This window comes from Mesobacillus jeotgali (assembly GCF_031759225.1).
In the GTDB taxonomy this organism is placed as follows: Bacteria; Bacillota; Bacilli; order Bacillales; family Cytobacillaceae; genus Mesobacillus; species Mesobacillus jeotgali_B.
Genome location: NZ_CP134494.1, coordinates 2,776,885 through 3,007,570, shown reverse-complemented (window position 1 = coordinate 3,007,570; position 230,686 = coordinate 2,776,885). Strand labels below are relative to the sequence as shown.

At 41.1% G+C, this 230,686-nt stretch carries 237 protein-coding genes, 1 tRNA gene, 1 other RNA gene and 1 other annotated feature (1 of these 240 cut by a window edge); of the genes, 196 read left to right on the top strand and 43 right to left on the bottom strand.

Annotated features, from left to right (window positions below; translation table 11 throughout):
- The 26 genes from RH061_RS15135 to RH061_RS15010 form a co-directional block, all read left to right on the top strand.
- A protein-coding gene (locus tag RH061_RS15135) for a hypothetical protein (RefSeq protein ID WP_311071363.1) crosses the window boundary here: on the top strand, positions 1-401 show its 3' portion. The gene continues 313 nt to the left of window position 1, outside the view; only the last 401 of its 714 coding nucleotides appear in the window; its start codon lies beyond the left edge, outside the window; the stop codon is at positions 399-401.
- 288 nt (positions 402-689) lie between these two features.
- On the top strand, positions 690-2,168 hold the full coding sequence (gene spoIVA, locus RH061_RS15130; RefSeq protein ID WP_311071362.1) for a stage IV sporulation protein A: 1,479 nt from the start codon (positions 690-692) through the stop codon (positions 2,166-2,168).
- Between the two features lie 502 nt (positions 2,169-2,670).
- The gene (locus RH061_RS15125) at positions 2,671-2,943 is read left to right on the top strand and encodes an HU family DNA-binding protein (protein WP_023627533.1); all 273 of its coding nucleotides are present in this window, start codon (positions 2,671-2,673) and stop codon (positions 2,941-2,943) included.
- A 192-nt stretch (positions 2,944-3,135) separates the two neighbouring features.
- Positions 3,136-3,702, top strand: coding sequence for a GTP cyclohydrolase I FolE (folE, locus tag RH061_RS15120; RefSeq protein ID WP_311071360.1), 567 nt, complete (start codon positions 3,136-3,138; stop codon positions 3,700-3,702).
- Between the two features lie 132 nt (positions 3,703-3,834).
- Positions 3,835-4,068 (top strand): trp RNA-binding attenuation protein MtrB, encoded by a 234-nt coding sequence (mtrB, locus tag RH061_RS15115; RefSeq protein ID WP_226085243.1) that lies wholly within the window; start codon positions 3,835-3,837, stop codon positions 4,066-4,068.
- 268 nt (positions 4,069-4,336) lie between these two features.
- Positions 4,337-5,173: a heptaprenyl diphosphate synthase component 1 gene (locus tag RH061_RS15110; protein ID WP_311071358.1), complete on the top strand. Its 837-nt coding sequence runs from the start codon at positions 4,337-4,339 to the stop codon at positions 5,171-5,173.
- A gap of 4 nt (positions 5,174-5,177) precedes the next feature.
- Positions 5,178-5,879 carry a demethylmenaquinone methyltransferase gene (locus RH061_RS15105; RefSeq protein ID WP_311071356.1) on the top strand — a complete coding sequence of 234 codons (702 nt, stop codon included), beginning with the start codon at positions 5,178-5,180 and terminating at the stop codon, positions 5,877-5,879.
- Between the two features lie 335 nt (positions 5,880-6,214).
- Positions 6,215-7,177 (top strand): heptaprenyl diphosphate synthase component II, encoded by a 963-nt coding sequence (gene hepT, locus RH061_RS15100; RefSeq protein WP_311071354.1) that lies wholly within the window; start codon positions 6,215-6,217, stop codon positions 7,175-7,177.
- A 90-nt stretch (positions 7,178-7,267) separates the two neighbouring features.
- Positions 7,268-7,714 carry a nucleoside-diphosphate kinase gene (gene ndk, locus RH061_RS15095; protein ID WP_102263408.1) on the top strand — a complete coding sequence of 149 codons (447 nt, stop codon included), beginning with the start codon at positions 7,268-7,270 and terminating at the stop codon, positions 7,712-7,714.
- 166 nt (positions 7,715-7,880) lie between these two features.
- The gene (locus RH061_RS15090) at positions 7,881-8,654 is read left to right on the top strand and encodes a CheR family methyltransferase (protein WP_311076421.1); all 774 of its coding nucleotides are present in this window, start codon (positions 7,881-7,883) and stop codon (positions 8,652-8,654) included.
- A 247-nt stretch (positions 8,655-8,901) separates the two neighbouring features.
- Positions 8,902-10,074: a chorismate synthase gene (gene aroC, locus RH061_RS15085; RefSeq protein ID WP_311071351.1), complete on the top strand. Its 1,173-nt coding sequence runs from the start codon at positions 8,902-8,904 to the stop codon at positions 10,072-10,074.
- A gap of 2 nt (positions 10,075-10,076) precedes the next feature.
- Positions 10,077-11,171: a 3-dehydroquinate synthase gene (aroB, locus tag RH061_RS15080; protein ID WP_311071350.1), complete on the top strand. Its 1,095-nt coding sequence runs from the start codon at positions 10,077-10,079 to the stop codon at positions 11,169-11,171.
- Positions 11,164-11,520, top strand: a complete 357-nt coding sequence (aroH, locus tag RH061_RS15075; RefSeq protein ID WP_311076420.1) for a chorismate mutase — start codon at positions 11,164-11,166, stop codon at positions 11,518-11,520. The genes aroB and aroH overlap by 8 nt, the downstream gene beginning before the upstream one ends.
- 107 nt (positions 11,521-11,627) lie before the next feature.
- The gene (hisC, locus tag RH061_RS15070) at positions 11,628-12,731 is read left to right on the top strand and encodes a histidinol-phosphate transaminase (protein ID WP_311071348.1); all 1,104 of its coding nucleotides are present in this window, start codon (positions 11,628-11,630) and stop codon (positions 12,729-12,731) included.
- Positions 12,732-12,744: 13 nt separating this feature from the next.
- Complete coding sequence (locus tag RH061_RS15065) at positions 12,745-13,851, top strand: prephenate dehydrogenase (RefSeq protein ID WP_311071347.1); 1,107 nt, start codon at positions 12,745-12,747, stop codon at positions 13,849-13,851.
- 17 nt (positions 13,852-13,868) lie between these two features.
- On the top strand, positions 13,869-15,161 hold the full coding sequence (gene aroA, locus RH061_RS15060; RefSeq protein WP_311071344.1) for a 3-phosphoshikimate 1-carboxyvinyltransferase: 1,293 nt from the start codon (positions 13,869-13,871) through the stop codon (positions 15,159-15,161).
- A gap of 139 nt (positions 15,162-15,300) precedes the next feature.
- Positions 15,301-16,206: a hypothetical protein gene (locus RH061_RS15055; protein ID WP_311071343.1), complete on the top strand. Its 906-nt coding sequence runs from the start codon at positions 15,301-15,303 to the stop codon at positions 16,204-16,206.
- Positions 16,207-16,258: 52 nt separating this feature from the next.
- Entirely contained in the window at positions 16,259-17,524 is a 1,266-nt protein-coding gene (locus RH061_RS15050; RefSeq protein WP_311071342.1) for a tetratricopeptide repeat protein, read from the top strand.
- A 42-nt stretch (positions 17,525-17,566) separates the two neighbouring features.
- Positions 17,567-18,121 (top strand): ReoY family proteolytic degradation factor, encoded by a 555-nt coding sequence (locus RH061_RS15045; RefSeq protein ID WP_167831360.1) that lies wholly within the window; start codon positions 17,567-17,569, stop codon positions 18,119-18,121.
- Between the two features lie 766 nt (positions 18,122-18,887).
- Positions 18,888-19,343 (top strand): YpiF family protein, encoded by a 456-nt coding sequence (locus RH061_RS15040; protein WP_311071341.1) that lies wholly within the window; start codon positions 18,888-18,890, stop codon positions 19,341-19,343.
- A 155-nt stretch (positions 19,344-19,498) separates the two neighbouring features.
- Positions 19,499-20,005 carry a QcrA and Rieske domain-containing protein gene (locus RH061_RS15035; protein WP_311071339.1) on the top strand — a complete coding sequence of 169 codons (507 nt, stop codon included), beginning with the start codon at positions 19,499-19,501 and terminating at the stop codon, positions 20,003-20,005.
- A gap of 3 nt (positions 20,006-20,008) precedes the next feature.
- A complete protein-coding gene (gene qcrB / locus RH061_RS15030; RefSeq protein WP_023627553.1) occupies positions 20,009-20,683 on the top strand; it encodes a menaquinol-cytochrome c reductase cytochrome b subunit in 675 nt (224 codons plus the stop codon).
- Positions 20,684-20,750: 67 nt separating this feature from the next.
- Entirely contained in the window at positions 20,751-21,509 is a 759-nt protein-coding gene (locus RH061_RS15025; protein ID WP_311071336.1) for a menaquinol-cytochrome c reductase cytochrome b/c subunit, read from the top strand.
- 217 nt (positions 21,510-21,726) lie between these two features.
- The gene (gene lhaT / locus RH061_RS15020) at positions 21,727-22,323 is read left to right on the top strand and encodes a lipoprotein heptaprenylglyceryl N-acetyltransferase LhaT (protein WP_311076418.1); all 597 of its coding nucleotides are present in this window, start codon (positions 21,727-21,729) and stop codon (positions 22,321-22,323) included.
- A gap of 75 nt (positions 22,324-22,398) precedes the next feature.
- Positions 22,399-23,196 (top strand): sporulation protein YpjB, encoded by a 798-nt coding sequence (gene ypjB / locus RH061_RS15015; protein WP_311071335.1) that lies wholly within the window; start codon positions 22,399-22,401, stop codon positions 23,194-23,196.
- A 61-nt stretch (positions 23,197-23,257) separates the two neighbouring features.
- On the top strand, positions 23,258-23,935 hold the full coding sequence (locus tag RH061_RS15010) for a zinc metallopeptidase (protein ID WP_311071333.1): 678 nt from the start codon (positions 23,258-23,260) through the stop codon (positions 23,933-23,935).
- 78 nt (positions 23,936-24,013) lie between these two features.
- On the opposite strand, the gene RH061_RS15005 is transcribed toward RH061_RS15010, so the two are convergent.
- Entirely contained in the window at positions 24,014-24,886 is an 873-nt protein-coding gene (locus RH061_RS15005; RefSeq protein WP_311071332.1) for a YitT family protein, read from the bottom strand.
- A gap of 300 nt (positions 24,887-25,186) precedes the next feature.
- Between RH061_RS15005 and RH061_RS15000 the strand changes: the two genes are divergently transcribed.
- The 18 genes from RH061_RS15000 (at position 25,187) to RH061_RS14915 (ending at position 41,717) form a co-directional block, all read left to right on the top strand.
- Positions 25,187-25,501: a nucleotide pyrophosphohydrolase gene (locus tag RH061_RS15000; protein ID WP_311076416.1), complete on the top strand. Its 315-nt coding sequence runs from the start codon at positions 25,187-25,189 to the stop codon at positions 25,499-25,501.
- A 14-nt stretch (positions 25,502-25,515) separates the two neighbouring features.
- Positions 25,516-26,316 carry a 4-hydroxy-tetrahydrodipicolinate reductase gene (dapB, locus tag RH061_RS14995; protein WP_311076414.1) on the top strand — a complete coding sequence of 267 codons (801 nt, stop codon included), beginning with the start codon at positions 25,516-25,518 and terminating at the stop codon, positions 26,314-26,316.
- Between the two features lie 11 nt (positions 26,317-26,327).
- The gene (mgsA, locus tag RH061_RS14990) at positions 26,328-26,759 is read left to right on the top strand and encodes a methylglyoxal synthase (protein WP_311071331.1); all 432 of its coding nucleotides are present in this window, start codon (positions 26,328-26,330) and stop codon (positions 26,757-26,759) included.
- Positions 26,740-27,456, top strand: coding sequence for a bacillithiol biosynthesis deacetylase BshB1 (gene bshB1 / locus RH061_RS14985; protein WP_311076413.1), 717 nt, complete (start codon positions 26,740-26,742; stop codon positions 27,454-27,456). The genes mgsA and bshB1 overlap by 20 nt, the downstream gene beginning before the upstream one ends.
- Positions 27,453-28,592 carry an N-acetyl-alpha-D-glucosaminyl L-malate synthase BshA gene (gene bshA, locus RH061_RS14980; RefSeq protein WP_311071330.1) on the top strand — a complete coding sequence of 380 codons (1,140 nt, stop codon included), beginning with the start codon at positions 27,453-27,455 and terminating at the stop codon, positions 28,590-28,592. Before bshB1 ends, bshA begins: the two co-directional genes overlap by 4 nt.
- Positions 28,589-29,797, top strand: coding sequence for a CCA tRNA nucleotidyltransferase (locus RH061_RS14975; RefSeq protein WP_311071328.1), 1,209 nt, complete (start codon positions 28,589-28,591; stop codon positions 29,795-29,797). Before bshA ends, RH061_RS14975 begins: the two co-directional genes overlap by 4 nt.
- Positions 29,758-30,753: a biotin--[acetyl-CoA-carboxylase] ligase gene (locus tag RH061_RS14970; RefSeq protein WP_311071327.1), complete on the top strand. Its 996-nt coding sequence runs from the start codon at positions 29,758-29,760 to the stop codon at positions 30,751-30,753. Before RH061_RS14975 ends, RH061_RS14970 begins: the two co-directional genes overlap by 40 nt.
- Positions 30,754-30,995: 242 nt before the next feature.
- On the top strand, positions 30,996-31,832 hold the full coding sequence (gene panB, locus RH061_RS14965; RefSeq protein ID WP_311071325.1) for a 3-methyl-2-oxobutanoate hydroxymethyltransferase: 837 nt from the start codon (positions 30,996-30,998) through the stop codon (positions 31,830-31,832).
- Positions 31,829-32,677 carry a pantoate--beta-alanine ligase gene (gene panC / locus RH061_RS14960; RefSeq protein ID WP_311071324.1) on the top strand — a complete coding sequence of 283 codons (849 nt, stop codon included), beginning with the start codon at positions 31,829-31,831 and terminating at the stop codon, positions 32,675-32,677. Before panB ends, panC begins: the two co-directional genes overlap by 4 nt.
- A gap of 23 nt (positions 32,678-32,700) precedes the next feature.
- Positions 32,701-33,087: an aspartate 1-decarboxylase gene (gene panD / locus RH061_RS14955; protein ID WP_167831348.1), complete on the top strand. Its 387-nt coding sequence runs from the start codon at positions 32,701-32,703 to the stop codon at positions 33,085-33,087.
- A gap of 259 nt (positions 33,088-33,346) precedes the next feature.
- A complete protein-coding gene (gene dinG / locus RH061_RS14950) occupies positions 33,347-36,133 on the top strand; it encodes an ATP-dependent DNA helicase DinG (protein WP_311071322.1) in 2,787 nt (928 codons plus the stop codon).
- A gap of 95 nt (positions 36,134-36,228) precedes the next feature.
- Entirely contained in the window at positions 36,229-37,062 is an 834-nt protein-coding gene (locus tag RH061_RS14945; protein ID WP_311071320.1) for a ComEC/Rec2 family competence protein, read from the top strand.
- 362 nt (positions 37,063-37,424) lie between these two features.
- Positions 37,425-37,595, top strand: coding sequence for a YpmA family protein (locus RH061_RS14940; protein WP_167831345.1), 171 nt, complete (start codon positions 37,425-37,427; stop codon positions 37,593-37,595).
- 70 nt (positions 37,596-37,665) lie between these two features.
- The gene (locus RH061_RS14935; protein ID WP_311071318.1) at positions 37,666-38,151 is read left to right on the top strand and encodes a cell wall elongation regulator TseB-like domain-containing protein; all 486 of its coding nucleotides are present in this window, start codon (positions 37,666-37,668) and stop codon (positions 38,149-38,151) included.
- A 60-nt stretch (positions 38,152-38,211) separates the two neighbouring features.
- Positions 38,212-39,393, top strand: coding sequence for a pyridoxal phosphate-dependent aminotransferase (locus RH061_RS14930; protein WP_311076411.1), 1,182 nt, complete (start codon positions 38,212-38,214; stop codon positions 39,391-39,393).
- Between the two features lie 495 nt (positions 39,394-39,888).
- On the top strand, positions 39,889-40,596 hold the full coding sequence (locus RH061_RS14925; RefSeq protein ID WP_311071316.1) for a DnaD domain-containing protein: 708 nt from the start codon (positions 39,889-39,891) through the stop codon (positions 40,594-40,596).
- Positions 40,597-40,689: 93 nt separating this feature from the next.
- Positions 40,690-41,340, top strand: a complete 651-nt coding sequence (gene nth / locus RH061_RS14920; RefSeq protein WP_311071314.1) for an endonuclease III — start codon at positions 40,690-40,692, stop codon at positions 41,338-41,340.
- The gene (locus RH061_RS14915; protein ID WP_311071313.1) at positions 41,340-41,717 is read left to right on the top strand and encodes a YpoC family protein; all 378 of its coding nucleotides are present in this window, start codon (positions 41,340-41,342) and stop codon (positions 41,715-41,717) included. The genes nth and RH061_RS14915 overlap by 1 nt, the downstream gene beginning before the upstream one ends.
- A gap of 52 nt (positions 41,718-41,769) precedes the next feature.
- Here the strand turns inward: RH061_RS14915 and RH061_RS14910 are convergent, their stop codons facing one another.
- Entirely contained in the window at positions 41,770-44,325 is a 2,556-nt protein-coding gene (locus RH061_RS14910) for a PBP1A family penicillin-binding protein (RefSeq protein ID WP_311071311.1), read from the bottom strand.
- A gap of 32 nt (positions 44,326-44,357) precedes the next feature.
- Positions 44,358-44,975: a Holliday junction resolvase RecU gene (gene recU, locus RH061_RS14905; protein WP_311071309.1), complete on the bottom strand. Its 618-nt coding sequence runs from the start codon at positions 44,973-44,975 to the stop codon at positions 44,358-44,360.
- A 123-nt stretch (positions 44,976-45,098) separates the two neighbouring features.
- Here recU and RH061_RS14900 point away from each other — a divergent pair, with 123 nt between their 5' ends.
- From RH061_RS14900 to RH061_RS14890, 3 genes are all read left to right on the top strand, one after another.
- On the top strand, positions 45,099-46,085 hold the full coding sequence (locus RH061_RS14900) for a DUF2515 domain-containing protein (protein WP_396654895.1): 987 nt from the start codon (positions 45,099-45,101) through the stop codon (positions 46,083-46,085).
- Between the two features lie 449 nt (positions 46,086-46,534).
- A complete protein-coding gene (locus RH061_RS14895) occupies positions 46,535-46,789 on the top strand; it encodes a hypothetical protein (RefSeq protein ID WP_311071305.1) in 255 nt (84 codons plus the stop codon).
- 131 nt (positions 46,790-46,920) lie between these two features.
- A complete protein-coding gene (locus tag RH061_RS14890; protein ID WP_311071303.1) occupies positions 46,921-47,310 on the top strand; it encodes a YppE family protein in 390 nt (129 codons plus the stop codon).
- A 59-nt stretch (positions 47,311-47,369) separates the two neighbouring features.
- Here RH061_RS14890 and RH061_RS14885 read toward each other — a convergent pair.
- Positions 47,370-48,925 (bottom strand): IS3 family transposase gene (locus RH061_RS14885; RefSeq protein WP_311071301.1). Its coding sequence is split into 2 segments (ribosomal slippage): positions 47,370-48,286 and positions 48,286-48,925, totalling 1,557 coding nucleotides; the frame shifts between segments, so codons are not numbered across the junction.
- A gap of 95 nt (positions 48,926-49,020) precedes the next feature.
- Positions 49,021-49,218: a YppF family protein gene (locus tag RH061_RS14880; RefSeq protein WP_311071299.1), complete on the bottom strand. Its 198-nt coding sequence runs from the start codon at positions 49,216-49,218 to the stop codon at positions 49,021-49,023.
- 191 nt (positions 49,219-49,409) lie between these two features.
- On the opposite strand from RH061_RS14880, the gene RH061_RS14875 reads away from it, so the two are divergent.
- Positions 49,410-49,988: a YppG family protein gene (locus RH061_RS14875; RefSeq protein WP_311071298.1), complete on the top strand. Its 579-nt coding sequence runs from the start codon at positions 49,410-49,412 to the stop codon at positions 49,986-49,988.
- A 445-nt stretch (positions 49,989-50,433) separates the two neighbouring features.
- On the opposite strand, the gene RH061_RS14870 is transcribed toward RH061_RS14875, so the two are convergent.
- Entirely contained in the window at positions 50,434-50,907 is a 474-nt protein-coding gene (locus RH061_RS14870) for an Hsp20/alpha crystallin family protein (RefSeq protein WP_311071297.1), read from the bottom strand.
- Between the two features lie 214 nt (positions 50,908-51,121).
- Here RH061_RS14870 and hcp point away from each other — a divergent pair, with 214 nt between their 5' ends.
- Entirely contained in the window at positions 51,122-52,423 is a 1,302-nt protein-coding gene (gene hcp, locus RH061_RS14865; protein ID WP_311071296.1) for a hydroxylamine reductase, read from the top strand.
- A 90-nt stretch (positions 52,424-52,513) separates the two neighbouring features.
- On the opposite strand, the gene RH061_RS14860 is transcribed toward hcp, so the two are convergent.
- Entirely contained in the window at positions 52,514-53,206 is a 693-nt protein-coding gene (locus RH061_RS14860) for a Crp/Fnr family transcriptional regulator (RefSeq protein ID WP_311071294.1), read from the bottom strand.
- A gap of 206 nt (positions 53,207-53,412) precedes the next feature.
- Here RH061_RS14860 and RH061_RS14855 point away from each other — a divergent pair, with 206 nt between their 5' ends.
- The 8 genes from RH061_RS14855 to RH061_RS14815 all read left to right on the top strand — a co-directional run bounded on the left by RH061_RS14855 (position 53,413) and on the right by RH061_RS14815 (position 61,036).
- Positions 53,413-55,689: a DEAD/DEAH box helicase gene (locus RH061_RS14855; RefSeq protein ID WP_311071293.1), complete on the top strand. Its 2,277-nt coding sequence runs from the start codon at positions 53,413-53,415 to the stop codon at positions 55,687-55,689.
- A 16-nt stretch (positions 55,690-55,705) separates the two neighbouring features.
- Entirely contained in the window at positions 55,706-56,983 is a 1,278-nt protein-coding gene (locus RH061_RS14850) for a ribonuclease H-like domain-containing protein (protein WP_311071291.1), read from the top strand.
- Positions 56,984-57,369: 386 nt separating this feature from the next.
- On the top strand, positions 57,370-57,687 hold the full coding sequence (locus RH061_RS14840) for a CotD family spore coat protein (RefSeq protein WP_311071288.1): 318 nt from the start codon (positions 57,370-57,372) through the stop codon (positions 57,685-57,687).
- Positions 57,688-57,808: 121 nt separating this feature from the next.
- The gene (locus RH061_RS14835; RefSeq protein ID WP_311071286.1) at positions 57,809-58,369 is read left to right on the top strand and encodes an SLOG family protein; all 561 of its coding nucleotides are present in this window, start codon (positions 57,809-57,811) and stop codon (positions 58,367-58,369) included.
- 116 nt (positions 58,370-58,485) lie between these two features.
- Positions 58,486-58,785 carry a cell division regulator GpsB gene (gpsB, locus tag RH061_RS14830; protein WP_213369514.1) on the top strand — a complete coding sequence of 100 codons (300 nt, stop codon included), beginning with the start codon at positions 58,486-58,488 and terminating at the stop codon, positions 58,783-58,785.
- 83 nt (positions 58,786-58,868) lie between these two features.
- Positions 58,869-59,257, top strand: an RNA gene (gene rnpB, locus RH061_RS14825) — RNase P RNA component class B.
- Between the two features lie 131 nt (positions 59,258-59,388).
- Positions 59,389-60,531, top strand: a complete 1,143-nt coding sequence (locus RH061_RS14820) for a THUMP domain-containing class I SAM-dependent RNA methyltransferase (protein WP_311071284.1) — start codon at positions 59,389-59,391, stop codon at positions 60,529-60,531.
- Positions 60,532-60,811: 280 nt separating this feature from the next.
- Complete coding sequence (locus RH061_RS14815) at positions 60,812-61,036, top strand: hypothetical protein (protein WP_311071283.1); 225 nt, start codon at positions 60,812-60,814, stop codon at positions 61,034-61,036.
- A 107-nt stretch (positions 61,037-61,143) separates the two neighbouring features.
- Here the strand turns inward: RH061_RS14815 and RH061_RS14810 are convergent, their stop codons facing one another.
- The 5 genes from RH061_RS14810 to RH061_RS14790 form a co-directional block, all read right to left on the bottom strand.
- Positions 61,144-61,449: a metal-sulfur cluster assembly factor gene (locus RH061_RS14810; protein ID WP_311071281.1), complete on the bottom strand. Its 306-nt coding sequence runs from the start codon at positions 61,447-61,449 to the stop codon at positions 61,144-61,146.
- Between the two features lie 13 nt (positions 61,450-61,462).
- Positions 61,463-62,716 carry a hypothetical protein gene (locus RH061_RS14805; protein ID WP_463675594.1) on the bottom strand — a complete coding sequence of 418 codons (1,254 nt, stop codon included), beginning with the start codon at positions 62,714-62,716 and terminating at the stop codon, positions 61,463-61,465.
- The gene (locus tag RH061_RS14800; RefSeq protein ID WP_214908490.1) at positions 62,713-62,928 is read right to left on the bottom strand and encodes a DUF2249 domain-containing protein; all 216 of its coding nucleotides are present in this window, start codon (positions 62,926-62,928) and stop codon (positions 62,713-62,715) included. Before RH061_RS14800 ends, RH061_RS14805 begins: the two co-directional genes overlap by 4 nt.
- 1 nt (position 62,929) lies before the next feature.
- Positions 62,930-63,169 carry a DUF2249 domain-containing protein gene (locus tag RH061_RS14795; RefSeq protein ID WP_311071279.1) on the bottom strand — a complete coding sequence of 80 codons (240 nt, stop codon included), beginning with the start codon at positions 63,167-63,169 and terminating at the stop codon, positions 62,930-62,932.
- Positions 63,170-63,276: 107 nt separating this feature from the next.
- Complete coding sequence (locus tag RH061_RS14790; RefSeq protein ID WP_311071278.1) at positions 63,277-63,966, bottom strand: Crp/Fnr family transcriptional regulator; 690 nt, start codon at positions 63,964-63,966, stop codon at positions 63,277-63,279.
- A gap of 223 nt (positions 63,967-64,189) precedes the next feature.
- On the opposite strand from RH061_RS14790, the gene RH061_RS14785 reads away from it, so the two are divergent.
- Complete coding sequence (locus RH061_RS14785) at positions 64,190-66,553, top strand: nitric-oxide reductase large subunit (RefSeq protein ID WP_311071277.1); 2,364 nt, start codon at positions 64,190-64,192, stop codon at positions 66,551-66,553.
- 36 nt (positions 66,554-66,589) lie between these two features.
- On the opposite strand, the gene RH061_RS14780 is transcribed toward RH061_RS14785, so the two are convergent.
- A complete protein-coding gene (locus RH061_RS14780) occupies positions 66,590-66,727 on the bottom strand; it encodes a hypothetical protein (protein WP_311071276.1) in 138 nt (45 codons plus the stop codon).
- 188 nt (positions 66,728-66,915) lie between these two features.
- Here RH061_RS14780 and RH061_RS14775 point away from each other — a divergent pair, with 188 nt between their 5' ends.
- The 4 genes from RH061_RS14775 (at position 66,916) to asnS (ending at position 72,013) form a co-directional block, all read left to right on the top strand.
- Complete coding sequence (locus RH061_RS14775) at positions 66,916-67,149, top strand: DUF2249 domain-containing protein (protein WP_311071275.1); 234 nt, start codon at positions 66,916-66,918, stop codon at positions 67,147-67,149.
- A 212-nt stretch (positions 67,150-67,361) separates the two neighbouring features.
- Positions 67,362-68,870, top strand: a complete 1,509-nt coding sequence (locus RH061_RS14770) for a carboxypeptidase M32 (protein ID WP_311071274.1) — start codon at positions 67,362-67,364, stop codon at positions 68,868-68,870.
- Between the two features lie 63 nt (positions 68,871-68,933).
- Positions 68,934-69,839: an EamA family transporter gene (locus RH061_RS14765; RefSeq protein ID WP_311071273.1), complete on the top strand. Its 906-nt coding sequence runs from the start codon at positions 68,934-68,936 to the stop codon at positions 69,837-69,839.
- Between the two features lie 497 nt (positions 69,840-70,336).
- Positions 70,337-70,569 (top strand) — a binding site (T-box leader).
- Positions 70,570-70,621: 52 nt separating this feature from the next.
- Entirely contained in the window at positions 70,622-72,013 is a 1,392-nt protein-coding gene (gene asnS, locus RH061_RS14760; protein ID WP_311071272.1) for an asparagine--tRNA ligase, read from the top strand.
- A 126-nt stretch (positions 72,014-72,139) separates the two neighbouring features.
- On the opposite strand, the gene RH061_RS14755 is transcribed toward asnS, so the two are convergent.
- From RH061_RS14755 to RH061_RS14745, 3 genes are read right to left on the bottom strand one after another with little or no spacing between them, the layout of a single operon-like run.
- Positions 72,140-73,795, bottom strand: a complete 1,656-nt coding sequence (locus RH061_RS14755; RefSeq protein WP_311071271.1) for a b(o/a)3-type cytochrome-c oxidase subunit 1 — start codon at positions 73,793-73,795, stop codon at positions 72,140-72,142.
- A complete protein-coding gene (locus RH061_RS14750; RefSeq protein WP_311071270.1) occupies positions 73,795-74,271 on the bottom strand; it encodes a cytochrome c oxidase subunit II in 477 nt (158 codons plus the stop codon). The genes RH061_RS14755 and RH061_RS14750 overlap by 1 nt, the downstream gene beginning before the upstream one ends.
- A gap of 27 nt (positions 74,272-74,298) precedes the next feature.
- Entirely contained in the window at positions 74,299-74,448 is a 150-nt protein-coding gene (locus tag RH061_RS14745; RefSeq protein ID WP_192470442.1) for a cytochrome c oxidase subunit 2A, read from the bottom strand.
- Between the two features lie 623 nt (positions 74,449-75,071).
- Here RH061_RS14745 and RH061_RS14740 point away from each other — a divergent pair.
- From RH061_RS14740 to ltrA, 7 genes are all read left to right on the top strand, one after another.
- Positions 75,072-75,845, top strand: a complete 774-nt coding sequence (locus RH061_RS14740; protein WP_311071268.1) for an SDR family NAD(P)-dependent oxidoreductase — start codon at positions 75,072-75,074, stop codon at positions 75,843-75,845.
- 755 nt (positions 75,846-76,600) lie between these two features.
- A complete protein-coding gene (locus tag RH061_RS14735) occupies positions 76,601-77,686 on the top strand; it encodes a type III polyketide synthase (RefSeq protein WP_311071267.1) in 1,086 nt (361 codons plus the stop codon).
- A gap of 1 nt (position 77,687) precedes the next feature.
- The gene (locus RH061_RS14730; RefSeq protein ID WP_311071264.1) at positions 77,688-78,257 is read left to right on the top strand and encodes an isoprenylcysteine carboxyl methyltransferase family protein; all 570 of its coding nucleotides are present in this window, start codon (positions 77,688-77,690) and stop codon (positions 78,255-78,257) included.
- 330 nt (positions 78,258-78,587) lie between these two features.
- Complete coding sequence (locus RH061_RS14725) at positions 78,588-82,241, top strand: dynamin family protein (protein ID WP_311071262.1); 3,654 nt, start codon at positions 78,588-78,590, stop codon at positions 82,239-82,241.
- Between the two features lie 197 nt (positions 82,242-82,438).
- Positions 82,439-83,284: a sulfurtransferase gene (locus RH061_RS14720; RefSeq protein WP_311071260.1), complete on the top strand. Its 846-nt coding sequence runs from the start codon at positions 82,439-82,441 to the stop codon at positions 83,282-83,284.
- 187 nt (positions 83,285-83,471) lie between these two features.
- A complete protein-coding gene (locus tag RH061_RS14715) occupies positions 83,472-84,362 on the top strand; it encodes a 5'-3' exonuclease (RefSeq protein ID WP_396654811.1) in 891 nt (296 codons plus the stop codon).
- Positions 84,363-84,949: 587 nt separating this feature from the next.
- Positions 84,950-86,209, top strand: coding sequence for a group II intron reverse transcriptase/maturase (gene ltrA / locus RH061_RS14710; RefSeq protein WP_311070432.1), 1,260 nt, complete (start codon positions 84,950-84,952; stop codon positions 86,207-86,209).
- A 73-nt stretch (positions 86,210-86,282) separates the two neighbouring features.
- Here the strand turns inward: ltrA and sspL are convergent, their stop codons facing one another.
- Positions 86,283-86,414, bottom strand: coding sequence for a small, acid-soluble spore protein L (sspL, locus tag RH061_RS14705; protein WP_311071259.1), 132 nt, complete (start codon positions 86,412-86,414; stop codon positions 86,283-86,285).
- A 154-nt stretch (positions 86,415-86,568) separates the two neighbouring features.
- Between sspL and RH061_RS14700 the strand changes: the two genes are divergently transcribed.
- Entirely contained in the window at positions 86,569-87,030 is a 462-nt protein-coding gene (locus RH061_RS14700; RefSeq protein ID WP_311071258.1) for a divergent PAP2 family protein, read from the top strand.
- Positions 87,031-87,096: 66 nt separating this feature from the next.
- Positions 87,097-87,366, top strand: coding sequence for a DUF6123 family protein (locus RH061_RS14695; protein ID WP_311076408.1), 270 nt, complete (start codon positions 87,097-87,099; stop codon positions 87,364-87,366).
- A 21-nt stretch (positions 87,367-87,387) separates the two neighbouring features.
- Here RH061_RS14695 and RH061_RS14690 read toward each other — a convergent pair whose 3' ends face one another.
- A complete protein-coding gene (locus tag RH061_RS14690; protein WP_311071256.1) occupies positions 87,388-88,326 on the bottom strand; it encodes a DMT family transporter in 939 nt (312 codons plus the stop codon).
- 1 nt (position 88,327) lies between these two features.
- Entirely contained in the window at positions 88,328-88,735 is a 408-nt protein-coding gene (locus RH061_RS14685; protein WP_311071254.1) for a reverse transcriptase-like protein, read from the bottom strand.
- A 199-nt stretch (positions 88,736-88,934) separates the two neighbouring features.
- On the opposite strand from RH061_RS14685, the gene RH061_RS14680 reads away from it, so the two are divergent.
- Complete coding sequence (locus RH061_RS14680; RefSeq protein WP_311071252.1) at positions 88,935-89,591, top strand: reverse transcriptase-like protein; 657 nt, start codon at positions 88,935-88,937, stop codon at positions 89,589-89,591.
- Between the two features lie 24 nt (positions 89,592-89,615).
- Entirely contained in the window at positions 89,616-89,789 is a 174-nt protein-coding gene (locus tag RH061_RS14675; protein WP_311071250.1) for a zinc-finger domain-containing protein, read from the top strand.
- 388 nt (positions 89,790-90,177) lie between these two features.
- Here RH061_RS14675 and cspD read toward each other — a convergent pair whose 3' ends face one another.
- Entirely contained in the window at positions 90,178-90,378 is a 201-nt protein-coding gene (gene cspD, locus RH061_RS14670) for a cold-shock protein CspD (protein ID WP_023627628.1), read from the bottom strand.
- 328 nt (positions 90,379-90,706) lie between these two features.
- On the opposite strand from cspD, the gene RH061_RS14665 reads away from it, so the two are divergent.
- From RH061_RS14665 to mntR, 4 genes are all read left to right on the top strand, one after another.
- On the top strand, positions 90,707-91,693 hold the full coding sequence (locus RH061_RS14665) for an HD-GYP domain-containing protein (RefSeq protein WP_311071246.1): 987 nt from the start codon (positions 90,707-90,709) through the stop codon (positions 91,691-91,693).
- A gap of 60 nt (positions 91,694-91,753) precedes the next feature.
- On the top strand, positions 91,754-92,041 hold the full coding sequence (locus tag RH061_RS14660; RefSeq protein WP_311071244.1) for a hypothetical protein: 288 nt from the start codon (positions 91,754-91,756) through the stop codon (positions 92,039-92,041).
- Positions 92,042-92,223: 182 nt separating this feature from the next.
- The gene (locus tag RH061_RS14655) at positions 92,224-94,401 is read left to right on the top strand and encodes a DNA topoisomerase III (protein WP_311071241.1); all 2,178 of its coding nucleotides are present in this window, start codon (positions 92,224-92,226) and stop codon (positions 94,399-94,401) included.
- Positions 94,402-94,471: 70 nt separating this feature from the next.
- Positions 94,472-94,894 (top strand): transcriptional regulator MntR, encoded by a 423-nt coding sequence (gene mntR / locus RH061_RS14650; protein WP_311071239.1) that lies wholly within the window; start codon positions 94,472-94,474, stop codon positions 94,892-94,894.
- 44 nt (positions 94,895-94,938) lie between these two features.
- Here mntR and RH061_RS14645 read toward each other — a convergent pair whose 3' ends face one another.
- Entirely contained in the window at positions 94,939-95,157 is a 219-nt protein-coding gene (locus RH061_RS14645) for a DUF3892 domain-containing protein (RefSeq protein WP_311071237.1), read from the bottom strand.
- Positions 95,158-95,278: 121 nt separating this feature from the next.
- Here RH061_RS14645 and RH061_RS14640 point away from each other — a divergent pair, with 121 nt between their 5' ends.
- Genes RH061_RS14640 through RH061_RS14630 form a run of 3 tightly spaced genes read left to right on the top strand, consistent with a single transcriptional unit; the run spans position 95,279 to position 97,380 of the window.
- Positions 95,279-95,962, top strand: a complete 684-nt coding sequence (locus RH061_RS14640) for a class I SAM-dependent methyltransferase (RefSeq protein ID WP_311071235.1) — start codon at positions 95,279-95,281, stop codon at positions 95,960-95,962.
- A gap of 12 nt (positions 95,963-95,974) precedes the next feature.
- Positions 95,975-96,667, top strand: a complete 693-nt coding sequence (locus tag RH061_RS14635; protein ID WP_311076406.1) for an AIM24 family protein — start codon at positions 95,975-95,977, stop codon at positions 96,665-96,667.
- Positions 96,668-96,678: 11 nt separating this feature from the next.
- The gene (locus RH061_RS14630) at positions 96,679-97,380 is read left to right on the top strand and encodes a DUF2711 family protein (protein ID WP_311071233.1); all 702 of its coding nucleotides are present in this window, start codon (positions 96,679-96,681) and stop codon (positions 97,378-97,380) included.
- A gap of 31 nt (positions 97,381-97,411) precedes the next feature.
- Here RH061_RS14630 and metA read toward each other — a convergent pair whose 3' ends face one another.
- Positions 97,412-98,320 carry a homoserine O-acetyltransferase MetA gene (gene metA / locus RH061_RS14625; RefSeq protein WP_311071232.1) on the bottom strand — a complete coding sequence of 303 codons (909 nt, stop codon included), beginning with the start codon at positions 98,318-98,320 and terminating at the stop codon, positions 97,412-97,414.
- Positions 98,321-98,614: 294 nt separating this feature from the next.
- On the opposite strand from metA, the gene RH061_RS14620 reads away from it, so the two are divergent.
- The 17 genes from RH061_RS14620 to RH061_RS14540 all read left to right on the top strand — a co-directional run bounded on the left by RH061_RS14620 (position 98,615) and on the right by RH061_RS14540 (position 118,578).
- A complete protein-coding gene (locus tag RH061_RS14620; RefSeq protein WP_311071230.1) occupies positions 98,615-100,303 on the top strand; it encodes a formate--tetrahydrofolate ligase in 1,689 nt (562 codons plus the stop codon).
- 123 nt (positions 100,304-100,426) lie between these two features.
- Positions 100,427-100,957, top strand: a complete 531-nt coding sequence (locus RH061_RS14615; protein WP_311071228.1) for a hypothetical protein — start codon at positions 100,427-100,429, stop codon at positions 100,955-100,957.
- 183 nt (positions 100,958-101,140) lie between these two features.
- Positions 101,141-101,989, top strand: a complete 849-nt coding sequence (locus RH061_RS14610) for a DegV family protein (RefSeq protein WP_311071227.1) — start codon at positions 101,141-101,143, stop codon at positions 101,987-101,989.
- A 134-nt stretch (positions 101,990-102,123) separates the two neighbouring features.
- The gene (locus tag RH061_RS14605; protein ID WP_311071226.1) at positions 102,124-102,768 is read left to right on the top strand and encodes an HD domain-containing protein; all 645 of its coding nucleotides are present in this window, start codon (positions 102,124-102,126) and stop codon (positions 102,766-102,768) included.
- On the top strand, positions 102,765-104,648 hold the full coding sequence (locus RH061_RS14600; protein ID WP_311071224.1) for an ABC-F family ATP-binding cassette domain-containing protein: 1,884 nt from the start codon (positions 102,765-102,767) through the stop codon (positions 104,646-104,648). The genes RH061_RS14605 and RH061_RS14600 overlap by 4 nt, the downstream gene beginning before the upstream one ends.
- Positions 104,649-105,662: 1,014 nt before the next feature.
- On the top strand, positions 105,663-106,793 hold the full coding sequence (locus RH061_RS14595; protein WP_311071223.1) for a conserved virulence factor C family protein: 1,131 nt from the start codon (positions 105,663-105,665) through the stop codon (positions 106,791-106,793).
- Positions 106,794-107,006: 213 nt separating this feature from the next.
- Positions 107,007-108,719 carry a dihydroxy-acid dehydratase gene (ilvD, locus tag RH061_RS14590; protein WP_311071220.1) on the top strand — a complete coding sequence of 571 codons (1,713 nt, stop codon included), beginning with the start codon at positions 107,007-107,009 and terminating at the stop codon, positions 108,717-108,719.
- A gap of 81 nt (positions 108,720-108,800) precedes the next feature.
- Complete coding sequence (locus RH061_RS14585; RefSeq protein ID WP_311071218.1) at positions 108,801-109,235, top strand: BrxA/BrxB family bacilliredoxin; 435 nt, start codon at positions 108,801-108,803, stop codon at positions 109,233-109,235.
- A 153-nt stretch (positions 109,236-109,388) separates the two neighbouring features.
- Positions 109,389-110,165: a class I SAM-dependent methyltransferase gene (locus RH061_RS14580; RefSeq protein WP_311071216.1), complete on the top strand. Its 777-nt coding sequence runs from the start codon at positions 109,389-109,391 to the stop codon at positions 110,163-110,165.
- Between the two features lie 410 nt (positions 110,166-110,575).
- Positions 110,576-111,157, top strand: a complete 582-nt coding sequence (locus RH061_RS14575) for a YpjP family protein (RefSeq protein WP_311071214.1) — start codon at positions 110,576-110,578, stop codon at positions 111,155-111,157.
- 181 nt (positions 111,158-111,338) lie between these two features.
- Complete coding sequence (locus RH061_RS14570) at positions 111,339-112,127, top strand: TerC family protein (RefSeq protein WP_311071213.1); 789 nt, start codon at positions 111,339-111,341, stop codon at positions 112,125-112,127.
- Between the two features lie 518 nt (positions 112,128-112,645).
- The gene (locus RH061_RS14565) at positions 112,646-114,280 is read left to right on the top strand and encodes a YceG family protein (RefSeq protein WP_311071211.1); all 1,635 of its coding nucleotides are present in this window, start codon (positions 112,646-112,648) and stop codon (positions 114,278-114,280) included.
- A 4-nt stretch (positions 114,281-114,284) separates the two neighbouring features.
- Complete coding sequence (locus tag RH061_RS14560) at positions 114,285-115,364, top strand: toxic anion resistance protein (RefSeq protein WP_311071210.1); 1,080 nt, start codon at positions 114,285-114,287, stop codon at positions 115,362-115,364.
- Positions 115,365-115,598: 234 nt separating this feature from the next.
- Positions 115,599-116,300, top strand: coding sequence for an anthrax toxin lethal factor-related metalloendopeptidase (locus RH061_RS14555; RefSeq protein ID WP_311071208.1), 702 nt, complete (start codon positions 115,599-115,601; stop codon positions 116,298-116,300).
- A 157-nt stretch (positions 116,301-116,457) separates the two neighbouring features.
- Complete coding sequence (locus RH061_RS14550) at positions 116,458-117,252, top strand: thymidylate synthase (RefSeq protein ID WP_311071207.1); 795 nt, start codon at positions 116,458-116,460, stop codon at positions 117,250-117,252.
- Positions 117,249-117,737, top strand: a complete 489-nt coding sequence (locus RH061_RS14545; protein ID WP_311071206.1) for a dihydrofolate reductase — start codon at positions 117,249-117,251, stop codon at positions 117,735-117,737. The genes RH061_RS14550 and RH061_RS14545 overlap by 4 nt, the downstream gene beginning before the upstream one ends.
- Positions 117,738-117,846: 109 nt before the next feature.
- Positions 117,847-118,578 (top strand): lysophospholipid acyltransferase family protein, encoded by a 732-nt coding sequence (locus RH061_RS14540; protein WP_311071205.1) that lies wholly within the window; start codon positions 117,847-117,849, stop codon positions 118,576-118,578.
- Positions 118,579-118,658: 80 nt separating this feature from the next.
- Here RH061_RS14540 and RH061_RS14535 read toward each other — a convergent pair whose 3' ends face one another.
- Positions 118,659-118,880 (bottom strand): hypothetical protein, encoded by a 222-nt coding sequence (locus RH061_RS14535; protein ID WP_311071204.1) that lies wholly within the window; start codon positions 118,878-118,880, stop codon positions 118,659-118,661.
- A gap of 165 nt (positions 118,881-119,045) precedes the next feature.
- Here RH061_RS14535 and ilvA point away from each other — a divergent pair, with 165 nt between their 5' ends.
- From ilvA to RH061_RS14485, 10 genes are all read left to right on the top strand, one after another.
- Positions 119,046-120,314, top strand: coding sequence for a threonine ammonia-lyase IlvA (gene ilvA / locus RH061_RS14530; RefSeq protein WP_311071203.1), 1,269 nt, complete (start codon positions 119,046-119,048; stop codon positions 120,312-120,314).
- A gap of 171 nt (positions 120,315-120,485) precedes the next feature.
- Complete coding sequence (locus tag RH061_RS14525; RefSeq protein WP_167834439.1) at positions 120,486-120,689, top strand: twin-arginine translocase TatA/TatE family subunit; 204 nt, start codon at positions 120,486-120,488, stop codon at positions 120,687-120,689.
- Between the two features lie 102 nt (positions 120,690-120,791).
- Positions 120,792-121,565: a twin-arginine translocase subunit TatC gene (gene tatC / locus RH061_RS14520; RefSeq protein WP_311071199.1), complete on the top strand. Its 774-nt coding sequence runs from the start codon at positions 120,792-120,794 to the stop codon at positions 121,563-121,565.
- A 280-nt stretch (positions 121,566-121,845) separates the two neighbouring features.
- On the top strand, positions 121,846-122,097 hold the full coding sequence (locus RH061_RS14515; RefSeq protein ID WP_311071197.1) for a DUF2535 family protein: 252 nt from the start codon (positions 121,846-121,848) through the stop codon (positions 122,095-122,097).
- Between the two features lie 171 nt (positions 122,098-122,268).
- Positions 122,269-123,111, top strand: coding sequence for a DegV family protein (locus RH061_RS14510; protein WP_311071196.1), 843 nt, complete (start codon positions 122,269-122,271; stop codon positions 123,109-123,111).
- A gap of 87 nt (positions 123,112-123,198) precedes the next feature.
- A complete protein-coding gene (locus tag RH061_RS14505; RefSeq protein ID WP_311071194.1) occupies positions 123,199-124,881 on the top strand; it encodes an ATP-binding protein in 1,683 nt (560 codons plus the stop codon).
- A 74-nt stretch (positions 124,882-124,955) separates the two neighbouring features.
- Entirely contained in the window at positions 124,956-125,930 is a 975-nt protein-coding gene (locus tag RH061_RS14500) for a nucleoside hydrolase (RefSeq protein ID WP_311071193.1), read from the top strand.
- 127 nt (positions 125,931-126,057) lie between these two features.
- Positions 126,058-126,612 carry an SCO family protein gene (locus tag RH061_RS14495; protein WP_311076405.1) on the top strand — a complete coding sequence of 185 codons (555 nt, stop codon included), beginning with the start codon at positions 126,058-126,060 and terminating at the stop codon, positions 126,610-126,612.
- Positions 126,613-126,786: 174 nt separating this feature from the next.
- Complete coding sequence (locus RH061_RS14490) at positions 126,787-127,593, top strand: SGNH/GDSL hydrolase family protein (protein WP_311071192.1); 807 nt, start codon at positions 126,787-126,789, stop codon at positions 127,591-127,593.
- Between the two features lie 35 nt (positions 127,594-127,628).
- Positions 127,629-128,213 carry a YpmS family protein gene (locus RH061_RS14485; protein ID WP_311071190.1) on the top strand — a complete coding sequence of 195 codons (585 nt, stop codon included), beginning with the start codon at positions 127,629-127,631 and terminating at the stop codon, positions 128,211-128,213.
- A gap of 132 nt (positions 128,214-128,345) precedes the next feature.
- Here the strand turns inward: RH061_RS14485 and RH061_RS14480 are convergent, their stop codons facing one another.
- Positions 128,346-129,101: a DUF4397 domain-containing protein gene (locus tag RH061_RS14480; RefSeq protein WP_311071188.1), complete on the bottom strand. Its 756-nt coding sequence runs from the start codon at positions 129,099-129,101 to the stop codon at positions 128,346-128,348.
- 347 nt (positions 129,102-129,448) lie between these two features.
- On the opposite strand from RH061_RS14480, the gene rsgA reads away from it, so the two are divergent.
- The 4 genes from rsgA to RH061_RS14460 all read left to right on the top strand — a co-directional run bounded on the left by rsgA (position 129,449) and on the right by RH061_RS14460 (position 132,503).
- A complete protein-coding gene (rsgA, locus tag RH061_RS14475) occupies positions 129,449-130,498 on the top strand; it encodes a ribosome small subunit-dependent GTPase A (RefSeq protein WP_311076404.1) in 1,050 nt (349 codons plus the stop codon).
- 506 nt (positions 130,499-131,004) lie between these two features.
- Entirely contained in the window at positions 131,005-131,544 is a 540-nt protein-coding gene (msrA, locus tag RH061_RS14470) for a peptide-methionine (S)-S-oxide reductase MsrA (RefSeq protein WP_311071187.1), read from the top strand.
- Positions 131,541-131,978, top strand: coding sequence for a peptide-methionine (R)-S-oxide reductase MsrB (gene msrB, locus RH061_RS14465; RefSeq protein WP_311071185.1), 438 nt, complete (start codon positions 131,541-131,543; stop codon positions 131,976-131,978). Before msrA ends, msrB begins: the two co-directional genes overlap by 4 nt.
- Positions 131,979-132,002: 24 nt before the next feature.
- Positions 132,003-132,503, top strand: a complete 501-nt coding sequence (locus tag RH061_RS14460; RefSeq protein WP_311071183.1) for a PTS sugar transporter subunit IIA — start codon at positions 132,003-132,005, stop codon at positions 132,501-132,503.
- Positions 132,504-132,542: 39 nt separating this feature from the next.
- Here the strand turns inward: RH061_RS14460 and RH061_RS14455 are convergent, their stop codons facing one another.
- The gene (locus tag RH061_RS14455; protein WP_311071181.1) at positions 132,543-133,148 is read right to left on the bottom strand and encodes a DUF502 domain-containing protein; all 606 of its coding nucleotides are present in this window, start codon (positions 133,146-133,148) and stop codon (positions 132,543-132,545) included.
- Positions 133,149-133,211: 63 nt separating this feature from the next.
- Positions 133,212-134,306, bottom strand: coding sequence for an SGNH/GDSL hydrolase family protein (locus tag RH061_RS14450; RefSeq protein WP_311071179.1), 1,095 nt, complete (start codon positions 134,304-134,306; stop codon positions 133,212-133,214).
- Between the two features lie 254 nt (positions 134,307-134,560).
- On the opposite strand from RH061_RS14450, the gene RH061_RS14445 reads away from it, so the two are divergent.
- The 16 genes from RH061_RS14445 (at position 134,561) to RH061_RS14370 (ending at position 150,956) form a co-directional block, all read left to right on the top strand.
- Positions 134,561-134,701 (top strand): YjcZ family sporulation protein, encoded by a 141-nt coding sequence (locus tag RH061_RS14445; protein WP_081742121.1) that lies wholly within the window; start codon positions 134,561-134,563, stop codon positions 134,699-134,701.
- A 183-nt stretch (positions 134,702-134,884) separates the two neighbouring features.
- A complete protein-coding gene (locus tag RH061_RS14440) occupies positions 134,885-136,351 on the top strand; it encodes an NAD(P)/FAD-dependent oxidoreductase (RefSeq protein WP_311071177.1) in 1,467 nt (488 codons plus the stop codon).
- Positions 136,352-136,416: 65 nt separating this feature from the next.
- Entirely contained in the window at positions 136,417-137,397 is a 981-nt protein-coding gene (locus RH061_RS14435; RefSeq protein WP_311071175.1) for a S66 family peptidase, read from the top strand.
- Positions 137,398-138,369: 972 nt separating this feature from the next.
- Positions 138,370-139,731 carry an aspartate aminotransferase family protein gene (locus tag RH061_RS14430; RefSeq protein ID WP_311071173.1) on the top strand — a complete coding sequence of 454 codons (1,362 nt, stop codon included), beginning with the start codon at positions 138,370-138,372 and terminating at the stop codon, positions 139,729-139,731.
- Complete coding sequence (locus tag RH061_RS14425; protein ID WP_311071171.1) at positions 139,732-140,424, top strand: CoA transferase subunit A; 693 nt, start codon at positions 139,732-139,734, stop codon at positions 140,422-140,424. It begins immediately after the preceding gene.
- Entirely contained in the window at positions 140,409-141,074 is a 666-nt protein-coding gene (locus RH061_RS14420; protein ID WP_311071169.1) for a 3-oxoacid CoA-transferase subunit B, read from the top strand. The genes RH061_RS14425 and RH061_RS14420 overlap by 16 nt, the downstream gene beginning before the upstream one ends.
- 14 nt (positions 141,075-141,088) lie before the next feature.
- Complete coding sequence (locus RH061_RS14415; protein ID WP_311071167.1) at positions 141,089-142,357, top strand: peptidase; 1,269 nt, start codon at positions 141,089-141,091, stop codon at positions 142,355-142,357.
- A 22-nt stretch (positions 142,358-142,379) separates the two neighbouring features.
- Positions 142,380-143,708: a 4-aminobutyrate--2-oxoglutarate transaminase gene (gene gabT / locus RH061_RS14410; RefSeq protein WP_311071165.1), complete on the top strand. Its 1,329-nt coding sequence runs from the start codon at positions 142,380-142,382 to the stop codon at positions 143,706-143,708.
- Between the two features lie 12 nt (positions 143,709-143,720).
- Positions 143,721-145,142, top strand: a complete 1,422-nt coding sequence (locus RH061_RS14405; RefSeq protein WP_311071163.1) for an aldehyde dehydrogenase family protein — start codon at positions 143,721-143,723, stop codon at positions 145,140-145,142.
- A gap of 57 nt (positions 145,143-145,199) precedes the next feature.
- On the top strand, positions 145,200-146,066 hold the full coding sequence (ablB, locus tag RH061_RS14400; protein ID WP_311071161.1) for a putative beta-lysine N-acetyltransferase: 867 nt from the start codon (positions 145,200-145,202) through the stop codon (positions 146,064-146,066).
- A gap of 52 nt (positions 146,067-146,118) precedes the next feature.
- On the top strand, positions 146,119-147,516 hold the full coding sequence (locus tag RH061_RS14395) for a sigma-54 interaction domain-containing protein (protein WP_311071159.1): 1,398 nt from the start codon (positions 146,119-146,121) through the stop codon (positions 147,514-147,516).
- Positions 147,517-147,682: 166 nt separating this feature from the next.
- Positions 147,683-149,122, top strand: a complete 1,440-nt coding sequence (gene kamA, locus RH061_RS14390; protein ID WP_311071157.1) for a lysine 2,3-aminomutase — start codon at positions 147,683-147,685, stop codon at positions 149,120-149,122.
- Complete coding sequence (locus RH061_RS14385) at positions 149,122-149,403, top strand: YokU family protein (RefSeq protein WP_311071155.1); 282 nt, start codon at positions 149,122-149,124, stop codon at positions 149,401-149,403. The genes kamA and RH061_RS14385 overlap by 1 nt, the downstream gene beginning before the upstream one ends.
- Before the next feature lie 131 nt (positions 149,404-149,534).
- Positions 149,535-149,726, top strand: a complete 192-nt coding sequence (locus RH061_RS14380) for a hypothetical protein (RefSeq protein ID WP_023627685.1) — start codon at positions 149,535-149,537, stop codon at positions 149,724-149,726.
- 118 nt (positions 149,727-149,844) lie between these two features.
- A complete protein-coding gene (locus RH061_RS14375; RefSeq protein WP_311071153.1) occupies positions 149,845-150,066 on the top strand; it encodes a YozE family protein in 222 nt (73 codons plus the stop codon).
- A gap of 191 nt (positions 150,067-150,257) precedes the next feature.
- Positions 150,258-150,956: a hypothetical protein gene (locus RH061_RS14370; protein WP_311071152.1), complete on the top strand. Its 699-nt coding sequence runs from the start codon at positions 150,258-150,260 to the stop codon at positions 150,954-150,956.
- Here the strand turns inward: RH061_RS14370 and RH061_RS14365 are convergent.
- Complete coding sequence (locus RH061_RS14365) at positions 150,953-151,123, bottom strand: hypothetical protein (RefSeq protein ID WP_311071150.1); 171 nt, start codon at positions 151,121-151,123, stop codon at positions 150,953-150,955. The two genes, RH061_RS14370 and RH061_RS14365, sit on opposite strands and share 4 nt — an antisense overlap.
- A 136-nt stretch (positions 151,124-151,259) precedes the next feature.
- Here RH061_RS14365 and RH061_RS14360 point away from each other — a divergent pair, with 136 nt between their 5' ends.
- Positions 151,260-151,433, top strand: coding sequence for a YozD family protein (locus RH061_RS14360; protein WP_023627690.1), 174 nt, complete (start codon positions 151,260-151,262; stop codon positions 151,431-151,433).
- A gap of 435 nt (positions 151,434-151,868) precedes the next feature.
- The gene (locus RH061_RS14355) at positions 151,869-152,639 is read left to right on the top strand and encodes a sporulation protein (protein WP_311071144.1); all 771 of its coding nucleotides are present in this window, start codon (positions 151,869-151,871) and stop codon (positions 152,637-152,639) included.
- A 48-nt stretch (positions 152,640-152,687) separates the two neighbouring features.
- Here RH061_RS14355 and RH061_RS14350 read toward each other — a convergent pair whose 3' ends face one another.
- Positions 152,688-152,819: a hypothetical protein gene (locus tag RH061_RS14350; protein WP_285289116.1), complete on the bottom strand. Its 132-nt coding sequence runs from the start codon at positions 152,817-152,819 to the stop codon at positions 152,688-152,690.
- Positions 152,820-153,000: 181 nt separating this feature from the next.
- Here RH061_RS14350 and deoD point away from each other — a divergent pair, with 181 nt between their 5' ends.
- The 7 genes from deoD to RH061_RS14315 all read left to right on the top strand — a co-directional run bounded on the left by deoD (position 153,001) and on the right by RH061_RS14315 (position 161,397).
- A complete protein-coding gene (gene deoD, locus RH061_RS14345) occupies positions 153,001-153,705 on the top strand; it encodes a purine-nucleoside phosphorylase (protein WP_311071141.1) in 705 nt (234 codons plus the stop codon).
- Positions 153,706-153,976: 271 nt separating this feature from the next.
- Entirely contained in the window at positions 153,977-154,825 is an 849-nt protein-coding gene (locus RH061_RS14340; RefSeq protein ID WP_311071139.1) for a M15 family metallopeptidase, read from the top strand.
- Positions 154,826-155,117: 292 nt separating this feature from the next.
- Entirely contained in the window at positions 155,118-157,514 is a 2,397-nt protein-coding gene (locus RH061_RS14335; protein ID WP_311076402.1) for a heavy metal translocating P-type ATPase, read from the top strand.
- Positions 157,515-157,541: 27 nt separating this feature from the next.
- Positions 157,542-157,748, top strand: a complete 207-nt coding sequence (gene copZ, locus RH061_RS14330) for a copper chaperone CopZ (protein ID WP_311071138.1) — start codon at positions 157,542-157,544, stop codon at positions 157,746-157,748.
- Positions 157,749-157,938: 190 nt separating this feature from the next.
- Positions 157,939-159,426 (top strand): lmo1851 family serine protease, encoded by a 1,488-nt coding sequence (locus RH061_RS14325; protein WP_311076401.1) that lies wholly within the window; start codon positions 157,939-157,941, stop codon positions 159,424-159,426.
- Between the two features lie 65 nt (positions 159,427-159,491).
- On the top strand, positions 159,492-160,406 hold the full coding sequence (locus RH061_RS14320) for a CobW family GTP-binding protein (RefSeq protein ID WP_311071136.1): 915 nt from the start codon (positions 159,492-159,494) through the stop codon (positions 160,404-160,406).
- A 172-nt stretch (positions 160,407-160,578) separates the two neighbouring features.
- A complete protein-coding gene (locus RH061_RS14315) occupies positions 160,579-161,397 on the top strand; it encodes a hypothetical protein (RefSeq protein WP_311071135.1) in 819 nt (272 codons plus the stop codon).
- Positions 161,398-161,473: 76 nt separating this feature from the next.
- Here the strand turns inward: RH061_RS14315 and RH061_RS14310 are convergent, their stop codons facing one another.
- Positions 161,474-161,713, bottom strand: coding sequence for a DNA alkylation repair protein (locus RH061_RS14310; protein WP_311071133.1), 240 nt, complete (start codon positions 161,711-161,713; stop codon positions 161,474-161,476).
- Between the two features lie 107 nt (positions 161,714-161,820).
- Between RH061_RS14310 and RH061_RS14305 the strand changes: the two genes are divergently transcribed.
- From RH061_RS14305 to RH061_RS14255, 11 genes are all read left to right on the top strand, one after another.
- Positions 161,821-162,105: a hypothetical protein gene (locus RH061_RS14305; RefSeq protein ID WP_311071131.1), complete on the top strand. Its 285-nt coding sequence runs from the start codon at positions 161,821-161,823 to the stop codon at positions 162,103-162,105.
- A gap of 232 nt (positions 162,106-162,337) precedes the next feature.
- On the top strand, positions 162,338-162,664 hold the full coding sequence (locus RH061_RS14300; RefSeq protein ID WP_311071130.1) for a rhodanese-like domain-containing protein: 327 nt from the start codon (positions 162,338-162,340) through the stop codon (positions 162,662-162,664).
- A gap of 11 nt (positions 162,665-162,675) precedes the next feature.
- Positions 162,676-162,939, top strand: a complete 264-nt coding sequence (locus RH061_RS14295) for a metal-sensitive transcriptional regulator (RefSeq protein ID WP_167833712.1) — start codon at positions 162,676-162,678, stop codon at positions 162,937-162,939.
- 130 nt (positions 162,940-163,069) lie between these two features.
- Complete coding sequence (locus RH061_RS14290; protein WP_311071127.1) at positions 163,070-163,435, top strand: rhodanese-like domain-containing protein; 366 nt, start codon at positions 163,070-163,072, stop codon at positions 163,433-163,435.
- A gap of 31 nt (positions 163,436-163,466) precedes the next feature.
- Positions 163,467-163,760 carry a rhodanese-like domain-containing protein gene (locus RH061_RS14285; protein ID WP_311071125.1) on the top strand — a complete coding sequence of 98 codons (294 nt, stop codon included), beginning with the start codon at positions 163,467-163,469 and terminating at the stop codon, positions 163,758-163,760.
- A gap of 202 nt (positions 163,761-163,962) precedes the next feature.
- A complete protein-coding gene (locus RH061_RS14280; RefSeq protein WP_311071123.1) occupies positions 163,963-164,247 on the top strand; it encodes a hypothetical protein in 285 nt (94 codons plus the stop codon).
- Between the two features lie 173 nt (positions 164,248-164,420).
- A complete protein-coding gene (locus tag RH061_RS14275; protein ID WP_311071120.1) occupies positions 164,421-165,386 on the top strand; it encodes a YncE family protein in 966 nt (321 codons plus the stop codon).
- 4 nt (positions 165,387-165,390) lie between these two features.
- A complete protein-coding gene (locus tag RH061_RS14270) occupies positions 165,391-166,071 on the top strand; it encodes a response regulator transcription factor (RefSeq protein WP_311071119.1) in 681 nt (226 codons plus the stop codon).
- Positions 166,068-167,471 (top strand): sensor histidine kinase, encoded by a 1,404-nt coding sequence (locus RH061_RS14265; RefSeq protein ID WP_311071118.1) that lies wholly within the window; start codon positions 166,068-166,070, stop codon positions 167,469-167,471. The genes RH061_RS14270 and RH061_RS14265 overlap by 4 nt, the downstream gene beginning before the upstream one ends.
- A 100-nt stretch (positions 167,472-167,571) precedes the next feature.
- Complete coding sequence (locus RH061_RS14260) at positions 167,572-168,042, top strand: FixH family protein (protein ID WP_311071116.1); 471 nt, start codon at positions 167,572-167,574, stop codon at positions 168,040-168,042.
- A gap of 395 nt (positions 168,043-168,437) precedes the next feature.
- Positions 168,438-169,166 (top strand): CAP domain-containing protein, encoded by a 729-nt coding sequence (locus RH061_RS14255; protein ID WP_311071114.1) that lies wholly within the window; start codon positions 168,438-168,440, stop codon positions 169,164-169,166.
- 43 nt (positions 169,167-169,209) lie between these two features.
- Here the strand turns inward: RH061_RS14255 and RH061_RS14250 are convergent, their stop codons facing one another.
- Entirely contained in the window at positions 169,210-169,683 is a 474-nt protein-coding gene (locus tag RH061_RS14250) for an Hsp20/alpha crystallin family protein (RefSeq protein ID WP_311071113.1), read from the bottom strand.
- A 170-nt stretch (positions 169,684-169,853) separates the two neighbouring features.
- Between RH061_RS14250 and RH061_RS14245 the strand changes: the two genes are divergently transcribed.
- Both RH061_RS14245 and RH061_RS14240 read left to right on the top strand, forming a co-directional pair.
- A complete protein-coding gene (locus RH061_RS14245) occupies positions 169,854-170,633 on the top strand; it encodes an SDR family oxidoreductase (protein ID WP_311071111.1) in 780 nt (259 codons plus the stop codon).
- Between the two features lie 481 nt (positions 170,634-171,114).
- The gene (locus tag RH061_RS14240; RefSeq protein ID WP_311071110.1) at positions 171,115-171,279 is read left to right on the top strand and encodes a hypothetical protein; all 165 of its coding nucleotides are present in this window, start codon (positions 171,115-171,117) and stop codon (positions 171,277-171,279) included.
- Positions 171,280-171,323: 44 nt separating this feature from the next.
- Here RH061_RS14240 and RH061_RS14235 read toward each other — a convergent pair whose 3' ends face one another.
- Together RH061_RS14235 and RH061_RS14230 are read right to left on the bottom strand one after the other, a co-directional pair.
- Complete coding sequence (locus tag RH061_RS14235; protein WP_311071109.1) at positions 171,324-171,884, bottom strand: GNAT family N-acetyltransferase; 561 nt, start codon at positions 171,882-171,884, stop codon at positions 171,324-171,326.
- Positions 171,885-172,159: 275 nt separating this feature from the next.
- Positions 172,160-173,284: an amidohydrolase gene (locus RH061_RS14230; RefSeq protein WP_311071108.1), complete on the bottom strand. Its 1,125-nt coding sequence runs from the start codon at positions 173,282-173,284 to the stop codon at positions 172,160-172,162.
- 152 nt (positions 173,285-173,436) lie between these two features.
- Between RH061_RS14230 and RH061_RS14225 the strand changes: the two genes are divergently transcribed.
- The 8 genes from RH061_RS14225 to dapF all read left to right on the top strand — a co-directional run bounded on the left by RH061_RS14225 (position 173,437) and on the right by dapF (position 179,981).
- Entirely contained in the window at positions 173,437-173,757 is a 321-nt protein-coding gene (locus RH061_RS14225; protein WP_311071106.1) for a DUF4870 domain-containing protein, read from the top strand.
- 142 nt (positions 173,758-173,899) lie between these two features.
- Positions 173,900-174,100, top strand: a complete 201-nt coding sequence (locus tag RH061_RS14220) for a PLD nuclease N-terminal domain-containing protein (protein ID WP_311071104.1) — start codon at positions 173,900-173,902, stop codon at positions 174,098-174,100.
- The gene (locus RH061_RS14215) at positions 174,100-175,008 is read left to right on the top strand and encodes an ABC transporter ATP-binding protein (protein WP_311071102.1); all 909 of its coding nucleotides are present in this window, start codon (positions 174,100-174,102) and stop codon (positions 175,006-175,008) included. The genes RH061_RS14220 and RH061_RS14215 overlap by 1 nt, the downstream gene beginning before the upstream one ends.
- Positions 175,005-175,784 carry an ABC transporter permease gene (locus RH061_RS14210; RefSeq protein ID WP_311071100.1) on the top strand — a complete coding sequence of 260 codons (780 nt, stop codon included), beginning with the start codon at positions 175,005-175,007 and terminating at the stop codon, positions 175,782-175,784. The genes RH061_RS14215 and RH061_RS14210 overlap by 4 nt, the downstream gene beginning before the upstream one ends.
- 264 nt (positions 175,785-176,048) lie before the next feature.
- Complete coding sequence (locus RH061_RS14205; RefSeq protein ID WP_311071098.1) at positions 176,049-177,437, top strand: S8 family serine peptidase; 1,389 nt, start codon at positions 176,049-176,051, stop codon at positions 177,435-177,437.
- A 125-nt stretch (positions 177,438-177,562) separates the two neighbouring features.
- Complete coding sequence (locus RH061_RS14200) at positions 177,563-178,354, top strand: hypothetical protein (RefSeq protein ID WP_311071096.1); 792 nt, start codon at positions 177,563-177,565, stop codon at positions 178,352-178,354.
- Between the two features lie 88 nt (positions 178,355-178,442).
- On the top strand, positions 178,443-178,772 hold the full coding sequence (locus RH061_RS14195) for a four-helix bundle copper-binding protein (RefSeq protein WP_311071095.1): 330 nt from the start codon (positions 178,443-178,445) through the stop codon (positions 178,770-178,772).
- 228 nt (positions 178,773-179,000) lie between these two features.
- Complete coding sequence (gene dapF, locus RH061_RS14190) at positions 179,001-179,981, top strand: diaminopimelate epimerase (RefSeq protein ID WP_311071093.1); 981 nt, start codon at positions 179,001-179,003, stop codon at positions 179,979-179,981.
- 26 nt (positions 179,982-180,007) lie between these two features.
- Here dapF and RH061_RS14185 read toward each other — a convergent pair whose 3' ends face one another.
- A complete protein-coding gene (locus RH061_RS14185) occupies positions 180,008-181,840 on the bottom strand; it encodes a DNA ligase D (RefSeq protein ID WP_463675599.1) in 1,833 nt (610 codons plus the stop codon).
- 139 nt (positions 181,841-181,979) lie between these two features.
- On the opposite strand from RH061_RS14185, the gene ku reads away from it, so the two are divergent.
- Together ku and RH061_RS14175 are read left to right on the top strand one after the other, a co-directional pair.
- Entirely contained in the window at positions 181,980-182,834 is an 855-nt protein-coding gene (gene ku / locus RH061_RS14180; protein ID WP_311071090.1) for a non-homologous end joining protein Ku, read from the top strand.
- Positions 182,835-182,953: 119 nt separating this feature from the next.
- Positions 182,954-183,850, top strand: a complete 897-nt coding sequence (locus RH061_RS14175; RefSeq protein WP_311071088.1) for an NAD-dependent epimerase/dehydratase family protein — start codon at positions 182,954-182,956, stop codon at positions 183,848-183,850.
- A gap of 43 nt (positions 183,851-183,893) precedes the next feature.
- Here RH061_RS14175 and RH061_RS14170 read toward each other — a convergent pair whose 3' ends face one another.
- Positions 183,894-184,946, bottom strand: a complete 1,053-nt coding sequence (locus RH061_RS14170; RefSeq protein WP_311071086.1) for a sulfite oxidase — start codon at positions 184,944-184,946, stop codon at positions 183,894-183,896.
- 149 nt (positions 184,947-185,095) lie between these two features.
- On the opposite strand from RH061_RS14170, the gene RH061_RS14165 reads away from it, so the two are divergent.
- The 3 genes from RH061_RS14165 to RH061_RS14155 are packed head-to-tail and all read left to right on the top strand — an operon-like array spanning position 185,096 to position 186,599.
- Positions 185,096-185,620, top strand: coding sequence for a hypothetical protein (locus RH061_RS14165; protein WP_311071084.1), 525 nt, complete (start codon positions 185,096-185,098; stop codon positions 185,618-185,620).
- A 58-nt stretch (positions 185,621-185,678) separates the two neighbouring features.
- Entirely contained in the window at positions 185,679-186,164 is a 486-nt protein-coding gene (locus RH061_RS14160) for a metallophosphoesterase family protein (RefSeq protein WP_311071082.1), read from the top strand.
- Positions 186,165-186,203: 39 nt separating this feature from the next.
- Positions 186,204-186,599, top strand: a complete 396-nt coding sequence (locus RH061_RS14155) for a cytosolic protein (RefSeq protein ID WP_311071080.1) — start codon at positions 186,204-186,206, stop codon at positions 186,597-186,599.
- 32 nt (positions 186,600-186,631) lie between these two features.
- Here RH061_RS14155 and RH061_RS14150 read toward each other — a convergent pair whose 3' ends face one another.
- Entirely contained in the window at positions 186,632-186,943 is a 312-nt protein-coding gene (locus RH061_RS14150) for a DUF6509 family protein (RefSeq protein WP_311071079.1), read from the bottom strand.
- 143 nt (positions 186,944-187,086) lie between these two features.
- The gene (locus RH061_RS14145; RefSeq protein WP_311071077.1) at positions 187,087-187,707 is read right to left on the bottom strand and encodes a LysE family transporter; all 621 of its coding nucleotides are present in this window, start codon (positions 187,705-187,707) and stop codon (positions 187,087-187,089) included.
- 393 nt (positions 187,708-188,100) lie between these two features.
- Here RH061_RS14145 and RH061_RS14140 point away from each other — a divergent pair, with 393 nt between their 5' ends.
- The 10 genes from RH061_RS14140 (at position 188,101) to RH061_RS14095 (ending at position 197,219) form a co-directional block, all read left to right on the top strand.
- Positions 188,101-188,307: a cold-shock protein gene (locus RH061_RS14140; protein WP_125480913.1), complete on the top strand. Its 207-nt coding sequence runs from the start codon at positions 188,101-188,103 to the stop codon at positions 188,305-188,307.
- Between the two features lie 554 nt (positions 188,308-188,861).
- Positions 188,862-189,053 carry a glycine zipper family protein gene (locus RH061_RS14135; protein WP_311071075.1) on the top strand — a complete coding sequence of 64 codons (192 nt, stop codon included), beginning with the start codon at positions 188,862-188,864 and terminating at the stop codon, positions 189,051-189,053.
- Positions 189,054-189,057: 4 nt separating this feature from the next.
- A complete protein-coding gene (locus tag RH061_RS14130) occupies positions 189,058-189,189 on the top strand; it encodes a hypothetical protein (RefSeq protein WP_311071073.1) in 132 nt (43 codons plus the stop codon).
- A 509-nt stretch (positions 189,190-189,698) separates the two neighbouring features.
- A complete protein-coding gene (locus RH061_RS14125) occupies positions 189,699-190,295 on the top strand; it encodes a hypothetical protein (protein ID WP_311071071.1) in 597 nt (198 codons plus the stop codon).
- Between the two features lie 1,204 nt (positions 190,296-191,499).
- Positions 191,500-193,440: a hypothetical protein gene (locus RH061_RS14120; protein ID WP_311071069.1), complete on the top strand. Its 1,941-nt coding sequence runs from the start codon at positions 191,500-191,502 to the stop codon at positions 193,438-193,440.
- 147 nt (positions 193,441-193,587) lie between these two features.
- Positions 193,588-194,634 (top strand): hypothetical protein, encoded by a 1,047-nt coding sequence (locus tag RH061_RS14115; RefSeq protein ID WP_311071067.1) that lies wholly within the window; start codon positions 193,588-193,590, stop codon positions 194,632-194,634.
- 17 nt (positions 194,635-194,651) lie between these two features.
- A complete protein-coding gene (locus tag RH061_RS14110; protein ID WP_311071064.1) occupies positions 194,652-195,107 on the top strand; it encodes a hypothetical protein in 456 nt (151 codons plus the stop codon).
- A 111-nt stretch (positions 195,108-195,218) separates the two neighbouring features.
- Entirely contained in the window at positions 195,219-195,686 is a 468-nt protein-coding gene (locus RH061_RS14105) for a RusA family crossover junction endodeoxyribonuclease (RefSeq protein WP_311071062.1), read from the top strand.
- A gap of 136 nt (positions 195,687-195,822) precedes the next feature.
- Positions 195,823-196,008 (top strand): helix-turn-helix domain-containing protein, encoded by a 186-nt coding sequence (locus RH061_RS14100; RefSeq protein WP_311071060.1) that lies wholly within the window; start codon positions 195,823-195,825, stop codon positions 196,006-196,008.
- Between the two features lie 68 nt (positions 196,009-196,076).
- Positions 196,077-197,219, top strand: coding sequence for a tyrosine-type recombinase/integrase (locus RH061_RS14095; RefSeq protein ID WP_311071058.1), 1,143 nt, complete (start codon positions 196,077-196,079; stop codon positions 197,217-197,219).
- An 85-nt stretch (positions 197,220-197,304) separates the two neighbouring features.
- On the opposite strand, the gene RH061_RS14090 is transcribed toward RH061_RS14095, so the two are convergent.
- Complete coding sequence (locus tag RH061_RS14090) at positions 197,305-198,396, bottom strand: hypothetical protein (RefSeq protein ID WP_311071056.1); 1,092 nt, start codon at positions 198,394-198,396, stop codon at positions 197,305-197,307.
- Between the two features lie 600 nt (positions 198,397-198,996).
- On the opposite strand from RH061_RS14090, the gene RH061_RS14085 reads away from it, so the two are divergent.
- From RH061_RS14085 to RH061_RS14060, 6 genes are all read left to right on the top strand, one after another.
- On the top strand, positions 198,997-199,341 hold the full coding sequence (locus RH061_RS14085) for a hypothetical protein (RefSeq protein WP_311071055.1): 345 nt from the start codon (positions 198,997-198,999) through the stop codon (positions 199,339-199,341).
- Positions 199,342-200,147: 806 nt separating this feature from the next.
- A complete protein-coding gene (locus RH061_RS14080) occupies positions 200,148-200,399 on the top strand; it encodes a hypothetical protein (protein ID WP_169187968.1) in 252 nt (83 codons plus the stop codon).
- Positions 200,392-202,335, top strand: a complete 1,944-nt coding sequence (locus tag RH061_RS14075; RefSeq protein ID WP_311071051.1) for an insertion element protein — start codon at positions 200,392-200,394, stop codon at positions 202,333-202,335. Before RH061_RS14080 ends, RH061_RS14075 begins: the two co-directional genes overlap by 8 nt.
- 117 nt (positions 202,336-202,452) lie before the next feature.
- The gene (locus tag RH061_RS14070; protein ID WP_311071048.1) at positions 202,453-202,974 is read left to right on the top strand and encodes a GNAT family N-acetyltransferase; all 522 of its coding nucleotides are present in this window, start codon (positions 202,453-202,455) and stop codon (positions 202,972-202,974) included.
- A gap of 470 nt (positions 202,975-203,444) precedes the next feature.
- Complete coding sequence (locus RH061_RS14065; RefSeq protein ID WP_311071045.1) at positions 203,445-203,633, top strand: hypothetical protein; 189 nt, start codon at positions 203,445-203,447, stop codon at positions 203,631-203,633.
- A 715-nt stretch (positions 203,634-204,348) separates the two neighbouring features.
- Positions 204,349-205,089: a hypothetical protein gene (locus RH061_RS14060; protein ID WP_311071043.1), complete on the top strand. Its 741-nt coding sequence runs from the start codon at positions 204,349-204,351 to the stop codon at positions 205,087-205,089.
- Positions 205,090-205,247: 158 nt separating this feature from the next.
- Here RH061_RS14060 and RH061_RS14055 read toward each other — a convergent pair whose 3' ends face one another.
- Complete coding sequence (locus RH061_RS14055; protein ID WP_311071041.1) at positions 205,248-205,664, bottom strand: hypothetical protein; 417 nt, start codon at positions 205,662-205,664, stop codon at positions 205,248-205,250.
- A 378-nt stretch (positions 205,665-206,042) separates the two neighbouring features.
- Between RH061_RS14055 and RH061_RS14050 the strand changes: the two genes are divergently transcribed.
- From RH061_RS14050 to RH061_RS14030, 5 genes are read left to right on the top strand one after another with little or no spacing between them, the layout of a single operon-like run.
- A complete protein-coding gene (locus tag RH061_RS14050; RefSeq protein WP_311071040.1) occupies positions 206,043-207,053 on the top strand; it encodes a hypothetical protein in 1,011 nt (336 codons plus the stop codon).
- Positions 207,050-208,591, top strand: coding sequence for a DISARM anti-phage system protein DrmE domain-containing protein (locus tag RH061_RS14045; RefSeq protein WP_311071039.1), 1,542 nt, complete (start codon positions 207,050-207,052; stop codon positions 208,589-208,591). The genes RH061_RS14050 and RH061_RS14045 overlap by 4 nt, the downstream gene beginning before the upstream one ends.
- Positions 208,592-208,606: 15 nt before the next feature.
- On the top strand, positions 208,607-212,110 hold the full coding sequence (locus tag RH061_RS14040; protein WP_311071036.1) for a helicase-related protein: 3,504 nt from the start codon (positions 208,607-208,609) through the stop codon (positions 212,108-212,110).
- 2 nt (positions 212,111-212,112) lie between these two features.
- Positions 212,113-214,005 carry a DrmB family protein gene (locus tag RH061_RS14035; protein ID WP_311071035.1) on the top strand — a complete coding sequence of 631 codons (1,893 nt, stop codon included), beginning with the start codon at positions 212,113-212,115 and terminating at the stop codon, positions 214,003-214,005.
- A 33-nt stretch (positions 214,006-214,038) separates the two neighbouring features.
- Positions 214,039-214,557, top strand: a complete 519-nt coding sequence (locus RH061_RS14030) for a hypothetical protein (RefSeq protein WP_311071033.1) — start codon at positions 214,039-214,041, stop codon at positions 214,555-214,557.
- Positions 214,558-214,660: 103 nt separating this feature from the next.
- Here RH061_RS14030 and RH061_RS14025 read toward each other — a convergent pair whose 3' ends face one another.
- Complete coding sequence (locus tag RH061_RS14025; RefSeq protein WP_311071030.1) at positions 214,661-215,452, bottom strand: hypothetical protein; 792 nt, start codon at positions 215,450-215,452, stop codon at positions 214,661-214,663.
- A 103-nt stretch (positions 215,453-215,555) separates the two neighbouring features.
- On the opposite strand from RH061_RS14025, the gene RH061_RS14020 reads away from it, so the two are divergent.
- The 4 genes from RH061_RS14020 (at position 215,556) to RH061_RS14005 (ending at position 218,018) form a co-directional block, all read left to right on the top strand.
- Positions 215,556-216,176, top strand: a complete 621-nt coding sequence (locus RH061_RS14020) for a hypothetical protein (protein WP_311071028.1) — start codon at positions 215,556-215,558, stop codon at positions 216,174-216,176.
- 88 nt (positions 216,177-216,264) lie between these two features.
- Positions 216,265-216,897, top strand: a complete 633-nt coding sequence (locus tag RH061_RS14015) for a hypothetical protein (protein WP_311071027.1) — start codon at positions 216,265-216,267, stop codon at positions 216,895-216,897.
- Between the two features lie 86 nt (positions 216,898-216,983).
- Complete coding sequence (gene radC, locus RH061_RS14010; protein ID WP_311071025.1) at positions 216,984-217,493, top strand: RadC family protein; 510 nt, start codon at positions 216,984-216,986, stop codon at positions 217,491-217,493.
- Between the two features lie 21 nt (positions 217,494-217,514).
- On the top strand, positions 217,515-218,018 hold the full coding sequence (locus RH061_RS14005) for a hypothetical protein (protein ID WP_311071024.1): 504 nt from the start codon (positions 217,515-217,517) through the stop codon (positions 218,016-218,018).
- A gap of 18 nt (positions 218,019-218,036) precedes the next feature.
- On the opposite strand, the gene RH061_RS14000 is transcribed toward RH061_RS14005, so the two are convergent.
- Both RH061_RS14000 and RH061_RS13995 read right to left on the bottom strand, forming a co-directional pair.
- Complete coding sequence (locus RH061_RS14000) at positions 218,037-218,462, bottom strand: hypothetical protein (protein WP_311071022.1); 426 nt, start codon at positions 218,460-218,462, stop codon at positions 218,037-218,039.
- A gap of 17 nt (positions 218,463-218,479) precedes the next feature.
- Positions 218,480-219,373, bottom strand: a complete 894-nt coding sequence (locus RH061_RS13995; RefSeq protein ID WP_311071020.1) for an HNH endonuclease — start codon at positions 219,371-219,373, stop codon at positions 218,480-218,482.
- A 264-nt stretch (positions 219,374-219,637) separates the two neighbouring features.
- On the opposite strand from RH061_RS13995, the gene RH061_RS13990 reads away from it, so the two are divergent.
- Positions 219,638-220,831 (top strand): DNA cytosine methyltransferase, encoded by a 1,194-nt coding sequence (locus RH061_RS13990; protein ID WP_311071018.1) that lies wholly within the window; start codon positions 219,638-219,640, stop codon positions 220,829-220,831.
- A 173-nt stretch (positions 220,832-221,004) separates the two neighbouring features.
- Here the strand turns inward: RH061_RS13990 and RH061_RS13985 are convergent.
- Positions 221,005-221,087: transfer RNA gene (locus tag RH061_RS13985), tRNA-Leu, on the bottom strand.
- A gap of 177 nt (positions 221,088-221,264) precedes the next feature.
- On the opposite strand from RH061_RS13985, the gene RH061_RS13980 reads away from it, so the two are divergent.
- The 8 genes from RH061_RS13980 (at position 221,265) to RH061_RS13945 (ending at position 229,386) form a co-directional block, all read left to right on the top strand.
- The gene (locus RH061_RS13980) at positions 221,265-221,897 is read left to right on the top strand and encodes a LysE family transporter (protein ID WP_311071016.1); all 633 of its coding nucleotides are present in this window, start codon (positions 221,265-221,267) and stop codon (positions 221,895-221,897) included.
- 111 nt (positions 221,898-222,008) lie between these two features.
- Positions 222,009-223,189, top strand: a protein-coding gene (locus RH061_RS13975; RefSeq protein ID WP_311070725.1) for an IS3 family transposase whose coding sequence is annotated in 2 segments (ribosomal slippage) — positions 222,009-222,297 and positions 222,297-223,189 — 1,182 coding nt in all. Because the reading frame shifts where the segments join, the coding sequence is not laid out codon by codon here.
- Between the two features lie 189 nt (positions 223,190-223,378).
- Positions 223,379-224,131, top strand: coding sequence for a DeoR/GlpR family DNA-binding transcription regulator (locus RH061_RS13970; RefSeq protein WP_311071014.1), 753 nt, complete (start codon positions 223,379-223,381; stop codon positions 224,129-224,131).
- Positions 224,128-225,039 carry a 1-phosphofructokinase gene (gene pfkB / locus RH061_RS13965; protein WP_311071012.1) on the top strand — a complete coding sequence of 304 codons (912 nt, stop codon included), beginning with the start codon at positions 224,128-224,130 and terminating at the stop codon, positions 225,037-225,039. Before RH061_RS13970 ends, pfkB begins: the two co-directional genes overlap by 4 nt.
- Before the next feature lie 15 nt (positions 225,040-225,054).
- Entirely contained in the window at positions 225,055-226,914 is a 1,860-nt protein-coding gene (locus tag RH061_RS13960; protein WP_311071010.1) for a PTS fructose transporter subunit IIABC, read from the top strand.
- Positions 226,915-227,322: 408 nt separating this feature from the next.
- Positions 227,323-228,123 carry a DUF2935 domain-containing protein gene (locus RH061_RS13955; protein WP_311071008.1) on the top strand — a complete coding sequence of 267 codons (801 nt, stop codon included), beginning with the start codon at positions 227,323-227,325 and terminating at the stop codon, positions 228,121-228,123.
- Between the two features lie 159 nt (positions 228,124-228,282).
- Positions 228,283-228,372, top strand: coding sequence for a putative holin-like toxin (locus RH061_RS13950; RefSeq protein WP_225649917.1), 90 nt, complete (start codon positions 228,283-228,285; stop codon positions 228,370-228,372).
- Positions 228,373-228,615: 243 nt separating this feature from the next.
- Positions 228,616-229,386 (top strand): alpha/beta fold hydrolase, encoded by a 771-nt coding sequence (locus tag RH061_RS13945; RefSeq protein WP_311071006.1) that lies wholly within the window; start codon positions 228,616-228,618, stop codon positions 229,384-229,386.
- Positions 229,387-229,414: 28 nt separating this feature from the next.
- On the opposite strand, the gene RH061_RS13940 is transcribed toward RH061_RS13945, so the two are convergent.
- A complete protein-coding gene (locus RH061_RS13940; RefSeq protein WP_311071004.1) occupies positions 229,415-230,683 on the bottom strand; it encodes a bacillibactin exporter BcbE in 1,269 nt (422 codons plus the stop codon).
- Positions 230,684-230,686: the final 3 nt, after the last annotated feature.

The following is a 230,686-nucleotide window of genomic DNA, read 5'->3' as shown; positions in this document are numbered from 1 at the left end:
AAACTGATCCAAAAGTGAAGTTGCTTGACCTGAGGATGGCAGAGACAATCCGTGAGATAAAAATGAGGATCAATGCCACTGGATATCCTCCATTCAAGGAAAAGATCGCGGAAAATGTGTACACGCTCGACTTCAAAAAGATTGGCTATGAAGAGGAGCCTGTGGTCGTAAGTCCGTTCACAAATCAAAACCTGCATTTTATCATCTCTACTGATGGAGAAATTTATGTAGATTACCGAAGCGATCTCTACCAGGCTATTAAATCATCAAAACAAGAGCTTGAAGAGGGTGTCGATATACGTGATATCCTCGCAGATAATTCCATGTTCGTACCAGCCTATTCTTTGCCTTATGCCATTGATAAGGAGACCGGTGAGCCAGTCTTTCTGGTCAAGGACTAGAGTGAGTTTCATACCGTAGGCTTGAGCCCAAGCGCATTTCTAATAAATTTGTCATAACCCTGCTTCTGCAAAATATATTGTAGAAGCAGGGTTTTTTTGCCTTAAAAAAGATATCAATTGTTCTCATATATGGGAATTGAAGGATTCTTTTGTGAAATCAAAATTAAGGGGGTAAAAAAATAAAAAATTGTCATATTGATATAGGACAACATCATAAATATATACTGTCCCAGATTACTAATTTGGATGAATTTATTCCCACTAACTCTATGATCGGGAGGGGATCACTTGGAAAAGGTAGATATTTTTAAGGATATTGCCGAGAGAACTGGCGGCGATATTTACCTGGGGGTTGTAGGTGCGGTCCGCACTGGAAAATCCACTTTTATTAAGAAATTTATGGAGCTGGTGGTTTTACCTAATATCAATAATGAGGCCGATAGAGCCAGAGCGCTTGATGAGCTGCCGCAAAGTGCAGCAGGTAAAACGATTATGACGACTGAACCAAAATTCGTGCCTAACCAGGCGGCATCTGTACATGTGGATGAAGGCCTGGATGTAAATATCAGGCTCGTTGATTGTGTGGGGTATACAGTTCCGGGAGCAAAGGGCTATGAGGATGAGAATGGGCCGAGGATGATCAACACGCCTTGGTATGAGGAGCCAATCCCTTTCCATGAAGCAGCTGAAATTGGAACAAGGAAGGTCATTCAGGAACATTCTACCCTTGGAGTCGTCATCACGACGGATGGGACAATTGGGGAAATCCCAAGACAGGATTACATTGAAGCAGAAGAGAGAGTAATTGAAGAACTCAAGGAAGTCGGCAAGCCGTTCATCATGGTCGTGAACAGTGCACAGCCTTATCATCCGAACACAGAAACATTGCGTGCCCAGTTAGCGGATAAGTACGATATCCCGGTACTGGCAATGAGTGTAGAAAGCATGCGCGAATCTGATGTATTGAGTGTCATGAGGGAAGCGTTATATGAATTCCCTGTGCTTGAAGTGAACGTCAACTTGCCAAGCTGGGTGATGGTCCTTCGGGAGAATCACTGGCTCCGTGAAAGCTACCAGGAAGCTGTCAAGGAGACGGTGAAGGACATTAAGAGGCTGCGCGATGTAGACAGGGTCGTACACCAATTCAGCGACTTTGAGTACATTGACAGGGCTGGACTTGCAGGAATCGAAATGGGCCAGGGTATTGCCGAAATCGATCTTTATGCACCAGATGACCTTTACGACGAGATCTTGAAAGAAATCGTGGGCGTAGAGATACGCGGTAAGGATCATTTGCTTGAATTGATGCAGGAATTCGCTTATGCAAAAACAGAATTTGATCAGATTTCTGATGCGCTTAAAATGGTTAAACAGACAGGATATGGAATTGCTTCTCCTTCATTGACGGATATGAGCCTTGAAGAACCGGAAATTATCCGCCAGGGAGCGCGTTTCGGTGTTCGTTTGAGAGCGGTAGCACCTTCAATCCATATGATCAAAGTGGACGTCGAATCTGAATTCTCGCCAATCATTGGCACAGAGAAACAAAGTGAGGAACTGGTTCGTTATCTGATGCAGGATTTCGAAGATGATCCGCTGTCAATCTGGAATTCGGATATCTTTGGAAGGAGCCTGAGTTCGATCGTCAGGGAAGGAATTTCCGCAAAGTTGAGCTTGATGCCTGAAAATGCACGTTATAAATTAAAAGAGACGCTGGAAAGAATCATCAACGAAGGTTCCGGTGGATTAATCGCAATCATATTATAATTGGACTCCTTTTGGGAGTCTTTTTGTTTGTCTTCCAAAAGGTATGAACTAGATCTCATCTATATTTTCAGCGAATATTGTTCTACTGATATAACTTACTACCAGTGAATTTATGAGATAATACCTTGAAACTTGCTTGAGAACCCAGGAGAAAAGACTTAAAATTCATTATATCATGTTTGATGGCAGCAGTTACGGGTAATAAATTAGGGTCAACATATTACAATTATGTTTCAAAGAAGAAAAGATTCCCATTATTTCTTGAAATTATCTTGATAAGAGGAAAACATTATGATAATCTTTTAACAGAATTAGCGTTGTTGCTTAAAAACCCTTATATAACAGGGTTTCAAGCGATTTTAGGTTTCTTTATCCTAGTTTTTTGCAAACTTAGATAATAAAATCTGCCAGCAACGTATAGAATTCACATGTTTTGTTTAGAAATGTAGTTAAGATGCTTAATTTCTGAGCAATGGGATCTCTTTGGGAGGAGGTGAATGGCATGAACAAAACAGAACTTATCAATGCAGTTGCAGAAGCTAGCGAGCTTTCTAAGAAAGATGCAACAAAAGCAGTTGACGCTGTTTTTGATTCAATCTTAAATGCATTAAAAGATGGGGACAAAGTACAATTAATCGGTTTTGGTAACTTCGAAGTTCGTGAGCGCGCAGCCCGTAAAGGTCGCAACCCACAAACTGGTGATGAAATCGAAATCTCTGCAAGCAAGGTGCCTGCTTTCAAACCAGGTAAAGCACTTAAGGATGCAGTGAAATAATTACATACGACGCACTGAGCGTATGCTAAACCCAAAAGGCCGCGACCTGTTCGCGGCCTTTTTCCTTTGGAGTTGAATATTAAGTTTTGCCTGCCGAGAATTGGTTATGCTAAGATGAAAATATTATAATCTAATAGTTGGTTAACTATGCAAGATTATGATGAGATTGATGGATCATAGGAGGAAACGCAGATGACAAACGTCAATCGTGCCCAGATCGAAGAAGCGGTACGTTTAATATTAGAAGCAGTCGGTGAAGACCCTAACAGGGAAGGGTTGCTGGATACTCCCAAGCGGGTCGCGAAGATGTATGAAGAAGTTTTCTCAGGGTTGAATCAAGATCCTAAAGAATATTTTGAAACCATTTTTGGCGAAGACCACGAGGAACTGGTTTTGGTCAAGGATATCCCTTTCTATTCAATGTGTGAACATCATCTAGTACCTTTCTTTGGCAAGGCGCATGTCGCATACATTCCGCGAGGCGGTAAGGTGACAGGCCTCAGCAAGCTTGCAAGAGCGGTGGAAGCTGTGGCTAAAAGGCCTCAATTGCAAGAAAGAATCACATCCACCATTGCGAATTCCATCATGGAGAAGCTGGATCCCCATGGTGTCATGGTAGTGGTAGAAGCTGAGCATATGTGCATGACAATGAGAGGCGTCAAAAAGCCAGGTTCAAAGACTGTTACATCTGCGGTAAGAGGAACCCTCGCCGAGGATGTAAACGCTAGAGCTGAAATTCTCTCATTGATCAAAGGGTAATGAATACTAAAGTAGCATGCAAAAGCGTCAAAGGCTGAAAGTAATTCTTTTAGCCTTTTGCTATATTATAAAAAACGAGCAAAACGAGTACATACCGAACACGACATATTCTTTCCTGTAAGGGGGATAATAATGGATAAGAAACAAAGCGTTAATACGGATTATGTAGTAATCAAGGCCATCGAGGATGGTGTGAATGTAATCGGTCTTACTAGAGGGACAGATACGCGATTCCATCATTCTGAAAAGCTAGACCAGGGTGAAGTGATGATTGCGCAATTTACAGAACACACTTCCGCTATTAAAATCAGAGGACACGCAAAAATAGTCACGCCTTTCGGTGAAATAGTAAGTGAGAAGAAGTAAATTGGTCCAAAACCAACTATTTTGTTACAAAATCAAGCTCAGTTCTTCGTAAAAAGTACTTAATTTATAATATCACGTTCATGTTTTTACTATTTGTGATATAATTGTCACTGCCTTGGAATGTTCGGTACAATTGCAAAAATAGTTATTTAGGCGCTTTTTTTATGTCTGTTTCAATATAAGCCAGCTATCTGTATATCGCAGGCTATCATGATTAAACAATTTTATGTTCGTCGCCGGCAATCCAACATAAATAAGGGGAACAAGGGTGATTTATTTGCTAGATTTACAAAACAAATTAGACGGCACCAGAGAGGTTCTTCTCGAAAAACTTTCACATCCTTATTTGCTGGAGCATGTAGAATCTCCTTTTATAGATGATGACCGGCTCTTGTTGCTTACTTCATTGATGGAACAGCAGGAAGTAAATCAGGAAAGAGCAAAGAACTATACAGTGACCACAATGCTCCTGCAAATCGCCCTTGATACCCATGAGCAGGTCCATAACTCACAATCAGGTGAAGAGGATGAAAGCCATAAGCGCCGTCAGCTGACGGTACTCGCCGGGATTTATTTCAGCGGCCTGTATTACAAGTTGCTGGCTGATGTGGATGATATAGAAATGATCAAGCTTTTGGCTTCTGGTGTAAAAGAAGTCAATGAGCAGAAAATCCTGTTGTATCAAAAGGAAGCCGAAGCGATCGATAAATTAATGGATAGTGTAAAATTGATTGAGTCGACTCTTTTAGGCAAGGTCGCCGATCATTTTAATGCGGCCGAATGGTTTGAATTCGCTTCTAATTGGCTTTTTGTCAAGAGGATGCTATCTGAAGAAACAAGTTTCATGAAATCTGGCAGCTCACTCGTTTTCAATGCACTGAAAAAGATCGCTCTGCCAAAAATGGACCAGAATTCAACAGAGCTTTCTTCGGAACAGCAAAAATACCTTTTATCAATTTGCACAAGATATATTGAATTTTCAATGACAAAGATCGATGCAGCGTTTAAAAAGCTGCCAGGGATGAACAGTTTGCTGATGGAACGGTTAGACCTGATTGCAGGGCAGCATCAGACCATGTCTAAAAAATTCGCGGAAGAAGGGTAATGAAATGCAGCAATCAAAAGAACAACGTGTTCATGGAGTCTTTGAAAAAATCTATGAGAATTACGATCAAATGAATTCTGTCATCAGTTTTCAGCAGCATATTAAATGGCGCAATGACACAATGAAAAAGATGAACGTCCAAAAGGGAGCTAAAGCATTGGATGTATGCTGCGGTACCGCTGATTGGACGATCGCGCTTGCGGAAGCTGCCGGAAAAGATGGTGAAGTGGTCGGGCTCGATTTCAGCAAAAACATGTTGAAAATTGGCGAGGAAAAATTGCAGGCCCGTAGCCTGGACCAGGCAACTCTAATCCATGGGAACGCAATGGAGCTCCCATTTGAGGATAACAGCTTCGATTATGTAACGATTGGTTTTGGTTTGAGGAATGTGCCTGATTACAATCAGGTTCTGCGTGAAATGCACAGAGTGCTTAAACCTGGCGGGATGGCAGTATGCCTCGAAACGTCCCAGCCTACAATGCCAGGATTTAAGCAAGCATACCGCTTATATTTCAGGTTTGTCATGCCGATGTTCGGCAAACTGTTCGCGAAGAGCTATGATGAGTATTCCTGGCTGCAGGAATCCGCAAAAGACTTCCCTGGGATGAAGGAACTTGCCAAGATGTTCTCCGACGCAGGGTTCGTCAATGTCGAATATAAGCCATACAGCGGCGGGGTAGCAGCCGTGCATATCGGCCGGAAATAAAAAGAGTGCACACGCACTGCTCAGCAGACTGCGCCTTGATTGGTTTCCCAGGGGAACCAATCGGAGCCCGAGCGCTGAAACTGGTTCGATTTCCAGGCAAAAACATTCTGCTTACAGATAAAATAGACCATGGCTGTCCTTTTCTTTTTCGCTCGGCAAGGAAGGTCAGCCTGTTTTAGTTTAGGGTTATCTCTTGCAAGGAAATCATGAAAACAACAAAGTATACTATAAGAGCCATCATAAAAGAAATCTCCTCATTGCATTGAGGCTGCCGCGAGGAAAATGCTGAACGTGCACCAATGGATATCGAGGATGTAAAAGCTGGGTGGATTAATATGAAGATGAAGTTATTATATACATATTTGAATTCTGATTTGACATTGATAGAAAGAGAACTGGAAGAAGCAATCCAGGCGGATTCCCAGCTGCTAAGACAGGCAAGCCTGCACTTGCTGAAAGCTGGCGGGAAACGGATCAGGCCTGTTTTTGTATTGCTTGGAGGAAAATTCGGTGATTATGACATCGATCTAATTAAGGATGTCGCAGTTTCCCTGGAACTAATCCATATGGCCTCCCTGGTACATGATGATGTCATCGACGATGCTGAATTGCGTCGGGGACAGGCGACAATCAAAGCAAAATGGGACAATAAGATTGCGATGTATACTGGAGATTATATTTTTGCCAGAGCGTTGGAATTGATGACGGATATAAATAATCCGACTGCACACCAGATACTCTCAGATACAATCGTCGAACTAAGTATTGGCGAAATTGAGCAGATAAAAGATAAATACAACTTTGACCAAAATCTGCGTAATTATTTGCTGCGGATCAAACGGAAGACAGCCCTTCTAATTGCCGCAAGCTGTCAGCTGGGTGCCGTGGTATCAGGCGTACCTGAGGAGGACCATCGTAAATTATATAAGTTTGGCTATTATGTCGGTATGTCCTTCCAAATTACAGATGATGTGCTTGATTTCACGGGTACAGAAAAGGAACTTGGGAAGCCGGCTGGCGGGGATCTTCTCCAGGGGAACGTGACTCTTCCGGTTTTGTATGCCATGCAGGATGAGTCAATCAAGAACCGAATCCGGACTGTCCATGAAGGCATGTCAAGAGAAGAGCTTAATGAGATACTTAAACTTGTCCAGGAGTCCGGTGCAATTGAAAAATCACTGGCGATCAGTGACCGTTACCTTGATAAAGCACTTGAAATCCTTGAAGAGCTGCCATCTAATAGAGCAAAGAAGTCATTGCGCGATATCGCTAAATTCATTGGAAAACGTAAGTATTAGCAAGTTGCGAATTTTTCAAAAAAATGATACTATTTCTAAGGATTGCTTTGTAAGCGGTTCACATACATATATGAATTAGGAGTGGAACTCATGGAAAAGACTTATTTGATGGTGAAACCTGACGGAGTACAGCGTAACCTGATCGGTGAAGTTGTAGCTCGTTTTGAAAAGAAAGGCTTCCAGCTAGTTGGAGCAAAACTTATGAACATCCCTAGAGAGCTTGCTGAAGAGCACTACGGCGAACATAAAGAGCGTCCATTCTTCGGTGAATTGGTAGATTTCATCACTTCTGGCCCAGTATTCGCTATGGTATGGCAGGGAGAGAACGTGATTTCTACTGCACGCCAGATGATGGGTGCAACAAACCCTAAGGATGCAGCTCCTGGAACAATCCGCGGAGACTTCGGCGTAACTGTAGGCAAGAACGTCATTCACGGTTCAGACTCACCAGAAAGCGCAGAGCGTGAAATCGGACTATTCTTCAAGCAAGAAGAACTGGCTGAATACAGCAAACTAATCAACGAGTGGGTTTACTAAGAAAAGCGTAAGCGCATAATATTTTAAATAGACTCCGGACACTTGTGAATAGCAAGTGTCCTTTTTCTTTTCAGTCAAATGTCATGAAAAATATCTCACTTCTGTATGCTATTTTTCGATATAATGAAATTGTCCAACTTTTCTAGTACCGAGAAGGAGCAAAATGATGCCGCAAGACTATGAACAATTTATCTCGAAAATCTATCAGAAGACTGGTATAAACCTTGCTCTATACAAAGAAGCACAAATGAAGAGAAGGTTGACTTCACTCTACCAAAAGAAAGGCTACTCATCTTTCAAGGAATTTTTCCAGGCTCTGGACAAAGACAAGCAGCTTATGAACGAATTTTTGGATCGCATGACAATCAATGTATCCGAGTTTTATAGAAATGCAAAAAGATGGGAAGTCCTCGATCAATCAATCCTTCCGGAGTTGTTAAGCAAAAATTCGACACTGAAAACCTGGAGTGCAGCCTGCTCTACAGGGGAAGAGCCTTATACATTATCGATGGTGCTTTCGAAACATATCCCATTATCGAAGATTCAAATACTGGCTACAGACATTGATGAAAATGTTTTGGCAAAAGCCAAGCGCGGAGTTTATTCAGAAAGGTCATTGAATGAAGCTCCTAAGGAAATGGTGAAAAAGTTTTTTCAGCAGGATGGTTCTTACTACACTGTAGGAGATGAAATTAAGAAGACTGTTACCTTTAAAAAACAAAATTTGCTCGCCGACCATTTCGGCGGACCATTTGACTTAATTGTTTGCCGCAACGTCCTCATTTATTTTACAGAGGAAGCCAAGGAAAGCATATATCAAAAATTCAGCGCAGCATTAAGGCCGGGTGGGATTTTATTTGTAGGAAGCACTGAACAAATCTTCAACCCTGGCACATATAACTTTGAAACTGCAGATACTTTCTTTTACAGAAAGAAATAATAGGAGGAGCCGGGTATTCCGTGCTCCTTCTTGTTTTTGCCTTAATAAAGGGAGTTCACGGAAAATGCCCTGGATTTCCGGGAAACTGCTGATTCGGGGATTGTTTTTTGCGAGTCGACAGGCTTCATGATAAAATGGCTTCATTCTTAAAAAAGAATAATACATATTTCGAAATTTTTAATTTATTTATCAGTAACGGTATGATATAGTAAAACAAATCCTTTAGCGAGTTGAAGGGAGAAAGCGTATGAGATATTTAACGGCTGGAGAATCACATGGACCGCAGCTAACAACCATCATAGAGGGGATGCCAGCAGGCGTGCCGCTTATAGCAGAAGATATAAATAAAGAGCTTGCGCGCAGGCAGAAAGGCTATGGCCGCGGAAGAAGGATGCAGATTGAAAAGGATCAGGTGCAGATCACATCAGGGATTCGGCATGGGTATACATTAGGCTCGCCGATCGCGCTGGTTGTAGAAAATAACGATTGGAAGCATTGGACCGGGATCATGGGACAAGAGCCGCTGGATGACCAATCCTCTGACGAAGTGAAGAGGAAGATTTCCCGTCCGCGACCAGGTCATGCAGACTTAAATGGCGCGATTAAATATGGACATCGCGATATGAGGAATGTCCTTGAACGTTCGTCTGCAAGGGAAACGACTGTCAGGGTGGCAGCAGGCGCCGCGGCAAAAAAATTGCTGTCATTGCTGGGAATTGAATTGGTGGCCCATGTTGTCGAAATAGGCGGGGTTGTAGCTGAGAAGCAGGATTTCGTTTCACTGGAACAGCTTAAAGAAGTAACGGAAGCTTCCCCGGTCAGATGCTTCGATCCAGATGCAGGAACAAAAATGATGGCAGCGATTGATGATGCCAAGCAAAATGGAGACTCTATTGGCGGTGTCGTCGAGGTGATTGCCGAGGGCATGCCAGCAGGAGTTGGCAGCTATGTTCATTATGACCGTAAGCTTGATGGCAAGCTTTCTGCGGCCATAATGAGCATCAATGCTTTCAAAGGCGTTGAGATCGGAATTGGCTTTGAAGCGGCCAGAAAGCCTGGCAGCCAGGTGCATGATGAAATAGCCTGGGAAGAGGGACAGGGTTACTACCGGAAAACGAACCGGCTTGGAGGTCTAGAAGGAGGGATGACAACGGGTATGCCAATCGTTGTCCGCGGGGTAATGAAACCAATCCCGACTCTATACAAACCGTTGATGAGTGTTGATATTGACTCAAAAGAACCTTTTGCAGCGAGTATTGAACGATCTGACGCCTGTGCTGTACCTGCGGCTGCTGTGGTTGCGGAAAGTGTGGTTGCCTGGGAGCTAGCCTCAGCAATCGTCGATCAATTCTATGCTGATCGATTTGACACACTGAAAGCATCAATCGAAGAGCAAAGAAGGACTGCGAGGGAGTTTTAAAGATGCAGCAAGTGAAGATCCATACAAGTTCAAAAACCTATCCTGTCTATATTGGGAAGGGTGCTATTCAACAATTGAGGAGCATTATTCATGGTGCTGAAGACCAGTATACAACGATCATGGTCATTACTGATGAAACGGTCGCCAAACACCATTTGCATACGTTTCGAGAACAAACTGGTCTGGAGAGGGTTTTCGAAAAGGTCGTACCGTCAGGAGAAAAAGCGAAAACCTTCGATGTTTATCAAGATTGTCTTACTTCAGCACTTGAAAATAAACTTGACCGAAAGTCACTGATCCTCTCCTTTGGCGGCGGGGCAGTGGGAGATTTAGCAGGTTTTGTCGCCGCGACTTATATGAGGGGAATCCGCTTCATACAAGTCCCCACTACTATACTTGCCCATGATAGTGCGGTGGGAGGCAAGGTGGCGATCAACCATCCATTAGGCAAGAATATGGTAGGAGCATTCCATCAGCCCGAAGCTGTCGTTTATGATCTTGGCTATCTTAAGACACTTCCTGAAAAAGAATTGCGATCCGGCTTTGCCGAAGTCATAAAACACTCATTAATAAGCGATGAAAACTTCTATTTCTGGCTTATGGAAGGGATCCAGTCATTGAGTGGAATGACTGATCCACAGATGCTTGAGTTTTTGACAAGGGGCGTTCAAATCAAAGGTGGGGTCATTGCAGAGGACGAGAAGGAAAACGGAGTACGCGCGTTTTTGAACTTCGGTCACACGCTTGGTCACGCGATTGAAGCAGAGGCTGGTTTTGGCGAGGTGACACACGGGGAAGCTGTTGCAATCGGAATGCTATTTTCGCTTAAGTTAAGCATACAATTGCTTGGACTCGATTTTAATATAAAAGCATTCAAGCTCTGGCTCAAGAGTCTAGGATATGAAACCTCCATCCCAGCCGGTATTTCAAATGAGCGGCTGCTGGAGAGAATGAAACAGGATAAGAAAACTGTTAATGGTGCAATTCGTTTCGTTTTACTCGAGAAGATCGGACTTCCTGTGCTTAAGGAAGTAGAGGAAACAGTATTGTTGATGAACCTGAAGAAGTTTGCTGAAGAGGAGGAGTATGATGATTAGGGGTGTAAGAGGAGCTATTACAGTAAAAGACAATGATGAGCAAGAAATCATTTCTGCTGCTGAAAGACTTTTAAAAGAAGCAATATCCTCCAATGATATAGCGCCGAATGATGTTGCTTCGATTTTCATTTCTGCTACTGATGATATTGATGCAGCCTTTCCGGCAAGGGCATTACGAAATTTAGATGGCTGGACATATGTTCCGGTCATGTGCATGCAGGAATTATCTGTTCCCGGCTCGCTGCAGAAGTGTATCAGAATCATGGTCCATTTCAACACTGAAAAAACACAGAAAGAAATCCAGCATATATACCTTGAAGAAGCTGCTGGACTTAGACCGGATTTATAAAACTTTTATACTTTTTCTGTTGCGCCAAAAAGTGTATGATAAATACATGTTCTTTATAACTTTAATTAGATAATGAATTAAAGAGTAGAATAGTCGAGGTGGATAAGATGAGATGGAAAGAGCAGCTTTTAAAGCTAAAGCCGTACCAGCCTGGAAAGTCGATCAGTGAGGTGAAAAGGCAGTATGGTTTAACCGAGATTGTCAAACTGGCATCAAATGAGAATCCATTTGGTTCTTCAGAAAAAGTGGAAAATGTAATTGCAGGCTATGCCGGTAAGTTTTCAATGTATCCTGATGGTTATGCAACCGAACTTCGTACTCATTTAGCAGACCATTTAGGTGTAAAGGAAGGCCAGGTCATTCTTGGCAATGGATCGGATGAAATTATCCAGATGATTGCCCGTGGGCTTCTTAAACCCGGAACAAAAACTGTGATGGCAGCTCCCACATTTCCACAGTATAAACATAATGGAATTATCGAAGGCTGTGAAATAACGGAGATCCCATTAATTGACGGTGCACATGATCTGGATGAGATGGCCGCTGCCATTGATGAACGGACATCGGTTGTCTGGTTATGCTCTCCGAATAATCCAACGGGCATTTATATCAAAGAGGAAGAGCTGACAGCATTTATGGCACGTGTACCAAGCGATGTGCTTGTCGTTCTTGATGAGGCCTACTATGAATATGTGACCGCAGAAGATTATCATGATTCATTGCGGTTGCTCAAACAATATAAAAATTTAATTATCCTGAGAACTTTCTCGAAAATATACGGTCTTGCCAGCTTCAGAGTTGGGTATGGAATTGCTCACGAAGAAACAATTACAGCACTTGAGCCTGTAAGGGAGCCTTTTAATGTAAACACCTTGGCGCAAGCCGCGGCAATTGCAGCTCTAATGGACCAGGAGTTTGTGGATGGATGCAAAAAGGAAAACAGGGCTGGATTAGAGCAGTTTTACCAATTTTGTGATAGGGCTGGATTGACATATTATCCGTCACAGGGAAACTTTATCTTGATCGATTTTAAAAAGGACGGTCAGGAGGTATTCCAATTCCTGCTTGAAAGAGGCTATATCGTCCGTTCAGGTACAGCACTTGGATTTCCTACATGTGTAAGGATTACAATTGGCTCAAAAGAACAGAATCAAGGTTTAATTCAGGTCATCAAAGAATATTTGAGTGTGGATACTGTATTAAATAAATAAGGGTGTGGACTGTATGGAAGGCCGCGTATTGATCATTGGGCTTGGTTTGATTGGCGGCTCTCTGGCAATGTGTATCAAGGAAGAGCATCCGAAGGCAGAACTGATCGGCTTTGATGCTGACGTAAATCAAATGGACATCGCCATGATGCTCGGAGTCATTGACCGGGCAGCAGGGAGTATTGAAAGAGAAGCAACGATGGCGGACTTAATCATTATAGCGACCCCGGTGCAGACTACTGGAAGTATTATTGAATGTTTGGCTGGATTGCAGCTGAAAAAAGAAGTCATCGTAACCGACACAGGCAGTACGAAAGCTTACATTTCGAAGAAGGCAACTTGCCTGAGTGAAAAAGGAATAAACTTCATCGGCGGCCATCCCATGGCTGGTTCTCACAAAAGCGGAGTAGCCGCAGCCAAGAAAATCCTCTTTGAAAATGCATTCTATCTTCTTACACCTGAAACTGTGGTCAGTAGAGAGACGGTAGATCGATTGAAGAAATGGCTCTCCGGCACACGGGCCAAGTTTCTCGATGTATCACCTGAAGAGCATGATTTTCTAACAGGGGTGGTCAGCCATTTCCCGCATATCATAGCTGCCTCCCTCGTCCATCAGGCGTCAAGGGCTGATGAGGGGAATCCGCTCATCAATCGTTTGGCTGCCGGCGGGTTCAGGGATATAACACGGATCGCTTCAAGCAATCCGCGGATGTGGAGAGACATTCTACTCCAGAACCGGGAAGTCCTTATATCTTTATTGTCTGACTGGCAGGATGAAATGGGACGGGTAAAAGAATTATTGGTTACCAATGATCGAGAGAGCATCTTTGAATTCTTTGATTCAGCCAAAAAGTTCCGGGATGGCCTGACTGTGAGTGATAAAGGTGCAATTCCCAGCTTTTATGATTTGTTTGTAGATGTCCCTGACTATCCAGGTGTAATTTCTGAAATCACTGGATATCTAGCAGTTGAAGACATCAGTATAACGAATATAAGAATCATTGAAACTCGTGAAGATATCTACGGGGTACTGGTGATCAGTTTCCAGACGCCCGACGACCGTGCCAGAGCAAAAGAATGTATTGGAAAAAACACAGACTATGAAATGTCTGTTGCAGAGTAGACTTAAGGAGCAGAATTATGTCAGTTAAAACTCTTTTAACAAATAGGACCTCTTTGGAGGGGCAAGTTAAAGTACCTGGTGATAAATCTATCTCGCACAGAGCAGTCATGTTCGGGTCACTAGCCGACGGAATCACCCGGATTGAAAACTTCCTGCCCGGAGAAGATTGTTTAAGCACTATTTCCTGCTTCCGGCAGCTCGGTGTTGAAATTATCCAGAATGGAAGCGATGTGACGGTCAAAGGAAAAGGTACGGATGGGCTGAACAAGCCTGAGGAAACGCTGTATGTCGGAAATTCGGGAACAACCATACGGCTGATGATGGGAATTCTTTCAGGTTTGCCATTTAAATCCACTCTTGAAGGCGATGAATCGATCGCCAGAAGGCCGATGACCAGAGTGACTCTTCCACTCGCTAAAATGGGAGCCAGGATTATGGGCAGGAACAATGGAGAATTCACCCCGCTGACAGTAGAAGGCCAAAAATTAACCGGAATTACATATGAACTGCCGATAGCAAGTGCGCAGGTGAAGTCAGCGATCCTGCTAGCAGGGCTTCAGGCTGAAGGCGAGACTGTAGTAATAGAACCAGTGAAAACAAGGGACCATACAGAACGGATGATCAAGCAATTTGGCGGAGAAGTCGAACGCAATGGGGATGCCGTAAAGGTAACCGGAGGGCAATTGCTAAAGGGCACTGAGATAAATGTTCCTGGTGACATTTCATCTGCCGCCTTTTTTCTAGTCGCAGGAGCAGTTGTTCCAGGCAGTGACATCATTCTGCGAAATGTTGGCCTAAATCCAACAAGAACAGGTATAATCGATGTGCTAAAAGCGATGGGAGCCGATTTCTCGATCGATGCTTATGAGGGTGAATCAGCAGAACCAGCTGGAGATATTAGAATCAAACATTCCAAATTAAAAGGTACGATCATTGAAGGTGACCTGATTCCTCGTTTAATTGATGAAATTCCGGTCATTGCCCTTCTTGCAACTCAGGCCGAAGGAAAAACGGTCATAAAGGATGCAGGGGAATTAAAGGTAAAGGAAACAAATCGGATTGATACCGTGGTCAATGAACTGAAGAAACTTGGAGTAGAGATAGAGGCTACAGATGATGGCATGATCATTCAAGGGCAACAAGGCCTGGATGGAGGCACTGTATCTGCACACGGGGACCACCGGATTGGGATGATGCTGTCTATCGCCGCCCTTCTTTGTAAAAGGGATGTCGTCCTTGAGCAAAGTGAATCAATCGCCGTTTCTTACCCGGGATTTTTTGAAGATTTGTATTCCTTGTTGGGAAAATAGCATAGTTTTGTTCTTAAGGAAGGCCAATCATGAGCAATGGATGGCCTTCTGTCTATTTATACGGTAAATCAAGTAAAACTGCGTTATATTCTCCCGATTTCAGCATAGTTTGTCATAAGACCGATAAAGGAGTGGTTTTATGGCATACATTATAGAAAATGTCCACCTCATGAAGGGACAAGCCTTCACCGATATGAGTATGCTGGTAGAGGGCCAGCGAATCATATCTGCAGCGTCCCAATTTGATCGCTATAACTATATGAGGATGGATGCGGACACCTATGTTATGACCCCGACTCATGTCCTCTTTGATCCGAATCTCCCTGTAAAAGAGTCTTTTAAAGAGAGAAAAGAATATTACATGAAAAATTTCATCTTGAAGGGCAGCAACGTTGTTTTCACTACAGTAAAAATCCAATTCGAACGGCAGCTGGAAGAAAAGCTTAAGCAGGCGAAAAGTGATTTGTTGGACAGCCCAATCGATTTTGTCCTGGGGGTCAGCATCCCCCCGCGCCTTTTGAATCCTGGATTTATCCGGAAGTGCAAAAAACTTAAAATCCCAGCGATCTTTCTGGAAATTGACGAATTCGACAACTTAAAGACGATGCCTTGGGGATGGATCAAGGAAGCGCTTTTTCCTTATAACTGTCCGATCATTCCGGTCTTTCCTGAAAGCAAGCATAAAAAGGGAAGGCAGATACAGCTCGATACCTGGAGTGATTTGATGAAAAAAGAGAAGGTTCCCGCGGTGCATGATGACTTGTCGAACCCTGGCCCCGTGTCAAGGTCGGTTCTAAAGAAAACAGGAATCTTCCCAGCGAAATCCAATCTGCACAATGGCGGGGAACTCAGCTATAATCTATACAATATCAACGCGGATACAAAACATCGTGATGAACACGGATTGTTTTTCCAATCGAAGCATCTTGCAGTCACTGTTGATAAGGGGAGAGTGATTCGTGCAGGGAGTGAGGTTTATTATCGGCCAGGAAAGGGAGAGAATGTTATAATTAGGACACCAGGATTTTTTACAGATAATTATTAAAGGCTTTTTTCGTATTGATTGCGAAGCCTGAAGTGAAGATAGGATGATAGAAATGGTCGAAGTAAAAGAGATAACAAATTATATTGAAAATGGTCAACTTGAAAAAGCAATGGCTGCCTATAAGGAAATTCTTGAAAAAGGCAGCGACGAGGAAAAATTCTTACTTTCCGAGGAGCTATTCCGTTTCGGTTTTATGGAAGAAACAGGGGCTTTGATTGAAAGTTTATTGAAGAATTATCCCGATGAAGGTGAACTCCATGTGTTGCTCGCCGAAACCCAGATTGAAATGGGCAATGAGGAAGAGGCCATGCTTACGCTTGAAAGAGTAAATGAAAATGATCCTTCTTTCCCTCAAGCGCTGCTTCTATTGGCTGACCTGTATCAGATGGAGGGTCTGTTTGAAGTAAGCGAAAAGAAGCTTCATGAAGCTAAAAGGATTTTATCGGATGAGCCTGTGATTGACTTCGCTTTAGGTGAGCTATACGCTCACCAGGGAAAATTGGTTGAAGCGATTCAGTATTATGAAACCGTTCTTAAGACACATGAGGAAATTGGCGGAGTGAACATCAATCAGAGATTGGCAGAAGCTTTAAGTGCGGGCGGATCGTTTGAGGAAGCTCTCCAATTTTATGAAAAAGCGCTTGAGCAAAAACTGGAAAATAATACTTTGTTCGGTTTTGCTTTTACAGCGTTGCAGGCAGGCTATAATAAAACAGCGATCGAGAAATTCGAGGAACTTAAGGCTCTTGACCCTGAATATCACTCCCTTTACCTTTATCTGGCCAAAGCCTATGAGCGAGAAGAAATGGTAGAAGAGGCGTTCGAAGCTGTAAAACAGGGAATCGATCAGGATGAATTCAATAAAGATTTATATTTTTATGGCGGCAAATTGGCCCTTAAAATCCCCGATGAAGAAGCAGCTGAAAAATTGCTTCGAGAATCAATTGCCATTGACCCGGGGTTCATGGAAGGGGTCCTTGTCCTTAATAAACTGCTCCTCAAGCAGGAACGCTATGAGGATGTGCTGGAACTGGTGCGGGCAGCTGATATCCACGAAGAGGAAGAGGAACCTCAGATTTTGTGGGATGAGGCAGTAGCTTACCAGCAAATTGAAGATTTTTCACAGTCATTAAACAAATACCAACTAGCATATACTTTCTTTAAAGACAACAAAGAATTTTTGACAGACTACGGATATTTTTTAATTGAAGAAGGAAAAATGGCCGACGCTGCCGAAATTTTTAGTAAGTTAGTTGAAAAAGAACCTGGCAATGAAGAATTCCGTGAGTTATTGGAACGCTTGACGGAGAATCAGTAATTTCAACACAAAAATTGAGTTATGCAGAGGAGGGATTCAAAAATGACAACCCCTGTATCTGTCAACGAGAAAAAGGATTTTATTCGCTGGTTTTTGAACCATTATCAGCTTAAAAGGCGGGAATGCGTTTGGATCCTTAACTACTTGATGAGCCATGACCAGCTGATGGAAAAGGTGCACTTTGTGGATAATGCACAGTATTGTCCAAGGGGATTAGTGATGTCGACCCATTGCGTCGATGAAGTGCCATTCAGGTTCTTCAAAGAAAACGTGATGACGACGGATGCAGAAAAGTCGTTCCACGACATTCGTCTGAACAGAGAAGAAGAAATTTACATCCAATTGAATTTCCACGCTTCAAACAAAGCCCACCAGTTTGCGGCCGTACTGGAAGAAAACCCATACGTTCCAGGCCAGCTCCAAATCAGCGAAAGTGACAAGATGGTAGCAGAAAGATTCCTTGAAGAAAGTATCCAAAAGTTCCAAAAAGACAAACTGCTCACCATGATCGATGAAGCACTGGACAGCCAGGACCAGAAAGCTTTTGAACAACTTACAGAACAATTAAAAAGATTGGGCACAGTCAATTCGTTATAGCTTGCTATTGATAGCAGGCTTTTTATTTTGGCTTTTTTGGCGAGGAAGTACCCTTTCGTGATGAACGGTACCCTTATAGAGTGAGAGTTGGTAGCATAAGGGTGTCTATCGTCAAGAATGGTACCTTTATAGAGGGAGAATTGGTAGCATAAGGGTGTCTATCGTCAAGAACGGTACCTTTATAGAGGGGAAAATGGTAGCATAAGGGTGTCTATCGTCAAGAACGGTACCCTTATAGAGTGAGAGTTGGTAGCATAAGGGTGTCTATCGTCAAGAACGGTACCCTTATAGAGGAAGAATTGGTTGCATAAGGGTGTCTATCGTCAAGAACGGTACCCTTATAGAGGGAGAGATGGTTGCATAAGGGTGTCTATCGTCAAGAATGGTACCCTTATAGAGGAAGAATAGGTTGCATAAGGGTGTCTATCGTCACGAACGGTACCCTTATAGAGTGAGAGTTGGTAGCATAAGGGTATCTATCGCCACCAACGGTACCCTTATAGAGGAAGAATAGGTTGCATAAGGGCACCTTTGCCTCGACTTCTGACAAAGTGTATAGGTTGTAACCCATGTTACTCCGGCCAGCTTCACGGGGGAAGCTGCGCTTTTGGCTCAATCACGATCAAATCCCGGTACCCTCCTAAAGTTGATACCCAATCCCTCTCAACCCCAACATACGATTCGAAAACTGATTTTAATCATGATATTATATAGAATGGATGTAGAAGGGACCTTTTGTCCGAAAAAGAATGATGGAGTTGGTGTTATGAAATGGGTGGCAGCAGATGTAGAAATGTACCAGAAAGCTGCTGAGTATGTTGACACAGTGATCGTCCCGCTTTTGCCGGTTTCTTTTGGTGATGACATGAAACAAAATGCTTCGATGGCGGAATTCATTGGGATACTTACATCACAGCTGGAGAAGCAGTTTCGCGGAAGGATCTTCCTTTTGCCTGACTTTGTATACATAAAGGAAAATGAGGGAAGTTTGAATGCCCTTAAGGACTGGGAGAACACTCTATTGGACAAGCAATTCAAACATATTTTTTATGTGACGTCCGACAGCCGCTGGAGGCAGCAGGAGAAAGAGCTGACGGGAAATGTCCTATGGCTTCCTTCCTTGTCGTTGGAGCATATGCAGGAACAGCAGAAAGTTGCCATTGTGGATGATCAGGTGAAGCAATTATTATCTTTGTTTACAGAGAAATGGGAAGAAGAATAATTCTATGTTATTTTTATCACTGCAAAAAATGTTTTCAACATAGTATTATATTGATTTTGTAATGAGATTGATATATCATGGTTATGTCCTAGTTTTAAAATGTGTTTAAATTATGTCCGTTGGGGACTTAACTTGGGAATAGAGGGGGGAATAGCGTGAGTAAGCATCGTGTTTCAAGACGTCAATTCTTAAACTATACTCTAACAGGTGTAGGCGGTTTCATGGCTGCAGGGATGCTGATGCCAATGGTTCGATTTGCCGTCGATCCTGTACTTAAGGGTGAAGATGCGGGAGATTTTATCGCGACTCCATTGAAGATCGCAGAAATCACAAATGAACCGCAAAAAGTCAACTTTTCATTCACACAAAAAGATGCATGGTATGAATCCGAAGAAACTGGAACTGCTTGGGTGTTCAAGAACGAAGGCGGGGAGATTGTTGCCCTGTCACCGGTATGTAAACACCTTGGTTGTGTCGTAGACTGGAATACGGATAAGAAAAATCCGAACATGTTCTTCTGTCCATGCCACTACGGCCTTTACGAAAAGGACGGTACAAACGTGCCGGGCACACCGCCGTTGGCACCATTGGATGTATATCCAACAAAAGAAAAAGACGGGTTCCTTTATGTAGGAAAAGCCGAACCACGAAAGGGGGCGTAATCTTTGTTAAACAAAATTTACGATTGGGTAGATGAGCGTTTAGATATTACGCCTTTGTGGCGCGATATCGCAGACCATGAGGTTCCTGAGCACGTTAACCCGGCGCACCACTTTTCTGCGTTCGTGTATTGCTTTGGCGGTCTGACGTTTTTCATCACTGTCATTCAGATTCTATCCGGGATGTTCCTGACAATGTATTACGTACCGGATATCAAGAATGCTTGGGAATCTGTTTATTATCTTCAAAACCAGGTAGCATTTGGACAAATCGTCCGCGGTATGCATCACTGGGGTGCGAGCCTTGTAATCGTTATGATGTTCTTACATACGCTTCGCGTGTTCTTCCAGGGCGCTTATAAGAAACCTCGTGAATTGAACTGGGTTGTCGGAGTTTTGATTTTCTTCGTCATGCTGGCTCTTGGCTTAACAGGCTACTTGCTTCCATGGGATATGAAAGCATTGTTCGCAACTAAGGTTACATTGCAAATTGCAGAGGCTGTTCCATTGATCGGGCCTTACATTAAGACATTACTTTCCGGACATTCAACGATCGTTGGTGCTCAAACCTTGACTCGTTTCTTCGCGATCCACGTATTCTTCCTGCCTGCTGCACTTTTAGGCTTGATGGGAGCGCACTTCCTGATGATTCGTAAGCAAGGTATTTCTGGTCCATTGTAAAATTCGAATGAAAATATTGTGCGAATACTGATTCGCCAATGATACGGAAAAAGGAGGGGATTGCTCGATGCATCGTGGTAAAGGTATGAAGTTCGTAGGAGACTCTCGTGTCCCTGCAGAACGTAAGCCTAATATTCCGAAAGATTACTCGGAATACCCTGGCAAAACGGAAGCGTTTTGGCCAAACTTCCTATTGAAGGAATGGATGGTTGGTGCTGTCTTCCTCATCGGATACTTGAGCTTGACTATTGCTCACCCGTCTCCGCTTGAGAGGATTGCCGATCCTACTGACACAGCGTATATTCCATTGCCAGACTGGTATTTCTTATTCTTATATCAATTGCTTAAATATTCCTATGCTTCCGGTCCGTACACAGTAATCGGGGCATTGGTTATCCCGGGTCTTGCGTTTGGAGCGCTTATGCTGGCTCCATTTATTGACCGCGGCCCAGAACGCCGTCCATCAAAGCGTCCGCTTGCAACCGGATTTATGTTGTTGTCGATCGCTTCAATCTTCTACCTTACTTGGGAATCTGTTGCCCACCATGACTGGGAAGCAGCCAAGAAACAGGGACAGATTGTGGATGTCGAAATCGACAAAAACTCTGATGGATATAAAATTGCTCAAGCGCAAACTTGTACTTCATGCCATGGCGGTGAACTTGCCGGTGGGGCTGCAGCGCCAAGTTTGCTGGATACAAAAATGAGTGCAGAAGAAATCGCTGACGTTGCCAAGAACGGTAAGGGAAGCATGCCTGCAGTCTTCAAAGGAACGGACGAAGAACTTCAGACACTTGCTGAATTCATCGATGGCCTTAGCGAGTAATATTACAAAGAACCTGTAAGGTAACTTGCAGGTTCTTTTTTGTGCAGATTGCAGTCACTTAGACTTGGGAATCCTCGATCCATACGAAATGAACACTTTACAGGGAATGAAGTAATACATACAGGATTTAATGAAAACAAATAAGGAAAACTTGGATTATTTTCTACAAACTGTAATAATAGTGATAGAAAACTTGGGAATGGAGATAGTCAAGATGATAAAAAGATTATACCCTTTACTAGGGAACAGGTCCGTACTGTGGCTGTTATTTTGGGTGAATGTTTTAGGGACTGCTTACGGGTACTACTGGTACAAATGGCAGCTTATCGATACACCACCGCGTTTTCTTCTTTTCGTCCCGGATAGTCCAACCGCAAGCTTGTTCTTTGTCTTCGTTTTAGGGGCATTCCTGATGGGGAGAAATTGGCCCTTAATGGAAGCGTTGGCTATCGTAAGCTTAGTCAAGTACGGCCTTTGGGCAGTAGTTATGAACTTAATGGTTTTCTTTGTTTCAGGACAGCTCGATTGGATTGGGCTCATGCTGATGGCCTCTCATTTTGCGATGGCGGTGGAAGGTGTGTTATACGCTCCTTTTTATCGGATAAAAGCATGGCATCTGATTGTCGCTGCAGTTGTCGTTCTTCATAATGAAATCATTGATTATGTTTTTGGAATGATGCCAAGGTACCACACGCTAGATTTATATATGGATCAAATAGGGTATTTTACCTTCTGGCTGAGTATTTTCTCAATTGCTATTGGCTATTATTTCGGTCTGAGGCCTGAGCGATTCTCCCTTTCGCTAAAAAGATGAAGATAACCCTTTAATTTTGGTCTAACCTTGTCCACCCTCTCATACATTTTAATAGTATTTAGAGGGGGGACAGGAATGAGAGCAAAATATCTATTATTCTTTACGGTGCTTTTATTATTGATCGCACCGTTCGCAGCATATGCAGAACCAAAGTCGCCTGTTGAGGAACTGGACAATATATCAGACCAAGCTTTACAAATGGTCAAGCTTCACCGATATGATGATGCAAACAGATTGTTAAATCATTTCTCAGAAGAATTCCTTGCAGTCGCAGGGGATGGTCGTCCATTTTCTATGGATGAATTGCGGATTATTACTGTAGCACATGATGAAGCTGTCGAAGCAGTGGCTAACACTGACTTGGGACATGCTGAAAGGATGAACAGGGTTACAAAATTCAGGCTTGTGATTGATGCTATTGCCTCCACTCACCAACCGCTTTGGACTGAGATGGAGGGACCTATCATGACGGTCTTCAATGATATGAAGGCTGCTGCATACGAAGGAGATAATGATGGATTTCATTCGAATCTTAATTCATTCCTGTCATTGTACAATGTCATTTATCCAAGCATGAAGATTGACATCACACCGGAAAGAATCCAAAAGGTTGATGCTAAAATCAGCTTTATCGACCAGTATCGGCCACAGGTTCTGGAAGCAGCCTCCAGCCAGGAAGAACTGGAAGCACTTGAGTCGGACCTGCAGAATATCTTTGATGATATGACGGAGGATGAAGCGGATCCGTCACTCTGGTGGGTAATGATTTCTACTGGAAGCATCATCATTCTTACATTGTCCTATGTGGGATGGAGAAAATATAAAGGGGACAATGATAAAAAAAGAAATGTGCAAAAAGAACATAAGAATTGACACTGTATTCTAGTATTTATAAAATAGTGATAACATCATGAGATGTAAGGGGAGGTACTAGATGTCTACGTTAATTTATTTTGCGCTTATTATTTTGATCCCATTATGGGCTCAATTCAAGGTAAAAGGAGCATACAAGAAATATTCACAGGTCGCTTCTTCATCCCAAATGACGGGCGCAGAAGTGGCCCGTAAAATACTTGATGATAACGGTTTATACAATGTTGGTGTCGAGGAAACCAGGGGTTACCTGAGTGATCACTATGATCCGCGTTCAAAGGTTGTCCGTTTATCTTCAAATAACTTTTTCGGCCATTCAGTCGCAGCAGCTGCAATTGCTGCTCACGAAGTAGGCCATGCGATTCAGGATGCTGAGGACTATTCTTTCCTTCGTTTCCGTCATGCGCTTGTTCCGGTGGCGAATCTGGGTTCGAACTTTTCATGGATCCTGATCCTGATTGGGATTTTTGCTCAATTAAGCGGATTGCTTTTACTTGGTATCCTTTTCATGGCCGCTGCTGTTGTGTTCCAACTGGTTACTCTGCCGGTCGAATTTAACGCATCAAACCGGGCGATGGACCAAGTGGTGTCAGCCGGAATCATCAGAAATGATGAAGAAAGAGAAACGAAAAAAGTACTGAATGCCGCTGCTTTAACATATGTAGCAGCAGCAGCTGTTGCAGTGCTTGAACTTGTTCGACTAGTAATGATTTACACAGGGATGACTAGTGAAGATTAAGAAAAAAATCCGGACATGTCCGGATTTTTTTTATGCCCTGATTTATTTCAACCTTGGCTGGTATTAACATTCTTGATTCTATCTTTCCAAAGGCAGCTTATTTTCATCAAGCGTAAAACCTTCACCAAGTACATCATGGACCACTGTAACCGACACAAATGCGTGTGGATCGACTGAATTAATGACACTTTTCAATCGGACGATTTCGTTCTTGGCAACCACGCAGTATAAAACATCTCTTTCAGCTTTTGTGTAAGAGCCGACAGCTTTCAGGCTGGTGACACCCCGGTCCATTTCTTTCATGATTTTGGCTGCGATATCCTCATTTTTTTCCGAAATAATCATGGCTCCTCTTGCAGCGTATGCACCTTCCTGCATAAAGTCGATCACCCTGGCTCCCACGAAAACGACTACGAGCGTATACATGGCCTCCCTGTAGTTCAGATATGTAAGAAGGGAAAGTGTTATTACGCCAAAGTCGAACATGAACATTGTCCGGCCCATCGTCCATCCAAAATATTTCTGTGCGAGTCTTGCAATAATGTCGACTCCACCTGTTGTTCCGCCGTAACGGAAGATGATACCCAGGCCGATCCCGATGAACACGCCCGCAAACAAGGCAGCTAAAAATAGGTCTTCATATAAAGGCATTTCAATTTGATATTTTTGGAATATAGCCAGGAAGATGGAAACACCTACAGTGCCTATGATTGTATAAATGAATACATTCCGGCCAAGCAGCTTCCAGCCTATAAAAAACAGCGGCAGGTTTAATAATAAGTTCGTAATCGAAGGAGACCATCCAAATACGAAATAAAGCAAGAGGGTGATTCCGGTGAATCCACCTTCTGCCAGGTTATTCTGCATATTGAAATGGACGAGGCCAAATGAAAAAATAGCCGCACCAAGCAAAATGAAAAAGATGTTTTTGATTCTTAAGCCGTTGAGCACGTTGAATTCCTCCCAAATAGTACGACTAAACTTACCTTGTAAAGCGCTTATATTATATAAAATATAACCAACAAGGGCAATCTTTTACAGGAGGGACTGGAAGAGTCGGAATTTTCCATGATTCTTCTCCCGTAACGTTTCGGCTTTACATCGTGATATTAAGCTATATTGCTTTTATGCCCATAAATAGTTTGAAATAAAAATATTTGTCAAAGCACCTTCATTAAGCTAACATCGATATAGATAACGTTCATCATACATATTAAAGGTTGGGTGAGTTTCTTGAGTGAAAATAAAACGATGAAAGAACTCCAGCAGGAAGTGGATGCTTATATTAGCCAGTTTAAAGAGGGTTACTTCAGTCCGCTAGCTTTGACTGCTCGCATGACCGAGGAGCTCGGGGAGCTGGCTCGCGAGGTAAACCACTATTATGGCGAGAAGCCGAAGAAAAACGATGAAAAAGAAAAGACAATTGAGGAAGAGTTGGGAGATATGCTATTTGTTATGATTTGTTTTGCCAACTCATTGAATATAGACCTGGAAGAAGCACATAACATTGTCATGAAAAAGTTCAATACAAGAGACAAAGACCGCTGGACGAGAAAAGACAGTTAAAGGAGACAGGAATGATGGAAAAAGTAAAAATAGTCATTGCAGGACCACGTGGAAGAATGGGAAAAGAGGCTGTCAATCTCGTACTGGGAACAGAAGAATATGAACTCTCAGGAGTTGTTGACAGAAAATATGAAGGAAAGAAAATTGGGGACCTTGACGGTTTTCCTGAGAGTGATGCCCTAATATATACGGATTTTGAGAAATGTCTCCAGGAAGTGGAGCCGGATGTATTGATCGATCTGACGACACCTGAAGTCGGCATGTTTCACACAAGGACTGCTTTGAAATATAAAGTTCGACCAGTAGTAGGAACAACAGGGTTCAGCAAAGAGGACCTTGAAGAACTTGAACAGCTGTGCGCTGAACAGGAAACAGGCTGTATCATTGCTCCAAACTTTGCAGTCGGGGCAGTGCTGATGATGAAATTTTCACAAATGGCCGCAAAATACTTCAATGATGTAGAAATAATTGAACTGCACCATGATCAGAAGCTGGATGCGCCATCAGGTACAGCCGTAAAAACGGCCCAAATGATATCGGATGTTCGTGATCCTAAAAAACAGGGCCATGCTGACGAAAAGGAAACTATTCAGGGTGCACGCGGTGCGGATTATGAAGGAATGCATATTCACTCTGTCAGGCTGCCTGGACTGATTGCCCACCAGCAAGTGTTATTTGGCGCTGATGGACAAACATTGACGATACGCCATGATTCTTACAATCGAAGCTCCTTTATGTCTGGAGTAAAGCTTGCGGTGGATACAGTCATGAAAATGGATGCTTTTGTTTATGGATTAGAGAATATCATTGAATAGGGGAGAAACCAATGAATATTGCCTTAATTGCCCACGATAAAAAGAAAGATGATCTGGTGGGATTTGCAGTCGCTTATAAAGAAATTTTTGAGAAACATACATTATTCGCTACTGGAACTACAGGGCTAAGGATCATTGAAGCAACAGGTCTGAACGTAACACGGTTCCAATCCGGCCCCCTTGGCGGTGACCAGGAAATTGGTGCGCGAATCGCCAACAATCTAATGGATGCAGTATTCTTCTTCAGGGATCCACTCACTGCCCAGCCGCATGAGCCTGATGTGACTGCCCTGGTACGGCTTTGTGATGTATATTCTGTTCCGCTTGCGACCAATATGGGAACAGCGGAGATTCTCGTCAAAGGCATCGAAAGAGGAGATCTGGACTGGCGAAATATAGTGAAAGAAGAAACTGGTGATGAAAATGGAAGCAATGAAGCTTGATATGCTGGCATTTGGCGCCCATGCTGATGATGTTGAGATCGGAATGGGCGGAACAATCGCAAAATATGCTGCTGAAGGAAAATCCATCGGGATATGTGATTTGACGAAAGCGGAAATGTCTTCGAATGGAACGGTAGATACAAGGAGCCGTGAAGCAAATGAAGCAGCCGGCATTCTTGGGGTGAAGATGAGGGAAGCCCTTGATTTGCCGGACAGAGGCTTGTTTTTAAAGGATGAATACATAAGGAAAATTGTTAGAGTGATCAGGCGAAACACACCGGACATAGTTTTTGCACCTTATTTTGATGACCGTCATCCTGACCATGGCAGCTGTGCCCGCCTTGTCGAGGAGGCGGTCTTTTCGGCAGCAGTAAGAAGATATGATGAAGAGCATGGATTGGCACCACATAGGCCAAAAGCTTTGTATTTTTATATGATTAATGGATTCCACAAACCTGATTTTGTTGTTGATGTTTCAGATACGATCCATCTAAAAATCAATGCACTGAATGCCTATGAAAGCCAATTCATGAAAGGGGCAGCCACATTCGATACTCCGCTTGTTAATGGCTATATCGAAACAGTTGAGGCCCGCGAGAAATTATTCGGCAAGGAAGCCGGTGTGGCCTATGCCGAGGGCTTTATATCTAAAAAACCATTGTTAATCCACAAGGATTTGTTAGGGGAAGGAAAATGAAAAAATTAAAAATTGGCATAACCTGTTACCCGACAGTGGGAGGGTCTGGTGTTGTCGCAACAGAACTCGGGAAGCTGCTTGCAGAGAAAGGACATGAGATCCATTTTATTTCCTCGAGCCTTCCCTTCCGGCTGAAAAAAATGTACCGGAATATCTATTCTCATGAGGTAGAGGTCAATCAATACTCGGTCTTTCAATATCCGCCATATGATATCGCGCTCGCCAGCAAGATTGCAGAGGTCGCAGTTTTGGAAAATCTAGATGTCCTTCATGTACATTATGCAATTCCCCATGCGGTCTGTGCTATTTTGGCCCGCCAGATGAGTGGACGCGATCTGAAGATTGTCACCACGCTTCACGGTACAGATATAACTGTACTTGGGTATGATCCATCTCTTACAGATGCGATCCGTTTCGGAATTGAAAAGTCGGATTATGTTACAGCAGTATCCAATTCGCTAATCCAGCAAACCTATGATTTAATCAAACCGGATAAAGAAATTGACTGCGTTTATAATTTCATCGACACTCGTGTCAATAAACGAATACAATCCTTAGACCTAAAAAAGGAATATGGAATCCTGCCTGAAGAAAAAGTGGTCATCCATGTTTCCAACTTCCGGCCAGTTAAAAGAGTTCCAGATGTCATTAAAGCATTCGCAGGTATTGCTGGAAAAATGCCGGCTAAACTTTTGCTGGTAGGAGATGGCCCGGAAATGAAGACTGTCTGCAGCCTTGCAAGTGAACTCGGAATCCGCGACAGAGTCCTGCTTCTTGGAAAACAGGAAAGAGTAGAGGAATTATATTCTATAAGTGATCTTATGCTGCTCCTTTCAGAAAAAGAAAGCTTCGGACTGGTTGCTTTGGAAGCGATGGCTTGTGGCGTCCCATGTATCGGAACGAACGTAGGAGGAATCCCGGAAGTGATTGTCGATGGAGAGACGGGATTCGTATGCGAATTAGGAAATATCGAAGAGATTACCAGTAAAGCTGTTAATATCCTTTCAAACCCGGACTTACACCAGGCTTTTGCCGAAAACTCGATAGAACGGGCAGAGAAGTGCTTCAGCGCTGAACAAATTGTATCTGAATATGAAAACATTTACTATACTATCGTTGGGCAGGATGAACAATGATTGGCGATCCATTCAAACAGGCAGTACCTGTCCTTGAATTAATCGAGAATGCTGGATTTGAAGCCTATTTTGTCGGCGGTTCCGTCAGGGATCATATCCTGGGACGCGAAATATCGGATGTGGATATCGCTACCTCGGCATTACCTGAGGAGTTAAAAGAAATCTTTCCTAAAACAAATGATGTGGGAATTGAACATGGAACGATACTCGTCCATTATTATGGCGGCCATTATGAAATCACGACATTCCGTTCTGAAGAAAACTACTCTGATTTTCGCAGGCCTGATAAGGTGTCATTTATTCGGTCATTAAAGGAAGATCTTCAGCGGCGCGATTTCACGATGAATGCAATGGCGATGGACAAAGATGGGAACATTATCGATCCTTTCGCAGGAAAAGAAGCAATAAAAAACAAACAAATAGCTACAGTTGGCAATCCAGATGAACGATTCGGAGAAGATGCACTAAGGATGTTAAGGGCTGTCAGATTCCAGTCACAATTATCTTTTTCTATTGAAAAGAGCACTTTAGAGTCGCTTGCTGCGCAGTGTCATTTGCTGGAGAACATAGCGGTCGAACGAAAAACGGTGGAATTTGAGAAATTGCTCATGGGGACAGGCAGGAGAGAAGCTGTCCAATTGCTTTCGGAAAGCGGGATGATTCGCTTTTTGCCAGGATTGAAGGAGCACGCTGATGCAGTCAAACGGTTTTCGAGTCAATTAACAGAGAACTTCGAGCTGATAGAATCCTGGGTTCTGTTAGTTTTTGAATTAGGATTGAAGGATAATGAGGTTGAAGATTTCCTAAGACAATGGAAGCTTCCAGTGAGTAAAATTAAGAGGATCAACAGAGTTCATTCATTATTATTGAACCGTCTAGAAAAAGACTGGGATATGGAAAGAGTCTATAAAGCAGGTCTGGAGGATGCGATTTGTGCTGAAATTGTATATTCATCCCTGCAAAAAATCAGCTGCAGCACCGATAAGATCAAGGGATTGCATGATCGGCTTCCGATAAAGCACCGCAAGGAATTGAACGTAACGGGGAATGATGTCATGTCCTGGATGGATAAACCCCCAGGACCATGGCTGCGTCTGATTCTTGAGGAAATTGAACGTTCTGTGATCACTGGCGCAGTACCAAATGAGAAGGAGAAAATAAAGAAATGGCTGAGCGCGTTCAATCAGAAATCAGGAAAAAATTAATTGATGCCTTTACCAGAAATGAAACTGAATACTTGTCAGGACAACATCTCGCAGACATTGCGGGCTGTTCGCGTACGGCAGTCTGGAAGCATATCGAAGAGCTCCGCAAAGAGGGTTTTCAGTTTGAGGCGGTTAGAAGAAAAGGCTATAAAATTGTATCCATCCCTGACAATATGTCTGCAGATAAAATTAACCTCGGCTTGAACACTCAATTTTTAGGCAGGAACCTGCACTACCATGACAGCGTGGAATCGACTCAAAAAATTGCGTATAAACTTGCTTACGAACATGCAGAAGAGGGAACGGTCGTGATTGCCGAAGAGCAAACTGCAGGCAGGGGGAGAATGGACCGGAAATGGCATTCTCCGAAGTACTCTGGTATATGGATGAGCCTTATCCTAAGACCGAAAATTCCCATCCCTAAAGCCCCGCAGCTGACATTGATCACGGCAGTAGGAGTGGTGCAGGCTATTGAAGAAGTAACAGGCTTACATCCCGAAATTAAATGGCCGAATGATATACTCATCAACGGCAAGAAAATAACCGGGATCCTTACCGAGCTCCAGGCGGAATCTGACCGGATCAATTCAATCATTATTGGCATCGGCATCAATGTGAATACAGATATTGAAGATTTTCCTGAGGAAATTCGACCAATCGCTTCGTCGCTTGCCATTGAATCTGGCAAAATGATAGACAGGGAAAAACTGATCAGGTCGATACTGGAAAAATTGGAGAAATTATATTTGCTTTATCTGGAAAAAGGCTTTTTTCCCATCAAGCTGATGTGGGAAAGCTACGCGATCAGCATCGGAAAGCAGATCACTGCAAGAACAATCACAGGGGAAATCAAGGGAAAAGCCACCGGAATAACGGAAGATGGAGTTTTATTAATCGAGGATACTGCAGGAGACATTCATCATATATATTCCGCGGATATTCAGGTAGATGGTTAATTTCGTTATGTAGCCAAAAAAGCAGTCATTTGCTATAATCAATCTGGGCGGTATCGAGAGAACTGCACCTTTTTGACTTATTATAAACAAAATAGTTCTGCCTGGATCCGATAGCGGACTGGGACAGAGGGATGAAACAAGTACAGGCTGCAAAGGGTCCTTCTGGTATAGATGGGTCCTTTTTTAGTGTCTGACAGTGATGGATTGTTTTATCTCCTCTTCAGAAAAAGGGAGGAATGAAAATGAAACAAACAACTGATTTCTTGAAAATGAAGCAAACAGGCAACAAGATCGTCATGGTGACGGCCTATGATTACCCTTCAGCCAAGCATGCTGAACAGGCTGAAGCTGATATGATCCTTGTGGGTGATTCTCTCGGAATGGTCGTACTTGGCTATGACTCGACAGTACCGGTGACGATGGAAGATATGATCCACCACTCGAAGGCGGTCAGGCGTGGAGCGGCCAACACCTTCATTGTTGTCGATTTGCCATTTATGAGCTATCATCTGTCGATCAAAGACACGCTTATAAACGGAGCGAGAATTTTGCAGGAAACTGGGGCAAATGCTGTTAAACTAGAAGGTGCTGAAGAGGTCATCGGACATATTAACGCACTGACGAAGGCTGGAGTCCCGGTAGTAGCACATCTTGGCTTAACTCCGCAATCTGTAGGAGTCCTTGGTGGATATAAAGTACAGGGAAAAAGCGCGGATTCTGCAAAGAAATTAATAGAAGACGCGAAAAAGTGCGAAGAGGCAGGTGCCTTTGCACTTGTGCTGGAATGCGTCCCTAAACAGCTTGCAGAACAAGTCAGCCAGAACCTTGCAATCCCGACCATTGGAATCGGGGCTGGAGCAGAGGTAGACGGACAGGTGCTTGTATACCATGATATAATCACGTATGGCGTGGACCGAGTCCCGAAATTTGTGAAACAATATACGAATGTAAATGAACTGATCTCTACTGGGCTCAGTGCCTATGTATCTGAAGTGAGACATAAGGCCTTCCCGGAAGATAAACATAGTTTTACCATGAAGGAAGAAGAATTGAAGGCATTGTACGGGGGAAAAGAATGAAAATCGTCAGAACAATCACCGAGATGCAAGAACAAATGCAAAAACTGAAATCTGAAGGGAAAACCATCGGTTATGTACCAACCATGGGCTTCCTCCATGAAGGCCATATCTCATTAATGAAGAATGCCCGTCCGGAAAATGACATTGTGGTCCTGAGCATTTTCGTAAATCCACTTCAATTCGGTCCGTCAGAGGATTTGGATGCCTATCCACGGGATTTCGACCGCGACCATAAAATCGCGGAAACTGAGGGTGTAGATTTTATTTTTTATCCTTCTGCAGAAGAAATGTACCCAGGAAATGCTTCAGTCAAGGTCTCTGTTGTTGAAAGGACCGATGTACTGTGCGGCAAGTCAAGGCCTGGCCATTTTGATGGAGTAGCAACTGTTCTTTTCAAGCTATTCAACATCATCCAGCCAACGAGGGCTTATTTTGGATTGAAGGATGCCCAACAGGTTGCTGTGGTCGATGGAATGATCAGGGATTTCAATTTTCCGATACAATTGATTCCCGTTGAAACAGTACGTGAAGAGGATGGTCTTGCAAAAAGTTCTAGAAATGTCTATCTGAATCACGAGGAAAGAATACAGGCAGTTGAGCTTAGCAAAAGCCTGAAGATGGCTAAACTTGCAATAGAAAACGGCGAAAGAAATCCTGATGAAATTGTTGGATCGATGAAAAATCATATAAATGAGAATACGACTGGCACAGTTGATTATATTGAAATCTATTCCTATCCTGAGCTAGAGAGATTGAAGACGCTGAAGGGCAAAGTCATCATAGCGCTTGCCGTGAAGTTCTCTAAAGCCAGATTGATCGATAATACCATTTTAGAAGTAGAATAACTTATATAGGGGGATTATATTCCATGTTCCGCACCATGATGAATGCTAAAATACATCGAGCACGAGTTACTGAAGCAAACCTTAACTACGTCGGCAGCATCACGATCGACACAGATATCCTGGATGCAGTCGGTATGGTTGCTAATGAAAAAGTGCAAATTGTCAATAATAATAATGGCGCGCGCTTCGAAACATATATTATTCCTGGGGAAAGAGGAAGCGGTGTAGTTTGCCTTAACGGAGCAGCAGCTCGTCTTGTCCATGAAGGTGACGTCGTAATCATCATTTCCTATGCACTTGTTCCGGAAGAGAAGGTTCCGTCCCATCAGCCAAAAGTAGCGTTGATGGATGAGAACAACCGTATAGTAGAAATGATTCATGCCGAACCTGAAAAAACGGTATTTCTATAGAACAAGAAAACTCCCGAACCAACGGGAGTTTTTTCGTACCATTCCTCACTTGTGCGAGTCCGCCGTATACTGCAAGGGTGTATAGATTTTTTTGCCTGGCATAGCTATATTGAATAATCCAAATTTATATATAATGGTCATAATAGGTATAAGCCTGCTAAAGAGGAATTAGAAGGACAAGGATAAAGACTCACGCTTTAATTTTCATATGTTTTATGATACGGTTTTGTTTGACTGAATGTTAGAGGTGTATTGAAGAATGAGCCAAAAATTTGTGGTTGTAGATTTAGAAACAACGGGTAATTCCCCTAAAAAGGGTGACCGTATTATACAATTCGGAGCCGTGATCATCGAGGATGGAAAGATTACTGGCAGGTTCTCATCGCTTGTCAATCCATTGCAGGAGATTCCTGCTTTCATCGAAGAATTGACAGGAATTTCAGAATCAATGGTGAAGAATGCTCCATTATTTGAAGAAATCGCTCCACAGGTTTCTGATATGCTTGAAGATGCTTATTTTGTGGCTCATAATGTCTTGTTTGACCTTTCATTTTTACAAGAAGAATTACTAAACGCAGGCGTGGAAGGATTTTATGGACCTGTTATCGATACAGTGGAAATGGCAAGAATCCTGTATCCGTCAGCTGACAGTTATAAATTGACTGATTTGGCCTCGAGGGAGGAGTTGGATCATGACCGTCCACACCAGGCTGATAGCGATGCACAAGTCACCGCAGAGTTGCTGTTGATCATGCTCGATGCTGTGAAAGCTCTGCCTCTTGTTACAGTAAAAGAGCTTGCAAAGCTTTCTGAGGGACTTAAAAGCGATCTTCACTTGATTTTTGATGATGTTTTGAATATGAAAGAGAGCAGTCTCGAAGACCTGCCTGACCATATAGAAGTCTACCGCGGGATTGCCTTGAAAAAGAGGCCGGAAACCCAAAGGGCTTTACATAGTGTAATAAATTATCCCGAATCAGTGGAGGAAAAAAAGGCTATGCTCCAAAAAGCTTTTTCCGGTTATGAAATCAGGCATGGGCAGTTTGAGATGATGGACTCTGTCCATAGTGCATTCATGAAAAATGGCCATGCTTTGATTGAAGCCGGAACAGGTGTTGGAAAGTCTCTTGGTTATTTGATTCCAGCAGCCATTTTTTCACTGGAGAGTCACAATCCAGTTGTAGTAAGTACCTACACAACACAGCTTCAGGAACAGCTTTTAAACAATGACGTCCCGAAACTGGCAAAAGTTCTGGGTTCAAAAATAAATGCCTCACTGATTAAGGGGAGAAATAATTATATCAGTATGGCACGGTTTGAGCATTCCCTGAGAGAGGTAGAAGAAAATTACGATACGGCTCTTACCAAAATGCAAATACTTGTATGGCTTACGCAAACAGAAACTGGAGATTTTGATGAACTCAATTTGTCCAGCGGGGGGATGCTCTTCTGGAGTAAAGTGAAGAATGAGCCTGCCCTTTTCCTTAAGACAAAGCACTGGGAGAGTTATGACTTTTATCAAAGAGCGGTTGAAGAAGCGCAACAAGCAGATATTCTGATCACGAACCATGCCATGCTCCTAGCAGACCTTGTTTCAGAAAAAGGTCCGCTGCCGAATTATGAGTATGCAATCCTTGATGAAGGACATCAATTTGAAAAGGCAGCAGGAAAGTACTTTGGGAAGTCACTGGATTATCTGGCTGTCAGGCTTGTACTGAATCAGCTTGGCCTTTATGACCAAAACCAATTGTTTTATAAATTGGAGAGGTTGCTGCGCAATGATTTGAGAGATAGCAGACTGCATACCTTTGAGGTCAGCCAGTTGATTTCCGATTTAGTATATGAAACAGAGGAACTCTTTAAGCTTGCCGGAACATATGCAAGAAAAACGGTTAAGAATAAAACCTATGGCAGCAAGATACATGCAAGCATCGTTCCGGACAGGGATAATCGTGTTTGGACAGCTTTGAAAACAACAGCAGAAAGGTTTTATTTTGACTTAAAGGATTTAATTGTGGCGCTGGAAGAAAGGCTTGATGAGGCTGGGAAGAGCAATCATCCATATACGGGAGTGCAGCAATCGATTCTTGAAGAGGTTGTACAGGTTAAAGAGGACCTGGAAGCGATCCGGGATACGGCAAGAACACTATTTATGGATGGTAGCGATTATGTGAAATGGATTGAGGCAGATTTGAGGTCACTGCAAAACTCAACAACAATTTTTTCACGCCCTGTCTATGTATCAGACTATTTGGCTCAACAATTTTTCATGAAAAAAAGGAGCGTAGTTGTTACATCAGCCACACTTTCGGTCAATAATTCCTTCAGTTTTATAAAGAAGGAACTGGGGCTGGAAAATACTCTGATCGAGCAGCAAATTCCATCGCCATTTTCTTATGAGTCCCAAATCAAGCTGATCGTCCCTGAAGACTTGCCGGATATAAAATCTGTGTCACATGATGACTATGTAGCTGCGATAACAGAACATATCATCTCCATTGCAGAAGCAACTAAAGGCAGGATGCTGATTTTATTCACATCACATGAGATGCTGAAGAAGACTTATGAATTGATTAAAGAGAGCGGCCTTCTAGAAGAATTCATTTTAATCGCCCAGGGCATCACAGCAGGCAGCAGGACACGATTGACCAGAAATTTCAAGCGGTTCGACAAAGCCATCTTGTTCGGGACCAGCAGTTTCTGGGAGGGTGTCGATATCCCTGGAGAGGATCTGTCATGCTTGATCATCGTGAGGCTCCCATTTACACCTCCTGATGAACCTATAACAGCCGCAAAATGTTCTATAATCAAGGAAAGCGGAGGCAGTCCTTTCTCTGAACTATCCTTGCCTGAAGCCGTTCTAAGGTTTAAACAAGGATTCGGAAGATTGATTCGGACATCTAATGATAGAGGTTTGATTTTTATCTTTGACCGAAGGCTTGTGACCACTTCTTATGGAAAAGCCTTTTTACATTCCGTACCCGATGTTCCAGTTGAAAAAGGGAACATAACGGAAATAGTCGACATGATTGATGATTGGCTGTAGTCCAGGTGCAAAATATTGGATGCTTTTTTTAAAAGCCTTTTATATTTTCAGCTAAATGACGCACTCTAAGGCTAGATGTAATTGGAGGAGTGTACATGAAGCTGTTAATTGCAATCCTGGCTTTTATGAATTGGTATTATTTTCCGTATGAATCCCCGTCTGCTCCTGTCGAAGTTGAAGGAGTGGATGTCAATCTTAAAAGAAATGAATTGGCTTTTACGTTTTTAGCCATAAGCGATGGAGAGGCCGCGTTAATCCAGCATGCTAATGGCGAGAATGTACTGGTCAATACTGGAGGAAAGGGAACGTTAAAAGAGATTGATCGCCTGCTTGCTCTTTTTCATGTAAAGCAATTATCGACGATTATTTTGACTGCAAATACAGAACAGGAAAATCTTGATCCATTAATCCAGAAATACAATGTACGCCGGATCTTTACAGGCAAAGCCGGTAATCAAGTGCTGTCAGAAACTTCAATCCCTACTGAAGTAAAGGTTCAAAGCTGGAAGCAGGGGGACTTGTTAAAGCTCATGCCAGGCTTGACAGCAGAAGTCATATTCGACGGCGAGGAAGAAAATGAAGGAACAGATATTTCTTTTCAATTTTTCCATCATCAGATTTTCTATGTCAGTTCTGCAAGTCATAATTCTGAACAAGCTTTTCTCGAGGAACCATTGAGGAATGTCAATATCGTCAAATTGCCATTATTCGCAGCTAAAGGCTCTTTTTCTGACTTATTGATTGAGCATCTTGATCCCCAGCTTGCCATCATTTTCAAATCCAGCTCAATTAAACCGGATCCAGATTTAGTGGAGATGCTCCATGAAGCATGGATTGATGTTTATTTCACAAAGCAGCATGGTACAGTTACAATTAAGCTTACCGAATCGACTTATGATGTCATTACGATCGCGAGCGAAGAAGAATGATTTTCGTGATCAAAAAAAACTGCGCATATACTGCGCAGCCATTTTATTTATGTCAAGCTATACTTTTCGAGTTCGGTCCGCCCAATGAAGTCAAAGAACGACTTCACCGGTCGGCCCTCCGGCTCACGATGTGCTAGACCCGCCAGCCACAGGACGTGGCGTTATTGGCGGGCAGCGCTTGTCGGGCTGAACAAGGCGCTTCCGCCTTTCGGTGTGTGTGGACTAGAAAAGTTTTTTGTGTCAGCATTACTCTTACCAGTGAGGACCATCTCCTGATATAATGAGTGGTGTTAATTGTATTGTTGCCAGCTTAATGTTCATTTATAGATGACAAAAATTGTGTGAGAGGAGAGGGACCAGGCATGGAAAGTAAAATTGAGATCGTTTCGACAGTGAAGGTGCAAAATAGTCCTGATTTATATAAAATTGTAGATGCCCTAAACAGGACATTGAAGCGTGATGACCTTATGTTCGGTCTTGCACTGGATCAGGATGATAAAGAAAAAGCAGTCTTTACCATTTATCGCACCTGATAAAGAAATCATATTGAGATGAACTGCTGTTTTTTTAAGCAGAATTGAGATACATAAAGAAGGGATACATTTGAAGAAATGGATATTTATCAGTGTTCTTATTGTGGTTACAATAACGGGAATTCTGATCAATGTATACTTGAACGCGGTTGAGCCAGTCAAGGCAGCAGAGGAAAAGGCTGTTAAAATTGCGTCAAAAGAAACGAACCTGGCCGACTTCACTAACTTCAGTTTGTACAGTGGAGAAGAAACTTATTATGTGATGACTGGAAAAAATGCCAAACAAGAAGCTGTTTATGTTTGGATCAATGAAAAAAACAGCGAAATTATTACGAGAAATGCTAAAAATGGTATCACGAAAAAAGAGGCTTTAAATAAACTATATCAGGAAAAAAATCCGAATGAAATCATTGAAGTAAGGCTCGGCATGGCCAGGATCCAAAAGACGGACAGGCCGGCATGGGAAATTTTTTACCGAAACAACAGCGACACAATAAATTATTATTATGTCGATTTTGATACGGGTGAAAAGCTCAGAGCTATTGATAATTTGTAAGTACCTACAGGTTATAAAAATGTCATACATGCAAAAATCATAGGAGGTAAAGGGATGGAGATCCAATTAGCCAGCAGAGTGGGTGCACTCACTCCTTCATCAACTTTGGCTATTACTGCCAAAGCCAAAGAATTAAAAGCACAAGGAAAAGATGTAATCGGACTTGGAGCAGGAGAGCCTGACTTCAATACCCCGCAGCATATTATCGAAGCTGCAGTGAAATCAATGAATGAGGGTTTCACAAAATACACTCCATCCGGCGGGCTGCCAGAATTAAAAAAGGAAATAGCAGCAAAATTAAAGGCGGATCAGGGACTTGAGTATCAGTTGAATGAAATTATTGTGACAAGTGGTGCTAAGCATGGATTGTACACCCTTTTTCAGGTTCTGCTCAATGAAGGCGACGAAGTCATCATCCCAATCCCATACTGGGTCAGCTATCCAGAGCAGGTCAAGCTTGCGGGTGGGAATCCGGTTTATGTCGAGGGTCTGGAGCAAAACAATTTCAAGATCACTCCAGCTCAACTGAAGGAGAAGGTCACTGACAAGACAAAGGCAGTCATCATTAATTCGCCAAGCAACCCGACTGGAATGGTATATTCCCAGGAGGAGTTGCAGGCTCTTGGAGAAATTTGTCTGGAAAAAGGCATTCTAATCATTTCTGATGAAATCTATGAAAAATTGATTTATGGAGATGCAAAACATATTTCGATTGCCCAGCTTTCAGCAGAGCTAAAAAAGCAGACGATCATTATTAATGGTGTTTCCAAATCCCATTCAATGACAGGGTGGAGAATCGGGTATGCTGCCGGTGACAGCAAGATCATCAAGGCAATGACCGACCTGGCAAGCCACAGCACGTCAAATCCGACGACTCCGGCTCAATATGCGACGATTGCTGCATATGCAGGAGAACAGGAAGCCTTGGAAGTGATGCTTTCAGCGTTTGAAGAAAGGCTTGAAATCATCCATGGAAAACTGAACAACATTCCAGGAATCAGCTGCATTAAGCCTCAGGGGGCGTTTTACCTGTTCCCGAATGCAAAAGAAGCAGCACTTATGTCCGGCTGCAAGGATGTAGATCAGTTTGCGGAAGTCTTGCTGACTGAAGCGAATGTTGCAGTTGTTCCTGGCTCCGGTTTTGGGGCTCCAGACTATATGCGACTGTCTTACGCAACATCCCTTGACCAGTTGGAGGAAGCTGTCAGCAGGATTCATCAATTCATTGAAAGCCGAGTATAATCATACCTGCAGCAAAATGGAAGTAAGACATTTGCTGAGAAGTATGTATTCGTAATAGTACCTGTTTGAAAGGTGTTTTCTCTGTTAAGGCAAATATTGTTTTTAAGCCCTGTTGATTGTAGTGGAAGGCGCGTAGACTCCTCCGAAAATGCTAACGCATTTCCATCGTGCGTGGGCACGTTCGAGGAAGCTCAATCAATGTCCTGCGGGATCAGCAAGTCATGGGGAGACCCCGCAGGCGCATAAAGCGCCGAGGAGGCTCCCCGACTGCCCGCGGAAAGCGAAGCGCCTGGAACGAAAATCAACAGCCCTGTTTAACAAAGCCTAACTCAAAAGGCCCGTATACTTGCGGGCCTTGATTATTTTTATAGCGTTATTCTTGTCGGATATAGCGTTTCTTTTCGCTATTTTTCGACTAATTTCCCTTTTTAATCTTTTTCTATTTTATTACCAGCCGGGCTTGTTCATGCTATACTATGAAAAGAGGTGTCCGGAATGAAAAAAGCAGATATGTTAGATTGGCTGAAAGAGGGGAATGTTACAATTCCTGCTGTATTGCTTACCCAATACAAAGAAATGAGATTGAACGAACAAGAATTAGCACTATTACTTCATGTATTCTATTTTTCTGAAAAAGGAAATGAATTTCCTACACCTACGGAACTTGCAGCCCGCATGACGATATCGGCTTTCGAATGTACAGATTTGCTCCGAGCACTGATTCAAAGAGGGTTCATATCGATAAGTGACGGGAATTCCACGGATGGAATCAGATATGAAAAATATTCGCTGGAACCGCTATGGGAAAAGCTATTCGATCAGTTTATGCTCAAGCGGAGACAGGAAAAAGAGATTCTCGATCAGAAGGAAGAAACGGATTTATATACAACCTTTGAAAAGGAATTCGGCCGGCCGTTATCTCCATTTGAATGTGAGTCACTGGCAATGTGGATGGATGATGACCATCATGATCCAATCATCATAAAGGCTGCCTTAAGAGAAGCTGTTATCTCTGGTAAATTGAATTTTCGGTACATAGACCGGATTCTTTTTGAATGGAAGAAGAATGGAATCAAGACAATTGAACAAGCAAAAAGTTATGGAAGAAAATTCAGGCAGCATCAGAGTGTGCAGAAGACAGGGAAGGAAGAACCTAAGGTCTCTGCGAATCCTGTTCCGTTTTATAACTGGCTTGAACAATAATTGTAACGAGAGAACTCATCCATTCTCTCTTTTTTTATTTTGATAACTGTGCTTTTACAAAGCACAACTACAAATAGAAAAGTGGTGAGTGACATGTTAAATAAACAACAAATCAGGTTTTGCCTTGATGAAATGGGCAAAATGTTCCCTCAGGCACATTGTGAGCTGATCCACTCGAACCCTTTTGAGCTTGTAATTGCTGTTGCCTTATCTGCCCAGTGCACTGATGCACTTGTAAACAAAGTGACAAAAGATTTATTTCAAAAATACAAAACCCCTGAGGATTTTTTGAGTGTGTCTCTGGAAGAGCTTCAGCAGGACATTCGGTCGATTGGGCTATATCGTAATAAAGCGAAAAACATTCAGAAGCTTTCCAGGATGATTATAGAGGATTATGGCGGAGAAGTCCCGCGTGACAGGGATGAACTGACAAAACTGCCTGGCGTAGGCCGTAAAACCGCAAATGTGGTGGTATCGGTCGCTTTCGGAATCCCAGCCATTGCAGTTGATACGCACGTAGAGCGAGTCAGCAAACGCCTGGCTTTTTGCCGATGGAAGGATTCAGTTCTTGAAGTTGAGAAGACACTGATGAAAAAGATTCCCGAAGAAGAATGGTCGATCACGCATCATAGAATGATCTTTTTTGGTCGATATCATTGTAAAGCCCAAAACCCTAAGTGTGAAACATGTCCTTTACTGGAGGTATGCAGAGAGGGCAAGAAAAGGATGAGGGGAAAATCATAATGGAAGAATTAGAAACGTTCTCTCTGTATCACGAAATAGCGATGGCGACACTCCTAGAGGAGTGGAATCAGTGCAAGGAGCAGTTAGCCTCTCATTTTAATAACAGGGATGGCGAAAGGGCAGAACCCTTGATGAAGAGGGCGATTCTTTTATTTGAACAGTTCCTTTTTCTTTCAAACAGCCTTGATCAAGAAGAATATTCGATAAATAACTGTAAAATCAAGCCCGTGAATGTTGAGGAAAGACTCGATTTCATTAAATCAAAGCCAAAACTTTTTCATTCATATAAGCAGCTTGCTGAATTGTTCGCAGAACAGGAAAAACAATTTGCTAAACAAACAGCCTTAAATAAAACAAAAAGCAAACGTCCTGAGTGAGTCACAGGGGCGTTTGCTTTTTTGTTTGTTTATTTAGTTCGGGAAGGGGATATTATTCGCCTTCCCCATCATCGTTGGCATCGCCGCTAGTGTTCCCATTATTATCTCCGTTGCCATTGCCATTGCCATTACCATTACCATTTCCTTGATCATTCCCTTGATCATTCCCGTCCCCTTGGCCATCATCATTGCCTTCACCGTTCTCGCCATCTTCATTTTCATTCTCATCGTCCTCTAGATCTGGCAGTAATGGTTCAGGAACTTCGACTTTAAGTGTTGCCGGGTCGGATCTCTGTTCACCACGGATAGCTGTAACCTTGAATGAGTATATACCGCCAGGGACCACATTGGCGATTTTCAGACTGGTTTCTGCTGTAGTGGTCAATTGCTGTTCCGGACCTTCGTCAAGTGACGCTGTCACCTCGAATTGGATTCCATCTCTGTTCTCCTGATCGATATCCCATGTCAGGAGCATTTCATTTGTCGTTTCATCATATTTTGCTTCAAGCTTTGAAGGAGTTTCGAGTTTTTCAAACTTCTTGGAAGTTTCCTTAGGAACATTTCCCTTCACAGCCCACTCATAAAGGATTTCCTCCTTAGGAGTGAATTCACTGGCAAGCTTTGCAGGCATTGTGCCTTTTTCGACTTTAACTCTTTCAACACTCTTTGGTACCGTAAAATCAGGTGTATCTACATCTTTTGATACATAGGTCATCAGATTCTTGAAAAGAGTCTGTGATATTTTTTGTTCATTACCATAAAGTGCAGTCTTTCTGTCACTATAACCCGTCCAGACAGATGCTGTATATCTTGTTGTATAGCCAACGAACCAGGAGTCAGGAACACCGCCATCCTTGATTCCCCATTTATTTATTTCATCTTGTGTGTAATTTGTTGTTCCTGTTTTTCCGGCAACATGAAGGTTGGAGATGTTTGCGAAATTTGCCCCAGTTCCTTGCTTGATCGCCGTCTTAAGCATATCGGAAATCATGAAGGCTGTGTAATCCTTCATGACCACTTCAGTTTCAGGTGTTAAGTCAATTTCTGTCTTGTCTCGGAGCACAACCTTTTTGACTGAGTATGGCTCTGTAAAGAATCCATTGTTTCCGAATGCTGCATAAGCTCCTGCCATTTCAATTGGCGCTATTTCTTTGGCACCAATCGATGCTGATTCGTAAAAAGGATCATCTAGAGTTAAACCAAGATTTGTCCCGAACTCCCTTGCCTTTTCTAGACCTACAGCCTGGAAGGCCTGCAGGGCAGGGATGTTGATTGATTTTGCCAGAGCCATTCTCATGGTCATGACTCCGTTATACTTATCATTCCAGTTACCGATGGGTTCGCCGTTTGAATAGGTCATAGGCTTATCTTCTAGCATATGATAGGTGCCCCAGCGCAAATGCTCAATCGCCGGTCCATAGTCAAGAATTGGCTTGATGGTCGATCCTGGCTGTCTAGTTACATCAATCGCATAATTCAATCCGCGTTTGACCTGCTGTTTTCGACCGCCGCCTATCGCGCGTATTTCACCGGTTTTAGTATCCAGAAGGGTGATGCCTGCCTGCATTTCATCATTCGGAAATTGAACAGCCGCATCTGTATTCAGGATATTCTCCACATGCTTTTGTGCATTTTGATCGAGTGTTGTATATATTTCAAGGCCATCGGAGAAAATATCAAAATCGGTTTTTTCGGTAACTTCCTCAATTACCATGTCCACGAAGGCATCGAACGGTTCTTCGTTCTTATTCTTCCTGTTTTCTTCCTTTACCAGGCTGGATTCAACAGGAATCTTCTGTGCCTTTTCCTTTTCTTCCTTGGTAATGAAACCATGCTGATGCATCAGATATAATACTGTGTTCCTTCTCTTTTCAGCGTTTCCAGGGTTTGTAAAAGGGTTGTAATTATTAGGACTCTGCGGCATACCTGCAAGCAGGGCGGCTTCATGAAGCTCAAGCTCGCTTAGGTCTTTGCCGAAGTAAGTTTTTGATGCTGTCAGGACTCCATGCATATTCTCAGACATATAGATCTTATTTACATACATTTCAAAGATTTGCTCTTTTGTATATTTCTGTTCGAGCTGGTAGGCAAGCCATGCTTCCTGTGCCTTCCTTGAGATCGTTTTTTCAAAGCCAAGGAAGTAGTTTTTGACAACCTGCTGTGTGATTGTGGAAGCACCTTCGGATCCAAATCCATCCGTTATGTTCGCCAGAACGGCGCCTCCAAGACGGATGACGTCGATTCCATTATGTTTATAGAATCTTACATCCTCTGTCGCTAAAAACGCGTTTTCCACTAGCTTTGGTATATCTTCATAGGCAACATAGTCCCTATTCTGCGACCCTACTTCTGTTACAAGCTCTTTGTCTTTATCATAGATTTTGGAGGATATAGGATCTTTGAGCAAGCTTTCATCAAGTTTTGGTGTATCCTGTATCATGAATGCAAAGGTGGCGATTCCGGTCAGCATGCCAATTATGCCAAGGGCAATCAGCGTAAGGAAAATTTTCTTGAACATTCCTTTATTCGCTTTCTTGCTTTTTGTTTTCTTACTCTTGGCTGCCTGCTGTCTTCGGCGCTCCTCCCTAGTTTGAGGTTTCTGTGCCATATATAGTTCATTCCTTTCTCGCAATAAAAAAACTAACTAAGTTTATAAAGATAATCGATAACTTTTATATAGTCAATCCTTGGATGAAGGCCAAGAGGGATCTGGTGGCCCGATTCGATGACCTCTTCCTTTGTGATTGACTTCCTGCCGCCTGTGATCATTCTTTCCCAAAAAATAAGCAAATGGCTGGCTTCAAGCAGGTAGATCTCTTCCTCGGTTGAGAAGCGGAGAATCACAAAACATATGCCTCCTTGCTCAAGCACGGCTTTCATATGGACTATTTGGTGTTCGTGAAAGTTTTTCAAAGGAAATGATGTTGAAAACTTTGTCTCTTTTGCTTCAAAATCAATGTATTTACCTCTGTAAACTCCATTATAGTCTGTAGTAGAAGCTTGTTTAAAGTATGCCTCTTTTATAACAGCTGCACTCCTGCGTGGGTAATCCACATTAACGATCTGGACAGGTGTAGGCTTTTTATGGATTACCGCTATGCCGCGGTCAAGATAGTAGGAGTTTGTATCATTCAGGTCCTCCTCTAACGTCATACCTCTATTACTATAGGCTGCGTTTTTCTGCATCCTGGCTTTTTTTGCCGGCTCTTTATTTGTATTTGGAGCATATTTTTTCCCATTTGGATAATTGAAAATCAAGCTAACCACCTCGCAGACTACTCTATATCATACCAAATATCGACGGACTTTGGTTGAATAAAAAGCCTCATTTCAATTCACCCTATAAAGAACCTATAGAAAAGGAAGAGAAAAGGTGTGTCAATAACCCAAAATCCTCAATTTCACCAGCTGCTTGACCATGAAACCGAGCTCATAGAAAGGATCAGGCTGCAAACAGATGAAAACAATCTGGATAATATCTCAAGAACAAGTGCCTATCTTGATTTCTATCTGGAATATCCAGAAATGATCTGGGCGTTCCTCGCCAGCATGGTTTCAAGGAATGGCGGTTATAATATGTGCGACCTGGAGGGAGACTGGTTCTCGAAGTTCCTGGATCCTCCTATCCGTAAGCGATTGTTCCTCACATATGAAAGGGCGAATTGGCTGATTTTCCGCGATGCCTATTCTCAGCTCCTTTTATACTCTTATTCGACGAAAAAAAGCTTACCAATGTTTCACTTGCTGAAATTCCTCGATGTTTCAACTTTCATGGAAAAGGAATGGAAGGTATTTTGGGAACATGGAGATAAGAAGAGGCTGATGACTGCTTTGATCATTAATGAACAAAACGTGATTCATAATCCTGTCATTCAGCATCCGATATACAAGAAAAGAGTCTTCAATACCATGATGTTTTCCTTTGAAGACCATTTGCATTTCAGTACTGTCCTTTTTCCGACGTGCGAGGGAGAACTTTACGGAGCAAGTGTGAATGGATTCAAGTCTGTCAGTAAAAGAATCAACCTTGGCAAGCGGCTTGCATCCATTTTATTTGACCAGCGATACTATCCATTATTTTTAGAATTTGCGATCCATACGGAGCATACTGCTTCAAGACATGACTATGAACAATACTTTGTTAATCAGAAAAAAAGAGATACTCCATTCCTTCGCTGCACATACCCCATCATCCAGCATCATTTCCATAGGCAAGGTGACTGGTATAAAGAGAGGGGACTGCGAAAAAAATGGTTCAGCCAGGACCTCAACCACAGGCATCCTGTTCATCTGACACAGTGGTACAAAAAAAAACAAAAACAATTGCATGCTATGATTTCAATGAAGGAGTTATTCACCAGTGACTGAACCAAACAAAAAAGCAAGGAATCTCCTTGCTTTTTGTTCATTAATCCAGCTCCTGGTTCTTCGAAGTCGCGTTAGGATTTTGGGTCATTCTGCCGGACGGTTTGGTCCTTCTAGCTTTTTGTCGCCATATCCTGTTTTCTTCTCGGCGGTTTTACCAGGCTGCTGCGCAGTTTTCTGTTGTTTTTTATTCATGTAAACACCTCCCGAGTTTAGTTTGTTCATTTGCTCGTTTTTCATTCGGTAAATGGATGTCGAAGGCTGTAACTATTGTTGCTGAAAAGCACTTTGTTTGGCGAATCCCTTCTAGTTTTGTCAACGTTGAAGGAGGTTTCAGCGAGAAGTAGAATTTACAAGTAAAGTTACTATATTTCCGTAGATCAGATTCTTTGATGTGCAGCGAAAATTAATCTGCCAGCCAATAAAGTTACTATAGTAAGGAGAGATGTCCGATGAGACCAGGAATTGAAAAGGAAGAGATTTTAGGGATGTTGACGGATATGGCCCATAGCCTTGAAGTGACAGATATGAACCTGCATGATTCGATGACGGAAATCCGAAAAACAATGTATGGGACTCATTCCATCCATTTGGCAGAAACCCGCATTCTTTTAGAGACAATGGAAGGGAAAATGCCTCAGTCAATGAACCCTGCGTTACAGGCAAAGTCTGAGGAGCCCTCTTTAAAACTTGAATTGAGTTTTTAATATATAATAGAATAGGTTCATCGTTAAGTAGCTTTTATACAGAAGGCTGCTTTTTTCTTTGTATGATGATAAGGTGCTCGATATTGATAGGCAAAGGCAAATAAAATTGAAATAAAGAAAGTGTGATGAACGTGGAATTGGAAAATAACATTCTTTCATTATCCCGAAAGTTGCTGGAGAATGTGGACACTGCTCTTAATAGATTTCACCATTCCAAGGAAGAGGGAGTCAGGGGCGACTTTCATACTGAAGTAAAGCCATTTGCTGATGAAATCAAAATGGCCGCAGATGCCTGGAGAGAATCTGCTGTGCAATGGGTAAGGAAAAATAGACCGAAGAATCTTCATGCTAATCAAATCGAAACAGCCGCTGACTATTTGGAAGTCATCTCTGTTCAGGCTTTTTTTCCAGAAACAAGCAAAAAAAGATTCCTCGACCAGGTGCAGTCCGTACAATACATCTTAAAAAGCATGATCATAGCCATTGAACAAGCTGACATTCAGCATGGCGGCGAAAGATAAAGAAGCACCAGTTCTGAACTGCTCCCCGTCAAGTAGACAGTGGAAATAATAAAAACAATCTAGGCGGCTTTAGCCCTGAATTCTAAGGGGCTAAGGCCGTTTAATCTTTTTTGGTAACGTTCATGATTATAAAAGTATATGTACTCATCAATCGCCGCAGAAAGCTCTTCAAAGGTCTTATATTTCTCCATGTAATATTTCTCGCTTTTCAGTGATCCCCAAAAGGATTCCATTGGACCATTGTCAATACATCTTCCGACTCGGGACATACTTTGAGTCATCTGTGCTTGATCTATTCTTTGTTTAAATCCAAAATGGGTATACTGAAAGCCCCTGTCGCTATGTATAAGTGGGCGGTCACCATTCAGTAGGGCCGTGGCCTGATCCAGCGTATCAAACACCAGTTTATTGTTGTTGGAATGTCCAAATACGTAACTAACGATGGCTCCATCATGTAAGTCTTTAATTGCACTCAAATAAGCCTTTTTTGCTTCTCCATACTTGAACTCAGTCACATCAGTTACCCATTTCTCATTAGGACTTTCGGCTTGGAAATTACGGTCTAACACGTTTTCTGCGACGTGTTGAGGGGTTGACTTTTTATATCGATTTTTCTTTTTCCGAATAACGCTTTGAATGCCGACAATCTTCATCAGCCTATAGATTCGCTTTTCATTGAAGCTCTTGCTCAACCTTCTATTCAAAGTCATCGTAATCCTGCGGTAGCCGTAGATTCCTTTAACCTCCTCATGGAGAGCCTTCATTTCTTCTACAAGTATCACATTCTGACATTCACGCTTGGAAGGTGTTCGCTTCAGCCATTTATAATATGCAGACCTGGCCAACCCCGCAATTTCACAAAGCATAACGAAAGAGAATCCTTCTTCTTCGTGAAGTTCCTTGATAGCGATATATTTCTCCTCAAGGCGTATCTGGCTTATCTTCGCCTCCTTTCGATCTCCTCTAACTTTTTTAGGAATAAGTTCTCTGCGCGTAATCGCTCATTTTCACTCGCAAGCCTCTTCATCTCCAATTTCATCTTCTGTTCTGGGGAGAGTTCAACTTCTTCCTTTTTCCTCCCTCGCTTATCCCGAAGGGCTTCTTCGCCGCCATCCTCATACTTTTTAACCCATTGATATACTTGTTGGTAAGAGACCTTAAAGGTCTCAGCTGCCTTCTGATAATCCTTGCCGTTCTCAAGGCAATAGAGCACAATCTCTTTTCGTTCATTTATGGTAGTGTTTCTTCTAGTCATAGTGTTTGTCCTTCCTTTGGAAGTGTCCTTTAATTCTCTATGACTATTATACTTGTTAATCCATTTCTGGAGGACTCGTCTACATGAGATTTCATACTTTCTGATAACATCATTTTGAGAGTAGTCCCCACTAAGATAGTCCTGTACAGCCGCCAGCTTAAGTTCCTTAGAATACCTCTTCCAGGTAGAAGACTTCTTTAATCCTTCTGCTCCGTATTTTTCATACCTGTAGACCCAATCATAAATTGCATGATCATTTACTTTGTATATAAACTTCAGCTCTGAAATAGAATGGCTACCCTTTTTTAACGCCTCTACGATCTTGATTTTATCTTGGAATGAATATGTCCTTTTTGACATAAAAAATACTCCCCTTTAAGTAAACAGATTTTTATTTTTTAATCTGTCTACCTAAAGGGGAGCATATCATTCAGTGAACTGGTGCTTCTACGTGTTTAAATGGATATTTCTTTCTGTTCTTCAGGGATGACGGCACCTTGCAATTCCAGCTCACGAACCAGGTTCCGGTATTCTAAAATGGTAATTTCATTCTGAATATACGATTTTTTAGTGAAATCAAGCAATTCATTTACATGTTCCGGAGTATATGCTTTTGTCTCGGCAAATAGAGTTTTCAGTTCGTGAACGTTCATCTTTCATCCTCCTCCATCATTTGAAATAATCGTATCATGAAAATACGATTGGTAATTATTTTTCAAAAATTGAAACTTCCGACAACATATTTCACCATTAGACAAAACCGGAAGTACCTTCCAGCCTTATCACCAACTGGGCGGCCATAACATATAATATCGTAATGAAAACCCGGAGGAGGATGTTCGCCATGTTTGGCCGCAGAAATAAGACGAATTCCCATCATCCACAATGGTGGGAAAATCAACATTACCCGGATCCAAATTTTATATATGGGAATCATCAAGATATGAACCGGCAGCAACCGCTCCCTCAGCAATATAACCCTTCATATTGGAACGCGATGCCAGGAAACTGGCAAAACCCATATATGCAGCAGGAGAACCCGGTGAATTCATATACAGGGCAGGGAAGTCCGGTGAATCCCTATATGCAGCAGGGAAATTCCTATTGGAACCAAGTTAATCCAATGGCTGGGAATAAAAATGACTATTCAAAAATGCTTTTCCAAAATCCGCTTGAACCTGAGGGTGACCCTATTTATGGCTACTATAACCCTCAAGCAGACTATCAGAATTTCAATCCATATCCTCAATATGCGTTCATGCCGAAGCAGTCAACTGGTCTGCAATCGATCATGAACTCGTTTAAAAGCCAGGATGGCAACCTGGATGTCAACAAAATGGTGGATACAGCCGGTCAGATGATGAATGCAGTGACCCAGGTTTCTTCGCTGGTCAAAGGACTTGGGGGGATGTTCAAGGTTTAGCGGAGATGGGGATCTCCTTTATTCCCGAAATGCTATGGTGGGATTGAAAAGTCAAAAGAGCAAACAAACAAGCAGGCCGCCTGCTTGTTTGTTTTTTTGCGTTGTTGTCATCCATTGTTGATTTTTATGTAGGTTTGAGAATTTATAAGCGGAGAAAATCCGGCTATTGTATAGTTTAAAAGCTTATGAAGCAGTAATAAGCGGAGATATTCCGGTAAACTGCAAAAAATAAGATGAAATTCAACGATTTGAATTGAATAACCGGAAAAACGACCCTTATTTTTAAGGAAATAAGGGTCGTTTCCGATTTAAGCAAAATTTTTACGTCTATTTTCACACACTGTGAACCAATATTTACAGAGCACTTTTTTAAATAGATAAAGTGAAAATCTTCAATTCGAGAATCGGCCAGCTCCAGCTCTTGGCAGGTAAGGCCAAGGCAGCCTCATTCATCCTGATCTAATATATCAATTTTCTTGCCTTGCTTTTTTGCGACCTTGACTTCAAGCAGTCCATCTCGGTAGGAAGCGCGGGTTCTTCTTTCATTGACAGGAACAGAAAAGGGAATTGTCCTGCTTAACCGCCGTGTCGAAGCCATGTGCTTTTCTGATCTGGCGATATCGTTGATTTCTGAAGTGACGTCAGTTTGGTTGACTAATATCGTCAGGGAGTTATTGATGATATTGATGGAGATTTGGTCTCTTTTTACTCCTGGCAATTCCGCTTTCACAATATACTCTTTTTCTGTTTCATTTAAAGCTATATTGAAAGGGGAATGTGGAAAGGGCTGTCTGAAAAAATCATCAATGCTTTGCAATATACCTTTTACCGGCTTCTCTTGCATCAGTTGATTCATAGATTTGAACCATTGTTCAAGGGCCTCATGTTTTTTTGGGCGGTCAGGATGGTTGGTTGCCATCGATGAACATCCTCCTCTGCAGAAATTCTTATATTAGGTTATGTGAAGAGGAATGTCCCTGTTCAATGTTGAGTGTTTTTATAGCTTCATCATATCGACTTGGTTTTTTGAACACTTTGTGAAAAATGCCTTTAGTGTGATTTAGGTCACATAACCAGATTTTCATCCTCTGTATGCTGTAAAAGTAAATAACGCAGAAGAGGGGAATCCACATATGTTTTGTTACCAATGTGAACAAACGCCGACAGGAGGATGTAAGGTTGTTGGTGTTTGCGGAAAAGATGAAACAATCGCAAGTCTTCAGGACACAATGATTTTTGCTTTGAAGGGAATCGCAGCATATAGAACACATGCAAATCAGCTTGGCTTCACAGATCCATTTGTTGACGCTACAACCCATGAAGCATTATATATGACATTAACGAACTCGAACTTTAATGTTCAAGAACATATCGATATGGCAATGAAGGTTGGCCAGTCAGCTGTACGTGTGATGGAAATGCTTGATGAAGCACACACGAGCCGCCTTGGAATTCCGCAGCCTGTGAAGGTAAGCCAGAATAAGATCGAAGGGAAGGCAATCGTCGTCACAGGACATAACCTGTTCGCACTGGAAGAATTGCTTAAACAAACAGAAGGTAAGGGAATCAACATTTATACTCACTCCGAGATGCTCCCGGCCCATGGCTATCCAGCATTGAAAAAGTATCCTCATCTTAAGGGGAATATCGGAAAAGCCTGGTTTGACCAGCGCCGACTGTTTGAAAAGTTCCCAGGGGCAATCCTGGCTACGACAAACTGTGTCATGCCAATCAAAGGTTCATATGCAGACCGTATGTTTACATATGAAGTAGCAGGCCTTGAAAATGTAAGGAAAATTGAAAATGATGATTTCTCAATGCTGATTGAAAGAGCATTGGAATTGCCTGAAGCAAATATGGAATCAGAAGAAACATTAGTGACAGGATTCCATCACGAAACAGTGATCGGCCTTGCCCCAGAGGTCATTGAAGCTGTTAAGGCCGGCAAGATCAAGCGCTTCTTCGTCATTGCGGGCTGTGACGCACCAGGTAAAGGCGGCGAATATTACCGTGAGCTTGCAACATCTCTGCCTCCTGAAGCTGTGATCCTGACTACTTCATGCGGTAAATTCCGTTTCAATGATGTAGATTATGGTGTAGTCCCAGGAACAAATATCCCTAGATACCTGGATCTTGGTCAGTGTAATAACTCTGTATCCACTGTGAAAATTGCGAAGGCTCTTGCTGATGCGTTTGAATGTGACGTTAATGAACTGCCTGTAAGCATCGTACTTTCTTGGTTCGAGCAAAAAGCTGTTGCAATCCTGCTTGGATTATTCAGTCTTGGAATCCAGGATATCCGCATTGGACCAAAGCCGCCAGAATTCATTTCTGATGGAGTGATGGAAGTACTTCAGGATACATTCAATCTGAAGCTGATCACCACTGCACAAGAAGATATGGAAACAATGATGGGATTAAGCAAAACTAAATAATAAAATAGAACGCCCGGAGCTGGCTCCGGGCGTTTAATTATGGTTGCTTTGAGGATATGTCTATCCAGTAAGGTATAGTATGGAGAAAAATTAAACAAGCTCATCCATTAAGACATCAGGGTCCAATATCATGTTCCCGTTTGAATCGGTAAGGATAAGTTCATCTTTTTTCATTTTAGTTAACGTCCTGCTTACCGTTTCCCTAGTCGTCCCAATCATATTGGCGAGGTCTTTATTGGTGAAATCAGCTTTCAACAGCACCTTGCCATCCTCCTGTTTTTCTCCATGCAGTTCACCTAATCTGATCAAAAGCTTTATGATCTGTTCATAGGTGTTGTTCAGTATTTGTGCTTCAAGTCTTTCCTGAAGGTCAACAATTTTTTCACCAAGCACCTTGAATACCTTGATGCTCAAGTGGGGATTATCCACAAGGACTTTCTCGAATTGTGAAATCGGGACGACGACAAGGCTTGCCTGCTCCAAAACCTCTGAATAACCTGGGTAGCCGCCTTTCCGGAAAAAACCGACATGCGGGAACATCTCGCCTTTTTTCAGGATGGCCACAATCTGCTCCCGGCCATTTGCGTCACTTTTATATATTTTGACCTTCCCTTCATGAATGAAATACACATTTTCAAGCGGATCGCCCTGCATGAAAATATGGCTGTTTTTCTTCCATTCCCGCGAGATTGATATATCTACAATTTTATCAAGTTCATAATCATCAAGGTCCCTGAACAAAGAAAACTTGGACAGGACACTTTTCACCTCATTTTTATCCAAAAAAAACACCTCAATTAGCTGTTTGTTCCTTCTATTTTAGCAAATGGTTGTATTAAATGACACCACTGATTGCTTTATGGACAATTGGATAGCTATAAAAATGATCAGTCAGTTGACATGCCAAAAAATAGCATTGTATTTAAATGCACTTTTATCTTTTGCAACGAACATTTATTCGGTAAAATAGTGATAATGAGGTGAACGCTATGAAGGTCCGGAAAAGCATGCAAGAAATATTGCAAGACTTAAAGGTTAGTGAATCGGTAAAGAGGAATATTGTCCACTGGCATACGATTGAAGAAAGAGAAGCCCGAATAGAGGAAATGCCCGAGGACTTAAGCGGGATTTTAAAAGGAGCATTAGAGAGAAGGGGAATTTCCCGTCTTTACACACATCAGAAGTCCTCCTATGATCAAATCATGCAGGGTCAGAGCATTGTGGCTGTCACTCCGACTGCATCAGGAAAAACATTATGCTACAATCTGCCAGTGCTTCAATCGATCATTGATGATCCGAACGCAAGAGCTCTGTATATGTTTCCTACAAAAGCGCTTGCCCAGGACCAAAAAAGTGAAATCAATGAATTGATCCAGGAGGCGGAGCTGGCAATCAACAGCTATACATATGACGGAGACACTCCGTCTAATATACGCCAGAAGGTGAGGAGGGCAGGGCATATCGTTATTACAAACCCAGATATGCTTCATTCTGCAATCCTGCCGCACCATACAAAATGGGTTTCGCTTTTTGAAAATCTTAAATATGTCGTTATTGATGAATTGCATATTTACAGAGGGGTCTTTGGCAGCCACGTGGCAAATGTCATAAGAAGATTAAAGAGAATTTGCAATTATTATGGAAGCGATCCCGTTTTCATCTGTACTTCGGCCACGATTGCGAACCCGCTTGAGCTGGCTGAAGGTCTGACTGAAAAGGAAATGGTGTTGATCGACAATAATGGAGCTCCGACAGGGCGAAAGCATTTTTTATTCTATAATCCGCCAGTCGTCAATATCCCGCTGAATGTCCGAAGAAGTGCGACACTTGAGACGAGGAGGCTCGCAGGCGAGTTCCTGAAAAATAAGATCCAGACCATCGTTTTCGCAAGAAGCAGGGTGAGAGTAGAAATCTTGCTGACTTATCTCCAGGAGCTTGTAAAACATAAGCTGGGACCAAAGGCGATCAGAGGATACCGGGGAGGTTATCTACCGACAGAAAGGCGAGAAATTGAAAAAGGACTGCGTTCTGGTGACATCTATGGGGTAGTCAGTACAAATGCACTGGAATTGGGTGTAGACATTGGCCAGCTCCAGGTATGTATCATGAACGGTTACCCTGGGACGATTGCCAGTGCCTGGCAGCAGGCAGGACGGGCAGGGCGCAGGCACGGGGAATCGGTTGTCATCATGGTGGCAAGTTCCAGTCCGCTTGATCAGTACGTGATCCAGAATCCTGATTACTTTTTTAACCGCAGTCCGGAAACAGCAAGGATCAATCCAGATAACTTGATTATCCTGATTGACCATATCAAATGCGCTTCCTATGAATTGCCATTCAAAAAAGGCGATAATTTTGGTGCAGCTGAAATTGAAGAGATACTTGAATATTTGACAGAGGAGCGGATCCTGCATCAGAACGGAGACAAATGGTTCTGGATGAACGATGCTTTCCCCGCGCACAATATCAGTTTGCGTTCAGCGTCGCAGGAGAATGTCGTGATCATCGATCAGTCAGATGTAGCCAATGTCAGGGTAATTGGAGAAATGGATACTTTTTCAGCGATGACTTTGCTGCATGAAGAGGCTATTTACCTTCATCAGGGTATCCAATTCCAGGTGGAAAAGCTTGATTGGGAGGAGAAGAAGGCCTTTGTCCGGGAAGTGGATGTCGATTATTTTACCGATGCCAATCTTGCTGTCCAGCTTAGTGTCCTTGAAGAAGATAAAATGAGGGGCAATGAAGAAACAGAAATTGGTTATGGAGATGTCAGTGTAAGGGCAATGGCAACCATCTTCAAAAAAATCCGCTTTGAAACCCATGAGAATATCGGTTCTGGACCGATTTTCCTTCCAGAAGAGGAGCTTCATACAAGCTCAGCTTGGATATCTTTGAACAAGGAACTATCCGAATTTGGTGATGACCGCCTTGAAGAAGGATTAATTGGCACATCACAGGCACTAAAGCATATCGCACCATTATTTGTCATGTGTGATCCTTCGGACGTGCATGTAGTCCCTCAGGTCAAGGCTGCCCACAATGAAAAGCCAACCATCTTCTTCTATGACCGCTACCCGGGAGGAATCGGGTTAAGTGAAAAAATATATAGCGGAATCGAAGAGATCCTGAACCAAACAAAGCAAATGGTCTTGAACTGCCAGTGCTCTGAAGGATGTCCGTCTTGCATCGGAACAGATACGACATCGATCCACTCTAAAAAAGATGTAGTAAAACTGCTGAATTTATTCCTTAAAGCAGCTGTATAGGAAAGGAGGGGGGAATGTGAGCCTCAAAAATAAATTGAACAGACTAAAACCCCATATTAAAAGCGGAGTTGAAAGACCAAAGGCGGAGCCGGCGATAGTAGAAGAAACGCCAGACATCCCGTTTCTTGATGTCTGGGAACAGGAACAGGTTTCCCCCTTCTATTTTGATGGGCAATACTGTTTGGTCAGGGAAGTAAGTTATCCTCTTGACCATCAGCATGGCAATCTCCAATTCGGTGACCTTCTGGAGGCTGTTTCGCTATGGAACAAAGAGCAGACAAAGCATCCGCTTTCCGCAGTCGGCCACCGTCCGGATGATCTGGTGTTTTTTGATACCGAAACGACAGGGCTTGGGGGTGGTGCTGGGAATACAATATTCCTGCTAGGCCATGCTTCGATATCAGGGGAATCGGTGAAATTGAAACAGCATATCCTGCCGAATCCGGGGGCGGAAGTAGCACTTTACCAGAGCTTTTTAACGAATGCTGATTACACAACACTGGTTACTTATAATGGCAAGGCTTTCGATTGGCCACAGGTCAAAACGAGGCATACCCTTGTCCGTGACCATGTTCCCAAACTGCCATCCTATGGCCATTTTGATTTGTATCATGCAGCAAGAAGGCTGTGGAAGCATAAGATTGAGCGGATGAAGCTGAGCATTGTGGAGCAGGAGGTATTGGGCCTTGAAAGGAAGGACGATATTCCTGGCTTTTTGGCACCGATGATTTATTTTGATTTTCTGGAGCGGAAGAACCCTGAAGGCTTATTGGGGGTCATTAAGCACAATGAAACGGATATCCTGTCATTATTGACTCTCTATACACATCTAACCTTCCAGATTCTTGGGAGGGACTGTTCACAAACACCACGGGAGACTTACGAGGTGGGTCGCTGGTTCTCCTACCTTGGGCAGTCAGAAAAAGCGAAGCAAACATTCAAGGGTCTCCTTGACGATGGGAGTGTGGAAGAGATTTCAGCCAAGCACGCACTGGCTTTTGAGTATAAAAAGCATAAAGAATGGCATAAAGCTGTCGAGCTTTGGTCAGAAACTGCAGCCAAAGGAAATAGTAAGCAGCAGAAAGAAGCGTGCATCGAACTGGCCAAGCATTATGAGCATCGCGAAAAGAATCTTGAGCTGGCTATAAAATATTGCCGGCTTGCTGAAGAAATTCACCAGAAGGATAATGGTACAGCAAAAAAAGACATGATTTTTACAGAAGAGCTCGAAAAAAGGATCAGGAGGATTTCCCGAAAAGAATTTCCCGGGGAAGCGCATAATTCGCCAAAATAAATCGGTTTCATGGCAGGTTTCGCCAAAGAATATGTAATTGTAACAAAATTTTAACATTTAACCTTTAAAAACCTGTAATATCCTGTTGTATGTATGGTTACGACGTTGTAAAATGTAAAATTGTATGGTGTAAAAAAACAATATAATTTTACGGGGCGGGTTTGATGTATAAAGCGGTATTAGTTCTATATTTTGTCGTGATCACTCTCATCGCTGTTATTTTCAGCGGTCTTAAGGACAACTTTTACACATTCCTTTAAGAATCCAACAATGGACTCCATTGCAGATTCTTATGAAAAATAGGTGTTTTCATTAGTACAAGACGCATGACTTCTTCATAGGCTGATAATGTAAACAATAAGTCTAAATGAAAGGAGTTATGCACTATGCACTGCAAGCCTACACATGTATTGCCAACAGTAGTTCATCCTACTAAGTGCTGCACGAACCATAACTTTATAAACAATGTGGTTCCGCATGTTCATCCAACACACACTACCAATGTAAACCACATCAATTATGATCATGTCCATTATTTCCCGCAAACACAGTCCACAGTTAATCAGGTGACACACCAGAATCATTATGGCGGACCTGGTCCAGTGCCAGGCGGAGTGGCTCCAGTTGGACCTAGACCACGCCCGGGATTTGGCGGTCCAGGATTTGGTGGACCCGGATTTGGCGGTCCAGGATTTGGTCGATAAAATGACTTCAACAAGGGCTATTGCAGCCCTTGTTTTTTTAAAAAATTCAGGTGTAATTTTTAGAGCTTAAGGGGAATACCTTCAATATGGAGTTATGACGAATAAGTTCAAAGGAGAAAGCATGGCAAAAGTAGCTGCGATATCAGGTTATAAACCTTTTGAAATTGGCGTATTCCAGCATGATCATCCAGCGGCTGAATACATAAAAATGGCGATCAAAAAAAGCTTGATCCCTTTAATTGAGGAAGGCCTTGAATGGGTTATGATCAGTGGACAGCTCGGTGTAGAACTATGGGCAGGCGAGGCAGTATTCGAACTTCAGGAAGAATATCCTGACCTCAAACTATCGGTGTTCACTCCCTTCCTTAATCAGGAGGAAACATGGAAGGATGCAAATAAAGAGTGGTATGAATCCGTGCTTGCTGGAGCTGACCATGTCGATTCCATCACGAAAAAACCTTACGAAAAACCATGGCAATTCAGGCTGAAAAACCAATTTCTAATAGAAAAAAGTGATCTGCTGGTCCTCCTATACGATCCTGAAAAGGAAGGCAGTCCTAAATTCAAATATGAAACAGCCAAAAAATATCAAGAAACAAACGAATATGAAATAAGATTAATCACCTTATACGATTTACAAATGGTAGTAGAAGAAGAACAATTGAAGCAGCAAGGTTTTTAATCATAAAATTTCCTGTTTGTACAAACACGAAATAAGCCTTATGAAAGAAAAATTGACAAATCGCCGTCTTTTTGAAAAAATAAATGTGACGATTGGGGTATATTGAGGTGAATGGAATGCTATCCGATAAAATTCAGTTAACTGCTAAAGATATCTTAGAAAAAGAATTCAAAACTGCAATGCGTGGTTACAAGCCAGAAGATGTAGATAAGTTTCTTGATACGATCATCAAGGATTATGAAGCGATGCAGCAGGAGATTGAGGAGCTGCAACAGGACAATCTTCGCCTAAAGAAACAGCTTGATGAAGCTTCGCGCAGACCAAGCACACAGGCAGCTGGCACAACGAATTTCGATATCCTTAAAAGGCTGTCGAATCTTGAAAAGCATGTTTTCGGGGATAAGCTTTACGATTAATCCAGCATTTGCTAGTTTTTGAAATGTATTACCATTGCTTTTCCAAACGATGTTTCATATAATGTTTCTTGTAGCTGTTAATAACGTTCGGGTAATCGCTGCAGCACTGCTGCAGAGGAAAGTCCATGCTCGCACAGGCTGAGATGCCTGTAGTGTTCGTGCCTGGCCAATTCATAAGCCAGGGCAGTCGGGCTCACGCTTGGCTGACGGCCGGGAAAATGCCTAAGTCGGCAACGATATGGCATGAATACCTATAAAAGTGCCACAGTGACGGAGCCTTCCGAGAAATCGGAAGGGTGGAACGAGGTAAACCCCACGAGCGAGAAACCCAAACGATGGTAGGGGCACCTTCCTGGAGGAATTGAACAAAGGGAAGGACAGATGAGTTCTCATCTGTAGATAGATGATTACCGCCGGAGTACGAGACATTTGGTCGTTTGCAGTACGAAGGTACAAAACATGGCTTACAGAACGTTATTAATGGATTTGTATGAGTGTTTACTAAAGCTCTCCTTTTGCCAGGAGAGCTTTTTTTATGTATATTTAGTCTATTGGGCAACTTAATAATGGATTACATAGATATTGGATATAAAGGGTGAAACGATGAAGAATTTCGATATAATCGCTACGTCTGCAATGGGTTTGGAAGCCATCGTTGCAAAAGAAGTCCGTGACCTTGGATATGAGTGCCAGGTTGAAAATGGGAAAATTACCTATAAAGGAGATGCGCGCGTTATTGCGAGAAGCAATATGTGGCTGCGTACAGCTGACAGGATCAAAATTAAAATAGGTGAATTCAAGGCTTATAGCTTTGACGAGCTTTTTGAAAAGACAAAGGCGCTTCCTTGGGAAGAGTTTTTGCCGGAGAATGCTGAGTTCCCTGTTTCGGGCAAATCAGTGAAATCCAAGCTTTTCAGCGTATCCGACTGTCAGGCAATCGTGAAGAAAGCAGTCGTCGAACGTTTGAGAACATCTTATAAGAAGACTGGCTGGTTCGAAGAGAACGGTCCACTTTACAAGATTGAAGTTGCGTTGCTTAAAGATGTTGCCACAATTACAATCGATACAAGCGGAAGCGGTCTTCATAAGCGCGGCTACAGGACAGGCCAGGGGGAGGCTCCGTTGAAGGAGACCCTTGCAGCTGCTTTGGTCATGCTGACCAACTGGAATCCGGACAAGCCTTTTGTTGACCCGTTCTGCGGATCTGGAACGATTCCGATTGAAGCTGCATTAATCGGACAAAATATTGCGCCTGGCTTTAACAGGGAATTTGTATCGGAAGATTGGCCGATTTTTCCCGATTCAGTTTGGGACGAAGTAAGGATGGAAGCGGAAGACCTTGCAAATTACGATCAGCCACTAGATATCAGCGGCATGGATATCGACCACCGTATGGTGAAAATTGCTGAAGAGAATGCTTTTGAAGCCGGACTTGGCGACTTGATTACATTCAAGCAAATGCGTGTCCAGGACTTTACGACAAAGAAAGAGTACGGTGTCATTGTTGGCAACCCTCCATATGGGGAGCGATTGGGTGAAAAGAAAGCTGTAGAAGAAATGTACAGCCAGATGGGCAAGGCATTTGCTCCGCTCGATACATGGTCCATCTATATGCTGACATCGAATGAGGACTTTGAACAAGTGTACGGAAAGCCGGCAACAAAGAAGCGGAAGCTGTTCAATGGGTTCATCCGCACAGATTACTACCAGTACTGGGGAAAGCGCCCACCAAGAACCGATAAATAAACAAGAAGTCTCCTGGATGACCAGGAGGCTTTTTGGTATTTAAAAAGTTGGCTCTGTTAAAGCAAAATGTTGTTTTTTTAACTCCCTGTTGATTGTAGTGGAAGGCGCGAAGACTCCTGCGGGATAAGCAAGTCATGGGGAGACCCCGCAGGCGCTTAAGGGCTGAGGAGGCTCCCCGACTGCCCGCGGAAAGCGAAGCGACTGTAACGAAAATCAACAGCCAAGTTTAACAGAGCCAACAGTTAGAGATACATGGGCAAATTTTCAGGAATAAATAAAAGTGAAGGTGAATAAAATATACTTATATTTGAATTTTGCAGGAAACGGAGGGATGGCAATGAATTATTCTTTTATCGACTTCCAGCGTATATCTAAAGCTCTTACTACTAGTACCGAGGCTTTGCGAAATGAAATCCAGACTGATGAAATGCAGTTGGCAGAATTGCAGGAAGCGGAAAACAACTTACGTCAGGCATTGTCATTTGGCCTTTCAACACCTAAATAATCACATGCAAAAAACGCTTGGAATCCAAGCGTTTTTTTACTTTCCATAAGACTTTTAGCCAATTTAGAAGCTGTTCTGTTTAAAAAAATTGAGCGTAAAACCCTCCATTAAAAGCCCTGAAGCAGTCTTTTTCCATCCTCCGTCATCCGATCCGGTGTCCAGGCCGGCTCCCAGGTCAATTGGACGTCTGCATGGTCAATTTCCTCCATGCCTTGTACGCAATATTTTATGCCGCTGGCGATGCTGTCATGAAGAGGACAGCCTGGTGTCGTTAAAGTCATTAATACTCTTGCAGTGCGAGGTTCTGGTACATCGATTTCATAAATCAAGCCTAAATCTACTACATTAATATTTAATTCTGGATCGATCACAGTTTTTAAATTTTCCCTGATTTTATCCTTTAATTCGTTCATTATAATTTCCCCCTTATATGGTTATCACTTTTGCGATGATGTAGCTGAACAGGACCGTTCCTATAACGATCAAGCCCTGGCCGATATAAAAGATTGGCATCAACTTGACTGTGAATGAAAGTAAAAGAAGAATTGTACCGGCAGTGAAGATAAGGAAAAGAGGCAATGCCAACTTTTCATCCATCATGTCCTTTAATGCAGGGACTTTCTTTTTGCCGATTTCCTTGCTGTATTTATGAGTCCACCACAGGAATGGAACGATTTTATACAAATAACCGATGATGCTGAATGCGATCCAGGCTATTAAATAGAGTAAGATGATCGGTCCTGCCATTGTTGAAAACAGATTTGCTGCACTTGCTGCCAGTGCGGCTAAGTGGATTAATGCCCCGCAGCCGATGGCAAATAAAGCGAACATGAAGGGACGGTCGAGTTTCTTCTTCACGCGCTTATCAATGATTTTTTTAACATGCCAGCTAAAAGTCAAGAAACCAGCTAATAAGAAGAAGGTTCCAGACACTTCGAGCAAATGGCTGCCTGTCATGAAAGAAAATATTAAGAGAAAGATGCCAACAACATAAATAGCGAAAACAAAGGGTGCAGGTTTCATGGAATATCCATGTGAAAGTGAGAACATCGGGACCATTTTATAGGAAAAACCAAAGATCAATAATGAGAACCATCCCACGGTACCCAGCAGGATATGAGTTTTAAAAATGGCTTGATAATATTCTGATGCAAAGCCTGTCTTCATGCTCATTACTAGTGTGATACCAAGTGAAATGGTAGCAAGCAGGGAAAATAGCGCAGTCCCTACGAACAAAGTCAGGATATTTGGCTTTGCCTGGCTTTGCAGCGTCATGAACATTTGGAAAATGAACATCAAGATGCCGAGCAATGTCAGTAGTCCTGGAATCATGGCATCCTGTGGACGAAAGTACAGTGCGCCAGCGAAGGAAATGATTCCTGCTACCGTAACTGCCAGCTGCCAGAACCCGAATCTTTCATTCCAGATTGGTGTCAGGAAGGCGACAGGGACCAGCTGGTACATTGAGCCCATAGCGACCATCAGTGCCCACCCAAGCACGAACAGATGGGCAGCCGACCAGATTGCCGGAAGCCTGAATATACCGGAAACAAGAAGGTCGCCGTTCAGCAGGATCAGCAGCTGCGAAAGGACCAAGGCCAGCATGCTGAAGCCGATGAAAGAAAAAGGTAGTTTAATATTTGTCTCGTTGCCACTGCTTTGTTGAAACAATTCAATCACCCCGCTTTTCGGGAAATCGTCACACGATAGCTGCCGTCTTCTTGCTGTTCAGTCAAATAAATATAGCCCAGTTCATCCAACTGCTCGAACAGGAACATTGGTCGGCGGTCATTAATGATGATAAGCGTCTGCCCTGCTTCAAGCTCTTCAAGCTTCGCGAGCGTCCTCATCATTGGCTGAGGCGGTTCAAGCCCTCTATTATCTAGGATCATCTTACTTCCCTCCCGTTTTAGTAAAAGTGATTTTATAATGTTTTGCTTCGATCTTTTCAACCTCGTGTTCAAAACCCTTTGCTTTTAACACTCTATAAAGCGGAACAGGCTTAAAAGGAGCATGGAGGATCAGGCTGTCATTCAATTGCAGCTCGCCAATGGCCTCCATGATTTTCTGGAAAGGCTCCAGCTTGTTATTGATATCCTCACGCACATCCAATTCAATCGTTCTGTGTTCCATATCGATCAGCTCCTAATTACAATAGTTGGTATGATTAAATGATAATCATTTTCACTCTTTTCTTCCGTGATGGGCATCACTTAAACTCGAAAACTTACTTTTTCTTGTTAAAACAATTCCTGATGCAATTTTTCATGATCGATCAGATAAAAACCTTCAGCGTCCAAGCTTAAGTAATCCTTCTTTTTTAAATGGTTGATCGTTCTGCTGACGGTTTCCCTCGAAGTACCGATCATGTTGGCAAACTCTTTATTGGTAAAATGGGTGGTTAATTTGAAACCATGCTCTTTCTTTTCACCATTTGTCTTGCATAGTCGAAGCAACAGCATGATGATTTGCTCGTAGGTATTATGAAGAATCTGTTCCTCAAGTCTCGCCTGCAAATCGATGATTTTCTCACCAAGTACGCGGAATAACTTAATAGAGAGTTCAGGATAGGCAACCAGGATTTCTTCAAATTTAGAAATTGGGACGATGATCATCTGTGTGTCTTCCATTATTTCCGCGTGGGCGGGATACTGGCCTTTCCTGAAGAAGCCAGCGTGAGGGAACATCTCGCCAGATTCAAGGACCGACACAATTTGTTCTCTTCCTGAAGAGTCTGTTTTATAAATTTTCACCTTCCCTGAATGGATGAAGAACACCCGGTCAAGCGGATCTCCCTGCATGAAGGCATACATTTTATTTTTAAAGAATCTCGGCTGGGCGATTTCCACAATTGGATTCAGCTCATCCTGTGATAGTTCTTTGAATATAGGAACTTCTTTCAATTGCTGTCTGATTTGAGATATATGCATATCAATCTGCTCCTCTAACTATTGAATTCATTATCTATCGTAAATTTTATCAAGAGATTAATAAGGGTTAAGTGACCTGAATCATATTTTGACGTATTTATGAAAATAATTATCATCGCTGTGGGAAATATCACACCTGACAAATGAGGAACTTCACAAACTTTCCATCGCATTCCCTTTATGCTTAGGTTGTAAATCAATCAGGAAAGGGGATGTATGGTAGATGGAAATCCAGCATGGAACATCCAAGAAGACAGTGGTCAAGAAAAATACAAACTCACTGTTAAAATCCGTACTCATCATTACATTATTACTTAGCTTTACAGTACTCCTGACAGGGGGTTACTGGATTTTTAAAGATATGGCTCCGAGGCCGCTTGAAGTCACAAGCGAAAAAGGAGAGATCATCTTAACGAAAGAAAGCATCATGGGAGGGCAGGCTGTCTTCCAGAAATATGGTTTGATGGATTATGGAACTGTATTAGGACATGGTTCTTATATGGGGCCTGATTATACAGCAGAGGCACTAAAGATTTATTCTGATGGGATGCAAGACTTCAGGGCACAGGAAAAATACGGTGAAGATTTCGAAGGCTTAGCAGAGGATGAACAAACAATCATCCGAGACACTGTCATGAAGGAAATGCGTGAAAACCGTTATGTGCCTGATAAAGATAAGCTGGTATTGACAGATGCTCAAATTTACGGGCACGAAAAGGTAAGGGAATTCTATCATACAATTTTTACAGAGGGTGACCAATGGGGTCTGAAGCCAGGGTTGATCCAGGAAAAACATATGCCTGATGGAGAACGGGCCTGGGTCTCAAAGGGCGACCAGATTGAACAGATCGCTGATTTCTTTTTCTGGACAGCTTGGCTTTCAAGTACAGAAAGACCAGACGATGAAATCACTTATACTAACAACTGGCCTTATTATGAAGACGCAGGGAACACGATGTCATTTTCGGCAATCTGGTGGAGCGGGGCGAGCGTGACCATATTGATCTTGTTCGTCGGATTGATCCTCTTTGTCTTCTATCGTTATCACCTGGGAATGCAAGAGGCTTATACAGCCGGGAACTTCCCGAAAATCGATTTGAGGAAGCTGCCGCTTACCTCTTCGCAATTGAAAACAGGCAAGTATTTCGCAGTTGTATCTGTACTGTTCTTTGTCCAGGCAATGTTCGGAGCCTTGCTTGCTCACTATTATATCGAGCCTGACAGTTTCTTCGGGATGAAGTGGGTCCATGATATCCTTCCATTCAACATTACAAAAGGCTTCCATCTGCAGCTGGCGATTTTCTGGATAGCAACTGCATGGCTCGGAATGGGTATATTCATCGCTCCACTGGTCGGCGGCCATGAACCAAAACGCCAGGGATTACTAGTCGACATCCTTTTCTGGGCACTAGTTGTACTTGTAGCTGGCAGCATGATCGGCCAATGGCTCGGTGCTAACGGCTACCTTGGCAACAATTGGTTCCTGCTAGGTCATCAGGGCTGGGAATACCTAGAACTGGGACGTATATGGCAGTTCATTCTTGCAACCGGAATGCTGATCTGGCTGTTCATTGTATTCCGCGGCATCAAGGGTGGCTTGAAAAGGGAATCCGACAAAGGCGGATTGATTCACCTATTGTTCTACTCAGCAATCGCTGTACCAGCCTTTTACTTCTTTGCTTTCATGATCAATCCAGGTACACACTATACCTTTGCTGACTACTGGCGCTGGTGGATCATCCATCTATGGGTAGAAGGTATTTTCGAAGTTTTCGCAGTCGTAGTCATAGGATTCTTGATGGTCCAAATGAAGCTTGTCACAAAGAAATCAACCATAAAAGCATTATACTTCCAACTGATCCTTCTGATGGGAGCAGGTGTCATCGGTATCGGTCACCACTATTATTACAATGGTTCTTCAGAGGCTTGGATTGCATTGGGTTCTGTATTCTCTGCCCTTGAAGTCATCCCGTTGACATTGCTCATTCTGGAAGCATACGAACAGTACAAAATGATGAGGGATGGGGGAGTGGATTTCCCTTACAAAGGGACATTCTGGTTCTTGATTTCAGTAGCGATCTGGAATCTGGTTGGTGCAGGGGTACTTGGCTTCCTGATCAACCTGCCAGCAGTCAGCTTCCTTGAGCACGGCCAATTCCTGACACCTGCCCACGGCCACGCGGCGATGATGGGGGTATATGGAATGTTCGCAGGAGCAGTACTGATCTACTCATTGCGCAATATTGTGAAGCCAGAAAAGTGGAGCGACAAGTGGGTAAAATTCATTGTCATCATGCTGAACGTCGGTTTGGCTGGCATGGTATTCCTGTCCTTGCTGCCAGTAGGCTATCTGCAGTTAAAAGAAGCTTATTTCAATGGCTATGCTGCTTCCCGCTCAGCTCAGTTCTTACAGCAGGAGACAGTTGAAATGCTCCTGACGTTGAGAGCGATTCCTGATTCAATCTTCTTGATTGGTGTAGCTGCGCTGGCAATATTCAGCGTAAAAGCACTGTTCAACCTGCGTAAAGTGACACATAAAGAAGGAGAGCAACTGCCTGTAAAAGATTTGGCTGTTGATGAAGAATAATTGGAAAACCGCAAAGCTCCTCGCTTTGCGGTTTTTTTATGATGATTTTTGTTCCTCATCTTCCTCACACTCAAAACAAAGGACTCTTCCATCTTTATGGACACCATTCAAAAAACCGTCCAGGCAAAAAATCTCTTTCCCACAGCGCTCACAGCTGCCTACTAACTCTTTCACAAAAATCCCTCCCTTTCATATGATTTCTCCCTTGAAGGAGAAGTTCCTCTTTTTTTAGGTAAGATCTCTGCAGAAGCTTATTTCTTGAATGAGAGAAGTCATAGTCAAACTGTGACCGCGCTCACTACAAAGGAGTTTTCACAGACTTATAATGAAAATGTAAAGATCATAAAAAAGGAGAGAGAGAAATGACATTCAACGTTATTATCAATGTTCCTGATTACGCACCCCGTGAAAAACACCCGACCATATTCCAAAACTTCGACTCACTGCAAAAGGGTGAATTCATGCAAATTGTCAATGACCATGACCCTAGGCCTCTGCAATATCAATTCATGATGGAGCGTCCGGAATCATTTTCATGGGAGTATCTCGAAGAAGGTCCAGAAACATGGCGTGTAGCAATAGGAAAAACAAAATGATAAATTAAAAACATCCTCTGATTCCAAAGAACAACAGGTTCGCCTGTTGTTCTTTATTTTATTCCATAATAGATTAGTATTATTATTAACTTATAAACTAATTCAGATAGAATCTCTCATTTATTTGCATGGTACCTTTTTGTTATTCGCGAACGTAAATTTCAGAAAAGTATGATAAGATAGAATGGAAAGAGAAAAATGGGGTGAACTGAATGGGTGAAGTATTGCAAACAGAAAAGAAGTTTTTAGATTATGTTAAAAAAATGGCAGCCTATGGAGAGGCGCTTTCTTTGATTTATTGGGATTTAAGGACAGGAGCTCCGAAAAAGGGAGCAGGTCAGCGTTCTGAAGTGATCGGGGTACTTTCTTCCGAGCTGTTCAATATGTCAACTTCAGAAGAAATGGCATCATACATAGCACGTCTTTCTAATGAAACAAGTTTATCTGAAATCACCCGTAAAACACTGGATGAGTGCAGGAAGGATTACGACCGCAATAAGAAGATCCCTGCGGAAGAATACCGTGAATATGTGATTCTGCAATCAAAAGCCGAAAGTGTATGGGAAGAGGCAAAAGAAAAATCGGATTTTGAACTGTTCAGGCCGTATCTTGAAAAGCTGGTCGATACGACTAAGAGATTCGTAGGTTACTGGGGATATGAAGGAAATAAATACAATACGCTGCTCGATATGTATGAGCCTGGTGTCACAGTCGAGGTTCTTGACCAGGTATTTGGAGACCTTCGAGATAAAATCGTCCCACTCGTTCAGCAGATTTCCAGTTCAACAGATAAGCCTGAAACTGAATTCCTTTTCAAGCATTTCCCTAAGGAAAAGCAGCGTGCATTCAGTCTGGAAATCCTCAAACAAATGGGTTATGACTTTGATGCTGGACGCCTCGATGAAACGGTCCACCCATTTGCAATGGGACTTAACCCTGGGGATGTAAGGGTTACGACGAAATACGATGAATCAGACTTCAGGACTGCTGTCTTCGGAACAATCCATGAGGGCGGACACGCACTTTATGAACAAAACATTTCTGAAGAGCTAGTGGGAACGCCTATGAGTTCAGGCACTTCAATGGGAATCCATGAATCCCAGTCACTTTTTTATGAGAACTTTGTCGGGCGCAACTACTCTTTCTGGAAAAACAACTACAGCCTGCTGCAGGAGTATTCAGATGGACAGTTTTCAGGAGTGGAGGTAGAGGATTTCTATCGAGCTGTCAATGAGTCAAAGCCGAGCTTGATCAGGATCGAGGCAGATGAGCTGACATATCCGCTGCATGTAATGGTACGATATGAAATTGAAAAAGGCTTGTTCAATGATGAAATAGAAGTAAAGGATCTTCCTCAGATCTGGAATGACAAATATGAACAGTATCTCGGCATCAGGCCGGAAAATGATGCACAGGGTGTCCTTCAGGATGTCCATTGGGCTGGCGGCAGCTTTGGTTACTTCCCATCCTATGCTTTAGGCTATATGTATGCAGCCCAGTTTAAGAACGCCATGCTCAAAGACCTGCCTGACTATGAGGAACTCCTGGAACAAGGAAATCTTCAGCCCATTAAAGAGTGGATGACTGAGAAAGTCCATAAGCATGGAAAAATGAAAAAACCACTTGAAATCTTGACTGATGTAACTGGAGAGGGACTCAATGCCCAGTATTTAGTGGATTATTTATACGAAAAATACAATAAAGTATACCAGCTGGTCTAGTAAGGTCCTATTTTACAAAACAAGATGGCAGTCTTCCTGCCATCTTTTCTGTGTGGTGAATGTATGTACGGGAAATTGCCTTATTTTATGATCGCGTTTGCTGCGGCAATGTGGGGCCTGATCGGCTTTTTTGTTAAAGGCCTGAATAATGCCGGCTTCAGTGCAATGGAGATTGTGGCCATCCGTGTGTTGACCGCAGCCATTATTTTGATTTTGGTGGGAATTGTTTTTTACCGAAGTCATTTAAAAATCAGGATGAAAGACTTGTATCTTTTTGTGGGTACAGGGATTTTAAGTATTGTGTTTTTCAATTGGTCTTACTTTACGGCAATCAACCTGATGAATATCCCGATTGCAGTAGCTTTACTGTATACTTCTCCTGCCTTCGTTGCGGTGTTATCATTTCTTTTCCTGAAAGAAAGCATTAACAGGAAGAAACTGTTGGCGATTGTCATGACAGTCATTGGCTGTACACTTGCCGCTGGCATTACAGGGCAGGGGGGAATGTCATTTTCTGTCTCCAGTATCCTTATTGGCCTAGGGGCAGGGTTCGGTTACGCTCTTTACAGTATTTTTGGCAAGATCGCATTAAGACGTTACCATCCTTTTACGGTCACATTGTATACATTCCTTGTAGCTTCGGTTGCCCTGGTTCCGACAACTGGTATAACCAGCAAGGCGGTTGTTCTTTTCGCTGGGGATGCCTGGCTTTATGCGATAGGATTGGGAATCTTTCCGACTGTGGTCGCCTATTTTGCCTACTCCTGGGGCCTTGAAAGGACGGAAAGCAGTACTGCTGCAGTAGTTGCTACACTGGAACCCGTCATTGCCACCATGCTGGGAATACTGGTGTATGGTGATAGGCTGGGCGGTCTTCAAATGCTTGGATCCGCGTTGATTATCATATCTGTAATATCTATCAATATCTCAATTCCGAGCCGGAAGCAAAAAAAGCACTTCACTGTGTGAGTCAATCTCTTTTGAAGTGGAGAGAGAAAGGAGCCTGGTTCAATCCAAGCTCCTTTTTACTGTTCAAATGAAAGCATTTTTAGTTAGACGCAGTTATCATCATTCATTGTGGATTTTCGAGCACGTATGAGAATTCATAAGCGGAGAATTTCCGGCTATTGCATACAAAGGAAGCTTTTGAAGCAAAAATAGGCTGAGGTATTCCGGTTAACTGCTGAAAAAATGACAAAATGAAACGATTTTGATTAAATAACCGGAAAAACGCCCCTTATTTTTATGGAAAATATGCTCTTTTTCAATTTAAGCGGGAATTTCTCCGTTTATTTTTAAACACTGTGAAATCAACATTCAGATATAACAGGATTTTAGTTTAAGGAAATTGTTTTTGTACATAATGATTTTGAGGATTATTGTTTATAAATGGGGCGGCAACTAGACAAAAGATTATGTTTTGTGATAAATTATTACAGTAAAAATGCTTTTGATAACTACATATTTTAAAATCGATGAAAAGGAAAGTAGTTTTTGCTATATTCGATAGCGAGCTGGGGACGGTGGAAGCCTGGCGATGAAGCATAAATGAAGAACACCTTTGAGTTCTAACCGAAAGGGATATCGTGAGTAGGCTTAGACGTTTCCAGCACGTTACAGACTGGGATAGCAGTAGTAAAGTTGGTCATTTTATGACAATTTGGGTGGTACCGCGGAAGTTCAGCCTTTCGTCCCTTTTTTGGGGATAGAAGGCTTTTTTTATTGCAAAAATTACCATGAGGAGGCTAATCATGATTAAAACCGTAGTAAAAGATTTATACAGAAATCAAGAAAACTTTAAAGACGAAACTGTTCAACTTACAGGCTGGATCCGTACCCTTCGCGATTCCAAAACCATTGGCTTTATGGAGTTAAACGATGGAACATTCTTCAAGAGTGTACAAGTTGTTTTTGAAGATACCCTTGATAACTTCAAAGAAATTACAAAGCTGCCAATTAGCTCTTCTGTTTTAGTAGAAGGTGAGTTTGTACCAACTCCTGACATGAAACAGCCTTTTGAAATTAAAGCAACTAAAATTGTAGTCGAGGGATTGTCGGATACAGATTATCCTATACAAAAAAAGAGACATACCCTTGAATATTTGAGAACAATCGCTCACTTACGTCCGAGAGCCAACGCCTTCTCAGCCGTTTTCAGAGTAAGATCTCTTGCATCCTATGCCCTTCACAAATTCTTTCAAGACAAAGGGTTTGTCTATGTACATACACCGATTATTACCGGAAGCGATACTGAAGGAGCAGGGGAAATGTTCCGTGTAACATCAATGGACTTGAACCAGCTTCCAAAGACCGAAGACGGAAAAGTGGATGAAAGTGCGGACTTCTTCGGCAAAGAAACTAACTTAACCGTGAGCGGTCAATTGAATGCGGAAAGCTTTGCTCTTGCTTTCCGTAATGTGTATACCTTTGGCCCGACATTCAGGGCGGAAAATTCAAATACGGCACGACATGCAGCAGAATTCTGGATGGTCGAGCCTGAAGTTGCCTTTGCAGAATTACCGGATATCATGGACCTCGGAGAAGAAATGGTCAAGTATGTCATTGATTATGTTTTTGAACATGCACCAGAAGAAATGGCTTTCTTTAACAGCTTTATTGATAAAACGCTTATTGAAAGATTGCAGAATGCATTGGAATCCGATTTCGGAAGAGTTACTTATACCGAAGCTGTTGAATTATTAAAGAACTCAGGCAAGGAATTTGAGTACCCAGTTGAATGGGGAACGGATTTGCAAACGGAACATGAACGTTACCTTAGCGAGGAAATTTACAAGCGACCTGTCTTCGTAACAGACTATCCGAAAGATATCAAAGCATTTTATATGCGAGCGAATGAGGATGGCAAGACAGTTGCCGCTACAGACCTTTTAGTTCCCGGAATTGGCGAGTTAATCGGCGGAAGCCAACGTGAGGAAAGGGAAGAAGTCCTTGCAGAACGAATTAAAGAACTTGGTATGTCTGAAGAAGACTACTGGTGGTATCTCGAGCTTAGAAAATACGGCAGCACAAAGCATTCTGGCTATGGAATCGGCTTCGAGCGACTTGTTATGTATCTAACAGGAATGAAGAACATCCGCGATGTCATTCCATTCCCTCGTACACCAGGAAATGCAGAGTTTTAATTAAATAATATAAAAAAATAGGATGCTAAGGCATTCTATTTTTTTTATAACAATAAAAAAAACAGGGTAAGAAATTTTTTGTAATTTCTATCCCTGTTTTGGTTATTTTTTTGCAAGATAGAACTTTTAGAAGAATTTGTATCCCTTCGATCCTATTGGTGCATTTTCGATCATATCGATGAACGGTATTGTGTATGCGAATAGGATTAAAAGGACTGTGATGCCAAGCCATAGCTTCCAATTTTCAAATACCATTGGAGTTTTCTCGGCTGCATCAGCAACCTCCCCAACAGGGAATTCTTCTTCCCCTTTAGGTGCAAAGAACGCAAGGTTGATGAAAATGTAAAGCATCAGGATGATTCCAAGGAATAGGATCGATCCGCCAACTGCCTGTGCAACCTGGTAAGGAATCCATTCAGCAGCTTGCTCTGCACCACCGTAAGTTGAGAAAGATGAACGGCGTGGAGCTCCGAGCAGGCCGGCTGCGTGCATGGCACCGGACATGAAGGTCATTCCGATTGCCCAGACGATACCTTGAATGATTGCTAGTTTATTCATAGCTTTTGTCAGTACCCTGCCTGTAAGGTGAGGGACCAGCCAATAAGAGATTCCGAAGAAAGTCAGGACTACTGAAGTCGCAAGTGTCAAATGGAAATGCCCCGTAACCCAGATGGTGTTGTGTACTACCTGGTTCAACTGATGGGATGCGTTTACTAATCCGCCAGCACCAGCAGGGATGAAGGCAAGCATTCCGATAAATGGTACAGCAAAGCGTGCATCGCCCCAAGGAAGCTTTTTAACCCAGCCGAATAGGCCAGTAGACCCTTTAGAACGGCCAAACATTTCAAATGTCGCAAATAGCGAGAATGCAGTCATCAATGATGGGATGACAACTAGGAATGTTAAAATAACCTGAAGGAATTTCCATGCCGGGTCAATACCTGGCTCCATTAGCTGGTGGTGGAAACCAACTGGGATTGAGAACAACAGGAACAGGATGAACGACATCCTAGCTAATGAATCAGAGAATATCTTTCCGCCGATGATTTTTGGCACGATTGCGTACCAGGCCATATATGCAGGCAACAGCCAGAAATATACAAGCGGATGGCCGAAATACCAGAACAATGTACGGCTGACCAATACATCAACTCGCTCAACAAGGCCAAGTGACCAAGGAAGCAGTTGGAATAATACAGTTGCGGCGACACCGATTGTCGCTACAATCCACATAAGCGTGTTTACAAGTGACATGAAAGTAAGCAGTGGACTAGGTTTTCCTGGATTCGCTTTTCTCCATGCAGTATAAGCCATGATCAGTGCAGCTCCGTCGATCCAGCTTCCGACGATGACAAGCGTGAGTCCTAAGTAAAAGAGTGCGTGAGCTTGCAGTGGTGCGTAAAATGTATAAAGGACAGAAGCCTGGTTCGTCAGGATCATGACAGCAGCCATTACAGTACCGATTGTCATAGTCCAGAAACCAATCCAGCCAGTCAAACGTTGTTTATCTGTCAATGTACCGGATGTTTTGCTCACTAAAGCGAGCTGGAATCCCATAATGAAAAATGTAGTTAAAACCAGTCCGAGGACAACACCATGGATGGTGAGGATTTGATAATAACCAGTCCATGAAGGCAATTCGAATTTTCCTGAACGGACGAGTGTCTGGAGCAAACCTGCAAGACCGCCAATCGCAAGTGCGATGAAAGCGACATAGAAGTGGGCCATTGCCAATTTGCCGTCTCGGCGGTCTACCTTTGGATTAATTAATTTTGTATTCATTATTCAACCACCTCGATTTTAGACGACATCATGTGGTGGCCGACACCACAATATTCATTACAAACAATCAGGTAATCGCCAGCTTTGTCAAAAGTTGTGACGAACTCACTGATATATCCTGGCTCAAGCATCATATTGATATTTGTGCCTGCCACCTGGAAGCCGTGGATGACGTCTTTTGTAGTCGCGATTACTTTCACCTTTGCTCCCTTTGGAACTTCTACCTGTCCAGGATTGTAGGAAAATGCGGATGCTACGAATACGAGTTCGTAATCCCATTCTTTTCCTTCAACCTTCTTCAGTCCCGGCTCGTTGAAAGGTGCAGTAGTGTCTACCTTTTCGGGATTGATTGTTGCCAGACAGCTTGGAGGCTGGTTGCCTAAATAGAAGGCGCTGACTCCGATAACAGATAGGAATACGATTAGTGTCGTAATTCCGAATATCAGCCAGATCTTTTCAAATTTATGAATATGCATAACTTCTTTCTCCCCTTTTGGTCTCTCTTAAAAACGATTAACAAATAATAAATAAACGCCTACCCAAGTAGCAATTAAAAAGAATCCCAACAAGAACACAGATGCAAGTGTTCCTTTCAAAGAAGATTGTTCTTCCACCTTCGTATGTGTTTTCTTCCCGATTCCAGGCTGAGCCATCCCGGTCCACTCCCTTCGTAAAAATGTCCGTTATTAATTGATAAGTACACTCTCATAATACAAAACAATTTGGAAACGTAAATATGGTTTCAGACAGTTCACAAATTGTTCATACCTGACATATTTACTATGTTAATGGTGAAAACGCGTCAATACAGTGATTTAAGTCACATGGCAGCCGGGGTAAATGTGAAGAATTTGTGAATACATCCATGTGAAAACATGAGCAAATAAGGAAACAAGCAATTCGGGATGTGACAGAACGACTTGACATTTTAAAAAAAGGAATCACCAATCCACACCCAAGCTAATAAACTAATATAAAATGCATCGATCAGGAAGTGGTATTCATGCAAAAATTTTATTGCGAACATTGCCGCCTCATATATGATGAAGTGAAAGTTTGTAATATATGTGGGGGAGCAGCCGAAAAACAAATCTGGATTGAAGTACAAAAGCAATCCGACGAAAAATAGCACCTAGTTTGGTGCTTTTTCTTTCGACGAGATGCTTTATATGGAGACTTTTGAGTAAAAAGTTTAGTTGATGTCCGGGCGACGAAACCTGAATCTCCTGCTTAATATGTTAAAATGAAATCAATTTAAAGCGGGAGGATGATGTGAATGTTTTTGCCATCTTTTGATTTAGAGGGGAAAACAGCAATAGTATCAGGTGCTGGTAGAGGGATCGGCAGGGCGATCGCCATTGGTCTGGCTGAGGCTGGAGCAAATGTTGCCTTACTTTCACGAACGGAGGAAGATCTCAAAGAAACATCTTCTGTTATTGAAAATTTAGGAAGGAAAACTCTCGTGCTGCCGACAGATGTGACAAAGAGGGACCAAGTACATAATTCGATATCTGCAGTAAGCTCGGAATGGGGAAAGATTGATATTCTTGTCAACAATGCGGGAATGAACATCCGTTCAAAGGCTCTCGAAGCAACGGATGAAGAATGGCAAACAATCATGGATACAAATCTGAAATCAGCCTTCATGATGTCCCAGGAAGCAGGAAAAATCATGAAGGACCAAAACGCAGGGGGTAAAATCATTAATATTGCCTCTGTTGCCGGACAGGTAGCGCTAAGGACAGGTGTGGTCTATGCAGCGACTAAAGCCGCCCTTATGCAGATGACAAAGGTGCTCGCTATGGAATGGGGACAATACGGGATTAATGTGAACTCAATCGGGCCATGGTACTTCAAAACGCCGCTGACTGAAAAGCTGTTGGCCGACGAAGCATATGTACAGGACATCCTCGCTGTTACGCCACTGAAAAGAATCGGTGAGCTTCCAGAGCTAGTGGGTCCGGTGGTTTTCCTAAGCTCGGATGCCGGGAATTATGTCACTGGACAAACCCTGTTTGTCGACGGTGGAATGACGATTCATGGATTTTGAGGAGTGCCAGCTCAAGTACACGTACTGTAAGCAATAGTATGTGTACTGCTTTGCCCTAATATGAGTTGTAAAAACAAGTGGATTTACATGCTTAAAGAGTAACTTCTGTTCGAAAGGTACCCTTATGTAAGAGAACTGTCTTGCATAAGGGTATCTTTCTGCCCGAATAGTACCCTTATAGAGGGGGACTAACTTCCGAAAGGGTATCTTTCTGCCTGAATGGTACCCTTATAGAGGGAGACTGACTTCCGAAAGGGTACCTTTCTGCCTGAATGGTACCCTTATAGAGGGAAACTGACTTCCGAAAGGGTATCTTTCTGCCCGAATAGTACCCTTATAGAGGGGTACTGACTTCCGAAAGGGTATCTTTCTGCCCGAATAGTACCCTTATAGAGGGGTACTGACTTCCGAAAGGGTATCTTTCTGCCTGAATGGTACCCTTATAGAGGGGTACTGACTTCCGAAAGGGTATCTTTCTGCTCTAAATGTGGGAGCTGCCTTGCTCAAAAGCAGCCATTGAGGTAAAAACAGAGACTAATCGTTGAAATATCTTGTCAACTGGTAAAGATTTTATAATGTACAAGGTCCCGGTGCATTGTATAATGAACTTGCACAGCAACTCCTTCAAAACGTTAGGCTTTCCCTTATTGCGGGGAAAGCTTTTTTTTCGTTTCATAGCGACATGCTAGTTTGACTGTATACTCTCCGGGTAAATGGAAAAAGTAACCGTACATAGATGTGAGGAGAGTATAAACATGCCGAGAGTTATATCCATCGCAGAAGCTGTACCGCCATATTCTATAGAGCAGGATAGGGTAATGGATTTTGCAGAAAATCTTTTCAGTGAATCCTTTAAAGACATAAAAAGGCTGATCACCGTTTTTCAGAATGGCCAAATAGAAAAACGCCACTTTGCAAAAGACCTTGAATGGTTTGAACATGACCATACATTTGAAGAAAAGAATGATGCCTATATTGAGGCAGCTGTGGATCTTGGGGCAAAAGCCATTTTGAATTGCCTGAAGAACAATGAATTCTTAACAGACGAAGTCCATCTTGAAGAAATCGATGCTATTTTTACCATCAGCAGCACGGGTGTGTCGACTCCGAGCATTGATGCGAGAATAATGAATGTCCTTCCTTCTTCTCAATATACGAAAAGAATTCCGATCTGGGGCCTCGGGTGTGCAGGCGGGGCATCGGGGTTGTCGCGTGCCTATGAGTATTGCCTTGCCTATCCAGAAGCAAAAGTTCTTGTGCTATCAATTGAATTGTGCAGTTTAACCTTTCAGCGAAACGACCGTTCGAAAAGCAATCTGATCGGAACTTCGCTGTTTGCAGACGGGGTTGCATGTGCCCTGGTATGCGGGGATCGTTCCGGCTATGAAAATATAATGAAAAAATCTGCTGCCCCCAATATAATTGGTACACAGTCCACCACCATGCCTGATTCGGAAGATGTAATGGGCTGGGAAGTGAAAAATGAAGGACTCTATGTCGTGTTTTCCAAGGATATACCGACGATCATCGAAAACTGGCTGCAGCCCAATGTTTTAAGATTTTTAAATACTAAAGGCCTTGACGTTCAGGATCTTGATCATTTTATTGCACATCCAGGAGGAAAGAAAGTACTTGAAGCCTATGTTTCTGCTTTGAAGTTTCCAGAGACAATGACGAGGATTTCACTTGAGGTCTTGAAAGAATATGGGAATATGTCTTCGGCGACTATACTATATGTATTAAAGAGGTTCATGGAGACAGCGGAGGAAGGCGATCTTGGCTTGGGCGCAGCCCTTGGGCCCGGTTTCAGCTCGGAATTGTTATTGATGAGGTGGGAATAACATGGTGTTCCTCCTATTTGTTGGATTAGTCATTTTTCAGAGGATGACCGAACTTGTCATAGCCAGAAAAAATGAAGCATGGATGAAAGAGCAGGGGGCAGTAGAGTTTGGACAGGGACACTATCCTGCTATGGTAGCCATCCATACAGCTTTTTTCATAACTTTTATCGTCGAAGTGATTCTCTTTGATAAAAATCTGTCAGGATATTGGCCGGTCTTGCTTGCTCTGTTCATTTTTACACAGATAATGAGGATTTGGGCACTGTCTTCATTGGGAAAGTTCTGGAATACAAAAATCATCATCCTTCCGGGCGCCAATGTCGTCAAGAGAGGTCCATATAAGATTATCAAGCATCCTAACTATTTAATAGTGGCGATAGAGTTGATCGTTATTCCCTTAATGTTCAATGCCTATTTTACAATGGCAGTTTTTACTCTATTGAATATCCTTATTTTATCCATTAGGATCCCAGCGGAGGAAAAGGCATTGAGAGAGCTGACGAAGTATGAATCGGAATTCTCAAATCAGGGCCGCTTCGTTCCGAACTTGTTAAATAAGTGTGACAATTAATCTCCTTCCATTGAAAATGATAATCAATAGTGCTACACTTTCCTTAAGATGAAAATAATTCTCAGTTAAAAAAGAACCTTAAGGATGGTGTCGTATCAATGGTTTCCATGTTAGTTGTTTCGACTGTAGCAGCTTACTCCTTACTGATGAAATATGTATTGAGCAATGTACTAAAACCACATTAATTAACAATATTCTCATTTAGATGACAGCCCGGGCAGATGCCCGGGCTTTTTCTTTTTTTGCGTGGCTAAAATGAAATTATAGGAAAAGACCGAAAAATCATATAAAATAAAGTTATTCACAATTTTGTCACAAGGGGTTAGAGGAATGGGCCAGACTATTGCACAGCAAGATCATAAGCTTCTAGGAAAGATCCTATCTTTATATAACTTAATGAATTCAAACCACGATGAAGATACCGCTGAAAAAGTAAAGGAATTGGGAAGAAAAGCGGTTGAAGAAGAATTCTCAATCGCTTTTTGCGGTCATTTTTCCGCAGGGAAATCGAGCATGATCAACAGGTTGATTGGCGACAACATCCTGCCATCAAGCCCGATTCCAACGAGTGCAAACCTTGTACGGATTAAATCCGGCTCTGAATATGCCAAGGTTATCTTCAAAGAAGGCAGCTCACGCTTGTATCCGGCACCATATGATTATGAAACCGTCAAAACATACTGCAAGGATGGCGAACAAATCCAGGCAATCGAAATCAGCCATAGTGGGGCGGAGTTTCTCGAGCAGGCCGTCATCATGGATACACCGGGAATAGATTCTACGGATGATGCCCATAGGATTGCGACTGAATCAGCGCTTCATCTGTCAGACATTGTATTTTATGTCATGGATTATAACCATGTCCAATCTGAAATGAACTTCCTTTTTACAAAGGAATTAACAGATGCTGGAAAAGAATTATATTTGATTATCAATCAGGTCGACAAACATCAGGATGCAGAATTGTCTTTTGAACAATTCAAGAAGAGTGTTGAGAATTCTTTTGCTGATTGGGGAGTAAAGCATGCGGGTATTTTTTACACTTCGTTGAAAGCACCTGAGTCACCACATAACCAATTTCAAGACCTCCGTACATTTATCATGGAGCGGAAGGGCAAGAGAAAGGAAATCCTGCCAAATTCGATTTTTAAGTCGATGGAGAAACTGACCGAGGATCATTTGGCGATTCTGCAGCAAAGCGTTTCCGAAGAAATACATCAATATGAAATGGTCCTTGAAGGTATTACTGATAGTGAGCGGCAACAACTGTTGGATGAACTTGAAAAAATAAGGATGCATATTGAAAAAATCCAGATTGAGCGGAATCCAGAACGTGAATTCCGTGAGGGACTCAATGATATCTTAAAAAACGCCTATTTAATGCCATTCCAGACCAGGGAGCTGGCGGAGGCTTATCTGCAGTCGAGGCAGCCAGACTTTAAAGTGGGCTTGTTGTTTTCAAAACAAAAAACGGAACAGGAACGGGCAGCTAGACTCGACAATTTCTATCGAGAACTGGAGGATAAAGTACAATCCCAGCTGAACTGGCATATCAAGGATTTTTTATCTAAGTTGTTCAAAAAACATCATCTTTCACAGACGGAGCTGCAGACAGCTGCAAATAATTTCAAAATTGAGTTCCAGACTGAACTGCTGTCTGAAGCTGTTAAACCCGGTGCGAGACTTTCAGGGGACTATGTCCTCAATTATACGAATGACGTCGCTGACGGATTGAAGAATCTTGCCAGAAAAAAGCTAGAGCCAATCAAGGAAAAGTTCTTGAGCTATGCAACAGGGCAGGATGATGAAGAATTAAACGAACTTCTCCAAAAAGAAGAAAAACTCGAGAAGCTTTTTTCAGCTTGGCAAGAATTGAATGCCATACTGGAAAACTTGGCCGAGCAGCGAAGACTTGTTTCGGAAATTCTGTATGGTCAACCAACAGAATATCAGGAGGAAGAATATCATATTTTCAGGGCAGCCGAAGACGAGCCAGAAGTGATCTTAACGGATGACATTTCCTCTTCAAACATTGCGAAGGAAAAGACCATTCCAACAGTTCAGGAAGTACATGCCGAGCAAGGCGTTAATGAAATCGCCCAATTTCATGAAGAACAACAGCAGCTGGTAAGAAAAATGAATTTCACCTCTGAACAGATCGAGAATATTCCAGGCTTGAAAAAAATCGCCCGTGAATTGAAAGAAAAAGCTTCACGGTTAAAAGAAAGAGAATTCACTGTAGCATTGTTTGGAGCTTTCAGTGCCGGTAAATCTTCTTTCGCGAACGCTCTTGTAGGTGAGCGGATTTTGCCGGTATCACCTAATCCGACTACTGCTGCAATCAATAAAATCAAACCAGTGACAACTGAGCATCCTCACGGGACGGTCATAGTCAAGATCAAGAATGCTGATGAAATGATGAAGGAATTGGATCGCTCACTGGGATTGTTCGGCAAGAATACAAGTGATTTTGAGCGAGCGATCGATCAAATCAATACTCTTCAATTCGAGGATAGCGGTTACAGTGCGGCAGAAAAAACACATTACTCCTTCCTGAAGGCTTTTGCCAAAGGATTCAGCGATTTCAAAAATAGCTTTGGAGAAATGCTCTCTGTGGACCTGGAATCATTCCGCGGATATGTTGCCGAAGAGGAAAAATCCTGTTTTGTTGAGTGGATCGAGGTCTATTATGATTGTGAGCTTACAAGAGAGGGGATAACCCTCGTTGACACACCTGGGGCCGATTCAATCAATGCACGCCATACTGGAGTGGCCTTCGATTATATCAAGAATTCAGATGCAATCTTGTTCGTGACATATTATAATCATGCGTTTTCAAAAGCGGATAGGGAGTTCCTGATCCAGCTTGGCAGGGTCAAGGATACCTTTGAGCTTGATAAAATGTTCTTTATTGTCAATGCCGTAGACTTGGCGAATTCTGAAGAAGAACGATCGGATGTATTGGAATACGTTGAGGATCAGCTTGTCCAATACGGCATCAGGAAACCTCATTTATTCCCTGTTTCCAGCTTGAATGGGTTAAATGCGAAGCTGGAAGAAAAGAATGGCGGGGACCAGCTCTTTAATCAATTTGAACGGTCGTTTTATTCATTCATTGCCAATGACCTTATGAATATGGCTGTAGAGTCAGCAGAGGCAAAATGGCGTCAGGCCGTCAATGTGATTGAGGAAATGATCAGATCGGCAGAAGAAGACAAGGCAGCAAGGGCTGATAAACGCCGGAATTTATTATCACAAAAAGAAGAAATGCTGCGTGTTTTATCTGAGAAGAAGCAGTCAGTCCTTGACGAACGCCTGATCCAGGAAAGTGATGAATTGACTTATTACATTCGCCAGCGTGTCTTCATCCGGTTTGGTGATTTCTTCAGGGAGGCCTTCAATCCGGCCCTTTTAAAGGACGATGGACGAAATATGAGGAAGGCTCTTGAAAGTGCTCTTGAAGAATTGATCGAGAGCATCGGATATGACCTGGCTCAGGAAATGAGGGCCACATCATTGAGGGCCGAGGCATTCATGATCAGGGTCTTGAAGGAGTTCCAGGAAGCTTTAACAGGTGAATTATTGAAAATTAATTCTTCAGTTTCCATTTCTGCCACAGAAAATGGTCCTTTAAATGGAATCGACTTTGAAACAGCATACAAGGACATCGATCGTACGAAATTCAGGAAAACGCTTGGAATGTTCAAAAATCCTAAATCCTTTTTTGAAAAAAATGAGAAAAAGTTAATGGCGGATGAACTAGAAAAGCTTTTACATGGGCCTGCCGGGGATTATCTTGAAAAAGAGAATGCAAGGATGAAACATCACTATCTGCCTGAACTGGAGCGGGAATTTGCAAAAGTCCAGAAGGATTTTTCAGAGCAAATTACCGAGTATTTTGAAGGGATTACCTCTGCTCTTGATGATAATTTCTCGATTGAATCTGTAAGAACTGCGTTAATGAAAATAAAAAACTATCAATAAAGGTTGTATTTAGAGATGACCAGTAACCGATTTCACGCATGTGCTACTTGTGTTAATTTTCAGGCCGAAAAACTGGATGGGAAAATGAAATACCATTGCCTTAGGCTTGGCTATGAAACGAAAAGCCATTATCAATTCGCCTGCTGGGATCCAAAAGAACGTGTAAAAAAATTGATGGCCCAAAAACAAACGAAGGAGTGAATGCCTTGCAATATCATGTTGATTCAAAATGGCTTAATGAACGTCTAGGGGACAAGAATACAAGAATCGTCGATTGCCGATTCAAGCTGGGGAATCCTGACGAGGGCAGGATGCTCTATGAACATAGCCATATTCCAGGTGCTGTCTATTTCGACCTGGAAAAAGACCTGTCCGGTACAGTCGGGGAGCATGGTGGCAGGCATCCGCTTCCTGAAACAAGTCAGTTTAAAGAAAAGCTCCAGAATGCAGGTATTGCTAACGAAACAACAATCGTTGTATATGACGGAAAGGAAGGTGCCTTTGCTTCCAGGATGTGGTGGCTGCTTAAATACGTTGGTCATGAAAGAGTCTATATCCTGAATGGAGGCTTCGATGCATGGGAGAAGTCTGGGTATGTCACTGAGGATACTCTATCCCAATATCAACAGACTAATTACATCATTCATGAAAATAAGGAAATGCTCGCTTCCTATGATGAAGTGAAGGATGTCGCACTCAAAGGGGCAGGGAATGCTGTTCTTATTGATTCTCGTGAAAGCAGACGATATCTTGGGCTCGAGGAGCCAATCGACCGCATTCCAGGACATATTCCCACGGCGGTCAATAAACCGTGGATGGAAGGCTTTGAAAATGGTTTCTATAAACCTCGTGACGAGCAGGAAAAGAGATTTGAAGACCTGGATCCTAATCAGCCAATCATCGTTTATTGTGGATCTGGGGTGACGGCAACGCCGAATTTCATTGCCTTAAAAGAGGCTGGATTCAAGAATGTCAGGCTTTATGCAGGAAGCTACAGCGATTGGGTGTCTTATCATGAGAATCCCGTTTCCAAAGGTGAATGATTCATTGGAAAAAGTATTTTTTCGAATCAGCCTATTCAATGATTGAAGAATGGTTATTTTCGGAATATACAAGGGAACAACAAGACTTGTGTTATAATATCAAAGTTGACTTTTATAATAAGGCATTAAGCTTTTTAAAATAGAGCCATAGCCATGGCTCAAATTATAACACGATGGAGGTACCAACTTGGAAAATAATAAAACTTCGCTAATGCTTGTTGATGGGATGGCTTTGTTATTCAGAGCATTCTATGCAACAGCTGTTTCCGGACAGTTCATGATCAATTCCAAAGGGGTCCCTACCAATGCGATCCACGGTTTCATCAAACACTTCGCGACTGCTGTGGCAAACTTCAAGCCCACCCATACAGCTGTTTGCTGGGATATGGGCAGCAAAACCTTCCGCACCGAGATGTTCGATAACTATAAAGCGAATAGACCTGAGGCACCAGTTGAACTGCTGCCACAGTTCGACCTTGTCAAAGAAGTAGTCGAAGCTTTGGATGTACCTAACATTGGGTTGCCGGGCTATGAAGCGGACGACTGCATCGGCACGATTGCAAGGACGGCTAAGGAAGTCGATTCCGTTACGATATTGACAGGTGATAAGGATATTCTCCAGTTGATTGATGATCGGGTTTCAGTCATCCTGCTTCAGAAGGGCTATGGCAATTATCAAGTCCACGACCGCAATAGCCTTTTTGCAGAAAAGGGTATTTGGCCTGAACAGATGATTGATTTAAAGGCCTTTATGGGAGACCCTAGTGATAACTACCCTGGAGTCCGCGGAATCGGTGAGAAGACAGCTGTTAAGCTGCTTCAGGAGCATGGGGATGTAGAAGGGGTCATCGCGAACCTTCATCTGCTGACAAAATCACAGCGTGCTAAAATCGAAGCTGATCTTGAAATGCTTCATCTAAGCAGGCAGCTTGCGGAAATCAAATGTGATGTACCTGTTGAGTGCAAGCTAGACGAAGCCTTATTCAAAATTGACCGTGATAAACTCCTAGCCAAGTTCAATGAAGTTGAACTCAGGGGACTGCACCGTCTGTTTGAAAATGAATCCATATACGCTTAAGGGAAACGGCTGGTACTGTACCAGCCGTTTTTTACTGTGCGCCCGGCATGGGTGCAGTCTATAGGGTGTAAGTCCCGAGCCATGAAGGCAGTAGTAGTGGTTAGCTTAACGCAAGGGTGTCCGCGGTGACGCGGAATCTGAAGGAAGCGAGCGGCAAACCTCCGGTCTGAGGAACACGAACTTCATATAAGGCTAGGTACCATTGGATGAGTTTGCAGAACAAAACAAAGTCCTTACTGCCGAAGGTGGTACAGAGTAAATGAAGCAGATAGATGGAGGGAAAGACTGTACTCTTACCCGGGGAGGTCTGATTGGAAAGCCAAGTACACTTGGTAACCTATCTAGCAATAGATAGCTGAACAATCAGAAGTCAGCAGAGGTCATAGTACTTTACCGGCTCGAGACGGTAAGGGAAGGACTGAACAATTAGGAAGAACGAGAACTAGGCATACAATTCCTGTGTAGAAGCAGACAATCCGAAAGGACTTACTTGAAGGAGGAAGTGGTGAATCCACAGGGGACTTCATGAGGGTGGAGCAGGAATAACATAATTAGATTTCTACGTTCACGTCGAAAGGAAATATCACATGTTAATGAATCTGATTCTATCACGGGAAAACTTAATAGAAGCACTTAAACGTGTGGAGAAGAACAAAGGGAGTCACGGCATAGATGGAATGTCCGTAAAATCCCTACGAAGACATCTCTATGAGAACTGGGACACCCTTTGTGATTCTTTAAGGAAAGGTACCTATCAACCTAACCCAGTACGTCGAGTCGAAATCCCGAAACCGAACGGTGGAGTAAGGTTACTTGGAATACCTACCGTGATAGATCGTTTCATCCAACAGGCAATCGCCCAAGTTTTAACTCCGCTTTTTGACCCAACCTTCTCGGAACATAGTTATGGGTTTAGGCCAAGCCGAAGAGGCCATGACGCTGTACGTAAAGCAAGGGGATATATAAGTGAAGGTTACAGATGGGTGATTGACATGGACTTGGAGAAGTTCTTTGACAAAGTGAATCATGACAAGCTGATGGGGATATTGGCAAGCAGAATCCAAGACCGATTGGTCTTGAAGCTAATTCGAAAATATCTCCAAGCAGGAATCATGATAAATGGTGTAGTCTACGATGCAGAAGAAGGAACACCACAAGGAGGTCCCCTGAGCCCTCTTCTTTCGAATATACTTTTGGATAAGCTTGATAAAGAACTAGAAAGGAGAGGTCACAAGTTTGTCCGATACGCCGATGATTGTAATATTTACATGAAATCGAAGAAAGCTGGAGAACGAGTAATGAACTCCATTACATGCTTCATTGAGCAGAAATTAAAGCTCAAAGTAAACAGAGGGAAATCAGCGGTTGACCGCCCGTGGAAACGAAAATTCCTTGGCTTTAGCTTTACGGTTAATAAGAAACCGAAGGTTCGAATAGCCAACGAAAGTGTTAAAAGGCTAAAAGCTAAAATACGAAAGTTAACATCCCGTTCTAAACCAATCCCCATGGAAGTTAGAATTGAGAAATTGAATCAATTTCTAACGGGATGGTGTGGATATTTTGCATTAGCTGATACACCAAGTAAATTCAAAGAATTTGATGAGTGGATTAGAAGAAGACTCCGTATGATTGAATGGAAACAATGGAAGAACCCGAAGACAAGAGTAAGAAAACTCAAAAGTCTTGGCGTTCCAGACCAAAAGGCATACGAATGGGGAAATTCCAGAAAGAAATTTTGGAGAATTGCCTCAAGTCCAATCTTACACAAAACCCTCGATAACTCTTATTGGAGTCATCGAGGGCTCAAAAGTCTATATCAAAGATATGAATTTCTACGTCACACTTAATTGAACCGCCGTATACCGAACGGTACGTACGGTGGTGTGAGAGGTCGGGGGTTAGTCACCCCCTCCTACTCGATTACTTTGTATTCTTCTTTTTAGCCGCATTTTCGAGCTTTGACTTTGGCTCTTCAGCAAATTCAGCATCTTGTCCGTAACCTTGCGGGGTTACTCCGGGTGCCTTTGTTCCTCTGTTACCTTTTTTGCTCATAGTAATAAATCCCTCCAAAAAAAATTGTTTGAAAATGATCTTAAAAGTGAAATAACCTTTATAGGTTGTCTGCTTGTTCCAGCTTAATCCTTATTATGAACGAGCAAGAATAAAAGCAATCATTTTTCTTCAAAATAACATGGAGGTGACGATAATGAACAAAGGTGCAGTTATTGCTATTTCAAGCATTGGCCTTGCTCAGGCTTTGAAAATACCGTTCCATTACGCAAAGACCCAGGAGTGGAAACCAGATTTATTCTTGGCCAGCGGCGGAATGCCGAGCTCCCATTCAGCTGGTGTGTCATCATTAACGACATATGTAGCTCTTACAAAAGGTGTACGATCAGTTGACTTCGCCCTTTCCCTCGTATACGGGATAATTGTCATGTACGATGCCCAGGGGATAAGGAGACAAACGGGAGAACTCACTTTAAAAGTAAATGACCTTGATGAATTAATTGATAAGATCCATGAGGATGACCCTGTAGAGTTTGAAGAGAAATCGCCAGATCCCTTGAAGGAAATGCTTGGCCACCAGCCAAAAGAGGTACTAGGCGGAGCGCTTTTTGGCATGGCAATGGGGTTTGCCGGATATTTTTTAACAAAAAAACGGTAGAAAAAGCTCGAATATTGCGGTAAAATTTTACTAGAAGTCGGCTTGAAGAGAGGATTGATTCAGTCAGTGCGGACAGTTGAAGATTACTTGCTTCATTTGAAGAGCAAAGGGTTCCAGTTGCGTGAGGACGCCATCGGTTTTATTTATTTCGGTCAGCAATATACAAATTCTACCGATGAACTCACAAATACAGCCATAGAAATCACCCTTAAGGCTCAGAAAGGGTTTGATGGCAGCTTTTATATTTCGCTCTTGGAAACCTTCGCTTCCAATAAAATTCATTCCCGCAAAGCAGCATTGCAGTTCATTAAAAAAATCGAGCTTTTGGCCGTATGAGAAGAGGCTGGTTCCAAAGCACTATGCTTTGAAATCAGCCTCTTTTTTAGGGAATAGTTTACGAACAAATCTTTCAAATTTGCCAGGGGGCAATTCCGCGAATACCATACCGGCAAATATTAGTACACAACCGGCAAGGGCACTATACGCCAGGCGCTCATCTGCCCAGAAGTAAGCCGTGATTGCCGCGAAAACAGGTTCCATTGCAAAGATCAAGGCAACTCGAGTAGCTGTCGTATGTTTCTGGAAATTCGTCTGGATAAAAAATGCCAATGCAGTCGCAAGAATAGATGTAACCAGCAGGGCTACCACAACATTCGCTGAAAAGATGACCTCAGGGTTGAATGCCCTTTTCCAATCCTCAAAAAAGACAGCTGAAATTGCTGATAATGCCGCTACTGTTGCGATTTGGACCGTCGTTAAAAGGAGTGTTGGAAAACTGCTGCTGAATTTTCCGGTAAAAACGATGTGCAGTGCAAAACCTGCGGCACAAATAAGCACGAAAGCATCTCCGATATTAAGGCTGGACACATCTGACATCGTTAAAAGATAGAGGCCCGCAGTTGCTGCTGAAACACCAGCTATCGAGTTCAAACTGGGCCGCTGTTTCAAGATCACGAGCATTAACAATGGTACGAGTACAACACTCAATCCAGTGATAAAGCCCGCCTTGGATGATGTCGTATACAACAATCCTAATGTCTGGAAAGCGTAGCCGATGAACAGCCAGAAACCCAGCATGATCCCAGACAATAGTAATTTCTTATCCAGCTTTTTTAGCTGTTCTTTTTCAAAAAACAAAAGCCAGAGTCCTAACAGGATTGCTGCGAAGGCAAAGCGGACTGCATTGAAGGATTGTGGCTCGAGAAAAGAAATAGCATTTTGCACAAGAACGAATGTGGCGCCCCAGATAAGGGCTACGAATAGTAAGCTTAAATCCGCAAAGGTTGATGCTTTCATATTAGTCTTCTGTTCCTTTCATGTTGTTCTCCCTTACAGCCTTCCTTGCCAGTTCGTCTGCTGTTTTATTTTCACTCGATGGAATCCATTTCATGAAAAACAAATCAAATTGCCCGGCAAGCTCCATTGCTTTTTCCAGAAGAGGGGCGTAAAGCTTGTTTTTGACGAACTCCTTTTCTACTGCTGCATTTACGAGCTGTGAATCGGTCCTGAATGATACCACACTGAAACCCTTATCATGGCAAATCTCCAATGCTTTTATAAATGCATGATATTCAGCTTCATGGTTAGACATGACCCCAAGAGGAATGGAATACCTGAAAACTTCCCCTTCTCCTTTTATAAAAATGCCAGCACCGCTTGGACCAGGGTTGCCAGCACTTGCTCCATCAATATAAACTTCGAACAACAAAGATCACTCCCGGTTGGTTTGTACAGATAATAGTTAGTGTATCATAATAGGAGCGATATTTTATAATAAAAATATACTATAACCAAAACCGAATCATCGTCCCTTTTTCATTGTAACGTGGTCTGAAAATGGGTAAGATAACTAAAAATAATCTATTGGCGGAGCGAAAACAGATTCAGAAAGCGGGGGAAAATTCATGAAGTATAAATTAGAATGGGAATATAAAGCAAAAGGAATAGAACCCATCCTGTTCCACTCGGATTTTCTCGATGGTGAGCATGCACTCCAGGCCGGTGAAGAGTTAGATAAATCAGGTAAAGCTGGAAAGATTTCTTTTATAGATGAAATCGGCACTTCGTGGACATTAAAGGAAATGCGCAAGCTTCTTGAAGAAGTGGAAGAAGAGCCTCATGACCTTACTGTTTATTTTGACGGCGGTTTTGATAACTTTAATCATAAAGCAGGACTCGGCACCATAATCTACTTCAAGCAAGGAAAGAAAAAATACAGACTGCGAGCCAATGAAGTGTTCGATGAGCTTGAAACGAACAATGAAGCAGAATATGCTGCTCTTTATTTTGCCCTAACCATCCTTGAGGAAATGGGTGTTAAGAACATGACCTGTGAGATAAAAGGGGATTCACAGGTGGTTCTCAAGCAGCTAGAGGGAGAGTGGCCATGTTATGAAGAAACCCTCAACCGCTGGCTCGACAGGATCGAAAATAAAATTAAAGAGCTTGGTTTGCATCCAAGATACAATCCGGTAGGCAGAAAAGAAAATAAAGAGGCGGATAAATTGGCGACACAGGCACTGCAGGGTAAAATGATCAACAGTAAAATGCAAATATTATAAACAGGAGGGAAAGGCGGTAATTCAGTGACGCGTAATGAAGTCCTTGCCGAGGTAGAAACATTGCTCACTACATACTGCAATGGCTGCTTCCTCAAAAAGCACCACCGGCAAGAAAAAGGTAAAAGACATGCCCACCGGTTCTGCATCAAAGAATGCACCGTTGGGGAAAAAATAAAAAACTGCGGGCAAAAACTTTAGAGTGGATAGGATGGTAAAACTTTTATAGACATTTCAGTGAATGGTCGAAGCCAATATGTCTAAGAAAGAGCATTTAATGGACATTTCAGTGGAAGACAACAGCCAAAATGTCTAAGAAAGTTCTTTTAATGGACATTTCAACGGAGATTCGAAGGCAAAACGTCTAAGAAAGAGCCTTTAATGGACATTTCAGTGGAAGACCAAAGCCAAAATGTCTAAGAAAGTTCTTTTAATGGACATTTCAGCTGGAGACCAAAGTTAAAATGTCTAATATAGAGCCTTTTATAGACATTTCTGAAGAAGCGCGATGCCTAAATGTCCATAATCAAGTTAAAATAAAATAAATCAAAAAAGGCTGGCGCCAGGCGCCAGCCTTAAACTTTTTTAATTATAGTTTTACTACGTTAGCAGCTTGTGGTCCACGATTTCCTTCGACGATTTCGAAAGAAACTTCCTGACCTTCTTCTAATGACTTATAGCCGTCGCCCTGGATTGCTGAGAAGTGAACGAATACATCGTCTCCGCCTTCTACTTCGATAAAACCGAAACCTTTTTCATTGTTGAACCATTTTACTTTACCGTTTTGCATGTTAAACTTTCCTCCCATGTCTTTCGCGACACAAAATATGTGCCAAAGTTGAATATTATCATCTAATGGATACACCTGCAGTTTTGACATGGCAAATATATTCTATTAAATGATGTATTAAATATACAATATCGGGAAGGATTCAGTCAAGAATGTAAGCGTATTACAAACTAAATAATCTTAAAATTATGTCAATTTGAAATAAATTGAAATTCACACAGCTTTTGTTCCTATTTCCGGAAATATTTGTTATTATTTTCTTATAAATACTCACATTAAGGCTGATGAGAGAGTGAGTAGTCTATTATAAGCTTAGAGGAGGGTACGAATGAAGAAGACCACTCCATCCACGTTGACGTCCTTGACTGACCATCAAATTGATGCATTATTGGATACAATCAGGAATGGCCATGCCATCCAGGACCACACACCTCAGATTGCAGTAGATAAAAAGATTGATTATATTTCAAAGAAAATCGACGATGCCTCCATGCAAATGGAAGAGATCTTCGATATCGTGGCAAAGACAGGAGTTGTTCCTGTTAGCGAAATCAAGAATGAAATCATGCCTGTCATCAGGCAGGCAGCTGAAATTCCACATATCTATCACCTTTTCTACGAGCTAAAGACGCAAGATGAGTATACCTACAGGCACTCAGTCTGTGTTGGCATCATCTCTACATTGATAGGGAAATGGCTGAATTTGGACCAATCGGAGCTGCATGACCTTGCTTTGGGAGCGACACTTCATGATATAGGGAAAGCTCGTATCCCTGCCAATATATTGAACAAGCCAGGCAGGCTTACACAGGAAGAATACAACGAAATGAAACGCCATACCGTGTATGGATACCGGATGTTGAAGGATATCCCAGAACTAAATGAAAGAGTCGCGCTGATTGCCCTGCAGCACCATGAACGTGAGGATGGCGGAGGCTATCCGTTCAGCCTTCGCAGCGAAAAGATAGACGAGCTTGCTAAAATCGTCGCCATTGCTGATGTGTACCATGCGATGTCATCTTCAAGGGTCTATCATCAGGCGGAACCTTTCCATATTGTTATATCCCAGATGCAAAACGATGTATTCGGAAAATTCGATCCGAGGATCATGCTCGTTTTCCTGTTCAGGATCATGGACAGCCTTGTCGGAAGACGTGTTCTTCTGAGCGATGGTGAGGAGGGGACAATCCTGATGGTTGATCCATTCGAGCCGTTAAGGGCACTGATCAAAACCGGAGACACACTCGTTGACCTGCGTCTAAATCGCGGCTTGAGAATTTCAAGAGTATTAAATGATTCAATCGTAGGGGTATAATCTTCAGTTGCACTTCATATCTTTTATTAGTCAATGATGATGAATTAAAAGGGTGAGGGCATGTACCGCTTTTCGATAGGTGATGAGGATTGGATAATTATTTTTTCTCAACATCTTTCACTTGAGCAAGCTGAAAAGGAAGAAATCATCCGTTCCATTGCCATCATGGGTCCCCAGTGGGCAGCATTCAGCCATGGAGAGTCATTCGTGATTTTCCAGCAGATGGTCGGGGCAATCGTGGTCCGGATCGAAAAGGTTCCTTCGCTGATTTTAACCGTATCGGCAGCCGTTAACAGGAACCGTTGGTACATCAATGACAACAACATAGTTGAACCATTTGAGGAATAATATCTTTAAGGCAGCTGATCAATTCAGCTGCCTGTTTATTTTTTACAGGTTAAAAACAGACTTCATGCAGGCAGGTAGTAAAAGCCGTAATAAAAGTCCTTTACGCTTTTGTCGAAAAAAAGATAAAATAGAGGTCGAAGCTTAACAAGCACGCACATATAAAAGTTTTTCAGGAGGAAATTATGAAATTGATTGTTGCGGAAAAGCCTGACCAGGGCAGAACGCTGGCCTCCGTATTTAAAATGAAAAAAAGGGATGGATTCCTCGAGATACTTCCTAATGAGATATTCCCTAAAGGTGCATACGTCTCATGGGCAATCGGCCATTTAACGGAATTGTCTGCACCAGAGCATTACAATTCATCCTGGAAAAAATGGTCGCTTGATACACTCCCGATCATTCCGGAAAATTTCAAGTATGAAGTTGTCAAATCGAAAGCAAAGCAATTCCAGATCATAAAAAAGCTCGCCACCGATCCACAGGTGTCTGAAATCATTCATGCGGGCGATGCCGGGCGTGAAGGGGAACTGATCATCAGGAATATACTCCGCCTTGCCAACTGCACGAAGCCAATGAAAAGATTGTGGATATCCTCGCTTACTCCAAAAGCAATAAAGGAAGGCTTCCAAAACCTTTTGAATGAGGCAGATACGAAGAATTTATATTTTGAAGCGTACACCCGTGCTTGTGCAGATTGGGTTGTCGGCATGAACGCATCGAGACTGTACACACTTCTTCTTCAAAAGAAGGGCTATTCCGATGTTTTTTCAGTCGGGAGAGTGCAGACTCCTACTCTCGCATTAATTGTTAAACGCGAGCTGGAGATTGAAAACTTTGTATCAGAACCTTTTTGGGAAGTGAACGGAAAATTCAATATCAATGGCAAGAAATACAGCGGCAAATGGGAAAAAGACGGAGATTCACGGATCAAGACAAAAGAGATGGCCGAGAAAATAGCAGCTTTCTGCGATGGAAAATCTGCAGAAGCAGCAGAAGTTATCTCTGAGAAAAAAGAATTTTTGCCGCCGCTGTTCTATAATCTTTCAGCAATCCAGGCGGAAGCGAATCGCCGTTTTAAAATGTCGCCGAAAAAGACGCTGGACATATTGCAAGGATTATACCAAAGAGGAATCGTATCCTATCCTCGTTCTGACTCGAGATATGTAACGCCAGGAGAAGCAGAGGGCTTTCCTGCGATCTTGAATAAACTTCAGGCTAATCCTGATTATCAGCAGCTTTTTCCATTGCCGAATTCATCGATTCAAAATAACAAACGCTATGTCAATGAAAAAAAGGTTACCGATCACTACGCAATCATTCCAACTGAACAAGTTCCTAATTTAAACAGACTGTCTGGGGACGAGTTGAAGTTATATGACTTGCTGGCCAGGACACTGATTGCAGCCCACTACGGTCCATATATCGCAGAATATACCACGATCAAGACAGTTGTGGAGGGCAGGGCGGAGTTTATATCCAAGGGAAAAGTCCAGTTGGACGAAGGATGGAAGAAAGTACTCCCGCAAAAAGACTCGGATAAAGAACCGGAGCTTCCTGCTGTCCAGCAAGGTGAAACAGGTACCGTAATGAAAGCAGAGGTAAAGGAAAGTAAGACCCAGCCGCCAAAGAGGCTGACTGAAGGCCAGCTGATTACCCTGATGAAAACGGCAGGAAAGCATATTGAAGACAAAGAACTCGAAAAGGTCCTGATGAAAGCAGAAGGTCTTGGAACTGAAGCGACGAGAGCGGGCATCATTACGATGCTGAAGGATCGAGCGTATATTGAAGTCCGGAAGAACCTTGTATATGCGACTGCCAAGGCGAAAATCCTCGTAGCTGCCGTTGGTGGACAAGTACTGGCATCACCGGAAATGACAGCGAAATGGGAGCAGAGGCTGCACCAAATTGGCGAGGGAGAAGCCTCTCCCAAACAGTTCATTGAGCAGACTTCAAAGATGATCAAACATCTTGTTGCTGAAACATCGGAAGGGTCCTCCGGCTGGACGTTTTCAGAAGAACTGACCAATGCTTTCGTCCCCGGGAAGAAGGGGGGACGTTCCCGCCGAACTACTAACCTGGGAAAATGCAAAAAATGCGATGGCATGGTTGTGGACAAAGGGACGTTCTATGGCTGCTCGAACTATCAGAAAACAAAATGCAACTTCACACTCTCCAAGCAGATCCTTGGAAAGACAGTAACGCAAAAGAATATCAAGAAGCTGCTGGCCGAAGGGAGCACTGATGTGATCGAAGGCTTCCAGAGCAAGGACAGAACCTTCAACGCCAAGCTATATTGGGATGGAGAGGACAGCAAGCTGAAGTTCGATATAGCAGCACAGCCAGTCAATCAAGGTGGATAGCGCCTTGTCACCCTTGTCCTTCTATAGTAAACTTTAATATGGCTATTGTTTAAGCATTGGAGGTCATGGGATGCCAACACCTAGTATGGAAGATTATATAGAACAAATATTCATTTTAATAGAACAAAAAGGATATGCCCGGGTAGTGGATATCGCGGAGGCATTATCTGTCCATCCCTCCTCAGTGACAAAAATGGTACAGAAGCTGGATAAAGACCAGTTCGTGGTTTACGAGAAATATCGGGGGCTAGTACTGACTCCCAAAGGATACAAAACAGGCAAAAGGCTGGTAGACCGCCATGAACTGCTTGAACAATTGCTGAAGGTGATCGGCGTAAAAGAGGAAAATATCTATAATGATGTTGAAGGAATTGAACACCATTTAAGCTGGGATGCAATCGACAGAATTGGTGACCTTGTCCAATTCTTTGAAGAAGATCAATCCCGTATCCAGGAATTAAGAGCAATCCAAAAACAAAATGACGAAGAATAAAAATAAACACCTGACAAATGCTGTCAGGTGTTTTTATTCATTCCTTAGTAAATATCCGGATATTGCTCAAAGCCGGATCCATCTGCTGAAACTAAAGAAGCAGTTCCATCTGCACCTTCATTGATATTCACGCCTGAAAATGTTCCTGTGTCAGCTTCCTGCAAAGCTTTGCGATAGGAAATAATCCTTCCGCTAGATGTCTGGAAACTGATGATTTCACCAGCGTTATTTTTATGTATGGCAACCAATAGTTCCTGTTCCAATTTTATCTCTCCTTTCACCCTCCTAGTCTGGCACTTTTCCCTCAAAAATAAACTTAAGAGGAATTCCCTTTTTCATAACGAAATAACTATTATAGGAATTAATAATTAGGCAGGTGAGCTTATGGATACATTTAATTGGAAAGTGGAATCTGAAAAGCAATGGGACAGTATGGCTGCAACTTGGAATTCCAGGAGCAGGGGAATGTGGGAATCCGGGAGCCGGAAGGATATAGTGCCATTCATTAAAGAGTTTGTTCCAGCTGGTTCCAAGGTTTGTGATTTAGGGTGCGGAGATGGGACCGGATCGGCAAAGTTGGCTGAAGCAGGCTATGTGGTCACCGGAATCGATGTATCGGAGGAGATGCTTGAGAGAGCCAGGCTGAACCCGCAAAGTGAGAACTGTATTTTTAATAAAGGGGACCTATCTGATAGTGCAAGCCCCGACAATCATTTTGATGCGGTTATGGCCATTAATTCGATTGAATGGACAAAGCTTCCGTATGAGTCTTTAAAAGAAATGGCCCGCATCCTCAAGCCAAATGGCTATGTCTGCATAGGCATCCTTGGTCCAACAGCAGGCCCAAGGAAAAATAGTTTCAGAAGACTGTATGGAGAAGATGTAATCTGTAACACGATCATGCCATGGGAGCTCGAAAAGCTGGCTCTTGAAAATGGTTGGAGAAAAGCAGGTGAATTCGGAGTTTATAAAAAAGCGGCAGAGCAGCTTCCTCACGCTTCATTGCCCATAGAGCTGCAGCAGTCACTATCATTTATGTGGGTTTTCATGTTCCAGGTTTTAAAATAAGGAGGCATTATGATGAGTCGTTATTCAATCGAAGAGTTTGTCAACAATACAAAGCAGGAGGATAAAGGGGAAGGATTATTTGAGCTGGAGACACCGAGAATGCTGGAGATCAATCTGAATGGCCAGGTATGGTCGAAAGCTGGAGCGATGGTTTCCTATCGCGGCCAGATCAAGTTTGAGCGTGAGGGAGTGCTTGAACATGGAATCGGCAAGATGTTCAAAAAGGCATTAACAGGTGAAGGCACCTCATTAATGAAAGCCAACGGCAATGGAAAGCTATATTTGGCTGACCAGGGGAAGAAAATATCAATCTTGCATTTACAGAATGACGCCATTTTCGTAAACGGCAATGACCTGCTGGCATTCGAGCCATCCATCGGCTGGGATATCAAATTGATGCGCCGGGTCGCCGGAATGCTGTCGGGTGGTCTGTTCAATGTCCGTCTTGAGGGTACTGGAATGGTGGCAATCACTTCCCATTATGAACCGCTGACGCTGCTTGTCAGTCCGGATAACCCAGTTTATACAGATCCGAACGCAACTGTAGCCTGGTCTGGGAATCTCCAGCCGGAATTTGTAACAGATATTTCGTTCAAAACATTTCTTGGACGTGGAAGCGGTGAATCGATCCAGATGAAATTCAGCGGCGATGGCTTCGTTGTCGTCCAGCCATTTGAAGAAGTCTATTATGCTCCACAAAGTTAGGAGACGAAAGAATGTCTTTGAAATTTTTTTATCCTATTGGAAAAGACCCCGAAAAGGATTCAGTCATCGGCCTGCTGCCTGATGGATACAAGTCGGCTGCAGTCATTTTCTCTCCTTTTTTTAAAATGCCTGATGGCTGGAATTCACCGGATGCACCTAGCGATGAGGAAGTTTACAAGTTTGCTGATAGAGTGAGCTGGAAGGAAGTTCAAATTAGAACTAGATTCGATAGAATAGCTGATGTATCTATTGGGGTAACGGCGTATGTCACAGGAGGCTGCGGTATTAATATCTACAAAAGGATGGATTTGTTCGAGAAAATTCAGGAGGCTATCGATCCGGATGTTTTTTTTCCGTATGAGGATCAATTTTCAGTTCTATTGATTGATGACATCTTAAAGGTTCTTACCTCCAAAGGAGCAACAAGAATCCTATACAATAAATTGATAGAGGGAGAAGGAGAGTTTGAATTAAAAGAATTAACCCTCGACCAAAAACTTTTCCTCTGTTCCGGCCCTATGTTCTTAATGGATGAACATAAGGAATTCGGTTTTACTTGTTACTTTGATGAAGCCTCCATGGTTTTCTTTACGAAAGAAGATAATTTCAATTGCTTCAAAAGCACTGCTTTTGAAGGTGTGTATCTTGAAAAAGAAACGCCGATCATTTGGGAAAATCATCAATGCACCCATTTTAATTATGATAGAACATAAGGAAAAGGCATCGAACCTGTCGATGCCTTTTCTAATCCCATTCATATGGAGTTTCTTGATATACATAATAGTTAAGCCAGTTTGAAAAGAACAAATGCGCATGGGACCTCCAGCGGTTGGTCGGATTCTTTTCTGGATCATCCTGCGGGAAATAGTTCTCCGGCATTTCGATTCCAATGCCTTTCTCCTTATCTCGCATGTATTCTTCTGCAAGTGTAGTAGCCTCATATTCAAGGTGGCCCGTAATCATGATTTTTCTGCTGTCTCTGCTGGAGATGATCAAAGCACCGGCCTCTTCAGATGAAGCAAGCAGCTTAAGCTCTGGATGACTTTCCAACGTTTCTTCGCTTATATCCGTATTCCTTGAATGAGGAGCAAAAAATTCATCGTCAAAGCCTCTTAAGAGTTTTTCGGTGTGGTCTAGGACTCTATGACTGAATACGCCCGAACATTTCCTCGGCAGAGTATATTTATTAATGCCAAAGTGATGATATAAAGCTGCCTGTGCTCCCCAGCATATATGCAATGCAGAGGTAACATTCCGCTCCGTCCAATCGAGGATTTCCTTCAGTTCGTTCCAATAGTGTACTTCCTCAAATTCCATCAGCTCAATGGGGGCACCGGTGATGATCATACCGTCATATTTCTTTTCTTTTACTTCAGCAAAGGTCAGATAAAACTCTTCAAGATGGTATTGTGATGTGTTTTTCGAATCATATGTAGCGGTCTTTAAGAATGTTATGTTTACCTGGAGTGGCGTATTCCCGAGAAGCCTCAGCAGCTGTCTCTCTGTTTTTTCCTTTTCAGGCATCAGATTGAGGATCAAAATATTCAATGGGCGGATATCCTGTTGGGCAGCACGGCTGTCATCCATGATGAAAATATTTTCTTTTTCCAGTATTTCTTTCGCTGGCAAGTGTTGCGGGATTTTAATAGGCAATTTATAACCTCCTCTTATAGCAAAGTTTATCGTACATCTAGAATCTCAATATAACTCTTTGCATGAATACTTCTGAATGATCAATACATTCATATTCGTAAAAAGTTACAAAGATTTTGAAAAGAGCTTAAACAAACTAAAAGCAGTAATTTTTATTATAGTCTGAATTCTTTTGTGGAGCAATTGGCTAAAGAGGAAATTTTATGACAAATAAATATTTTTTGTCTGATAGTAATTCTCTGATGGTAAAATATAAGATGGTAAGCATATAGAGAATATCTGGGGGGAATGGAAATGGGAACAAATATTCAAGTTAAGTCAGATATTGAAATTGCTCGTGATAGTAAAATGAAACCGATTGTTGATATTGCAGCGAGCATTGGCCTGGATGCCGATGATATTGAGCTGTTTGGAAAGTATAAAGCGAAGCTGTCCTCGGAAGCTTTGGCGAAATTGAAAACTAAGGAGAGCGGCAAGGTCGTTCTTGTAACTGCGATCAATCCTACTCCTGCCGGGGAAGGAAAATCTACTGTAACGGTCGGGCTGGCAGATGCATTGAACAAGCTAGGTAAAAAAACGATGATTGCCATGCGTGAACCTTCATTGGGACCAACTATGGGAATCAAGGGCGGTGCAACAGGCGGAGGTTTCGCGCAGGTGCTCCCGATGGAGGATATCAATCTTCACTTCACAGGCGACCTGCACGCGATTACTACGGCAAATAATGCACTGGCTGCTTTGATTGATAATCATCTGCAGCAGGGCAACAAGCTGAACATCGATCAGCGCAGAATCGTTTGGAAGCGCGCTCTCGACTTGAATGATCGTGCATTAAGAAAAGTGATCGTCGGACTGGGCGGGCCGATGCAGGGCGTTCCTCGTGAGGATGGCTTCGATATTACGGTTGCATCAGAAATCATGGCTGTACTTTGCCTTGCAAGCGACTTGAAGGACTTGAAGCTCCGTCTTTCCAAGATGGTTGTTGCTTATAATTATGAAAAACAGCCTGTCACTGTGGGCGACCTGGGAGTAGAAGGGGCTTTGACACTTTTATTGAAGGAAGCAGTAAAGCCGAACCTTGTCCAGACCATAGAACATACTCCGGCACTGATCCATGGCGGCCCGTTTGCGAACATAGCACATGGATGCAACAGTGTCATCGCGACCGAGGCTGCGTCCAAGCTTGCTGACTTTGTTGTTACGGAAGCAGGGTTTGGTGCGGATCTGGGAGCAGAGAAGTTCTTGAATATTAAAGCAAGAACTGCGGGGATCGATCCGTCAGCGGTTGTCATTGTTGCAACCATCCGCGCACTGAAGATGCATGGTGGAATGAAGAAAACAGAATTGGTCAACGAAAATGTGCAAGCATTGAAGGACGGATTCACGAACCTGAAAAAGCATGTTGAGACGATTGCCAGCTTTGGCTTGCCATATGTAGTTGCCATTAACTCATTCATTACAGATACGGAACTTGAAACAAATACATTGAGAGAAATGTGTGAAAATGCAGGAATCCCAGTTGCCTTGACTGAAGTATGGGAAAAAGGCGGCGCTGGCGGAATTGAGCTTGCTGAGAGCCTTCTAGATGTAATTGAAAAGAGTGAAAATACCTTTGCCCATCTTTATGACTTGTCCGATTCACTTGAGGACAAAATCAAGACGATTGCCTGTCAGGTTTATGGTGCGGATGGAGTCGAGTTTTCACCGAAAGCAAAGAAGCAGCTTATTGACTTTGAAGGATTCGGCTGGGGTGTACTGCCAGTCTGTATGGCTAAGACACAATATTCATTGTCTGATGATCCGCAAAAACTTGGAAGGCCGTCAGGTTTCACTATTACCGTAAGGGAACTTAAGCCTTCGGTAGGTGCCGGGTTTATCGTAGCGTTAACAGGCGAAGTCATGACAATGCCTGGTTTGCCAAAGCTTCCGGCAGCTTTGAATATGGATGTTGATGATGAGGGCAATGCTGTTGGATTGTTCTAAGTAAAAATTGTGGCCAGTCCTTTCAGAGATCGTGTTAACATGAATTTGACTTTCATGGAACGTAACACGCTGTGAGAAGGGGCTGGCCATCTTTCGTTATTGATTTTAAAAGGAGTGGAAGCATTGTTTGATCCGACAGCTTTTGAAAACATCAAAGTCGTCATCGAAGGCGATATATATGACAGGGATTTGAGCGGGGAAATTATTGTCATCGACCGAAATGACTGGATTAATGCCGCCAAGTTGTCGCGTAAATACGAAATTTCATTCACGAAAAAAGGCTACGACCCGGGGTTGCTGTCGGCAACTATGACTATTGAAGCCGGATTGGAGAACCTCTCTGCAGAGCTATTAGAAAGTGTAGATGCCAAACAGCTTGCAGGTTGTTTAGTCGGTATTTCCTTCTCGTTAGTCCATCAAAACGAAATAAATATTTTTGAGGAAGTTCAGAAAGTGCTCACGGAGATTTGGGGAGAGGACCGGGCGATCAGGCAGACTGTCATGCTTGAAGCCTTGGAGAATAAATCACCCATTCAAAACGATGTAAAAGTAGCCTTTAACCGCCTTGTTTACGAAGAACAGATCGACGACCTATCAGAAATGGTGCATTATATGATAAATTCATTAGAAAAAATCAAAAAAATTATACTGTGAATAATAATTCCTGTCATCTAGGCAGGAATTTCTATATTGTTTTCAGAATAATCTATTAACATAGGTTAGTTATATTGATGATGTAAGGCACCCGAGATTCGTACAAGCATTTTTGTCTTATGATGCTAAAAGGGAACTGGCAGATGAAAATCATCGATATTGAAAAAAATAGGGGGAGATTGTTTGAAAAAAATCGCATGGGTTACAGATAGTACAGCCTACCTGGATGAGGAATTGAAGAATCATCCAGATGTATATCAGGTTCCGATGACCATCGTGCTGGATGACGTAGAATACCTTGATGGCAAGGACCTGACTGCAGAACAATTATATGAAAAATTAAAGACTGTGAAGACGGCGCCGAAGACCTCTCAGCCCCCTGTGGGCGTATTTATGGAACTATATGAGAAGCTAGAGAAAGATTATGATCTCGTATTTGCAGTACTGATTTCGTCCAAGCTGAGCGGAACAGTCGCCTCAAGTGTACAAGCCGCACAAGATGTCAATATTCCTGTCATAACCTTTGATTCTAAAATTCTCACTTACCCATTGACTTCCCTATTAAAAAAGGGCATTGCGCTGGCGGAACAGGGCGCATCGATCGAGGAGATTAAGGAAAAGCTGGAAATGATACGCGATTCCAATGAAACCTATGTGATGATTGGCAGCTTGGAACAGCTCCATCGCAGCGGCCGTATGTCAGGAATGCAATTCTACCTTGGAAGCATGCTGAGTATCAAGCCTATTATCAGCATTGAAGATGGCGCGTTGAATACGAAAGAAAAGGTCCGAAGCGACAAAAAAGCTCGTGACAAAATATTCGATTATTTAAGACATTCTCACGAGAAATACGGAGTTAAGGAAGTGTACATCCTCTATGGCCTTCATAAAGAGGTTGCAGAGGAATGGCAAAGCGAACTAGAGACGATATTTCCTGACCTCACTTTCCTAAGCTGCCCAATTGGAGCCGTAATCGGCGTCCACGCAGGAGAACATACAATCGGAATCAGCTGGAATAACAAAGATGTATAAGTGCCGATTTGGCACTTTTTTCTTTTGTTTTTTTAAAATGAGAAGTATTTTTATTCGAGATACCAAGTATATAACCTGCTATCACTAAACAGTTTCTATGGTAAAATGAGTTCGGTAGGAAAGTGGGTGTTCACATGGAAGATAAAATCGTAATGGCAGAGGAATTTGTCAAAGCTGAGCTTGGCAAGGATTCTTCCGGGCATGACTGGCACCATATTGACAGGGTCAGGAAGAATGCCCGGCTTATATGGAGCAAGGAGAAGAAGGGTGACTGGTTCATTATCGAAATGGCTGCCTTGCTTCACGATATACCAGATGATAAATTGAATGAATCGGAAGAAGCAGGATGGGCTAAACTGGATTCATTTTTGCATAGCATAAAAATCGAGAGCGAACTCGTTTCAAGAATCAAGAACTGTATCGAAACAGTTTCTTATAAAGGCGGCAGGGTGATTGAGCTTGACAGCATCGAAGCGGAGATTGTCCAGGATGCTGACCGGCTTGATGCTCTTGGTGCCATAGGGATTGCAAGGACTTTTGCATTTGGCGGTAAAAAAGGCCACCCGATCTATGAGCCTGAGCTGAATGTCAGGGACCAGATGACACTGGAAGAATACAGGCAAGGCGACAGCTCTTCGGTCAATCACTTTTACGAAAAGCTTTTGAAGCTAAAAGATAAAATGAATACTGAGCATGCAAGACAACTGGCAGAGGAAAGACATAGATTCATGGAAACTTTCCTTGATCAATTTTACAGTGAATGGAATGGTAAGGCATGAAAATGATCACGATTGAAAACGTGACAAAAACATATGGTGAAAAAGAGCTATTCAATGGGATTACCTTTACAATTGGCGAGCGTGAAAGAGTCGGCTTGATTGGTGTGAATGGGACAGGGAAGTCCTCCTTACTCAAAATCGTAGCGGGCATTGACCAGCCGGATTCGGGAGACCTGATCTTTGCGAAAGATTATAAAATCTCGTTTCTTTCTCAACAGCCTGAAATGGAACATGATAAAACGGTTCTTGACCAGGTTTTTAGCGGAGAAGCCCCCATCTTAAAATTGATGCGAGATTATGAGGTCATTCTTTCTGAATTGGGTGAAAAACCTGATGACCCGGGCCTTCAGGAGAGGTTTTATGAGCTGCAGAGGAAGATGGATAGTTCAGATGGCTGGGATGCCAATACTGCTGCGAAATCCATTCTCATGCAGCTTGGGATTTCTGACTTCTCAAAAAAAATGGGTGAGCTATCAGGCGGGCAGAAGAAACGGGTCGCCCTTGCTCAAGTGTTGATTGAATCACCGGATTTGCTGATTCTTGATGAGCCCACGAACCATCTCGATTATGAGACGGTAAAATGGCTTGAAGATTATCTTTCAAGATATTCAGGTTCTCTTCTGCTCGTCACCCATGACCGTTATTTCCTTGACAGGGTGACCAACAGGATTTTTGAGCTTGATGGCGGAAATCTATACAGCTATAAAGGCAACTATGCGAGCTTCCTTGAAGCCAAGGCAATTCGCGAGGAAAACGAAGCCGCAACATTTGAAAAGAAGAAGAACTTGTTCAGGCAGGAACTCGAGTGGATCAGGCGCGGAGCTAAAGCGAGGACAACTAAACAGAAGGCCCGAATCCAGCGTTTTGACAAATTGGATGAAGAAGTGTCAAATGTGAAGTCCTCAGAAAAACTCGATATCTCTTTAAGTGGCAGTCGCCTGGGTAAGCAGGTGCTAGAACTGAAAGAAGCATCAAAAAAATATGAGGACAAGGTGATTTTGGATCACTTTAACCTTCTCGTGAAGCCTGGAGACAGACTGGGAATCATCGGCCGCAACGGGACAGGTAAATCGACTTTGTTGAATATTCTTGCAGGCAGGATCAGTCTTGATGACGGTGAAATCATTACCGGGCAAACTGTGAAGATTGCTTATTATACCCAAGAAAATGAAGATATGGACGAAAGTAAGCGCGTAATTGAATACCTGAAAGAAACAGCGGAGATCGTCCATACCACTGACGGCAAGACAATATCGGCTGCACAAATGCTCGAGAGATTCCTGTTCCCGCCTTATTCCCATGGAACTCCAATCAGGAAGCTTTCCGGTGGCGAGAAACGCAGACTATACTTGTTGAAGCTTTTAATGGAAGAACCAAACGTCCTGCTGCTGGATGAGCCGACGAATGATCTGGACACACAGACATTGACTGTTTTGGAAGATTACCTGGAGGACTTCCCCGGTGTCGTCATAACCGTATCCCATGACCGGTACTTCCTTGATAAAGTTGTCGATTTGCTTTTGGTTCTGGAGGGAAATGGCCAGACTGATTTGCATTACGGCAACTACTCTGAATACCTTGAAAAAAGACCGAAACCAGAAGCAGCTCCTTCAGTGCCGAAGAAGGAGAGGGTGGAGCAGACAGAAAAGCCCAAGAAAAAGAAGCTTTCCTTCAAGGAACAGAAAGAATGGGCAGAAATCGAAGATAAAATCGCAGGTACAGAAGAGCGCCTGGAAGAAGTGCAGACAGAAATGGCCAATATCGGAAGTGATTTTGAAAAGGGCCAGGCTCTGATGAATGAAGAGAAAGAACTGAATGAGAAGTTAGAGTATCTAATTGAAAGATGGAGCTATTTATCTGAGCTTGCCGAAAACGAATAAGGCCTGGGAAACCAGGTCTTTTTTTTGCTTTTTTGAGGGAATCTTCCATCGGATATATTAACTTTTGAAAGGTTCAGAGGAAAAGCTGTCAAAAGAAGAAGCAACTTCTGACAGGTTCAGAGGGAAAAGAGGAAAAGCTGTCAGAAGACAGAGCAACTTTTGACAGGTTCGAAGCAAAAAGAGGAAAAGCTGTCAGAAGACAGAGCAACTTCGGACAGGTTCGAAGCAAAAAGAGGAAAAGCTGTCAGAAGACAGAGCAACTTCGGACAGGTAAAGAGAGAAAAGAGGAAAAGCTGACAAAAGAAAGAGCAACTTTTGACGGGTTCAGAGAGAAAAGAGGAAAAGCTGTCAAAAGACAGTTCAACTTCCGACAGGTTCGGAGGGAAAAGAGGAAAAGCTGTCAGAAGACAGAGCAACTTTGGACAGGTTCAGAGGGAAAAGTGGAAAAGCTGTCAAAAGACAGAGCAACTTTTGACAGGTTCAGAGAGAAAAGGGGTAAAGCTGTCAAAAGACAGAGCAACTTTTGACAGGTTCAGAGAGAAAAGGGGTAAAGCTGTCAAAAGACAGAGCAACTTTTGACAGGTTCAGAGAGAAAAGGGGTAAAGCTGTCAAAAGAAGAAGCAACTTCTGACAGGTTCAGAGAGAAAAGGGGTAAAGCTGTCAAAAGACAGAGCAACTTCGGACAGGTTCAGAGAGAAAAGGAGTAAAGCTGTCAAAAGAAGAAGCAACTTCTGACAGGTTCAGAGAGAAAAGGGGTAAAGCTGTCAAAAGACAGAGCAACTTCGGACAGGTTCAGAGAGAAAATATGAAAAGCTGTCAAAAGAAAGAGCAACTTCGGACAGGTTCAGAGAGAAAAGAGGAAAAGCTGTCAAAAGAAGAAGCAACTTCTGACAGGTACGAAGAGATAACAAGTAAAGCTGTCAGAACAAATGGTCAGAAGTAGCTTCGAAATGCTATCTATCACTCATTATGTTAAAATGGCTTCATTCCTGAAAAATATAAAGGGGTGGGAATATGAAAATTGTATCAATTGAACCAACGCCAAGCCCGAATACGATGAAGATCAATCTGGATCAAGAACTTCCTATGGGCAAGAGCAATAACTATAAAAAGGATTCGGCGGCCGGGGCTCCGGAAGTCGTCTTGAACATACTGGAAATTGAAGGGGTAAAAGGGGTTTACCATGTTGCAGATTTCCTGGCGGTCGAACGAAATGCGAAGTTTGACTGGAAAGTAATCCTTCCTGAGGTGAGGAAGGCGTTCGGAGAAGATGCCGAGGAATCTAGTGATTCTGCACCTGAAATCAATGAGCATTTTGGAGAAGTAAAGGTTCTTGTTCAAGTCTATAAGGGAATTCCGATGCAGGTAAAGTTGACAGATGGCACAGAAGAAAAGCGGTTTGGCCTGCCAGAATCCTTCGTAACAAAAGTAGGTGAGGTACAGACTCCTGACGATAATGTAGTAATGGTCCGCCGTTGGAAAGAACTCGGAGTCCGTTACGGGGAATTCGAACAGGTAGGTAATGATGTTGTTGAAGAGCTTTTGGCGGCATATCCTCCTGAGAGGCTGGAGGAGCTTGTCAAGCTTGCTAAAAATCCAGGACAGGAAGCTCAGATCAAAGCAGCAAAGAAGAAAATCAGGATCACAGAAGCTGATTTGGAAAATCCGGATTGGCGGATCAGGTACCAGCTTCTTGAGCAAATGGAAGATCCTACTATAGAGGACCTGCCGATGCTGGAAAAAGCATTGAAAGATGAGAAAGCATCCATACGCCGCCTGGCAACTGTATATTTGGGAATGATTGAAGATAAAAATGTCCTGCCATTGCTATACAAAGCCTTGAACGACAAAACAGTAACCGTTCGCCGGACAGCGGGTGACTGCTTATCGGACCTTGGTTTTACGGAAGCAATGGACGAAATGATGGAAGCACTAAAGGACCCAAGCAAGCTTGTCCGCTGGAGAGCGGCAATGTTCCTTTATGAAGCAGGTGATGAAAGGGCACTTCCTGCGTTAAAGGCTGCAGAAGATGACGCTGAATTCGAAGTAAGCATGCAGGTGAAACTGGCGATTGCCCGTATCGAGCATGGCGAGGAAGCAAAAGGATCAGTCTGGAAACAGATGACGGAAGCAAGAAAACAATAAAAAATCAAGACACCCTTGACATTATTCATTAACGTCCAGGGTGTTTTTTTCTGGAGATAAAGATTCTGGTTTTTGCTCACTCTAATGATTTTCCTTATTAAATTAATTATGAATACGCTTACTTATTTTTAATAATTAAAATATTTAGATAATTATTGCAATCATCCCTAAAAAGAGGTAATGTAGTGAATAAAAAATCGGGAGGGACATTCAATGGGAAAAGATTTAAGGATCAAGAGCCATGTATTTAGTGATGATGCCAGAAAGGCCCCGAACAGAGCAATGCTGCGTGCGGTTGGTTTCAGCGACGATGATTTCAGAAAGCCGATGATTGGAATAGCGAGTACCTGGAGTGAGGTGACTCCTTGTAATATACATATTGATAAGCTAGCAGTGAAAGCGAAAGAGGGTGCAAGAGCAGCAGGTGGAGCGCCGTTGATTTTTAACACTATCACTGTATCGGATGGAATATCGATGGGAACAGACGGAATGCGCTATTCGCTTCCAAGTCGGGATTTAATTGCTGATTCGATTGAAACAGTGGTCCAGGGGGAAAGTCTGGACGGTTTCGTTGCCATTGGAGGCTGTGATAAAAATATGCCAGGCTGCATGATGGCGATTGCCAGAATGGACCTTCCTTCTGTTTTTGTTTATGGAGGAACAATCAAACCCGGAAATCTAGATGGAAAGGACATCGACATCGTGTCAGCATTCGAAGGTGTCGGCCAGTATAACAAGGGTGCAATCGGTGATGAACAACTTCATAAGATTGAGTGCCAAGCTTGTCCAGGTTCTGGATCCTGTGGAGGGATGTACACTGCTAATACAATGGCCAGCGCTATCGAGGCCCTTGGCATGAGCCTGCCAGGAAGTTCATCACACCCAGCAGAAACGGATGAAAAGCGGGAGGATTGCTATAAAGCCGGAGAAGTGGTCTATCAGATGCTGGAGCAAGACCTTCGTCCAAGACAGATTTTAACGAAGGAGGCTTTTGAAAATGCGATTACGGTCGTAATGGCTCTTGGGGGATCCACAAATGCTGTCCTGCATCTAATGGCCATTGCACACGCTGCTGAAGTTGACCTGACTCTGGATGATTTCAATAGGATCCAGGAAAGAGTCCCTCATCTTGCCGACTTGAAGCCAAGCGGCAAATATGTCATGCAAGATCTCTTCTATGCTGGCGGGGTTCCTGCAGTCATGAAACTCTTATTAAAAGAAGGACTGCTCCACGGTGATTGCCTCACTGTTACGGGAAGAACACTCGAAGAGAATCTTAAGGACTTTCCTGACTTAAAACCTGACCAAAAAGTCATTCGCCCTGCAGCCGAGCCGTTCAGAAAGAATGGTCCGCTCGTTGTTTTAAAAGGGAACCTTGCACCCGATGGCGCTGTGGCAAAAGTATCGGGATTAAAGGTTAAAAGTATGACTGGTCCTGCAAAGGTTTTTGATGATGAAGAGTCAGCTTCAAAAGCAGTGATGTCTGATGAAATTGTCGCTGGAGACGTATTGGTCATCCGGTATGAAGGTCCAAAGGGAGGACCGGGTATGCCTGAAATGCTGAGCCTATCAGCAATCCTGGTGGGGAAAGGCCTTGGAGAAAGTGTTGCACTGCTGACAGATGGAAGGTTTTCGGGCGGCAGTCACGGACTGGTTATAGGCCATATTGCCCCTGAAGCACAGGTTGGCGGTCCGATTGCATTAATAAAAGATGGGGACGTGATTACGGTTGATAGTGAACAGAAGCTGATCTCGGTTGCGTTAAGTGAGGAGGAGCTTGCGGTTCGCAGGCAAAACTGGACTCCGCCGCCACTTCCAAAGAGAGGTGCACTGGCTAAATACGCCAGACTTGTTTCTTGTTCCTCAAAAGGCGCTGTAACCGATCTTTTCGCTGGAGAAACTGTCCAGGAGCCTGTCCATTCCTAGTATGAGGCGTTCTTTTATTGCGTTTTGCATAAATATTATAGTATGCTAACACTGCAAACTATTGTTTGGGAGGGAATATTTATGTCAATGGCATATGAAGAATATATGAGACAAATGGTAAAGCCAATGCGCGAGGAATTGACACGTGCAGATTTCAAAGAACTTCTTACCGCTGCTGAAGTTGAAGAATTCATGGAAAATGTAGAGGGAACAACGCTTGTCGTAGTGAACTCTGTTTGTGGTTGTGCTGCAGGTCTGGCACGTCCATCTGCCACTCAAGCTCTCTTGCGCAGCGAGAACAAGCCAGATCATCTTGTGACTGTTTTTGCAGGGCAGGATAAAGAGGCAACTGCAAAAATGCGTGAGTACTTCACAGGTCTTGAGCCATCTTCACCATCAATGGCATTGTTGAAGGGGAAAGAAGTCGTTCACTTCATTCCACGCCATGATATCGAAGGCCAGCCAATGGAAGCAATCATGGAAAACCTGACAACTGCATTTGAAGCTCATTGCTAAGCTTCATTGCTTTTGCCATTAATATTTTAGTTTCACACAGGTAATTATCAATCTTGAGAACATGACTAAATAAGTTAGAGAAGGATGTCTAAGGACGTCCTTTTTCTATGCAGGCAAGGAATTCATCAATATTTGTGTCAGGAAGTGTTGGGTGTGTTTGTGACAACAGCAGGCAGGACAAATGAGATTATGACAGCTAATGCAAGAGCAATAGCCCTTGAGCTTAATGCAGATTTCGTACCGAGGAAAAAAAGGTCAGTATCAGCGCTCCAGGAAATCGTGAAGGATGATTGCCTGGTAGTTGGCAAGGAGAGGCTAGAACTATTCCCGCTGGGAGATGCGGAGCCTTTCTTTTTTCACCCTAATTCTGCTATGTTCCGGATCAAACGATTAATGAAAGGGGAAAATGATCCTCTCGTAGATGCAGCAAAACTGCAGGAAGGGATGAGTTTTCTCGACTGCTCGCTTGGCCTTGGATCCGATAGTATCGTAGCTAGCTTTATTGTAGGGGAGTCAGGATCTGTCACCGGGATAGAAGCAAGGCCTGAGCTGGAATATTTGGTTAAAACCGGACTCAAAACATGGGATTCTGGATATGAAGCAATCAATCATGCTATGGGGAAAATTAATGTAGTACAAGGGTATTCACTCCAGTTCCTTTTGGAGCAGGAAAATGATAGCTTCGATTGTGTTTATTTTGACCCGATGTTCGATGAATCGATACTAGAGTCGGATGGAATCAGGGGCCTTACGCATTTCGCGATATATGAGGGGCTTTCACAAGAAGTCATTCAACAAGCAATCCGTGTTGCCAGGAAAAGAGTCATCCTGAAAGACCATTTCAGAAGCAAGCGATTTGAGGATTTTGGTTTCAATGTGTACAGAAGAAAAACAGCTAAATTTCATTTTGGAGTCATAGAAAAAGAATGAGGCAAAACCACATTCTTTTAAAATAATAGAATTTCCAATACCTTGAGCATGGAGATTCATGACGGACAATAATTCCTTACTGTCCGTCATGAATCTAAATCATACTTAATCCGCAATTGCCAAATAGACAAAATAAGCAAGTGTAACTAGACTGACTGCAACAGCGACCCACTCCATACTTATGACCTCCCTTTTTCACTTCATTGAAGAAGCCTCTATTATTTCCTTATTACCATTTTTAAAAAATCTGAAACCCTTTGCCCAATTTTACGTATAAACAAGTTATAATAATACTAAGCATTTTTTATATTATGGCCAAAGGTGTCTATTTCTAAGCAACTATATAAGTGAGAACGAAGATTGCTATTTTTACAGATAATAACTCCTATTCATATAAGGAAGTGATCCACATGCCCGCATGGCTGCGCAAATCTCTCGTTGTCATGATCTCGATTGTCACGTTTGGGATGGTATCTCCTGCCCAGGTGAATGGTTTTCTGACAACTACAGCTGAAAGAACAGAAAGATCGACCTCTGCTGAAACAAGTTTCGCTGAATCGCTGGATGTTCCCCTAGATGAGGAAGATGAGAGGGACACATTCATTCATAGAGCAATGAAGGAAGCAGAACTGCAATCTTTCCAGAAATTTGGAACAAAAATTGGCCCGGTGATTGAGGATGAATTCAGGCAGACCATTTTGCCTAACATTGAAAAGGCAATTGAAATGGTCGCAATGCAATATCCGGAAGAAAAGCTGAATTCTCTGCGTATCACAGAAATGCCTGGTGGTGGTGAATCTGAAAAGATTTTCCATATAATCGGGGAAAGTGGGAAGGACATTATCCGATTCCACGTAAGAAGAGACCAGCCGCCCAAGGAAGGTTTCTGGTTTAATTTCCATTACCACACTTATCATGATAATTTCCAGAACCATTATGAGCTCGGGAAAATATTTTGGGCGAAAAATACTCCGCCTAAATGGAAAAGCTGATTGAAGGACCCGCTAAAAGAAAAAGCAGCAGTCTTGAGCTAAAACACATGTGACTCCCAATATTTTTGGCAAATTTAGGACTTAAATTAAGAAAAACGAAATAAGTTTTTATAGAGGCCCGGCAGATGCTGGGTTTTTCTGTACAAAGCCTAAGAACCAAAAAGTGGGAGGAACATCTAGAATGGCAGACATACTGCAAGGGTTTGTTGATACTTATGTCCAGTTTTTTAATTGGGATATGTGGGTCGAGGTTTTAACGGATCCTGTCAGCTGGGGGCTTATTGGTACACTCGTCATCCTTGAAGGGCTTTTATCTGCTGACAATGCCTTAGTCCTGGCGGTCATGGTGAAACACTTGCCAGAAAAACAGAGGAAAAGGGCATTATTCTATGGGTTGCTTGGCGCATATGCGTTCAGGTTCATCGCAATTGGGATAGGAGTGTATTTAATTGAATTCTGGTGGGTGAAGGTGTTAGGAGCTGGTTATCTCGCCTGGCTGGCAATCAAATACTTTATCGAAAAGAAAAAAGAGCAGAGTCATGATGGTGGGGAGGTTGCGGGAATCAATCAGAGCGGCCTGCTGATCCGGTTGTTTGGTACATTCTGGGGTACGGTGGCCGCAGTGGAATTAATGGATATCGCATTCTCTGTGGACAGTGTCCTGGCTGCTTTGGGCATCAGTGAGGAAATATGGGTCTTGCTCCTTGGGGGTATGCTGGGTGTTCTGATGATGCGAGGTGTTGCTGGGGTCTTTATTAGGTTGATCGAGAAGATTCCCGAACTTGAGACGACTGCCTACATCCTGATTTTTATCATTTCGGCAAAAATGTTGGCTAGTGTGTTTGGCTTCCATTTAGAACATGCGTATTTCTTCATTCTGCTGCTGATTACTTTCTCAGCCACATTTGTCCTGCACTATGTTAATAAAAAGAAAGCTGAAGTGAATGAACAGCAAAAAAATGTCCAATAAAGGCATCGAGGAACGGATACAGGTCTGTTCCTTTTTCTTATTTTGCAGGACGATTGTGAACAAAACTAAATTTACTTATCATAGTCCCTTACAGGGGCGATCACTCTTAAAGTTCTCCGGACAAATAAGAATAGGCAGACAAATGATACATAGATAAGCAAAAAAGTACAGGTGACGTGTAATAATGTCGAGGCAGCTGGAGTGATTAAAAAGGTGAGTATAAGTGAATAAAATAATAAATCAAACAAAACAAGAACGCCTGAGCACATGGTTTGACTGACTTCCTGTAATTCAAGCTGCAATTCTTCAACAGGCTCTCTTTTATAAATAAAGCGCATATTAATTTCACCTTCCCTGTTTAAGTATTCATCTATATGCGAGGACAGAGTGAAAGGTGAAATCACAGAAAAAGAGGACCTTGATGAAACTTTTAAGGTTCTTCACCCGTACATGGTATAATCAGACAATTTGAAATCACAAATGTTTTTAGATTAACGTCCTCAGTGGGAAGTGATTCTATGCACCCTATAAACAACAAATTAATCATGTACCCAGTGCCTGTTACATATGACGACTTTTTGGTCATGGTAAATACCACTTCTAGTGAGCGGCCGTTTTATAAGAAAGAGGGCACAAACACACAAATTGGACAGGTGGTTGCGAGTTTCATTGGCATTCCTCATGATGAAGAGGCATATTATAACCAATTGTATGACTGTGTTCACTCGCACGGGCTCATCTTGTTAAGCGACTCTTCACTGAAAAAGATAGATGTTACAGACCATATTCAATCAATCCAGCAGATAAGCAGGGTCGTCAAAGAACAGAGCTTATCCATCAGAGACTTTGTTTCACAGTTGGATAAAGGAAGGCTGCAGCCCAATGTCGAGAATTTCCAGATCAATCGGCAAATAAGAGAAGCGGCGATTAAAATGATTGAACTGTATACGAATACGGAAAAAGAGGGGCTCGAGAGCAAGGAGTTCTTTTTTGTTCTCAATGATGTAATTAACTGGATTTTCCATCTCGAGAGTGAACTAAAGAAAGCGGATCCTGATCTGAGGATGCCTGCGTTTCTTTGGTATGGGAACTTTAGAAAAAGTCACCAGCTTTTAATATACTTTTTGATTGAAATGGGCTGCGACCTTGTCTCCTTCAATCCAGCGGGCAATGACATATTATCGATAGGTGAGCAGGAAAAGTTAAAAATATGCTTTCATGCTTTCCCGGAAATCAGTACCCTAGAGCCATTTCCAGAAGAAGTGAGGATGAAGACAACTACAGTGGCATTCAGGGCGTCTAAGGAAATTGAAAAAATCCTCGACTGTGACGGCACGGTGATTTATAAACCATGGCAGCTAAGAGATTACAATCCTAATGCCATAACGTTAAAAACAACATATGACGAAATGTTTCTGGTAGCCGGGGAAAAGGCGATGTTCAGACCGCATTTTGATTTGCAAACGAAGGTTGTGAAAATTCCGGTTATATTTGCGAAAGTCAATGGCGTCACAAGTAATCGCCGTGAATATTGGAACCGTCTTCATGGCTTAATTCTTCAGGAAAATACCTATCTGGTAAAAAGTCTGCCCTTTTCTCAAGGGGCAAACAATGACTTCCGATTCCATTATCAAAAGTTATTAGATAATGATGGGCTGCTTAATCTTGAAAAGATGGCAGGTGCCCATTATTGGAAATATAGTCATCTGCCTGCCGGGCTTCAAAAAGGGCTCGCTTCAGCAATCAGGAACATATGTGCAGCTCCTAAACTTAAGCCAAGGAATAGTGAGAAAGTTGATGATGTAAAGGTTTATCTATTCAACCAGGCAATGCAGATACCTGAGATGATACTGAAAATGCTGCAGAAATTCGACTACTCCCAGAACGTGCCCAAGTTGATTCTGTTCAATAACCAGCTAAATGGATCGCTGACCAGGCCAGATGCCGCTCTTCTGCTGTTATTGAATCAATTTGGAATTGACATCGTGATTTTTAACCCGGCGGGGCAAAGTGACATCGAAAATTACATCGATCAAAGTGCATTTGTATCCCACTGGCTGGAGGATGTTGTCTTCGAACAAGAGCTAAAGGAGCCTTCAGTCATTAAAAAGTTGATTTTTCATGGCATCTCAAAAATCCTAAGGAGAGATTAAGCTGATGAATCCAACTCATGATCAAAGTGTCAGCTCTTCAAATGGCAAGTCTAAGAATGTAGCGCCAATATCTCCTATTAAGTTGGCATTGAGGAATGAGCCTGAGGTACAGAGGCTGGCACGGAGTATTGATGAAAATATTATCAATATCCTTCAATATGGCAAGGAGCCGTCAGTTGAGGTTTCACGCTTTTCTGATGTCATCCTTGACATTATGAGGACCACCAATGTAGAGGACTCTGGAGATATGCTAAAGCAATTAGGCAAGGTCATGGATCGTTTTGACAAAAAGGATTTTGAAACAGTCTTCGGGGGAATTTTAAGTAAGCTATGGAGGAAAAGTGGAAAGAAGGCGGATAGGGTTTACAACAAATACCAGTCAATAGGAAAGGAGATAGAACAAGTTTATATAAAAATATCTAAATATAAATATGAATTGACAGAAACGACGAATATGCTTGAACGTCTGTATGAACAGATTCATCAGGATTCCTTGACACTGGAAAAATATGTGGTGGGGGGAGAATTGAAGCTGGAGGAATGGAAGACAAAAAAACTTCCACAGCACGAACAAAATGAATTGAAAGGGAATCAATTGTCATCCATGGAACTTGATTCATTACGAAATGCGATTGAGCTTCTTGAACAAAGAATCCATGATCTTGGGATAGCGAAAATGACTGCTTTGCAGACTGCTCCCCAAGTAAAGCTGCTACAGCAAGGGTATGAGAAACTGATCGGCAAAGTCAACTCGGCTTTTTTAACGACCATCCCGATTTTCAAGGATGGATTGATACAGGCTGCAGCAGCAAAGAGACAGAAGTTAATGGCTGATTCGCTGAAAGAGCTTAATCGGCGCACGAATGAGGTGGTGACCAGGAATGCACAGCACACTGCGGCCAACAATGTGGAGGTCGCCGGCCATTCTGTTACGCCAAGCATCAAGATTGAGACGATTGAAGAATGCTATCATATCATTCTTAAGGGAATGAAGGAGATCAAGGCAATTGAGGAAGAAAACAAGCGTCTATATGAAGCCGGGAAGCAGCACTTGAAACAGCTTCAGGAAAACTGCGAGAAGTAAGCAGTCATAACTGCTTTCTCATAAAAAAAACTCATCCAATTACTGATTCGGATGAGTTTTTTTTATGGCAAATAACAACGATATTTATTGGCCTTCCTGAAATTCTCAGTCAGAAGGCAAGCAATCATATGATATAATTTTAGAAGATTACTATAGAGAAATTCCCTCGAAAATTATAACTCTTCCACTTGAACTTACACCTTCGGAAATACACTTCAGGAAAGGGGATAATAAATGAAAAAGGTTTATCAAATATTCGTTGTTATCATACTTTCCTTCACGCTGCTCGGAAGCTCCAATGCGAATATGGACGGCATTTTTCTATATGAGTATCCTAAACAATCCCTGCTCTATGAAACACTGCAGCCAGAAGACGCAAGGCTGGCTGGCAGATTGATTGTCCTGCCGGAAAAGGACTTTGATCAGGCAGAAGCGGCAATGATCATAAAAAGACTTACCGCCCTTCCGGAAAGCATGATTTTTAAAGCGGTCAACAACAATATTAAAGTGAAGTTATTTGAAGGCAGTTTGACAGATAATCCAACGGCAAGTCATTTAAAGGGAATTGTTCCTCGAGGATATACATCTGAGAAGACATGGGATCAGGTACCCGGGATTGGGGGATCCAGGACGGTACTTGTGAAAATTGGCAGCAGTGAAAAAGGAAAGGGCCACGGTTCTATCAATCTAGAACTACATGAATTTGCCCATTCACTTGACCGCCATGTATATGACGGAATCAGGCACGAGAAAAGGTTTCAGGAAATCTGGAAACGTGAAAGCAGGCTGCTTTTCCCGGGGCGTGCTTATTTCCTCGATTATCCTGAAGAATACTTTGCTGAGAGCTTTGCAATGTTTTATATTGGCGGACTGCCTGCAAAACTGCTTAAGGAAGCAGCACCGCAAACCTACCAATATATCGAAGGCCTTAATTAGGCCTTTTTTGCCATTATTGAGCCTTTTGGCAGGAAAAACGGAATTCTATGGCAAAGTTATAAGAGAATTTAAAATAAGGGATACAGCCTTCCACCACTGGGGGGTAATTTGCTAAAATAAGAAAAGAAATCGAACGCTTTGAAGGGCAGGGAGATTCATGAAACAATATCTAGAACTTTGTGAACATGTATTGAATACAGGTGTGAAAAAAGAAGATCGGACAGGTACTGGTACGATCAGTACGTTCGGCTATCAAATGCGCTTCAACCTTAAGGATGGATTTCCGCTGCTCACAACGAAAAAACTGCACTTGAAATCTATCATCCATGAACTTCTATGGTTCCTGAATGGTGATACGAATGTGAAATACCTGCAGGACAACGGAGTGCGCATCTGGAATGAGTGGGCAGATGACAATGGGGAGCTCGGCCCAGTATATGGCCACCAGTGGCGTTCATGGACAGGTGCAGATGGCCAGACGGTAGATCAGATCACCGAATTGATCCATACTATAAAAACCAATCCTGATTCAAGAAGGATGATTGTCAATGCATGGAATGTGGCTGAAATCAATAAGATGGCTCTGCCTCCATGTCATTGTATGTTCCAGTTTTACGTAGCCGACGGCAAGCTTTCCTGCCAGCTGTACCAGAGATCGGCTGATGTATTTTTGGGAGTTCCATTTAACATTGCTTCCTATGCCTTGCTGACTATGATGGTCGCTCATGTCTGCGATCTTGAGCCAGGAGAGTTTGTGCATACTTTTGGTGATACCCATATTTACTCTAACCACTTAGAGCAGGTTAAATTGCAGCTCACACGCGATCCTAAACCTTTGCCGCAAATGCGGATCAACCCTGAGGTCAAATCAATATTTGATTTCAAATATGATGATTTCGAACTGGTCAATTATGAAGCGCATCCACATATAAAAGGGGTTGTCAGTGTATGATATCGCTTATTTGGGCAATGGATGAAAACAGAGTTATCGGATACCATAACCAGCTGCCGTGGAGACTCCCGGAGGATCTAAAATTTTTCAAGCGCATGACAATGGGCCATCCAATCGCCATGGGAAGGAAAACATACGAATCGATTGGCAAGCCCCTTCCAGGAAGGGAAAATATCGTCATTACACGTGACGATCAATACGAGCCCGAGGGATGTACGGTGATGCATTCAATTGATGACCTTTTAGCTTTAGCTGATATCAACAAGGCAAAAGAAGTGTTCGTCATCGGCGGTGCAGAAATATTCAAGGAAGTCCTCCCACACGCTGACAAGCTGTATCTTACGATGATCCATCACCAATTTGAAGGCGACACCTTCTTTCCAGTGTTCGACATTGATAAATGGGAGCTTGAGTCAAGAGAGAACGGCTTGAAGGATGAAAAAAATCCATACGATTATGAGTTTTTAATCTATAAGCGAAGGTAAGCATTGCAGTCCTTTTTAGGGCTGCTTTTTCTATACAATTTTCCGTTACATATAGTCTCTTCAGGTTATATCCAGTATAATGACAACAGAATAACCTTAGGAGGAAACAATGCTTCGATTAATTGCGTGTTTTTTGTATATGGGTGGCTATCTAGTTTACACCATACCAAGGCTTTCACGATTAAAAAGGTTGCCGGATGATTTAAATCCAGATATTAAGAAGCAATTGATTCATGAGACGCCAAAAAAGTGGTCAAAAACTTTCATGGCAATGACAGGGTCACAGATAGAAGTTGAGGGACTTCATCATATACCAGAAGGTCCGGTGTTGTTTGCCAGTAACCATGAGGGTAATTTTGACATACCTGTTCTCATAGGAGCCATTGAAAAACCTTTTGGCTTTATATCGAAAATTGAAGTGAAGAAGGTCCCTGTTTTATCAGCCTGGATGGAAGCCATCAATTGTGTCTTTATTGATCGGAAGAATCGTGAAAAAGCCCATGATTCCATCATGGCAGGGGCGAAGCTCTTGAAGGAAGGGAATTCACTTGTGATTTTTCCAGAAGGAACAAGAAGCAAAGGTGGTCCTATAGGCCTCTTTAAGGCTGGAGGCTTCCGTCTTACTAAAGATTCAGGTGTCCCGATTGTGCCGATTTCCATACAAGGAACAGCTGATGTGTTCGAGAAAAACGGCCGTTTAGTTAAACCGGCAAAAATAAAAGTCGTAATCAGTCCCCCGGTATACAGCCGGCAATATAAGGATAAGGATTTAATTTCCCTTGCTGAAGAAATTAGAGATGTGATCATCCAGTCTCGGAATGCTAAAAGGATTGCCTCATAACTATTCTGTAATGTCAACAGCCCCTGCATGATTGCAGGGGCTGTTCGTTTTAGAAAATCTGGCTGGATGATGTTATGGAGTTATTCGAATTGTGCAAGGCTATTCATCATTTGGTTGAATTCTGCAGGAATGCAAAAATCCTCAGGCTTTAAGTTGTCTCGGATCCATTTCACCATTTCCAACGGACTATTGAAATACTCTCCGCTTGTGTCACTTTTGCGAATCATGTAGCGGCCGTTGTCCTCATCAAGTGTAACCTCCACCGGCAAAGCCCCGTCATAACTATTCAATGAAAATTCCATTTCTCATTTCCCTCCAGCGTAATTTCCGTTATTATATGTTATTTTACTACCATTATATTCAACTTGAAAGCCTAAAATTTTTAAATATTTAAAAAATTCAACTGACATAGTGATATTTCATGTTATAATGGAAAAATTAATATTTTGCAAAGTGAGGGTGACAGTATGGAACAAAAAACAATGAAGAAAAAATGGGTAAGTGTTGAGGATATTCTCATTGCCTATCGGCATCTAAAAGAGGTTGTTGCCCATACACCATTGCAACTGAACCAGCGTTTATCTGAAAAATATGAAGCTGATATTTATTTGAAACGTGAGGATTTGCAGCATGTACGCTCTTTCAAGTTAAGAGGGGCTTATTATGCTATGAAGTTATTATGGGATCAGGGGCTTGATCATGGTGTGGTATGTGCCAGTGCCGGGAATCATGCTCAAGGTGTAGCATACGCTTGCCGACAGCTCGGAATCAACGGAAAGATTTTTATGCCAGCGACAACACCTGGCCAAAAAGTCAGCCAGGTGGAGATGTTCGGTCGTGAATTCGTTGATATTGTCCTAGTCGGGGATACATTCGATGACTCCTATCGGGAGGCAAGGGAATGTGCAGAAGAAGAAGGGAGGGAATTCATCCATCCTTTCGATGATGAAAAAGTAATTGCCGGGCAGGGAACCGTTGCAGTGGAGGTTTTGAATGATTGTCAGGACTCTGTTGATTTCCTGATCGCAAGTATAGGCGGCGGAGGTTTGATGGCAGGAGTTAGTACATATATAAAAAGCGTATCTCCGACGACCAGGCTTATTGGGGTCGAGCCATGTGGTGCAGCATCGATGAACGCAGCATTTGAGCAAAATAGCGTTATTCCCCTAAAGGAAATCGATACATTCGTAGATGGTGCAGCGGTCAAATGCGTAGGCAGTAAAACATATGACGTTTGTAAGGAAAATGTTGATAAGCTAGTTGCTGTTCCAGAAGGAAAAGTGTGTTCATCAATCCTGGAGCTATATAATGAGCATGCGATTGTCACTGAGCCGGCAGGAGCTTTACCGATTGCAGCCCTCGACCTTCTGCGGGATGAGATAAAAGGAAAGTCGGTGGTATGTGTCATAAGCGGAGGAAACAATGATATAAGCAGGATGCAGGAAATTAAAGAAAGGTCTCTTCTACATGAAGGGCTGCTGCATTACTTTATTGTCAATTTCCCGCAGCGGGCAGGCGCATTGCGTGAATTCCTTGATGATGTACTGGGGCCTGGTGATGATATCACGAGGTTTGAGTACACAAAGAAAAATAATAAAGAAAGCGGTCCGGCGCTTGTTGGTATCGAATTGAAAAATAAGCATGAATACCATAGACTGATCGCGAGCATGGAGAATAAGGGATTTGCCTTCATGGAATTGAATAAGGATAATCAGTTGTTTAATTTACTGGTATAATATTAATAATAGATAATTAAGGGTGAATGTTATAGAATAAGAACTGTCACAGAAAATTAGCTTGCGCAGCCTTTGTGAATTTCTTATGAACTTTCACGGCATTCCTCCACTTTGGGGAGTAAAAGTACTATAATCATAGTAGATTTACAATATGAAAAAGGAGATGTTGATATGTTATCAAACATCGGAGTTCCTGGATTAATTTTAATCCTTGTCTTAGCCCTAATTATCTTTGGACCTAAAAAGCTTCCTGAGATCGGCCGTGCATTTGGCCAGACGCTTCGTGAATTCAAGAAATCAACTCGTGAATTGACAAGCGATGTCATGGAAGAATTTGAAGAAGAAAAGAAAGAAATCACGAAAGTCACTAAATAAGGTGTAAGATGCTTTTGTCTTACACCTTTTTTTAAAAAGAAGGCTTGTAGATGACAGGCTATTCAAGAACAGCACCAAAAGGAATTGGCAGGGGATTGTTATATGGAAGATAAAGAATTGAATCTGGTGGATCATCTCGATGAGCTGCGGAACAGACTGATCATTTCGGCTGTAGCATTTATTATTTTCTTTGGCGTAGGATTTTTCTATGTGAAAGAAATATATAACTTTTTTGTCCGGGATTTGGATGTAAAATTAATAGTCTTAGGTCCAAGTGACATCGTATGGATTTACTTCATGCTTGCCACCATCATCGCGATAGCTGGTACGATTCCTGTATTGGCCACACAGATTTGGCTTTTTGTCAAACCAGCACTCAGGCCAATCGAACGGAAAATATCACTTTCTTATATACCGGCGTTATTCATCCTATTCATCGTTGGTCTTGCTTTTGGCTACTTTGTGATTTTTCCTACAGTATTGAACTTCCTTGTGGAACTTAGCGGGGATATGCTCGTTACCAACTTTACGGCAGAGAAATATTTCAAATTCATCATGAATATGACCATCCCATTCGGGGTATTGTTCGAATTGCCAGTTGTCGTCATGTTCTTGACATCGTTGGGAATCATTAATCCTTATGTTCTGGTAAAGGTCAGGAAATATGCTTACTTTATATTAATTGTGATTTCAGTCATCATTTCTCCGCCTGATTTCATGTCCGATATTCTGGTTACGATTCCACTTTTGGTTTTGTATGAGATCAGCGTGAACTTGTCTAAATTTGTTTACAGACGGAAGCTTAAGAAGGAAAAAGAGTGGCAGGAGCAATATGGTGATATGGAAGAGGAAATCGATGAGGAAATATCCAGATAATAAAGGATTCAGATCCTGATCAAGCTCCAATAAAACAGACATTAAAACGTGTGGAATTCCACACGTTTTTATTATGATCTTTTTCCTCCGGACCTTTATACCTGTACTCATGATTCAGGGTAAGGAGTCCTCTAATATAACAGTTGTGTTGCTTAAATCTTGCAAGCATCAAGTTTACGAAAGTACCTAAAAAAAATATTTTTATCTCCGTAAACAGACACATTTCGACCAGGAATTGGGGTATAATATAATCAAACGGGTATAAAAGAGGATTGATATTTTGTTATTCAAAAGCCTAGAGTTCAAAAATGTTGTTGGACAGAAGGTTAAAGTCGTGGATATTCCTGTGTTGGAAGAAGAGAGCACCTTTTATTTTATGATCCAAGTCCGTTTGCAAACTTTTATAACAGCAATCTATCAGGAAAGAAACGCAAAAAAGTTTTATTCTTTTAAAGAGTATTTAAAAAGAGTCATGAAGTGGCCGGATTACGAGCAATTATTCCAATGTGCTGAATTGAAAAATAACGCCTGAAGATTCATTTTTTGAAGCGCCCTTAATTAAGGCGCTTTTGTTCTTTTTGTAGGCTCTTTTCGCAGATTTCGCTGCTTGGAAAACCGAAAAGAAAGTATGCAAATATTTTAAATTGCATTTGAGAATAGGTATAATAGTCATAGTGGAGTGTTTTGATAGGGATGTGAAATTATGTGTAAAATTAAAATTGTAACTGATTCTACTTGTGATCTGAATGATGAGCTTATTAAAGAATGGGGGATCGTCGTTGTCCCTTTATCCATTTCTATTAATGGGGAAAATTTTTTAGATAGAGTGGACATCAGTCCAAAGGAATTCATGGAAAAGATGAAAGCTTCTCCTGAGTTGCCAAAGAGTTCTCAGCCACCTGCCGGTGAATTTTTAAAGGTTTATGACGAGCTGGCTGCGGACGGTTATGAAATCATCTCCATACATATGACAGGCGGCATGAGCGGTACCGTCCGCTCTGCAGAAAGTGCGGCGCAGATGACCAGTGCGAAGGTGCATGTAGTGGATTCCCGCTTTATATCGAAAGCTTTGGCATTTCAAGTCCTTGAGTCTGCCAGGATGGCCGCTGAAGGCAAATCAGCTGAAGAAATAGTCACAAGGCTGGATGAAATAAGAAATCAGACTCGTCTTTTTGTGGTCGTTGATACGCTTGAGAACTTGGTCAAGGGAGGGCGTATTGGCAAAGGAAAAGCCATGATTGGTTCATTGTTGAATATTAAACCAATCGCTTCTCTGGAAGGTGGAGAGTATACGCCAGTTTCCAAGGCCAGAAGTCATTCCCAGGTGGTAAAGTTTCTTAGAAATCAATTTGCCTCAGATGTAGACGGAAGAACGATCAAAGGTGTAGGGCTTGTTCACGCAGAAGGCATAGGCCTTGCAGAAAAAATTAAAGAAGCTGTGTATGAAGTCTCTGGCTATGATGACTTTACAATCGAAGAAACAACGCCAATCGTGAGTACTCATACTGGTCCAGGTGCTATAGGTTTTATGTACTATTTTGAATAAGGCTCATTCCTCAAAGTCCTGAAATTTATATTTCAGGATTTTTCTATTGGCATACAAAGTTTTTTTACAACACAGGAAAATCAAAGATTGTGTCGAATATTTTCATTATTCACTTTAGATGGAACGGAATGTGACAATGAAAATATGAAGCTTAATGTTAAGAACATGCCATTATTTAAAAAGGTCTTAATGTTTTCGTTTATGATCACAACGATTGTGGTCGTGTCAACAATAGGAACAAGCTTCTACCTGCAGTCAAAACAATTGAAAAGCCAAATGGCAGACAAGGTTGAAGGAGTGGCGGGTATTTGGTCATCCACACTGGATCCTGAGGACATTAAAAAGGCAGATGAGCTCCGTGATCCGTCGACCCCTTCCAATAGGAGGCTCGAAAAGCTTCTCACTATGGTAGGCGATAAAAGTGCTTCATTCCTCGGTGCTTACATTATCCTGCCTGAAGAATATCCAAATCAGAAAGTTTACATATTGTCTGCATCAGATGTTTATAATGGATACTCCTTCGATTCCATGATGTTTTATGATGCAGGTGAAGAATTTTTAGGTGCGTATCGAGAAACAAGGAAAAATAAGACCATAACAAGTACCGATATTTTTACAGATCAATATGGATCTTGGATTTCTTCCTTTGCTCCAATTACAGATAACAGCGGTAATGTAGTAGCCATACTGGGGATTGATGCAAAGGCATCCATCATAAAGAAAAATCAAATGGAAATTCTTCTGCTGTTATTGTTGGAGATGGCCGCCATTTTAGCTGCCGTATATGTCATTCTGAATTGGGGTCTCAAAAAGGTCATGAAACCAGTAGATGATTTGTTTTTTGGCATAAAGGAAATCAGTTCTGGTAATTTCAGCGTCAAACTTCCGGTCCATGATCAATCTGAGTTAAGTTTATTGAGTGAAAAGTTCAATGAGATGGCTTCCCAGCTCTCCCAGCTATTCGAAAGGGTTTCTGAGGCGTCAAAGCAATTGGGCCAAACATCCATTAAGGATAAGGAATCTCTTCTGTTGGAAGAAGCCATTAATACCATGGAGGATATCTTTGAACGTACAAAGCTTCAGCAAGAGCTTCAACGTGCGGAGAAAATGAACGCGATCGGCCAGCTGGCAGCCTCTGTTGCGCATGAAATCAGGAACCCTATGACTGTTGTTAAAGGCTTCCTGCAAATTTTCCTCTCCAAAGAGATGAGTGAAGAAGACCATATGTATTTGAAGCTGATGATCGAAGAACTGAACAGAGCGGAAAATATCATTAATGACTATTTGAGTCTGGCCAAACCTGATGTTGGAAAGCTTGAAACCATCGATGGCAGCGTGCTGACGGAACAGGTCATGGATTTGATGAGCTCTTATGCCATGATGTCAAAAAATATTTCAATGCATACCGAAATAAAGGATCAGGTTAGAATCAGGGGCAATAAGAGTGAACTAAAACAAGTGCTTATCAATATCCTTAAAAACGGCATCGAAGCAATGGGGGATGGAGGCAAGCTTAGTATGACACTGGAGAAGCAAGGTGACTTTGGTGTTTTCATCGTCAAAGATACAGGAATTGGCATGACTGAGGAGGAGCTCTCAAGGCTTGGCACGGCTTTTTATTCACTAAAAGAGCGGGGAACAGGAATGGGATTGATGGTATGTTACCAGATCGTAGAACGGATGAAAGGCCATATAAAGGTTACGAGCAAAAAAGGAGAAGGTACCATTTTTGAGATAATGGTCCCATTATTAATGGAAAGCCCTGAGTAAAAATCAGGGCTTTTTAAAATTTTGCCATTATTTTCAATGCCCTCAATATAATTTTAGAAAGGGGGTGCCCGGATTTGGTTAAAAAGATACTGTTTTTTAGTGATTTTGGAATAGATGACAATATCGCTGTATTATATGCGTTCTTTAACAAGGAAATCGAACTGGTTGGAGTAGTTGCTGATTATGGAAATGTTTCAAAGCAAGACGCGATGCGAAATGCTGCTTATATTCAGGAACTTACAGGAAGGAAAGATGTTCCAGCTTTCGCAGGTGCTGAACTGCCATTGACAGGAGATCCGCCTGCATATGTGCCTGACGTCCACGGCATTGAAGGACTGGGTCCAATTATCCCTGATATTGAAGTGGATTACACTCTTGAAAATTTCCATGGTATCCAGGAAATCATCGAAAAAAACCCAGGTGAAATCAATATTGTGAATGTTGGCAGGCTGTCATCACTTGCGGCTGCATTCATTCTCTATCCTGAAACCATGAAAAAAGTAAAGGGTTTTTACATTATGGGTGGTGCATTCAATGAACCGGGGAATGTGACGCCGGTGGCTGAAGCGAATTTCTATGGTGACCCTTACGCCGCTAACATCTTGTTGACTCAGGCCAAAACACCTGTTAAAATCATTCCGCTAAATGTGACAAGTGGAGCGATAGTCACTCCTGCCTTGATTAATGAGCTTGATGAGTATTACCACTCAATCGGGAGTGAAGTAGGAAAGCTTGTGAAGCCAATGTTTGATTATTACTACAAGTTTTATAAGGAACGAAATCCTGAACTGACTGGTGCTCCTCTCCACGATGTTCTTACCTTATGGGCGTTGGTCCATGAAGATCATGTAGTTTACCGCGACATCCCTGTTAAGGTTGTCGTAAACATAGGAGAGGCATTTGGACAGAGCATCGGAGATTTTAGGAGTTATATTGATAAAGCAGTATATCCTGTCCATCAAGTAGCAGTCAACTTCAATTATGCAGAGTTCATAAAAGATTTCTACAAGACGATGAAAAATTCACAAACTCACAATGGCACAGGGTAAATGATGTAATTTCACACATCTTTCATACCTTTTTCTTTCTTCTCTCAAATGCCTCTGATAAAATTGTCTTTGGACATTATTCGAGAGATTGCAGGTGATTGTTTTGAAAAAGGTTTATATCATTCTCATGCTTGCTTCAGTTATGATGTTTGCTGCCGCATGTGGGAATAGCGGACTTAAGGATGCGATGAACTATCCGATTGAGGATTTTACTTTCACGAATCAAGAGGGTGAATCGGTTAGTAAAGCGGATTTAAAAGGCAAAGTATGGGTTGCCAGCTTTATTTTTACGAACTGTGCGGATGTCTGTCCGCCAATGACAGCCAATATGGCGAAGCTACAGGATATGATGAAGGAAGAAGGGCTTGAGGATGTCGAGATTGTTTCCTTCAGTGTAGATCCTGCTGTAGATAGTCCTGAGGTACTTAAGGAGTATGGCAAGAAGTTCAATGTTGACTTTACGAACTGGTCTTTCCTTACAGGCTATACACAAGAGGAAATAGAGAAATTTGCGCTTGAAAGCTTCAAGGCCTTTGTGAAGAAGCCGGAAACAGGGGATCAGGTCATTCATGGTACCGATTTTTATCTTGTCGATCAGAACGGGGAAATGAGAAAGTATTATACTGGATTGAAGGAAGTCCCTTTTGAACAAATAATTAAAGATATTAAAACACTTCAATAGGCCGCAAATTGTGGCCTGTTTTTTTGTCCCGGGATAAACCTTTCCAGGATGAACAAAATTAAAATATACGTTCCGCTTTGTGGTTCGAAATGATAAAAGCAAATCGGAAAATAAGCCCCATCAAATGCATTAAATGATATAATAATTATACTTTTTAAAGGTAGGTGATGGATATTGTTGAAGAAATTCACCTTACTTTATTTAGCACTGGCCATGATCTTATCGTCCTGCAGCCAGTTTGAAAGTTTTGAAAAAGGGAACTTCAATAAGGTCAAGGAAACAGGAATGGAATTGAAGGAAGCATTGCCAACCTCATTCTTTCCGAGGGATTTGCATATTGTTGCTGCGGGGGATTCACTGACACAGGGTGTAGGGGACAGTACTGACTCAGGAGGTTATATTCCATACCTTACTGAGCAGCTCGAAAAAGAAAAGACAATAAAAAATGCGAATTTCGAAAATTTTGGTGTCAGAGGGAACCGGACCGACCAGCTTCTTACTAGGCTGAAAAATAAAAATGTACAATCCTCTTTAGAAGATGCGGATTTGATCATATTAACGATCGGCGGAAATGATTTAATGAAGGTGGTTAAGCAGAATTTCTCCAGTCTGCATCTAAATCAATTCAAAGCAGAACAAAAGTTGTTCGCAGACCAGCTTCAGGAAATCTTTTTATCAATCCGAAACCAAAATCAAGAAGCTCCAATTGTATTAGTGGGACTTTATAATCCATTTTATAGCTGGTTTGCGGATGTTGAGGAAATGAATCAAATAGTGGATGAATGGAACGGCCAAAGCCTATCAATCGTAGAACAGGACGGGAATGCACATTTTGTCGACATTCATGATATTTTCCTGAACAATGAAGAAAACCTGTTATATACTGATTACTTTCATCCAAACGACCGGGGATACCAATTAATTGCTGACCGGATTTTTGAAACACTGGATGAGCAGGTCATTGACTCAATAACTAACTGATGCAATAAGTCAAGGAAGAGGAGTTACAAAGAGTAATGAAAAAAAACAAATGGAAAATAAGCTTTTTTATATTATTGGGTATCATGGCTGCAGTGTTCCTGTCAGTCTGGGTCCTAATCGCTTCACCAGTTGAGGAAACAAAAATAGAGCCTGTCCCGAATCAATCTGATAGAGATGATGTCGCTTTTAATGTTTCGACAAATAAAAGGGATTTGAATCGTGTCATCAATCACTACCTGGAAGAAGAAGTAAAAAACAGCCAGATTGATTATCAAGTTCTGCTGACAGATGAAGTGGAGTTATATGGGACGCTGCCGCTCTTCAGCCAAGAACTGGAACTAAGGCTGACCTTCGAACCGCAAGCATTGAAAAATGGGGATCTAATATTAAAGCAGAGATCCATTTCAGTTGGAAAGCTGAATCTGCCTGTTTCAACCGTACTAAAATTTGTCCGGGACAGCTATGATTTGCCGGACGCCGTGAACATCCAGCCGAAGGAAGAAAGAGTATACGTTTCGATGCAGAGACTTAAGTTGAAAAGTGACATAAAAGTCCGTGTGAATGAGTTTGATTTGAAAAAGGATAACATTAAGTTTACGCTGCTTGTTCCAGCAGATTGAGGAGGCACTCATAAGGGTGCCTTCTTTTCATTTTCTCACATTCATCTTCTTAGGTAGAGGTGGGGCTATTTAGTGAGTGAAAATAATTCCCAGCAATTTTAAAAGAAAAGACAGGCCGGTCGCCCGGCCTCGCTACCCTTGTAATATTAATACTTCAATTGGTGGTTCCCCTTTAGCGGTGCCTACCGCAACGATTGTATAGGCGTTGTTTGGTTCCAACTTAACATCGGGAATTGTCACTACTGTGTTTTTGGTGCCGGCAACTTTCGCCTCAAGCGTAACAGTCATGGGGGTTAACGCTAGATAAGTAGAAGCTTGTTTATAGGATACATTTTGGAAAATGACATCACCATTTTTCCCGGCAATATCTACAGCTGGTGCATCTGGGGAAAGGTGGATAAATTTAGCTTTCGTTTCTCCTACTGGAGTCTGCGGGCTGTCTTCAAAAGTCAGCAGCCGGAGGTTATTGGCAGGACCGGCAATCGCTGCTGTGTATATCCTTCCTGGTTCGACCGATATTTTCTTGCTGATCACGGTAGATACACTATCACCTGCTGGATATATATCAATCTGATATTTCCCTGGCTGGAGCTGCATATGGCTGCTGTTTGATTTATAGCTGAAGTCGCGGAGCACCCTGTTACCATTTACATAAATATCAACATTCTCAACCCCCGGTGAACCGTGCAAGAAACGAACCATTGATGAAGTGGATTGACTTTGCGTTACGGAAGGGGAGCGCATTAACTGGACAGCCTTATTCATGTTTCGCAGATGTTTGTGGTAATACATGACATGCAAGCTTGGGTTAAGGTATTTATAGTAATTGGCCAATAAATCATATATGGCCGCTTTCTGAAGGTAATCATTCTGGTTTCTTGGTGACATACCCCTCACTCCTAAAATTATTGAATGCTCAAATGTAAAGTATGCAAATTGGGCGCAAGAGGTGCAAATAGGCAGCGGGAAGTTGAAATTAAGCTTTACTTGAGGAATGTTTTACCATATACTATAAATAACTAAAAGAGAGGCAGGTGGAGTGAAATGAGCAAAATGTTAATTGTTTCGATGATGACTGTTGCTTTTTGCACGGCCCCTGACCTGAGCGGATCAGTAGACGACTAGTGTCTTATTCTTCATGCTTTTGAACCACGGGCTGTGTATGCCTGTGGTTTTTTATATTATACAAAAGCATGATGGAGGAATAAGAATTGAATTACTTTGAAAATATCGGAATGAGTGTTGAATTGAACAGCCTTTTTAACGAAAATTATCCAGATGGACTGAAGCTGGGCAGAGTAGCATTAGAGCATAAGCATAGTTACAGGGTATGGCTCGATGAAGGAGAATATCTATGTACTTTAGCTGGAAAATTGACATTTGAAGCAAATGGCCGTGAAGATTTGCCGGCAGTCGGAGACTGGGTTGCCGTTCAGGCTTCCCCGGGGGAGAAGCGGGGGATCATTAAAGGCATCCTGCCAAGAAAAAGCAAGTTTTCCAGAAAGGCTGCCGGCCAGGTTACCGAGGAACAAATAGTGGCAGCGAATGTTGATACTGTCTTCATCGTTAACTCACTTAATGATGATTTGAATCTAAGACGAATTGAGCGATACCTGCTTCTTGCATGGGAAAGCGGTTCGAACCCTGTCATCATTTTAAGCAAAGCAGATTTAGCGACGGATTTACAAGCAAAGCTGGATCAAGTTTCCTCAGTGGCTCTCGGTGTACCTGTAATAGCGGTAAGTGTTCTTGAAGGAACAGGCATTGAGGAACTTCAGACCTATCTGGCACCAGGTAAAACAATAGCATTGATCGGTTCGTCAGGAGTCGGCAAGTCAAGCCTTGTCAACTACTTCACAGGATTTGAAAAGCAGCTTGTCCAGGAAATCAGGGAAAGCGATGATAAAGGTAAGCATACTACCACCCATCGGGAATTGGTCCTGCTGCCTGGAGGGGCGATCTTAATTGATACACCAGGAATGAGGGAAATACAGCTATGGACCAGTGAAGATGGAATTACTGAGAGCTTCGCAGATATCGAAGAGTATGCTGATGCATGCAAATTTCGTGATTGCAGCCATAAAAACGAACCCGGCTGCGCAGTTGTGTCAGCAATACAGGAAGGACTGCTCGAAGAAAGCAGACTCGCCAGCTATAAAAAGCTGCAAAAAGAGCTGGCCTATATAGACTGTAAGCTGGATAAAAAGGCACAAGCCGAAGAAAAAAAGCACTGGAAAAACATCAGTAAAGAAGCCCGCCATAATTCCGTGCACAAACGGAGATAATGTAAAAACCTCTTCTATGGAAGGGGTTTTTTATTGTACACCAGGAAATTATAGAAGTATTATTGTGTGGATAACTCCATATGGGTATCTTAATCCAGCTCCAGCGCCTAGCCAGTTTTCATCCCTGACAGTGCATCCTCGAGTATCTTGCGAGATGCGTTAGCTTTGAGCAGCTCGAGACGCTGGTCCAGTTTCGCCTCCTAGAAACTCCGAAACTTCAACTCCGCCGGCAGAAGCAAAAAACGCTTCTTTGTCGGAGTCTCCAGTTTTGCGTTTCTGGACAGTCAGCTATACTTTTCGGTTTCGGTCCGCCCAATGAAGTCAAAGAACGACTTCACCGGTCAGCCCTCCAGCACTTGTCGGGGCTGACCAAGGCGCTTCCGCTTTTTGTTCTTGTTTGAGGGCTCTGAATGTGTTTTTTGCTTTAAAAGTTATACAATAGGGAATAAGTATTTGAGTAGACAGTTACATTAAATTATCAAAAGCTTGAAAGATGAGGTGTCACTATGGAAAAAAGTAAACACGAGCTTGCTACATTTGCCGGAGGCTGTTTCTGGTGCATGGTCAAGCCGTTCGATGAGCAGCCGGGGATTGTCAGCATTGTATCCGGCTATACTGGAGGCACAACAGAGAACCCTACATATGAGCAGGTATGCAGCGAGACCACCGGGCACTATGAAGCTGTACAAATCACATACAATCCAGAAATATTCCCATATGAGAACCTGCTGCAGTTGTACTGGCAGCAAATTGATCCGACAGATCCCGGAGGTCAGTTTTACGACAGGGGACAATCATATCAGACCGCGATTTTTTATCATAATGAGGAACAAAGACAGTTAGCGGAAGAGTCGAAACGGAAGCTTGCCGAAAGCGGGATTTTCACGAAACCTATCGCTACTCAGATTTTACCGGCCAAAACATTTTATCCTGCAGAGACATACCATCAGGATTATTATAAAAAGAATCCTGAAAGGTATAATGCATACCAAATAGGCTCAGGGAGATCTGCATTCATCAGGAATCATTGGGGGGAAAAGAAATGACGAAAAATAATCAAGAGGAGTTAAAGAAGAAACTGACTCCCATGCAATATGAGGTCACGCAAAATAATGGTACCGAACCGCCATTCAGAAATGAGTATTGGAATGATTTAAGAGAGGGAATTTATGTCGATATTGTCTCAGGCAAGGCTTTGTTCAGTTCCAGGGATAAATATGATGCCGGATGCGGCTGGCCAAGTTTCACGAAGCCGATCATGGAGGAAGAGATAATCGAAAAACAAGACACAAGCCATTTCATGGTCAGGACTGAAGTGCGGAGCAAGACGGCAGATTCTCATTTAGGACATGTGTTTGATGATGGACCTGGAGAAAATGGCTTGCGATATTGCATTAATTCAGCAGCATTGAGGTTTGTTCCGAAAGAAAAAATGGAAGAGGAAGGATATGGAGAGTATCTCAAGCTGTTCCAAGATTAATCATTTATGAAAGGAATGATACTGTTGTTTAAAAAGCTATTCGGAATAAAAGAGGAACAGGTTAAAACAATACAGCTGTTAGCACCAATGACGGGTAAAGCAGTAAGTTTATCTTCAGTTCCAGATCCTGTCTTTTCGGAAAAGATGATGGGGGATGGGGTGGCGATCGAACCGTCAGAGGGAGTGGTCGTATCCCCGGTGGAAGGAGAAATCCTGCAGGTTTTCCCAACAAAGCATGCTGTCGGAATCAGGGCGAAAAACGGTGCAGAGCTATTGATCCATATTGGGTTGGAGACTGTTTCCCTCAAGGGAGAAGGCTTCGAAACACATGTAACACAAGGTGATAAAGTGAAGGAAGGCGATAAACTTGTAACCTTTGATCTCTCTGTGATCAGCGAAAAGGCAAAAAGTACTGTGACACCAGTAATCATCACCAACACAGACCAGGCTGCCGAATTGAAAGTTCTAACAGAAGGAAATGTTGAAAAGGGAATAACGCCAATTCTCGAAGTGACCTTTGAATAGGTATCAGGCCATAGTACAAAGAAAAACAGCCGCTGATGATCAGCGGCTGTTTTCATGAACGGATTTTTTGCCATTTGCAGAAGTCATTCCCCCTGAGAGGATGAATTTCAATGCATCTTCAGGCTTTACGTCAATGATTTCAACCTCACTTTTGGGGATGAGGAAGGTGAACCCGGCTACCTGGAACGTCTGGGGTACATAGACCGCAACATGTTCGGATAATGGCTCATGGAATGATTTCAGGTTTTCTGTCGTAATGAAGCCGAGACTTTTCATATTGGTACCTGGTATTGTAACCAGAGCGACCTTGGAGAATGATTTTTTCTCGCCAAGAAAGGAATGGACTGTGTCCTTGATAACAGAGTAAACCGTTTTTACGAAAGGTGTCTTTTCCAGCAATCTGTCAATGAGTTTGATGATACTTCCGGTAATGAAACGGGTGGACAGCCATCCCAAGATCGTAATAAGGACCAGCGTTGTCAGGAGGCCGATGCCAGGTATATACCGTTCTTGCAAATAGGGCTTCAGGACATTCCCAAGAAGGCTGTCTAAGAACATGAATGTTTTATAAATGACATAGATAACGAGGATGATCGGGACTATTGTCAAAATCCCATTAATAAAATTCTTCAATACACTTTTCATGATGAACTCCTTATTCAAAACATATGGAAGTATCATACACTTTTTTAATGTAACTTTCTATAATTATTTTTGTTCATCTTTTGCGGCGATAATCGAAGATATCTGGACGTTTGACTTTTCACTTGTATTGTTTGTTGAAATCGTACCAATTGTTTCAAAACGAACCGTGTGCCGTCCTTTCTCGAGTCCACTTGCGATATATAGATATCTTTCACGAGTAAAAGGCCACCAGGTCGAAAGCGTCGTGACATATTCTCCGTCGATCAACACCCTCACCATTCCTCCGTCCTGGCTTCGAATCGCCTTTACTCCAAGAATCGGGCCTTCGAACTCATATTCTAAATAATCTCCAGGTTTCTTGCTGATATTAATTCCATTTTCAATGACGAATCCCTGGCTGCGAGATAAATTCTTTATTTCGTACAGGGTTAAGGATTGATTCATGGTTAAAGGCTTTGGAAGGCTGGCAATCTCGGTATCTGTCTTGATATTATTCTGGATCAGTTCAAGGATTGAAGCTGCGTACAACTGATATCCTTTCCCATTAGGATGGACCGTATCTGTGGTAAGCTGCTCTGTTAGCATCCCGGATTGTTTAAAAGGGATCCGCATGTCAAGCGGCTTTGCTCCATAATGCACCGATACTCTATTTATCGCATCAGCGAATTTCTCTTGTTTTAAAGGACTTTCGATGATGGTGATGATTTCAGCGCCTGGATAGTGCTCCTTGGCATTCCGGATCAATTTTTCATAAAAGAAAGTAAACTGTTCAGAATCCATGTATTTACGATCATTCTCGCCAAAAACAATGAAAATAAGATCTATGTCCCGGAATTTCGGAGCTTTCTCCAGTTTATAAATTCCTTCGAACGTGGTTGCTCCGCTCTGGACGACCATATTCCTTCTTGCCCGGGACCCGCTGAAATCCTTAATAAGGACCTCCAACTGGTTATACCAGCGTAAATCCTTATTTTCTGCGCCCGCACCCCGGCCTATGCTGTCTCCGATTATTAAATAATTAAACTTCGAACCTGCTTCAATTTTTTCATATACAGTTAAATTTCTGGAAAGGTAATGTTCAGACTTTATCGCTAAAAAGGTAATTACTGCAGCGGTGAGGAGAATTATACTGAATATTTTTTTTGCTCTTGGTGTCATTCTTGTTGGGATCCCTCCGAAAAAATCTATACCCTTATTTTAACCGTTAACTTCCAACATTGTAATAAATTTTCCGGTTATTTGAGTTGAAAGTAACCCATAAATTTATAAAAATGGGCAAATGCACAAACGGGTCAAGTACCCATATCATACCGTAAAGGGAAAGCAATTCAAAAACAAACGAGGAGTGGTTTTTAATGTACGGATATGATAATGCCCCAATGCCTGTAACATCACCAATGGGAACAGCACCAATGCATGGAACTTTCTGTGGCGGAGGTTACCCTTATGCAGGAGTGGGCGGTGCTGGTTACGGATACGGCGGTTTTGCATTGATCGTTGTTCTGTTTATCTTGTTAATCATCATTGGCGCATGCTGCAGCTATAACTGGTAAAAACAATGTACTGAGATAAAATAAGAGGCTGCCTGCCAGGCAGTCTCTTATTATGATTTTTGAAAACACGAACATTATTTCGATTCACAACTGATATAGTTCGTAAATATTGTTGACTCCTGTGCTGTTGTTTGTTATATTTACCAATGGTTAAGCAAAAAACTGATTGGCGGGGGATGCAGAATGAATACAAACTATGATGTGATTGTCGTTGGAGCAGGTCCGGCAGGTATTTTTACTTGTTATGAATTATCGTTGAAGATGCCTGAGGCAAAGGTCTTGCTGGTTGATAAAGGTCACGATATTTACCGGAGGAACTGTCCGATTTTACAGAAGAAAATTGAAAAATGCCCGCCGCCAGCCGGGAAGAAAGATTTTGCCGGTTGCCTTCCAGCCTGTTCGATTACGAATGGTTTTGGCGGTGCCGGAGCATATTCTGATGGAAAGTTCAATATTACAAGTGAATTCGGTGGATGGATGACGGACTACCTTCCTGATTCAAAAGTCGTCGAGCTTATTAAATACGTTGATGAAATTAACCTTAAGCATGGAGCTACAGAAAGCATCACGGACCCAATGACAGATAAGGTCAGGGAAATCGAAAGAAGAGGCTATGCGGCAGGCTTGAAGCTGTTAAGGGCACAGGTACGCCATCTTGGGACTGAGCAGAATCTTGAGATTTTGAAAAATATCTTTGAATACTTAAAAGATAAAGTGGATATGGCGTTCAAGACGGAGATCGAGGATTTGATTACCGAGAAGACTCAAGATGGCCATATAGTCAAAGGTGTTGAGCTTAGGAGCGGTGAGAAAATACTTGCAGGAAAAGTTGTCGTTGCCCCTGGCCGTGACGGCTCCAAATGGCTCACACAGCTTTTGAAAAAAAGAAGGCTTAAGATGATTAACAACCAGGTCGACATTGGCGTCCGTGTTGAAACGTCCAATGTTGTCATGGAGGAAATAAATGAACATTTATATGAAGGGAAATTTATCTTCAATACTTCCGTAGGGACAAGTGTCAGGACATTCTGCAGCAATCCTTCTGGACATGTTGTCGTCGAGAACCATTCTGGAATCATGCTTGCTAATGGCCATGCCTACAAAGATCCTAAACTTGGAAGCGGCAATACCAACTTTGCCTTGCTGGTATCACATACTTTTTCTGAGCCATTTGATAAGCCAAATGAATATGCACATGAGATTTCCAGGCTGGCAAACAGCCTTTCCAACGGCGGCCTGATTGTCCAAAAATATGGTGATATCTTGAAAGGACGCAGGTCAACGGAAAAGAGGATCAAAGAAGGATTTTTAGAACCAACTTTAAAGGAAGCTGTTCCGGGGGACCTGGGACTTGTCCTTCCATATAATACGCTGAAGAGCTTGATCGAGATGACGGAAGCACTTAATCAGGTCACTCCAGGTTTGGCATCAGACCATACTTTGTTCTATGGAGTAGAGGCGAAATTCTATTCGGCAAGACCAAAGTTGAATGACAGATTTGAAACCGAAATCGGCGGACTGTATGTTGGAGGAGACGGTGCCGGCATCACGAGAGGACTGGCACAGGCCAGCGCATGCGGTGTATGGATTGCCACCGACATCATCGAAAAGTCAAAGATTAGCCGGAAAGCTGAGCCTGCACTGGTGTAAAGATACTTACACACTCGCTTTTCTTTGATAAAATAAGAGATAAATAGAGAAGAGGCGGGGAGAGAATGTTTGCACCTAAATTAATGCCAGGGGATGAAATTAGAGTAATTGCGCCAGCGACGAGCATGATCATTTTAAAAGAAGCCCAGGTAGACTTGGCTGTTGAAAGGTTGACGAATCTGGGCTTCAATGTGACATTTGGAAAAAATGCGGATGCACATGACGAGTTCTTCAGCTCATCCATTGCTGAAAGGATTGAGGACTTGCATGATGCTTTTGCAGATCCAAATGTAAAAGGTATCTTAACTGCAATTGGCGGGTATAATTCCAATCAGCTGCTAAAGTATATAGACTTCGACCTGATTGCTGCAAATCCAAAGATTTTGTGCGGGTACAGTGACATTACTGCGCTGCAACTGGCAATCTATCAAAAAACAGGTCTCGTAACCTACTCGGGTCCTCATTTTTCAAGCTTCGGTGTGAAGCATGGACTAGAATATACTATGGAATCGTTCTTGCAGGCAGTCACCAATGATGCGCCATATGAGATTGTACCATCTGAAACGTGGTCTGACGATGCCTGGTATCTCGACCAGGAAAATCGGACATTCCATGAACAAAACGGCTATTTGGTCCTCCAGGAAGGAGAGGCCGAAGGTAGACTGGTCGGCGGAAATCTTTGTACGATGAACTTGCTTCAGGGTTCAGAATTCATGCTTTCCCTGAAAGATAGCATCCTGTTCATTGAGGATGACGAAGAAAGCCATTCCAGGAGCTTTGATAGAGACCTGCAATCGCTGCTGCATCTTCCGGATGCTGACTCGATCAAAGCGCTGTTGATTGGCCGCTTCCAAAAAAACTCTAATATTACGGAAGAGGCATTAAGGAAGATTATTTTCAGTAAGGAAGAGCTGCGCAACATACCCATCATCGCAAATGTCAATTTCGGCCATGTCCAGCCATTCGCGACATTGCCAATCGGAGCAACCGCCACTGTAAAAGCAGCGGCAGGCCAAACCGAGATCTTTATTGAACAGAAAGAATAGGATATATTTTGAGGCACCTTTGCAGGTGTCTTTTTTTTAGGGCGTTGCTGAATTATGAATAGCTTTGAAGCTATCTGAAGCAGGTTCAAGTTCAGACAAAACAGCCGATGGAAGAGCAGAAATTGTCCGAAGTCACCCCAGGTTCGGACAAAACAACCGGCAGAAGAGCAATATTTGTCCGAAGTCACCGCAGGTTCGGACAAAACAGCCAGCGGAAGAGGTGAATTTGTCCGAAGTCACCCCGGGTTCGGACAAAACAGCCGATGGAAGAGCAGAAATTGTCCGAAGTCCCCCCAGGTTCGGACAAAACAGCCAGCGGAAGAGGTGAAATTGTCCGAAGTCACCCCGGGTTCGGACAAAACTGCCAGCGAAAGAGCAGAAATTGTCCGAAGTCACCCCCGGTTCGGACAAAACAGCCAGCGGAAGAGATGAATTTGTCCGAAGTCACCCCGGGTTCGGACAAAACAGCCAGCGGAAGAGCAATATTTGTCCGAAGTCACCGCAGGTTCGGACAAAACAGCCGGCAGAAGAGCAGAAATTGTCCGAAGTCCCCCCAGGTTCGGACAAAACAGCCAATGGAAGAGCAGAAATTGTCCGAAGTCCCCCCAGGTTCGGACAAAACAGCCAATGGAAGAGCAGGAATTGTCCGAAGTCACCCCCGGTTCGGACAAAACAGCCAGCGGAAGAGGTGAATTTGTCCGAAGTCACCCCGGGTTCGGACAAAACAGCCAGCGGAAGAGCAATATTTGTCCGAAGTCACCCCGGGTTCGGACAAACTGCCAGCGAAAGAGCAGAAATTGTGTCCGAAGTAGCCAGTCCTCAATTTGAATATTCATTTATAAGAACCAACCCTTCCAAAAATCCAGCCCTGTCCCACTTAATTTTTTCATCTTCAAGAAAGATTCCCGCTTTCATTTCATACACTTTACAGAATGTCCATTTAATTTTAATTGCGGTGAATGGAGTGAAATTATGAAGCCGTCCTACTTGATTAAACCTGCCTTGGATGAGAGCTATCCAGAGATTGACTATGGAAAGGGTGTCTTTCTTTTTGACAAGGAAGGCAAAAAATATCTTGATGCTGCATCCGGGGCTGTCACAGCAAATATTGGACACGGGGTTCCCGAAATTATCCTGGCCATGCATGAGCAGTCGAAAAAGGTGTCTTTTGTCTATCGCTCTCAATTCACCAGTGAGGCAGCTGAAAAGCTTGCGGAAAAAATTGCTGATGCTTTGCCGGGGGATTTAAATTGGAGTTTCTTTGTAAATAGTGGTTCAGAGGCTACAGAAACCGCGCTTAAGATTGCGATTCAGTACTGGCAAGAAAAGGGGATCAAGTCAAAGACAAAAATTTTATCCCGATGGATCAGCTACCATGGAATCACTTTAGGGGCCCTTTCGATGTCAGGGCATCCAGGGAGGAGAGCAAGGTTCGTTCCATTGCTTGAGGAATTCCCGTCCATTTCACCTCCATATTGCTACCGATGTCCATATCAAAGCACAGCACCTGAATGTGGTTTTTTATGTGCGATGGAGCTAGAGGGAGCAATCAAGCGGATTGGTTCTGAACATATCGCCGGGTTCATCGCAGAACCGGTGATCGGTGCTGCTGGAGGCGCAATAACTCCTCCAAAAGGATATTACGAAACAATCAAGAAGATTTGTGACGAAAACAATATATTATTCATCGCGGATGAGGTGATGACAGGCTTTGGCCGAACAGGACCGATGCTCGCATCTGAACACTGGAACATCATCCCCGACATTGTCGTTCTTGGAAAAGGAATGGGGGCAGGATACGCTCCGATAGCAGCAACGGTGGTCAGTGACCATGTAATGGAGCCAATTCAGAGCGGCTCTAAATCGATTATGAGCGGCCATACTCTTAGCGCGAATCCCCAGTCATGCGCAGCCGCACTGGCTGTCTTGGAATACCTTGAGAACAATCAGATCCTCAGTGAAGTCGAATCAAAGTCTGTCTACCTGAAAAATAAACTCGATAAGTTGAAAAACCAGTTTGAGTTTATCGGTGATGTCCGGGGCAAGGGTTTGCTTCTAGGTCTTGAATTTGTCAGGTTGGCAGGTGCGAAAATCCCGTTTGAACGAAGCATCAAGTTAACAGAGCTAGTTGTAAAAACAGGAAGGGAGAAAGGGATTTTGCTGTATCCTGCCGGCGCCGGCCTGGATGGTCTGTCAGGAGACGCAGTCATTATCTCCCCACCGCTTACGATCACCAGGCGAGAGATTGATGAATTGATAGCTTTGCTGAAGGCAACATTCAATGAAGTGTATAGAATATTGGGATTTGCTTGTGAAAATGGAGATGAGAAATAGATGGAAAATCCATTTGGAAAAATAGCGACACTCGAACAGGCGATGGAGCATTTTTATGACGGGATGACCTTGATGTTTGGCGGTTTTGGTGGAGTAGGGTCTCCTCCTGATTTGATAGACGGCATTCTTGAAAAAGAAATAAAAAATCTTGTGCTGATTGGGAATGATACAGGTTTTCCTGAAATCGGCATCGGTAAAATTGTCAGCCGTGGAAAGGCAAGGAAAGTCATCGCCTCGCATATCGGGTCCAATCCGGTAGCAGGCGAACTGATGACCAAGGGGGAACTGGAGGTTGAGTTTTCGCCGCAAGGAACTCTGACAGAACGAATCCGCGCGGGAGGAATGGGTCTTGGCGCCATATTGACAGATGTCGGCGTCGATCATGACTTTGTTTCAAAAGGAAAAAGGAGAATGACCTTGAACGGCAAAGAATATTTGATCGAAACAGCTTTAACTGCCGAAGTTTCAATCGTTTATGCCAAAAAAGCAGACCCATATGGAAATCTTGTCTTTGATAAAAGTGCCAGGAATACAAACCCGCTTGTAGCGATGGCTGGAAATTTCACCATTGCGGAGGCAGAGGAAATTGTCCCCCTTGGCAGCCTGGATCCCGAAGAAATCATTACGCCTGGAGTATTCGTGGATATGGTAATTCCTTCTGGAGGGGTGAATTGGAAATGGGCATGGGAGTAGATGTCAGAAATAGAATGGCCAGACGAGCCGCCGAAGAAATCTCTCCGGGCATGGTTGTCAACCTGGGCATAGGAATTCCCTCTCTGGTCCCAAACCACCTTCCCAAGAATACGAGAGTCATGTTCCATGCAGAAAACGGGATAGTTGGGATGGGGCAGTCGCCTCAAAAAGGGTTTGAGGATGAAAACCTGTGCAATGCTGGCGGTTTCCCGGTTACTGTCATGGCGGGTTCGTCTTATTGCGATAGTGCTGTCGCCTTCGGAATGATTCGCAGAGGCAGAGTGGACCTTACTATTCTAGGATCCTTGCAGGTTAGCCAAAAAGGGGACCTGGCAAACTGGATTGTCCCGGGCAAGAAGGTTCCAGGTATGGGAGGGGCAATGGAGCTGGCACAAAAGACCCGGAAAGTTGCCGTATTGATGAACCATACCGATAAAAACGGGGCTTCTAAAATCGTTCAGTCTTGTACCTTGCCTTTGACGGCAGCAGAATGTGTCGACTTGGTGATTACCGATCTCGCAGTTTTTAAAATAATGGATGGTTCTTTGATTTTGTCTGAACTTTTTGCGCCACATACAATACCTGAAGTTACCTCTAAGACCGCATGCGAATTTACAATCGCAGAAGAGGTCAGGATTATCGAATATTAAAAGGGGCTGATATCGTGCAAACTCCTGAGCAAAAGGTGAGGAATTACATTAAAGAAAGCAGGATCAGAGGGACGCGGCTTTTACAGAAATTAGTTCAGGAACCTAGTACTAGAGGGAATGAAAGCGGAGCGCAGGCAGTCATTATAGAAAAATGCCGCGAGCTTGGACTTGAAATGGATATATGGGAAATCGGGGATAACGCACTTACTGTCCATCCGGCATTTTGTTCTGATCGAAAAGACTTCAATGGAAATCCAAATGCTATAGGGATTATGAGGGGGACAGGCGGAGGCAAATCGATGATCCTCAATGGCCATATTGATGTTGTTCCCGCAGGTGACCCTAAAGATTGGGATAAAGACCCGTTCAGCGGGCATATCGAATGCGGGAAGCTGTTTGGCAGAGGCTCAACAGATATGAAGGGCGGAACAACTTCACTGCTTATGGCAATGGAGGCAATTAAGAATTCAGGAATAAGGTTAAAGGGCGATGTTATTTTTCAGAGTGTGATTGAAGAAGAAAGCGGTGGCGCTGGAACCCTCGCGACGGTACTGAGAGGATATAAAGCGGATGCTGCCATCATCCCTGAGCCGACCAATATGAAGCTGTTTCCAAAACAGCAAGGATCGATGTGGTTCAGAATTTCTGTAAAAGGAAAAGGGGCGCATGGCGGAACAAGGTATGAAGGTATCAATGCGATTGAAAAATCCATGCTGGTGATTGATAGACTAAGAGATTTGGAGACTCAGAGAAATGAGAGAATCACAGACCCGTTTTTTGAGAGCATCCCGATTCCAATTCCTATCAATATCGGGAAAATCCATGCAGGAGACTGGCCATCATCTGTACCCGATTTAGCTGTCATTGAGGGCAGGATGGGGGTCGCCCCCAATGAAACGCAGGATGAGGCAAAGCAGGAAATGTTGGAAGCCATACTCGGAGTCTGTAATGAAGATACGTGGCTGAGGGATAATTCACCTGTGCTTGAATGGTTCGGTGCTAGCTGGCTTCCTGGCGACATGGATCCCGAACATGAACTGATTCATGTCCTTTCCGATAGCTTTAAGCAAGTAAAGGAAAAGACTCCTTTAATCGAAGCGTCTCCATGGGCTACTGACGGAGGAATCCTTTCCAAGGTCGGCGGCGTACCGGTAATGGTCTTTGGGCCGGGAGTAACGGAAACGGCCCATCAGGCGAATGAGTATATCAAGCTTGAAGATGTTTTTGAAGCTGCTGAAATCATAGCCCTTGCATTACTGAAGTGGTGTGAGGTCAGCGATTAGAGAAAAAAGGGGGAATCATGCAATGGGATATATAAAGATCAACACAGCGATACCGGGTCCGAAGGCACAGGCATTGTTAGCGCGAAAGGAAAAAAGTGTCCCTCTGGGACCGTTCAACACAATCAAGTCGTTTGCGGAAAAAGGAAAAGGTGCATTGTTGACGGATGTCGATGGAAATACCTTCATCGATTTTGCCGGGGCCATTGGAACTTTGAATGTGGGCCACTGTCCACCCGAGGTTGTGGATGCACTGCATGAGCAGATTGACCGCTACCTTCACCCTTGCTTTCATGTGATGATGTATGAACCATATATAGAACTGTCAGAATTGCTGAATGAGATCACTCCAGGAACTCATGATAAAAAAACCTTTTTTCTGAGCAGCGGAGCAGAAGCAGTTGAAAATGCGATCAAGATCGCCAGGAAATATTCGGGACGAAAAGGAATCATTTCATTTGAAAGAGGATTTCATGGAAGGACCTATATGGCCATGTCCCTGACTAGCAAAGTGAAGCCATACAAATACCAGTTCGGGCCTTTCGCTCCGGAAACTTATAAATGGCCTTACCCGGTTTATTCTCAGGAGAAAGAGATGAAACCTGAAGAACTGGACGCCTATATGCTGAAGAAGTTTGAGACTTTTTTCCTTAGCGAGGTTCCTGCTACCGAAATTGCGGCTGTCATAATGGAACCGATTCAGGGGGAAGGCGGATTTAATATTCCATCCAAGGTTTTTGTCCAGGGAGTGAAGAGAATCTGTGAACAGTATGGAATTCTCTTTATTGCAGATGAAATCCAAACCGGTTTTGGCAGGACTGGAAAGATGTTTGCGATGGAGCACTACGATGTTGTCCCAGACTTGATGACCATGTCAAAATCAATAGCTGCCGGACTCCCAATCAGTGCGGTCACAGGCAGGGCCGAGATTATGGATTCAGCAGGTGTTGGCGAAATTGGCGGTACCTTTGGGGGAAGTCCTCTTGGTTGTGTAGCGGCAGTAAAAGTCGTTAAAATGATAGAAGAGCAAAAACTTCTTGAAAGAGCAAACTTGTTTGGTGAAAAATTTCATGCTAGGTTCGGCAAGCTGACAGACCGCTTTCCGGAGATTGGCGATATCCGTTCAATTGGTGCAATGTGTGCGATAGAATTTTTCGATAAGGATGATCAACCTAACGGACAATTGGTCCGGGAAATACTCGCTAAAGCACATCAGCGTGGCTTGATCTTAATGAGCGCAGGTCTTTACGGCAATGTAATCAGGCTTTTGGCTCCTCTCGTCATAACAGATGAGCAGATTGAGGAAGGATTCGATGTGCTGGAGGCAGTCATTATTGAATGCTGCGAGCGATAGGAGGGGTAAGCAATGAAACAAAATTTATGGATAAATGGAGAGAGCGTTGAAACGGAAAAATATCGTCAGCTTTCTAATCCATTCAATGGAGAGAAAATTGCCGATGTTGCCGAAGCAGGCAAGGATGATGTCATAAGGGCGATCGATTCAGCGGCAGGAGCAGCAAGAGCGATGGCAGAAATGGATGCCCACAAGCGTTCGGATATCCTGCGGAGAGTGGCGGAATTCATCCAGGAAGACAGGGAGGAGTGTGCCCGGCTGATTGCGGAGGAGTCCTCCAAACCATTGAAGATAGCTCGAGGGGAAGTCGACCGTACCATCATGACCTATACTTTTGCATCAGAAGAAGCCAGGAGGATCCATGGTGAAACAATTCCAATGGATGCGGCACCTGGAGGCGAGGGAAGAGTCGCCTATACAGTAAGGGAACCGCTGGGTGTGATTGCTGCGATCACACCATTCAACTTTCCGATGAATCTAGTGGCCCATAAGGTCGGGCCGGCAATAGCAGCCGGTAATACGGTCGTCCTTAAGCCGGCCAGCCAGACACCGTTATCGGCATACAAAATAGCCTCCTATTTCCATAGAGCAGGTCTCCCGGCGGGAGCTCTGAATGTAATCACTGGAAGTGGAAAAAGCATTGGCGATGTGCTGATTTCGGATGATCGGGTGCAAATGGTCACATTCACAGGCAGCCCTGAAGTGGGGAAGCATATCCGCGAAAATGCAGGTCTTAAAAGAGTAACTCTTGAACTAGGTTCCAATTCTGCATTGATTGTCGACGAAGGAACGGATTTTAACAAGGTTATGCCAAGAATCGTTACGGGAGCATTCTCAAATCAAGGCCAGGTCTGCATATCAATACAGAGAATTTTCTTACATGAAAGCATTGCTGATGAATTTGTTTCAACATTTGTTGAAGAAGCTGGTAAGCTGAAGGTAGGAGATCCGCTGGATGAGCAAACAGACTTAGCTGCGATGATCAGCGCGAATGATGTGACCAGGGCAAAAACGTGGATTCAGGACGCTGTGGAAAATGGAGCGGAGCTAGTGTATGGCGGAGAGAGTGAAAAGCAAATCTTGAAGCCGACTGTTCTGCTCAATGCACAACTCACTGACAAAATTTCCTGTGAGGAAGTTTTCGCCCCAGTTGTCCATATCAACACTTTCAAAGAGTTCGATGATGCGTTAGCACAAGTCAATGACTCCCAATTCGGCCTTCAGGCAGGAGTCTATACGAAAGATCTTCAAAAAGCTTTCAAAGCGGCAAAAATCCTTCATGTTGGCGGTGTGATGATCAATGATATCCCGACATTCCGGGTAGATCACATGCCATATGGCGGCGTCAAAATGAGCGGGAACGGCAGAGAAGGGATTAAATACGCTTTAGAAGAGATGACAGAACTGAAGCTTGTATCAATCAAACTAGATTGACTGTCAGCCTGGCCCAAAGCCAGGCTTTTCATACATTTGGGAATTGGGGGAATGAACATGCATTTAGGGAAAACATTGAGCTTTTCCGAAAAGAACTATAACCTGACTGTTTACCTTGACCAACAGAATAAGCGGGTCAGGGTGGAAGACTATTTAGGCTGTTTACCACATGTTCTGGATCATGCAGAGAAGCTTGTGGAGAGCGAAAATGCAGACAAGCTTATTATTAAGGGCAGGAAAGAGAATTTTACAGAGCTGCTTGAACGTGGCTTCAGTTTTGAGGCAAGTATTGACGGATTTTTCCTCGGTAATGAATGTGTGTTCTTTTCGAAGTTCTATAGCGACGAAAGAAGGACTTCACCGCACTGGGTACAGGAAGATGGAATCATCAAAAGCGTGTATCATCTGGCTGAACCGGCGCAGAACATCACGCCTCCAAAAGATTACATCCTGAAAAAAATGGTTGAAACAGATGCTCTGGGCCTGTCTGTTTTGTATAGTAAGGTTTTTCAAATCTATCCGACACCATTGAATGACCCAGAGTATATCATCAAAACAATGAAAGAAGGAAGTATTTATTTTGGATTTGTCCATGATGGTGAAATCGTCAGCGCAGCATCAGCGGAAGTGAACTCTTTTTATAAAAATGCTGAAATGACGGATTGCGCAACCTTAAAAGAACATAGAAAGCACGGGTTAATGAAGGTGCTGATTGCACGTCTTGAGGATGAACTGATTGAAAATGGCATCTATTGCTCTTACTCCATCGCCAGGGCTTTATCCTTTGGGATGAATGCAGCACTGTATCAATTGGGCTATGCATATCGAGGCAGGCTGGTGAACAACGTGTATATCTATGATAAAATTGAAAACATGAATGTTTGGGTAAAGGATTTGGCAAAAACGCCAAATTTTGGGCGGTGAAAGGACAGTTTTTCGGCACTCTGTCATATACTCAATATGGGAGTGTGATGAGATGAATTCAGTATCCAATGTGACGGAAGAAATCTTAAGCGCAATATTGAAGTGCATTGATGAGGCAATCCACGTCGTGAATACAGATGGGATGACCATTTTTTATAATGAAGTTGCTGCCAGGCACGATGGATTGGAAATCAGCGAAGTGATTGGAAAGCCGCTGCTTAGTGTATTTCCTTCACTGAACAATCAATCCAGCACTCTTTTGAAAGTAATTGAAACGAAGAAACCGATTTTTAATGAAACCCAGTCATTTGTCAATTTGCATGGGCGGAAAATTGACACTGTCAATACAACCCTGCCAATTTTTGTTCAGGGAGAATTGATCGGTGCAGTGGAAATTGCAAAGGATTATTCCCAGATCAAGCAGCTGTCTGAACGTCTGGTAGAAATACAAAAAAGGCTTAAGCTTCGTGGAGGAAAGGCGGTCAAACAACAGGCGGGATATTCGTTCAGCGATGTGCTGACTAAAAATAAACATTTTACAGCGATAAAAAAGAAGGCAGAGAAACTAGCAAGATCAGATTCACCGATTCTTGTATACGGAGAAAGCGGAACTGGAAAAGAGCTTTTTGTCCAATCCATCCATAATTCCTCCAACCGGGCAGATGGACCATTCATTGCACAAAACTGTGCAGCGATCCCTGAAAACCTGCTGGAAAGCATCCTGTTTGGCACCTCTAAGGGAAGCTATACGGGGGCGGTGGACAGGCCGGGTCTTTTTGAGCTGGCGAACGGTGGAACACTATTCCTTGATGAGTTGAATTCAATGCCTTTTGACTTGCAGGCAAAGCTGCTCCGTGTCCTTGAGGATGGAGCTGTCAGAAGAATCGGCAGTACAAATGTCATTTCTGTCAATGTCAGGGTCATTTCTGCGATGAATGTATACCCAGCTCAGGCTATGGAGGAGAACCAGCTGAGGACGGATTTGTTTTACCGCCTGAATGTATTGACATTCGAACTAATGCCTTTGAGGCAAAGGAAAGAGGACATCCTGTTTTTATCCGATATCTTCATCAGCCATTATAATAACCAGCTGAGTAAGCAAGTCTCCGGATTGGATGACCATGTGAAAGCCATTTTCTTGAACCACCAATGGCCAGGAAATGTCAGGGAACTGAAGCATACAATTGAATACATGATGAATGTATGTGAAAGCACTATGCTGACTGGACAAGACCTGCCAATGATGCTGAGGAACATCGAGCCAGAGCCAGCTGCTGAAGAAACACGAAACACTTTTGTTTTAAGGGACCACCTGAAAGAGTTGGAAATCAAATTAATCAATGATGCGCTGGATGCTTCAGGCGGCAATATACAAAAAGCAGCAGCCCTCCTGGATATTCCGAGGCAAACACTCCAATATAAAATGAAAAAATTAAAAATTACTTCCTAATCTGCCGAATTTTAAGCAGGTTATTTTTTTTATACCAGCTTATTTATCCCAGCATTTGTATAGAACCCTTGCAGGATACCGGATTAATTGAATTCAGAATAATCCGTCACTTTTGGCACGGAACTTGCAATATAAATAGCTATAAATATAGCTGGGGGGAATTAGGATGAAACAGACTTTATATAAGCCTTCAAGACATTGGAAGGATATTGAGCTTTGGAAAGATGTTACGGATGAGCAATGGAATGATTGGCTTTGGCAGCTTACAAATACAATCAGGACACTGGAGGATTTAAAGAAGGTTATCAATCTTACGCCTGAAGAAGAAGAGGGTGTCAGGATCTCGACGAAAACCATTCCGTTGAATATCACACCTTACTACGCTTCATTAATGAATCCGGATGACCCGCGCTGCCCGATCAGAATGCAGTCAGTCCCCATCTCAAAGGAAATTCACAAAACAAAATATGATCTTGAAGACCCTCTGCATGAAGACGAGGATTCACCAGTACCTGGTTTAACACATAGATATCCTGACAGGGTGCTTTTCCTTGTGACCAACCAATGTTCGATGTATTGCCGTTATTGTACAAGGAGAAGGTTTTCAGGCCAAATCGGAATGGGGGTTGCCAAGAAGCAGCTTGATGCTGCAATCAATTATATCAAGGACACCCCTGAAGTCCGCGATGTATTGATTTCTGGCGGAGATGGTCTGCTCATCAACGACAATATTCTCGAATATATATTAAAAAACCTCAGGGAAATCGACCATGTTGAAATCATCAGGATTGGAACGAGGGCACCGGTTGTTTTCCCGCAGCGAATTACAGAGAATCTTTGTTCCATCCTTAAAAAATACCATCCAATCTGGCTGAATACACATTTCAACACATCAATCGAAATCACGGAAGACTCGAAGCGAGCCTGTGAAATGCTTGCAAATGCGGGTGTACCGGTCGGAAACCAGTCCGTCATATTGGCAGGAATCAATGACAGTGTCCCGATTATGAAAAAGCTTATGCATGACCTGGTAAAAATCCGTGTCCGGCCATATTATATTTACCAATGTGATTTATCAGAAGGAATCGGGCATTTCCGTGCTCCAGTCACGAAGGGCCTTGAAATTATTGAAGGATTAAGAGGGCATACATCAGGCTACGCCGTCCCTACATTCGTGGTTGATGCACCGGGCGGAGGCGGGAAAATTTCTCTTCAGCCAAATTATTTGATTTCACAGAGTCCGGAAAAAGTCGTCCTCCGAAATTTTGAAGGTGTCATTACCTCTTACCCTGAACCTGAAAATTATGTAGCAGGCAGAGCAGAGGGCTACTTCAAACAAGTGTACCCTGACTATGAAAAGAAAAAATCGAACACTGGAATTGCAGCGATCATGAACGACAGCGAATTCAATCTGATCCCGGAAGGCCTTGGACGAATCGATCGCAGGGAGCAGTATGAGGAAGACCCGGCACATGCTTCTTTGAAGGATAAGCGTGAAAAACGTGATGAGCTGAAGGAAAAGAAGTTCATGGCACAACAGAAAAAAACGACAGCTCAAGCGGTTGATGGCCAGGGAGCTATCCCTTCGACTAAGGGGGTTGACTGATGGGAAAATGCGAGTGGTGCAGCAGTGAAAATACCAAAGCTGTAAGTGACAAAGTCTATTGGGAACTTCCGGACGGAACACAAGCGATCCAGATTGATGAAACACCGGCTGTCCATTGCCTAGACTGCCAAATGACATACCAGACCGATTTGATCACGAAGGAAATCGAAGACCAATTATTTTTAATCGATACGAAAAAACTCGGCAAAGTAGTCACCTTTGAAGAATTGATGGCCCAGCCAAGATTGTTGAAGCGGAATTACTTTGACTTTTCATCCTGATATGCGGGTGTGATAAAAATAACCTGAACCTGCATGTTGTTCACAAAATTTTCATACTTCCTTTTTATCCACTTACTCCCTCCTCTTTATAATAGAGTGGGGAGTATCTATTTAGGAAATGGGGAGAGAAAATGTCCATCGCATTATCAATCATGCTGGTTGCGGCAATGGTTGTCTTATTCTTTTGCGGATATTATGTTAGGCTGATCATTGAGAAATTCGGGATGAACTGGCTCCATGCCGTGCCAATCACCGTGGCGATTTTAATGTTCAATATCATATGGGCATTGCTTGAGATGGCGAAATCAGCCAGATGGCAATGAAAGCTGGGGCACCTCACTAAATCGGGAGGTGCCCTGTTTTTTGCATTAAAGTGGACGTGAACTTCGCAAATCCGTTATAGTATGGACAAACTAATTTTAACAATAGGCAGGCGTTCATATGTATAAAAGCTTTTACCACTTTCTTATGAAGTACCGGACCACAAAACCAAGTGATGCGATTAGCAGGTTTGCAAATTCGGCATACGATGATCTCGCGTTCCCAAAAAACTCTGAGGATTATGATGAAATTAGCTCATATCTAGAAATGAACGGCCAATATCCGGAAAGTATGGCCGTTTTTGACGAAGCTTGGGAGGAATATTTGATAGCAGAAAGCTAAAAATGGCTCTCGCGGCTAAAACCGTGGGAGTCTTTTTTTTACAAGTGAGTACCTTTTTAAAAAATCTTAGACCGGGCTTTTATATACAATAAAAGCTCCTTACATCCAATATCTAGGCGTAGCGATTTTCTGAAAATTGCATATACTGTTGTAATCACAATTCACGACTCATCGTTGAGAGGATGGAGGAAATGGAAAAACGAAAGAAACCTAAGTTTAACATCGGTGATACAGTCGTGATCACTATTTATGGAACTGTGGGGAAAGTGACAGATGTAAAATGGCTTGACGGCCTTCATGTATATGAGATAAATAAGAGCGAGGGCTTGTATTTGGAAACAAGTTTGCAGATGCTCTCTGAATACGATGGGAAGCTGCTTGAAAAGGAGCAAATCGACATCGAATACAAATATTTCTTTGGTGACTTAGTGCAGGTTAAAGGGTATGGCTCCGATCTATTTAAAGTTGTCGGTTTCCGGACTGAAATCTGGAGATATAAAGAAGATGCCTGGGAAGATGTCATTTATGAACTATCCAGGATAAAAGATGGAGAATGGCTTGAAGCAGGGGAAGAAGAACTGACACTCGTTGCGGATTCAGACAGTGCAGATACGTTTATCCAGAAGCTGGGTCTGTTGTTTTCAGCAAATAAAGAAGTGAAGCCATCAGTCAATCTTGATAAGAAGTCTCAACAGCCGCGAGCGGGAGAAAAAGAAGAACTGCGGAAAATCAATCAAAAGAGGATGACGATCGATAATTTGCTTGATATTTATAATGATTATCGGATTTTATATAAGTGGTTCAAAGATGATGAATATGCCCATGTCATGAGAGTCATTCTTCGTAAGCTTTCAACGCTCGTTAATAATGATGGCAAAAGCCATGTTTAAAATAAACTTGCAAATTCAAAAAGCACATAAGCAAGAAAAGGAATTCCCGACACTAAAATAGCTTTAAATAAGAAGTTCACGACATTGCCGAACAATTCAACCACCATACTATCTTCCTTGTTCACGTCCTCAATAAACATTTCAGCAAGGTTACCAATTCTCTCCATACCTGTTCACTCCCAATTTGAATTTATTCCATTCTATGCTTGTCCAAAAGCAATAGAACAATTTTCAGAAAATTGGTTGAGCTTGGCATGAAATAGGCGTGCTTCACATACATTTGGAATAAAGGGGGGCGAATCTGTGAAAGAGATTGAGGTTGTTATCGATACAGAGGAGATTGCTGAATTTTTCTTTCATGAACTTGTAAAAAGGGGATACGTTCCCACAGAGGAAGAACTTGAAGAGATGGCAGATATCACATTTGAATATCTGATCGAAAAATGTATCATCGATGAAGAAGAAGATATAGACTAGGCTAGGTTCAATAAACACGGTTAGGGCAGGTTCTGTAAGAATCTGCCTTTTTATATTTATGCATTAATATAACGGACTGTTGATTTAGACAGATTTTTGAAAAATAAACGGAAAAATTCCGTTTAAATTGGAAAATACCCTTAAATTCCTTGAAAATAAGGGGCGTTTATCCGGTTATTTCTCAAAGTCGTTTGATTTTGTCTTATTTTTAGGAGTTAACCGGAATTTCTCCTGTTATTTCTGCTTCAAAAGGACCCTCTATATACAATATCCGGAATTTCTCCGCTTATGAATTCCCTTACCAACTCAATAACTAACAATTAATGATAAAAGATTTTATATTTGAAAAAAATTCACTTCAGGGTGAAACTCTCTCAATTTTTAAACGTATACATTTATATGAAAGAATTTTGTGAAATCAGGGAGGCAAGGGATATGTCATTTTTTAATAAGGTTTTTGCCAGTGTCGGCATAGGAGCAGCAAGAGTTGATACAAAGCTGGAAAAGGACCGGGTGATGCCTGGAGAAGAAGTGCGCGGTATTGTCGAGATCCGCGGGGGAAACACTGAGCAGAATATCGACGACATCTATTTGAGTTTACATACCACCTATATAAAAGAAGCGGATGACAAAAAGTACACTGCAACAGCCCAAATTGACAAATTCAAGCTTACGCAGTCATTTATCATTAAAGAGAATGAAACCAAGGAAATTCCTTTCTCTTTCAGGCTCCCAATGGAAATGCCATTATCGATGGGCAGGACGAAGGTTTGGGTATCAACGGGGCTTGATATTAAAAATGCAGTAGACCCTAGCGATAAAGATTTCTTGACCGTAGTGCCAAATCAGCTGATGAATGGGGTATTTAATGCGGTTAGCGATCTTGGCTTCCGACTGAGGGAGGCTGACTGCGAACAAGCGCCAAGACATCTCCGCAGAAACATGCCGTTTATCCAGGAGTTTGAATTTGTGCCTTCATCAGGGCCATTTAGAGGTCGATTGGATGAATTGGAAGTGATTTTCTATCCAATTAACGAGAACGAGGTCGAGGTTTTGATGCAAGTCGACCGGAAAGCACGGGGTCTCGGAGGCTTCTTGTCGGAAGCAATGGGTATGGACGAAACATATGTCAGGATGAATATCCATGCATCGGACCTCCCGTCATTAAAACAAAAGCTTCAAAACACTATTGAAAGCTACTGTTAATAATAGAAAGGCGATGAAGCAAGCCAACTGCTGCTTCATCGTCTTTTTTTATCCCTGTTTCTTTCTCCCAGTAGCTGAAAATTCCTTGCCGTGAGCTTCCTGTTCAGCAACGATCGCTTCAGGAGGAATATGATTGTTTTTCTTAGGTGAATTGATTCGATTGCGATGTTTTTTACCCATAGGTCAATCTCCTTTATGTCAATTTTTTGATTCGTCCATCAAAGAATTTTTTGTTTCGGCTTCGGTAAAGCTAGTTCTAGCTTGCCCGTTAACAAAATTGTCATGAGACTGAAGATTTTCCTGCTTATCTATATTGTGGTATAGTTTTGAGGTAGCAACCTATAGGATGGAGGATTATTAAATGAGTGTACATATTGGTGCTAAAGAAAACGAAATCGCAGAAACGGTATTGCTTCCCGGAGATCCATTAAGGGCTAAATACATTGCTGAAACTTTCCTTGAGGACGCAAAGTTATATAATGAAGTTAGAAATATGTTTGGTTACACAGGAACATATAAAGGTAAAAGAATTTCTGTTCAGGGGACAGGCATGGGTGTACCGTCCATTTCAATTTATATCAATGAATTGATGAACAGCTATAATGTCCAAAACCTGATTCGCGTAGGTACATGTGGAGCAATCCAGAAGGATGTTAAAGTCCGTGACGTCATCCTGGCAATGACATCTTCAACTGACTCCCAAATGAACCGTCTTACATTCGGTGGAGTAGATTACGCTCCGACAGCGAACTTTGACTTATTGTACAAAGCATATAATTCAGGTCTTGAAAAAGGTTTGAACCTTAAAGTTGGTAACGTATTCACTGCAGATCAATTCTACAATGATAATGCAGAATTGGAAAAATGGGCACAGTACCAGATTCTGGCGGTCGAAATGGAAACAACGGCTCTCTATACACTGGCTGCTAAATACGACCGCAAAGCCCTTTCAATCCTTACAGTCAGTGACCATATCCTGACAGGAGAAGAGACAACAGCGGAAGAACGTCAAACGACTTTCAACGACATGATCGAGGTAGCACTCGAAGCAGCAATCAAAGAATAAGTATTTGAAAACCCTTTCCTTTGAGGAGAGGGTTTTTACGTGGCGATATATTATTATGACCATTTTAGAATTTAAGGTAAGCAAAAATGGCTTATGACCCGTGTTTATGGACATCTCAAAGAGAGATGCTGAACCCACTCTAATGAGTTTGCAATTTCACAAAACAGGCATAATGATTAAAAAGAATAATGGGAAAAAAGGCCATTCGAAAGTTTGCCGAAAAATGTTAGAATGGTGTTATTGCCTAAAATGTTGAAGATTGGTGGACATAATGAAAAAAATATTGCTGATAATCGCTTTGCCGATTTTATTGACAGGATGCGCACCCATTGAACCGTATCTTGAAAAGATCCCCTATTTGGGAGATAAATTAGTTGGACAAGATGAGCAGGAAGACCATCCGGCTGATGTTAAAGAATCTGAACAAAATTCGGAAACCAATACTCAGGTCGAGGACAAGCCTGCAGAAGAAGACTTGACACTTGAAGCAGCGTATTTCAATGTAGTCCAGCAAACGGATGGGAAGAATGTCATTCAGAACCCACAGAATTCGCTGGCACTTGTCAATAAGATTTTTGGTTTGCCAGATAATTATATCCCGGGAGACTTGGTTCGCCCGAATGTCCCATTTTCTTTTGGAGATGCCAAGCTTGAAAAGAGCCTTATGAGGCAAGAGGCTGCAACAGCCCTGGAAAAAATGTTTGCAGGGGCGAGGAATGACGGGATTGAGCTTGCTGCCGTCTCAGGGTACCGTTCATATGGGAGACAGGAAACTCTTTTTAACGCAGAAGTCAATAAGGTTGGGGAGGAAAAAGCTCTTCAGGCAGTTGCGAGGCCTGGAAGCAGTGAGCATCAAACCGGCTTGACGATGGATATTTCGAGCAAGACCAATAATTTTAATTTGAATGAACAATTCGGCAAGACAAAAGAAGGTGTATGGCTTGCCCATAATGCCCATAAGTACGGGTTTATCCTCAGATACCCAAGGGGTAAAGAAGATCTGACAGGCTATATGTACGAACCTTGGCATTTTCGATATGTTGGCATCAAAGCTGCAACTGAAATATATGAAAATGAATGGACATTGGAAGAGTACTTCGATAATGTGAAGAAAATTTAGTGGGAAGCCTGGCCGAGAAGCCAGGCTTTTTGTATTAGACTCTCATTGCAGCTTTGTTGCTATATCAACTTAGGTTAATACCCACATCTGTGGTTTTTACAGGCCCTGTTTTAAAAAATGTCAAAACTTCATCCGCCATACCAGCATAAACAGTGATATTTTTAACAGTAGTATTTATGGTTAAAGGTAAAATAATAAATATCACAAACTTTATTGTTGATTAATATACTATACAGGGGTATAGTAATAGTAAAGAGGAAATGAAACTTTCAATTGAAACGGGGTGTAGATGATGAAAGAACAAATGACTGTCGACATTACGGGGATGACATGTGCCTCCTGTTCGACAAGGATTGAGAAGGTCCTTAATAAAATGGATGGCGTCGAAGCAACCGTTAACCTTGCGATGGAAAATGCCTCAGTCACATTTGAACCAGAAAAAATCAAACCTGATGATATATTCGACAAAATCAATGATCTTGGCTACGGGGTCAGATACGAAAAAGTGGATTTGGATGTTTTCGGCATGACCTGCGCAGCTTGCTCAACAAGAATTGAAAAAGTGCTCAACAAAATGGACGGAATGGAAGCAGCCACTGTTAACCTTGCAACAGAGTCCGCTTCAGTTGAGTTTAATAGTGCGGTCCTTTCAGCAGAGAAAATCATAGCCAAAATCCAGGATCTTGGCTATGATGCTAAAGAGAAGGTCCAGAGGGAAGCAAAGGCCCAGCAAAAAGAAGAGGAAATAAATGCGAAGAAACGAAAATTATTCATATCCATCCTTTTATCTCTTCCGCTTCTTTATACGATGATTGGCCACGCACCCTGGGATACGGGACTGCCAATGCCGCATCTGTTGATGAATCCGTGGTTCCAGCTGTTATTGGCCACTCCGGTTCAATTCTGGATTGGCGGGCAATTTTATATTGGTGCCTATAAGTCACTCAAGAACAAGAGCGCCAATATGGATGTGCTAGTTGCACTAGGTACATCTGCAGCCTATTTTTACAGCCTTGCTGAAGCATTTAAAACAATTGGAAACCCAGCATATATGCCTCATTTGTATTTTGAAACAAGTGCTGTACTGATAACTTTGATCCTAGTAGGGAAATTATTTGAAGCCCTTGCAAAAGGACGCACGACTGAAGCAATCTCCAAGCTTCTAAGCCTGCAGGCTAAAGAAGCGACTGTCATCAGGGATGGCGAGGAGATTAAACTGCCGATAGAAGAAGTAAGAGTAAATGATATCATTCTCGTTAAACCAGGAGAGAAGATCCCAGTCGATGGCAAGGTTGTATCCGGACAGTCCGCTGTGGATGAAGCGATGATCACCGGAGAATCAATTCCAGTTGAAAAAGCAGCCGGTGACTCCCTAATCGGTGCTACCATCAATAAAAATGGTACTTTGACGATGACAGCAACAAAGGTCGGTAAAGATACCGCTCTTGCAGGAATCATTAAGGTAGTAGAAGACGCCCAGGGCAGCAAAGCTCCAATCCAGCGTGTGGCAGATCAGATTTCTGGAATTTTTGTTCCGATTGTTGTGGCAATCGCGATCGTCACATTCCTTGTCTGGTACTTTGTTATCACTCCTGGCGATTTTGCTTCGGCTTTGGAAACAGCCATTGCCGTCCTCGTCATTGCCTGCCCTTGTGCACTTGGTCTTGCAACTCCGACCTCCATTATGGTCGGAACAGGTAAAGGGGCAGAAAATGGGATCCTTTTTAAGGGTGGAGAGCACTTAGAAGCAACACATAAAATTAATGCTATTGTTCTTGATAAAACGGGAACAATTACTAAAGGGAAACCAAGCGTGACCGACCTTGAAATTTTTGGGGACGATGAAAAGGTCCTTAAATATTTGGTATCTGCTGAAAAAGCATCTGAGCATCCTCTAGCTGAAGCCATTGTGGAATACGGCAACGCAAAAAATATAGAGGTCTTACCTATGGATGAGTTCGCTGCAATACCGGGCCACGGAATTGAAGCAACCATCAGTGGTGAGAAAGTATTTGTCGGAACCAGAAAGCTGATGGGCAAAGAAGGTATCGAATTCGCTCGATATGAAGAAAGGCTTGAGCGACTTGAGACCGAGGGCAAGACTGCGATGATGATCGCGATCAACAATAAAGTAAGCGGGATTGTTGCAGTTGCCGATACAGTAAAAGAAACAGCGAAAACGGCGATTGAAGAGCTCAAATCCATGGGTATTGAAGTGTATATGCTAACTGGTGACAATAGCCGGACTGCTAAAGCAATCGCAGCCCAAGTTGGTGTAGATAATGTAATCGCAGAAGTCCTGCCTGAAGAAAAAGCGAATCATGTCAAAGAACTTCAGCTTCAAGGCAAGAAAGTCGCGATGGTCGGGGACGGCATCAATGATGCACCTGCTCTTGCGCTGGCTGATATCGGTATTGCCATTGGCACAGGGACGGATGTTGCCATCGAGGCTGCTGATGTCACTATTCTCGGTGGTGAGTTGACGCTGATTCCTAAAGCAATATCATTGAGTAAAAAAACAATGCAAAACATCCGCCAAAACTTGTTCTGGGCTCTCGCATACAACTCAGCGGGAATCCCGATTGCTGCCATGGGTCTTCTGGCTCCTTGGGTAGCAGGTGCTGCTATGGCATTCAGTTCAGTTTCTGTAGTGACTAATTCCCTTCGTTTGAAGCGGATTAAGTTATAAATTTAGAATAAGAGAGGAAGATTTCAAATGGAAAAAACAACTTTAAATGTATCTGGAATGACTTGCGGACACTGCGAAAAGGCAGTTAAGAATGCATTGATGGGCGTAGACGGAGTAGCAAGCGTCGTCGTTTCCCTGTCAGAAGGAAAAGCTGAGGTCGAATATGATGCATCAAAAGCAGAAGTAAGCAAATTGAAGTCAGCAGTTGAAGATCAAGGATACGATGTAGAGTAGGAATTCTGATTGGTGGGGTGGAGACCAAACTTTTCACTGCCACCTAAAAAAGAGAGGGTGTCCCAAATTTTGGGACCCCTCTTTTTGCAATACCTATTTTTCTGTTAATTTTACAGCAAAAATGTTATCCTAATCATTAAGGATTTTAAGCTTGATTGGAAAGTGGTGAAAAGGGTTGGATCAGCAGAATATGAATGAAGAAAACAAAGAAGAGCTAAAGGGCCAGGAAAAGGCTGCAGAAACTGAGTCTAAGAATAGTTTTCTTCGGATAAAAAAGTTCCACTTTGCAATGCTGTTGTTTTTTCTAGTCTTTTTAACAGCGGGTATCACTACCTTTGCACTTGCTTTCGGCGAGGACAAGCCAGCGGTGCAGGTAATTAGGGAAAGAGAAGAATTTGCAAAGCTATACGACGCATATGATACTTTGAAAAATGACTATTTCCAGGAAGTCGATCAGGAAAAGCTTATAAATGGTGCGATAGATGGCATGCTTGAATCATTGGATGATCCATATTCAGATTATATGAGTCAAGAAGATGCTAAAAATTTTCATCAGAGCCTATCGTCTTCGTTTGAGGGAATCGGAGCTGAAATCCAGGAGAGAGATGGATTCATTTTCATTGTCACTCCGTTAAAGGGTTCTCCGGCGGAAAAGGCTGGCCTTCAGCCTGAGGACAAGATCATGTCAGTTGACGGGAAAAGTCTACAAGGAATGAGCTCAACCGAAGCGGTGTCACTAATAAGAGGGGAAAAGGGAACGGACGTAAAGCTTTCGATTCTTCGCCAGGGTGGAGAAAAACCGGTGGACGTCACAATAACCCGAGATACAATACCGATTGAAACGGTATATGGAGAAATGCTGGATGGAGGAATTGCGAAAGTCCAGATTACGAATTTCTCGCAAAACACAGCAAACGAACTGGTCAATATCTTGAATGATCTTCAAAAACAAGGGATGAAAGGTTTAATTCTTGATCTCCGCCAAAACCCTGGTGGGCTCTTGGACCAGGCCATAAAAATATCCAGTCTTTTTGTACCTGAAGGTGAGATCCTTTTCCAGGTTGAAGACCGCAAAGGCAATGTAGAGAAATATGCTTCAGAAAATGAAAATAGCCAAAACCTCCCATTAGTCGTGGTCATTGATAAAGGGAGTGCCAGTGCATCCGAGATCCTGGCAGGAGCAGTTAGCGAATCTGCTGGAGTTCCTCTTGTAGGGGAAAAGTCATTCGGTAAAGGGACTGTTCAGCGAGCAGAAGATTTTTCAGACGGATCGAATATGAAGTTCACTACAGAAAAATGGTTGACGCCTAAAGGCAATTGGATTCATAAGAAAGGTATTAAGCCGGACTATGAAGTATCAATGCCGGAATATGCATCATTGCCATTCATCGATCCAGAAGCGGAATTGAAGGAATCAACTGCTTCAGAACAAGTCAAGGCTGCACAGAAAATGCTTAAAGCTCTTGGATTCGATCCAGGACGTGAAGACGGTTTTTATGATGATAAAACCAAGGAAGCTGTGAAGGCTTTCCAAAAATCAAAAGAACTTGAAGAAACGGGTATCCTTAAAGGAAGCTCCACCATAGAATTAATGAATGCTTTACGTGAACAAATCAAAAATGACGACCCGCAGATTCAAAAAGCACTTGAAGTGTTAAAGCAGGAAATGAATAAATAAAAGGCGGATCTCCAGCATTTGCTGGAGATTTTCCATATTACATAGAAAAGATAGGCGGATATGAAATGAAAAAAACAGAGGTTTACATTTTGTCAGGTTTCCTTGGCACTGGTAAAACAACATTGCTCAAACAAATTTTACAGCATGAAAAAGATAGCGGACGAACAATTGCCGTTATGATGAACGAGCTTGGAAGTGTTTCGATCGATTCAGATGCTGTTGATACAGATGTTCCCCTGAAAGAGCTTTTGGGAGGATGTATTTGCTGTACAATCCAGGATAAATTAGAATCCCAGCTTCAGGGATTGTTATTTGACCATGAGCTCGATGCGATTTATATAGAGACCACAGGTGCGGCTCATCCGGTTGAGGTTTTGGATGCTGTCCTGTCACCATTATTTGCGGACAAGCTTGCAATCAAAGGGATCATCACAACAGTTGATGGGATTCAGTGGCTCAATAGGGCAACATTGGACCCACAAGTGCATCAGCTCTTGCTTGAGCAAGTGAAGCATGCTGACCTCATCATCGTTAATAAGTCAGATCTTCTCAATGAAGCCGAAAAGGCAAAAATCAACCTGGACATCCAAGGGCTTAATTCTCAAGCTAAATGTATCTTAAGTACCTATTCGAAAGTGCCCATGAAACTGCTTCAAGAATTGGCGTATACCGAAAAAGCTAAAAGTCCTGGGGCGCATGTACAGGCTGATTTGAGGCTAAGCACGTTTGTTCATCAATTCAAAGGCTCCATCAGCCACGAGCGTTTTGAAGACTTTTTGAGGGCGCTGCCCGATTCGATTTATCGGATAAAAGGGTATGTATTATTTGACCATTCTCAATATCCAGATCTCTTCCAGTATTCTTATGGGATGCCTTTATATATGAAGGAGTATATGAAAATGCCGCTCAATCTCGTTTTTATCGGCCAGGTAACAGACTGGAGCCTTTTAGGACAACAGCTGACAGACCTTGAAAAGTAAGTTCATCACCAATTTACCCAGCTAATGCTGGGTTTTTTGTTTGCTTTAAAGTGAGGTCATCTGAATAGCAGGAAGCAAAAAAGCAAAAACTTTCATGTAGCATATTTTTGCTCAGTTGGAATTCAGCAAAGTAATAAGAAAGATTAAGCCAAGTGAAAAAGAGTTGATCAAAATGAAATTATTGATAATGGCAATTTTCATTCTTTCCATATCTGGGAACAGCGTAGAAGCCAAGAAAAATTCGAAAATGGATCAGATTAAAATGATGCAGTGGGAAGAAGTGAATGAAATTCTTCCAAAGTATAGCAAGTTCACAGTTGTCGATTTGGAAACAGGGATGAAATTCCGTGTCCAAAGGAGAGCAGGCAGCAACCATGCAGATGTACAGCCTTTAACTTCAAAAGATACTGCCATCATGAAAAAGATTTATAATGGTAAGTGGAGCTGGAAGCGGAGGGCTATTATTGTCATCTCGGAAGATGGGAAAATCGCAGCCTCAATGCATGGAATGCCACATGGCGGAGGAGCTTTGAAAAATAATTTTCCAGGTCATTTTTGCATCCATTTTTATGGAAGCACGACACATAGGACAAACTTTATGGACCTTTCCCATAAATTGATGATCCTTAAATCAGCGGGCAAACTTGAAGGATATCTCGAACAGACGGATCCTTACGACCTAGTCAACGCCTATATTGCCGGGCTAAAACAGCAGGACCGTAACATCGTTTCTTTAGTCTCACTTCAAGATCTCGAATGGGAGAATCTCTTGTATAAAATAGAAAATATCAGGATTTCCCGCATGGAAGTATTACCTGCGGAAGATGTTGGAGATCAGTTGAGTCTTACTGTTCCTGTCGAGGTTAATTTGCAGCTAAAAGGGACTGGCGGAAAGAACTTTACAGGTAAAGTCCTTCTTGTGAGGTACATGCCAAATGAACAATGGCGAGTGGATTCAGTAAAGTTTTTTGAGGAAGTAGGAATAAGGTAAGCAATTGAAAAAGCTTGAGAAAATCTCAAGCTTTTTATCATAGGTGATCGGGCTCCTGTTTGTGCTTTGCTAATCGTTAACTTTCCCCAAATTTAGCAAAAGTCTTTTCATCCTCAACTAGTCCACAGGCTGCACATTGTATTTTCAGTTTTGGACCCTTGTATGGCAGGTGGAAAGGTTCAAGTTGATCATTTGAATATTGCTCCACAATTTCACCTGATTGCGGATTCAATTTTACAGGTTGCGGTACTTGGGAAATCATATTGAATCTTGTCCTGTTCGTCTTGCAATTAGGGCATCGATAAGGTTTACTCATAGCTATTCTCCTTTAAAGGTATTTACCGTATTTTTTGCATTATCAGCCTGAAATATGTAAATATACTAATAAGGGTTTATTAGGATTTAAAAGCAGGGGGCTCCAGGATGCAAGCAATGGATTTTGAAAAGTTACTTGATGAATACAGGACTATATGGAACAATCGAAAACTGCAATCCGATCAGGTACCGGAAGAAATACTTAAAGAAGCGATAAGCAGAGATTTGAAGGATGAGAATTCACATCCGAGAGCAAGAAAGACATTAATGGTTAAATACTACCTTGCCACTAAAAGAATAATAGAGTCCTCTTTGCCAACTGAGAGTAAAATCATGCTGATTCAGCTTCATATGGAAATAGCAGAATCAATCCAAGCCGGAGCTGTAAAATAAAAGATCGTGTAATACACAGCGCGTAAGCGGAAAATTGGCATTTGAATACTGATGTACTTGATCCAAAAATGATATAGAATGATTAAAGAAGTAAGGGATTCTTGCTTCTTTTTTTGCTTTTAATAAAATGTCAAAAAATATTTCTTCCACTATTGATTTTATACCCCGTATGGTATACAATTAGTATTGTAAGTTCAGTAATGAACAAGTTATAACAAGAGGTGAAGAGTAGTTGCTCACAACTTTAATCATCAGTCTCCTTTTGATCACCTTAGTTTTCAACCGTTATGTTCCAGTCAGGAACCTGCCGGCTGTAAAGGAATATGAAAAGGATGCAGTTTTTGTCGATCTGCGAGATTATCAGGATTCTGCCAAGAACCCGATAAATGGCGCAATTAATATTCCATGCGGATATTTGAAAAGATATATTAAAGAAATTCCTGACAGGCACATCGTCATCATTGCCTCTAATGAATTAGAAAAGAACTTTGGTGCAAGATTGCTGAAAAAATATGGTTACAATGTTAAAGGATATACAATTACTGGTCCATCACAATAGGAGGTGGCAAGGTGGAGTACAATAAAGAAATTGTCAATCGCTTGAAGAGGATCGAAGGACAAGTAAGAGGAAGCATCCGACTGCTCGAAGAACAGGAAGAATGCAAGTCGGTCGTAACGCAATTGTCAGCAATCCGTTCTGCAGTTGACCGTACGATTGCTTTGGTTGTCAGCAAAAATCTTGAACAATGCTTGATCAGTGATCTGCAAGAAGGCAGAGAAACGTCCCAGGCTGTAAATGATGCCGTGGAATTGCTTGTTAAGAGCAGAAAATAATGCTTTTCTGTTCTTGACAAGTTGATTTTTGTCACATAAAATACCCTTATGGGTATATGTGATGCGCAAGCTTCACACGCCAAGAAATCATGAATTAAATTAAAAAATGAAGAAAAAGAGGTGCCTACGGATGGATGTAGTAATTAATGTATTGATCGTTGTGCTGGCGGCAGCTTTCTTATGGAGTCGTTTGGCTCCAACAAAGGGAGTTAATCAAATCACCACAGCACAATTAGGTGAAATGATGAAATCAAAAAAGGCTGGAGTGCAATACGTTGATGTAAGGACTCCTGGAGAATATAAAGGGAATCACATTAAAGGGTTCAAGAATATTCCATTGCAACAGCTTGGTAACCGTACAGGAGAGCTTTCACAGGATAAGGATGTAGTTGTCATTTGCCAGAGCGGTATGCGCAGCAGCCAGGCAAGTAAGTTGTTGAAAAAAGCTGGATTCAAAAATGTAACGAATGTTAAGGGCGGAATGAGCGCCTGGTAATGAATGATAAAGTCATAAGGAGGAAAATATAATGCGTCAGATGACACCAACAGAAGTGCTAAATGGATTAGGTTCAATTGAATTTGAAGTTGTAGATGTACGTGAAGTAAGTGAAGTAGCTGAAGGGAAAATTCCTGGAGCGATTCATATTCCGCTAGGCCTGCTTGAATTCAGGATGAATGAATTAGACAAGAACAAGACTTACGTAATGGTCTGCCGTTCGGGCGGCCGCAGTTCCAGGGCATCTCAATTCCTGGAATACTATGGCTATAACGTGATCAACATGCAAGGCGGCATGATGGCATGGACGGGTCCAACTGAATAACCCCCCAATAGAGATGGCGAAAGCTGTCTCTATTTTTTTGAAACAAACTAGGGGAGTTAGCAAATGTTAGTCCAGCAGGTGAATACGAAATAATAGTCAGAAGAATCCAGGAAATGTCGAAATATGCTTGCTTGTTTTCAACTTAATTCGTACACTAATAGTAAAGTGAATATTTCGACAATTAGTGGCGAGGAGGATTCTAATGTCTGGTATTAGCACCGTGAAGTTGGAACTTGTTCGAGAAGTTGTGCATGTCGAAGGGATCCTGGACTTGCTTATTAAAGGATGCTGGGTAGAGGAAAATGATAATCGTTGTACAGTATCCCATGGGCAAATTGAATTCACTGGGGGATTCCATGATTCTTACTTCAAAATAATCCTGCAGGATAAAGAACTCCTAATTGAATCAGATAGCCCATGGGAACTTGAAGTACTTTCTGAAGAATTGAAGGAAATCGCCGTTAAAAAAGAAATGATCATCAAATGACAATTTACATAATTCATTGACTTGCCGCTCATGTCGGCAAGTTTTTTCTTTTTTGCAAAACTCTCTTCAAAAACTTTGTTCCTTTTTAAAAGCCGTCTCGTTCGATTTCATAGAAATATCACAAATTAGAGCTATAATAATGTGAGATAATCGTGAGAGAAAAGGAGTTAATCATGAAGTGGATTTATATAATCGCTATAGCAGCTTTCACTGTTTTGTTATCTGCCTGTTCTTTTGAATCATTTGAATCTGTACCAAAAGATTCTTCCATTATATCGACCATAAATATCAAAGAAATGACAATATCTTTTTATGATATGGAAAAAGGTGAAAAGTTACCAGACTGGAAGGTTGACCGCCCGTACATTGGAGGACTGATCCTTCCTGACAACGATACGATATTGCTTTATGGCAAGTCTCTGGATACTGCTGATTTGTATTCGTTGAGTAAAGGGGAGAAGATTGAATCCTGGAAAACGGGAACGGGAATCGTGAATGCCCTATTGGTAGAGGATGGAACGGAGATCGCGTTTGCAGACCAGGATAGGGATAGTGTCCGATTTTACAATATTGAAGGAACGGAAGTGGATGAAGTAAAGGTTGAAAAAGACCCGCTGACACTTCTCGAGGCCGAGGAAAAGCTTTATGCCATCAGCTATAATCAAGAAATGTTAAGCATAATTGACTCGAATAATAAAAAACGGCTTCCAGGATTTAAAATCCATCCTGCAGCAGCAGGTGCGTTAATGTGCAGGGAGAAAGACGAGCTTTGGATTGGCGGGCATGGGAAAGGAACGGAAGTTGAAGAGTTGATTCACATCTATGACCTAAAGAATGGACGTTTGATTAAAGAGATTTCAGCTCCTGTCATGCCAGTGGATTTCACCAAGGACGAAGATGATATATTTGTCTTGAGCCATGGTTCAAATATGCTGTATAAATTGGGTGAGGACGGAAAAAAGAAGGGCTCATTGAAGGTTGGGGCAAATCCGTTCGAAATTGATTTTTTCGCGGATAAACTCATCGTTGCCGGTTATGACAGCAACGAGGTATATATCATCGATCCGGAAAGCCTATCCATAGAGAAAACACTTAAAGTTGGAAATGGTCCATTTCAAATCGTGACGAGGGAGAGATAGCAGGATGAATCCCATAAAAGTTTTAATCATAGACGACGAAGAAGATATGCGCAATCTTGTACAAATGTATCTTGAAAATTCCGGGTTCAAATGTGTCCACGCCGCAGACGGTGTAGATGGATTAAGAAAACTGCAGGAACAAGACTTTGACCTAGTCATTCTTGATATTATGATGCCTTTTGAGGATGGCTTTGCTGTTTGCGGAAAGATCAGGACTTTTTCACAGGTACCGATCATCTTCCTTTCAGCTAAAGGTGAAGAGTGGGATAAAGTAAAAGGGCTCCAGCTCGGGGGAGATGATTATATAGTCAAGCCTTTCAGTCCGGGCGAGCTTGTGGCGAGAATCAATGCATTGTTAAGAAGGACGTCTTTTGTCAAGAATGATGAAGATACAATGACTCTGGGTAAAATTAACATCGATAAGAAGGGAAGAAGAGTCAGTGTGGAAGGGAATAATGTTCCGCTTACCCTCAAAGAGTTTGAACTGCTCGTTTTTCTGGTTCAGCACCAGGGCCAGGCCCTAAGCAGGGAGCAGTTGCTGGAATTTGTCTGGGGCATGGATTACCATGGCAGCTTGAGGACTGTCGACACACACATTAAAACGCTGAGGATGAAACTTGGAACAGGAGACTATATTCAAACCATCTGGGGTGTAGGGTATAAATTCGAGGTGCCGGCAACATGATTTCATTTTCTGACAGCCTGTTTAAGAAACTGTGGCTGACGGTTACCGCCACCATACTGGTAACTGTATTGTATTCCTTTTTTTTATCCTATCTATTTTATGAAAAACTATATGTCGATATAGTTGAAGATTCACTTATAGAAGAAGGTTACCGCCTGGCGAGTGACTATTCAGGCGGTCCATTGACAGAAGAAATGAAGGAGCAGGTAGAATGGTATAATGAAAAGTCGGAGTCTGAAGTATTTCTTGTCAGTAACCCAAAGGAGTTAAGCGCCTGCCTCCCTTATTCAATCGATTATGAAACCTTGATCGGGAAGGAAGAGCGTGAACAGCTTCTAAGTGGTGAACCGGTGATGAAATCGGGTTTTGAGGAGAGGTTTGGAAGGAAGATCCTTGCAGTGGCCATTCCTCTTCTTGACAATAACCGGCTTGAAGGCATCATTTATTTATACGTTCCCCTTGCTAAAATTTCCGAGCTAACCGTGGATTTCTCTTTTTTATGGCTGATTGGCGGAGTGCTGTTCATTATCATTGCCGCTTTCCTTGGGTTTAAAATGCTCCGCAAGCTAACCAGGCCTCTTGCTGCCATGAAGGAGGCAGCCGAAAGGGTATCTGGAGGAGATTATTCCGCACGTGTTAATATAAAATCTAAAGATGAAATTGGTCAGCTGGCTAAAGCCTTCAACCATATGTCCGAGTCCGTTCAAAAAGAAGATGAGAAGAAGAGGGAATTCCTTGCTGATGTTTCTCATGAACTGCGGACTCCTATCAGCTATATAAAAGGCTATAGCGAGGCACTGGAAGCAGGTTTGATAAAAGAGCCTGATGAGAAAAATAAATATTTAAAGCTGATTAACAGGGAATCTGGCAGAATGGTAAAGCTCGTTGAGGATTTGCTTGATTTATCAAGACTGGACGCAGATGAATATAGTTTAATAAAAAGCCCTTTCCCGCTGGCACAGCTCATTGAAGATTTTATTATCAAGTACGGTCCAGCCCTGGATGAAAAGAAGATCAGCCTAACACTTAATCTTGATCCGGATATCATCGTTAATGGTGATGAAGGAAGACTCGAACAGATCTTCCAGAATCTCATTGACAATGCGATCCGCTATACCGAAAGTGGCGGCAGGATTTCCATCGGACTTTTAAAGCATGCATATGGCTGTAAAGTCCAAATTGAAGACACTGGGACTGGAATACCAGAAGAGGATATCAATAAGCTGACTGAACGTTTTTACAGGGTGAATAAGGCAAGGTCAAGAGCCGACGGGGGTACAGGTTTGGGTCTGGCGATTGTTGATAAATTAGTTAAGCTGCATGATGGTAAAATGGAAATATCAAGTGAGCTAGGAAATGGCACGACCATCACTCTCTATTTTCCAGCCGTGGAATTATAGAGACAGGGTTCTTAAACGTGATTAAACTGGTCCTCACGAAGAAGTCTATGCAGTTTTATGCAGAACAAGATTTTCACAAATTTATTTAAGGGGTATAAGAATGAAACGATTGTTGGTAATGTTATTGGCAGTATGGGCAGGTCTGATTATGACAGGATGTTCTCAGCAGGAAGTGGAAGAGGAACCGCAGTTTTTAGAAGTTAAGCTGACAGCAAATCCTGAAAAAGCACAATTGAATGAAGAAATCACTTTTGAGGCGAAGGTTACTTATGGAACAGAGGAAGTAGAGGACGCAGACGAAGTGAAATTTGAAATCTGGCGTTCACAGGCAGAAGAACACGAGAAAATTGTGATAGAACACGATCAAAACGGAATTTATCGTTTGAATAAATCCTTTGAGGAAGAAGGTACCTATTATATTATTGCTCACGTGACTGCCAGAAGTATGCATAATATGCCAAAAATCGAATTTGTTGTGGGCAGTCCGAGTGAGCCAGAAGAAGAGGGTAAATCCACTGAAATGGATATGGATAATCAAGATACAGATTCTGAGGATCAGCATGGGCACTAAAAAGGAAAGCGGCGATTGCCGCTTTTTTTCATTTATTCATTGTCTATGTATGGCCAACTGGCATGTAATATATCTTAATGATTGTCATATTGTCGAAAAAATTGTCATGAAACATGTCCGGAAAAAAAGTTGTCAATAACTTAATTCTTCCTTATTTTTGTGTAACTGGTCTTTCGAAACTAAAAAGGAAAAAATTGAAAATATAAAAGAACCGATTCTATTAGTGTAAAAACTCTTTTAAACATTGGTATTTTGCCTAACAAGCAAATAATTTTCTAAATTACTTTTCATAGAATAATAGTTTTTCCTGTATATTCCAGGTTTATTACAAAAAACGCATGATATGATTAGTGTGCAAGAGAGAGACAAACTAAATTTTCGGGAGGAATTCGAGAATGAAAAAGAAAATGATTTTAACAGCTTTTGCTGCTGCGGCTTTATTCGCTGCGAATCCAGCGATGGATAAGGCAGATGCATCTACTATAGAATCAAAGGTTTACTATTATCAAAATGGGAATTTAAGTAATGAACAAATCAATTCTATTCTACAAAAGTATTTTAAAAACTATCAATTCTCATGGAAACAAGCACAGCCAGCTGACACTAAAGTTCAGGAGCCTGTTAAAACTCCAGAACCAACGACAGTTCAAGAGCCTGTAAAAGCTCCAGCTCCAGCTCCTGCACCAGTTCAGGAACCAGCTAAAGCACCTGCTCAAGAACCAGCTGCAGCTCCAGTTTCTTCAGCAGTTAGCGCTTATGAGCAAAAAGTGGTCGAGTTGACAAATCAAGAGAGAGCAAAGAACGGTTTAAAACCACTTGCTCTTGATACAGAACTAAGTAAAGTAGCAAGGGAAAAATCACGTGATATGCAAAGCAAAGGCTATTTCAGCCATACAAGCCCAACTTACGGTTCACCTTTTGATATGATGAAGAAGTTCGGGATCTCTTATCGTTCAGCTGGTGAAAACATCGCTATGGGTCAGCGTACCCCAGAAGAAGTAGTAAATGCATGGATGAACAGTTCAGGTCACCGTGCGAATATCCTGAACTCAAGCTATACACATATTGGTGTTGGACATGTAGCAACAGGTAACTATTGGACTCAAATGTTCATTGGAAAATAATAAAAGAAAAAGAGCAGCCAGTTGGCTGTTCTTTTTTTTGAGATCATTTTGATATGTCGATTTCAGCAAATTGCAGATCGACCATTTTTTGTAGCCTTAATTCCAGTACGCCATCCCGGTAGTTTGCTGCAGCTCCCTTACGCTTAACAGTTGCAGGCAGCACGAGTGTGTGTTTATCTGAAAGATCAGGTATGTGCTCGACAATTACCTGGTTTGAAGTATAGAATAGTTTCATTTGTTTTAACATGGCTTCATCTTTCAGCGGCAGCCTTACAAAAACAAAATCATGAGTTTCAAACATTTCTGCATTTAGTCCGGTCTCCGGCTGGCCTGGATGTGGTGCACTTTGCTGCTGCATCCCTTTAAGCCATTCTTCAGGCTTTAACATTCCTTGCATATTTGGCTGCAGCATCTTGCCCATCATTTGCTGGACATAATTTTCAATTTCATCTGGCTTCATTTCCAAAAACTTTTTCTGCGTATTTCGGTCGAACGGCAATAGATTCCAAGGAAACAACTATATCCCGCCTTTCAAGCAGCCCATCTTCGATATGAATATTATATGCAGGCAGCGGCCCAGCGGTTAAAGTCTGATGATGTTGAGGTAAAAAAGGTTAAAAGTTGCAAAACAGCTTGCTTCTTTTTAGTATAGGGATAAGTAATCTAATGAAGATGAGGGGTACAGTTGTGGAAAATAAAACTGCTTTGATAACCGGAGGTGCCACCGGTTTAGGGAGGCGGACAGCACTGCAGCTTGCTGCCGAAGGAATAAACATAATCATCAATTATCGTAACAGCAAAATAGAGGCTGAACAGCTTGCGAAGGAATTATCGGAAAAATTCAACACAAAGAATATTTGTGTTCAGGGAGATATCACAAACTATGCTGACTGTAAGAACATTGTTTCTCAGGCCCTGAATGTATTCACTGCTATAGATATAGTCGTCCATAATGCTGGCCCATACATTTCTGAAAGAAAAAAAATGGCTGATTATCAGGTCGATGAATGGAGCTACTTGATCAATGGCAATCTAAATGCCGTTTTCTATTTATCAAATTTGCTTATACCTTCAATGAGGGAACGGAAGTGGGGAAGAATCATTACAATTGGCTTCGACAGAGTGGAGTCGGCACCTGGGTGGATTTACCGGTCTGCCTTCGCGGCAGCGAAGTCAGGGTTGGCTTCTTTGACGAAGACACTCGCACTTGAAGAAGCAGAACACGGCATCACAGCCAATATGGTTTGTCCAGGTGACATAATAGGCGATTGGAAGGAAAGAGCAATAAGCGAATCCTTGAGTGCCGAGGACTCTTCGGTGCCAGTTGGCAGACCAGGAACAGGGGAAGATATATCAAGGGTAATAAGCTTCCTTGTAAATAGTGATTCCAGCTTTATAACGGGAAGCATCATCCCTGTCACGGGAGGAAAAGATGTGCTCGGAAAAGCATTTCGGGAAAATTTGTAGAAACGCCACCATGGCGTTTTTTTTATTGTATATGAAAATTACAAAAGTATTTTTGTTTGGATAACTCCATATGGGTATCTTAATCCAGCTCCAGCGCCTAGCCCCTTGAGACGCTTGTCTAGTTTCGCCTCCTAGAAACTCCGAAACTTCAACTCCGCCGGCAGAAGCAAAAAGCGCTTCTTTGTCGGAGTCTCCAGTTTCTGCGTTTCTGGGCAGTCGGCTACACATTTCGATTTCGGTCCTGCCATTGAAGTCAAAGAACGACTACACTGTCAGGCCCTCCAGCGCTTGTCGGGGCTGGACAAGGCGCTTCCGCTTTTTGTTCTTTGGCGTGTGAACCCATTCGCTGGTGACTGTGAGTTTGAGGAGTTTGTTTGAATAACATGAAGCTCGTTGGGAAAACTATTAACAATATAAAGGGAATTGTATCGAATTATCTAACTATTGATAGTATTCAGTTTACTTCTGTGGGGTGATGAAAATGGGAATAGGTTTTAACATGAATAGGATCAATCCAAATCAGACGCAGGTTTTCTTTGAGGATGGACGTTATGAAACATTGACGGATGCTGAGCTTGAAGTATTCCTGTCTGAGGCTGCCTTATCGGAGCATGATGTAATAAATGGGCAGGATTTGGTGAATTAGAAAACGCCCTGTACATTTACAGGGCGTCTGTATAGTTTAATGAATTATGCCTCCAGCAATTGGGCGGCTTCTTCTTCCTGGACACCAGACCTTTTTAGGTATAGTGTATATTGGTCTTTTGGAATTTCATACAAGTCATAAATATCCTCGATAGCATTAAGCTGTTCATAAATATTCTTCCGCGTTTCATTCGCTTTTACCACATAAGGGAGCTTTTCTGCTGCTTTTATTGAGCGAATATTCACTTTCCTGATGCGCATGAAGATCGTTTCAATCCCTAGTTCATAAAATAATTCCTGGAAGAATGCATCCTTGGCCAATGTATTATATCCTTTGCCATGGAATGGTTTTCCCAGCCAGGTACCCAGGAAGCCGGCTCCTTCCTGGATGTCATAAAGATTGATAGTACCGATCGGGGCTCCCCATTCATCGAGAATGGTGCGGGATATCAATTCCCCTTGCTCTTCGGCTTCCATTGTTTGCTTTGTGACAAATACGAATTCTTCATATGAATATGCCTTCTGGCGCACAAAAGGGAAGACCTCCGGATGCGCCATCAGCTCAAATAATTCATGGCAATCATGCAGATCGCGTTTTTTGAGCATTTTGTATCCCTCCACGCAGGGCAGTCCTATCCCGTGCGAATGTAACTACACGGCCACCCTCGAAATTTTTTGTAAGTTGCTAAAAAATTTCGGGGTGGGAATCGAACCCACTAGAACCAGGATACTGGTGGCGCACCATTTGCCTTCCCTAATCACTTTGCTTTATGAAATTTTATTTCCAAGAAGTATAATACAGGATATCTTCAAAAAAGAAAATAGGTTTTTTAACCTTTTTTTCTGCGTTTTTTTTGCCAAAAATCTACATCAATTTTCGACTAAACACGGCAGGCGAATTTCCCATCGATCATAGTCCATAGGGGCTTAGCACTGAAGTGGAATGGGTGGTGACTCCAAAGGACCAAATCAGCGTCTTTACCTGGCTCAATACTACCGACACGATCATCAACTCTCAGGTTCCTTGCAGGCAATATCGTGATTCCTTCGAGCGCTTTCTGCTCTGATAATCCTTCCCTGACTGCGATAGCCGCACAAAGATTCAAATATTGGATTGGAGTGTAAGGGTGATCAGTTGTGACTGAAACTTCAACACCATGCTCAGTCAACTCCTGATAGGTTTTCCAGCTCTTGTTCTTCAGTTCCACTTTTGACCTGCGGGTGAGTGTTGGCCCCACTGACACTTTTAAATTGAGCCCCGCCAACTCTTCGGCAATCAAGTGGCCTTCAGTACAATGCTCGATCCGCAAATCGAGGTTGAATTCTTCAGCAAATCTGATCGCTGACATAATATCGTCAGCTCTGTGGGCATGGATCCTTACGGGGATTTCCCTGTTCAACGCTTTTATGATTGGTTTGATCCTTAAGGATTCCGGGTTTTCGGCATTCATAGCCTCATAAAAAGCTTCCCTTAACATTCCCATGATCCCCATACGTGTGATTGAATCTTTGTTTCCCATACTGTGGATTCTTTTCGGATTTTCTCCTAACGCAATCTTAAGACCCGCAGTTTCCTGGATAACCATATTTTTAATGTTCTTTCCGGCCGTTTTGATGACAGATGTAGTCCCGCCTATTACGTTGGCACTCCCTGGCATGACATGTGCAGTGGTAATACCATATTTAAGTGCATCGCTAAATGCAGGGTCGAGTGGATATACCCCGTCAATCGCCCGGACATGGGGACTCATCGGCTCAATTGTTTCGTTGGCATCATTTCCGGCCCATCCTGTCCCTTCATCATAAAGGCCAAGATGGGTGTGGACATCGATGAAGCCTGGAAGCAAATAGTTATTATTACACTCAATAACTTCCATCCCAGGCTCAATCGGTATATCAGGTCCGATTCTGATTATCTTTCCATTTCTTATAAGAACATCACAATTTGAGCTTGGCTCAGCTGTGATTGGCATTACATTCGCATTCTTAAGCAGTATCCTGTTCATTTTCCATCCTATCCTGAATTTATTTTCTTGCACATTGGCAAGAAGTCAAGGTTTCTTTTCTTTTCATTATAATGAAAAAGTCCCCCATTAATGAAACTTTTTTACATCTTCTTCGTAAAGTTAACTATAAGAGTATTGGAGGGAGAAAGACAATGCCAAAAAACGATGAAAGACTTATTGCAGCAGGCATTTATGTTATTAGTTTTTTTACTGCTTTTCTAGGCCCGCTGATTATCTGGCTGGTCAAGAAGGATGACTCCAGCTATATTGATTACCACGGAAGGGAGTATATGAACTTTTTTATTTCTTATACTGTTTATGGAATTGTAAGCGGAATTCTTGTCATCCTGCTGATTGGGATCTTCATGTTGTGGGTCATCGGTATTTTAGCCATGGTGTTCACGATCGTAGGTGCGATAAAAGCTTATGAAGGTCAGGAATATCGGATTCCATTCATATTCAGGCTTCTTTAAGAGGCATAGAACAAAAATCTCTGGCATATGCCGGGGATTTTTTTTGCGGCATTTTAGACTGTGCTAAAAATTTTCTATTTTTTTGAACGATATTTCTCTTCAGTCGTCTTATGGGTGTAAAACAAATGAGGAGGTTATCCAGATGGAATTATTCGCTGATATAAATTGGGCTTTACTTGCACCTATACTAATCATTCAGGTGATTTTATTAATTGTCGCGGTGGTTGATCTAATTAAGATTGAGAAAACAAACGGCCCTAAATGGGTTTGGGCCATTGTTATATTATTGGTGAACATAGTCGGGCCTATCCTGTATTTCGTGATTGGAAGGAGAAATCATTAATGCCCTTAGTTCGAGTGGAAAATTTGGAAAAGAATTTTAAAGACTTACGAGTGATTAAAGGGTTGAACTTCGAATTGGAAAATGGGAAATGTGTCGCATTGATCGGTGCTAATGGAGCAGGGAAAACGACTACGCTGAAAATGCTCTCCGGGCTTATGGAACCAAGCAAAGGGAAGATTTCTTTTGTGGGTGAAAAGCAGGGGGGTGACCATCGCCGGTTGATTGGGTATCTTCCGCAGCATCCTGTTTTCCATGACTGGATGACAGCGAGGGAATTTCTTGAGTATGTTGGGAAGCTATCTGGATTGGATGCAAAGGAATCGAAGGAGCGGGCAGCAGAACTTCTCGAGCTTGTGGGTATTGCGGATGCAAAAAACAGGAGGATCGGCAAGTTTTCTGGCGGCATGAAGCAGCGGCTGGGGATTGCCCAGGCAATCATTCACAGGCCGAAATTGATTATGCTGGATGAGCCGGTTTCCGCCCTGGACCCATTTGGAAGGCGAGAGGTCCTTGAACTGCTGGAGAAGCTGAAGAAGGAAGCGACTGTATTATTTTCTACTCATATCCTTAATGATGCCGAGGAAGTGTGTGAAAGTATTTTGTTCCTCCACAATGGTGAAATAATAGAATCTGGGACAATGGATGAATTCAGGGAAAAATACCACCAGTCAAAAATCGATCTTGCTTTTAGTCGGGAAGCTTCAAGCTTTTTACAATCTCTTTCAGAACATCCACTCATCGTTTCCATTCAAACTGAAGGCAATAAAGCAAGTATTTATACAGAAGATCTTGAAACTATAAAAGAGGCTTTGTTGAGTCAGGCAGCCAGGGAGAACTGGCCCCTCACTAAATATGAAATCGGTTCTATCAGTCTTGAAGATGTGTTCATGAAGGTGGTGCAAAAATGAAGCAGTGGTTCACTCTGTTAAACAAAGAATTCCTGGAGATGGCAAGAAACTACAAATGGGTCTGGATGCCGATCACTTTTATATTGCTTGGGGTGATGGACCCACTAACCACCTATTACTTGCCTGAAATCCTTAATTCCGTCGGAGGCCTTCCGGATGGGACGGTATTTGAAATGCCCGAACCATCTGCTCAAGAAGTATTTATCATGAGTTTGGGACAATACCAGATGATTGGTATATTGGTAATCGTCCTCTCGATGATGGGGATAATTGCTGGTGAAAGGAAGAGCGGTGTCGCACAATTGATCCTTGTAAAGCCGGTGTCCTATTCCTCTTATATTACTTCCAAATGGGCAGCTGCAATTATATTGATCCTCCTATCATTGTTCCTTGGGATGTTGGCAAGCTGGTATTATACAGGCGTTCTATTTGAATTCATTCCGTTCGGCGCCTTCATGGAATCATTCGGATTATATGCACTTTGGCTCGTACTGGTACTGTCCTTCGTAATCCTTTGCAGTGCAATGTTCATGCAGCCAGTTGCAGCAGGGATGGTATCGCTTGTTACTGTCTTTGTATTTACAATCTTAGGAGGTTCCTTCCAGCACCTGCTTGAATGGAGTCCGACTCAGCTCGTATCCTATGTTTCGGAGAAGTTGATTACCGATAACTGGCCTGAACATGTTTGGCCGGCGACTGGAATGACTTTATTGATGAGCGCGTTATTTGTTGTATTGGCTATATATATTTTTAAAAGGAAAGAGCTTGCTGATTAGGCCCGGTCAATGACCGGGTTTTATTTTTTTACTAGGAAGGAAGAACTGTTTTAACGATTCAATTTGTCGAAATATTTACATAATTGTAACGTTGAAATGAATCTATTAACTTATTTAAATTCAATCACTGCCGAAAAATGAATCAGTGAATAATAAATTGGACCTATTTTTATGGATAAATTCGGGATTTGGGTGTCGAATTCATTATATTGCCAAAACTTAAAAATTAAATATAATGAAAATTAAGAAAAAAGGAGGGGTTTTATGTCGACAAGAAAAAAGCTTTACGCAGGAACACTTGCAGTCCTTCTGGGAGCGGCTACGATTTTCAATGCTGGTGTTACCAAAGGGGAAGCAGAATCAAATACTGAGAATACATACCTGGTAATCTTTAAGGATCAACAGGGACTTCCATCAGGCTATGCGGAAGCAATCAAAAAAGCCGGCGGTCAAGTCGAAGATAAATTGGACAAGCTTGGTGCGGTAGAGGTTACTTCTAAAAATGCCAACTTCCTAAATGAAGTCAAAAAGTCCTCCATTGTTTTGGAAGCTGGTGTGGAGAATACTGTATACCCTGAACAGACATTTGATGGAGAGACAGTAGAAGTGGAAGACCTGACAGAAGGTGCAGACTTTTATAATCAATACATGTGGGATATTAAACAAGTAACAAATAACGGTGAATCATGGAATCTTCCGGGGGGAACAGGATTATCAGTTGATGGTGAGGACATTGTTGTCGGTGTCATCGATACTGGAATTGACTATAATCACCCTGATTTAAAAGATAATTACGCAGGTGGTAAGTCATTTGTTCCTGGTTATGATGATCCGATTGACCAGAACAGCCACGGTACGCACGTTGCCGGTTCCATTGCTGCAAAAGGTGAAGCTCTTGGAGTGGGACCAGACCTTAAGGTTGCCTCATACCGAGTATTTGGTCCAACTGGCGGTGCAGCAACTTCTCATATTGCAGAGGCTTTAATGACAGCCGCAGATGATAATGTTGATGTCGTCAACATGTCTCTTGGCGGATATGACTGGTTCCAGGATCCTGCGTATGCAACGAAGGACATCGTTGCGGATGTTCAATTGTTCAACCGCGCGATTCAGTACGCAATCCAGAAAGGTGTGACGGTTGTAGGCTCTGCCGGAAACAATGCTGTCGATCTTAGCAGCCCTGGTAAATTGTCAGGCGATGATACAGGTTCAACACACAGAAGTCCTAGCAGCCAGACAATGATCAGAGTTTCAGCTGGCGGAGCATTAAAGAATCTTGCATTTTACTCTAACTATGGAGTAGGGAAAATTGATGTAATGGCACCAGGCGGCGACCTTGGGCCAAATTATGATCCAGCTACTGGTGATGGCAGAGATAATAGTTATCTTGCTTTTAGCACAGTCCCACTTTTAGATGCTAATAAAAATGTCATAGGTCATGGTTACGGCGGTAAGGGTGGAACTTCAATGGCAGCGCCCAAAGTTGCTGCGCTTGCTGGTGTGGTAATCGCGAAGCATGGTAAGGATAAGCTTAACCCTGCACAAGTGAAGGCAATAATCCAGAGTTCATCTGAAGATGTATTCGAAAATGGGTATGATGCAGAATCTGGCCACGGCTTGATTAATGCAGTAAATGCATTGACTATTAAATAATTCTATTGGAACCGGACAAGTGAAACTGTCCGGTTTTGTTCTGTTTAAAAAAGGTAGAATGATTAGGCTCCTTGTTTAATAGAATTAAAGTGACGAAGTAGATATTCTTCAAGGAGATAATAGATATGAGCATTCAACAATATTACCAGCAGACAGCCTATATAAGTTTAAACGGTTCCATTTTATCAGCGGGGCTACTTACGGCGATTCTGGCGTCAAGTCTGCTGTTTTCCTGGAACATACCTCTTTTCCTGGTATCAGTACCATTTTTGTTTTTAGTCCTCAGCCACTATAATACCTATATTTTATATAAGAACAAATCAGAAGAGAGTGAGGGTACCTTTCATCATTATGATGATAATCAACTTCTGGAGCAAAACAATCTGCTGATCGGCTTCAGCCCTGCGCCGGCAGTAAGATTACTTTTTTTTACACCTGACGGAATGCTGGCAGGAGAATTAAGAGAATTATCTTCTAAAAGTTATCGCTGGTTTATCCCATATTTTATAGATAAAAGAATCATGAAAAGAATTGGAATCTATGACTCCAAAGGAAATTTGGAAGGCAGCCTGATACAAGAGCGAAATAGGTTCAAAATGCTAAATGCAAATAAAGAAGAAATTGGTGTGTTTTATCCAAAAAAAGCGTCAAAAGAGACGATTGGAGTTGCTTTCCTAAGTGGCGGCAGAAAAATGAGGGCAGAGAGAATCCCAGGGTCGATGCACGACTTTAGGGTTGTTCAGGAAGGCGGGAATACGGCTGCCAGGCTTCAAAGAGGATGGATGCCATTGGAATGGACAAGGTTTTTCAAAGAAGCCAATACCCCCGTCTTAACATTCGACTATACAGTGGGACAGGCAGAAAGGCTGGCTGTACTTGCAGCTCTCGCCAGTCGCTATATGTATTATGACCATTAGTATGAAAATTGTACCATTTATGAAAGTTTTGTTTATCCTCCACTGCAAAAGGCTAACAAATAGATAGAAACTAGTAGGAGGTTGAAATATGGAAAGCAAACAATACCAAGATTGTATCCAGGCATGCATAGAATGTATTGAAGCATGTAATGTTTGTTTTGATTCCTGTTTAAAAGAGGAGAATGTAAAAATGATGGCAGAGTGCATCAGAATGGACAGGGAATGTGCCGAAATATGCGGCATGGCAGTAACTGCGATGCAAACGAACAGCCACTTTGTTAACCAAATCTGCGGCCTGTGTGCAGAAATTTGCGAAGCCTGCGGCAATGAATGCAAGAAGCATGACCACGACCATTGCCAAAAATGTGCCGAAGCCTGCTTTAAATGCGCAGAAGCCTGCAGGAAAATGGCATCCTAAACCAGGGAACCAGCAAACACATGCTGGTTCTTTTTCTGTTAGAAAAAGTAATCGGCTATAAATGAACTTTAGTGAATCTGCATTGCCCGGAAAACGTTCGAGAAGCCAAAAAAGGTAAAAGCAGGAGCCTTGCCAGATAGAAAAATAAAACATCATGGCTTTGAATATTGAACAATTCGGGCTTTTATGGCATCTTGTAATATAACGAAGGTTTTTGGGGGCGTAAATATGTTAATTGATTTAATTAAGTGTCATGGTTCACATAATGACTTTTTGTTAATAGATGAAACGGACCGGGATTATAAATTTGATGATTTTAAAAGACGTGATCTGGCGCTTGTGCTGTGTGATAGAGAGTCATCACTGGGAGCGGATGGCATCCTGTTCATCCGTCCGAGCAGGGTAGCGGATGCTCAATATCGGATTTTTAATTCTGATGGTACCGAGGCATCTATGTGCGGCAATGGACTTCGCTGTGCAGGACGCTATGTCTGCGAGAAGCTCGATGTTGATGAAGCAGTGATCGAAACGATGAAAGCCAATCTCAAGGTGAAGAAGCATGAAGAGATTTTCAGCGATATCCCAACTTACCAGGTGGAAATATCACCGGTCACTTTCGACTTGAAGGATTTGCCGTTAAAGCTATACCAGGAAACATTGATTCAGGAGAAAATTCCTCAGTTATCGGAGGAATTGACGTTTACGGCTCTGTCAGTGCCCAATCCTCATCTAACGACTGTAGTAACAAAAGAGCAATTAGAATCCAACTTGCAAACGGAATTGAGCGAGAAGGTAAACGGTCCTAATGATCTTTTTCCTGACGGCGTCAATGTCAGTTTCATAAGAATCCTAGAAAGGGGAAGTATCTTTGTCAGTACCTATGAGCGAGGCGTTGGCTATACGAATGCGTGTGGAACAGCGATGTCCGCCTCGACACTTGTCACCTGCCTGATGGGGGAAAATGAACTTGGCCAGCCTGTCAATGTATACAATAATGGCGGGATGGTACAATGCGCTGTTCATAAAGAAGATGAGACTTACTCAATCGACTTGATCGGCAATGCTACTTTTGTATACTCAGCTCAAATAGATGTTGATTTTTCAAAAGAGGGATTACTTACAGAAATCCTGGAACAAGAAGATTTTGATGAGGAAATCGAGTACAGCAAGCTGCAGGAGCATGCTAAAAAGTATCTAAGCCAATTTTAAAACGAAGAAAACCCTGAGGAGCTTCCTCAGGATTTTTTTGACTTCAGAACATTGAGTACCGGTTCGAAGTTCTGCTCTGCTTTAGCTGCAAAATAAGTCCGGAACGGACAGCCTAACTTTTGTACGCGCTGTATGATCGTTCCAAGGTGGAAGTTCTCAATATTTAAATCTTCGTTCACTTCTTCCCAGAATAAGGGAGTGGCTACACCGGCATGTGATTTCCCGCGTGCGGAATAGGGACAGACAATCGTTTTGCCTTCAGCATGCTGGATGTAATCGACATATAATCGGTTGCCCCTGTTTTTCTTCAGACGTTCTATCGTAAAGTAATCGGGCTCCTTAGAAACAAGATAGTTGGCGATAAAGGAGGTGAACAATCTTGTATCATCGTAGCTATAACGGTTATCCGGAAGCGGGATATACACCTGAAGTCCTTTATTCCCAGATGTCTTGATAAAACTGATCAGCTTCAACTCATCCAGTACCTCTTTAATATATACTGCTGCTTTAATTGCTAAATGAAAATCGTCCCTTGATGGTGGATCAAGGTCAAAAACGATTTCATCAGGCCCTTTGCTGTTGATTGTTTGGAACGGAATATGAAATTCAATGGCAATTTGATTCCCGAGCCATAGCAAGGTTTTCATATTATTGCAGACAATATACTCAATTCCTTCAGATTTTGAAGTTTGGACAAAATCCGGTGCATAATCAGGAACGTTCTTTTGGTAAAAGGCTTCGCCAAACATCCCGTGAGGATAGCGGATCACAGTTAACAGCCGGTCCTCCAAAAATGGAAGCATATAGGGAGAAATCTCCCTTAAATAATGGATGTAATCAACCTTTTGAATCGGCGGATCTTCCCAGATCTGCTTATCTGGATGGGTGATGTCGATATCCGGAGGAAGATTTTTTTGTTGGAAAACGAATTTTTCATACGTGCAGGTATCTGGACTTAAATCGAAACGAAACTGATGAAAATGAGGCTCACGAAGTTGGTCCTCATATATTTCCAGATACTTTACATCAAGGCAGATGCCTGGTTCTACATAGATGAACTGGTTATCTTCATCATTTTTATTTTGCTTGATGATTTGATGGAGTGCATTTTTTTCCTCGGGCTTGAATCCGAAGATGACCAGCCCGATTTGATGTATTTTTGAATCTTTGTAAACTGAGATATAAAAGTATCCATTGGTTTTCTCATAAGCTGTGACAAAGCAGGAAACATACTTCCAATTCTTCGATTTAATCCACGTTTCCGTCCGTTTCCCTTCCTCCCATTTACTATTGTATTGTTTGGCAATTATCCCCTCACCGTCGTAAATGACAACTTTTTCCCATAAGTTTTCCAAATCCGTTTCGCTTGGGACAAGCTGGATCAAGTCATGGTTTTGGTGGTTTGGACTGAGTGGAAGTCCTAGTTCAGAAAACAGCGATTGAAGCTTTAGCCGCCGATCTTGATAAGTATCAGAAGCAATGTGTTTTCCTTTTATCCTCAAAAGGTCGAAAACCATCAGCCTGCACGGATTCCTTTTAGCTTCGGTTTTGATTTTTTCCTTGGACCGCATTCTTCCTCTAATTTGGATCGCCCCAAAATTAGCTTTATAAGGGTTCTCAAGATAAACAAGCTCAGCGTCCAATGTCAAAGGCAAATATGGCTGGAACTTTTCTTTATTGGCATCAAGGAACTCCGATAATTCCGGAAAGAGAGGCAACAGGGGTTTGCCATTACGGCTTGTCAGTTCAATTTCTGAATCCCATGTCAACAAGGCACGAAAGCCATCAAATTTGATCTCATAACGCCAATCATCCCCTTGTGGCGTTTCAAATGAAAGTGTAGGGAGCATAGGCTTCAACATTTTCAGCATCCTTTCACACCAGTTCTATTTATATTGTTCCTGTTTGGCCCCGAACTAGTACGCTGGGAAATGTTTTAATGCATGATAAGGCAATTATTAAGCAAATTAGTATTAAAACGAAGAGGTGGAGAATGTAATGCATACAATCTGGAAAGGGAGCATCAGCTTTGGGCTTGTCAATATTCCAATCAAGCTTCATGCTGCGACTGAGGATCGGGACATCAAACTGAGAACCCTTCATAAAGAGTGCCACTCGCCAATAAAATATGAGAAAACTTGCCCCGTGTGTGATGTTGAAGTGAAAAATGAAGACATCGTTAAAGCTTATGAATACACGAAAGGTAAGTTTGTTGTCCTTGAGGATGAGGATCTTGAAGCTTTAAGGAAAGAAAATGAAGATAAAGCAGTGGAAATAATCGACTTCGTCAAAATAAATGAAATCGATCCGATTTACTTTCAAAGAAGCTATTTCATGTCTCCGAACGAGGGTGGCGGAAAGGCCTATTCTCTTCTTAGGAAGGCCCTTGAGGAATCGCAGAAGGTCGGGATTGCAAAAATAATCATTCGGGCAAAAGAGCAGCTTGCAGTAGTACGGGTTTATAATAATACACTCGTCATGGAAACCATCCATTTTCCAGATGAAGTTAGAAACGCAGTAGATGTCCCGAATGTACCAGAAGAAGATAAAGTAACAGAAAAGGAACTGGAAACGGCCATCATGCTGATCGATCAACTGACAACTGAGTTTGAACCAGAAAAATACAAGGATGATTATCGCACCGCATTATTAGAGCTGATTGAAGCGAAGCGTACGGGTAAAGAAATGGTTACTCCTACTGAAAAAGAGCCAGTCTCCAATGTTACAGATCTTATGGCCGCACTGCAGGCTTCCATAGACCGTACCAAACCAGAAAAGAAGAAAGAAACAGCTCCGGCAAAGAAGAAAAAGACTGCGGCGAAACCAAAGGCAAAAGAGAAAAAACAGGCTTAAACAAACATATGCAAAACACACAGCCGGCCATCTATATGGGGCCGGTTTTTGTTTGGATAATTTTTAGAGGAGATTCTTGAACTGAAGAAGAATACTTTTAGGGAAAAGGGGGTTTTTTTATGAGAAAAGTACTTGTACTTGGGGGGACCCAGTATTTTGGGAAAAAGCTGGTACAAAAGCTTATAGAGAATGGAGATGAAGTGACAGTTGCCACCAGGGGAACAAAGAGCGATCCTTTTGGTGATCATGTAAAGCGGCTGGTGATCGATCGAGAAAAGAAAGAGTCGATGTCTGCAGCATTCGAAGGGAAGGCTTGGGACCTGGTGTATGACCAATCCTGTTTTTCGCCAATAGAGGCAAAGGATACATCAGAGGCACTCGAGGGGAAGGCTGGCCGCTATATTTTTACCTCAACGCAAGCTGTTTATGACTTTGGCACCCTACACACAGAGAGTAATTTTAATGCAAATACATATCCTGTTGAATACAAAAGCCGCAGGGAATACCCTGGGTATGAAGGCTACAAAGAGGCGAAAAGAGCCTCTGAAGCGGTATTTCATCAGCTTGGTATTTTTGAGGTTGTTTCTGTCCGTTTTCCGATCGTTGTTTCAGAAGATGATTACACTGAACGCCTAAAGTTCCATGTAGATAAAATCCTTTCAGGACAACCAATCGGTATTCCGAATCCTGAGTTGCGGTATAGCTTCATTCACGCTGATGAAGCGGCTGATTTTTTGTTGGGAATCGGGAACTCAAAATTTATGGGGCCAATCAATCCCGGATCGGCAGGGGATATTAGTTTGGGGGAATTGGTTGATAAGATAGCATTGCTTTCCAATAAAAAAGCGTCCGTTGTGAATAGCACCGAAAGCGGCACTGTCTCCCCATATGCATTGCCTGGCTCCTGGTCAATCGACACCTCACTCGCAACAGGCCTTGGCTTTAAGTTTATCGAACTAGATCAATTATTGGAGCAATTAATACTGTTTTATATTAAACAGAATGACTCGAATTAATATAATCCCAGGTGCGCATGATCATTTTGCACCTGGGTTTTCTTTATTCTGCCTTTACCGTTATGACCATTGCTGCATGATAACCGTATCCCTTCTTATTCCAGATAGCATCAGCAGGCTGGGTTTTGCCTTCACTGTCGGTTGCCCTGACTGTGATATGATATACATTTCCGGATTTGAATTCCTTCATGTAACTCCATGAAACAGTTTGATTTTCTTCAGTTGGAGTATCAAAATTGGCCTGCTCCCAATTAGCCCCATGATCAAAGCTAATCTCAACCTTAGAGATTACGCCTGACCCTGTCCAGGCGATCCCGCTGATTTCTTGGGTACCGCTTTTGACTAACTGCCTATCAAGTGGCTTCTGAATCGTTGAATTCACTTTGTTTGTCGTAACAGGCTCAGATGTACTGTTTTTAAAATAATAAACATAATCATCAGTCTGGAAGGGTCCGGTAAATTTGTTTTTGACCAAAAAGATCTCAGTAAGCCATTTTACAGAAGCCATTCCATACCAGCCTGGAACAATCAGGCGGAAAGGATAACCATGTTTATGAGAGATTGGTTTCCCGTTGTATTCAAATGCAATCATAACTTCCGGATGAAGTGCCATCTCGATTGGCAAACTTCTTTCAAAGTGGACATACTGGCCGTTCTTGATACCCGAATCTCTTCCCCTGAAGACTACTTCAGTTACACCTTCCTCCATTCCGGTGTACTCAAGAAAGGTTTTTAAAGGAACTCCCTTCCAAATTCCCTCACTCATCGCACCATCTTCCCACTGCTCACCAAAGACTTTTTCCTTAAAATAAGCTCGTTTATTTCCTGCACACTCAATGAGCACTCTATAGGAATTTGAGGGAAGCATAATAATTTCAGAGTAATGGATTTGTAAGGCTTGATCAACTGAGCCGGAAATTTTAAGTGTAAATGACTCTGGTGTTAAAATTGGATAGGAAAAATGGTTTCGTCGGTAAAATAGCTGATCTGCAACCGGCTGAAGCAAAGAGATAAAGTGTATCGGTGTTTCCTGATTTTCCGGGCTAAGGCTCTTTGTTGTTAAGTAAGGACGTACTTTTCTATAATCCAAATACATATTCATTCCTCCTCATCGTTAATTTATTGGCACGACGCAATTGGAAGAACAGGGAAATAGAAAAAGGTTTTTCGGGCTGGGTGTCAAATAATATTAAGAACAGGTAAGTGGGGAGCAAAAACGATGAGTTTTTAACAGGGGGCAGACAGATGGAGAAAAAAAGCAAATGGAAACTTATGATTTTACCTGCAAGTCTGTTTTTGCTGGCTTTTGGTTTATATGCTGGCTATACGATGTGGGAAAAAAGAGGTCATCAAGATTTTGGGAGCGATTCAAGCAATCTTAAAAATGGAGGGGAAACTGTCGCTGTATTCCGGGATGATTCCGAGAATGAAAACTTAACAGTTGGCCGCTTCATTCGTGAATATCATACTAAATATAATGATACACTCGGTTGGGGCAGAATCGATAGTGTTGAATGGAAGGATCAAAGGGAAATCGCTTCTGAAATACTCTCTCTATTGGCAACTGTCGAAACAGACAATACTGCTCTTCAAGCTGACTTTGACACCATATCCAATTATTCAAGAAGCATTGCAGATGGATCAAAAGATAAGAAGATTTTGCTTCAGCTGCACCGATATTTCCATGACCTTGATATTGAATTCAATGAATATAATAGGACGAGCGATTATTTTAATGTAACAAAATATAAAGATCCCGAGAATGGTTAATCCATCCTCACCAGGGTAACATAACAGTGACTAGCGGCGAAGGGAGTGGCTTTCATTCATGAAAATAGTGGTCATTTCAGACACTCATATGCCGAGGAAAGCAAAAGAACTGCCAGAAAAGCTGCTCATCGACCTGCAATATTGTGATTATATTATCCATGCTGGAGATTGGCAGTCGGTAGAACTGTACAATGAGCTTAAAAAGTTTGGTCCCGTGATTGGCGTTACCGGCAATGTGGATGGACCTGAACTCAAAAGTTTGCTTAAAACAAAGGAAATTCTTCAGGCGGGCAGCTTTCAGATAGGTATCGTCCATGGACATGGCACCGGTAAAACAACCGAGAAAAGGGCAATTGAAACTTTTGAAGCCGACAAGGTGGATTGCATAGTGTATGGGCATTCGCATATTCCAGTTGTTAAGGAAGTTGAGGGTGTCATTATCTTTAACCCAGGATCACCGACTGATAAAAGGAGGCAGAAGCAATTCTCTTATGGTATCCTGAATGTCGGAGAAGAAATTGTGGCAGAGCATGTCTTTTTTTAAAAAATCCGCTAAAAAAATAGACAGGAGTGTAATTCAACAATGAAAACTTTTGAAGTGAAATTTCACGCTGAAGACCAGGTTGAAACGATGAAGGTCCAGAAATTAAGCAGTGAAGATTATGAACAGGCTACCGAAGGCGGTACACGCCATCTGTTTGATTTGGATACGAATATTGGTTTCTTCGTGTTTTTCGACGCAGAAGATAAAGATGGCAAAGAGTATTATTTATTGCTTCAATATGAGGAGCAGAATGAAGAGCCATCCAATTGCTATGGCTTTCAACTTAAGGATTTCTACGAATTTTCAGCATTATATTTAAATGACCTTGAATTTACTGAAGAACTTAACGAAGAAGAAGGGGAGCTCGGACCTGTCCAGCACCTTGCCCATCTGCTTTACCACATTGTTGAGGAAGGCAAGGCAGTAGAAGTCTGAGTACATAAAAAAAGAGCAGACTCTGCTCTTTTTTAATTTGTTTCCTCTTCGTTTTCTTCATCAGAGGGCAAGTTTTCCTCGCAATACTTTTGCACTTGCACTACTTCATCTTCCTCAAGTTCGAAGTCAAGTACCTTTTCTGTTTCCTGCTCAATAAAATAGCTTTGCAGGATTCTGGTCTCTTCGCCGTTAACTAAAAAAAGCACCTTTAAGAGCAACCCTTTTTCAGTGTATAGCTCGTCCTCTTCGTCAACCTCGATATTTAAAAAATACTCATATCTGCTCCCCGACAGAAGTCCAAATGGATCTTCAAGGAACTCGACAGTATGTCCGGTAATATTCATGAATGCTCATCCTTTTAATTTTGTCACCTCTATTATATATCGAAAACATCAAAAACAATCAAGAAATTCGCAGTAAGAGACAGATAGCTGGATGAAATAAGAAAGAGTGCCTCCCGAAAGGGCACTCTTTTTAAAAATAAACATTAAAGAAAAAGCTTCAATGCTTGATAACCGAAAAAAAGCGCAAAGCCAATTAGTGAAAACCCGGATAAAAGTGAAATGATTGTAAGCAATCTTGTTGTAAGCAGCTTACGGAAGCTGCTGGATATTGCGGCCATAATGATATCCCAGAGAATGAGTCCCAATATGATGCCAAAGCTGTAAAGGATCAGTTCACCGGTGCCGTAGGAGGATGCAGTCTTGGCAAGGACGGATCCATAAATCCCCAGCCAAAATAAAATCGTCAGCGGGTTGGATATCGACATGATAAACCCGGAAAAAAAGGATTTCAAGCCGGATTCCTCGTTTCGATTATTCATGACGATTTTCCCGGATCCGAGAATTGTCTCTATTCCTGTGTACATCAAGACAAAGAATCCGAATAGCCAGAGAAAGGATTGCATGAAAGGAGTCTCGAGAAATTTAACTACACCTAGATAGACAGTCAGCATGTAGATGATATCAGCGGTGAGTGCACCCAGGCCCAGAAGCCATGCCTGGAAAAAACCACTCTTGATGCCTTTGTCCATCTGTGCTGCATTGACAGGGCCAATCGGCGCTGCCAATGATAACCCAAGGAAAATATAACCTAAGAAGACATTCACTTTTTTAGTTACCTCCAATAGTCAGAACGTAATTTGCTTGTACTATTTCTATTCAGACTTTTGGATGCGTACAACCTATTTTGTGGAATCGATATATTTTTTTATGTGGGTCTTAATAATCTTAGAATGAAAAGAATAAACTAGTAACTGTTGCGCAGGCAACTGCTTATGTGTCACTTTTGGTAAAAATAAGAAAGTGTGGTAAAATGGAATGGATATCAACTTTCGGACCATTCATTTATTATAAAAAGTTTAATTTGCCGGCTTTTTATAATAAATGAATTTTTTTATCAATCGAACGATGATAAGGTCTTTTCGGAATTTTGCAGCATTTTAAAATGAAAGCCTGCAAATGGAATAGGACCATAACTAAACTTATAGGAGCGTGAGGAAATGGCATTTGGAAGAAAACCGCCTGAAGAGATCGTAACCGCTGAAACGAAAATATGGGTATGTACTTCTGATGATTGCAATTGCTGGGTTCGCGACAATTTTAAAAGCAGCAATGTCCCCGCTTGCCCAATATGTCAAAGTGATATGGAACAGACGACCAAGGTTCTTGAAGTGGTCAACAACCATAGTCAGAATTTAATTGGATAATTTAGTGGTTAAAGCAGTCTGGATGAGTATCCGGGCTGTTTTTTTGTGCACAAAAAAAGTGCCCAATGTATAGGCACCTTTTCTGTATGCGGATGAGAGGACTTGAACCTCCACGGTGTTGCCACCACTAGAACCTGAATCTTGAGAAAGCTTTTAAAGGTTGTTTATACTTATTGGAAATCTGTGGTGTATAGGGGCTATCCAGGCTTCTTCCTTACTATTTTCTGAAATTTCTTCTTTACGTTCGTGGATTTGCAATTGTAAAAATGTTAGCAGAAATGTTAGCAACTAACTTGCTAAAAAAATTGTATATATTAATTCGGAATTGGGAATTAATGTATTGTAACTAATCAATAATAATAATTATCTATCATGGTGTTTACATCTAAAGGATCATAAAAGATATTATTAACGGTATTTAAGGAATTTTTTCTTTATGACTGTTAATATTATTTGTTTATGTCTCTTTTGGGTTTAAACGCCTTCTTTTATTTAAGGAGGTGAGGGAAGTTTTCGAATGAAAAATTCTTGATAGAAAGGAGGTATGAATAAAAATGTTAAAAAGATTTGTCAGTAATACAGCTGGTGCATTTGTGGGAGGATCAACCGGTGCATCAGTGTTAACTGGAGTTGGAGTAGTAATAGGTGGAGGAACGTTCGCAGCTCTTGGATTTGGTATAGGGGCAGTTACAGGTACGGCATCTGGGATTAAAGTAGTTAGTAATTTAATTGATGAGAGGAGGTAAACGCATGTCATGGGATTTATTTAATGAAGGAGTTTCTAAAGGCTTCGATGAGTTCTTAGAAGTTTTTACAGGAAATAAAGAACTACTTGAAGCAATGGAGGATATAAAAGACCATTTTGACGAAAAAGAAAAATAATTTCTAAGAAATATTGACTGCAAATTGGATCTTAGACCCGATTATGAATGTATTTGTTGTGAACGTCCCTTAAAAAGGGACGTTTTTTTTGGTGGCTAACTATGTAGGATAAAGATAACTTTCCGATATTATATATAATATTAATACAAAAAAGGTCGACTTTTCTTTTACTTTATTTGAAGGTGTTACGCATCAATTAGGTAAGTGAGCTTGAACATAATTTAATTAAGAAGCCAAGGCTTTTAATCTTAATTTACGGGTTCTTTCTTAATTCTTTTAAGAAAATAAATTCAGATTTTGGCTTTGTAAAGCTTATATTTATTCCTAAACTCTTTAGTCGATTAACTAACTCTATCAAGTGATTATTATACATTTCAATACTCCTTAATTTTTTTATTTATATTTATTATACGGAAATTTAAGAAGGATGAAAATGAGCCTAAAAGATAACTGCTGTTTAAATAAGAAATGCTTATTACATATAACAACATATGCTGGGGTGAATGTTAATGATTAAAAATGGTTCTTATTATTTGGATATTGAGAATAAGGTAAGTCTTCGGTTTACCTTTAGATCAGAAAACAAAGAAATTGGTGGCATAATTTCTGCAAATAAGCTAAAAAAGTTCTCCTTAAACAATAGTGGTAACCGGCTACCAAAAGGCAAAGTCACTCTTGCGTGGGACAATCACCAACCCGCAGAGGTTTTTTGTCTAGATACATTAATAAGGAACATTACACATACAGCGATTAATGATGTAAAACCATTAATCCAAGCAATATATAGGATTCATAATAGAAAACACAATGAAGTCTCAATCCAAAAATTTTATTTTAGTACTCTATTCCCAGATGATATTTTAATGGAATCTGAAGTCAGTATAAAAATAGATAATTTTAATAATTTGTACGAAACTTACTATGGAAGAGTTAAATGCCACTTTATTAATGCGGAAACTGGTAATAAAGAAAAATGGGATGAAATTAATACAGAATGGTCTAAATTATCTAGTGCAACTTTTACAGAGGCAGTAGAAGAAATGAAACAACGAATTGAACAAATTAAAGTGCAAGAATTAGAGAAACGCTTTTGTTGGCTAGAATAGTTATAAGTATTATTTGTAAAATATAACAAGGATTTATTATTGATCCTATCTAAAGCAAGGCGGGAAAATAATGGTTGATAAATGAACTTTATTTAAAATGGGACTCCTAAAAGGGTCCCAATTTAAGTTGGATTCTATTTTAAAACTTTATTTTTATCAATTATTTCTTTATAAGTTCCTACCTCTTTTACAGAAGTTAAACTTAAGTAACACTGATTGTGTATGACAGTATAGAATTCGTCTAGAATAACTTTATCTTGTAATTGAAAGACTTGAAAACATATTGGACAGTGTATTGTTCCTGTCATTTATTATCACCTCCCTTATCTATAATTATATAATGACTCATATAATTCCTTCATGTTCAAAAAATGTACAAAATTCAAAAAAAAATCTATAAAAATTAATAATAATGTTGACTTGCTCATTAACTTCTTTTTGAATCAACCAATAAATCAACTAAGTATCTTCTTAATTATTATAAAAATAAGTGTCCGTTAATATAGGATCTCTGCTGAGGAGTAACTCTATAATAGGGAACAGATTGACAGTTCTTAAAAAACACGGTTGTAAATATTGGGTGGGTGGCAGATCTGGAGATCTAACTTATGAAGGGCAATTTTAACAAATTTAGGTATTATTAAATGCATTTGTAAGAACATGTCGGAGGATTACAATGTATTAATTAGACAAGGGCTTATTAGTTTACACTAAATGGACTGTAGCTATTGAAAGCAGGATGACTATAGAGCCTATAAGAAAAATCTGATTTTATAGTTATACTCCATTAAGAATGATTAAAGTATAATGAAATAAGAAATTTTCTTCAAAAGGGTGAATAAATTGAAGTGCAAATGCGGTGGTATACTATCTGTCATTAGGATTGAGGGTTATCCAGCCAATAGCAAAGATAAACTTAGCTTTAGTCGACTTTGTGATGTTGAATGCCTGAAGTGTGGTTCTATTTACTACAGTCAACCTTATGATTTTGGAAAAAAAATAAACGAAGTAAAAAAAATTGATGAGTAACCAAACTGGCGTTGATTAAATTTTATGGTCCTACTCGAGAAAGTTTAATAATCTGTTAAACGTAGTTAAAAAACACATTTACCATCATGGTTGATGAAAAATGCGAAAATGTGAAGTGGTTAGCGAAATTCCTTCACATTTTCGCATGTAAAAAGGTAGGAGGTAGTGATTAGTTGTGGGAACTTCGGAAGAGATAGCTGTGGATTTTATAAACAGATATAAGGAAATATTACGCAATACAGATTACGAGATAACCGAATTTGGAGAATTAATTGTAATCAAAGGAAAGAAAAAAATTATATTAACTAATTTCGTTTTTTATCCAGTTGAAATAATCAGGGAAGTTTCAAATGAGAGAGAGGATAAAATAAGATATGTATTTGAAGGGATATTAAAAGGAGAAAAAATTCTACCTAGAATTGAGATTTCCGAGGCGGATTTAGCTAATAGTAAATGGATCGGGAAGTGGAGTTCATTTTGTAGGATATTGCCTAAGGAAAAGGAGAATTATAATTTTCTTTTAGATATGATTTTCTTATTTGAAAAAAACACAAATGAAATTATAGAGTTTCAATCTATTGGGTGGAATAAATACAAAGGTAAATGGTTATTTTTGTATTCAGGAAGAGATAAGATCATTAATACGCTTGAGAAAAAATATAGTGTAAGAACTGTACATAAAGATTTTTCAATGATTTTCAATTCAAGTACCGAGGAAATTATAGCATATAAAAAAGCAATTGATATACTTAATTTTTTTGATAAAAAGTTAACCTTGTCTCTTTTTTCATTTTTGTTAACTTCTTTATTGACTACTCCTTTATCGAAGTTTAAAGACATGACCCCGAGTTTTTCACTCTGGATTTATGGTAAATCAGGCACAGGAAAAACTACTTTTGCCGAGTTATTTTCCAAGGTATTTGATAAACAAAACATGATAAGAGTAGATGCCTATAAGAACAAGCTTAAAGAAGCTGGCAAAATTTATAAAGACTCAGTTTTAATAGTTGATGATTTTGGAACTGATAAAACAAGAGATTCTGAGAAAAACACCTTGTTGAAAATTGAGAATTTAATAAGGCTTCTGAGTGATAGGACAAATTCACTAGATACAGATCAGATACCACAAGGATTATTATTATTTACCGGGGAAAGGTTTCTCGAGATAAATGAGGAAAATCATTCCACTGTATCAAGGTTACTACGTATTAAAATGGATAATATCTTTAATTCTAGTTTAGAGGGTTATTCTTATGACAAAATAGAAAGGTTTAATGAATATAAGAATGAGAAGTACTTGCAGACAAGTATTTATTATTATTTGGATTGGTTAGAGTTTAAAGTCAATAATGGATTGATAGATGATTATAAAACGGATTTTAATAAAATTAGGAATGAAATAAAAACTAATATACATGCCAGATACCTTGATAGTATTGCTCATTTGATTACATCTTTTAATTTTTATCTTTCTTATGGACAAGATAAAGGCTTTATTACGCCTGAACAGTACATGGAGTTGGGAAGTACCACAAGGAATATTTTTTTAGCAATATTAGAAGATCAAAAGAAAGCAGTTCCAGATCCTCGGATTGAGGAGTTTATTAGAATTTTTAAAGTACTTCTAACCAGCGGGAAAGTGAAAATTATAGAAAAAGGTTCTTTAACCTATCCTCCAATACTTAATAAGGATAAAAATATATATGGGATTTTAGATACTGAAAGTAACATCTTAAAATTACACTGGCAACCTATTTTAACAATGCTGGATGAGTATACAGGAAATTCTAATTACCCTACATCCTCATTCGTTGCCCATAGTAAGACGTTTGGTAAGTTATTGGTTCAGCATAGAATGGTTAAAACTCATGAGTACCAATCAAGAAATAATATTACAACTCCTTCGGTTACCATTGAAAATAGCATTAAAGTAAAATGCAGGGTGATCGATTTTCATACAGAAAAGATACCGGACATAGTTAATCTTATTAAGGAGCTAAACCCACCAATAGTACTTAATTCTGACTCCTTTATACAAGAACAAGCGCCAAAGAGGGGAAAGAAAAAAGCACATACATTTCTTATAGATGGGGTAGAAAACAAATTCATAAAATAATTAAAGTACAAGAATCGAATATGATTCTTGTACTTTTTTATTTTGATCTTAACAGATAAGTAATTCTTCAATGTTTAGAGATGTATACACCCTTCTTTAATATCTCCATTTATTGTAAGGAATTACTACACTATAGGAGTGTTATGTATGTATGATACTATATCTATCTTCTATAAACTGGATAGAGACGAATATGATTATTTTTTTAAGTATCTGAATGAATTAAGTTATAACAAGGTAGGTAAGAAACTGTATAAACCAAGAAATGATAAAAATGCTTATGTTACTTATGCTTTTATGGAATATGGTTTTTATGAAATTAAACTTAGATGGAGAAAAGATAAAAATTACCGAGCAATAGAACTTTTTATCAAACCCAAGCTCTTAATCGAAACTGGTAATCACTATGAAGTGACTAATCCAGAAGAAATGGAAAAAGTAAGGGAAGTTTTCAATAGATACGCTCAAAAGCATCGATTACCTGATTTATTGTTTTGGAATGTGAAAAGAATCGATTATGCCATAGATATAAATTTACCTAAAGAAATGATAATTAAATATTTGTTCCTTTTTAAAAAAAGTAACCATCCTGAATATATGAGGATAGATAAAACAACTCAACGATTTTTTGATTGTGAACATAATCTTTATCTTAATTCTAAAAATATAACTATTAACTATTATGATCGATACAAGGCATTAAAAAATAAACAACTAGTGGGCGAGCTCATTTTCCTTAATACCAATAGGGTGAGAAATAAATTTAGATTGGAAATACAGTATAAAAATTGCAAAGGAAAATTGTATAACTTTTTAAATTATGAATTTGGAAAAAGTACTATTCTTTATTTTTATAATTTGGTAATTGGACCAGGAGCGTACCTACCCTTAGAAAAAGCAATAGAGAATACATTTAACGAAAATATCTCCTTTAAAAAGGGGGTAAAGTTGAGGAATTTTTTGAAATACATCGACAATGAAGGTGGGATTTTCGAGGCGAAAATGAGGTTTATTAAAGAAAATAATAATAGATGTAAGGCAATTAAGGATTTTAGCAAAATGTTAAATGATATCAGAAAGTTAGGGCTAAACCCTATTTGTTTACCAAGTTCATGGGGAATGGACCAGATGCCCAATTTAATTGATAAAATAAATGACCAATTCGATCAAATAAAATCAAATTTCCTTAATTAATAGAAGTGGGTGTATCTATGGATAAAACAATAAAATATCATGACCTTGTAAACCAAATTAACTTAAGAATACCTGTTAAGAAGATGCTGAGTAGTGTTAAGTTCCATTTAGCTTTGTGTGATTGTTTAGTAGAATTGGCTGAACGTTATAATTGCCTAGGTATTAAAAAAAGAGTTCTTCATGGGGACCGTCTGGATGTACTCTGGATCGATAAAAATACCGAAGAAATAAAACTAGCGTTTGAAGTCGATGGGGGGTTCAGATCTAGATCAATAAAAAGATTAATAAGGGTTAAAGCAAAGGAAAAGGTTTGGATCTTTTATGGAAACTCGACGGGTATCGAGGAATTTATTAAGAAAAACGATCCTACTTCATCGATATTAATTATAAATTTGGATAATTACAGAAAACATTTCAGATTGAAGAGAAGAAAACGAAAGAAGAAAGAAATCATCAATAGTTTATTTAGTTGATCTTTGTATCTTTTAATAACTTATGAGTCTTTTTGACTTTATTAGTTATATATTATAAAGGTGAAACTAAGGTATGAAGTAATACACTACAAAGTTAAGGGAGGATTTGGATTGAGAATAGAGTTCACGGTTTTTGACACCCCGCCCAAAAAAAGCGGAGCTAACTCAATGTGGAATTCAAAATCTGAGAGATCTAGAATTATTTCCCTAAGAAAGAAGGCTTACGAAGCTTCATTGGAATATGGTGAAATAGTTAAAAAAAATTATATAGGGCTTGAAGTAATTCTATTTATACCAAATAAAAAAGATATTTTTCGGATCGGAGATCTCGATAATTTTATTGGTGGTATCTGTGACGGATTGCAAGCTGCCAGTTATTCTGCTTTAAAATACATCGACATGAAAGACAAAGAATTGCAAAATGTTTATCCTCACTTACCTATTTTTATAGAAAATGATAATAGAGTAGTTTTTATCAAGGCAACCAAAAATTATTCTAAAATTGAACAGATTCATTATAGAATTATTCTTTCCTTCTTAAGTGAGTTAAATGAACTTGATAATGAATTATCTGAATAATGGACTAAATCCTTTTTTTCAACAGTTAATTTAGTTTAATAATAAATTAACTTAATCTAAACAAATCAATAAAAGGATTAGTTAATTTTTAATACTCAAGACTAGTTTATAAAAGAAGGGGAGAAGGGGATAATAAGTGTTCTCAGAATATGATGATGTAGTTGAGATTGAAGATTTAATGGAAATATTAAATATAGGTAGAAATAAAGCGTATATACTTTTACAAAATGGAGAAATAAAGTCATTTAAGATTGGAAGGGTATATAAAATACCTAAAATCTGTATAAAGGAATATATTATTAATCAGATTAAAAAAAAATAATTACTATCAAAAAATAAGCGGGGATTTTTCCCTGCTTATTTTTATTTTAAAAAACAGGAGGGTATAAAATGAAAGGAAGCTTAAGAAAAAGAGGGAAAAAGTGGTATATTATTGTAGATATAGGTACCGACAATGGAAAAAGAAAACAAAAGTGGATAAATACGAATTGTGAAAAAAAGTCTGACGCTGAAAAAGTATTGAGAGATACTTTATTGAAAATTGATAACAATATATTTATAAGTCCAATTAAACTTACATTTACGAGTTTTATTACCGACTGGTTAAATAATGTAATTGTGAACCAGGTAGAAGAAACTACCTGGGAAAGTTATGAATTAGTCGTAACAAAACATCTTATCCCCTATTTTGAAAAAAGTTTTAAAAATTTAGCACTTCAAGAGTTAAAACCTATTCATATCCAAAAGTATTACGAATATAAGAGTAATCCAGAAAGTGGAGGGTTGTCACCGAATACACTAAGGAAGCACCATGCAAATCTTAAAAGCTCCTTAGACTTTGCTGTTAGAATGGGATTATTATCGTCCAATCCTGCAGATCGAGTAGTGTTACCTAAAAAAGAAAAATATAGGGCAAAATACTATACTGTAGATCAATTAGAAAAGTTATTTGAAGTTTGTGTTGGTACTCCAATTGAATCCGCAGTTTATATTGCTGCCCATTATGGTTTAAGAAGGGGAGAAGTATTAGGATTAAAATGGGATGCAATCGATTTTAAAGGTAAGACAATTACAATTAAAGAGACAAGAGTGAAATTTGGCAAAAAAGTTGTGACTAAAAAACCTAAAAGTGAAAGCAGTTATAGAACTTTACCATTAATTAGGAAAATTGAAGAGTATTTAAAATTATTGAAAAAGAAACAAAAGAAATCCAAGCTATTATTTGGTAAAGAATATAATGATGGCGGGTATATTTGCTGTTGGGATGAAGGAACTCCATTAAAAACGGATTATCTCAATCATAAGTTTAAAAAAATCATTCGAGAAAATAATTTAGAAGAAATCCGATTTCATGATCTAAGGCATAGTACCGCTAGCTACCTTTTAAAAAATGGAATGTCACTAAAAGAAATTCAAGTCTGGTTAGGTCATTCTGATTTGAATACAACTGCAAATATTTATGCTCACACTGATATGGAAATGAAAAAACAAACCGCGAAAAAAATTGATGGAATTTTCTCAAAAGACCTGTGAGTCTTCAATACTGGCTATTGGAAACCTGAAATATATGTTAAGGACACCTCTATAGAATGATGGTGTCCTTTACTTCAAAATATTTTCATTCTAATTCTTTTAGCCTTTCCTTGAAAAAATTTGTTTTAGGTCTGACCTTTGTCATTAGTGTTTCAAATTGTATATAACTTTCTGTTTCTGAGACAACTAATCGATATAAATATTCAAAGTAAGTATTAGAAAATACCTCAGAAAAAGGTGGAATTTGAGCTTTTGAAGTAATTAATTGAATTCTAATCCGTTTCAGTAGCTCTAATAATACTAGAGGAGTTAAGTAATATTTATTGGATAAATATTGATAGCCCGGAGGAATATCAAAATCTACATCGAAATCTTCCATACCTTCCGCTTGAACGATACCCCATTCTTCATATGGAATATCTTCAGCATTATTTACATTGTATTTTCTTTTATCTCTATCGATCTTTGTTTGTATCAGCTGTTCAATTTCGAATATCTCTCTTTGGATTATACCGTGGTGGATATTTTTTTTATTGAATCTCCTTGAAGTTTCATACAGGCATTCCCTTATGAATGCGGGATCATCAAGAAGGTGAGTAAGTTTTACAGGTGCTTTCTCAAAGGATATCCTGTTGTCAAATAAATATTCTAAATCTTTTTCTTCTTTAACAAAACGTAAAAGATAATAAAACATGTTTATCTTATCCATATACCTTATTTTTACTATCTCTCTCTCGTGTATCCAGTTTTTTTCTCTATATAATTGTTTTTGGTATCTTTCACTTTCTAGTTCTTTCTTCATTTCAATGGTTTTTGGACCCATTCCTCGATCTGTTTTGGTAATGAAAACCATTCTGGTTAAGTCCTCATGTTCAAGAAATAAGTTATTAAAATCTTCTTTCATTTTGGTTTTAATTTTCACGTCAATATCATCATAATTACTGTATTTCTCAGGACCGAAACACGCTAAATACGCTCCTGTTCCTAACATTCCATCTGTCCTTTTATCACCATTAACTCCAACTGATTTAGTGGCAGTAATAACCGTATTAGTAAGATGAAAAAATCTATAACAAAACTCCTGGAATAAATCTCCTGAGAATTGATTAACCTTAATGCAAAAATCAGGATATGATAAGGTTCCAACTTTTATATCATTATCTCTTAGGAAATACATAGTATTATCCTCCAATGCTATTGAAGATATATTTTATATTCAAGAATGATTATTGCGGATGAAGAGAGCCACTTGTGCGGAGTTTTGAGCCATTGATTGCGTAAGATAGAGCCACTGTTTGCGGATGGGAGAGCCAGCAAGATAAATAAGAACAACCTCTTTTATAATAAGAATTGTGAATCTTTACCCCCTTGGTTTTTTTATTAAGCCGTTCGGTTGAAAGGGAGAAAAACAGAAATAACAAAGCATTTGGAGGTGGAATTAGCACGCTAATTCGCACCTCTTTTTTTGGTTGATACACCAACCATTGTTGATGATTTACATCTTTTTAACATAATAATTAGCACCACTTTTAGCATGTTAAATCGCAAGCATACAATAATTTTTGTACACTTGATAAAAGATGTGTTAAAACAGATGTAAATTCTGTTATTAGTTCTTTAAGAATATATAAAGACTCCCTATATTTATCAACATTATTAAAGGCATATTGGGAATTTGTGTTAAAATAAAATGAGAGTATGTGAAAGATAGTTCTTAAACTAACGAAGCAGGAATGTTCAACAAGGGTTATGTATTTTTACAGGGGGAGAGTGTTTTATGAAAAAGATAATAGTCCCTATTTTAATTGTTTTTATATCGGTTGTTTATATCTATCAACAGAATCCTATGGTTACAGGAGAAGCAGTAGTCCACTCGGTTGAACTTATGCAAAAACCATCAGAAGAATGGGGAAGTTCTATTTCTCCGATGGATTTGAGTGAGTTAGAAGGATTAGGACCTGATAACGTTAACGCAACACTAAATATAAGGGAGGGGCTTTGGTATAGGCTCTTAAATAGGAAGCAATGGGAGGTCACAATAAAATTTAAAGGGAATGAACCAACAGTTGTTTTTGATGCAACTACTGGTAAATTGCTTGACCTTTATGGACCTTTAAATTAAATACTCGCTTGTTCAACTATCGGAGCAGTTTTGCATAATAATCATACATAGATATTTTAGGGATTTTTTTGAGGTGATTTAAAAATGCGACCCTTTTTAAAAAAGTTTGTAGTTCTACCATTGATGTTTCTTATATCGTGCATTTTTGTTTATTCTACCGCTTTTTTTGACGGAAAAATGATCAAAACATATGACGAGTTAAAAGAGAGTTTCCCTATGTTTATAGGTTTCCCAATAGGATTTGTGGAGCTGACAGTAGTTAACATTGATCCGCCTTTACCTTATTTTTATGGAATAAGATGTTGTGGAACAGTATGGCATCAAGATAAGTTCTTACTTTCAGTTTTAATAGTATTTCTCTTTTTGTGCCTAATATATCTGGTTGCTTATTTTGTAATTTCAAGAGTAAAAAAGAACACTTCTAATTCCAACTAAAAGTGCAGCATTCCTGTTATACATCTAAGTTTGTGAACAAATGTACTTAAACATAAGGGTGCTTTAGTTTAAGTAGACTGCAAATTCAAAGAAAAAGGATCAGATTGAATCTTAACGGGTTCGGTATTAAGGTAGAAAAATTAAATATGTAATATAGTTAGGACTCTAATTCGTATATGAATTGGAGTTCTTTTATTTGTTTACACATAGGCATTTTACTTAGTTTATTATCTAAATTCGTATGAAAATTAGCATATCAATTGGTAGAAGTCTGCTGACCAGCAGACAGTCTCCAATTACTGTGTTAAAATGTGTGCTAATTGGACATACTAATTGTATGACCAATTTTAGAATACGGAGGACGATAAGAATTGAAGTTTATAAAGCCCAAAAACAACAAAGCAGAAAACGTAGATTGGCTTATATCCGAACGAGTACGAGCTATCGTCAAGACCTACGCAGAATATACGGAGTATAGTGAAAGCGAAGTCGTTGATATGTTGCTGCTCAATATTTTAGATGATAAAGATTTTATAAAATGGATTGAAAACAGACGTAATAATCGACGGATTGTGAAGCAATTGGAAATCGAGGATTTAGTGGAGACTGATAAAATTGTCTAAATTAAAACGATTGGCGACCAAAGAAGATAATCTAGTTTTTATTCCTTCCCCTGTTTCTTCAGAAGAAATATCGGAAAGAGCTAAAGATTATAATGTTTTGACTCCAAAGCAGTTCGGAACAAAACACAAAGGTTTGTTGTTTATGCCGATTGATTTCAATTGGAATGGAAAAATCCATCAAATCCAATATAACTATTGCTCCAACCCTTATTGTAAGTGGCACGGGCTTCCGCAAGAAAAATTCCTAACTAAAGGGAAACCAAGCCGATACAAATTATCGGGTTCTGGTAAGGATAAAACCATTCATTGCAATCCCGCCCCCATTAATTCAAACAAGTTAGCCACATTGGGGTGCCATACAGTTACTCTATCCAATTGGTCAATTTCTCAAGAAATCGAACGGTTAATCCAAATCAACAGTGTGCAAGATTTGGAGCCTGATTATCAGTTTCATAAGGAAGGATGCAATTCCGAAGGCTCTACCCCATTCAATGAACCGAAAAGATTTTATAAACAAGGGAAAAGCACAGGTAAATCGCAACGATGGCAGTGCAAATCGTGCAAGAAGTTCACCAATGTCTTACCGAGCGGCAGAAAGTCCATCACCTATCACCAACAAAGAAGTGACGTTCTACCACTGTTTACGAAACTGTTATTAAGCCGTGTTCCAATTACAAGAGCTTGTGAAATCTTGGAGATTGGGCGTGGGACATATTATAACAAATTAGAATTTGTTTATCGGAGATGTTTGGAGTTTTTGGAACGACACGAGACCAAACCACTTCAAACGATGCACTTTAAAGAAATGTGGTTAAACACTGATAAGATGACCTATTTCCTTAACAATGTTCGCAAAAAAGGAATGGGCGGCAGCGAATATGATGATGTGGAGGAAAGCCAGTTTCCAACCAGTGTCGTGGTTACTGCTGATGTCTTTTCAAGATATGTGTTCCGCAGTGATGTGGCATATGATTGGGATATTTCGTTGGGGGATATTGCTCTTGATACCGTTCTTATGAAAGAGGACCATTTAAATGAATTTGCCAAGAAACACGCTCGTATTCCAAAGTATTCTCATTACCCAATGCCGCCATCAAAAAATGATACACAAACAGAAGTTGAGTATCGGAAGGATTTAGAGAAGATTGAACGCAGGGCGAGATATATGGATGGATTACACGTCAATTCGACTTATACAACGATTGCTCATTTCTGGCTTATCAAACAACTTATAAAGGCTTCTGAATGGCGTTTCGTGACCGATGAAGACAATTCTTTGGTGACTTCCCTTTTTCGAGTATTCGCCAAAGAATTCCGCTTGTCTGATGCCCATCACTTTCTCTGCCAAACGGATAAAACGAAATCGAGAAAACAAGCCCGTGAAGAGTTTGTTCAAGCGAGGGTGGATTTGGTTAATTGGGGGTTAAATTCTGGGTATGATACAAAGTCTCTGAGGAAATTAGCGTTCCTGAAACTAGAGGAACTATTCCACACCCATCAATTCCATAAAGAAATTAACACGGGGGTTTCTAGCCATTTTGAATATGCGGATAATCCAATTGAGCATCCTTTAGCGACTATTGACAGAGGATTTAGATGGGTAGATTGCACAACCAATCTGTCATCAATTGAACCAAAAGATATTGCTAATCTTATTCTGGAAGTTAATGATAATGCGACCAATACCTTTATCCAACACATTCGGAGGAGATTATCCATCTTAGAAAGACCATTGACCACTGCCCGTGGCGATGGCAAAAGTTATATCTATTCCAATTTCAATCCTAAGTATGCTCAAATGGCTCTTACCATCCTTCGAACATATTACAATTTTTGTTTTGCTTATAAAACAAAGGATAGAATTGGCACTCCTGCACAAAGGTTAGGAATTGCAGAAAAAGAATTTAATATAAAGGACATAATCTATATGCAGTAGATAAGGATAAATTCTTCAGTTTTCTTCCCTAATTTCATAATTAACTGTTAAAATTAATTTAACATTCTGTAAAAAGCGATATGAAACAATAATCATTAAAACGGAGGGTTTGAAAGTATGAATATTAGGGAAGCAAAATTGTCAGATGCCGAAGCAATAGCGAGAGTGTATGTTGATAGTTGGAAGAGCACATATAAAAACATAATTCCAGACTCTTTCTTAGAAAGAATGACTTACGAAAAAAGAATACCACAATGGATTAATAACATATCAAGAGATGACAATTATGTTTATGTTGCAGAAACTAACGATGGTGAAATAGTTGGAGTTGCCGATGGGGGAAAAAGGGAAACAAATCAATTCGAGAATTCGGGAGATTTAACCTCTATATATATCAGCGAGGAATATCAAGGACAAGGAATAGGAAAAAAATTAGTCGAGAGATTATTCTCAAAGTTAAAGGAATTAGGGTACCAAAGGATATTTGTAGAAGTATTAGATGACAATAAATCAAAATTCTTCTATGAAAAATTGGGTGCGGAATTTTACGAATTAACAACAACGGAAGTCCAAGGAAAAGAATTGAGTTTGGTGATTTATGAATGGAAAGATGTAAATTCGGTACTAATCCCAAGTTGATAATTGAGTGACATATAAAGTAAAAAGCAATGGAAAACTAATTCCACTGCTTTTTTTATTGTTAATTTAATGATAATACAGATACTAAAATTAATGCTAATTGGGGTTCTAATTTGAATTTTCTACTTCAAAACCGAACCCGTTAATTGAATCTGATCCTTTTTTTGTATTGTTATTTGTATTGCTGATTCGCTTGCTAAAACTAGTGTTAATTAACATGTTAAATTACGTTTTCTCCCTCTCAACCGAACGGGTTATTTTTTTATCTAGAGGGGTTTTTCGTTGTAAAAGACTTACATATTTAAGTAGTTCAGTGTAAACTGAATTTACAGAAATAAATGAACAAAAATTCATAGTTGTCTGAATAATGTGAGTAATGTATTATAATTGTAACTCATCAAAAGCTATATTACTATTGCTGGATAATCAATATTTTGATGCGCTATTTAAATTGGAAAAGGAGGAAACTTATGAAAAAGTATATTTGTAATGAGTGTGGAGGAGAATTCTCCAAAAATCAACTCGATTCAGAATTACTGGTAGAAGGTGAGTCTTTCTGCAAAGGATGTGCTAGCAGCTTAATGGAAGCTGGAAGAGACTCTGTAGATCCTAATCATAATTTTGATTCGTATGAAGACTGGGACAAAAATGGACGTTAACTAAAATAACAGAAGTATTAAGAATAGACCTCAATATAGTTGGTTAAGATTTTTTATTATTTCTTTGCTTACTATATTGGGTGCTATAGTATATTCGCTTTCCGAAACAATCAATCTTTTTTTGAAAAAACAATCTTATATCTGCTCGATAAGAACCCATTTTGATCAATCTTTTGACAAATTGGGTTCTTATTACTTATTGTAACATGTGGGTTTGGGAGGTGCTTATGAACAAACCTCATTTATAAGCTACACAAGTGGCTCACTCACGCGCAGTCACTGGCACTATTGTCCGCAAACGGCGGATCAAAACTCCGCACAACTGGCTCATTCTGTCCGCAATACTCATTCAAGAAATAAGGGTAATTTTCCTTTTTTAACTCGGGACGAGTACAAAATAATTTATTTGTGGTGAAATTTTATTAACCTAATTATTGAATACATTGATTTATTACCCATTTTGAGACCGACATAAAAAACTTGTCTCTACAAAAGAAACAAAGCTGAGTTAAACCTTTATGGACAATCAATAAACTAGACGAATCATGAGCATATTCTAACCTCTTAACAGAATACAAATAGAAATATAACGAAAATCATGAGCTTTTAACCCATGAAGAAGTGACATACTGTATAGATCTACTTAAAAATGAATATAATTTTAATTTTGAGTTAAGGTCCAGAATTATAAAAAAGATTTGTAAGGAGGATAAAATTGGATAAATCATTAATTAACCAGTGTTTATACAATTGGTTAGGGTATGGTAATCCTAACGCTATGACCTGGTTTGTAGGTACTGAAGAAGCTGGGGCTGAATTTCATGGTAATAACAAAACTCTTGAACATGAAGAAAGCATGTTAATTAGGTCAGAATTTAATTTAGCAATGGATTTTCGTTATGTGTGGGAGGAGCTATACAAATTACCGTTAGAAGGATTTAAAGGAAAAAGGGTATGGCATTATATGGCTGTTTTTTTATTGAATTCCGATAATAGCCATGAAATCAAAAATTATATATTCAATTATAAAAAATTAGGCAGAACAAATAGTAATCATTTTTTGTGCGAATTGTTACCGTTGCCTAAACCTTCCAAAGGGAGAATTGAGCCTTATAAACATTTTTGGAGATCCATTACAGATTATCACGATGAGGTCTTACCTAAAAGAATTGATTTAATATTAAACACGCTTTCTAGCAATCAAAAAGTGAAACTAATAGTTTGTTATGAATCACTGTTTGTTGGAGAGGTAGTAAAGAGATATAACATTATGATTTTGGAGGAATGTAATAATGAACACTATTGCTTATATCTTTGGCAATTCTCTAAGGGTAGGACAATATTTCTTTTGTCTACGCCTTTTTTTGGTCAGTCCAGAAGTAAAAAATTAACATTAAGCTATAAGGGATTAAAGGAAACCGCTATTCATACAAAAAGAACAATACAAAATAAATAAAAGTAAAGCCTTCCAGAGGGATAAGTTATAGCACTATTTTTCTTGATTTAATAGCAAAAGATTTATAAATAAATGGCTTGTAAGCATTTCTAGCTAGACAAGCCATCTTAACTGTATTTTAAATTCATTTCAAACTCTACTGAATAATTTATTAATGGCTAGTTTTTGTGTATTATTTTCGGTTCCCATTGTAACTCTTTAGTCCTAGGTGATTTTTCATTAAATTGATAATGCATACCACTTCTGAACCACTGGGCGCTACCTTTAAGAAAGGTTTTTTGTATAGTTGGTTCATAACCAAAGTAACCCAAAATATGTCTAATTGCTGTCCCCACCATTTGTTTTACAAAATCTTCTTTAATATTTAAATCCGTTCTATCTCCAAACTTAAACTCTAGATTATTTGCAACTGCTTCAATTGCTGGTCTCTTATTCTTGCAAATAGTTACCATCTCATATACTTGCCAGGGTTCTCCAAGCCAATAATAGATTTCTTCAAATGATTTATTGTTGCGAAAACCATTGTACTTTGGATATTCAGAAAAAAAATCCAATAGTTCTTGCCGTTTATTCAAATCACCAATCCCCAGACATCTAAATTTACATCTTTATTTTATAAGACCCAGATTTAGATGTCAAGACTGTTGTTTTTTTTAAAACTTGAATTTTCCTGAGTTGTTCCAGGAGAAAAATGCTCTACTGATCAGAGGGCATAGTTTCGGTATTTGATGAACAGTTCTTCAGTTCGTTACTTACAAATTTGTAAAAAAAATTAAAGGATAGGGATTGTAGATTAACTCTGGTGATTAATGCCAGATAAAGAGAGCAGATGATTAACTTTCATGAAAAAGATATGGAAATAAATATGTTATTTCGACTAATTTCGACATTGTGATTTCTTTGGAAAAGATATTATTAAGGTAGATAATTGGAAAATGATAGGTGGTGTTGACTTGATCACTGAAAAGAACCTAGATCGTCTATACATAAAAATTAATAATAAGTGGGTTGCGCTTCCAGAATGGTCTAACTATTTTATTAATTTAGGAAAAACGTTCCATTCAAACCTTTCCCCTAATATTTTTGCTAGGATGGTTCTAACCTTACCCTCCAGGGATTATGCAGGTGTTTTTACGGGTGCAGGTACTATACTCTCAATGCTTTCTAGTGAATTAGACGAAAAGGTAATCAACGATCACTTCGAGGACATTAAAAATCAAAAAGTCGGTACCTCTGTGATATATAGAAAAAAAGATCGTATTTACCGAGGTATTTTTAGTGGAAAAGAGTCAGTTGGAGGGGAAGAAAGATTAAAAATAACAATTCAGAATACCAGTACTGGGAGTTCACGAAGTTTAACTGAACTTTTAAATAGAAAACAAGCTCTTTCAGTACAAATTGCTGAAAACAAAGACTATAAACTTCCCCAGAACCCTCAAGGTAAAGAAGTTAAACAATCTCCATTTTTAAAATTGGGGTTTGCTGGATACGATATTAGCCGACTTTTAACCTTATCACAATCAAATTTTTATTATATAGGTAGAAAAAAGAGAGTAATGGAGGAAGCAGTTGAAACAGAAATTGCAGTCTTAGATCCTGCAACAAGAGAATACATAGCATCAAATCTTAATGAATTGCTACGAATAAAGGATTTTGTTGGTGAGCAGGAGTCATACCAATGTACCTTAATTCCTAGCAGTTCAAAGGATCATTCTTTTGGAAGTTTGTCACCTTCCACCTTTACAATTTTTGATGGAGCAACAAGTTATTTGCGATGGGCAGAACAGTTGAAGAATACACATTGGATTTTAATATTAGACAGAACAGAAGTGCAGTTTCAAAATGCGCTCTTTCATTTACAAGAAGAGTATTTATTATCAAGTAAACAACAAAAGCAATTAAATATTGAAACCGATATACCGATGGGAGTAGAAATGATGTATTGGGAGGTGGCACAAGAGTGAGCATAAAATCTTTTGCAGCTGTTAATAACCTTTATGAAATTTCAAAAGATTATCGACTGCATTTTCATAGGCTTGAACACCTTGACTTGAGGAATTTTTCAAATGCTTTAACTCGTTTAGAAAAAGTAATTTTCAAAGAAGAATTAGCTGAAGAACCAATACTTCATGACTTAATTTCTGGATTCCGTAAATATCGCTTTTTTTCAGTCTCTTCTCTTTTATCTTTTAAGGAATGCAATTCATTTTTGGAAACTGGTAAATTAAAGTTGTTATATAAAAGATGTTGCAATCTTTTTCCGAATATTCTTGATGAATTACGAATTTGTTACGCCGCTTTTGATGATTTGGTACGTTCGGTTGAAAATCCAATATTAGAATACATTGAACAAAAAATTAGAGTGAAACCTAACACGGGAATATTACTTAAGGGAACGCCTGATTACGAATCCACTATTAGAGGTTTTAAAAAAAGTTTTTCACAAAGTACGTGTAAGTTAATAGGTCCACAAATACTTAAAACGAATACTTTTTTTGAACAGATAATCATAATTGGACCAAGTCGCTGGTTTCCCAGTTATATCTACAATAGTCCTCATGCACCTGTTATTCACACTATTACGTATAAATGGTTGGAACAAAAATTTTATGAAGCACCACCTTTGGCAGAAATCATTTCTGCAGAGTCTTCTATATTTTCCGGACGGACTCTGAGATTCGATGATCAATTTTCCGTAACTAATGTTATGGATGATATAGTTTTAGACACTAATATTGAGAGAACAATAGACTACGGTTTTGTTGAAAAACACATGAATTTAGGACAGTTAAGCCTTTTTGACAATGAAGAAGAGAATGTTGAAGCTAAATTAGTATTTTTGAGCGGAGGAAAGGGGATATTTTTAGAGTCTCTTCCTGTAAAAAATATATTTTCTATTTATTCAGACTCAGATGGATTTACTGTAGGTAAAGTTTCAATAAATGAGTTAGAGCAGGGTTCTTACATATTAATTCGAACTGGAACCAAACAAGACTTAATACGTATAAAAGCCGATGAAATTATTGGGACGGGTGCATTAACATTCAGGAAATTTAATTTGAAATGGAAAAATAGACTTAAAAAATTAGTTGTAAAAAATGGAATAGAAGCTGTTCAAAGAGCTTTAAAAAAGTTAGGAGTCAAAAATCCAGTAGATACAAATATTCGAAACTGGGTTTCAGAGGAAACAATTATGCCCGCTTTAGAAAGCGATTTCAAAGCAATATTGAAATTTGTAAAATTGCAAGATGAAGAATCGAAACATATTAAAGTAGCGAAACTCTTACGTAAAGCCCATTTAGATGCAGGGAAATTAATCAGAGCTAAACTAGTGACCCAAATAAAAAGTACTGATTTATCAGCATTAGAACTTAAAGGTGAACACCTGTTTAATCTTCCTGATGAAAAAGATGTTTCTTTTACGGCATTTCGAGTAGAGTTTATATCTGATCAACAATACAAATTACCAATAAGTAAATTAAGAGAAATTATAGCAGTTTAAATTAGGAGGTTACATATGAGTCTTATCAGCGATAAAGAAACTATAGATCCATTATCTAGGTTGAGGGAAAAAAATATAGAAAATCGTGAACTGCTGATTAATTCACTTAAGAAAGAATTTATTGGGATGGAGCCTTTTGAGGGGGAAGAAATAGATTGTTCAGGTGATATATCTTTTGAAAAAGAAGAGGTTGCTTATAGACCTTATATCCAGAAAGATTCAGGGCAGGAAATCATTCAACGTGGAACACCATTAGCTCGATATGGAACGGCTATACTATTCCCTACCGGTCAAGTTTCTGGAGAAGATCTAGAATCAAAAATAGAAACTGAAGTTGAAGACGACAATGAAAATCTTGTAGATAAAAAGTCATTAGAAAAAATAGAAAAAAGACAAACGGATAAACTAAAAGATGCTTCAGAAGAATTTGATATTTCACCTGCCAATTCTTTTAAGCCTAATAGTATGGCGCTAAGTTTTAAAGGAAAAATTACATCTGAATCCAAGTTAATAATTAGAGTAAAAGGGGGACGGTATGTTCCAAAAAAAATTGGAATTAATGAAAAGGAGAGAGAATGGTGGCTGCGTGTACCTGTAGAAGGGATGTTTTTATGTTCTGGAAAGGATCTTCTTGAAAATACAATCTGTACTGCAATATTGATCGATTCTATTGAGAGCCTTAAGTTAGATGTTAAAGTTGTCTCACGCCCACAAAACGACGGCACAAGGCTTTTGACAGTAGGATTAACTAATCGAACAGATGGAGAAGCGAAAGGGAAAATAGATAGTAATTGTCTATTCCAAGCAGAATTTATTGTAACGATAGATGATCCTGAAAACCAATCATGTATCCTTGCTTATCCAGAAAGTGAAAACTTTAATAATTTGGATGACGAAGAAAAGTCAATAGCAATGTTATATCGTAATTTAAAAACCTTTGCCATTGGTCATGGGTGTGCTGCTGACTGGGGAGATGTCCAAAAAGGTGAAAAGGTTAAATATGTTAAAACTGAATTCCTTCCTACATATGAAACGAGAAGTATGACCCCAGATATTAAGCGTAAAGACGGTACAAGAATAGAAGTTTCAATGAAGCAATTAGCTGGCTTAGAAACTGGCAATGAAGGTTTTGAGGACCTTGAGGAAATTATCGAATTGTATCGTGAGTGGATTGAAAATCAAACCGAAAGTGTAGTTTTACTTGATCCGAAATTTCATAAGGTAGCATATGAAAACTTGAACATCTGCTCCCAAACCGCTGATAGAATGGAAAATGGGCTAAAATATTTAAAAACAAATGCAAATGCTTTAACTGCATTCAGGTTTGCAAATCATTCAGTTTTATTACAACAAATCTCAGGTGAACAAAGAGAAGGCATAATTGAGGATGATACCCTTATTTTCCATACTCCTTATAAAGAGCCGGATTTGGATCATTTACCTGGTACTAAAGGCAAGTGGAGAGCTTTCCAGATAGCCTTTTTATTGATGTCCATTCATTCCGCTGGAGAAAAAGAATCAAAAGAAAGAGAAATAGTGGACTTGATATTTTTTCCAACTGGTGGTGGGAAAACAGAGGCATACTTAGGGCTAGCAGCCTTTTCAATGTTCATGAGAAGGATTAAAGATAAAAACGATGCGGGCGTTGATGTAATAATGCGATACACACTGAGGTTATTAACTGCAGATCAATTTCAAAGGACATCAAGATTGATTTGTGCAATGGAGTTTTTACGAAGACAAAACGTAAAATTACTAGGTCCACGAGAGTTTTCGATAGGTATTTGGTTGGGAAGCGATACAACACCAAATAGTAACAAAAAAGCATTAGAATCTTTAAAGAAGATTAAAAGTGGAAAGACAGAAAATAATCCTTTTATTTTAAATACTTGTCCATGGTGTGGTGCGAAGCTTGGTGAATACAAGGTAAAAACTTCAAAGAGTAAAGTAAAGTCATATCAAAAAAAACCTAAAAATAAAATTGCATTTTTAGGTTACAAAGGTCTTGTTGATAAAGTGATAACTCATTGCCCAGATCAAAATTGTATTTTCTTTGAAGCTCTACCAGTCTATATTGTTGATGAAGAAATTTATAAGGAAAGACCTACATTTATTATTGGTACTGTAGACAAATTTGCAATGCTTGCCTGGAACTCAGATATCAGGTCTCTATTTGGAATTAATGAAGAAGGTAGAAGAGAACTTTCACCCCCAGGATTGATTATTCAGGATGAGTTGCATTTGATTTCTGGTCCATTGGGATCTTTAACAGGATTTTTCGAAACAATTATAGATGAGTTTTGCACTGACAGACGATTTTCTAGAAATCATAGAGCTAAAATTGTTTGTTCAACAGCAACAATCAGAAGGTATAAGGAACAAGTTAGTGCTTTATACGCAAGAGACCAGATTAGACTCTTCCCTTCCCCGGGATTAAACGAGGAAGACTCATTTTTTGCAACTTACGCACTTGACACTAATGGAGAACTTATGCCTGGAAGAAAATACGTTGGGATAAATACTCCTATTTTAGGATCAATGCAAACATTGCAGGTAAGAGCGCTTACCACATTATTACAGACACCAATGCAACTTCCAGATAAAGAAAGAGACCCTTGGTGGACTTTACTTCTATTTTTTAATAGTTTAAGAGAATTAGGAACTACAATAACTTTAATGCATTCAGATATTCCTAACCATTTAAAAGTATTAAGGAATCGCTTTGGTATTAATTTTGATCAAATTAGAAGGTTAAGAAGAATAGAAGAATTAACTTCAAGGCTTTCTAATGACGAAGTCTCCGTTGCAATCGATAAATTGAAGCAGAAATATGATGATACAGGAAAAGTAATCGATATTAGTCTTGCGTCTAATATTATTGAGGTTGGAGTAGATATTGATCGTCTTTCCCTTATGTCGGTCACCGGTCAACCCAAGACAACTGCTCAGTATATACAAGTTACAGGACGTGTTGGTAGACGCTGGTACGAAAGACCAGGATTAATAGTAACCTTATATAGTGCAACTAAACCTAGGGACCGCTCTCATTTTGAGAAATTTCGCAGTTATCATCAAATGTTATATGCACAAGTGGAGCCAACTAGTGTCACCCCATTTTCACCAAGAGTAATAGATCGTGCTCTGCATGCTGTGATGGTAGCGTATGTTCGCCAAACTGGCGAAAAGCATAACATTACTTCACCAAGACCTTTTCCAGAAGATCTACTCTCTGAAATTGAGCATATTATTCTAGAGCGAGTTAAAAAAGTCGATAAAGCTGAACTAGAGAGTGTAAAAAGCGTATTTAATAAAAGAAAAAGAGAATGGAGAAATTATGAGCCGCTTAGATGGAGCGGAAATCCTGATGGGGACGATTATCCATTATTAAGGGTCGCAGGTCAATATGCAGACAGTAAAGCTAAACGCCTTTCGTGGGCTACAATGATGTCCATGAGGAATGTGGATGCCCAATGTAAGGGTAAGATAACAGACCTATACTTAGATATAGAGGAGGACTAAGGATGGTAGAAATACCAGTACGTCGCGCTCAGTTGATTGCTCCGTTTGGTCCGGGAGCATTAACAGTAACAAAAGAGGGAGTGTCCGTAATTTGCGCCGGAGTTGACCATTGGTATAAAGATTATTACGGAACATATGAAAATACTGATTTGGATCATTATAAAATTCGTGAATGGCGCTTAGAAAGGCTCTTAAATGTATCCCATTTTCGATTGCCACCCGATTTTCGTGTTAAAGGACAATCTGACTTAGATATTAATTTGTATTTAAACGTCCCCTTTTTACGATTTCCCCAGTGGCATTATTGTCGCTTTTGTGGTCGGTTAGAAAAATTTAAACTTCATGTGAGTTCAAACAGACTAGAATGTCCGTCTTGTAAAAAGAAAGGTAACAGTAATCATCTAGTGCAGGTTCCGTACGTAGCTATGTGTGAACATGGTCATTTGCAAGATTTTCCTTGGAGGGAGTGGGTTCATGCAGAAGTGAACCCTAATTGTAAACAACCTATGTATCTAGAAAGTACGGGTGGTACAGGCTTATCCTCAATGGTTGTTAAATGCGAATGCGGTATTTCTCCGAGGAGTCTAATGCGAGTTACTTCTGCTTCTCCAAACGGTACTACTTTTTTAAGTGAAAACTTAGACAAGAACAAAGATATAGTATTTACATGTCAGGGAAAACGTCCATGGTTAGGTACTGAAGACAGTGAGCCTTGTTCAAATCATTTAAGAGCAACACTTCGGAATGCATCTAATCTTTATTTTGCTAAGGTAAAAAGTGCGATTTATATACCAGGAGATAATAAGAAGGAAGTTGAAGAAGTTATAGATATATTTCAAACAGAAACCTTTCAGACCTTTCTCGGGCTTCTTAACGAAGTTCAGTTATCTAATGAAAAGAAAGTTGAAAAGCTAAGGAACCTCGCGAAAAGAGAACTGAAACCATATTCTGACAGTTTGTTAAAAGAGGCTTTGAGCAGATTGGATGCCGAGTTCAAACCAAATGAATTAGAAATAAATGAAACTAGATACGAGCACCAACTTCGTTATGAAGAATATAAAGTACTAACCGAAACAACAGACCAGCATAATTTGAAAATAAAAAGTTTTGCAATGAAAGAATATAAGAAAGATGTATCTGATTTTTTTTCTGATGTGTTTTTAGTTGAGAAACTAAAAGAAACTAGGGTTCTTGCGGGTTTCACTAGAGTTATAAGTGAAAATGGTTTAAGCACTGATGAATTAAAGAATATGCTTAGGCAAACTAATTTAAGTTCCCAAGATGAGAATTGGTTGCCAGCATATGAAGTTTATGGTGAAGGTATATTTTTAAAGCTTGATGAAAAAAAATTATGCGATTGGGAGCAGAATACGGAAGTACTTAAAAGAATAAAACCATTACAAGATAAATTTGATGATCTATATTCACAAGGACGAATTGAATATAAAGAAATATCCCCTAGATATGTATTAATTCATACTCTAGCACATCTATTGATTAATCAATTAACTTTTGATTGCGGATATAGCACAGCTGCATTAAGAGAAAGATTATATGTTTCCAATCACACCCAAGAAAGTATGAATGGATTGCTTATTTATACAGCAGCAGGTGATTCTGACGGGACAATGGGTGGACTTGTAAAAATGGCTAAACCAGGTTATTTGGAAGCAGTAATTAAAAAAGCTATTGAAAATGCAAGATGGTGTACTGCAGATCCCGTATGTATGGAAATTGGTTCTCAAGGTGGACAGGGACCAGATTCAGCAAACCTTGCTGCATGCCACAACTGCACATTAGTTCCGGAAACAGCTTGTGAAGAATTTAATCGATTCTTAGATCGTGCATTGATAATTGGAGATTTACAAACAAATAAAATAGGTTTTTTTAATTAAGTAAATGAGTGTTATTTTGTTTGGAGGTTTTATATGATAAATTGGCAATATTTTCCGAAATCAAATCAAATTCCTGAGCATTTACAAACTTGTACTGAAATATTTAACAAGTATCACGAAAAATTTGATTCGAGTACCTATACATACAATAGTGATGAAGTGCTCAAATTTCTATCGATTGATTTCCTTAAAGAAGGATATCGTGTCGAAGTTAGTAAAAAAAAGGTAGATAAAATTAACGTTCCAGTCCTATTTGGACTTAATGGAAAGCTGGAAAAATCTTTTGCAGCAGATGCATATAATCCCGAATTAAAAACTGTACTTGAAGTTGAGGCAGGTAGGGGAGTTGCAAACTACCAATTTCTTAAAGATTTATTCCAGGCGTGTCTAATGCACAATGTTGATTATTTAGTAATTGCAGTCAGAAAAGTTTATACGACTGTAAGTTCAACTAGCAAAGACTTCGAAAAAGTATTAAATTTTTTCAATGCGCTTTATGCAAGTGGCAGATTAACTTTACCTTTAAAAGGTATTCTAATAATTGGCTATTAAAGATTTTAGTTAATTTATTTTGTTGGTTTCCAAATAAATATGTAAAAGACCAGGAGTACTAATATCATTCCTGGTCTTTTATACTTATCTCTAGGTATTTAATTTATAAAATTGATAGCTCATCTATAAATTCGTTTATTTGCTTTTTAATGCGAAATAAATTATATGTACGTGCCTCTTTTTGTTCTAACCATGATACAGAGGGATCCAATTCAAGCTGTTTTATAGAAGAAGCTATTTTTTGGAATTTTATTCTATAAGTAGGGCTTAATTTCTGCTGGATATCCGAGGGTAATTCAAGCCCTTTAACGGGAAACTGGTGAATATCTGCCAATACATCATTGAACTTTAACTTTTTTAATTCTAACATTAACTCTTTTAAATGTATCTTTAGAAATTCTGTTGGATCTGTTGTGTCATCCTTAAAAATTTGAAATAATTCTTTGTAGTGTTCTTTAAAAACCAATGGGTTTTTACATAGAAGATTCTTTATCTCCGTCCATGACATAACCTTAACTTTGAATAATCCCTGTACTTCATGTTCTTGATTGATTTTTCTCTCTTCCTCTTGAAGAACAGTATCTGATGGACCAGTATAAGCTAGTATAAAGTGACTTAGTGGAGGTTTAAAATTTTTAGCTTTATTTACTTCTTCTCTAAGTTCTGATGGCGTCACTTTTCCATCAGTGTGGATAAAATCTTTAGTTTTACATTGGACACCATGTATTTCCTTTCCACCATATGGGGAACCATATACATCTACGCCAAATTGTTTCTGCCCTTTTCGACCATGTAAAGAGGCGTCTCTATCTTTCCATACAACAGACCAAAGTGAATGGCAGAGTTGTTCAAATTTTTCCCACTGTTCGGGAGGGGGTATTTGAAAATTTGTCATTATATAGCTCCTAAATAATTACTTTTATTAAATTTTAATCTTCCACACTAATTGTTTCAAGTAGTATTTGGAGTATTACCGAAAAATTAAAGGGGGCAATTTGATGAATAACAAGTTAGATATATACAACCGAGAAGTATTACTGAAGGATAGTTTTAATAACTTTTGGTGCAGAATAGCAAATTCAGATGTAGACTTATATTCTAATTTAACTGATAAAGATTTTATTGAACTGAAGGTTGCGATTAAGAACATTAATGATATTCTAACCTATAAAACTACTATTAAGTTTTTCGATTGGATTAAAGAAAAGTTTAAAATAGATCTAATTTCATATCAGGAAACAATGGACATAATACTTGCAACAAAACCTAATACTAATGGATTTGATATAAGAAATGATAAATATAAAATCCTTGCTGAAATTAAATGTAATTTGCCCTTGAATAATGGAAATGTTTTTGGAAGGCAGCAAAGGTATAAGATGCAGCAAGATATCGAGAGCCTTTTATATGGTAAAAAGAAATTAACAGATTTAAATAATATGGAGTATTATAAGTTTTTAGGTATTTATAGCATAGGGAATACCACCGATCTTGCAACACGAAAATTTCTTCAATCCAAAGATATGAAAGAGCTACATGAAAAAGTTGAGATACTTAGTAACCCTAAAAATGAATCACTACAACTTAGTAAGGATAAGGTTTATATAGTTTACATTTAATATATATTTCTTGTAATAACTTTTATCGTTTAAGCCATATTTCAAGGGGAAAAAGGAAGAATAAAAGAGTTTAATAACAGGAGGGTACATGGAAATTCCCTTTGGCAAATCCGAGTTCTTTATAATAACTTTACTACAGTGGGAAGAAACTAATTTCGTTGATTTTCCTTGGCGATCTACGTCAAACATGTGGCATGCCTTAGTAGCGGAAGTAATGTTACAAAGAACAAGAGCAGAGCAAGTAGTTCCGGTTTATGAAGAGTTCTCTAATAAGTACCCTACTCCTAAAAGTTATTTGGATGATGACTTCTCTTTAATATTTTGTAAATTAGGTTTACCTAAGAGGCAAGTTGAGTTGCAGAAGTTAGCGGTAATATTTAATGAGAAACATATTCCAATAGATAAAAGAGAATTATTAGGCTTACCAGGTGTGGGACCATACATCTCTGCCGCTTTTCGCTCGTTTCATTTAGGTATCCCGGATACTATAATAGATAGCAACGTAGTTCGATTATATGGACGTTATTTCGGCTTTAAAACACATGCAGAAACAAGACGAGAAAAATGGTTTATTCAATTTGCTGAAAAATTAACGCCAATTAGTGACAATAGGAAATATAATTACGGATTGATTGATTTTACTAGAGCGATATGTAGACCCGCCCCTAAATGTAACGAGTGTCCTTTAAATAAAAAATGTGATTTTATAAAGAGTAAGTAAAATAACAAAATTCAAATATATATTATTCCTCTGAATATATTCAGTCCTGATTATCTAATCAGGGCTATTTTATTGGAGGGAAAGTAATGAGAGCATATTTTACAGAAAATAATAACCAAATGGAATTGTTTGACCAAGGCAATTTAGCAAAGCGACCTGCAAAAAGAGTCAATATTATCAGCTTAAAGGTCATTAAAGAAAGTAGCTTCCTTTATCCAAAAAGAAATGTAAAATCTCCAGAAGATGCCTTTACCTTGCTTAAAGAACACTTAAGTGACGTTGATCGAGAATATTTTATGGTCGTTTGCTTGGACACTAAAAATCAACCTACCGCAGTAAATGTATGTCACATTGGAAGTTTAAATGCTAGTTTAGTACACCCGAGAGAAGTTTTGAAACCAGCTATTTTATCCAATGCAGCATCAATATTAGTTGCACATAATCATCCGAGTAATGATCCCACACCAAGCAGAGAAGATATTGAGGTTACTAAAAGATTAAATGAAGCTTGTAAAATTGTCGGAATTGACTTATTGGACCATTTAATTACTGGATCGGATAGATTTGTATCACTTAAGGAAAAGGGTTATTTATAATTTAGGAAAAGGGGATATAATATGCCACTAGCTAAATATGGAGTATGGACTCCTTCAGCAGGTGTTATTTGTTTTAAGTGCCATGGACCTCAGTTTAATAGCGGTTCCTACAATGTAAATAGCGAGATTTGGAGAGAACTTCAAAAGGAACAACCGTTAAAAAAGGGAAATGCCATTACATTTTGTGACAAATGTTATTCTGCTATCCAATTAATTGAAAGTGTAGCAGAAGAACACAACATGGTTGCGCGATTAAGAGAAACTGGAATTGATGCTACTATGGTACAGACAGGTGGAATGTGTTCTGCGGGGGAAATACCAATAAGCTCCGGATATTACTTATTCACCTATAGCTTTGATGGAGATAAAACTTGGTGGGTAGTTGAATATGATGAGGAAGGAATTCCTGTTAATACTGTAGAACATCTTAATACTCATACAGCAGATGCTATGTTCGAAAGTCTTGTAAAGTTAATGAATATCTGCGAGAAGAAAGAAACCGAGCCACCTGGCTCGGCTTCTTAATTTGAGTTTAAAGTAGCTCTATAGTGATTTCAAAAATTCTTCCATTTTATCTTCGTTAAATTTTACCCAGGGACCGTTTCTGGTTAAGTTATATAGGTGAAATTCCTTGCAATTATATCTAAAGAGGACGATATATGCTTCAACATTTAATGCTTCTGCAACCAAGCGAGCACTTTTGGCTTGCAAGTCCCTGTTTTCAAATCTATTTACGATGGCATTTAAGTATTTCTGGTTAATTGGAAAATCACTGTCTGTTCGGGTTAATTCCATAACTGCAACTGGTACTAATTTACCTTTTCTATAACGCCATTCAATAGCATCAACATCAAGCATATATAGACCTCGGTCTAATTGTCTGTGCCAATTTTTATACTCTTTTGCTCTGTCTTCGGTGTCAGTTCTCTGATGGGCTTTAGCAGAAGTTTGTGTAAGCTTTTTTTCCACTGAACACACCACCTTATTTAGTTTGAGTTTGGCTTGCTCTGGATATAAATTGAAAGGAATTCTTCATATCCAATGACAATTCCTCTTCTCTTTAGTCCTTCTTTTTTTCTGTTCCAGAGTTTGTATAGAAGTTCAACCTTTTGTTCACCAATGCCATAGTGAATTAACCTATGGTCTCCCGGGCATAAGCAGGCGATATTTTCTACTACATCGAGACTCGCATCAAATTTACTTTGCAAGCTAATTGGGATCAGGTGATGCGCCTCCATGTATGGTTTTCCCGATGCACTTTCAAATGTTTCATGTTCTGGATTACCTTCGCACTGAAATTCCTCCTTCATTAATGCGGTCAACGCAACTTTGGGATCTCGAGGATATTTTAATGAAGATGAAGTTCTTGGTAATTTTACAGCAGCAGCACCAATTTCTTGTTGGAAAATATCATCCTCATCATCAAGGTTCAACTGTTTTTTAAAGACAATGCTTTCAGGGTCAATGTGTATAGACCTCTCAGCCCATTCCTCAGGACGCATTGATCCAATATGCGGAATATCGTCTTCAGGTTTTACAAAGATAAACCAAATATCATCTGGATTTGCTTCAAAGACTCCGCGATTAAAATATAATCTTAGCTCATTTCCCTGCTTCTTTGGATATACAACAGGCAAGGAAACTCGTGTAGTTGTATTATCAGGATAATGAACAATGAAGTCTTTTTGAGGAGAAATAACTGAAGTAGCTCCTCCTCTTCTCGCAAATGAAGTTGGATTATAGACGGAAAAGATAACATTTTTTTCATGTGAATCTAAAGTTACACTTTTGTCTCCAGTGGCTTCACGCTTTGTTACAGGGGAGTACGCTCCGATTGTTGCACCATAATACCTTAATAAATCTTTTGTGAATAATGACATTTACAAGACCTCCTTGTTGAGTTATCTAAAGTATATAACAAAAGATACAGGGTGGTCAACCGGAATTTACAGGGTAAACACCCTGAATTAAAAATATTTTTTATCATTATATTTTTCATGTATTATATAAATTGAGCAGCTTAGTTGAAATGGTAGTCTTTACTTTAGATTATTTCTATTTAATGAATAGGATATATGATATAATTTTATTTTCATGGAGTACAAAAACTCAACTTTGAAAACAAACTAATAGAAGGTGATAATATGGCGATACTGGATTTGTTTTCTGGTTGTGGGGGATTAAGTGAAGGGTTTTTACAGGCTGGACTAGAAGTCGCTGTTTCAGTCGAAATTGATGCAAAAGCATGTGAAACCCAAAGATTAAACCACCCAGATACACAGGTATTACAAGCTGACCTAACTGAACTTAGTCCTGAAGAATTAACTGCCAGGACAGGGTATGAACAATTTGATGTAATAATTGGTGGTCCTCCTTGCCAGGGTTTTTCTCTGATTGGTACAAGATTAGGTACTGGAAGAGCAATAGGAGAGTTTGGTGAAGACCCCCGTAATAAACTATACAGGGAATTCGTTAAGTATGTAAGACATTTCCAGCCGAGAGTATTTCTAATGGAGAATGTCCCTGGGTTATTTTCAATGCATCAAGGGGCAGTTCGCGAAGATATTGAAAGGGATTTTTCCTTTGACCATCCAGATGGTGAATTCAGAGGATATAATGTAAGAGCTGAGATAGTTAGAGCTGTTGAATTTGGGGTTCCACAAAGTAGAGAAAGAGTTATTTTTATAGGGGTAAGAAATGACATTAATCTAGAGTTTGATTTTCCAGAAGGAATTTTAGCACCTGAGAATTATTTTACATTAGGAGATGCTATCAGTGATTTACCTCCTCTAGGGATTAGAGATGGAGAACATAGAGTGCCGTTTAATTACCAAGAAAATGAATATTTACGACTACTTAATCATAACGCTTGGAATATTAGGCGAGAAAATGGTTACGAAGATGGATATTTATATAACCATATATCCCGCTTCCATAACGATAGAGATAGAGAGTTATTTAGCATCCTCGAGCCCTTTCAAAAATTAAGAGAGCTTGATCCTGATCGAATTCCTATTCGTTTACGAAACGGTTTTGATGATTTTTATAGGAAGTTGGACTATGGGCGACCGTCACCAACTATAATTGCACACTTAAGTAAAGATGGTCTGGCTTTTATCCATCCTGATGGGAATCAGGCAAGATCGATTTCTGTTCGTGAAGCTGCGCGTCTTCAAAGTTTTCCTGATAATTATGTATTTGTCGGACCGCAGTCAGCAATGTACCGACAAATTGGAAATGCTGTTCCGCCTTTACTAGGTTACCACTTGGGTTTACATGTAATGGGAATATTAGAACGAATCCAAGAATTAGAAGAACAACTTGCGCTTAATCTTTAATGGAAAACGACCTAATTAAATAGGTCGTTTTTGTTATTTAAAATAATAAGGTTGTTACAAAAATTTTGACCTAAATGTTTGATGTTTGCAAAATGTTAGCAAAAAAAGCAAAAAAAAATCAAGGGTTTCTTGCCTAACGGCTGAAACCCTTGATTTAATTGGTTTTTAACGTATGCGGATGAGAGGACTTGAACCTCCACGGTGTTGCCACCACTAGAACCTGAATCTAGCGCGTCTGCCATTCCGCCACACCCGCGTTCTATAAGAATTATAGCACAAAAACGGTCAATTTCAATCATAAATTTCATGCAGCTGCAGTAAGATATCATCAGTTGCGCACAAGGCATTGTTGAAAAAAAAAGGACAGGTAGTATTAGAATTGAATTTTTCCACATACAATGTACAAAGTTTTTTGTATGTGGGGGACGAGGCCTTGAATGTCAGTTTACTAGTCAGTTATATATTCCTTGGGTTAACACTGGCAGCTCCAATCGGACCGGTAAATTCAGCCAGGTTGGATAAGGGAATCAAAAATGGGTTCTGGCATGCCTGGATTGTAGGGACAGGTTCCATGATTGCCGATGCTATTTTTATGCTGTTAATCTATTTAGGTCTTGTCAATTTTTTGGACATGCCGATCATTCAAATATTTCTCTGGCTGTTTGGCGGGTTCGTCCTGATTTACTCGGGAATCGAGTGTATTTTAAAGGCCAATCATATTGATCTAGCTTTCAGCCGAGGTAAAGAATCAATGCTCAAATGCTTCCTCACAGGTTTTATCATGTCAATCAGCAGTCCTTTATCCATCCTCTTCTGGCTAGGAATCTATGGTTCTGTCCTTGCGAAAACAGCCAGCAACTATGGAAGGGCAGACTTATTGATTTATAGCAGCATGATTTTTCTTGGTCTTGCATTGTGGGATATTTTCGTCGCAGCGATTACAAGCGGGTTCAGGAGGTTTCTCAATTATGGTAGCTTGAGGGCTATTTCGATCCTATCAGGCCTTTCCTTGCTTGGTTTTGGCGTTTATTTTGGATATCAAGGTATCAAGGCAGTATTTTTGTAGACATACTATTGGAAAAACCTCCAGCATGATATTATCCCCTTTAAGTAGACATTCAAAAAAACCTCCATGGTACCATGGAGGTAAGAATGGATACTTGGAGGGGATTTTTCTATGGCTAAGAAAGGACAACAGTTTCAACGTTATACAAATGAATTCAAACAGAAAGCAGTATTAACATACGTTAATGGATCTAAAAGTTATAAGGTAGTGGCCGAAGAGTTAGGGATCCGCAATTGTACACAGCTTAAAGTATGGGTAAAGAAGTGGATGAACGGACAGTCATTTGATGAGCGGCGTGGAGTATCAAACCCTTTAAAAGGAAGGCCACGTACTAACTTTAAAACGGTGGAAGAAGAAAGAGATTATTTGAAGGCACAGGTAGAATACTTAAAAAAGCAGTATCCAAATCTGGTAAAGGAGGAGAAGACATCACCCGTCAGGCAAAATATGAAATCATTGAAGGGTTAAGGGGGAAATACCCTGTCACCTGGTTAATGGAAATCGCCAGAATCAAGCGTGCCTCTTACTATAAGTGGAAAGCAACTCTGCCACAACGCGAGGAAAGGTTCAAACAAGAACAGGATGTACGAGAACATATAATGGCCATTCATTTTATTCATCCAGAGTTCGGGCGTCCTCGAATAACAGATTGGTTAAAGGAAAGTGACTTTTTGATCAACCATAAAAAAGTGTACAGGTTGATGAAGGAGATGGGCATACAGTCGGTGATCCGGAAGAAAAGGAAACGCCATGGCCATACACCTTCAGTTATATGTCCAAATCGCCTAAAGAGAAATTTCAAAGCGGTGGGTCCAAATCAGAAAATGGCAACAGATATCACATATGTTTCTGACGGCAAAGAGTTTTATTACCTGTCGGTCATTCAAGATCTATTCAACAATGAAATCGTGGCATGGCAAATATCCAAACGAAATGATTTAGAACTCGTATTAAAAACTGTTGATGAATGGACAAATAAAAAGGACGTAGCTGGAGCCGTTCTCCATTCGGATCAAGGCTTCCAGTATACGTCCAAGACATACAACAATAGGTTAGAGACATTCGGCGTCAAGGGCAGCCACTCTCGCAAAGGAAACTGCCTTGATAACGCATGCGTAGAATCATTCTTCTCACATCTCAAATCCGAAAAGTTGTATATAGCACAGTGTAAATCAGAAGAGGAAATACGGCAAGCAATCGAAGAATTCATCTATCATTACAATTACAAACGGACTCAAAAGAAATTAAAGAAACGCGCGCCGATTGAGTATCGACACGCGTTAGCTGCGTAGCTTTTTTGTCTTGTCTACTTGACGGGGTCATGACCAGCATGGAGGTTTTTTTTATTTTCTGATAACAATCAAAATCGTTCATAATTATTTAACATTTGATTAATGATGATTGTTTTTGAAAGAAAATGATTGATTTTTGAAATCGATTACATTATGATGAAAATACGAAGCAAATAGGAGGAATGGCTCATGTTAACACCTGAGCGCCACCAGCTCATTTTACAGATGATAAAAGATAAACCTATAGTGAAGATACAGGACTTAGTTGATCGGACTGGGGCTTCGGAGTCAACCATCCGCCGGGACCTTACAATCCTTGAGGAAGGGAAGTTCCTGAAAAGAGTGCATGGCGGAGCTGCCAGGTTAAGAGGCAAACTTCAGGAGCCAAGCATGATTGAAAAATCCACCAAATTCCTTCAGGAAAAAAGACAAATCGCCCAATATGCTGCAAGTCTTGTAGAAGAAGGTGACAGTATCTATCTTGATGCCGGATCGACTGTTTTGGAAATGGTCAATTTCCTTCCGGCTAAAGATATCGTCGTGGTGACTAACGGTCTCATGCACTTACCTCAGCTACTTGAAAGAAATATAGAAACATATGTGATCGGCGGGTATGCCAAGCTGAAAACCAATGCAATTATCGGAAGAGGGGCACTCGCAAGCCTTGAGCAGTATCGTTTCGATAAATGCTTTCTCGGAGTCAATGGTATACATCCCGATTCGGGGTATACGACACCAGACCAGGAAGAAGCAATGATCAAGCAAAAAGCGATGTCTTTGTCTCGCGAGTCATTTGTACTTGCTGATGACACGAAGTTCTCTGAAATTACATTTGCAAAAATAGCAGACTTGCATGAAGCTGCGATCATCACAAATGCCATTGATGAGGATCATCAAGGACAATATACGAGCAAAACTTTAATAAAGGTTGTGACATCATGATTTACACGCTGACACTTAATCCATCTGTCGATTACATCGTGGAAGCAGATGAAATCCAGCTGGGCAGCTTGAATAGGACTTCAAATGAAACAAAGCTGCCTGGCGGCAAAGGAATAAATGTTTCAAGGGTACTGCGCTCCCTTGGAGTTGAAAGCGAGGCTACAGGTTTTATTGGAGGCCTCACCGGCAGGTATGTCGAGGAGTTTCTTAACAGGGAAGGCGTGCAAACCGGTTTCGTCAATGTTGAGGGTGATACACGAATCAACGTTAAGATCAAGGCCGGATCAGAAACAGAAATAAATGCCCGTGGCCCGGAGATTTCATCACATGCTATTGACTCATTGAAAGACCAGATCAGGAAGCTGGGAAAGGGCGATTACCTGGTTCTGGCCGGAAGCATTCCATCCAGCATGCCTGATTCTATATATGAAGAAGTTGTCCAAATCTGCAAGGACAGAGGAGCAGAAATAATCGTGGACGCAGAAGGAGACCTGCTTAAAGATATTCTTTGTCACAGGCCATTCCTGATCAAGCCGAATCATCATGAATTAGGACAGTTCTTCAATAGGGAAATCACAGATCCTGATGAAGCCATCTTGTATGGAAAAAAACTTGTCAAAGCTGGTGCTAAAAATGTCATTGTTTCATTGGCTGAGAAAGGGGCCGTATATATAAATGAAGACGGCTCATATAAGGCTACTGTGCCTCAAGGCGAAGTCAAGAGTTCAGTAGGTGCCGGAGATTCAATGGTGGCTGGTTTCCTTGCCCAGTTCCTAAAAACCACGGACACCAAAGAAGCATTCCGATATAGTGTAGCTTCAGGAAGTGCCACTGCATTTTCAATCGGATTATGTACACCTGAGAAAGTTGAAAAACTTCTTCAAGAAGTAAAAATACTTAACAGCTAGTAAGGGGGAGAAAAGATGAGAATCACAGAACTGCTGACTAGAGAGACAATTCTATTATCAATGAGTGCTGCGTCAAAGCAGGATGCAGTAAATGAGCTTGTAGGAGTGCTTGAGAAGGCTGGGAAAATTACAAACCGGGATGCTTTTAAAGAAGCGATCCTAAAACGTGAACAACAGAGTACTACAGGTGTTGGAGATGGAATCGCCATTCCACACGCAAAAACGTCAGTCGTGAAGGAAGCGGCAATTGTATTTGGACGTTCAGAAGCCGGAATCGATTATCAATCATTGGACGGACAGCCTGCACATCTGTTCTTCATGATTGCAGCACCTGAGGGAGCGAATAATACCCATCTAGAGGCACTTGCCCGACTTTCTTCCATCTTGATGAAAGCTGAAGCACGTGAGAAACTTCTCGGAGCAAAGACTGCTGATGATGTCATTGGAATCATTAACAGCTACGACAAGGATGAGAACGAAGAGAAGGTTGAAAGAAGCAATAAAAAATTCATCGTTGCGGTAACTGCATGTCCTACGGGTATTGCCCATACCTATATGGCAGCAGATTCATTGAAAGCAAAAGCAGCCGAAATGGGCGTAGATATCAAGGTTGAAACGAATGGATCGGGCGGAGCGAAAAATGTCCTTACGAAAGAAGACATCGAAAACGCAGAAGCAGTCATCATTGCCGCTGATACAAAGGTGGATATGGACCGCTTTGCTGGAAAACCATTAATTGATGTCCCGGTTGCAGACGGCATCCGCAAACCGAAGGACTTGATCGAAAAGGCTGTTAAAAAGGACGCACCACTGTACAAGGCTTCAGGCAATGCAGCGGCAGAAAAGAAAGAAAGCCGTGGCGGAGTTTACAAGCATCTGATGAATGGTGTTTCGAACATGCTTCCATTTGTAGTTGGTGGCGGTATCTTAATCGCTATTTCGTTCATGTTCGGCTACAATGCCTTTAATCCGGATGATCCATCCTATCACCCAATTGCAAAGGCGTTGATGGATATTGGCGGAGGCAGCGGTGCCTTTGGTTTACTGGTGCCAATTCTTGCCGGCTTTATCGCACTAAGTATTGCTGATAGACCAGGTTTTGCACCGGGTATGGTCGGAGGCTTGCTCGCAGCAACTGGAGGCGGTGGGTTCCTAGGCGGTTTAGTCGCTGGTTTCCTTGCTGGCTACCTCGTATTGGGACTCAAGAAATTGTTCGCTGGACTTCCTGCTTCACTTGAGGGGATCAAGACCATTCTCTTGTATCCGTTATTCGGTATTGCTTTAACAGGATTCATCATGCTGTTTTTAGTGAACAAACCAGTTGGTGCCTTGAATCAGGCAATCACAGATTGGCTTTCAGGATTAGGGACTGGGAATGCAGTATTGCTTGGTGTTGTCCTCGGTTTAATGATGGCATTCGACATGGGCGGACCAGTGAATAAAGCCGCTTATGTTTTCGGAACAGGCTTGCTTGCGAACGGTGTATATGAGCCAATGGCAGCGATCATGGCAGCTGGTATGGTTCCTCCGCTAGGCATCGCATTGGCAACAACTATCTTTAAAAATAAGTTTTCAAAAGAAGACCAGGATGCAGGCAAGGCAAATTACATCATGGGACTTTCTTTCATCACTGAAGGGGCAATCCCATTTGCAGCCGCTGATCCACTCCGTGTTATTCCTTCAGTAATGGCTGGATCAGCCGTTGCAGGCGGATTGACTATGATGTTCAACATTGGCTTAAGAGCTCCTCACGGTGGACTGTTCGTAGTGCCGCTTGTCGAGGGTGGGTGGCTGTTATATCTTGCCGCCATTCTCATTGGCTCAATTGTCTCAGCCGTATTGCTTGGACTATTGAAAAAACCAGTTACAAAATAAAATCAAGGCCTGCAGGGTAAAGACTGCAGGCCTTTTGTATTTCTTAGGAGATTATAAAATTATTTAGTTGTGGATAACTACATGTAATATTCCCTTAATCCATCTCCAGCGCCTAGCCCCTCGAGTCGCTTGTCTAGTGTCGCCTCCTAGAAACTCCGAAACTTCAACTCCACCGGCAGAAGCAAAAAACGCTTCTTTGTCGGAGTCTCCATTTTCTGCGTTTCTGGACAGTCGGCTATACTTTTCGATTTCGGTCCGCCCAATGAAGTCAAAGAACGACTTCACCGGTCGGCCCTCCAGCGCTTGTCGGGGCTGAACGAGGCGCTAGCGCTTTTTGTTCTGCATAAGAATATTTCCAGCGCTTTCCTTATAAGCTTTTATGAAGTGATTTGTGAAGGAGGAGAAGGGATGGAGAGGGATTACAAAGCTGCTGCCCTTTATGAACATCGGTTTTGGCTTCAGGTTCTTGGTGACCATGGGCGATTCCTGCATGAGGCGCTGGTGCCGGTAGAGCAAGAAGAAATAGAAACGGCGAAATACTTTATTAATACTTTCGACCGTCTGCTGCAAAGGGTAGAAACTACTGACCTCATACATTTGAGCATGAGAGCAGAGGAAGAAGCGAAGAAAATCAGGGAATTCAAACTGGACCTGATAGAAAAAATGCTTACTGGAAATGTGAAAATCCATTTTGGCCCAACCTTTGTAAACCACATGGTAAATGAAGTCGAAGAGTATATAAGGGTACTCGGATATTTAAAAAAGGGAGCAGTGCCGCCGGTATTCCACGAATTGCATCACCATACTGTCTGGCTGCTCGATGCCGCAGGCCATGCTGGTGCCATCCAAAGTAATCTTGATCAGGTTGAAAAGCGAATGAAGAAAAAAAGCGAGAAGTACATGAAGAATTTTGAGGATTTTTACTTAAAAGCAGTTGAGATGACAGGGTACCTGAGAACGAATCTCAGTTCATTTCCAGCTTTGCAAAGAATGAATCAAGAGGTATCTTTGGAAATTCAGCTGTTCATGAAATTTCTTGATGAGTTAAAGGAACTCGAGTTGACTGAACAGGCATTGGGCAGCTTTGCTCCGCTTATGGCTGACCATATGTTCAGGGAAGAGTGCTATTATTTGTCCAAAGTCGCTGAAGCGGCCTCGATGAATAAGCCGGAATGCGATCCTGGGAAGCCAAGATTGAAGACAGACTGAAAGTAGCGGATACTAGATAGAATTCAATTCGTCTAGTATCTTAGCACTAATTTTGTCTCAAAACAGAACAGGTGTTCTTATTTTGGACAAGGTTATGTTATACTTGAGAAGCAATAGTCAATCTCAAAGTGGACGGCTAGCCCCGGAGGAAAGGGGGTGATGCCTTTGACGGTATTCGAAACCTTCATGGCGATGTTTTCATTTGCCAGTCTAATCCTCGCTATCCTGACGTTAAGCCAAAAAAAATAGACCTCTTTTTACTGTAAGACAGTGAGAGGTCCATCTGCTTATCTTGCCGTACCTCATGGGGAAACGGCTATTGCGGAGACTGCTGGTGGGCCAACACCGGCAGTCATTCTTTACTTTCATTCAATATAAGGATACCATACGAGACTGTGATTGTCACGGTTAGAAGGCTGTATGCATGAGATGTTTTGAAGTTTGGCAATACTAATGAAGTTGTACTATCCATGCATAGGGAGTGAATAACAGATGCCTAGATGCACATTAGAGTATGGTGATCTCTTCTACGATGAGATTGGCCAGGGACATCCAATCATTTTTCTGCATCTACCTGGGATGGGAAGGAAAGTATTTCGATTCCAGAAGCCTCTGAGTGAACGTTATAAGCTTTTCTTTCCTGACTTAAGCGGTCACGGGGACTCATCAGCTTTACAAAAAAACGTTACAATCCAAGGGTATACAGAAGAAGTACTAAAGCTGGCAAATTCGTTAGGCCTGGAAAAAGTAACTTTATGCGGCTATTCCTCCGGAGGCAGCATCGCCCAGGAATTTGCCCTTGCCCACCCGGATCGGACTGAGTCGGTGATCCTGTGTGGAGGCTTTGCCGAAGTACAATCGCCTGCACTGAAGTATGAGCATATGTTGGGCATGTACTTTGTGAGAAATTCCCCAAAAACTCTGGCAAAAGTGATTGCAACTGCTCACACATTCGATAAAAACTACAGGAACGAACTGATTGAACATATGTTGAAGACAGATTTGAAAACATGGTTCCATTTTTATCACGAATCATTGAATTATTCCTGTATCAGCAGGCTGAAGAATTTGTCGGTCCCTATACTCCTTATTTATGGTGAGAGGGATTTTATCAACCAGCACTTAAGGGCGTATGAAAGAGAGCTTAAAGGCTTCAAGACAGCGATCATTCCTAAAGTCTCACATCAAGTACCTGTTAAAAAGTGGCGGGAGTTCAACAGTGAGCTGACCAAATTCTTGGAAGAGCAAACAGCCAGGCGTTGAAAAACGCATTGTCCAAATACAATGCGTTTTACGCCTCTTTTTTATCAGGTTTGATGGCAAGGAATGTCGCAAGAGCAGCAGAGATGCTCAATACGGTCAGGATCACGAACATTAGTTTATTGGAATTTTTCATCATTAAAGCGATGACAGGCGGACCAGCTGCAACTCCGATGAATCTCATTGAACTGTATATGGATGTTATGGTTCCACGTTCTTCTTTTTCAATACTCTCAGTAATCAATGCATCAAGTGGAGGCAGGCTTGCTCCAATACCAATGCCGGCAACGAGGAACATTGAGATCAGAAACCATAACTCTCTTGAAAAACTCAACAGGGCCACTGCTATACCAAGCAGCACTAAGCTTGAGAACGTAATCCACTTCATAAGGACCATGTTCTTCTTAATTACTTTTCCAGTAATAAAGGATGAAAGGCATAGCGCCCCTAAAGGCAGGGCAAGAAAAAGTCCCTTTTTCAAATCCTTTATTCCATATTTATTCTCCAGAATATCGGACAGGTAAAATAAAACTCCAAACAACACGAACATCACAATCGCGCCAATTAGGAATATGGCATAAAGCCAGCGTCCATTCTCGGTAAAAGTCAGCTTGATTTTCTTTAGGAAATCTTTAAATGGCAATGGTTTATCTTTCTTTTTTGGACTTTTTACAAGGAAAATCATCATGATGATCGAAAGGGCACAGAACACTGGTATCGAGAAAAATGGGATAAACCAGATGAAACCTGCAAGGAAGGAGCCTAAAACCGGGCTGAGAACCTTGCCAAGGGTGTTTGCAGTTTCGATTTCTCCCAGGGCACCGCTCACTTCATCATCGTTTTTGAACATATCTCCAACCAGAGGCAAAACAATTGGGAAAGCTCCTGCTGCTCCCACCCCCTGCAAAGCTCTGCCGATTAAGACAACCCAATATCCATCGTTCATTTGCCATGCAGCCCAACCAGAAATAGTTCCGCCAATTCCTGTTATGATCAGGCTTGGGATGATGACTTTTTTTCGGCCAATATGATCAGATAAATACCCGGCTATCGGGATTAAAAAAATCGCTACTATTGAATATACAGTAATGATCAGGCTAGATTGAAAGGCTGAAATGCCCATTTTCTTTTCCATGACAGGCAAAACAGGAATCAGCATCGAATTGCCAAGTGTCATCACAAGTGGAATGGATGCGAGAGAGACAATTGCCCATTTTTGATTATTGACATTATCCTTTTTCGTATCTTTTTTATCCGAAACTCCACCGGATTTTGGAAACAAGCTTTCAATATAATTCATGAT

Coding starts and splice junctions, on each gene's coding strand:
- RH061_RS15125 (WP_023627533.1), top strand. CDS start 2,671: ATGAACAAAACAGAACTTATCAATGCAGTTGCAGAAGCTAGCGAGCTT.
- folE (WP_311071360.1), top strand. CDS start 3,136: ATGACAAACGTCAATCGTGCCCAGATCGAAGAAGCGGTACGTTTAATA.
- mtrB (WP_226085243.1), top strand. CDS start 3,835: ATGGATAAGAAACAAAGCGTTAATACGGATTATGTAGTAATCAAGGCC.
- RH061_RS15105 (WP_311071356.1), top strand. CDS start 5,178: ATGCAGCAATCAAAAGAACAACGTGTTCATGGAGTCTTTGAAAAAATC.
- hepT (WP_311071354.1), top strand. CDS start 6,215: ATGAAGATGAAGTTATTATATACATATTTGAATTCTGATTTGACATTG.
- ndk (WP_102263408.1), top strand. CDS start 7,268: ATGGAAAAGACTTATTTGATGGTGAAACCTGACGGAGTACAGCGTAAC.
- RH061_RS15090 (WP_311076421.1), top strand. CDS start 7,881: ATGCCGCAAGACTATGAACAATTTATCTCGAAAATCTATCAGAAGACT.
- aroC (WP_311071351.1), top strand. CDS start 8,902: ATGAGATATTTAACGGCTGGAGAATCACATGGACCGCAGCTAACAACC.
- aroB (WP_311071350.1), top strand. CDS start 10,077: ATGCAGCAAGTGAAGATCCATACAAGTTCAAAAACCTATCCTGTCTAT.
- aroH (WP_311076420.1), top strand. CDS start 11,164: ATGATTAGGGGTGTAAGAGGAGCTATTACAGTAAAAGACAATGATGAG.
- hisC (WP_311071348.1), top strand. CDS start 11,628: ATGAGATGGAAAGAGCAGCTTTTAAAGCTAAAGCCGTACCAGCCTGGA.
- RH061_RS15065 (WP_311071347.1), top strand. CDS start 12,745: ATGGAAGGCCGCGTATTGATCATTGGGCTTGGTTTGATTGGCGGCTCT.
- aroA (WP_311071344.1), top strand. CDS start 13,869: ATGTCAGTTAAAACTCTTTTAACAAATAGGACCTCTTTGGAGGGGCAA.
- RH061_RS15055 (WP_311071343.1), top strand. CDS start 15,301: ATGGCATACATTATAGAAAATGTCCACCTCATGAAGGGACAAGCCTTC.
- RH061_RS15050 (WP_311071342.1), top strand. CDS start 16,259: ATGGTCGAAGTAAAAGAGATAACAAATTATATTGAAAATGGTCAACTT.
- RH061_RS15045 (WP_167831360.1), top strand. CDS start 17,567: ATGACAACCCCTGTATCTGTCAACGAGAAAAAGGATTTTATTCGCTGG.
- RH061_RS15040 (WP_311071341.1), top strand. CDS start 18,888: ATGAAATGGGTGGCAGCAGATGTAGAAATGTACCAGAAAGCTGCTGAG.
- RH061_RS15025 (WP_311071336.1), top strand. CDS start 20,751: ATGCATCGTGGTAAAGGTATGAAGTTCGTAGGAGACTCTCGTGTCCCT.
- ypjB (WP_311071335.1), top strand. CDS start 22,399: ATGAGAGCAAAATATCTATTATTCTTTACGGTGCTTTTATTATTGATC.
- RH061_RS15010 (WP_311071333.1), top strand. CDS start 23,258: ATGTCTACGTTAATTTATTTTGCGCTTATTATTTTGATCCCATTATGG.
- RH061_RS15000 (WP_311076416.1), top strand. CDS start 25,187: ATGAAAGAACTCCAGCAGGAAGTGGATGCTTATATTAGCCAGTTTAAA.
- dapB (WP_311076414.1), top strand. CDS start 25,516: ATGGAAAAAGTAAAAATAGTCATTGCAGGACCACGTGGAAGAATGGGA.
- mgsA (WP_311071331.1), top strand. CDS start 26,328: ATGAATATTGCCTTAATTGCCCACGATAAAAAGAAAGATGATCTGGTG.
- bshB1 (WP_311076413.1), top strand. CDS start 26,740: ATGGAAGCAATGAAGCTTGATATGCTGGCATTTGGCGCCCATGCTGAT.
- bshA (WP_311071330.1), top strand. CDS start 27,453: ATGAAAAAATTAAAAATTGGCATAACCTGTTACCCGACAGTGGGAGGG.
- RH061_RS14975 (WP_311071328.1), top strand. CDS start 28,589: ATGATTGGCGATCCATTCAAACAGGCAGTACCTGTCCTTGAATTAATC.
- RH061_RS14970 (WP_311071327.1), top strand. CDS start 29,758: ATGGCTGAGCGCGTTCAATCAGAAATCAGGAAAAAATTAATTGATGCC.
- panB (WP_311071325.1), top strand. CDS start 30,996: ATGAAACAAACAACTGATTTCTTGAAAATGAAGCAAACAGGCAACAAG.
- panC (WP_311071324.1), top strand. CDS start 31,829: ATGAAAATCGTCAGAACAATCACCGAGATGCAAGAACAAATGCAAAAA.
- panD (WP_167831348.1), top strand. CDS start 32,701: ATGTTCCGCACCATGATGAATGCTAAAATACATCGAGCACGAGTTACT.
- dinG (WP_311071322.1), top strand. CDS start 33,347: ATGAGCCAAAAATTTGTGGTTGTAGATTTAGAAACAACGGGTAATTCC.
- RH061_RS14945 (WP_311071320.1), top strand. CDS start 36,229: ATGAAGCTGTTAATTGCAATCCTGGCTTTTATGAATTGGTATTATTTT.
- RH061_RS14940 (WP_167831345.1), top strand. CDS start 37,425: ATGGAAAGTAAAATTGAGATCGTTTCGACAGTGAAGGTGCAAAATAGT.
- RH061_RS14925 (WP_311071316.1), top strand. CDS start 39,889: ATGAAAAAAGCAGATATGTTAGATTGGCTGAAAGAGGGGAATGTTACA.
- nth (WP_311071314.1), top strand. CDS start 40,690: ATGTTAAATAAACAACAAATCAGGTTTTGCCTTGATGAAATGGGCAAA.
- RH061_RS14915 (WP_311071313.1), top strand. CDS start 41,340: ATGGAAGAATTAGAAACGTTCTCTCTGTATCACGAAATAGCGATGGCG.
- RH061_RS14910 (WP_311071311.1), bottom strand. CDS start 44,325: ATGGCACAGAAACCTCAAACTAGGGAGGAGCGCCGAAGACAGCAGGCA.
- RH061_RS14895 (WP_311071305.1), top strand. CDS start 46,535: ATGAGACCAGGAATTGAAAAGGAAGAGATTTTAGGGATGTTGACGGAT.
- RH061_RS14880 (WP_311071299.1), bottom strand. CDS start 49,218: ATGAACGTTCACGAACTGAAAACTCTATTTGCCGAGACAAAAGCATAT.
- RH061_RS14875 (WP_311071298.1), top strand. CDS start 49,410: ATGTTTGGCCGCAGAAATAAGACGAATTCCCATCATCCACAATGGTGG.
- RH061_RS14870 (WP_311071297.1), bottom strand. CDS start 50,907: ATGGCAACCAACCATCCTGACCGCCCAAAAAAACATGAGGCCCTTGAA.
- hcp (WP_311071296.1), top strand. CDS start 51,122: ATGTTTTGTTACCAATGTGAACAAACGCCGACAGGAGGATGTAAGGTT.
- RH061_RS14855 (WP_311071293.1), top strand. CDS start 53,413: ATGAAGGTCCGGAAAAGCATGCAAGAAATATTGCAAGACTTAAAGGTT.
- RH061_RS14840 (WP_311071288.1), top strand. CDS start 57,370: ATGCACTGCAAGCCTACACATGTATTGCCAACAGTAGTTCATCCTACT.
- RH061_RS14835 (WP_311071286.1), top strand. CDS start 57,809: ATGGCAAAAGTAGCTGCGATATCAGGTTATAAACCTTTTGAAATTGGC.
- gpsB (WP_213369514.1), top strand. CDS start 58,486: ATGCTATCCGATAAAATTCAGTTAACTGCTAAAGATATCTTAGAAAAA.
- RH061_RS14820 (WP_311071284.1), top strand. CDS start 59,389: ATGAAGAATTTCGATATAATCGCTACGTCTGCAATGGGTTTGGAAGCC.
- RH061_RS14810 (WP_311071281.1), bottom strand. CDS start 61,449: ATGAACGAATTAAAGGATAAAATCAGGGAAAATTTAAAAACTGTGATC.
- RH061_RS14800 (WP_214908490.1), bottom strand. CDS start 62,928: ATGATCCTAGATAATAGAGGGCTTGAACCGCCTCAGCCAATGATGAGG.
- RH061_RS14795 (WP_311071279.1), bottom strand. CDS start 63,169: ATGGAACACAGAACGATTGAATTGGATGTGCGTGAGGATATCAATAAC.
- RH061_RS14790 (WP_311071278.1), bottom strand. CDS start 63,966: ATGCATATATCTCAAATCAGACAGCAATTGAAAGAAGTTCCTATATTC.
- RH061_RS14785 (WP_311071277.1), top strand. CDS start 64,190: ATGGAAATCCAGCATGGAACATCCAAGAAGACAGTGGTCAAGAAAAAT.
- RH061_RS14775 (WP_311071275.1), top strand. CDS start 66,916: ATGACATTCAACGTTATTATCAATGTTCCTGATTACGCACCCCGTGAA.
- RH061_RS14770 (WP_311071274.1), top strand. CDS start 67,362: ATGGGTGAAGTATTGCAAACAGAAAAGAAGTTTTTAGATTATGTTAAA.
- RH061_RS14765 (WP_311071273.1), top strand. CDS start 68,934: ATGTACGGGAAATTGCCTTATTTTATGATCGCGTTTGCTGCGGCAATG.
- asnS (WP_311071272.1), top strand. CDS start 70,622: ATGATTAAAACCGTAGTAAAAGATTTATACAGAAATCAAGAAAACTTT.
- RH061_RS14755 (WP_311071271.1), bottom strand. CDS start 73,795: ATGAATACAAAATTAATTAATCCAAAGGTAGACCGCCGAGACGGCAAA.
- RH061_RS14750 (WP_311071270.1), bottom strand. CDS start 74,271: ATGCATATTCATAAATTTGAAAAGATCTGGCTGATATTCGGAATTACG.
- RH061_RS14745 (WP_192470442.1), bottom strand. CDS start 74,448: ATGGCTCAGCCTGGAATCGGGAAGAAAACACATACGAAGGTGGAAGAA.
- RH061_RS14740 (WP_311071268.1), top strand. CDS start 75,072: ATGTTTTTGCCATCTTTTGATTTAGAGGGGAAAACAGCAATAGTATCA.
- RH061_RS14735 (WP_311071267.1), top strand. CDS start 76,601: ATGCCGAGAGTTATATCCATCGCAGAAGCTGTACCGCCATATTCTATA.
- RH061_RS14730 (WP_311071264.1), top strand. CDS start 77,688: ATGGTGTTCCTCCTATTTGTTGGATTAGTCATTTTTCAGAGGATGACC.
- RH061_RS14725 (WP_311071262.1), top strand. CDS start 78,588: ATGGGCCAGACTATTGCACAGCAAGATCATAAGCTTCTAGGAAAGATC.
- ltrA (WP_311070432.1), top strand. CDS start 84,950: ATGTTAATGAATCTGATTCTATCACGGGAAAACTTAATAGAAGCACTT.
- sspL (WP_311071259.1), bottom strand. CDS start 86,414: ATGAGCAAAAAAGGTAACAGAGGAACAAAGGCACCCGGAGTAACCCCG.
- RH061_RS14700 (WP_311071258.1), top strand. CDS start 86,569: ATGAACAAAGGTGCAGTTATTGCTATTTCAAGCATTGGCCTTGCTCAG.
- RH061_RS14690 (WP_311071256.1), bottom strand. CDS start 88,326: ATGAAAGCATCAACCTTTGCGGATTTAAGCTTACTATTCGTAGCCCTT.
- RH061_RS14680 (WP_311071252.1), top strand. CDS start 88,935: ATGAAGTATAAATTAGAATGGGAATATAAAGCAAAAGGAATAGAACCC.
- cspD (WP_023627628.1), bottom strand. CDS start 90,378: ATGCAAAACGGTAAAGTAAAATGGTTCAACAATGAAAAAGGTTTCGGT.
- RH061_RS14665 (WP_311071246.1), top strand. CDS start 90,707: ATGAAGAAGACCACTCCATCCACGTTGACGTCCTTGACTGACCATCAA.
- RH061_RS14660 (WP_311071244.1), top strand. CDS start 91,754: ATGTACCGCTTTTCGATAGGTGATGAGGATTGGATAATTATTTTTTCT.
- RH061_RS14655 (WP_311071241.1), top strand. CDS start 92,224: ATGAAATTGATTGTTGCGGAAAAGCCTGACCAGGGCAGAACGCTGGCC.
- mntR (WP_311071239.1), top strand. CDS start 94,472: ATGCCAACACCTAGTATGGAAGATTATATAGAACAAATATTCATTTTA.
- RH061_RS14640 (WP_311071235.1), top strand. CDS start 95,279: ATGGATACATTTAATTGGAAAGTGGAATCTGAAAAGCAATGGGACAGT.
- RH061_RS14635 (WP_311076406.1), top strand. CDS start 95,975: ATGAGTCGTTATTCAATCGAAGAGTTTGTCAACAATACAAAGCAGGAG.
- RH061_RS14630 (WP_311071233.1), top strand. CDS start 96,679: ATGTCTTTGAAATTTTTTTATCCTATTGGAAAAGACCCCGAAAAGGAT.
- RH061_RS14620 (WP_311071230.1), top strand. CDS start 98,615: ATGGGAACAAATATTCAAGTTAAGTCAGATATTGAAATTGCTCGTGAT.
- RH061_RS14605 (WP_311071226.1), top strand. CDS start 102,124: ATGGAAGATAAAATCGTAATGGCAGAGGAATTTGTCAAAGCTGAGCTT.
- RH061_RS14600 (WP_311071224.1), top strand. CDS start 102,765: ATGAAAATGATCACGATTGAAAACGTGACAAAAACATATGGTGAAAAA.
- RH061_RS14595 (WP_311071223.1), top strand. CDS start 105,663: ATGAAAATTGTATCAATTGAACCAACGCCAAGCCCGAATACGATGAAG.
- ilvD (WP_311071220.1), top strand. CDS start 107,007: ATGGGAAAAGATTTAAGGATCAAGAGCCATGTATTTAGTGATGATGCC.
- RH061_RS14585 (WP_311071218.1), top strand. CDS start 108,801: ATGTCAATGGCATATGAAGAATATATGAGACAAATGGTAAAGCCAATG.
- RH061_RS14575 (WP_311071214.1), top strand. CDS start 110,576: ATGCCCGCATGGCTGCGCAAATCTCTCGTTGTCATGATCTCGATTGTC.
- RH061_RS14570 (WP_311071213.1), top strand. CDS start 111,339: ATGGCAGACATACTGCAAGGGTTTGTTGATACTTATGTCCAGTTTTTT.
- RH061_RS14565 (WP_311071211.1), top strand. CDS start 112,646: ATGCACCCTATAAACAACAAATTAATCATGTACCCAGTGCCTGTTACA.
- RH061_RS14560 (WP_311071210.1), top strand. CDS start 114,285: ATGAATCCAACTCATGATCAAAGTGTCAGCTCTTCAAATGGCAAGTCT.
- RH061_RS14555 (WP_311071208.1), top strand. CDS start 115,599: ATGAAAAAGGTTTATCAAATATTCGTTGTTATCATACTTTCCTTCACG.
- RH061_RS14550 (WP_311071207.1), top strand. CDS start 116,458: ATGAAACAATATCTAGAACTTTGTGAACATGTATTGAATACAGGTGTG.
- RH061_RS14545 (WP_311071206.1), top strand. CDS start 117,249: ATGATATCGCTTATTTGGGCAATGGATGAAAACAGAGTTATCGGATAC.
- RH061_RS14540 (WP_311071205.1), top strand. CDS start 117,847: ATGCTTCGATTAATTGCGTGTTTTTTGTATATGGGTGGCTATCTAGTT.
- RH061_RS14535 (WP_311071204.1), bottom strand. CDS start 118,880: ATGGAATTTTCATTGAATAGTTATGACGGGGCTTTGCCGGTGGAGGTT.
- ilvA (WP_311071203.1), top strand. CDS start 119,046: ATGGAACAAAAAACAATGAAGAAAAAATGGGTAAGTGTTGAGGATATT.
- RH061_RS14525 (WP_167834439.1), top strand. CDS start 120,486: ATGTTATCAAACATCGGAGTTCCTGGATTAATTTTAATCCTTGTCTTA.
- tatC (WP_311071199.1), top strand. CDS start 120,792: ATGGAAGATAAAGAATTGAATCTGGTGGATCATCTCGATGAGCTGCGG.
- RH061_RS14510 (WP_311071196.1), top strand. CDS start 122,269: ATGTGTAAAATTAAAATTGTAACTGATTCTACTTGTGATCTGAATGAT.
- RH061_RS14495 (WP_311076405.1), top strand. CDS start 126,058: ATGCTTGCTTCAGTTATGATGTTTGCTGCCGCATGTGGGAATAGCGGA.
- RH061_RS14485 (WP_311071190.1), top strand. CDS start 127,629: ATGAAAAAAAACAAATGGAAAATAAGCTTTTTTATATTATTGGGTATC.
- RH061_RS14480 (WP_311071188.1), bottom strand. CDS start 129,101: ATGTCACCAAGAAACCAGAATGATTACCTTCAGAAAGCGGCCATATAT.
- rsgA (WP_311076404.1), top strand. CDS start 129,449: ATGAGTGTTGAATTGAACAGCCTTTTTAACGAAAATTATCCAGATGGA.
- msrA (WP_311071187.1), top strand. CDS start 131,005: ATGGAAAAAAGTAAACACGAGCTTGCTACATTTGCCGGAGGCTGTTTC.
- msrB (WP_311071185.1), top strand. CDS start 131,541: ATGACGAAAAATAATCAAGAGGAGTTAAAGAAGAAACTGACTCCCATG.
- RH061_RS14455 (WP_311071181.1), bottom strand. CDS start 133,148: ATGAAAAGTGTATTGAAGAATTTTATTAATGGGATTTTGACAATAGTC.
- RH061_RS14450 (WP_311071179.1), bottom strand. CDS start 134,306: ATGACACCAAGAGCAAAAAAAATATTCAGTATAATTCTCCTCACCGCT.
- RH061_RS14445 (WP_081742121.1), top strand. CDS start 134,561: ATGCATGGAACTTTCTGTGGCGGAGGTTACCCTTATGCAGGAGTGGGC.
- RH061_RS14440 (WP_311071177.1), top strand. CDS start 134,885: ATGAATACAAACTATGATGTGATTGTCGTTGGAGCAGGTCCGGCAGGT.
- RH061_RS14435 (WP_311071175.1), top strand. CDS start 136,417: ATGTTTGCACCTAAATTAATGCCAGGGGATGAAATTAGAGTAATTGCG.
- RH061_RS14430 (WP_311071173.1), top strand. CDS start 138,370: ATGAAGCCGTCCTACTTGATTAAACCTGCCTTGGATGAGAGCTATCCA.
- RH061_RS14425 (WP_311071171.1), top strand. CDS start 139,732: ATGGAAAATCCATTTGGAAAAATAGCGACACTCGAACAGGCGATGGAG.
- RH061_RS14420 (WP_311071169.1), top strand. CDS start 140,409: ATGGGCATGGGAGTAGATGTCAGAAATAGAATGGCCAGACGAGCCGCC.
- gabT (WP_311071165.1), top strand. CDS start 142,380: ATGGGATATATAAAGATCAACACAGCGATACCGGGTCCGAAGGCACAG.
- RH061_RS14405 (WP_311071163.1), top strand. CDS start 143,721: ATGAAACAAAATTTATGGATAAATGGAGAGAGCGTTGAAACGGAAAAA.
- ablB (WP_311071161.1), top strand. CDS start 145,200: ATGCATTTAGGGAAAACATTGAGCTTTTCCGAAAAGAACTATAACCTG.
- RH061_RS14395 (WP_311071159.1), top strand. CDS start 146,119: ATGAATTCAGTATCCAATGTGACGGAAGAAATCTTAAGCGCAATATTG.
- kamA (WP_311071157.1), top strand. CDS start 147,683: ATGAAACAGACTTTATATAAGCCTTCAAGACATTGGAAGGATATTGAG.
- RH061_RS14385 (WP_311071155.1), top strand. CDS start 149,122: ATGGGAAAATGCGAGTGGTGCAGCAGTGAAAATACCAAAGCTGTAAGT.
- RH061_RS14380 (WP_023627685.1), top strand. CDS start 149,535: ATGTCCATCGCATTATCAATCATGCTGGTTGCGGCAATGGTTGTCTTA.
- RH061_RS14375 (WP_311071153.1), top strand. CDS start 149,845: ATGTATAAAAGCTTTTACCACTTTCTTATGAAGTACCGGACCACAAAA.
- RH061_RS14370 (WP_311071152.1), top strand. CDS start 150,258: ATGGAAAAACGAAAGAAACCTAAGTTTAACATCGGTGATACAGTCGTG.
- RH061_RS14365 (WP_311071150.1), bottom strand. CDS start 151,123: ATGGAGAGAATTGGTAACCTTGCTGAAATGTTTATTGAGGACGTGAAC.
- RH061_RS14355 (WP_311071144.1), top strand. CDS start 151,869: ATGTCATTTTTTAATAAGGTTTTTGCCAGTGTCGGCATAGGAGCAGCA.
- RH061_RS14350 (WP_285289116.1), bottom strand. CDS start 152,819: ATGGGTAAAAAACATCGCAATCGAATCAATTCACCTAAGAAAAACAAT.
- deoD (WP_311071141.1), top strand. CDS start 153,001: ATGAGTGTACATATTGGTGCTAAAGAAAACGAAATCGCAGAAACGGTA.
- RH061_RS14340 (WP_311071139.1), top strand. CDS start 153,977: ATGAAAAAAATATTGCTGATAATCGCTTTGCCGATTTTATTGACAGGA.
- RH061_RS14335 (WP_311076402.1), top strand. CDS start 155,118: ATGAAAGAACAAATGACTGTCGACATTACGGGGATGACATGTGCCTCC.
- copZ (WP_311071138.1), top strand. CDS start 157,542: ATGGAAAAAACAACTTTAAATGTATCTGGAATGACTTGCGGACACTGC.
- RH061_RS14325 (WP_311076401.1), top strand. CDS start 157,939: ATGAATGAAGAAAACAAAGAAGAGCTAAAGGGCCAGGAAAAGGCTGCA.
- RH061_RS14320 (WP_311071136.1), top strand. CDS start 159,492: ATGAAAAAAACAGAGGTTTACATTTTGTCAGGTTTCCTTGGCACTGGT.
- RH061_RS14315 (WP_311071135.1), top strand. CDS start 160,579: ATGAAATTATTGATAATGGCAATTTTCATTCTTTCCATATCTGGGAAC.
- RH061_RS14310 (WP_311071133.1), bottom strand. CDS start 161,713: ATGAGTAAACCTTATCGATGCCCTAATTGCAAGACGAACAGGACAAGA.
- RH061_RS14305 (WP_311071131.1), top strand. CDS start 161,821: ATGCAAGCAATGGATTTTGAAAAGTTACTTGATGAATACAGGACTATA.
- RH061_RS14290 (WP_311071127.1), top strand. CDS start 163,070: ATGGATGTAGTAATTAATGTATTGATCGTTGTGCTGGCGGCAGCTTTC.
- RH061_RS14285 (WP_311071125.1), top strand. CDS start 163,467: ATGCGTCAGATGACACCAACAGAAGTGCTAAATGGATTAGGTTCAATT.
- RH061_RS14280 (WP_311071123.1), top strand. CDS start 163,963: ATGTCTGGTATTAGCACCGTGAAGTTGGAACTTGTTCGAGAAGTTGTG.
- RH061_RS14275 (WP_311071120.1), top strand. CDS start 164,421: ATGAAGTGGATTTATATAATCGCTATAGCAGCTTTCACTGTTTTGTTA.
- RH061_RS14270 (WP_311071119.1), top strand. CDS start 165,391: ATGAATCCCATAAAAGTTTTAATCATAGACGACGAAGAAGATATGCGC.
- RH061_RS14265 (WP_311071118.1), top strand. CDS start 166,068: ATGATTTCATTTTCTGACAGCCTGTTTAAGAAACTGTGGCTGACGGTT.
- RH061_RS14260 (WP_311071116.1), top strand. CDS start 167,572: ATGAAACGATTGTTGGTAATGTTATTGGCAGTATGGGCAGGTCTGATT.
- RH061_RS14255 (WP_311071114.1), top strand. CDS start 168,438: ATGAAAAAGAAAATGATTTTAACAGCTTTTGCTGCTGCGGCTTTATTC.
- RH061_RS14240 (WP_311071110.1), top strand. CDS start 171,115: ATGGGAATAGGTTTTAACATGAATAGGATCAATCCAAATCAGACGCAG.
- RH061_RS14235 (WP_311071109.1), bottom strand. CDS start 171,884: ATGCTCAAAAAACGCGATCTGCATGATTGCCATGAATTATTTGAGCTG.
- RH061_RS14230 (WP_311071108.1), bottom strand. CDS start 173,284: ATGAACAGGATACTGCTTAAGAATGCGAATGTAATGCCAATCACAGCT.
- RH061_RS14225 (WP_311071106.1), top strand. CDS start 173,437: ATGCCAAAAAACGATGAAAGACTTATTGCAGCAGGCATTTATGTTATT.
- RH061_RS14220 (WP_311071104.1), top strand. CDS start 173,900: ATGGAATTATTCGCTGATATAAATTGGGCTTTACTTGCACCTATACTA.
- RH061_RS14215 (WP_311071102.1), top strand. CDS start 174,100: ATGCCCTTAGTTCGAGTGGAAAATTTGGAAAAGAATTTTAAAGACTTA.
- RH061_RS14210 (WP_311071100.1), top strand. CDS start 175,005: ATGAAGCAGTGGTTCACTCTGTTAAACAAAGAATTCCTGGAGATGGCA.
- RH061_RS14205 (WP_311071098.1), top strand. CDS start 176,049: ATGTCGACAAGAAAAAAGCTTTACGCAGGAACACTTGCAGTCCTTCTG.
- RH061_RS14200 (WP_311071096.1), top strand. CDS start 177,563: ATGAGCATTCAACAATATTACCAGCAGACAGCCTATATAAGTTTAAAC.
- RH061_RS14195 (WP_311071095.1), top strand. CDS start 178,443: ATGGAAAGCAAACAATACCAAGATTGTATCCAGGCATGCATAGAATGT.
- dapF (WP_311071093.1), top strand. CDS start 179,001: ATGTTAATTGATTTAATTAAGTGTCATGGTTCACATAATGACTTTTTG.
- ku (WP_311071090.1), top strand. CDS start 181,980: ATGCATACAATCTGGAAAGGGAGCATCAGCTTTGGGCTTGTCAATATT.
- RH061_RS14175 (WP_311071088.1), top strand. CDS start 182,954: ATGAGAAAAGTACTTGTACTTGGGGGGACCCAGTATTTTGGGAAAAAG.
- RH061_RS14170 (WP_311071086.1), bottom strand. CDS start 184,946: ATGTATTTGGATTATAGAAAAGTACGTCCTTACTTAACAACAAAGAGC.
- RH061_RS14165 (WP_311071084.1), top strand. CDS start 185,096: ATGGAGAAAAAAAGCAAATGGAAACTTATGATTTTACCTGCAAGTCTG.
- RH061_RS14160 (WP_311071082.1), top strand. CDS start 185,679: ATGAAAATAGTGGTCATTTCAGACACTCATATGCCGAGGAAAGCAAAA.
- RH061_RS14155 (WP_311071080.1), top strand. CDS start 186,204: ATGAAAACTTTTGAAGTGAAATTTCACGCTGAAGACCAGGTTGAAACG.
- RH061_RS14150 (WP_311071079.1), bottom strand. CDS start 186,943: ATGAATATTACCGGACATACTGTCGAGTTCCTTGAAGATCCATTTGGA.
- RH061_RS14140 (WP_125480913.1), top strand. CDS start 188,101: ATGGCATTTGGAAGAAAACCGCCTGAAGAGATCGTAACCGCTGAAACG.
- RH061_RS14135 (WP_311071075.1), top strand. CDS start 188,862: ATGTTAAAAAGATTTGTCAGTAATACAGCTGGTGCATTTGTGGGAGGA.
- RH061_RS14130 (WP_311071073.1), top strand. CDS start 189,058: ATGTCATGGGATTTATTTAATGAAGGAGTTTCTAAAGGCTTCGATGAG.
- RH061_RS14125 (WP_311071071.1), top strand. CDS start 189,699: ATGATTAAAAATGGTTCTTATTATTTGGATATTGAGAATAAGGTAAGT.
- RH061_RS14115 (WP_311071067.1), top strand. CDS start 193,588: ATGTATGATACTATATCTATCTTCTATAAACTGGATAGAGACGAATAT.
- RH061_RS14110 (WP_311071064.1), top strand. CDS start 194,652: ATGGATAAAACAATAAAATATCATGACCTTGTAAACCAAATTAACTTA.
- RH061_RS14095 (WP_311071058.1), top strand. CDS start 196,077: ATGAAAGGAAGCTTAAGAAAAAGAGGGAAAAAGTGGTATATTATTGTA.
- RH061_RS14090 (WP_311071056.1), bottom strand. CDS start 198,396: ATGTATTTCCTAAGAGATAATGATATAAAAGTTGGAACCTTATCATAT.
- RH061_RS14085 (WP_311071055.1), top strand. CDS start 198,997: ATGAAAAAGATAATAGTCCCTATTTTAATTGTTTTTATATCGGTTGTT.
- RH061_RS14070 (WP_311071048.1), top strand. CDS start 202,453: ATGAATATTAGGGAAGCAAAATTGTCAGATGCCGAAGCAATAGCGAGA.
- RH061_RS14065 (WP_311071045.1), top strand. CDS start 203,445: ATGAAAAAGTATATTTGTAATGAGTGTGGAGGAGAATTCTCCAAAAAT.
- RH061_RS14040 (WP_311071036.1), top strand. CDS start 208,607: ATGAGTCTTATCAGCGATAAAGAAACTATAGATCCATTATCTAGGTTG.
- RH061_RS14035 (WP_311071035.1), top strand. CDS start 212,113: ATGGTAGAAATACCAGTACGTCGCGCTCAGTTGATTGCTCCGTTTGGT.
- RH061_RS14030 (WP_311071033.1), top strand. CDS start 214,039: ATGATAAATTGGCAATATTTTCCGAAATCAAATCAAATTCCTGAGCAT.
- RH061_RS14025 (WP_311071030.1), bottom strand. CDS start 215,452: ATGACAAATTTTCAAATACCCCCTCCCGAACAGTGGGAAAAATTTGAA.
- RH061_RS14020 (WP_311071028.1), top strand. CDS start 215,556: ATGAATAACAAGTTAGATATATACAACCGAGAAGTATTACTGAAGGAT.
- RH061_RS14015 (WP_311071027.1), top strand. CDS start 216,265: ATGGAAATTCCCTTTGGCAAATCCGAGTTCTTTATAATAACTTTACTA.
- radC (WP_311071025.1), top strand. CDS start 216,984: ATGAGAGCATATTTTACAGAAAATAATAACCAAATGGAATTGTTTGAC.
- RH061_RS14005 (WP_311071024.1), top strand. CDS start 217,515: ATGCCACTAGCTAAATATGGAGTATGGACTCCTTCAGCAGGTGTTATT.
- RH061_RS13995 (WP_311071020.1), bottom strand. CDS start 219,373: ATGTCATTATTCACAAAAGATTTATTAAGGTATTATGGTGCAACAATC.
- RH061_RS13990 (WP_311071018.1), top strand. CDS start 219,638: ATGGCGATACTGGATTTGTTTTCTGGTTGTGGGGGATTAAGTGAAGGG.
- RH061_RS13970 (WP_311071014.1), top strand. CDS start 223,379: ATGTTAACACCTGAGCGCCACCAGCTCATTTTACAGATGATAAAAGAT.
- pfkB (WP_311071012.1), top strand. CDS start 224,128: ATGATTTACACGCTGACACTTAATCCATCTGTCGATTACATCGTGGAA.
- RH061_RS13960 (WP_311071010.1), top strand. CDS start 225,055: ATGAGAATCACAGAACTGCTGACTAGAGAGACAATTCTATTATCAATG.
- RH061_RS13955 (WP_311071008.1), top strand. CDS start 227,323: ATGGAGAGGGATTACAAAGCTGCTGCCCTTTATGAACATCGGTTTTGG.
- RH061_RS13950 (WP_225649917.1), top strand. CDS start 228,283: ATGCCTTTGACGGTATTCGAAACCTTCATGGCGATGTTTTCATTTGCC.
- RH061_RS13945 (WP_311071006.1), top strand. CDS start 228,616: ATGCCTAGATGCACATTAGAGTATGGTGATCTCTTCTACGATGAGATT.
- RH061_RS13940 (WP_311071004.1), bottom strand. CDS start 230,683: ATGAATTATATTGAAAGCTTGTTTCCAAAATCCGGTGGAGTTTCGGAT.